We start from the raw sequence: 230,686 nt of genomic DNA, 5'->3' as shown, positions 1-230,686 counted from the left end.
AAAAAGATGCTATGCCTTTCCTGCACCGTTACCTCGGCAACCCGGTATTGACGGGCATCGGAAGGTTATTCTTCAAAGCAGGGATAGGAGATTTCCATTGCGGCCTGCGGGGAATTTCAAAATCGGCATATGAGGCGCTGGATCTGAAAATGCCCGGGATGGAATTTGCGTCGGAGATGATCGTTAAAGCATCACTTAAGGGATTGAAAATCGTGGAAGTGCCCACCCGCCTGTATCCTGATGCCCCGGGCCGCAAACCGCATCTCAATACCTGGCGCGATGGCTGGCGGCATTTACGCTTCCTGCTACTGTTCTGCCCGCGGTGGCTGTTCTTTTATCCCGGACTGCTCCTTGCAGCAGCAGGTGTTCTGGTGGCTTTACTGCTGACCGTGCGGGACCTGGCTTTTCCCGGATTTATGCTCGGCGTACACACGCAGTTCTATACGCTGATATTGGCCGGCATCGGGCTGCAGATGTGCTTCTTTTCATTACTGGGGAGGTACCTGGGGGAACTGCGGGGCATTTTCCGGGTGCATGGCCGGCATCAGCGGCTGATCCGTTATATCAGGTCTGCCAGTGGCTTCTGGAGCGGCATGGTATTGTTTGCAGGTGGATTGCTGCTGGGGGCACAGGCCTTGCAATTCTGGGCGGAACGCCATTATGGCTCGCTTGACCCCTCGGTAACGTTTAAGACAATTCTGCCCTCAGGCTTCCTGTTATTGTTTGGCTTTCAATTGATGGTAGCCTGTATGTTTCTGAACCTATGCCAGCTGTTCATGAATATCAGGCAGGAGGGCGCGTCTCAATAACGGCAATAAATTGCCATTCAGGGCGCAGGATCCGCCCGAGAACCGGCAGGTGCGCATACAGGTCTATACCCGTATGCTGGACCGCCACGCGATAACCAAGACGCTGGCATACAATCCGGAAGGTTTCCGGAGTGAAGTAACCTTCGGGCACCGGCACACCATTTGCCCAGTTCCCATAAAAATCCATCGCCTGTAATACAGCGCGGGAATATCTTCCGTATTCGAAATGATCCTTAACAACCAGCCGGTGCGCTACCCGCCCCGCTTCCCGCAATAAGCCGGGTATATCTTCCGCATGATGCAGCACATCGGCCAGCAGGGCCACATCAAATGCTCCGTTTGCAAATGGAATCGTTTGTCCGTTATATTGCTGGTATTGGGCATGCGCAGCAGTACCGCGGGGCGGGTGTAAATCAATACACTGCCAGGTAGTGTTACCCGCCATATTATGGATGCCGGCAGAAAGCTGCATGTCTCCACAACCTATATCGAGGCAATGCTGCGATGGTACGCCGGGTGGTGATGCGAACATGGGCGCCAAAAATTCCGTGAGTTGCTTTATCCGGCGCAGGTGAGATACCCGCTGATGAACATGGCGCATCTGCCGCTTTAGGGTAGTGGTAATAGTATCATACATCCAATAAATATTTAGATGCCAGGTGTTAGATAAACTTTCTGTTCTGCTGCCTGAATTCTTCCCAATGCCCTCTGTCAGGGAAACTGAAGTAAGACGGGGGATGAACATCAGGCAGGGGCTTTACGCCGTTCCGGATATTCTCCAGCGCCATAAAACAGGCTTCTGCGCTGTATTTAAAGCATTTGATATACAGGGAATCTACGGTATCATGCGGCTCCACCGGTATCTCCACCCGTCCGAGAATCCTCCCTTTGTCAATCCTTTCCGTCATTTCATGTACAGTGACCCCAACGCTGGCTTCCTTGTTACGCAGTGCCTGAAATACAGGCCACAACCCGCCGTAAGAGGGCAGCAGCGCACTATGCCGGTTGATGCAGCAGGGAGCCGATTCAAGCATTGCTTTTCGGAAGATCAGTGAGTTTGAACTCAGGATAACGTCTGGCCGCAGCTTCCTGATCCGATCGGTATGTTGAGGGAGATTAATGTTTTGACCGGGTTCGAAGTATTCAATACCAAAATGGCGGAGTACGGATTTGACGCTATAGAAAGGGCCGCCTTCAGATTTGCGGCCGAACCAATCTAGCCAACTGAAGCGGGCCTGTTTCCAGGCGAGCCGCGCCATTTCGGAAGGGAGGAGGAAGCGGTAATTCTTCTTCAGATAAGTATTGAGGCTGCTCTGGCGCGGAATGTCCGTCACCAATGCGGCCCCAACATATTCGTATTGCCTGTTGCGCAGCAAAGCCGCCACAAAATCAGGTTGATAGAAGTTGGTTTCGTCTATGACGAGGAAAATTCTCATAACGTTGCGGATAGGATTTTTTTCAACTGATCGCTTTTCGCCAGCGCCGCTTCCCGGGAACGCTGCGGTGCCGTATAGTAACGCGCGAATTCCGGCTGCGTTGGCCAGTTGATCCGCCCGGCATTCGCTACACCGCCAGGGTGCAGCAGGATCTCCACGGAAGAGCCCACTTTGCCACGGAGGGCTTTAATACCCGCCTCAATGCTATCTGCCGTCATACTCCCGGTACCCAGTACGCCGATGAAATACGTATTATGACCAATGTCAGCAGCCATTAGCGATGCCCTCGCACTCCTGCTAAGCCGGTTCAGCAGGAGGTGCTTCACGATATTGAGACTGCAGTAATGCTGCCAGCTGCGGAGCGAGAGATAAAACCGCTCCCTTGGCAACCGGATGAACGAGACGGGCCTCGTTTCCGTTAGGCGCAGCAGTTCACGGAATACAAACGGGATCATATGTACATGGGTATGACTGTCTACCGCCACTGCCGCATCCGGCGAGGCGGCCAGGTACTTGTCTATTTGAGCGGCCAATTCCACCGCTACCTGTTCCGCCAGTTGCTTCTTTCCTGTTCGCCCAGACCACGTGTACCGCCACCACAATCCGGCGAAGGAATGCCGGAACCGTCCGGAAGCATCCGTAAGTGCGGGAACATTATGGCTCACAGGTTCCCCTTCTACAAGGTTCAGGTGCAGGCGTGCAACGCAACGGCCCGGCTGCGCTTTCAACAACTGCATAGCTTCCCCGAAATAAGGTGTGTTGCAAATGACGCTGACGCTGCCAACGGAACCGCCGTCTACACACGCTAGGATCGCCTGTGTGATCTCCGGACAAAGGCCGAAATCGTCTGCATGTACAACGATATCAGTTTTCATACTATTGGTTTTGCGTTTATTCAAGTACTTCCTCAATATGGTAATGCGGCCTGCGTTTGGCTTCCGTGTAAGTGTTGGCTACATATTCCCCGATCACCCCGAGGCAAAGCAATTGCAGTCCTCCGAAGAAGTACATTGGCAGGGTAATAGATGCCCAGCCCGGCACCACTTCACCCCGCATATAAACGACCAATACATTGATGCTGAGCAGTATGGAAAACAGGAATACCGCTATCCCAAGGAAGGTGATCATCCGGATGGGCACGCTGCTGAACGCTGTTACGCCGCGTGCGGCGAGCGAAAGCATCTTGCCTAAGTGATATTTCGTTTTGCCCTGCCGCCGCGGGCCCTGCGTATATGAAATGGTACCAAGACGAAGGTTAATCACGGTAAAGATGCCACGGAGAAAAAGGTTGGATTCCTTGTACCGGGCGATTTCCTGCAGCGCCTTGGCCGACAGCAGCCGGAAGTCTGCATGGTTCTCTATCAGCGTCACCCCCATCTTGTCCATGATCTTATAAAACATCCAGGCAGTCATTCTTTTGAAAGGGCCATCGGTGGAGCGGTTACTGCGTACACCGCAAACAATATGGTAGCCTTCCCGATGGAGATCCAGCATTTTAGGGATCACATTCAGATCGTCCTGAAGGTCCGCATCAATGCTGATAGAGCAATCGACCTTGTCTGTCATATACTGCAGCCCCGCCAGCAATGCAAACTGATGACCGCGGTTGTTGGACAGTTTGAGTACCCGGTAACAATCCCGTTTATGTTGTTGCAGCAGGCGGAAAGTGCGGTCTTTACTGCCGTCGTCTACAAACAGGATAAAACTGTCTGAACTGATGCGTTGCTCATCCTGCAGCCGTTCAAGCAGGGTACATAATGTGTTGATGGTGTATGGGATGGCTTCTTCTTCATTGTAACAGGGCACTACGATGCCCAGCCTCGGCGCGGTATACTCCGTTTCATGCCTCAGGCCGGTTACATGGCCGATGGCAGCGTGGGATTCCGGGTTCGGTAACAGGGGATGCATTGGGGATAGATTGAAGGGTGTAGAATGTTAAGGCCGCTTGTGCGAGGCCAGTTGTTCAACATAGCTTTCGGTGACGCATTGCAATTCTGGCCGGGGAATAAAAACATGGCGCATGGCCAGATCTTTATCCAATGCGAAGAGATAGGGCAGCTCCGCGTCTTCCAGGGCATTCTGCAACGGTGTGCCGAGGCGGTATACCGGTATGGCAGATGCAGACTGTGCCACAAGTGCCTGATAAGCCGCCTGCCGCCGCTGTACCGTATCCGTCAGGAGTACGAGCCGCAATCCGGCGCGCCGGGCGGCAGCGCTCACTTCATCCATGATGTGATTTTCAGGCGTGGTGCACCGGAAGAAAAGCGTTGCCTCCTGCGAAGCGATCTTTGCCAGCAGGTGCTTCCGGCCGAGAGTATCCTGCAACAATGTGGAAGCTGCAACCGGCCGGCCGTTAACCAGGCCCGCAAGGAGGGGATAGTTATTCCAGGGATCCGTCTGCCGGACGGCTTTCTGGTTGAGCTTTACGATTTTCCCGGGCAGCACAACCAGTGCTACCGGTGGTGACGATTTTCCTTTTGCCAGTAACACGAAAATATTCGTGCATGCCATGATGACAACAAGGATGGAAAGTATCCATACGGACCGGTGGGTTTGTTTTATCATGATGCCAGGTTAAGTTTAGACCAGTTTTGAACGAGTTGATGGCTGTAAAGGCAGAGCAGCGTCAGGTAAGCAGACAATCCCACGGCCACTGCAAGCCGCCATATATTCCCCCTGCGTTCCAGCATTCTGACGCAAAAAGGAACGATAGCCAGCAGCATCGCCAGTAGCGGCAGGTACATGTAGCGGTCTGCTACAATAGACGATCGCATCATGGGAATGATATGTAGCACCAGCACAAGGTGCAGGAAAAAGTACCCTGCGCAGAACAGCATGTAATACCGCCAGTGCGATTTCCGCAGCAAAAAGATGCCCACGGCTGAAAGCATCGTCAATCCCACTGCATATAAATAGTAAGTGAACGGGAAAGCCGCGTGGGGGCTAACAGGGAAATGATAAAAATAATGCAGGTTGAGCGGAACGAATGCGTTGGTAAGATAAAAGCTGAGACAATAGAACGACAGCAGCACGCGCTGCAATGCATCATACTGGATGATGGGTACCAACTGCGTGTTCAATACTACGTTGGCTTTCCGGGCAATCAACCCGAATGTCACTGACACGATCAACTGAAGGGCCAGGCCATAAATGACGCCGTTCATCTTCCATAACGGAAGCCCCCGGTGCAGCCGCAGGCAGCCTGCGTACAACAATCCCGTTACAGGCACTATAATCGCCTGTTCCTTACAGCAGCATGCCATTACAAGGAATGCTAAGCTCCCCGCCAACCAACCGGCTTTCCCATCCATGCCCCGCATCAGGCAATAGGTGGATAACAGGGTGAACATCGTGAACAACACCACTTTAGATGCTGAGATCCAGGCAACCGATTCCACGTTCAACGGATGCACCGCCCAGATAAAAGTGATAATGGCAGCGGAAATACCGGCCTGCGCCAGTTCAAAATCTTCCATCACCCTTTTTACCACCAGGTGCACCAGCAGGATGTTGATCATATGAACGATCAGGGAGCCGAGGTGAAAGTAGTAAGGATCATACCCGTTGATACTGTAGAGGGCGTAGTAATACAGTGTGTTAAGAGGGGAATACTGAATATCGTTAAAGCTGGTGAATACTTCATACAGGTAAGCCATACTGAACTGCGCCGGATGCACGAGTTCATATTTGATCAGCATCCAGTCGTCGTCAGGGTTGGAGAAATCAAGCGTAGTGACGGGGGCATAAATGAATGCCACGATGGCCAACATCACCGCCGCCAGCGCCAGCTTAACGGGCAGTCGGAGGGCGGGGGTCTCATATAGGCGGAGCGATAGGGTTTCCATATCGAAAGGACTATTTGTGTTTGAATTGTCTCGGATAATAGGCTACCGACAGCATGAAATATTGCGTGAGCACGTTTTCCGTACCGGTCGTCAGCCTGTTGCCGAAACCGGTGTTTACAACGGCTGTGTTCTGCCGCAGGAGGTCCAGTGCATGGAGCCTGATCTCTGCATTGTTCCCCCGGAGGAACCTGCAGGTGGCTCCGGCATTCCATATCGTGTAACCGATGGCCTCGAAGGCGGAAGACGCATTCCGGTTGTACGTTACATTACTGTCGAATGAAAGGCGCTTTCCTGCATTCGCTTTTACACTAAGTTGGGTAGCGAAATTCCTGTTCCGCAATACCGTTTGCTCCAGCCCCGATTGTTTCGCACGGTAAAATGCGGCTGATTGGGAAATATGCACCGCCCACCGGTCTGTATGTGCATATTCCAGCAGGAAGGTATGCTGATGGCTGAGCGAAAGCGCGTTGCTGCGGATGCTATTAACGAAGTAAGGGATATGCGACAACTGCAATTGCGACTGGAGGCGGGAGTTCAGCAGGTTCCGGTTAAACTTTGTTGGTTTGATAACCTCCCCTGACAACCGGCCATACCGGTATCCGTTGGCATTCACGATGTAACGTGTCGTTCTGCCGGTATTGTCTGTCAGCGAACTGTCTGTCATATACCGGTCCCTCAGGCCGAGTGTAGCCGCCAGCTTGTACGTGAAATCATTAGGCCGGCGTTGCATGAATTTGTCCAGCGTGAAAGTTACCGCATGGTCTTCCGAATGACGCAGGAACGGATTGCCGGCATCGAAGTAATAAATTCGGATGCTGTCTGCCAGCGGAACCAGCTGCTCCGGCTCCGGGAACTGATTGGTTTTTTTATACGTTAGCCGGTACCAGTCGCTGTAGGAACCATATTCCGAACGCTGGTATTCAACCGTAGCCTCCGGCACCGGGCTGCTGTAAGATTTATCGTAATTCCGGAATGCAAGGTTGGATGACAGCTCCTGCCGGTAAAATTGCATCCTTGCACCTCCACGAAGCAGCCAGCGGTGTTCGTATCTGTTCGTCAGTTTCCGATAGAAAGACTTTTGCATATACAATCCCGGAATGATGTTCAGGGATGTGAATTCCGAACGGTGCGTTAATCCGTAGTTGATTACCGGGTGCCCGCCTGCGGATCGTACATCCGTCACTACCTGATCCTCATTCCTTGACTGTATGCCCAATTCGTTCTGCAGGCTGAGCTGGATGCCTCCCAACTGCTTTATTGTAAGGTTGCCGGATGCAGCCGTTAGTGTATGGTACATGTGCCGCACGGACCTGTTGTACTTGCGGTCGTAGTCGATACCGTTACCAGGCGTGGCAATGGGCCGGAAAATGGTAGCCTGATGGATATCTGATTGCTGATCTCCCGCCTGCAGGTCATACTGCAGCCTGAAGTTGCGGAAACGTTCGCCCGGTTCAGTATTTTGGTAATATGCCTGAAATCCGGCCCCTTTATAGGTTTGTTCCTGCCCGGAGCGGTTGGAGCCGGTGCTTTGTATTTCCCCGCGTATAGCGGCCGACTGCGTATTTTCCTGCCTGCTGCTCAGGCGGTTATATTCAAGGCTTGGTGTGAGGTAGAAGATACGGTGGGGGAGTACGTTTTCGTAGCGCGCGCCAAAGGTTGAGCGCGTCCTGTCCGTAAATGTGCGGGAAACGGAGCGCTGCACAAGCTGACTGTCTGCCGCCAGTTGTGTGGTGGATTCCAGATCGGATCGCCCATCCAGCGCATCGTTCCGTATGAATAAGTTGGAAGACAGGAGATTTTTTTCCTGCGCACCGGCGTTGGGGCGGAAGTCGTATTGCCACATAGCGCCGCCACCGTAAAAGTCGTTGCGCCCTTTCCGCCTGAAATCCGGCTGCATGTCCATGGTAACACCGGAGCTGCGGAAAGTCTGCTGGTTGAGTAGCGCCGTCATATCGTTAGCATCCCGGTTAGTGTTGTTGGCGGCCCCGGCGAGCGATAATTGCATTTTTGGATTAAAAAGGCTGATACTGCCCTCTGCATCAAAGCGGTCTCCGGTACCATATCCCGCACCCGTTTTACCGAACTTACCTGCAGTTCTGCCGGATTTAAGCCGGATGTTCATGACGGATGTGGAATCATAAGGATTACCATTGTTCGTTTGCTGCTTGTACACCTGTATTTTGTCTACCGAGTTTTTCGGCAGGTTTTGGGTGGCCAGCTTTGTGGCACCGCCGAAGAAAGGCTTTCCGTTTACGAGCACCTGGGATATTTCCCGGCCGTTGACAGTAATGGTTCCATCTCCCCAGATGGTGACGTTATTGATCTTTCGCAACAGATCTTCCACCACGGCAGAAGAATCGAGTCTGAAGGCATCAGCATTGAATTCCAGGGTATCACCGTTCATCCGTACGGGTGGAACGGATTGTACAACGAATTCCTTCAGCCGGGTGGCAGAAGATTCCAGGAGAAAATCCTTCAGGTCCAGCATACCGCCCTGCGCCGGCAAGGTAGCTGTTTTCACGGCGTCGGTGTATCCTACATAACTGGCAACGAACCGCAACGGTATACCGGAAGGCAACTGCCGGAAGGAAAATTCGCCGGAACTGTTGGACAGCTGGAAACCGAGCAGCAACGAATCCTGAACACGGTATACCGCCAATGTTGCGCCACGGAGCAGGAAATTGCGTGCCGGATCCCGGACCGTGCCTCGCACCTCACCGGCAGGCACTGGTTTTGCCTGCCAGGCGAATACCGGGGTGGCTGCAAATATCGCAAGGATGGTTAGTATCCATCTCATTCGCTACAGTTGTTGTTTGGGTTTAAGTTTAATGATAACCGGGTTGGCTTTCTTATTGCCCTTTTGGAACCAGGAGGCGAGCTTTGCAGGATATTCCGCTTGTTTGGAAGCGCTTTCCGCCTGATAACCGAATAGGGTGACAGCTGCATAATTCGTATAAAGATATCCCTCGCTGGCATCGAGAAAATTGCTGTTTACGAACTCTACGCCATTGGCGTCGTCCGTAACGGGCAGGAAGTGGGAAGCGGCATCCGGTATCAACTGGTTGACGGACACGAGCCGGCCACTGTTCAGTTCCATCACGAAAGAATCGTTATGTTTCAATCCCCCGTTAACGGTGGCCAGCTTGAAGAATAACAGGTTGCCGAATGTATAAACGTTCCCGATATGAAATACGAAATCAGGATGATTCATCAGATACTGAAAGCGCGTATTCTTCAGCGCCGGATCTTTTAAGAAACCGGGCGGCAGCGTATGCTGCAGCGGCAGTTTCACCCGGAAAGCGGTATCCATCCCTGTTGCTGAAATCCGGTATACATTGTAATCATACGGCCGGGTGAAAAAATATGCCCCATTCATCCCTGCCGGGTAAAATGAAGCATGTGAAATATGTATGTAATCGATGGGGTGTATTTCCGCCGATTGCCGTTGATACGGGAAATATCCGGCAATAACTGAATGGCCCCTTGTTACGAAAAGCTCATTGCATGTTGTATCGGGATACTGCGGGCCGGGATCGTACAGTACCCGCGCTACCGCATCCTGCCCCAGTGGTGCTTCTTCGCTGTTAATAAACCCGAGCGTGTCTTCCCGCAGGAATTTCCCGTCGGTGCCGTAATAAAACTGCCGGCTTCCTTCCTTCAGCAGAATAGTTGCGTTTTCCGGGTCGGCGCTGAAGCTGCTGATGGTACCGCGATGGGTGCCGCCCTTTCCGAGGCGGCTCCCGGCAATCTTATGCAGGAATTTGCCGTCGCTGCCAAAGATCAGCACAGCATTGGTTTCCCGATCGTGAATGATGAACCGGTCCTTAATGACGCGCATGGAATGTATCTGGCCGAAAAGGCTTTCACGGTTTGTTTCCAACGGGATGAACTCCACGGATTCGAATACGGAGGAAACGGGCGCACCCTGTGATTGTGCCGGATCGATCCGTAAAGTTACCGGTGTGGAGGTAACCTGAGCGGCTACGTCTGCCGTCAGTAAACCCGCCAGCAAAATAAGCGAGTATCGATGAGTGTTCATGATGAGTTGCATCAGTTGTGTAAATATTTGGAAAGGCTTTGGATAAAAGCAGCATTGTAGGTCGGTTCCGACTTTACAGGGAAGAAGAAATCCTGGATCTGCAGGTTCTCATTCAGTGTAAAGAAATACGGCTGAAGGGCGTTTTCTGCCGGCAAACTCAGGCCTCCTTCAGGAACAGTGAGTACCTGCGCCGATTCTCCGATCTTCTTTTGCGACAGGTAAAAGCGGAGGTTACGCTCATCCGGGAAAGACCCTATGATGTAGTACCGGAAAGCGTCTCCATATTGTTGCCGGATGCTCCGCAGTATTACAAGGCTGGTATCAATACAATCTACGCAATACCGGTTATCAATCCGGAGAAAAAGCGGAGGCTGCATGGTGGGCAGCACCAGGAAAGGCATATTTAGCTGCTGGCCCGTGGCAATGTCATATAGGGCAACGGAATCCGGCGCGGGGCGGTTATTATTAAATTGGGCGTTGAAATTGGCGCTCAGGATATCTTTTCGTGACTGCACCAGTTCATTCTTTTCCGTTGCCGTTTGTGCAAGGGCCGCACTTGCATTTTTGCGCAATGCGAGGTAGCCCCATACAGATAAGATGACAACGAGGCAAAGCAGTATTTGAAGGATGCCGGTGACTATCTTCATACTTTTTGTTTTTTCTTCAGGTGAAGGCGGGCAATAATGGTATGGAAAGGCGCAGCGTTACCGATTTTCGCTTTCCTGGCGGATTCGGGCAGCACTTCGTCTTTGAAAGCAATCATGTTATCGAGGGAGAGAAACAATTGTTGTCCATTGGTGCCATTGGCTGGTGAATTTTTCAGCGGGATGGAGTCAATATCGTTTTCAATGTCGTAGAACGAAGTGGAGACGCTGTCGCTAAACTGATAGCTGTAGCCGCATATAATGTTGTCTGCAGTAGTATACTGGCCGAAAAGGAAGCCGGGCAACATCAGCGGCACGCCTGACATGCGGGGAAGTTTCCGGGTGAGGGAAAGGTATTCATCATAAGATTTGGCGCCGTTGATCCGCTTTTCAACATCTGTCTTGCCAAGCTGTACATCTGCATATGTTTCCAATACCATGGTTTCAGGCCGGAAACGCAGAAGGGACCGGTAATCGGGCGATTCCAGCAGCACTTCCCTGCTGATGGGGTCTACACGCAGGTAAGGCCTTTCTGTGGGTACCTGTATGCTGGTGTTCCGGGCACCTTTGAACCAGCCTTTCAGGTATTTACCGTCGGTATTGAAAAAACAAAGTCGTTGCATATCATAGGGATCTTTGGGTACCGACTTCTGGATTTCGCGGTAAAAGAGCATACCCTTGCTGCCTGTAATTTCGAAGGTGGCGAAATAACCATGGATGGGCACTTCGCGCAGGAGATTGCCCTCATTACTGAAGAAGAATACTTTTTTATTGACCGCACTGTAAATACCGATCTGCTCCGTTTCCGGATCTACACTGATATCGGTTACGGCCCCTGACCCGCCGGGAATATCAGTTTCACTGATCTTTCCCTGAAGCGTTCCCTCGTAGTCGAACAGGAAAACTGCACGGGCAAGCTGGCGGTCGTGCAGCACGATGCGGTTACTGGTGTAATAGATCTTCGATATCTCCCCGAAATCGCCGGATGCTTCGGTAGGTTTGAGTACGATGTATGAAATGGTATCAATAAATCCGGATAATTTCCACCGGGGCATTTCCAGCATCATTTTTTGCAGGGGAACGTTATAGACGGGTTTGATCTGAATCGTGGCCGCTTCTTTGGTGCCGGAGGTCTGGCAGGAAAAAAAGGGGAGCGCCAACATAACGGGAATAGTGATTTTCAGGAATGGATGCATAAGATTGGCGTTGAGCGTTAAAATGCCGGGACTGCTCCTAGGCATCAGTCCCGGCAGGTGATTACATTTACCTCAATGCTGAGGTGGATCAGGAACCGGAACCAGAACCTGAACCGGAGCCGGTGCCTGTGCCGGTGCCGCTACCAGAGCCGCCGCCCGTCTGGGTGGAAGAGCAGGCAAATGCGTCGCAGGATTGGCTCTCCGATCCGGAATTGCATGAATTCTGAATGCCTTTAAATGTAAGCGTTTTAAGCTCAAATTTAGGCGGGTTCCAACCAACCTGTAAGTACACAGATACGGTACAATTGCAGGAAGTTACGTTGTTGGTCTGACCGGATACCGTTGTAATAGTAGCCTCAGGACATGCGGAAGGCACTGTACCGCCCGAACCTGAGCCCGTATCAGTTCCGGTATCGTCGAAGGTTGCTTCGTCAAATGACAGGAAAGAAGAGGAGGTAAAGGAAGACATCGAAATCGCAAGGCCGGTCAGAAAGACGCAAATGGCCAGGATCGCAGAATACTGCTGAATCTTTCTTAGCATAATTGGGTTTTAACTGGGTGATGAATTTGGGTTTATGGTGCTTATCGATAAGTAAGGTTTACAAAGCGCCTTCCAATCGGGGGATACTTCCGGCGATTTAGGAAAATGCCATGGGTTGTAGCGGGAAATACGCCGTTATATAATAGGTACAAGTCACGGTAGAAGTACATGATTGATTCCCCGGGATTGCCCGAAATAATTCAATGCTGGAAAATGATGAATGCAAGAAATGTCCGGCTGGCTAATAGATAACAGCAAATGGATCATCATAACGTCAAATTAACTTATCAATATACAAACAACATTCTCGTCACGGGATAACAATGCACAGTTCACAGGGTTTTCAATTTTCCGTTATCGCCTCAAGCATAATAATCCAAGATATATTTTTTTTTTGAATGAAGAATATTTTTTTTTACTTATCATGATTGCGGGAATGTTTATTGCAGCGCATGGTGGCGGGACAGTACAACTTCCCCTTTCATATCACCGCTATCCTTCACGCAACGGAACCCAATGTGTGAAACTCCTGAGTCGAAGGAAGGGCGCCTGCACGCACTGGGGCATTAGTCTTAAAAAGTAGCACCAAATAATAGATGGGCCTGTATTGGCCTCACCACGGCAGCAGCTTTATCAGCTTACCAACATCCCCATCAGCAGGGAGCTTACAGGGAAAGTCGGGCACCAGTTTATTAACGGCATCCCGACCGGCCGGGCGGATCCATTCCTTTACGCCAAAGCGCAGTTGCAGGCCGGTATTAGGCAGCACAACGGAATACATTTCTCCAAAATGGGTGGGGTGGCCGGTGGCCGGAGATTCTCCTGCGAGGCGGGCTATCTTGTTATCCTGCACCAGTGTGGCGAAGAGGATGGCGCTTGAAAATGTTTCGGGGCCGATAAGTACCATCACTTTTCCTTTAAAGCGGTTAGCCACTTCATCGGGGGTTATGCTGCGGGAGGATGCATGCAACACTTCGCCGGGTGCGGTTTTCTCATACACTTCATCTTTAATACCCCACGATTTTATGGTGGCAAGGTATTCATTACTCCGTTTCCAGTTCATGGAATAGGAGCGGTAAGGTTTACTGTGGATGCGGTTAATCAGCATACTGCCTACTGCAGAAGCTCCGCCATCGTTACTGCTTACATCTATCAGCAGGCGCTTTACACCATCCTGCCTTATCAGCACGAAAATACTGTCTATACAACGTTCGTATACAGGAAGGTCCTGATTACCTCTGGTGCCAAACGATCTTGCGAAGATATAACCCGTATTGCCATACCGGCGATACTGGATGTTTGTAGGCACACTGTCTGCGTAATTCAGGGTTTTGCGATCAGCTTTTGGCTTTATAACGGTAAGGGCGGCATGCTCGTCGCCCAGGGGCAGGAGGGCTGTGGCAGCCTTATCCCGGAATGCAGTGAGGCTTAATGGCGTGGTTAGTCCTGCTTCCAGCGAATCCAGATACTTACTGTACTGTTCTTTTGTAAGCTGGGAGAAGGGATTGGCGTGCGCATTAAACAATTGACTCCGGATGAACTGAAGATCTTTCCGGAGGGCCGGCGGGGCGTAAAGACTATCCTGCGCAAAAGAGGAAACCACCGGGAATAAAAACGGTACTAAAGTGGAGAGGACTTTATACATAAGAATGGCGTTTGCCGAAAGATAATTGCTTTCCTAGAAAAGTGCAAAGGGGCCGGTAAAAATTGAACGCTCACATCCATAATAATAGTTAAATAAAAAATATACATAGACAGACTTGTCTGTTTGTTTAGGATACGCTACTTTTGTATTCATAAAGCATAAGGATATGAACGCTCCCAGGGAAAGATTAATCCATACAGCTACTGCCCTGTTTCACCAGCAGGGGTACAACAGCACCGGGATTAACCAGATTATCAGCGAAGCCAATGTTGCCAAAGCCAGCTTCTACCAGCACTTTAAGTCGAAAGACGACCTGTGTGTGGCCTTTCTGAATACAAGACATGATTACTGGTTTGCAGAACTGATGGCTTTCGTCTCTAAGTCTAAAAGCACTAAAAAGCGCGTATTAAATGCCTTTGATTTCATCATTCACATGAATGAAAAGGAAGATTTCAGGGGGTGCAGCTTTCTGAACATCTTATCAGAAATATCCAAAGAGCAGGACGCCATACTCGCTGTTATCCAGGCACATAAAAGCGACCTCAGGCAGTTCTTCGATACGGAACTGGGGGATGAACTGCTGTCGGCACACATCTACATGTTATTTGAAAGTTCAATTATAGAAAGCCAGCTTTTCAAATCGAATGAGTTGGTCAACAAATCCAAAAGAATCGTGAACAGTTTAATCTAAGCTTTTTATTATGGAACAGAAACATCCTTTACCTCCATTTACATTGGAGTCAGCAAAACAAAAGATCCAAATGGCAGAAGATGCCTGGAATTCAAGAAATCCGGAGAAAGTGTCTTTGGCTTACACCATCGACAGCGAGTGGCGTAACCGGAATGTGTTCGTTAATGGCCGCGAGGAAATCGTGCAATTCCTGTCGAATAAATGGAATAACGAACTGGATTACAAATTGAAGAAAGAATACTGGGCACATACGGAAAACAGAATAGCAGTGCGGTTTGAATATGAGTATAGAAACAAAGAAGGAAAATGGTTCCGGGCCTATGGTAACGAGAACTGGGAGTTTGACGAGAACGGTTTAATGGAAAAAAGATACGCAAGTATCAATGATCTTGAAATAAACGAAGCTGACAGGCATTTGTAACAAAAGATTGCAGTTTTCATAGAAAGCCTCACAGCCATGTGTGGCTTTTTTTATGCTTAGCCTTAATCCGGCATGAGGGAGTGGAGCATAGAAGAAAATGTTTTAAATTTGAAGTACCCGCTGGCCGGGGAACCTATTCATCTATCAACAAATCATAAGATTGCCATGAAATTATCTTCAAGCGCAACCACCATTCTGGAACAAATTACCGCCAATACTAAACTCGGAGACATACGGAACATTGCCAAGCGCATTAAAACGGATCACGGGCTGGCGATGGAATTATGGTCTGCCGGCAAGTTCCTTCCCAGGATGCTGGCGATCTTAATCATGGATAATAAACTTGTTTCAAAAGAACTGATCAATGACCTTGACAAGGATATGTATACCCATCCGGTTGATGAGCGAAATCAGCTGATGGACTGGCTCATGGCCAATCAACTCACGAAAAACAAGAAAACCATTGCACTGATTGAATCGTGGGAGAATAGCAAGTCTGCCTTACAAAGACGGACATTCTGGTACTATCAGGGCCGTTTAAGATGGACAGGGCAAACACCGCCAGCCAATACACCGGCATTATTAACGCAAATAGAAGCCAACATTGCCAAAGAAGACCCTGCTGTGCAATGGGCTATGAATTTCACAGCGGGGTGGATTGGCATATATGATAAACAATACCGCGCCCGCTGCATTGCCATTGGAGAAACAACAAAACTTTACAAAGGGGATAAGGTTTCAAAAGGATGTACCCCCAATTATCTGCCGGAGTTCATTGCCATTGAAAGTGGTAAACGGGGGTTATAAAGCACAGGTATTAACCCCGTTTTTCCCAGGAACCTTTATCGTCGAGAATTTTCAGATAGCTGTTATAGGGTTCGTTAGGGTGATGAAGCTGATACAGCTGATCGGTTAACGCGGTGAGAAAGTTAAAGAAAACGGAAAAGTCTTCTTTTGAGTTGTAAAAACTACCCCATTCGCCTAATATCCAATGTAATGTTTTGCCGTTGCCCATTGTGATTGAAAATTCGAGATGCGGAAAATCGGCTTCGGTACGTTTATAATAGTCGTATTGTTGCCCCCCTAACAATGAGATCTGCCGGGCAGGAACCTGAATGGAGCGTATCTCTGCATACAATGCATCACCGAAACAGGCACTGGTAAAGCCTTCTTCACTAAATGTAACCGTATCTTCCGACTGCCTCTGGGAAGCCGCTACAACCAGCCTGTAAATAGCAATTATCATTAATGGTAAGGAGATCAGCAATAGCCAGCCGGGAAGATGCCGGTTCGACCGTACCACTAAAATACTCACGGTAAGTGTAACAGTCAGCAACGTGACGAAAAACCATAGCAGAATAGTTAAGGATTTCCTGCTGTTATTAAAACGGAAGTGGTAGGTGTTCATATATGGTCAAAAAGTAAGCTAATATAGTTTTAATATAGCAGGAACGGTGCGATCCTTTCCGGCCAGTCTCCCGGGGCCGTATACTTTGCGATATCTTCCCATCCGCCTTCAGCCTTCGCGGCCACCAGCGATTCCGCATCTTTTACCCCCAAAAGCAGATCCAGATGCCGGGTTCCGGCGCGGTTTACATAAGTAGGGTAGGGCGCCCATGAGAAATGACCGGGGTGGAGATCCCGGATTAGCCGTATCAACAACCAACCATTCCTGACAGGCCTGAAAACACCCGGATCCTGGACATGCAGCATGATACCACTGCATTTTTGCCCCTGATACTTACCTTCCGCAGGAGTAAAATTTACCGGCCTTGCATACACGCCTTCGGGATGATAAGCATTGAACAACTTCGCAATACGTGGGCCATCCATCCAGGGAGCGCCGGCAACCCGGAAAGGCGTAGCCGTACCACGGCCTTCGCTGACGTTGGTTGCCTCCAGCAGGCCCATACCCGGATACAGTAAAGCGGACTCAAAACAGGGAATAGCCGGAGAGGTTGGGATGAAAGATGAACTCCAGTCGGGGTAAAACATCGTCCGCTGCCAGTTCTGACAGGCGATTACCTCCAGCTGGAGGCTGTGCTCCATGCTCCTGATTTTTTTGAAATACAGCGCCAGTTCACCTACAGTGCAGCTGTGCCTCAGGGGGATGTTCCATCTCCCGATAAAGCTGCTGCAGTTGGCTTCGTCCAGCAACGGGCCTTCGGCGAGGTGCAGCCTGCCGGAGAGGGGATTGGGCCTGTCTGCAATCACGAGGTACTTTCTGTGGGCGGCGCAGGCTTCCATGACATGGGTCATCGTCCAGAGGTAGGTGTAGAAGCGGCAACCGATGTCAGGGATATCGAATAGAACGATGTCTATATCAGAAAGGTCGTTTTGATCAGGCGCCAGTTTGCCGCCGTAGAGGCTGATTACCGGAATCCCTGTGAGGCGGTCAATTCCGTCGGGCATTTCCCTGCCATCTTCCCCGGTGGTTTCTAGACCATGTTCCGGGGAGAATAGCCGGGTGATGTTGAAGCCTTGCGTCAGGAGTGCCTCCCGGGCAGGCCGGAAGTCTACCGTGGATGCGGCGTGATTGGTTACCAGGCCTATCCTGTGGTTCTTCCAGGCGGGTGGGTGAGATAATAAGGTGTTGATTCCCGTCATTTGTGGCGCTTATTGCTACAAATTAAGGAATATGGGTGGTAGATGTAGGTGGGAACTTTTGATAAGTACCATGGCAGTATAGGCTGTATAACCATAAAAAGCCCCGCCAGTCCTTTGACTGGCGGGGCTTTCGTACTTTATGTCAACTTAGGTGGTTGGATTGGATACTTCCATTACGATATAATATTTCTTGCTGTTCTTCTGTACTAGTTTCACTTCTTCTCCTTTTTGCAATCCCAGTATGGCCATTCCGATAGTTGAGGTTACGGAATGGTTGCTGCCGGGTAAAGACATGTTGTAAGTGAAGTTCATACGGGCCATTTTATCGCGGACGGTTACACGGGAATGCAGGCGCACCACGTCGCGAGGGAACTCGTCCTGCGGAACTACTTTAGCCTGCTTCAGTTTGTCTTCCAGTGGTGCTGTGGCATCGGTACCGAGGTAACCGAGAAGAATAGCATGATCGTCCTGATGTATGATGGGTTGTGTTTTATGAGTGATTTGCATGGGTGTATTATTTTACGTGAAGTCTGGAAAATAGTTTGCCTGTCGCGATGCGCGCTGTCATCGGCGGAAAAGGCAGGCATAAAGCACCGGATCAGCGGAAGCCGTGTAGCCACGCGATACGATTGCAATTGCTGGAATTTAAAATGTGAATCCCCCGTCCTTAGCGAGTATTAACAGGCGGGGGCTAAAGTATAGAAGTCTTTGAAGTTGGAATAGAAGTACGCTTTGCCAGGCAGTTGATGAACGCTGGCGTAAGCCCCCGGATAATTTGTAAACGAGGCTGCAGTTAATATGTAGTAGAGATCCTGCATTAACGCCAAATATAGGCATTTTACGTGGGATTACCTTATCAGATGCGGCTATTACGGGGCAATCAACTATTTCCGGGGATAAAACTATTCGTTTCGATAGCGGGCGGCTACAACAAAATGGACCAAAACCGATGATATACTTACGCTGATACCGGGAGGAATACATGGCTGTGGAAGCAGGGCAAAGCAGCAGCGGCGACAGTGGCTTTACCGAAAAATTCTCCGGTGGGGGAGAATTATATGGTTAATAGAAAAATTCTCTGGTAGTGGAGATGAAAAAAAATGATGCGACCAAACGATAGATAATATAATGTCCATTAATCCATAACACTTATACTATAATCAATATTTATCAGGTTATTATTTCACATCTGTGTGATTTAATATTTAATTTCTACCTTCGCATTCAGAAGAAGGTGATGTAACACCGTCCTCTGCCACTTGATAGATTTTGTTTGTCACTCATTACTTAAAACACAAAACATGAAACATCTACTTGGTGTATTAATTTGCACAACAATTTGGTTTAGCGGTTCAGCAAACCATTCAACTCCCAAACCGACCTCTCCTGTTGTAACCAAGAAGGCAGCATTAAAATCAAATTCAAAAGAGAACAAAAACGATTTCATCGTATCCACTACCAAAAGCAAAGCCAAAGAAGGTTTTCTCCGTATCCAGAGAAGGTTCCTCTTTGAAGACGTATGTGGTAACATGTGGATTATTTACGTATCAGGCCCCAGCACTGCAACATACTCTCAAATGTATGGTGTAGCTCAACATGATTTTGTTGCTGGTGCAGACAGCAATGGTTGCTTTCATGGTCTATAATCGCATACAGATCCAGAACAAAGATTAAAATTCAATCTTGATAGCGAGCAGCAGGAGGGGTTCCCTTCTTCAAAATACCCCGGGCGGGCCTGGGGTATTTTCTACACCCATAATTCAACACACGTGCGTTTTTGTTAAAAAAAACAAAAACGACCTGATTCATCCAGGGAGAATTTTGCCGGCAACTGAAGTTGATATTTACGTTGAGAAAGGCAATCCTGCGGTAGTAAAAAACTTTGTCCGATAAGACTGTCTGATGAAGAATGCCACAGAAATAATCAAATGGATAGCAGGAAAAGAAACTAAACAATTACCGGGTTACATGGCACAATTGGCTCCAGCGCCCTGGGCTTGGGAATATATAATTTCGCTGGCACCATTAAGAAAAAGCCCATTCAATAATCTGCTTTAGGGTCTTCTTTATTTTTTCCTCTCCTTCCGCTGTGTTGATATCTATCCCGCACATAGTCTGTCCACTCATTTTGGCCTGAAGCGTTAAATAGTAAACGCCCCCGATCAGCAGTCCTTGTACGGCCCTGATATCTACTTCTTTATCTTTGAAAAAATTATCACTGATACTGCTGAAAAGTGCTTCGCCCAGGCGTTCGCGTTCCATATTCAGATCCGTCAATGGTTTGAAATTCTCACACAAGCTCCAGGTGATTATCTTACGCATTTCTTTATCGGCCATTAAAGCATCAAACTGGCCCTCTAACGCAGAATAGGCGATCTGCTTGCCGAAATCCTCCCTGCTTCCTTCTATTATTTCATCGATATTCACCAGGTTAACTTTCCAGTAATCCTTATTATTCAAATACGCTTGTACAAGATTCTCTAAATCTCCATAGTATTCGTAAATAAGTTTTCTGTCCACATCTGCCTTCGAAGCTACCTTGCTGATATTTAATCCGGGAAAACCTTCTTTTTTCAAAATAGCGCCGACTGCCTTTAAAAGTTTATTCTTGGTTCTTTCTTTATCTCTGATAGGGCCGCTGGTAATTTTTCTTGCCATTTTTTCCAATGTTGGTACCTGGCAATTTCCGATTTTCCCATCGATTTTCAAGGGATATTTACAATTTCCCAAATTTCTGAATGCTGAATGGAGAGGTTGTGATCATTCGCATCCGGCCAAATCGCTGACTAAATTAAATATGAACAACTTCCCCCGTGGCTTTGCCGGGCATTGGCTGCAATGCTTTGCCCGTAAAGGAGGGGAGCCCGGTGCTAGCCGCCAGGTACCCATGGGCACAATTCGTTCAGTCATATTGCGAAGCATAAAATCGGCGGCAGCCGGGTTAACCGGGTCGGATTCCGTTATTATTAAATACCCGTCCGGTAAAGTTGCATTAACTTGGGAAAAAATCCGTATCGAATTCCCCGTAACCTTCAAAAAATAAAGTATGCAAGACGAGCATAGCCATCATGAGCATCATGGCAACCATGGTGCAGGTAATGAGTCTTCCCGCCAGAATACTGCGCATGCCGGGCACGACCATGCAGTTATGGGCTCAGACACACCAGCACATCATAAACAGCACGATAGTACTACCGGGCATGACGAACATGCGGGGCATCACACAGAAGGCTTCCTGATGCGATTCTGGATTTGCCTGGCAGTTACTGTGCCTGTACTGCTATTATCACATATGATCCAGCAGTGGCTTGGCTTTACAATTACCTTCAACGGTGATAAATATGTGCTACTCGTCTTGAGCAGCTTTATTTTCTTTTATGGAGGTTGGCCTTTCCTGGTGGGAATGATCAGGGAATTGAAATGGAAGAACCCGGGTATGATGACTCTGGTTGCCGTTGCCATTACCACTGCCTATCTGTATAGTGTTGCAGTGGTGTTCGGCCTGCGGGGTATGGATTTCTTCTGGGAACTGGCTACGCTGATCGATATTATGCTACTGGGCCACTGGCTGGAGATGAAATCTCAAATGGCCGCCTCCCGGGCGCTGGAGTCACTGGTGGCTCTGCTCCCTGCCGATGTGCATGTGGACCGTAACGGTCAGGTAACTGACATACCACTTCAGGATTTGCAGAATAAGGATGTGATTCTTATCAAACCTGGAGAAAAAGTACCTGCCGATGGTGTAATTCTGGAGGGGAGCTCTGATGTTAACGAAAGCATGCTAACCGGTGAAAGTCTTCCTGTTAAAAAGGGAAAAGACGCCAGGGTGATTGGTGGTGCAGTGAATGGGGACGGCGCTCTGAGAGTACAGGTTACAGGCACAGGAAAGGATAGCTATCTCAACAAAGTGATAAACATGGTGCAATCCGCGCAGGGCACCAAGTCCAACACGCAAAACCTTGCGAATAAGGTGGCGAAATGGCTCACTATCATTTCCATCAGCGTCGGTATTGTTACTTTCATAGTTTGGCTGACGGCCGGGCATGAGCTTTCCTTTGCATTGGAGAGAATGGTAACTGTGATGGTAACTTCCTGTCCACACGCGCTGGGCGTAGCTATTCCGTTGGTTGTGGCGATATCTACTACGATGTCTGCTGTGCATGGGCTTCTCATCCGTAATCGAACTGCATTCGAAAATGCCCGCAAGCTGACCACAATCATATTTGATAAAACCGGTACGTTGACCAAAGGATCTCATGAAGTACAACGGGTTATTTCTTTGAATCTACAATTCACGGAAGATGAATTACTACAGTATGCCGCGGCTATCCAACAGAATTCAGAGCATCATATCGCACACGGCGTGATAAAAAAGTTGAAAGATAAAAACCTCACATTATGGAGCTCGTCGGATTTCAGGTACATGCAGGGTATCGGAGTTACAGGAACTGTAAACGGTAAAACTGTAGTGGCGGCCGGCCCTAATTACTTCAGGCAGCATAACATGCCGCTACCGGCTATACCGGAAGATATAGATCAGTCTACCGATACGGTGAATTTCATTCTTATCGGGGATGCGCCGGCAGGTATCATCACCTTTGCCGACGCCATCCGGGAAACCGCGGCAGAAGCCATTGCCGATCTGAAGGCAATGGGAATTAAGTCATTTCTCTTAACGGGAGATAATGAGAAAGTAGCCGCAGCGGTTGCAAAAAAACTCAATATGGATGGTTATTTGGCGAACGTGCTGCCACATGAAAAGCAGCAAAAAGTGAAAGAATTCCAGGATAAGGGAGAAGTGGTAGCCATGACCGGTGATGGTGTTAACGATGCTCCGGCATTGGCGATGGCTGATGTAGGGATTGCTGTGGGCTCCGGAACAGACGTTGCCGCCGAAACTGCAGACATAATCCTGGTGAACAGCGATCCCAAAGATGTAGTTCAAATGATTTCTTTCGGGAAGGCGACTTACCGCAAAATGATTCAGAACCTTGCCTGGGCAGTAGGATATAACGTAATCGCAATTCCACTTGCAGCGGGAGTCCTCTACCCTAATTTCATGCTGAGCCCGGCTATGGGAGCCGTGCTGATGAGCTTAAGCACGATTATCGTAGCCATCAATGCAAAACTGTTGAAAGTAAAATAGTAAATACCAATCATTAAAACTGTTTCCTTAAACTTCAAAAGAACGGTAAGTAAGAACTGAAATCATGAATTTGAAAGTATTCAGTAAAATGGGATGACAGCGTAAATCAACAATAGTGACTTTGGCACTTTATGTAAAATTATTTTCTGTAAAACCGAGGAGTATTGGAGTATAGAAACAAAAAAGGCGCTATCTCTAGCGCCTTCCGTGATTCCGCTGGGACTCGAACCCAGGGCCCATACATTAAAAGTGTATTGCTCTACCAACTGAGCTACAGAATCATTCCCGTTTCGTTTTGGGATTGCAAAGATAGGAATAAATTAATCCGTTCCAAATTTTCACATGAAAATATTTTTCGCAACTCATTCATCCTCACTTACGGCGCACATTGAAATTCGTAATTTCCTCAATTAGCTGCGCACGCCCTTTCTCCGGCCTGTCCAGGAATACATGGTGCGTTCCTTCAGGTAAGGTTACGAACTGCTTACGCGGACTGTTCACTAACCGTAACTGCAAAGCCAGCAGGTCCTCCGGACGGCTCCAGTTGTCGTATTTACCGCGGATGAAGAGGAGGGGAACGAGAATGTCTTTTGCATGCCACTGGCCTTTGCCCTGTGCGGTGTAGAACGCTTCTGCGCGGTAACCACCGGGTACTGCCAGGATACTGTCTGTATAGAAGCCTACGGAGGTTTTACCATATAGTTCTGCCAGTACAGGATCGCGCCAGTTGGCTTTGTTGCTGTCGGGGATGCAGCGGTCCCAGTTGTCGAGCAGCTGGGATTTGGTGGCGCGGCGAAGCACGGGGGAGGAGGCGTAGTTGAATTGGGAGGTATCGAGCGGTGAGCGGAAGGGGATCGTGAAATCCCAGGGCGCTTTCTCGTTATACAAACTGTTCAGCATAATGAGAGCCGCTACACGGTTGGGGTAGATGCAGGAGTAGTAACCCATCCATTGGCCGCCGGTAGCCCAGCCGAAGAGTGTTACCTGCTTGGTTCCGGTGCGTTCGCGGATAAAGTCGATAACGGCATGGATGTCGTGCGATACTTCGGCGGATGATGCGGTGATGGTCCAGCGGCGGAGGGTGTCGTAATCCGGGCGGGTAGATGATTCCCAGCCGCGGGCATCCATGATGAACACATGTTGCCCTTCTTTAGCGAGATCTTCGGCGAGTGAGCCGCCTTCCACGGGAAGGTCGAACGAGGCTACCGCGCCGGAACCTCCGCCGTGAAGCAGCAGGATGGGCGGCTTACGGCTACGTTTCTTAACAGTGATCTCCCGGACGAATATCTTCACCCCGGGGTCGCTGTCGATCATAAAATCCTCGCGCTTCACCGTTTGGGCAGATGCCTGTACGGTTATTAACAAGGGTATGACTAGCAAGGTTTTCCACATAATGATTTCTGAGGTTCCGGTGCAAAAATAGCATAAATTGCGCGTATGACGGACACGTATATCCGCCGCGCCACAGAAACGGACCTCCCCGCACTGGCTGCGCTCGAACACCAAACCTTCTCTGATGCCTTCCGCAGCGCCTATCCGGCTGCAGATTTCGAGGCATTTATGGCAGCGCATAAAAGTCCTGCCGCTATCGAAAAAGCCTTCCGGCAGGAGGGGACCGAATACTACGTAACGGAAGAAGCCGGTACCCTCACCGGCCTCATGCAATTAAACTTCAACAAACAGCCAGATAACGGCACCATTTTACCCGAGCCGGCCCTTGAGCTGGAAAAGATCTATGTGCTCCAAACGGGGCAAAGCAAGGGCATTGGCAGGCAACTGCTCCGCTTCGCTACGGAACTGGCACAGGAACGCAACATGCGCACCATCTGGCTGGGGGTATGGGAACATAACCCGCGTGCCCGTGCCCTCTACGAACGGGAAGGCTTCTCCGCCTTCGGGGAGCACACATTTACCGTGGGCTCACAACACGACCGCGACATCCTCCTCGGCAAAGTGCTCACCACCTCCCGTTAAAAAAACATCACCATCCGGTAAAATTCCCCTAACGCAGCGTTTATATTTATCCGAACTTGCCATTGTGCAATCGTTTGCACTAAATACGAATTCCATGAAGAAAACTGCTCTCCTGATGGCTGCGCTCCTTGGCGCACAAAGCCTTTTCGCTCAACAATCCGATAAAGACGCCCGCATGCAATGGTGGCGCGAAGCCCGCTTCGGCATGTTCATCCACTGGGGGGTGTATGCCGTACCCGCAGGAACTTATAAAGGTTTCCCCATGAACCGCGGTGGCGGGGAGTGGATCATGAACCGCAGCAAGATACCCGTGGCCGAATACCAGGGGTATGCCAAACAGTTCAACCCCACGCAATACGATGCGGAGCAATGGGTAAAAATGGCGAAAGATGCAGGCATGAAATATATCGTGATCACCGCCAAGCACCACGACGGTTTCGCGCTGTTCGATTCCAAAGCCTCGGAATGGGATATTGCAGATGCTACCCCTTACAAGAAAGATCTCCTTAAACCCCTCGCAGAAGCCTGCCGCAAGCATGGTATTAAGCTGGGATTCTACTACAGCCAGGCGCAGGACTGGAATAACCCCGGTGGCTCCGCTGCCCGGAAGGAAATGCATGAAGGATGGCCGAACCCCGACAGCAACGCCGTGAACGCTTATTCCAAAGCGCACAACGGCCACTGGGACCCTGCACAGGAAACCAAAACCTTCCAGCAGTACATTGATGCGGTGGCAGTACCCCAGGTACGGGAACTGCTCAGCAATTACGGCGATGTAGCGGTTATCTGGTGGGATACCCCCACGAATATGACCGACGAAGCCGCGCAGAAGCTGGATGCCGTCCTGAAGCTGCAGCCCAATATCATTTCCAACGACCGCCTCAAACGCCCCAACTTCCAGGGCGATTATAAAACTCCGGAACAGAAGATCCCCAACCTCAGCGAGCTCGATGGCAGAGACTGGGAAACCTGTATGACGATGAACGGCACCTGGGGCTTCAAAAGCTACGACCACAAATGGAAATCCGTGGAAACCATGGTCCGCAACCTCATCGATATCGCCTCTAAAGGAGGCAACTACCTCCTTAATGTGGGCCCCACTGCAGAAGGTACTTTCCCGGAAGCCAGCATCCAAAGCCTGAAAGGAATAGGGGAGTGGATGAAAGTAAACGGCGAAGCGATCTATGGCACCAAGGCCAGTCCGCTGCCCGTACAGGCTTGGGGCCGTGTAACGAAGAAGCAAAACAAAAACTCCACCACGCTTTACCTCTCTGTATTCCAATGGCCAACAAACGGGAAACTGGAAGTGGAAGGCCTCTCCGGCAAAGTAATCAAAGCCGGCATAATAGGCGCCAATGGCAAGGTGACTGCGGTTAAGAACGGCACAGGCACCACGATCTCCGTTCCTGCAAAAGGCACCAACGATATCGCCTCCGTGATTAAAGTGGAAGTGGAAGGATTGCTGTAAGCGTGACCCAAACCGGTTACGGAAAATTTTATAACAGCTATTGTTTTATCCGGATAATTGAATTTACTTTGCATTACAAAGTAGAAAGTAAGGGAGGCAACTCCCTTCTTTTTCACCCTTACACTTTGAACTACAAAGTACTTTCAAACATGAAAACAGAACTATCCCTTAAACAACGACTCACAGATTACCGCTACCTCGGGTACTTCTCCGCGCTGATGTTCAGCCTCATATTATTTTTCATTGGCAGCACCATGCATGCACCCCGCGATGGCGTGATGTTCGCACTGTTTGTAGTGCATGCCGGTATCGCATTAGCCGGTTTATTTGGCTACTGGTTTACCGACAGGAATCATCCTTCCCGGAGAGATATGGGTACGGTAGTGCTGCTCTCGGCCCTTATCAGCTGCTACGCCCTCAACCGCGAAATCTCCGTGTTTGAAGAAACCACGCCCTGGATGACCGTTTTACTCTTAATTACCGGCGCTTCATTGCTCGCTTTCCGCTATGCTGATATGATGCCCGTTTGGGCCCGCACCGCTACAGGCATCGTTGCAGGAGTGGCCTGTTCTTTATTTGCATACCTCGCTTTATACCTCGTACCTATTTACCTTATTGGCCTGGCCGGTACATTAGCGCTGGGCCTCGGCTTTCACACTTTCATCCCTGCTTTGTTACTCTGGAGCACCATCGCCGCCATTCGACGCCTGAAAATGGGAAAGCCCGCCCTGATAGGGGTGGCGCTTTCCCTTATCATCATCACCGTTTTCTGTATAATGTACAGCAATAGGGTGCAGGAGATTAACCGGATTTACAATCGCTCCGCCATTGAAGGAGGGAACAACTTGCCCGCTTGGGTAGAAACCAGCCGCCGTGTACAGCCCGGCTTCATTACAGACCGCGTTCTCAAAACAGATCTGGTTTACAAGCAATCCAGGATAATGGGAGACTTCTTCGGAATCGACATGCCCGGCCGCAACTTCGGTGACCGGCAGTTTCATGACCCGCTTGTAACCATCGCCAGCAGCGTTGCCCCGCTTTTACGGCCTGAAAAAGACGACCGCATTAAAATACTCGAAGCCCTCTACGATGGCCGCCACGAAGCACAGGAACGCCTCTGGTCGGGCGATATGCTCTCTACCACTTACGTACATACCAAAATACGCTTCTGGCCCGCGCAGCATATCGCTTATACTGAAAAAACGCTGACAGTAAGCAACGCAGGCGAATGGCGGCAAGGGGAGGGCATCTACTCTTTCCAACTGCCCGAAGGCGGCGTGGTTACCTCGCTTTCCCTGTGGATCAACGGCAAAGAAGAAAAGGCCATCCTCACCACGAAAGAGAAAGCAGATACCGCCTACAAAACCATCGTAGGTGTGGAAATGCGCGACCCGTCTGTAGTACGCTGGCAGGAAGGCAACACGGTGTCCGTCCGCGTATTCCCGGTGTTGCCCAAAGAATCAAGGATATTCAAGATCGGCATCACCGCTCCGCTTAAATCGCATGATGGTAAGATGATCTACGAAAACATCGCCTTCCGCGGCCCCGTTTTCAAACGCGCTACCGAATACGTAGGCATAGAAACCGAAGGCACCGAACTTACAGACCGCAGGCCCAGCGGCTTCTCCCGCAAAGGCTCGCTGCTCGAAAGGGAAGGAGGGTACCAGCCCGACTGGCAGCTGGAACTGGCAGACATCCCCCTGCAGCCGCAAACCTTCGCTTTCAACGGCAATGCTTACACGATAGAACCGTATAAGATCAACCGCACCACCTTACCCACCACCGCCATCTACCTCGATGTCAACCATGCATGGTCTACATCAGACATTGCCCATATCCTCGACATGGCCGGCAACATTCCCGTTAAAGCATACGCAGGCGATAAGTTCGTGACCGTCACCAGCAACAACTTCCTCGAAATCCTCGACGAACAACTGAACGACCGCTTCAGCCTGTTCCCTTTCCATCAGATTGCCGACCCCGCAAGAGCCATCGTTGTCACGAAAAGTCTGGGTGCTTCTCCCATGCTAACCGACCTCGAAGGCAGCGGCTTCCGTGAGAAACTGGCAGCCAAACTTGCAGATCCTTCATTCCCTAAAATACGCCTGTTCAACCTCAGCAACGAACTCTCTCCCTACCTCACCAGCCTCAAAGCCTCCCGCGCTTTCCGGTATGAAAAAGGCACGGAAGATCACCTGAAAATGCTCCTCAACAAAGGCCTTTTTGCGGAAGACGCAGAAAACGCCGACAAAGTAGTGATCCATGAAGCCGGTGCAGCCATCACCCGCCGGGCCGACAGTTCTGCCACCGGCACCGCACCCGATCACCTCATGCGCCTCTTCGCCTACAACCACATCCTCCAGCAAACCGGCAAGGGCCTCATCACAGGCAGCACGGGGCAGGAGCACCTGGTGGCGGCGGCGAAGGAAGCTTATGTGGTTTCGCCGCTGAGCAGCCTCATCGTCCTCGAAACACAAAAAGATTATGACCGTTTCGGTATCGCAGATTCCGGCAACAGTCTGAAGAATGCTTCCATCAACGGTACCGGCGCTGTGCCCGAGCCGCATGAATGGGCGCTGATCATTATCGCAGTTTTATCCGTATCCATATACCTTAAACGCCGCAGATGGACCGTCTACAACGCTTAATACCAGCCTTGATATGGACGGCCCTGTACGCCGGCATCGCGCTGTATGCCCTGGATGATTATATGGAGTGGGGCTCCAACGGGTTTATCCTCGGCGCAGCGACGGTGCCGGTCGTGCTGCGGGCGGACGCAGGCCAGAAGCGTAGTCTTCGTTACTTCTACGCAGCCCTGGCCTGCTGCCTGCTCGCCTGGATCATACCGGCCAAAACAATGCTCTTTGCCACACTGGTGCTGGCGCTCTGCTTCCTGGCAGACAGCTTCTTCGGAAAGATTAACACCCTCCCCATGATGGCCATGATGCTCATGGCGCCGGTGTTCCAGTATGTGACTAACATTTTTACGTTCCCTATCCGATTACACCTCACCCGGCTCGCCGGCGGCATACTGCAGCTGGCGGGACGGGATGTTACCTCCGAAGGCAACATGCTCATGCTGAACGGCACGGAGTTCTCTGTAGACCCCGCCTGTATGGGCCTCAGCATGATGATTACCGCACTGCTCTGCGGCATCGCCGCCATCGGTATTGCCCAGCGTAAAACCGGTAAAAGCCTGCCTATCTATCTGCTGCTGGCATGGATGGCTTTCATCCTCCTCCTCAATACCGGCAGCAACCTCTTCCGCATCGTACTGCTGGTGCAGTTCCACATCCTGCCGGATAATATCATGCATGATGTGATGGGGATTTTCTGTCTGGGTTTGTATGTACTGGTACCCGTATTCTACCTCGCGCCACGCCTCGTGAACCGTTTCGGGAAAGTACCTGCCGAGCGACCGGTGCATCCACCGCATCCGCGATACATGGTATTACAGGCGCACTTGTCCCTCGCGGCCTGTATCTTCCTGCTGGCTTATAAAACCACACTGCCAAGGGAAATCATATTTGCCACAAAGGCACCAACTATAGAGGGCTATGCCGTCACCCCGTTGAAAGATGAAGTAACCAAGCTGGAGCACGAAGGTGCGCTGGTATATATCAAGAAGATTAAGGATTGCTATTATACCGATCATCACCCCACCATATGCTGGCAGGGGAGCGGGTTTGCATTCAAGAAAGTGAAGGAAGAAAAAATCGGTGGCATATCAATGTTCGCCAGCACCCTTGAAAAAGGAGCCGAGCGATTATATACCGCCTGGTGGTATGATAACGGTTCCCTGCAAACGGCGTCGCAGTTTGAATGGCGCTGGAACGCCCTTACCACCCGGAGCCGCTTTGCACTGGTGAACGTTACCGCCGCCAGCAAAGAAGCATTGATAGCAGAAATAGGCCGCATCAGCAAAGGCCGTGCGGTACAGCGTACGATGGGACTGGAATAAGAAGTTAAGACTCCCTGGCAGCAGGATCCTGCTTAAACATCTGGCTCAGCAACCGGTATAGTTCAGGATGATGCTCCTGCATGCTTTCCGGCTTCTCGAAGAAGTATTCTGCCGTTACCGCCAGGAACTCGCTCTGGTTCATGGCCGCATAGGGATTGATTTCGCTGTGGCCGGTTTCGATCTTCCGGATCTCTTCATGCATCACCTGCAGCCAGGGAAGACTGGCGCTGTTGTGCAACAGAGACTCTGGCAGCCCGTCCACATACCCGTCCGTTTTATCTACGAGGTGCACGAACTCATGAATGGCGGTGTTGGACTGCCCGCTGTGTTCTGAGAACCCTGTCCGCAGGGCGCTGCGGGATAGCAGCATTTGTCCGTTCATGTGCCCCGTGCCTACCATACCGAGGATATTGCGGCGGTCGCCCTCGAACTGGTAATGTTCATCGAAAGTATCGGGGTAGAGGATGATGTTGGTAAGATTTCGGTACTTCCAGCCGGGGAAGCTGAAGATGGGGATCACGGCACTTGATGCGATAAGCACCTTATCAAGATCATCTACCGGCGTACCTACGCCTTCGATATGCACATGGCCTAAGAACGATTCCACTTCATCCGCAAAGCGCTGCTGCTCCGGCTCAGTGAGCTGGCGGTAATAACGTACATGCTGATCAAGCAAACTTCGCGTATCGGCGGGAACTGCGCCGGGGGCCGGCTTCCTGCGGCGGTAAAACCACCAGAACAGAAACAGCACCAGGGCTACGGGAATGAATACGGCTAACATGTGCCCAAATTCGTAATTAAATGTCATTTGCAACAATTTACGAAGTAAAAATGTTTTATTAGTTGAACAATCGACTGCCCATACATGCCCCGTTGGTTAAGAATTACCCTGCTCTCCGCCGGTAGCCTCGTGTTACTGGTTATCGTTCTCTGGCTCGTTCTCGCGCTTGTTATCCGCAGCCGCAAGGCCGATATCCTTGCTGAGATCAACCGCCAGCTGAGCGACCGCCTCAATGGCGACCTCGTGATCCGCGATATGGAACCCTCGCTCATACGCAGCTTCCCGCAGATATCCGTAACCCTGAAGGATGTGACGCTGAAAGATAGTATGTACGACCGTCACCAACACGCGCTGCTCAAACTCAGTGAAGTATACGTGAAGGTGAACACCTTCGCCCTCATCCGCAAACAGGTGTCTATCCGCGAAATAAGCCTCGAAAACGGGGATATTTATCTCTATACCGATAGTCTTGGTTACTCCAACGGATATCTGCTACAGGGCAAACCAAAGAAAGACACCACTGCCAGCAAGCAATCGCCCGTAATAAGGGAATTTGCCCTGAAGGATATCCGCTTCACGCTGGAGAACAAGCAGAAAATGAAGTTCTTCCGCTTCGATGTAAAACAGCTCGATGGCCGCATGCATACCACAGATTCCGGATGGCAGGCCCGCATCGATCCCCGGATACATATCCAGGATATGCAGTTTAACACCACCAAAGGCAGCTATGCGAAGAACAAAACACTTTCAGGCCCTATGGACCTGCAATACCTCTCTTCCAGCAAGATCCTCCGCATTCCGCAGCAAACCATCCGCTTCGATGAACAGCCCGTGCTGCTGGAAGGTGCATTCGTGTTCTCTGAACAACCACCTGCCTTCCGCCTCAACATTCAGGCAAACGAGATCCCTTTCAGATTCGCCACTTCGCTCGTAACGCCGAACATCACGGCCAAGTTGTCGCCCATCGATATGGAAAAGCCCCTGAATGTGAACGCAGAGATCCGCGGGCATATGAAATACCGCGATACACCTTATGTACACGTTTCCTGGCAGGTGCGTGATAACACCCTTACCGGCGCCAACCTCGCACTGCATAAAGTCAATTTCGACGGTTCATTCCTGAATGAACTGGTATCCGGACAGGGGCATAACGATGCCAATTCCCGGCTGAGTGTATACCGCTTTTCCGCTGAATACGACAGCATACCCGTAACGGCAGATACCATCCGCGTAGTGAACCTGAAAACACCCGTACTTACCGGGCGCTTCAAATCCAGCTTCCCGCTGGTACGCCTCACCCACGCCCTCGACCCGCACCTGTTCTCCTTCACGGCAGGACAGGCAGCTGTAGACCTGCAATACGCCGGATCATGGGACGAGAAAGATACCATCGCCGGTTCGCTGGAAGGCTCCGTGAGCATCCGCAACGGTGCATTCACCTACGTTCCCCGCAACATGGGGGTATCCAATTGTAACGCCACGCTTGTATTTACACAAGGCAACCTCTACCTGCGTGACATACGCGCGCAGTCGGGCACCAGCACCGTGGAAATGGACGGTAGTATCCTCAACATACTGAACCTGTATTTTGCCGCACCGGAAAAGCTCGTGCTGAACTGGAACGTGCGCAGCCCCCTCATCAACCTCAACGAATTCCAGTCGCTTTTCGGGCGCAGGGTCAAACATAAAAGTCACGCCCAAACGAGGCATAACAAACACATGCGGGCCAGGTTCGTGCGCCAGCTGGACACCATGCTGGAAGCTTCCAGCGTACACATGCTGGTATCGCTGGATAAGGTCCGCTACCGCAAGTTCAACGCCAGCAACGTAAAGGCCGATGTGCAGATGGGGCAGGAGGGTGTAAGGTTTAATAAGATAGGGCTTTCTGCCGTTGGCGGAACCATGCTGCTCAGCGGCGCCATCCTCCAGCAGGCGAAAGGCGACCGGTTTAATGTGGATGCAGACATCCGGCAGGTGCAGGTAGACCAGCTGTTTCACGCTTTTGAGAACTTCGGGCAGGATGGTATTACTGCACAGAACCTGCGGGGTGTTTTTTCCGCAAAAGCGAAAATGACGGGAGGGATGAAGGAAGATATCAGCATCCAGCCCCATTCCATGAACGGATCGGTGACCTTTAACCTCAACCGTGGCGCCCTGCTCGATTTCAAACCGCTTATGAATGTTGGCAAATACATTTTCCGCAAGCGGGATATGAGCAATATTACGTTCGATAACATCAGCAATACCCTCGATATCAAAGGCAACAAAATCTATATACACCCCATGCTCATCGCCTCCAGCGTGCTGAACATTGAAATAGAAGGTACCTATGGCATGCCCAAAGGCACCGATATCAAGCTGAAAGTACCCCTCCGCAATCCTAAAAAGGATGAACTGGTAACAGATACCGAAGAACTGCGCAAAAGGCGCAATAAAGGCATAGTGGTGAACCTCCATGCAGTAGACGGGGAAGACGGGAAGGTGAAACTGAAACTTGGCAAAGGCGACTAATACCGGCTGGAACTGTTTTTGCAGTGTATTGTCTTTAACAACCTGCTAAAAACAAACGTCATGGAAAAACAAACGCTGCAGAACAAGAAAGTAGCCGTACTGGTGGCAAACGGATTTGAAGAATCCGAATTTACCGAACCGGTGAAAGCCCTGAAGAACGCGGGCGCGGAAGTGACCGTGGTATCGTTGAAATCCGGCAAGGTGAAAGCCTGGGCAGAGAAGAACTGGGGAGGAGAATATGATGTAGACGCCACGGTAGACAAAGTTTCCTCCGAATCCTTCGACGCTCTGGTACTCCCCGGCGGCGTTATGAACCCCGACCTGCTCCGTGCCAGTAAAGACGCCGTAGAATTCGTAAAAGGATTTTCGGAAGAAGCCAAACCCATCGCAGCCATCTGCCACGGCCCGTGGACGCTCATCGAAGCAGGCATAGCCCAGGGCAGGAAAATGACCTCTTATCATTCCATAAAAACGGATCTTATTAACGCCGGGGCCGACTGGACAGACCAGGAAGTAGTGACCGACAATGGACTGGTAACCAGCCGCAGTCCGGAAGACTTACCCGCTTTCTGCGCCAAAATGATCGAAGAAATCGCAGAAGGACAGCATTTAACGCGGAACAGGGGTGTACATCAGCTGGGATAAACCACCCAAATCACCAATATTTCCGAACACTGCTGTTATCCCCGTTGTTATAACTGCAGTATTTCTGTTTCAAATCAGCATATGAGTCAAAATAATAACCGTCCCCGTGCGGGCTCACTTTACGAAAAATCGACCGTCATCAACGTATCCAAAACCGGCAGGATCATATCCTCCGCAGCAGGTGCTTCCCTGCTGTATCTTGGTGTCGCCAACCTCAAACAATCGCCCCTCGGCAGCCTGGGCCGCATATTGGTAGGCGGGTATCTGTTATACAGGGGGCTTTCCGGCAACTGCCCCATTACCGCAGCCATCGAAGATGAGCAGCGCCCCAAACATGCCCGCGCGGTAAATATCCGCACGTCGCTGATAGTAGACAGGCCCAGAAGTGAGGTGTTTGCCTACTGGCGCCAGCTGGGTAACCTGCCCTTGTTTATGGCGCACCTGCACGATGTGGAGGTGCTCGATGCGAAGCATTCGCACTGGACCATCAAACTGGCCGGCAATATGACGCTGGAATGGGATGCAGAGATCACGGAAGACAAGCCCGGCGAAGAGCTCTCCTGGCGTTCCCTCGAAGGGGCGGAAATAGCCAATGCAGGCAAAGTACGCTTCCGGGATACGGAAAACGGCGGTACGGAATTACTCGTTACTTTCTCTTACCGGCCACCCGCAGGCTTTATGGGGGCCACGCTGGCAAGGCTGATGAACCCTGCTTTCGCGCAGCTGGTAAGGCACGATATCAAACGTTTCAAACAGCATCTGGAAGGTACTCCTGTGGCAGATAACACTGCACACGGTTAAGCCTTACGGAGCAAATCTCCGGATCACTAACCCATAGAAAAATGGCTGTCTCCTTTACGGAAACAGCCATTTTCGTGTAATCCCGAACATCCTGTATGCTATGGATTAAGTGTACGGAACGTGTCTGGTTTCGGATGATTAGTTGTATCGTGTTCTTTCTTGTCTTTCTTCTTCTTTTTCTTCGGAGTGGTATCGCCAGGTTGCTGGGGTACCGTGTCTGTCCAGCTAATTGTTGCATCCGTATTCACGGTGGCAGCGGTGCCGGCCGTGCTGCTCCAGGCTTGCGTCATCGAAAACACCACAAAGGCGAGGATGAGGCTCAGGGGAGTGATCGTCGATTTCATTGTGATAGATGTTTAATGGTTATTCAATAAGATATGTTCTCTAATAAATTTTGTAATCCATGACGATTGCTTCCCATTCGCTGTCGACATCCCCGATTTCTTCCTGATCGCTATAAGGATCTTCTTTCGGTGCATCGGGATCGTTCTCCGTTTCGAATGCTTCCGTCTGCGGATCTTCCGGCCACTTTTCATCTTCGCCACCGGGGCGAAAATCGGTGTTAAGGGGATTATTTCCTGCGGGTACCCGTTTGTCTTGCGGTTCTGGTGAATGTTGCATGGTAAAACGGTTTTGGTGATGATTTCCCATTTAAGCGGCAAATACCGGTCCACCTATCCACCCTGCAAACAGCAGGAAAGGGTAGGGCGCAGGTCCTACATAGTGGGTAATTGGTTCTACTGACGGGGAATCAGGGCAATAGTTGTTTCTGCCGAAGCACTTCCAGCAGCCGTAGAATCAGCTGGTGACGGGCTTTATTGAACGAAACATCCGTATTGTTGCTCACCCACAGCGCTACCATAAGTTTGATATTGGCGCCTTCAATATTCTCGAACCACACTTCCGGCGCTTTGCGCACACTGCCCTTCAGCTGGTTAACCACGCCCAATGCTGTTTTAACTATATCATCCAGTACAGGCGCCGGTTCCTTATTGAAGGGGATGAGCAGGTGCAGTTCTATTTTGCGCTCAGTAGTGAGGGAATGATTGATGATGGGTTTCTGGAAGATGTCCTTATTCGGGATGATGAGGTGCTGCCCGTCGGATGTGCGCATGGTGGTAGACCGGAACTGGATATCTTCCACCGTACCAATAAAACCGTTGGTTTCTATGACGTGCCCCGTATCGAAAGGCTTGCGGAAAGTGATATAAATACCGGAAATAAAGTTCGACGTAAGATCCTGGAAAGCGAAGCCCAGTGCCAGTCCTAATATACCCGCACCTGCCAGCAGGGAGGATACTGCCTTATCCAGCTTCAGTACTTCCAGTGCGGAAAACAGGCCGATGCTGAAGATGATGAAATAGGCAGTGCCGGCAAAGAGGTTGCTGATGGCTTTTTTATCCGAGATGCGGCAGGAGAGTTTGTATACGAAGCGCTTTACGAGCTTTGCCAAAAGATAGAAAGCCACGAAGATAACGATGGCCAGTGCCAGGTTGGGGAGCATTTTGATGGTTGCCTGTCCCCAGCGGTTCAGTTTTTCGAAGATAAGTTGTGTCCATTCCATGCCGGATGAGATGCAAATACTGCACCACCGCCCTGAAAAAAGGAAGCCCACCCCCTTGCCGGGAGCAGGCTGCCCTTAGTTCCCGGCGTCACCTGCCGGGAGAAATAGTTAGGAAACGATAAAAATATAGCGGTTGATATTAGAATCTTCCTACAACACCCAGTTTGATCCAGGCCAGATCGTACCCTACTTCAGAATACACGCCGAAGCCGGGTGTAAAGAAGTAACGCGCACCGGCGATGATGGCGAAATGTGCATTGGTATCGCTGGTTTTTGCAAACGGCGCATCCACGGGGTCCTTAGTGTACTTCGCTTTGTAAAGACGGGCACCAAGCTGTACGGCACCATACAGATCCAGGTTGTCCACTTTCAGGATTTCAGGATTCAGGTGGTATGCACCACGCAGGGCAATCACCATGTTGCTTTGCTTGTAGTCACCATAATCTTCAGTAGGGAAAGCATCTTTCCATTTAACACTACGGTAAGCAACGGTAATACCGGCACCAAACGTACCCGGGCCTACCTTGTAAGGCAGCATGCGCTCATAGGTAAAATTCAGGGTGGGCATACCTTTTACGCCATTACCATAATTGTAGGTGCTGCCGAAGCCAACACCTGCCTGAATGTAATTTTTCTGATCCTGTGCTTTGGTTGCACCAAAAGAGCCGCAGATCAATAGGACTGCTGTTACGATTTTCTTCATTTTACTTAGTCTTTAGGTTCCGTATTAAAAATTAGAATCTTCCTGCTATACCGATTTTGATCCAGGTTACATCATAACCCACTTCGGAATACACCCCGAAATTAGGCGTGAAGAAGTAGCGGGCACCGGCTACCAGGCCGAAATGCACATCGGTTTCTTTTGAATTTTTAAGCCCTTCACCATAATCACCGGAGGCGGTATATTTGGAGCTCCAGAAGCGTGCGCCCAGCTGAGCTGCGCCGTAGAGATCCAGGTTTTCGATTTTTATAACATCTGAATTGAGGTGGTAAGCACCGCGCAGTGCTACGATAGCATTGCTGTGTTTCCATTTTGCACGGGTTTCCACATCTTCATAATCGAGATAGGTGCTTTCCCAGGTTACTTTGCGGTAAGAAGCAGTAATACCTGCGCCGAAGGTACCGGGGCCCGCTTTGAAGGGCAACATGCGCTCGTAGGTGAAATTAAGGGTGGGCATCCCTTTTGCGCCGGAAGCATAATCCAGCGAGTTCCCAAATCCAATACCTGCCTGTACAACGTTTAACTTCATCTGGGCATAGGCTCCTGTGAGTGCACAGCAAAGCAGCAGGGTTGAAACAATTTTCTTCATGTTGGCGATTTTTTTAATGACGTTTGGGGATTTACGGCTGCAAAAATATCACGGCGATTTTTGAAACATATGCGTAGTGGTACCGGTTTTTGAAAATGAGTATTTCCCGCAGTACAGGTATGGGGTACGCAAATACACTGCGTATGATGCAGTATATTTGCCCTATGTATGCGATTGTTGACATCGAAACCACCGGCGGGCACGCCAGCGCGGGGAAGATTACGGAGGTAGCTATTTTCCTGCATGATGGGATGCAAATCACCGGAAAGTACGAAACACTGGTGAACCCCGGTATACCCATTCCCCGGTATATTCAGGCACTAACGGGTATTACCGACGAATCAGTAGCTGATGCCCCCTTTTTTGAGGATATCGCAGAACACGTCTTCAACCTCCTGCAGGGGCAGATCTTCATCGCCCATAACGTTAATTTCGACTATTCCTTCCTCCGCCATGAGCTGGACCATTGCGGCTATAAGCTGCAGGCCAAAAAACTCTGTACCGTACGCCTCAGCCGTAAAGTGTTCCCCGGCTTCCCCTCATACTCCCTCGGCAACCTCTGCCGCCAGCTGAATATAGAAATCCTGAACCGCCACCGTGCCTCCGGAGACGCCGGAGCCACCGTTCGCCTGTTTGAAATGATGCTGGCAGCCGATAAGCTGGGCCACATCGCCCAGGCGCTCGCCGCCCGGTCCAAAGACAAATGGCTTCCGCTGCACCTGTCTCAGGAGTATGTAGACGATCTGCCATCTACCCCCGGGGTATATTATTTCCATAATGAAAAAGGAAAAGTGGTGTACGTAGGCAAGGCGCGCAACATCCGCAAGCGGGTAACGAGTCATTTTACGGGCAACAGCGCCGGCCGCCAGCGGCAGGAGTTCCTCCGGAACATCCATTCCATTACATTCGAGAAAACCGGCACCGAGCTGATGGCATTCATCCTGGAATCCATAGAGATCAGGCGTCTGTGGCCACAATATAACAATGCGCAGAAGCGTGTGGAATCGAAATTCGGGTTCTATACGTTTGAAGACCAGCAGGGCTACCTTCGCCTGGCCATCGAGAAGCGCAGGAAGTACAGCAATCCCATTTTCGCCTTCAACCTGCTGGCCGAAGGCCATACCCGCCTCCGCCAGCTGATCCGCGATTTCAAGCTCTGTCCAAAGCTTTGCTTTCTGCAAACCAGTCCGGATCCCTGCACCGGTATAGCCGAAAAAACCTGTAAAGGCGCCTGTGAAAAGAAGGAAAAGCCGGAAAAGTACAATAAACGGGTGCTGGAAGCCATAGAAGCCCTGCAGTTGGAGCAACCCACGTTCCTCATCCTCGACGCCGGCCGCCAGGCCACCGAGCAAAGCTGCATCCTCATGGAAAAAGGAAAGTTCTACGGGATGGGGTACGTTCCGCGTGATGTGGCGGTATCGGATACGGTGATGCTCAAAGACTGGCTCACCCAATACCCTGAGAACGAATTCATCCTCAATCTTTTACGGACCTACGCAAACACGAATGCGGGCAGGTTGGTACAGGTGCCTGCATGATATTATCCAGATCCTGACCAGGAATATACAAGGCCTCCTTATATCTTCCCTGATTTTCTTTTAAGTCAGATTAAAAGCTACCCTGAATTGTAATAAAATCAGCCGTTACAGGGGGCACACGTTGCTACTACTAATTACGTAAATATGGTAAAAACGTTATCTTTGATGCATCTCTCAAACAGAATGAATATGTCTGAAAACAATAAATCCGATCAAAAAAAGACCAAGGAGGAAATTGACATTTCTGCAAATGAAATGGAACGTTTGCGGAGAAATATTTATCGTTCTGACAAAGAAAAGGTGCTTCTTTTTTCCCAAATGATCAGAACATACAATGTCCTGAAGAAAGCTAAAGTAACCCATAAAAAAGCATAAATGGACATACTAAATGAAGGGCTAATCTCGTATTTCAAATCTGTATACGTCCCAAAATGAATTTCCACAAGGCTGCCGCGCCGTTTGCCATGCCACTTTCTGAATCCGATATGGCCGGGTGATCAAAACACCTCCAGCACCTTTGCGCTCCCTGCGTATTTCACGTGTACTATCTCACCGTATTTATCCGGCATGCCCATTTCTATGCCTATTCCCACGATTAATGAAGCGCTATCAGGTATTACCTGGCCAGTCAGTTGTACGCTGAGCTGGGTTGGCCCGGCATCCGCCTCCTGGTGGCACCATTCAGTTTGGGCTAAGCGCCCGTATCCGGGACCTGAGTATGTGCTTTCAAACCCCCTTTCACCATAAATGATATCACCAGCAATCCCCAGCGAGAGGATTATCCTGTAGTACGGTGCCTCCCATGGTATGCGCAGGTTGATGCCGGGACTAAGTGCCGGCAGGGCTATGGTGACGGTCAGCTGCTCCCTGTTTACCTCAACAGGGATATAGTCGCGGAGAATACCCTCAAACGGACGGTCCCTGTTCAATGTAAACCCGCTTACCATACCCCGGTTCTGCGACAGGAGGATGCTTTTTACGCCCCGTAATGTGCCGGAAGGCCTCCGCTGTATCATCCTGAACAACTGGTTTAACGCCCCCGTAAAGTTCGGATCTCCCAATCGAAGCAATGGACTGATAGCATGCCGGAAGGCATTCGTCATTTTATTGCACCCGCCGAAGTCGGAGATATTATTCCGCGTAGCCTCAAGCCCAGAGTCATTCTGGAACTGCTTCTTCGAAAAGCCGCCGGGCCGCCGGAGGATCAGCTTGTCTGAGCCCCTTCTGCGGTAGGCGCTCAGGTTACCCAGTATAGCAGGTAAATCAAGGTTTGATTGCGCTTTAGACATAGTGTAGATTACTTCTTGCCATAAAGATGCGCTAAGTACGTATAGGGGTTAAATAGCTTATATTATAAGTATGTATAGCCTATACTTAGCCTCTTATAGGGCTATATATAGGCTAAACATACCCTAAGTATAGGCTATATATAGGCTAAGTATATAGGTGTTTTCACTGGGATTACCGGCAGGTAACATGGGGACTAAAGAGGGTTAAGCAAGGGTTGCAGGCTCCCCGGAAGTTGGTTCAATAGTAATTAGACGAGGCGAGGGAGCAACTGAAGAGGGCTGGTATTTGTAACCAAGTTCGACTCATTTCTATTTGAATTAAGGTGTTGTTATTTCAGGGTTAAAGTTTAAAGATGTAATGAAAAAGAAAGTTTTCTACTCATAGAAGTAGGTTTTTATTGGGGCCCGGTTTCTACAGGGTTCATTATTAGACTTTAAGAAGGGTATAATGAAGTTGAGTTAAAGGATTTTACAAGCTGGAAGTACCCTGTGCGTCAAGGAAAACAAGTTTTTCTACCATTCAATTTTTTTATTAAATTGAAATGTGTAAAAAAGAAACTTATGAAAGTACCCCTATTTTTATTTATTACTTTACTTGTGATTGCCTGCAATAGTTCAAAAAAATATTATTACGTACAAGATTCAAAAGAGGAGAAAGTTTTCAATGCTATTAGTGACTCTGCTGCATACTTAAAAGCATACGAGTACTTCCAGATTTCTGAAAAAGTGTATAAAGATATGAAATCGAAATACGGAAGTGCATATTTGGATCAACCCATTAGCTATAAATTACTTAACAGTAAAAGAGAAGATATCACTTACAGAGTACATTTTCTGAAAAAGGATAGCCTATTAGAAGATGTTTCGAATAACATAAAGGAATTACCAAATGCCATTAGTAATGCAAGGAATGAAAGCATAGAAGAAAGAAATGGAGTTGGATCAAAGTATGACACTCTTGGCCTCTATAAAGCACCAGTAAAAGTAATAAATGCAAAGTTTGTTACACAAGAGTATTCAAACTACAAAGATGTATCTCTCAAATACAAAAATGTAAGTCAAAAGAAAATTTCAGCAATCAGATTTAAATGGTATGGTGAAAACGCGTTTAATGAACCAGCTGATATGGGATCATTAGATAATGGATGGGGTAACGGTTTTACGGATGATTTATTAAGGCCAGGAGTAACCGAGTCCGGAGTTTGGAGTGTGCTCAGCAAAGACGGCAAAAAGATTCTGATTGCATATCCTTATGAAGTCGCTTTTGAAGATGGTAGCATCTGGAAATTGGCATACTAGTTTTTGCTTTTCTTATTTGTAGAAAATGCTTCAATCGATATTACATTAGATGTTCCAATAGCTAAGGGCCTCAATTATTGAGGCCCTTAGCTATTGGAATAGTTCCTGTATTTTTTGTTTTGCACTGAATGCTTCTATTACTGCGATGATGTGTTCCCGGTTTTCTGGTGATAGTTTTTCCAGCCGGCGGGCAATCTGCAGGTACGCGTCTTCGCCATAAGCAGGAGGGAGGGCATCTCCCAGGATTAAGTAGTCGAGCGAAACGTTGAGGGCTTTGGCGAATTTGGCGGCAGTCTCAATAGAAGGAACCATTTGATCCCGTTCGTATTTACTAACAACATCCTGTACGATTCCTAGAGTTGCTCCGAAGTCTTTTTGGGTTAAGTTTCGTTGCTTACGTACTGCAGCAACGCGATGTCCGAAAGTCATATAAACAATGGTTTAAAGTAAAGTACTTATCTAAGGCAAAACTGAGAGATCAGCTGTATTATAAGATATATTAATATTAAATAGGTGTGATTGTTAGTAATTATCAGTAGTTATACACACTAAATAATGACGAACGATAATAGCTGTTTCATTACATTATGTAATTTTAAGTCATAATAATTGTTAACCTCATGAAGCAGTCTTCTTCTAAACGCAGGCTTACCATAACCCGTAAGCCCTCAGAGAAAGTAGTTCCCTTTATTAATGTTTCAGGCCAGTGGCTTGAGAAAGCAGGCTTCAATATCGGAGATATTGTGGAGTTCGAAGTGAGTGAGGGGCGTATTATTATTAGGAAAACACTTTACAAGTGGAAGGAAGAGGTGGTGACCAAGCGGTACATAGTGGATTTTAATGGGGATAGGGTAGCCTAAGGAAAAATGAATCTGAAGCAAATGAATACAAAATAATCAATTCATTCTCACGCAAATTCACCTTCATAAATTCATTAGAATTTCATTAATTGCTTAATACATATTGAATACTCTATTCGAATTTATATTATTTTAATATTATGAGCATAAATAGCAATGTATATTCTCAAGGAGGTGGCGGAACAAATTTTGAAATAGCCATCCAGACTGCATATTACATTTCATTTATTTTAGGGTCCCATATCCCAGGACTTGAAGGTGGACGAATAACAAGCTTCAAACAGCAAAGTGGATCTTTAGGTTATGAAACAGATGATCTTTTATTGAGCTGTGAGAATAATGCATATAGTTATAAAATACTAGTACAGATAAAGCATTTAATTACAATATCATCAAAAAACCCACTCTTTAAGAAAGTTCTTATTTCGGCATGGAAAGACTTTAAAAATTCAGATCTTTTTAATCCAATAGTAGACAAAATATTTATAGTTAGCAGTGCTTGGTCAATTGAGACTAAAACTCATTTATCACAGATATTAGATTGGGCAAAAAACAAAGACAGTTATATTGATTTTGAAAATGAGGTATTCCGTATCAGTGCCAAAAAAAAATACTATGACAATTTTCTAAATACCATAAGAGAATATGATCCCACAGTAAGTTCAGAAACATTACATAATTTCTTTCGCTGTTTTGAAATACTAGAATACGACTTAGATAAACAAACTTCTGTAACCAAGTCCAATATTCTGACGCTATTAGATTATTCCAGGTATTATGAATCTGAAACAGCTGAATGCATATGGAATGAAGTTTATCAAGAGATGGCCAATAAAAACGCTTCAGGAGGAATAAGTAAGGAAAATAGTCTTAAGAAGTATACGAATAAGTTAAATCCAGCCTCAACTAATAAGTTGCAAAATGAACTTTTGCGAATTAGTAGAGAATCTATGTCTGTCTTAGAAGTTGTTAAAAATAATATTGGGGGAAAGCATTTACCCCGAACAAGTATAATTGAGAAAGCAATAGAAATGTTCTGCAACGAGCAAATTTTAATAATAACAGGTGATCCTGGAGTTGGAAAAAGTTCAGTGGCCAAAAGTTTAATAGAGATTACAAATCTTAACCAGAAAGTCTTTACAATTGCTTTGCAAGCACAGGAATTGGGGAGTGGTCAATTACGAGATTGGTTTAGAAGCGCTGGAATTCAAAATACTGTTGCAGAAATTTTCTCCTTCTTTCCCTTACAAAATTCCTTTATAGTATATATTGATGCATTTGAAAAATTACTGGAGGGAGAAGATTTGGCATTTAAGCAACTATTAAATGTACTTAGTAAAAGTAAAAATGTTAAGTTAATAATAAGTTGTAGGAAGAGCCTAGTTAGTATTCTTCATTTACGATTCTTTAGTAACATACAATATGGGGAGTTACTCATACAAAATTTAACTGATTTAGATCTAAGCTTAATTACTGAATCATTGCCTCGACTTAAAAGTGCAATTGACAACATACAAATCAGAGAATTAGTTAGAATACCTAAATATCTGGATTTCATTAACACAGCTATGCTTTCAGGTCAGTCAGACTATAGTATAATTAATACGACAGACCTTCAGTCTTTACTTTGGGATGCAATAGTTGAAAACAAGTTTGAAGAATTTAAGAATGGCCTACCACAAAAACGAAGAGAAGCTTTTATTGAAATAGCTGTTAATCGTTCTCGTAAAATGGTATCTTATATTGACTCAGGTAAATCTGACCCGGAGGCGCTGGAAAAACTAGTAAAGGAGAATGTAATTATTAAAGATAAAAATCATCCTAAATATAGCTTAGCTCACGATGTATTAGAGGATTGGGCCTTAATTAGACATGTTGATAGAATATTTGATAATAAAACTGGAGATTCCATTTTTTTTGATTCCCTAGGAAATTCTCCAGCAATGAGAAGAGCTTATAGGCTATGGGTAGCCGACGCAATTGCACAACAATCCCCGGAAAAAATCGCTTATTTTACCCGTAGTATTGAAAGTGATAACAACAATAAACATTGGAGACAAGCTTCCTTGATAGCTGTATTAAACTCTCCACATTGTGAGAAATACTTTCATGACAATATTTCCCATTTAGCAAATAACGACTATCGCCTTCTTTTTGAAATCACACACGTGATGAGAACAGCTTGTAAGCAAAGAATCGAAAATGAAGGTGAGTATATTTTAGTTCCAACTGGATATGGGTGGTATTCTGTAATTCAATTCATGCATAAATATCTGCACACTATTTGTTTATCACACTATGAAAAAATGCAAGATGTTATTTCTGAATGGAGTACATTAATTGATGAGTCGGATACACTCCCTGAAGGACATATTGAGGCTGGGGAGATAATACTTTTTATATTTGAAAACTATACAACTAAATTAAACAATGGCAACTTTGGAAATGAACGAAATGTTAAAAGATCTATCGAATTAATATTTAAGCTCACAGGCGGTATTAAGGAACAAGTTATAACATGGTTAGAAACATTAACGAAGAGCAGTGACGAGATTAAGAAAAAGCAAGAATACCTGCAAGAATATCGCCATGTTTTCATTTCAACAGCACTTTCTGCTTTGACGAGCAGACAATTAGCTCGATTCTTACCTAATCAATTAATCAACTTAACGCGTAGCCGTTGGTACCGCAAACCTCAACCAACTGAATCAATTAAAAATACAGGTATAACTGCGCAACTCGCAAGATATTCAGATGAAAATACTTTGGAAATAGAACGGCTATTTGGACTAAGAAAAGATTATCAAAATAGTTGCAATCCAGTAAGCGCTTTACAAACTCCAATATACTGGCTATTACAATATCACCCTAATATAACATTAGACTTTATCATTGAATTATTGAATTATAGTACAGAACATTACATAAATAGCAGGTTCAAAAATCGAGACGAAATTACCAGCGTAACATTTAATTTGCCAGATAAAACCACTGTTACTCACATTGGAAGTTACGAATTGTGGCAAATGTATCGAGGATCAGCAACAGTTATGCCTTATGTTTTACAGTCTGTAACAATGGCTTTAGAGAAATATCTGTATGAATTAGCTGCATCTGGAAAAGATCAAGAATTACTATTATCAAGTATGTGGAAAATGTATACAAAAAGCAAATGCATTTCTACTGTTGGAATCATTTCAAGCATTGTTCAAGCGTTTCCAGCCCAAACTGAAAATCTCCTGTTGCCATTAATTGATCAACCTATTATATACAAATGGGAAAACCAAAGATATATAGATGATTATAGAAATCCTATTTTGATTATGGCAGATCAAATATTTATAGATGAACGGATGAAATCAAAAGAGCTTCCTCACCGTTTGAAGTATAAAGCAGGTCTAAGATCATTTATTGTTGATTACTGTATTAATAATGGGGCTTACAAAGAGCAAATCTATAATATTATAGATACAATGCTTAAAAATTCGAACCAAAATGATCTAAACTGGATACAGTTATTGTATGATATTGATCTTCGTTCATGGGAAATAAAAGAGAAGGGAGAAATAAATGGGAATACTTATAATACTATTGGCCCCGCATATCGTAATGACGTAAATGAAATGGTGAAAAGTAATGAAGAATTTTTATTCACGAGAAATCAAAAAGCATCTTTTATTAATGACCTAAGGAAGGCACGCGAGAACAAAACTAATATTACTGTAGCACAATGGAGAGATATCTACATATACTATCAATCAATTATTGACCAAGCTGTATTTTATGCTCCAGGTCTATTAGCCTATCATGGCGTTTATCATTGGCAAGCGTTGTCACAAATTGAACAAAAGTGGATATTAGGAATTTTGATCGAAATATCAAACAATCTTTCTAATACTTCCAATAGTAGCTTATTAGGAATAACCCAATATCACATTTATGATATTGACGCAACATTGGCAATTCTTCCCAAACTGCTAGAATTAGAAGAAATTGAAAGTAAAGTAAAACAAAGTATCATAAGGATTATTGCCCGAATTGCCTATAATAAAAAAGGTAATAACGACGTAATGTTTGAACACTTCTTAGAAGGTTATCATAAATATTTCTGGAAGATTGATCCTGAGAATGCATTACTTATTTGGAAAGGCGCTATCAATTTGGCACAATATGTCAAAGACCAGCCTCGATCATTAGATGTCTATGATGACTCATTTAATGAAGAAGAGCTTCAAATTGTAAATACTTACATAGAAATGGTATTATCAAATAAAGTAAGTATTGAAATGAATAAAATACAATTTGAACGATATCATAATTGGAGTAAACTAACAGCAATTGATCTTATTCCAGACGATGAACCAAACGAGCTAACACAACAATACTTATTAAAACTGCATGATTTATATTTTCAATTTGATAAAGCAAAGGATAAAAGTGAAAGTAGAAAATATGGAAGTGATAACTCAATATCAGATCTGAATTATAAGCTAAAGGAAAAATTTGCGGGTATTTTTTTGTTCAGTGCAGAAAGCTCAGGAATTCCTTTACTATTAACATGCTGTAAGAAAATTGAGAATTATGGGGTTAATCTTATCATTACTGATACTATTCCTGAGTACTATCAATTTTGGATGGATACATTTAAGAAAATAATTTTCAAATTGGATCAACTCACGTATAAGGATAATGATAATTTACACATACATATAAAGCGTTTCCAATTGTTATGGCAAAGTTTAGCAACAAATAATAAATTGTTACCGCATAAAATATTTATCTATAGCCTTTTCTTAGATATTGAATGGAAATCTGATGCCAGAGATTGGCCACCATTAAAAGGGATGGGGTCCTTTTTTAAAAAGCAAATTGAATTTTATGGGAAACCTCCTTATGTCCAAGTAATAAATTTACTAGCAACAATTGGTGACAAAGAGCTTCTGCCCAGTTGCTTCATCGAATTAGTTACCCACCTAAAAAATTGTGACAGTGATAAATTCACACTTTATAAACATACCCTAGCCGAGCAATTAGCATTGAGATTATATAATTACCATTTAAACGAGTTAAAACTAAATAGTACTGACTTTGAATCTTATATATGGTTCTTAGAAAAGCTTATAGAAGAAGGATCATCTCATGGTTATTGGATAATGGAATTTGTTATTAAATTTAAGGGGCTGGCCAATACTAATACTAAGAATTAGTTTATTACTACACATCAATTAATTAAGCTTATTGTCTAATCAGACTTCACATTATTAGCAGATACGTGATCTGACTTTTCAGCAGGGCATCTGCTCTGGGGAAGTCGGAGGAATCAATCTTAACGAGGTGCCGTAGATCAAGGTTATGATCAGAAGCATCTTATCCATCCGGATGATTTCTTCTTCATACTCCGTGGGTATCCGATGCTTCTCCAGTAAAGCTATTGTTTCCGCGGACTCCTTTGATGTATTGTACCTTTTAAAGATGAGGAATTGTGACATAGGTATTGGGATCAGGGATAGTAATAGAATCTTTGTATAGAGTAGGAGCCGAGGCCACTGTATTCGAATGCGTCCCTACATATAAAACACATTAAACCTATGCCCATCAGGGTCCGCAAACACAAAGCCGTAATACCCCTTCCCAAACTCCACGGGCGGAGATACCACCGTTCCCCCGGCAGCACGGACCGCTTTCTCCCATTCGTCCACTTCCTGCTTAGTGTCGGCGGAAAGGGTGAAGATGATTTCATTGCCTGACTGGGAATCTATGATGGGGCCAAACATGGCGGGCTCCAGCACGCTTTTGAGGAAGAAGTGAATAACGAACTTATCATCCCCGAAGAAGAAGCTGGTCAGCTGGTCGTTGGAGCCGTTGGAGGTGAATCCCAGCTGCGTATAAAATGCTGTTGTGCGTGCTAAATCCTGCACCCCGAAATTGGCCCATATTTTCCTGGTTTTCATACACGAATGTTTTTGTGGTTATTATCCTCAAAAGTAGCCCTATTGTTTAGCACGCAGGGTAGCAGTTTGTGTGATGTTATGGGGGTGTTTCTGCCATCCTTAATGCTGCAGTACCTCCACAAACGGTGTTCCATATTCCTGTCCATAGCTCTCGCGGTATTCTTTGGCGAACTTCTCATAGGCATCGCGGGCAAGACTATGCCTGCCAAGGTGGTTAAGACTACGGCATTTGAAGGCCAGGGCTTCTTCATTCAGGTTATCGAACAGGAATATAGCATTGGCACAGCGGAGTATAAAATCGGCCTCGGTATGCTTATCGGCCTGGGTCATGTATTTCAGCAGTATGTCCGTAACCGTTCCCGCTATGCCGAACTTCACATCATCGAGCCATTCATAATGGGCTGTACGCAGGAAGGCACCGCGCTGAACAATTGCCAATAAGGAGGATACCGTTGCTTTAACCGGCGCATGCTTCAGCTTCATGTAGGCTTCATAATCGATGTATACCGATTCTTCCAGCACCTCCAGCTTCCAGCGGCCTGATTCTTTGCCGATGTGGAAGCCGCCTATCTTTTCCAGCACACCCTTTAGCTTCACGAGGTTCACAGAAAAGTTGTTCTTGGCATCTTTGGGCGATTTATCACTCCACAGTCCCTCGTAAAGCGATTCTGAAGCAATACCTTTCCCGTCTTTCAGGGAATACACCACCAGCAGGAGCAACAGTTCCTTCAGCAGTGGTGTAAACTGCTTGGTGATATCATTCCCTTCCCGGTCAAAAGCTTCGAATTGCCCGAACAGGAATATGGCAGAACGCTCCGGTAACCTGGGCGCACTTTCCATGGGGATGTCTGCAGGAACATCGCGGTGTACCTCCACTGCCGGGAGCTTCTTCCGCTTCTTCAGGAACAACCCCAGCGCAAGCCCTACAGGAATCAGCAACAGCCAGTATTTCCAGTTGTAAGGCGCCACCGGTACCCCGGGCACCAGGGCATTGGGCGGAAAGTCCAGCGACCAGGCACGTACATTGGCCACACTGTCTTTCCCGTTGAAGATGGTAATGGCTATCAATTGCCTGCTAAGCGGACTGTAATACAGATCCGCAAAAGATCCCACATCATAAAACTGGTAAGGCAAGGAATCTCCCATCAACTGATACTCCGGCTTCGACAAAGAGCCACGCACCAGCTGGAGACTCGACTGAAAACGATCCGTAGGGTAAATCAGTCCGTAATATTCATGACTCGAAGAATCAATGATAAGACTGTTTGCAAAACAGAAATGATGCTCCGGCTGCGGAAGGGTATACAGGTGTTTAAACTGCCCGGTCCGTACACTATACGCCAGCATATCATAAGTAAATCGCGGGTTCACGGCCTGATCGCCTGTATTACTGCCATAGCCGCCAATGATGAAAGCCGTATCGCCGGCAGCATTAAGCCCCAGTCCGGCAAGGTAGCGCGGCGTAAAGGGATCACCGGAAACAGGCACCGAATCCCACTGTTGTTCACGCAACCGGTAGCGCTGTACATTATTCTTGTAATGCAGCTGGCCATAACCACCTATGACGTACAGACTACTATCCATTGGAGAGTAGAACTTATTCGCCTGCCACCACTCGGTCAACAGCGTAGCATGAAAGGTATTGGACCACCTGTCTGCCCCGGGCGTTAGCTCCGCTACCTTCTTTTCATCTATATAAAAGTTAAGCAGCCGGTTACGGTGATAGTCGTATACCGACTGGTTACCCGCCGGAAGAATTGTATTCCCCCGCACCGCCTGCTTCGCCTGAAGGGCGCCGTTGCGGAATGAGTAAGTGAACAGGGAATCGTCGGTCACAATATACAGGAGATCGTCCCGGTCATTGAACGCTACGCTGGGTGTACCGGAGGTGGAAAGGGTAAGGCGGTTCTCCCACTGCTGGTGCCTTGGCTTGATCCATACCGGGTTGGCCGCACGGGCAGGCACACCATTTTCCATATCACGGGCATCCTGACCGGATGATTCGGAGAGGGGATAGAAGCGGGCTGTATTACCGTTTTCAAGCAGCTTCACATCACGGAGCCGCATTGGAGGCACGTCCAGCGTCTGGAAGCCTTCGTGTTTGATAGCCCCGAAGAAGATGCGGCAGCAGGAACCTTTTACAAACGGCATCTTACCACTGCCTGCGGGCTTGCCATTGAAGAAGAACGATGCCGTGCCGGAGGCTTCATCCAGCACCACCCTTAACTGCAGCCACTCACCCGCAAGGAGGGAGCTGTCCAGCGGGGCGCTGCCTGTAATCTTTTCTCCGATCACGAAGTGGATGGTCATAGTACGCTGGTTATACACCAGATCTATGTTCTGCCGGTCTTCCGTCAGCATCCTTAATATATACCCGAAATAAGTCTCTAAATGAGGGCGGAACGCCAACTGAAACGCGATCTCCGTTTTACCGCCTTTCAGGCAGTAAGGGGTACCGGGTGTGAGGTCGAGCGCCGTCCGGTGCTCAGGCACCACTTCGTGGCTGGAAAACTCCAGTCCGTGCGACTGGCTCATCGCTACATACCCCTGGCACAAACAGGCAATAATACAATATATATACTTCCTCATGGGAGGCGGCAAATCTTGGTTGAGTGATTACGTGGATGTCTGTTTTACACTTCTACATGTTCTGTATCCGATCCGTCTTAAAGGAACAAAAAAATGAGGAATAAACGCATGGAAGTAGCAGGTTATTCCAGCTGAAGAGGGTATTAATTTCATTTTACAGGAAGAAAAGGGGATGGATTGATGAAATTAATATAATCGTTAATGCTATAAAACCAACAAGTTGTAAAGTATTTCAAAATTAATTTCCCTGTTAGTGGAATCGTTAATGGGTTTGTTAGTGGGTGCCGGGTTACTTGCATCATCATCAAACCATTCCACGACGTTCATGAAAAAAATGATGCAAATTCTGCTGGCGGGTGCCTGGGCATTGGCGGCATGCCATGCAAGGGAAGGTTCCGAACCTGAACACCTGAATAGCATAGATCCCACCATCGGGTCAGTAGGCACCCTGCTGGAACCAACCCGGCCCACCGTGCAGCTGCCTAATCAGATGATCAGGTTTACGCCGCAGCGGAAAGACTGGCTCGACGATCAGATTTCCAGCTTCCCCCTCAACATCGTATCTCACCGCCTCGGCCAGGTGTTTTCTATTAAACCTTCCGTAAAGCCTCCGGCTCCGGAACGATGGAACGAACGGCTTACCTGGGACCATGATTTGGAAATCAACCGTCCTTGGTATTACTCCACCTACCTGATCGATGAGGAAATCACGGTCGAGTTTACTGCCGGGAAGAAAACAGGCATCTTCCGAATTAAGTACCCGCAGGCCGGCAGCAAAACGCTTTTACTGGGCGTGTATAATCCCGGCCCGTCGCGCTGGGAGCTGCTGCCCGATAACCGGGTGAGCGGTATGGAAACCTGGCAGGGCGATGTGAAGGTGTACATGTACGGTGCCTTCAATGAACCCGTAACCCCGGTATTGCAGGAAACCTCCCGCGCAGCGGTTACCTTTCCCGCCACCGCACGCACCGTTGAGCTGCGTTATGCCATCAGCTATGTAAGTCCTGAACAGGCTAAAAAGAACTTTGAGCAGGAAGTGGCGGGCGTGGCTTTCAGCAGGTTTGTTGACGAAGGCCGTGATGTATGGGACCGTACCATCGGACAAATATCCGTGGAAGGCGGTACCCCTGCACAGCGCCGTTCATTTTACACCGCCCTGTACCGCTGCTATGAAAGGATGACCGATGTAACGGAAGATGGACAATATTACTCCGGTTACAGCAAGCGCGTGGAAAAAGCAGACAGGCCTTTTTATGTAGACGACTGGTCGTGGGACAGCTACCTGGCACATCACCCCCTCCGTATTATTCTCGATCCGAAAGGGGAGGAAGACATGCTGCAGTCTTACGTAAAAATGTACCATCAAAGCGGCTGGATGCCCACCTTCCCGGTACTCTTTGGAGACCATGCCTGCATGAACGGCTTCCATTCTTCCGTTGTGATCCTCGACGCATGGCGGAAAGGACTGCGCAATTTCGATATAAAGGAAGCGTATGCCGGTATGCGGAAAAACGCCGTAAGAGCCACCATGCTGCCCTGGCGAAATGGTGATAAAACCCCACTCGACGATTTCTATCATCAGAAAGGATACTTCCCCGCACTGGCTCCCGGTGCAAAGGAAACGGAAGAGAAAGTGCACGGCTTCGAGAAGCGGCAGGCCGTGGCGGTTACATTGGGTAACGCCTATGATGATTGGGCTTTAGCCCAGCTGGCCGGAGACCTGGGTAAGCATGCCGACACGGCTCTTTTCGCACCAAGGGGCTTCAACTACCGTAACCTCTGGCACCCGGAAAAGAAGATGTTCCTGCCGAAAGATGATGCCGGTAAATGGATACCCATCGATGCCAAGTTCGACGGTGGTATGGGCGGCCGGGAGTATTATGATGAGAACAACGGGTGGACCTACATGTGGCAGGTACAGCAAAACATCCCCGACCTCATTCTGCTAAACGGTGGTAAAGCAGCCTTTGAAGCACGCCTCGACGGTTTATTCCGCGAAGGCCTCGACCGTTCCAAGTACGAATTCTGGAGCAGGTTTCCTGATGCCACGGGCCTTGTGGGGCAATACTCCATGGGCAACGAGCCGAGTTTTCATATTCCATTCCTCTACAATTTCACGTCGAGCCCATGGAAAACGCAGAAGCATACCCGCTTCCTGCTGGACACATGGTTTAAAGACAACATCTTCGGTATCCCCGGCGATGAAGACGGCGGCGGCATGTCGGCCTTCGTTGTATTCGCCAGTATGGGTTTCTACCCGGTAACGCCGGGGATTCCGGAGTACACTATTTCCAGCCCGGTGTTCCGGAAAGTATCCATCCGTTTGCAGAACGGTAAAACCTTCCGGATTTCCGCACCCAAAAGTTCCACCGTCAACAAGTACATCCAAAGCGCCCGGTTCAACGGAGCACCACTTTCAAGGCCCTGGTTCACCCATGCCGAGCTTACCGCAGGCGGGCACCTTGAGCTGGAAATGGGACCGCTGCCCAACAAACAATGGGGCGCAGAGTAAACTGAACAGCCATTTTTTCACCAAGATCAACGAACCCTTATGCACTATGCAAACAAGTTTCCGCCGTAGCCTCCCCACTGTAGCCTCTCCGGCTATTCCAGGAGTGAACATCATCCTTTCCAATATGAACAGCATGAAAACATTTACGTTATGAAGAAAATCCATGTACTACTGATGCTGCTTTTCCTGCTTCCCCTCCACCTGATCGCACAACAGAAAACGATCAGCGGTAAGGTGAAGGAAGGGAAAGACGGTACCCCGCTGCCCGGCGTGAGCGTCTATACCACCGACGCTGCCGGTAAAAGAAACGGCGTCACAACAGACGCAAGGGGGCAATACCTCATTCAGGCGCCTGCCAATGCCACCACGCTCACCTTCGCGTTCCTCGGCATGGTTACCCAGACAGAAACCATCGGCAACCGCACCGTCATCGATGTTACCCTTAACTCCACCGAAGAGCAGCTTGCCGGTGTGGTTGTGGTAGGGTATGGTGTAAAACGGAAAGAAGTGGTAACCGGCGCCGTGAGCAACATTACCGGCAAAGAAATCCAGACCACTACCAATATCAGTCTTGCCCAAAAACTGCAGGGTAAAGTGGCCGGACTCCAGATCCGCCAGCTGGGTGGTGAACCGGGTACCTTCAACAACATGATCAACATCCGCGGCTTTGGGACCCCGCTCTTCGTAATCGATGGTATCGCCCGCGATGGCGCCAATGAATTCCAGCGCCTCAACCCGGACGATATCGAAAGCGTGAGCTTCCTCAAAGATGCATCGGCCGCCATTTACGGTCTCCGTGCTGCCAACGGGGTTGTAATCGTTACCACCAAGAAAGGCGCCTCCGGCAAAGCAAACTTCAATTATGCAGGCGTGGTTGGTGTTATGAAACCTACCGACGTACCGCGTATGGCCAACGCAGGAGAATGGCTGCAGATGCGGAACGAGGCAGACATCTTCAGCTTAGGCACCCCTTACTTACCCAAAGATGAACTGCAGAAATGGATAGATGGCGCACCCGGTTATGAAAGCACCGACTGGTACGCCGCCGCCATGAAGAACACGGCCATGCAGCAACAGCATAACCTCTCTGCTTCCGGCGGGAATGATAAAACACAGTACTTCTTCAGCTTCGGATATGCAGACGAGAATTCCCTGCTGCGCAGCAACGATATGTGGTACAAGCGCTTCAACCTGCGCTCCAACATCACCACCATGCTGCACCCCAACCTGAAGGCAGAACTGCTTATCGCAGGGCGGTACGATAACCGTACCGTGCCGGGAGAAAACTTCTTCAACATCTTTAAAGGCACCCGCGTTTCCCTGCCTACAGACAGGGTGTATGCCAACAACAATCCCGAGTATCCCAGCGTGGTGGCGCCCAGCAACCAGAACCCGGTGATCCTCAGTCAGCGTAATATCACAGGCTATAACGAAAGCGTTACCCGCAACGTAATGGCCACCGGCTCCCTCACTTACACAGTGCCTTTCGTGGAAGGACTAAGCCTCCGCGGCGTGGCAGCATACGACCTTACCAGCTATTCCAACAAAGATCTCAGCAAATCGTACGACCTCTACAAATACGTAAACGGTCAGTACCTCCGCGAGCGGCAGCGCGATGCCAATGGCTCTATCTCCAATAACTACGGCAATGGCAACCGCGTTACCCTCCAGGGCCAGGCTAACTACAACCGCACCTTCTTCGCCGATCACAACGTGGCAGCCACGTTCGTAGTGGAACAGCAGCAATACTGGGGCAGAGATGCAGGGCTGCGCAGGTATTATGATTTCTATACCAATGATCAGATCGACCGCGCCAGCCGCGCCCGTATGGAGAACTCCGGTATGGAAAACGAATTCGCTAACCTCTCATACATCGGGCGCCTGTCATACGACTACAAGCGCAAATACATCGTGGAATTCGCATTCCGGGAAGATGGTTCATACCGTTATCATCCCGACCGGCGCTGGGGCTTCTTCCCCGTGGTTACGGGCGGATGGCGCCTGTCTGAAGAACCCTTCATTCAGAAAGCCCTCCCCGTGGTATCCAACCTGAAACTGGATGCATCTTATGGACTGGTAGGAGAGGATGCGGGCGCACCTTTCCAGTACATCGCCGGATTCTCCACGGAAGGCGGCGGATCGTATGAGTTCGGAAACGGAACGCTCACCAGCGGCGCTTCTTCTCCCGGTATCACCAACGAGAAACTGACCTGGTTCACTTCCCGCATCATCAACATCGGTATCGATCTCGGACTGTTCCGTAACAAGTTCACCTTAGAGTTTGATGTGTACCGCCGTAACCGTACCGGTCTGCTGGCACGTAGGAATGTAAGCTTACCCAATACTTTCGGCGGCTCTCTTCCTGATGAGAACCTCAACAGCGACCGTGTGCAGGGCTTCGATTTCACGGTGGGGCATAACAACCGCATCGGGGAATTCCAGTACAACATCTCCGCCAACTTCAACTATTCCCGCATCATGAACCTTTACCAGGAAGGCGACCTGCCGCGCAACAGTTACGAACGCTGGCGCAACGGGCGTACCGACCGGTACAACGATATCGTGTGGGGGCATACCTACCTCGGGCAGTTTGGCAGTCAGGCTGAAATAGATAAGTACCCCCTCCAGGGTGGCGACCTCGCCAACTCCCGCGAGTTGCCCGGCGATTTCAAATACAAAGACGTGAACAACGACGGGGTGATCAACGACGGTGATCTGCTGCCCCTCTGGCTGGGCCAGAACGGTACCAACGATAACCAGAACCCCAGCGGCAAGAATCCCAAGATCAACTACGGTTTCTCACTCGGGGCAAGCTACAAGGGCTTCGATATGAACCTCCTGTTCCAGGGCGCTGCCATGTACACCGTGCGCTTCAGTGAAGTGTATGCAGAAGTGCTGGCCTTCCGTGGCAATACACCGGCGTATTTCTTCGACCGCTGGCACAAGGCCGATCCATACGATCCCAACAGTCAGTGGATCGCCGGTAAATGGCCCGCTACGCGCTTCAACCACAACGTGGGTATGATGTATGCCGAAAGCTCCGTATGGCGCCGTAATGCATCGTATCTCAGGATGAAGAGCCTGGAACTGGGTTACACCGTGCCTGCACAGCTGTATCGCAAAGCAGGACTGGAACGCATCCGTGTATACGCCAGCGGCTTCAACCTGTTCACCTTCGCCGATTCGTTTGTGAAACCGTTTGATCCGGAAAGACTGGAAGGCCTCTTCAACGCCGGGTTCAACTATCCGCTGATGCGCACCTACAACTTCGGCCTTAACGCAAACTTTTAAAACAGGACTTTATGCAGACTTACCATAAAATATTGACATGCCTCATGGTGTTGCTGCTCTTCAGCTGCAAGTCCGTGCTGGATCTCAAGCCTACCGACAAGATCCTGGCCAAAGACCTCTTCGGCGACCCCGAAGGTGTGAAGCTGTACATGGCCAACTTATACTATCAGCTGCCCATGGAAGATTTCGCTTTCTTCCGTGCCGGCTTCAACCAGAACCATCAGGACCCTAATAACGGGGGCTTTGCACCAGCCATGGTTACCGACGAAGCCGTGCATTCCGAATTCGGCGACTTTGTGGGAGATGGTGATTTCCATTGGTGGGACCAGGGTTACAAGCTCATCCGCGATGTGAACCTGCTCATTGATGCCATTCCTACTTTGGATATCATAGAAACCGAGCGTAAGAAGCTGACAGGGGAGAGCGCATTCATTAAAGCCTTCGCTTATTTCGCACTGGCGAAGCGTTATGGCGGCGTTCCGCTCATTAAGGCTACCCAGCAATACACCGGCGATGTAGAGGCCCTTAAAGTGCCCCGCAGTACCGAAAAGGCAACCTGGGATTATGTGATGGAGCTCTGCGATCAGGCCATCGCTAACCTCGAACCGGGAGATGGGAAGAGCCGCAGGGCTACGAAGTACACCGCTGCCGCTTTAAAATCCCGCGCTGCCCTGCATGCCGCTTCAGTAGCCAAATTCTGGAACCGCGCACCCATGTCGGGGACTGCGGTAACCGATAAGCTGGTGGGTATGACGGCCGCCGATGCTGCCGGATATTACACCGCCTGCATCCAGGCCAGCGAGCTCATCATGCAATCAGGCGTATTTGCTTTGTACGGCGCTACACCGGCATCCCCGGAAGAAGCGGCGGAGAACTACCGCATGCTGTTTCAGAATCCAAACGGTGGTGATAAGGAAACCATTCTTATCAAAGGGTTCACATTGCCCGGTAACTTCACCGGCCATAACTACGACATCTGGTATCAGCCCGCACAGTCTGCCAACGGATGGCCGCACCCCGGCCGTATGAACCCCACGCTGGATCTGGTAGATACCTACGAGCGGTACGACAGGCCCGGCCTGGCATCGCCCGTGGTAACCACTACAGAAGGGGATGTGACGGATTATGGCGGCTACAATCCCAGCCTGCACTACCTCCAGTTCGATTCTCCGAACGATATTTTCAAAGGGAGAGACGCACGCCTCTGGGGCACAGCCATCCTCCCCGGTACAGGCTGGAAAGGCACGCCTATTATTATACAGGCTGGATATGTGCAGCCAAACGGACAGGCCGTGATCCGTACCAAAGCGGAAACTACGATTAACGGTACTACCTATTACACGTATGGTGCCGCTAATACCTCGCAGTACTCAGGGTTCGATTCTTATGGCGGGAACAACACACGCACAGGCTTTTCCTTCAAAAAGTTCATGAACCAGAACGCTCCTGTAATGGCGGGCTGGAACCAGAGTACTACCGATTTCATAGAGTTCCGGTATGCGGAAGTGCTGCTCAACTATGCCGAAGCCGTAGTGGAAAGCGGAACGGGTAATGCTGCAGAAGCTGCCAAGGCACTGAATGATATCCGCCGCCGTGCTGCACACACTACCGCAATCCCGCTTACTGCAGCAGCAGTGCAACGCGAAAGGAGGGTAGAGCTGGCTTTTGAGAACAAACGCTTCTGGGATCTCATCCGCCGCCGGGAGTTCCATACCGAATTCAACAACCGGCTGCTGCATTCCATCCTGCCCCTGCAGGACCTCCGCGCACTGCCCGCCGTCAAATACATCTTTGTGCGCGTGGTAGTACCCAACAGCAACCCGAAAACATTCGCAGAGCGCTCGTACTACCGTTACATCCCCGGTATCGCGGGGAATGGACTGGTACAAAACCCGCAGTATTGATCTGTAAAAACTAAGATTATGAAAAGAACCGCTTATATTTTAAGCATGCTGCTCATCGCATTTACAGCCTGCAAAAAAGATAACTACGACGGACCAACGGCCACGCTATACGGTAACATCTATGATGCCGGCACCAAAACACTGCTGGAGCAGGATATCATCCGCGGGTCGGTAGTAGAGATCAAAGAACATGGATGGGAAAACGTGCAGCCCCAGTGGCTCATTTTTAAAGTAGATGGTGCGTATGAAAATTCGCTGCTGTTCGAAAATAGTTACTCTGTAGCACCTGTTAGGGGCAACTTCATCCCTGTAGAACCGCAGGACGTTAGGATAGCAGGGCGCACCCAGCTGGATTTCAGCGTTACGCCATACATCCGCATCGTAAACCCTTCCATTACGAGGAACGGTAACATTGTAACTGCCACCTTCAGCCTGCAGCAGCAGGTAACGAACAACGTTCGTAAAATAGGACTGTATGCGCATAGTGATTTCAGGGTAGGGGAGCCCTTAAGGCTTACGGCGGCTGAGCAGGAAATCAATGCCGTTACCGATCCGGCGCATGTATATACACTCACCATCGATCTGCAGGCTCCTAACATCCGGGATATCCTGAAGCCGGGGAAAACGTATTACTTCCGCATCGGTGCGCTGATAGACGCTACTGAGTCCAAACCCAATTATGCGAAAGCCGTGGCTTTTGATCTGTAAACCTTTTGCCTGCGGAGGCGCTTGTCTCCGCAGGCATACTTCGCTCCAGCATCACATATGAAAACCATTCTTTTATCCGCGATTGTACTCATCGCCATGAGCTGCTCCAAGAACGGCGGCTCCCGTGGCCAGGAACCACCGCCGCCACCTCCTGTTAAGGAAATCGTGTACGACGAAACCGGGTGCCTCTACACGGCATACGATAACCTCGTGATGGCAGGTTACCAGGGCTGGTTTGCCGCAGAAGGTGATGGCTCCGAAAGAGGCTGGTACCACCTCGGCTTAGGCTCCTGCGGTGGTTTTAAACCCGGCTGCTCAGCGGTAGACTTCTACCCGGACATGACGGAATACACACAGAAGTACAAAACACCGTTTAAGTATGCCGACGGGTCGGATGCTTATATGTATAGTCCGTACGACGAATCCACGGTAGATCTCCACTTCAAATGGATGAAGGATTACGGGATAGACGGCGTGTTTATGCAACGCTTCGTGGGTGAGGTGAAAAACACCAATCCCAAAGGCAAAAGGCATTTCAATAAAGTACTGGAAAACGCACTGAAGGCGGCGAAGAAATACGGTCGTGCCATCTGCGTGATGTACGACCTCAGCGGATGTGCGCCCGAAGATGTAGCCTATCTGGAACAGGACTGGAAAGAACTGCAAACCATCTTCAACCTGTTCGACAATAAAGCCAACCCCACCTACCTGCGGCATAATAAAAAGCCACTGGTAGTGATCTGGGGCGTAGGCTTTAACGATAACCGCAGGTATACCACCGCTAATGTGGATGCGCTGGTAGACAAGCTGAAAGGCCCTGAGAAACGCGTATCCGTTATGCTGGGTGTGCCATACTACTGGCGCAGTATGCGGAACGATACGGAGAACAATCCCGGCCTGCATTCCCTCATCAGAAAGTGCGACATCGTTATGCCATGGGCCGTAGGCCGCTATAGCAGCGGTAACTATGCACAGGTGGCAGGCGTGGAGCTGGCGGCGGATATACAGTGGTGTAAAACCAACAATGTTACCTATGTGCCGCTGGCTTTCCCCGGCTTCAGCTGGGGTAACCTGAAAAATGATCCCGCGCAGTACAACAGCATCCCCCGCCTGAAAGGCGATTTCCTCTGGCAGCAGGTAGCCGGTGCTAAGATCTCCGGCGCACGCTCACTATACGTAGCCATGTTTGACGAAATAGACGAAGGCACGGCCATCTATAAATGCGCCAGGGAAGGGGAGCTGCCCCTGCATGGCGACCGGCGCTTCATTGGCCTCGATCCCGAACTGGCCAGCGATTATTACCTCTGGCTCACTGGCCAGGCGGGCCGCTGGTTCAAGGGAGAAGGGGGCTTTGGTACAACCAAACCGGTACGCCCTTAAAGGCACATCTCTTTCCTGGTGTTACACACGTATATATGCCCCCTCGGCCCGCTCCCGGGCTGGGGGGCTTTTTCGTTTCAAGGGGGCATTCCGCCACTTCGATCACCGGAATTCCCATTCTATCCGCATCTGTGCTGCGGGATACAGGCAGGTGGCTACTTTTGGGTATTGGTAACCCCTAACATATATCGCCATGCTGAAAAAAATTATCATCGCTTCATTAACTGTAGGCCTCGTAGCCTTCACCACCAATACCATCATTTCCCGGCTGGGCGTATCTGACGAAGATGCCCAAAAGGCCGTTTCCCGCGGTATGTACACCGGTAAGCTCGACCTCATTGCCATGTACAAAGCCAAACAGATCCCTGCAGGCGAACGTGCTGCCGCGGTGAAGGAAATGGGTGATTACATCAAGGCTTACGTCATGTCTCCCGAATACAAGGAAGCTTACGTGGAAGGCTGGGAGAAAGAAGCCCCGCAGGATGCGAACGGCAAACTGAGAGCCGCCATTAAAAAGAGTGAGAAGGATTACAAGGATATGGAAGAACTCCATAGAACCGCTGAGCCTGAAAACAAAGAAGGCTACGCTGCCGCACTTAAAGCCATGAAAGACATGATCGATATCCTGAAAGACCCGAAGCATAAAATGCATAAGGTCTATGTACAGGGTATCGCAGGTGGAGTGCCCGGCCCGCCTACAGCCGCATTCAAAGCCGAACTGGCTAAGTTCGAGCAAACCTATCCCGGAACGGTGGAAGGCATGCTGAAGCTGCGACTGAAATCTTTCCTGACACTTACCTCAGATATCGACTTCAACGCCCCGCTGGTGAAGAAGGGTAATAAAATGATTTTTGAAGATCCCTTACTGGAAAAAAGAAGCCGGGAATGGAAGATGTGCTTCCGTGCCGGACCAGAAACCATCAAGGCCGCCCGCGCTTATGCAGAGGCCTGGCTGAAAGAGCTTCCCTAGTTTTGTAGCAATCAAAACGGATGTGTACAAGGGGCGCCACTGTGAGGGGGGCGCCCTTTTTGTTTCATTTAACAGCGAAATAACGGTAAGAGGCATTAAGTTTGTCTTTATGGAAAGAGAATACAACCGTATGAAACCATTGATCGTAAGTCTGTTGGCCATCGGCCTGTTTATAGCACCATCCGCCCGTGCGCATGAGCCCATCATCACCGGGGCCGACCAGGTGAAGGCATACCTCCCCCTGCTGAAAGGTAAAAAGGTGGGGATGATGGTAAACCCTACTTCCATTATCGGCAACACCCCGATAGTAGATAGTCTGCTTTCGCTGGGCGTAAAGATCAAAACCATCTTCGGGCCTGAGCATGGCTTCCGCAACAACGCCAGCAATGGGGCAGAGGTGGCAGACGAGATCGATCCCCAAACCGGTATTCCCATTGTATCCCTCTACGGTAACCGCCGTAAGCCTACTCCCGCCCAGATGGCCGCTATCGATGTGATGGTGTTTGACCTGCAGGATGTAGGCTGCCGTTTCTATACCCTCATCAATACCCTCCGTGAGATTATGGAAGCCTGTGCAGACGCCAGCAAGCCGCTCATTATCCTCGACAGGCCTAATCCCAACGGGTATGTAGACGGGCCGGTACTGGATATGAAACATGAATCAGGCATCGGGCGGTATCCTGTTCCCATCACCCATGGCATGACCATCGGTGAATTTGCCCGTATGATCAACGGACAGGGATGGATGCGCAATAAGAAGAAGTGCAACATCAAAGTGATTACCGTAAAGAATTACCGGCACGATATGGATTATGTATTGCCCGTAGCACCATCGCCCAACCTCAATACCGCAGAATCGATCGTATTATACCCTTCCCTGTGCCTTTTTGAAGGAACCATCATCAGCCAGGGCCGCGGTACGATGATGCCTTTTACGATACTGGGAGCGCCTGCGCTGAAAGGGAAGTATGATTTCACTTTCACGCCTAAAAGCATCCCCGGTAAAAGCGAATCACCTTTGCATAAGGATCAGACCTGCTACGGCCTCGACCTCCGCACATTCGATATTACCCCCTGGCGCAAACGCGGGCAGATCAACATCAGCTGGATGATTGAGATGTACAAAGCCTATCCCAACAAAGCGCAGTTCTTCGACAGGAGTTACAGCCCGGCAATGGGCAGCATTGAATTCCTTGCGGGCACAAGCGCCTTCAGGCAACAGATAATAGCCGGTGTAAGTGAAGCAGAGATCAGGAAGAGCTGGGAGCCGGGCCTCAGTAAGTACAAGCAGATGCGGAAAAAATACCTCCTGTACCCTTGAACCATACATAACAGCCAACTTGCAGCAAAGGGCCCGGAAACGGGCCTTTTGCAATTATTTTATTGAAGTTAAAATAGTTGTTAAAAGAGATGTTAAAAAAAAGAAAAAAAAGAAAGTATATCTGATATATTTGTAAGGAACAGTAATTAAAACCAATTTCAAATCGGAACATCCGTATCATATTATTGAAAACACAGCAGTGAGAGGAAACCCGTGAAACCAGGAGCATTAAGCTGTAAACCGAACAGATAATTTCGGAAAGGCAATTATTCAATTAACAGGATCAAATCGAATCGAAGTATGAACATTTCACAGTATCACTACCTAATTAGCTAGTATTTACCGTTACATGCAGCAGTGAACCAGGCTTGAATTAAACCGTTATGCATTCGCCGCGGAAGCTGTATGCCCGGCAACCAGTAATCAACATCAGCTTATGTGCCATAGGACAATATGCGCAGGCCAATGATTATCACCGTTTTTAGAGGAACAAATCGAATCGAAAGTATGAGGCATATGTCTGACAGAGCGGCGTATCATTTCCATGAACGGAAGTAAGCGCCGCGTAAATAACCATTTACGGTAATCTACCCTTTAAAAAGAATGTAAAACGACGTGTATAACGCCGATCGCCACTGCTATGCCTGCAACCGATTGCGGTAACGTACCCGTGTATAAAAACGAACCGTTATGATATGCTACTCAAGGGGGCCCTGACATTAGGGAAATCATCACATGTCCATCTTTTTTGCTTATATACAAATCAAACCGATATGCTATTCCATCCATCGAAATCATTGCGGCCCCATGGCTGCAACCAGGCGGTACGGCGCATCACGGGGCTCGTCCCGGCCGCACTCTCTGCCTGCCTGCTGATGGGCTTTGCCACTTCCGGCATTGCCCGCGCGCCATATGAGGCCGCAGCATTTGACAGGAAAATCACCGGCCGTGTTACAGACGGCACAGGAGGCGGCCTCCCCGGCGTTACCATTGCCCTCAAAGGCGGCACCACCGGCACTGTAACCAATCCCAACGGAGAGTATTCCCTCAACGTTCCAGACACCGGCGCAATCCTCGTATTCCGCTTTGTAGGGTACGATACCAAAGAGATCGCAGTAGGCTCACAGTCGCGCATTGATGTGGTTATGACCACTGCTGCGAAAGGGTTGAATGAACTGGTAGTGGTAGGTTACGGTACCCAGAAGAAAGTAAACCTGACAGGTGCGGTTACCGCAGTGAGGGCAGAAGAGCTGGTAAACCTGGCGCCTTCCAATCTCTCCAACGCACTTGCCGGCCGTGCTCCTGGTGTAAACGTAACAAATACCTCCGGCCTCGCAGGCGCCTCTTCCAGCATCCGCATCCGCGGCAGCTTCGGAGACCCGTTATTCGTGATCGACGGTGTGGTACGCGACAAAGAAGCATTCGACGCTCTCGAAGCCGCAGAAGTAGATCAGATGAGCTTCCTGAAAGATGCGGCTACAGCATCCATTTACGGTTCCCGCGCAGGAAACGGGGTTGTACTCGTTACCACCAAGAAAGGTACCAGCTCCAAACCGATCTTCAACTTCCAGTCGAACTACACAACCAACCGCCCTACTATGACGCTCCACTCCGACAAGACCAATGCTACGGACGAGCTCGTTTACCAGAACAGGGTGGCTGAATTCCAGAAAACACCGCTGCCCAACAGCCAGCGTGAGTTCGACTATTTCAAGGATAAGGAATATAACGTTAACGACTTCATCTGGCAGAATCCCTGGAGCATGCGCCACTCACTCAGCGTATCGGGCGGCAGCGACCGTATCCAGTACTACTCCATGCTGAGCTATCGCAGCGAAGAAGGGTCTTACAAAAGCCTCGAACATAAAAAGGTAAACATGCGCTCGAATGTTACCGCTAAGATTTCGGACGCGATCAAGGTTAACCTCAACATCTCCGCATTCCAGGAAAACCAGGACCGCTTCTTCTGGCCTTTCGGCGGATCGGAGAACGATGATGAATACGATATCTCCGATATCTACCGTGTTACCTTCAACTGGCCTAAAACTTATCCGTTCTACCTCACGGCCAACGGCCAGCCGGCCGACCATATCACCCCGTATCCCGTGCAGCCTGTAATGGGCAGCTGGCAAATGTGGAATGTGATCGATCAGGTGGTGGGCGACCGCTATATCAATCTGCGCAAAAGGAACCTGAATACCATTCTCGGTATCGACATAAACCTCGATAAATACGTGAAAGGCCTGTCATCCAAAGTAGTGGGCAACTATGTAGCGGAAGATTATATGCGCAAACGCTACATGACCTATCAGAAAGCTTATTCCTTCATCCCTGCCGACCCTTCCGGCAACCGTTTCATCCCGGGCCCGCCCAGCGAGGATAAGACTGTTATCTTCAACTTCAGCCAGAACCAGCCTTTCCTGGATTACCGGCTTTCTACGCTGTGGAGCTACCAGTTCAACTGGTTCCTGAACTACAACCGCTCATTTGGCAAACATGCTATAGATGCATTGGCTGTATTTGAGCAGGCCGAGAATGGTGGGTATGGTGCAACCTCCCGCGCAGAGAATCCGGTTCCCATAGATAACCTGGATCAGTCTTTCGCTTATTCCTCTGACCGAATGTTCCGCGATGCCAGTGCATGGGAAGAAGTAGGCGCCCGCCAGTCGTGGATCGGCCGTGTGAACTATAATTACGCCAGTAAATACATTGCGGAATTCTCTTTCCGTTATGATGGCAATACCCTTTTCCCTTCTAACAGCCGCTGGGGCTTTTTCCCCTCGGTATCAGCCGCATGGCGCATTTCAGAAGAGGGCTTCTTTAAAAACGCCACCAGCTTCTTCGATGAGCTGAAACTGCGTGCCTCTTACGGTACAACGGGTAATGACCTGAATACTGTGGCTGAACGTATCGCACCTTTCAGGTTCAATGCTTTTTATCAGAACTCCGGAACGTATATGTATGGCGACCGGCTGTATACCACCATCCGTCCCGGCCCTACACCCAATCCGAATCTTACATGGGCCACCACATCGTCTTATAACGCCGGTCTTGATTTCGTGATCTTTAAAAACAGGCTGATCGGTACGGCAGACGTGTTCCTCCGTAAGGAAACCGACATCCTCGGCCAGCGCGATGTGAAGCTGCCGGATTCCTATGGCATGGACCTCGCACCTGAGAACTATGCCGCACGTTCCTGGAGAGGGGCCGATTTTACCCTCGAATGGCGTGATAAAGCTTTTGGCAACAAAATCAGCTATTCCGTTACAGGTAACGTAGGCTTCGCCAGAGACCGCTGGGATGTGTACGACGAATCTCCATTATTTGCACCAGGCGGTAACCGCAACTTCGAGTCGAGGGTAGGCCGTCCGGAGAACAGGATCATCGGATACAAATCTGCCGGCATCATACGCACACAGGAACAGCTGGATGCACTGATCGCAAAAGGATTCACACAGTTTAGCCGCCAGCCTTATCTCGGCGCCATCCTGTATGAAGATATCCGTGGCGCAGGCTTTTCGCCCGGTCCCGACGGAAAGGTGGATGCAAACGATGTGGATCTGCTCTCTACCAATAACACTCCCCGTGTAAACTTTGGTCTGGGCCTCAATGTATCGTGGAAGAACTGGGCATTACAAACCTTCTTCCAGGGCGTTACATCTTACGACCGCATCATCAGCAACCAGGAAGGTGGCGGTATGCGCCAGCATGGCGGTACTGTTCGCCCATATTATCCCATCTGGGCAGGTGATGTATACACACCGGAAACTCCCAATGGAAAATATCCCCGTCCTGTAGGTAACTCCGGCTGGCAGGAAGCAGGTGCAGCCGCATCTACCTTCTGGATCCGCAATGGCGCGTACTTCCGTATGAAGATGCTGAACCTCGGATACAACCTTCCGAAAAGCTGGCTTAACAAGGTTGGCCTGAGCAGTGCCCAGTTGTATTTCAACGGAACCAACCTGTTCGCATTATCCGCCATGAAAGAATTCCATGACCCGGAACAGAAGAACTACGATTCTTATCCTGTCATGAAAGCGTTCACCTTCGGCGCAGATATTAAGTTCTAAAAAAGCATGATCATGAAAAAGACAGTAATAGCTATAGTACTTGCCGCAGGAATGTTCGCATCCTGCAAAAAAGTGCTCGATATAGAAGACATCAATTCCTACAAACCGGAACAGGTGTGGAACGATGAAAACCTGGCCAATGCATACATCGCCAACATTTATACGGTGTTCGGCAACTGGAGCCCTTCGGAAGACCGCTTTTCCGAACAGGTGATAGGCATCGCCCTGCCCAAGGATCTTATACTTACCAACAACGGTAACTTTAAGCTGTGGGACTATGGACGCATCCGCCTCATCAACCAGGCTATCATTGATGTGCAGAAAGGTAACCTGCGGCAGGCTGCCAAGGAAAGCATCACCGCCCAGGCGCTTTTCCTCCGGGCTTATATCTACTTCAGAATGGTGATGTACCATGGCGGTGTGCCTTACCTGAAAGTACCGCAGGACCGTTTTACGGATGACCTCTACATTCCCCGTAACTCCACCGCCGAATGCTTTGATCTTATCATCAAAGATATTGACGATGCCATCGCACTGCTGCCGGAGTATAACACGCCAACGTCTGCCGATTATGGTAAAATCGATGATATGTTTGCACTGGCGTTTAAGGCGAAAGTTCTCCTCTACAAAGCCTCTCCCCAGTTCCATTCTTCCAATCCATGGAACAATACGGATTGGGCTGCTGCGTATACTGCCAATAAAAAGGCATATGACGATCTGAAGGCGAAAGGCTTTAAGCTGGTAGACGATTACGCCAATATCACCATCGTTGAAAGAGGCCCTGAAACCGTGTTCCCCGTTATCAACCAATACCCCAGCAAGGTTACGAACTGGGATAACGGTGTGCGCCCCGGTTCAGAAAGCCGCGGCCCTGCTTCGGCGGTACCCACCTGGGAATTCATCAAAGCTTTCCCCATGAAAGACGGAAAGCTGTATAATGATCCTACAAGTGCTTATCACAAAACCGAAGCAGTATTCCAGCAATCCTACTGGGAAAACCGCGACCCCCGATTCAACAAAGCCATTGTATGGAATGGTAAGAACTATCCGGTAAGCGGCAAAACCAATAAACGGTTGTATACCATGCTGGGTATTGCTGACCCGCTGGACGATTTCGGGACTAATCCTGCAGCTGCCGTTAACTCTTCCAACATGGACCGCTATTCGGGTTTCTTCATCCTGAAAAACAGCCTGCTGCGCCTCACAGGAGCACAGGTACTGCAATATGATGTGGATTTCGTGCTGATGCGGTTTGCGGAAGTGATGCTCAACTATGCAGAAACTGCCAATGAAACCGGCCGTATCAATGAAGCCATGGATATCCTGAAAGCTATCCGCCAGCGCGCAGGTATTGAACCCGGTGTTGATGGTAATTATGGAATTGTAGCCACTACCCGTGAACAGATGCGCGAGGCAATCCTCAATGAAAGGAACATCGAACTCTGCTTCGAAGGCCACCGCTTCTGGGACCTCCGCCGCCTGCGTATGCTCAGCAAGCTGAACAATACCACCAAATACGGTTTGGAAGCCATTACCATCGAAGCAAACGGTACAGACATGGATCTCAGGAAAGCCGCAGGCCTCGCTGCTGCCAATTCTCTCACGGAATCCAATTTCCGTTATGTATTGCAGCAGGTGCCACGCACCGGTGTGAAAGTAAATACAGTACCTGATACGTATTATTTCTTCCCGCTGCACCGCGACTGGATCGACCGTAACCCTAAACTTGTTCAGAACAAGGACTGGGGCGGAACATTTGTTCCTACACTTGATTAACAGTGTCTCATATTGATATTCCGAAAGGCCGCACTTATTGGTGCGGCCTTTTCTTTTGTAAAAGTTTTCTTAATTTCCGGGACTTAAACCATTGACTATGAAATTCGTAACCTTTTTTGCCGCAACTGCAATGATAGCCATGACGGCCTGCAACAGCGGTACGGCAGAACAATCTTCCAAAGATTCGGTACCGGCCACACCGGTTAAGCCGGTGGAAGAAATACCTGTGGAAGATGGCCCCCCGCCCGTTACCGGAGTAGTACAGGAAGTGATTGTAGGGAAAGACGGATATACCGCGAAGATCAAAACCGCGCAGGACTCTGTATTCTATGCCACCATTTCAATGTCTAACCTTAACGATCACATGCAATTCCGCACTGCCAAACCAGGTGATACCCTCCACATATCCGGCGAACGCTGGCAAATGGAAGACCAGATTCAGATAACGGTACGGGAATTGAAGTGATTTCCTCCAAACGGAGGAAACCATGCGGAAAGAACATATCATCATCAAAGGAGCGAGGGAACATAACCTGAAGAATATTTCCCTGCGCATCCCTAAGAACAGGATTACTGTTTTTACCGGTGTATCCGGCTCAGGGAAATCATCACTCGTATTCGATACCATTGCGGCAGAATCGCAACGGCAGCTGAACGAGACTTTCCCGGCCTTTATCCGCCACCGGCTACCGCATTACGGGCATCCCGATGCCACGGAGCTGTCTAATCTATCACCCGCCGTTATCATCGATCAGAAGCCCATTGGCGGCAATGCACGTTCCACCGCAGGAACTGCTACAGATATATACACCCTGCTGCGGTTGCTCTTCTCCCGGATAGGACAGCCGTTCATCGGTTACTCCGATATCTTTTCCTTTAACCACCCCAACGGCATGTGCCCGGAGTGTGAAGGGCTGGGCAAGGTTTCGGTACTGGATACCGATCAGTTTTTCGATACTTCAAAATCCCTCAACGAAGGCGCCATACTTTTCCCTACGTTCGCAAGGGGAAGCTGGCGGTTCAGCCGTTACGTCTGTTCCAACCTGTTCGACCCGGATAAGAAACTGGAAGATTATACGGAAGAAGAATGGCACAACCTGCTGTATGCCGATGAACTGAAACTGCCTGATCCATTGCCCTGCTGGCCACGCTCACAGAAGTTCTATGAAGGTATCGTGCCCCGGTTCAGAAGGAGCTACCTCGCCAAAGATTCAAAAGAACTGTCAGGCAAACATAAGACAGCATTTGAAAAGGTACTGACGCGGGGCGATTGCCCGGCCTGTAAAGGCACACGCCTCAACGATAAGGTGCTTTCCTGCCGCATCGGTAAATACAATATTGCGGATTGCGCTGCCATGGAAATTCCTGTGCTGGCGGAATTCATAGCTGCAATAACACATCCGCAGGCCGTCACAATGGTAAAGGCTGTCAACGAACGGCTGCAGCATATGATCGACATCGGGCTGCACTACCTCACACTCAACCGGGAAACCGGAACCCTTTCCGGCGGCGAGTCGCAACGTATCAAGATGGTGCGGCACCTGGGAAGTAGTTTGTCGGATATGACGTATATCCTCGATGAGCCCAGCATCGGCCTTCATCCCAGAGACGTACACCAGCTCAATCAACTGCTGTTTCAACTGCGCGATAAAGGCAACACCGTTCTCGTTGTGGAACACGACCCCGACGTGATTGCCGTAGCGGACCATATTGTGGACATGGGGCCCCATGCAGGAACGGAAGGAGGGAACATCGTGTTCGAAGGCCCCCTCGATGAACTGAGGGAATCCGATACCTTGACCGCACAATATTGGAACCGTAAACCCCGCATTAATTCCACACCGCGAATTCCTGATAACTGGATCAGCATCAGGAATGCCCGGCTGCACAACCTGAAGAACGTTAGCGTGAAAATTCCGAAAGGAGTACTGACGGTTGTTACCGGTGTGGCTGGTTCAGGTAAAAGCAGTCTGATTAACGGTGTTTTACCCAAACAGGTACCCAACGCCATCCGTATCAGCCAATCGCCTATAACTGGTACCCGGCGTTCCCATATGGCCTCGTACACGGAGATCTTTGATGAGATCAGGGGGATGTTTGCTAAAGAGAATAAAGTACGCATGTCGCTCTTCAGCAGCAACTCCGAAGGCGGTTGCCCTGTCTGCAAAGGACTGGGTGAAATCACGCTCGACCTCGCTTTTATGGACCCCGTCACCACCACGTGTGAAGAATGCGGCGGTAAGCGATACACGGAGGAAGCACTGCAATACCGCTTAAACGGTAAAAATATTTATGAAGCACTGCATCAGACTGTAGATGAAGCCATCGTATTTTTCTCAGCTGCTGATGCCATCCGCACCATGCTGGAAAAACTGCGGGATACAGGGCTTGGTTATCTTACCCTTTCCCAGCCACTGTCTACCTTATCCGGCGGGGAGCGCCAGCGTATTAAACTGGCCATGCGGTTAGAGGAAGCGGAGGATCAGCTGTTCATCATGGATGAACCTACTACGGGCCTGCATATGAGCGATGTGGCACGGCTGCTGCAGATCTTCAGCCGCATCGTGGATAAGGGGAATACGCTGATTGTAGTAGAGCATAACCTCGATGTGATCAGTCAGGCGGATCATATCATTGATCTGGGCCCCGGTGCGGGGCGCGAAGGAGGCACAGTGGTGTTTGAAGGAACACCTGCTGCGCTGGCCGCAGATCCACATTCCGTTACCGGGAAGTTCTTACAGAAATATCTCTCCGGTCATTTATCGCGGCGCAGATAATGCAGGGCGCGCAGGGCATTCACACAATGGTTGCCCCAATGCCCCTGGAAGCCGAGATGCAATGTCCGGCAGGCCATTTCCACTTCGGCGGAAGTGCGTGCCTGTTTGATCACATGCAGCTCCCGCTTCAGATCTTCATATATATCCTGCAGGTCGTCTGCCAGCCAGCCCAACCCCAGTTCAGGCTCTTCCATGGCCGTGATGAGTGGATTGTATGCCTCCCAGTAATAAGTGTTGATGCCCAGATCGCTGAGCAGGATGCCGATATTGTGAAAAGCCGGATCTTCAATATCATCGGCATCTTCCACATCGGTTTTGGGAATGGGTTGCAAGTGCAGTCCGGCTGCATACAATTGCGTCAGCAATGGGCGTACCTGCTGGCAATAAGCAAATGCATCCTTCCCGGGATGTTCTGTGAGGTCGATGAACCGTTTAGCGGCAAATAGAAAATCCTGTGTGCTGTCGAGCAACAGATAGGTTTCGGTTTCCGGCGTTACTACGCCGGAAGGATAAGGGAACAGGGTTGACATGGAATCGTTATTATACTTTTCGTAGGATCACATAGTAGTTGGGGTCTGCTTCAAAGGCCGATCCGTTTTTCAACGGCATCGTTTTCCATTCCGTACGTGGCTGCAGGGTAAGTGTTTTGCCACCTGCCTTCACTTTCAATGGCATATCGAAATCCTTTACATCCGTTACCCAGCGGTATTTTAATTGTCCGCCCCCGATGCTGTATTCCAGCACGGGAGGTTGGGTATAACGGAGGTATTGTGCGAATACTTTATCGAAGTTGATACCTGATTTCTTATTGATGAATTCCTCTACCTGCGCACCGGTAACTGTCTGGTGGCGGAAGGTTTTGTTCAGTCCGCGGAGTATCTGGCGGAAGCGCTCATCATTGCCGATAATCTGGCGGATGGTATGCAGCATATTGGCGCCTTTGTAATACATATCACCCGAACCCTCCGTGTTAACGCCATATGGTCCGGTAATGGGAATATCGTTGGCGATGTTTTTACGGATACCCTGCAGGTAAGCGTTACCCGCGGCTTTGCCATAGCGGCATTCGGTGAAAAGGGTTTCGGAATAGTTGGTGAACGATTCATGCACCCACATATCCGCAATGTCTTTGGTGGTGATGTTGTTGCCAAACCATTCGTGGCCGGTTTCGTGGATGATGATGAAATCCCATTTCAGTCCCCATCCGGAGCCGGAGAGATCTTTGCCACGGTAACCCATTTTATACTGGTTGCCATACGCTACCGCGCTCTGGTGTTCCATGCCGAGGTGAGGCGTTTCCACCAGCTTGTACGTGTCTTCATAAAAAGGGTAGGGGCCAAACCAGTGCTCGAAGCATTGCATCATGGGCTTCGTGACGCCGAAGTGTTGTTTGGCTACCGGCAGGTGGTAATCCAGTACCCAGAATTCGAGGGGGAGCGTGCCGGCTTCGCCTTTGAAAGTATCGGAGAAATGTGCGTAGTGGCCGATGTTGAGCGCTACGTCGTAGTTGTTGATGGGATTGGTAACGAACCAGGTGAAGGTGGTGGTGCCATCCGTTTCTGTCTTTTTGGAACGGAGGCGGCCGTTGGATACGTTGGTGAGACCGGCAGGTACGTTCACGGCTATCCGCATGGAATCCGGTTCTTCACTCTGATGGTCTTTATTGGGCCAGAACACGCTTGCGCCGAGGCCCTGGCAGGCACTGGCGATCCAGGGGCGGTTGAGGGAATCTTTTTTCCAGACGATACCGCCATCCCAGGGAGCGTTTTTGGCTTCGCGGGGCTTACCGCCGAAAGTGAGTGCAATCTGTTTGAGCTTTCCTTTGGGCTGGTCGGCCTGTATATCGATGAAGAAAACATTGCCTTCGCGGGTGAAGGTCAGTTCTTTCCCGTCCTGCACGGCTTTCTGCAGTTCCATAGGCTGCTGGAGGTCTATCTGCATCTGCTTTCCCTCACCGGTTACCCGGTAATGGATCACGTTGGTGCCTTCGATGGATTTGGTTTCAGGAAGCACACGGAGGGAAAGGTCGTAATAGGTTACATCCCACCAGGTGCGCCCGGCGCCGAGGGAACCGCGCAGGGTATCCTGCCGGGAGAAACGGTTTTGCTGGCTGAAAGCGTTGGTAACACAGAGCAAAGTCAGCAGGAAAGGCAGCAGCCTCGTCATAACAGGGTAAGTTTAAACGGCAATATATTTCAATTGGCGAAAATGCAACGCCCTTTTTTTGACGGACGGTTGCATAGCCTTGTCATTCCCCCGAATTCTCATTACCTTGATGCTTCCGTTTTATGAGATATTCCGTATTCTTCCTGCTTGTACTTCTCTACGCCTGCGGCGAGCGCCGCGGCAGCGGGAAAATGGTGTTCCGCTATAACCAGGAAGGCGGAATCCCCACCCTCGATCCCGCATTCGCTAAAAATCAGGCTATTGTGTGGGCGGTGCGCCAGGTGTTCAATACACTCGTGGAAACGGATAGCCTGCTCAATATCAGGCCCTCCCTCGCTAAAAGCTGGGAGGTATCGCCCGACCGGCGGGAGTATACATTCCAGCTCCGTACCGACGTGTTCTTTCATGATCATCCCATCTTCCCCGGCGGCAAAGGCAGGAGAATGACTGCGGATGATGTGGCGTATAGTTTTAAACGCCTCATGGACCCCGCCACTGCTTCTTCAGGCGCCTGGGTATTCAACGGGAAAGTAAACCCGGAAACGGGATTTACCGCAATAGACGACAGTACCTTCCGGCTTACGCTCTTACAACCTTTCCAGCCTGTTATGGGCATCCTCTGTATGCAATATTGCAGCGTGGTGCCGAAAGAAATAGTAGCACATTACGGAAAGGATTTCCGCAAGCATCCTGTGGGTACCGGACCGTTTCAGTTATATTTTTGGGACGAAGGGCAGGGGCTGGTACTGCATAAAAATCCCCGCTATCATGAAACCGATGCATCCGGGAAGCGGCTGCCGTATCTCGATGCCGTACAGATATCGTTTGTAGACAGTAAGGGTACGGAGTTCCTGCTGTTCAGGCAGGGCCAGCTCAGTTTTATCAATGAAATAGATGCCACGTTTAAAGACGAAGTGATTACGCGGCAGGGCACCTTGAAAAAGGAGTGGGAAGGGAAGATTGTGATGATGAAAACACCGTATCTGAATACGGAGTATTTCGGGATTGTGATGGATGAAAGCAAGCCCGGGGTGAAGAATAGTCCGCTGCATGATGTAAGGGTGCGCAAGGCGGTGAACTATGGGTTCGACCGCGTGAAGATGATCACCTATCTGCGAAACAATAAAGGCATCCCGGCCACCTCGGGTTTTGTACCGGCAGGACTGCCCTCATTCGATACGGCGGCAGTGCGGGGATATCACTACGATCCGGTGAAGGCGCGGAAGCTGCTGGCGGAAGCGGGGTATCCGAACGGGAAGGGGATGCCGGGAATGACGCTGGTGTCGATACCGCTGTATGCGGATCTGGCAGATTATGCGGCAAGGCAGTTGCAGGAGCTGGGTATTAAAGTGCAGGTGGAAGTGATGCAGCGCGGGCCGCTGATTGATATGGTGGCGAAATCAGCCGTACCGTTTTTCAGGGCCAGCTGGATAGCCGATTACCCGGATGCGGAAAGCTTTCTGGCGATGTTTTACAGTAAAAACCCTGCGCCGCCGAACTATACGCGGTACAATAATCCGGCATTCGATCAGCTGTATGAAAGGGCGCTGGGGGAAACGAATGATTCGTTGCGGTACAAGCTCTATCAGGAGATGGACAGGATGATTGTGGCAGATGCGCCGGTGATCCCTGTTTTTTACGATATGGTGATGCGATTCAGGCAGCCTAATGTGCTGGGGCTCAGCAGCGACGGGCTTAATACGCTCGAGCTTAGGCGGGTTAGGATAGAGGAGGTGGAATAGGGGCACGCATCAATATTTAAAATATTCATTAAGAAGGGGTTAATTTTCCGCGCGCCTGCGTATAATTAGGTAAGCCGGGATTAATGGTTTACCTTTGCGGTTCAATCTTTTCAACACTAAAATTGAGGTGTACATGACTGCGATACTGATCTTCTTTTTTTCACACTGGTTTCTCAGCTTATTCTTCCATACATTTTTCCTTCACCGTTATGCTTCCCATCAGATGTATGATGCGAGTAAAGGTTGGGAGCGCGTATTTTATTTCTGCACCTGGTTCTTCCAGGGTTCTTCTTACCTGATCCCCCGTGCTTACGGCGTGATGCACAGGATGCACCACGAGTTCAGCGATACCAAAGAAGATCCGCACAGCCCGCATTTCTTTAAGGACGTATGGCATATGATGATCCATACCCGCGAAATATATGCTGCTTTCTTAAGCGGTAAAAAACTGCCGGATGCACAGTTCACGAAAGATCCGCTGCCTGTTTGGGCTGCTATGGATAAATTCGGCGACCACCGTGCAACCCGTCTTACGTGGATTGCCCTGTACATTGCATTTTACGTGATCTTCGCCGGTACTACCTGGTGGCTGTACCTGCTGCTGCCGATCCACTTCCTGATGGGCCCTATCCAGGGTGCAATCGTGAACTGGTGCGGTCACAAATATGGTTACAGCAACTTCGATAACGGAGACCATTCCCGTAACTCAGAACCCTGGGGTATCTTCCTGCTGGGTGAGCTGTTCCAGAACAACCACCACAAGCATAAAGACAGTGCCAACTTCGCTAAGAAGTGGTTCGAATTCGATCCTACCTACCCGGTAATGCGTGCGATGCACTTTGTGGGCATTATTAAATTGCGTCAAACGGCTACTGCGAAAATCGCAGTGCCCAAGAAGAACCGCAAAGCTGCTTAAATTAGGCTGAGAGTGACAATTTTTATATTGGCGGTGGAGCAATCCATCGCCTTTTTTTATGTCCAGAAGTGCCGTCCAAAATTTATTTTCACTTCTTGTAAGTAATTTTCCATAATTACCGGTCCTTTCTCTGACAACGGTCTCCACGCCGTTCCATCAGCCAAAACAGTTATAGGGCATATGCCAGACAGCAACCAGCACATACGGGAGTTGCAAGCGGAAATTGCACGTTATGGCAGCGAACAGGCCTTTGCTTCGCTGTTCAGGCTGCTGTATGACCGTTTACTACGTTTTTGCATGCAATATGTGCACTCCCGCGAAGCCGCGGAAGAGGTGGTGTCTGACGTATTTGTGAAGGTATGGGAGAAGCGCGGGCAGCTCATGGAAGTGGTGAACCTGGAAGTGTACCTGTTCGTAGCGGTACGGAACCATGCTTATCATTACCTGGAGAAGTATTCCAATATGCGGGTGACTTCTTTGGAGAACGGGGAATGGGAGCTGGCTAACGGGAGTGATCCCGGCAGTGATATGGAATGGAAAGAGATGATGCTGCTGCTGGATGCCGAAGTGAACCGTTTACCGGACCAGTGCCGCAAAGTGTTCCGGCTGATCAAGGAAGAAGGGTTCCGGTACAAGGAAGTGGCGCAGATCCTGAACATTTCTCCACGGACGGTGGAAACGCAATTGTTCCGTGCCATTCGCCGGCTCCACGAAGCAGTAGGCTCCTGCCTTCCGGAAAAGCTCCGGCGCGGGGGGAAACTGCCCCCGGCCATTGGATTGCTCCTGTTGATAATGGAAGGCTGGTTGTAGGTAGTTGAATATATTCCATTACAGGATTGAAAATATTCACTGGTAAGTAAAGTAGGGAAGGAGTGGGGGAAGAGGAGGGGTACTGCAGGGATAAAGAAGGTATAAAGAAGGTATAAAGAAGGGTAAAGGCTGGTTTTATGTACTGAAACCCAATGTAGTAGCGGGCCTTATACACTAATGTATAGTAAAATATAAGGGTAGATATACTTTAAGTTGCCCTGCTGTAAATAAGAAGTAATACAGGCGTAAATATTAAATAAGGTATTTGTAAGGAGGAAGGAGGTAAAGTGCTGATGCGGGTTGAAATGTAGCCAAACCGGAGGCATGGGTAAATTGATGGAAAGGTCATGGGGAAAAACTGGGATAAAAAGGCATAAACCTTCAATCATCCTTCAGTGAACCTTCAGTGATCCTTCAGTCAAACACCCTCAAACCTATACCACCACTGAACACCACTGAAGGATCACTGAAGGATGGCAGTAGCATGTCAGTAGGTTTTGCAAAACGGCTTACATGGAAAGAGTGCCCTGGATGAATTGATAATAAAGTGTTTAGGATTAAAGATGCCCACGAAAGCACCAAAGTGAAGGTTGGAAGAAGAGCCAAACAGGGCGAAAACTATGATCAGTGAAATTGGAAGCCTAACCCATGAAGGGTGCATGCCTAAGTGAAGTTGAGCAGATAGTGGTCAATAGGTAGGATCAGGTATTGATGATCAATAAGATGTGTAGGTTATGTTAAGTGAGAACGAAGCAGGGAACATCCATTAATAGCGAAAATGTATTTGACTTTTAGATTAATGTTTTATTCCGGGGCTGAGGGGTATATCCTTCAGAGGTAACCGCCCCATGTATCCGGAAAAAGCAAACAGGTCCCATGTAGTATGATGACGAACGAAGAAAGAATCACCCGGCTGCTGGCTGCCCGGTTAGCTAACGAGGCTACCGAAGCGGAATTGCGCGAACTGGAATCCCTCCTCGCGGAAGACCCTGCATTACAAGCCCGTGCCCAGCTCCTGCAGCGCTACTGCAACAACGCCCCGCTCCATACCAGCGCAGGCACTGAGCAGGCACTGGAGCGCACCCTGGCACGGATTCGTGGAGGTGAACCCGTTGCATCATCCACTTCAGACAGGAGAGGGGCCCGCTACTGGTGGTACGCCGCCGCAGCAGCAGTACTCCTCCTCATCGGAAGCATCTGGGCTTTATGGGGGCCTTCGGCCGGCAGTAACAACATCACCGCCTTCCACCCGGAAACTGATACCGTTCGCTGGATGCACCGCCAGAACGCCAAAGCCATCCGCGCAGTACTCGAACTGGCCGACGGTTCCAAAATCTGGCTCAACGCAGATTCCAAAATCTCTTACCCCGAAAACTTCGGTCCAAACAGCCGTGAAGTATTCCTCACCGGCGAGGCATTCTTCCAGGTAACCAGCGATCCCGGTAAACCATTCACCGTACACCTGAACAAAGGCACCATCCGTGTGCTGGGAACTTCCTTCAACGTACGCGCCTACGATAACGAGCCTGTTAAAACTTCCGTTACCACCGGCAAAGTAGCCTTCATTCCAAAATATACCGATGCCGACCGTAAGCCAGACACCTTTTACATCACCCCCGATGAAAAAGTTACCTGGAACGATGAATACACCCGGCCGGAAAAAGCCATCACTTCCGGAGAAGAAGACCGTGCCTGGACAGACGGCGGGCTTGTTTTCCGCGATGCATCCCTCGAAGATATCTGCCGCGAACTGGAACGGACCTTCGGGAAGAAAGTACAATTCGATTCCGATGCGCCCCGACATTACCGGATGACCGGCGCATTCCGGAACAACAGTCTGCCCGAAATCCTTTTCTACCTCTCCAGATCTAAAAATTTCCGATATACGATCACCGACAGCACTTTGCTGATCAGTGAATAAGCACCGTTCCTTTTATCACCACATTTAAACGTTATGAAAGTAAGACCGCTATGCAAGCCGGGTCCTTTCCGTTCGTTGCTCCGCGCCGCCGCCTTCTGTGCTGCACTATTGTGTATGCTCGACCTCCGCGCGCAGGAAGCATGGGCAGCCAGCACCGTCCGCCAATCGATGGACCAGGCAAAGGACAATCCCCGGAAACAAACGGAAAACCGCCTCAGTTTACAGGTCCGCGACGAGAAACTCTCTTCCGTCCTCGACCGAATCGAACAGCAAACACCTTATGTGTTCGTGTATTCCAATGACGAGATCGCCATCACCCGGAAGATTACGCTGCATGTGAAAGACAGGCAGCTCAACGAGATCCTCGACATGCTCCTTTCACCGCTCAACATCCGGTATGAGCTTATCAGTAACAAAATCATCCTGAAACAGGGAAACGTAACAGCCGCCGTGTTCGGGCAGCAGGAAAACATCACCGTTAAAGGCCGGGTGGTGGGCGAAAACGGCGAAGGTCTCCCCGGAGTAAATATCCGCCTCAAAGGCAATCCTGCTATCGGCACCGTGACAAATGAAAATGGCGGCTTCTCCCTACAGATACCTGCTGGCGATGCAGACGGAACACTGGTTTGCACCTACGTGGGTTATCTCCCTTCCGAAGTTCCTATCGGCGGCCGTACAGACATTACCGTGCTGCTCCGTACCGATACCAAAGCGCTCAACGAAGTAGTGATCACGGCATACGGCTCCCAGAAAAAGGGACAGGTAACTGCCGCTATCAGTACCATTTCAACGAAGGATATTGAGAGCCGTCCGGTTACCAATATGTTCCAGGCCCTGCAGGGTACCGCGCCCAACCTCACCCTGCAACAGGGTACCGCTGAGCCGGGCGCTTCCCTTATCCTCAACATCCGCGGCGTAGGCTCCCTTACTGACAACGCTCCGCTCATCATCATCGATGGGGTTCAGACGAGTAAAGACGGATTGCAGAACCTCAATCCTTATGATGTGGAGAGCATTTCCGTGTTGAAAGATGCGGCCTCTTCCGCCATCTACGGATCGCAGGCGGCAAATGGTGTCATCTACATCACCACCAAACGCGGCACCAAAGATCAGCGGCCCTCCGTGCAATACAACGGGATGTACGGTGTGCAAACACCTACCGCATTACCCCGCCAGATGGAAGGTTGGGAATACATGACCCTCAAAAACGAGGCGCTTGTAAACTCAGGGAAAACACCCCAGTATTCACCGGAACAGATCAGTCACTGGAAAACAAGGGGTTCCGAACCGGCTTATCTGAAAGAAATGATCCGGGATAAAACGCCCCAGCAAAACCACAGCCTGAGTTTAACCGGCGGCGGCAAAAGCACCAGCTACCTTATCTCTCTGGGATATGTGAACCAGGGGAACATGCTGGCCAACAAATATGTGCCCGATGATCTTAACCTCGGATACCGCCGCTATAACGCCCGCGCCAATGTGAGCGTGGAAGTGAGCAAGTATGTGCAGGTGAATGTGAACATGGCCTACAGCAAATCCTGGTTCAACCGCCAGCAGGCCGATATCGGTATCCTTATGCGCGATGCCATGCGTACCCCGAGGATCTATGCCGTGAAGGATTCGCTGGGCAACTTCGTGGTACCGGCACTCAACAGTAACAACGTTATTGCACAACTGGTATATGGCGGGTACAACCGCACCGAGCGCGATAACCTGCTGGGCGGGGTAGATGTAACCATCACTCCCCTGAAGCATTTCAGGATTAACCTTAATGCGTCCGGGAACTATACCATCAACAGCCACAACTACCGCCAGAACAAATACAGCTACGCTCCTTACTATACCACGGCCAATCCGCCGATTTATAATCAGCAGTCGATGGCCCAGTATAAAGACCTCACCACCAACGTATACGCTACCGCGGAATATGAAAACACTTTCGCCAAAGACCATTACGTGAAACTACAGGTAGGCGGCAGAAGCGATGCGGTGAATGAATATTACGGCCTGCGCGCTACCCGCTACGGTACCACCAACCTGGACGACGACTGGAGCATCGGCGGCGGGTACATCCCCAAGCCCGATGGCACCCTCGACTATGCCACCATCGGTACATACAACGAACTGGTGAATCCCAATCTCTTTGCACTCAATTCCCTGTTCGGCCGGTTCAACTACGTGTTTAAAGACCGTTACCTCGCAGAGTTCACCTGGCGGTACGACGGGTCGTCTAAACTGGCGCCCGGCCACCGCTGGCAATTGTTCCCCGCATTCTCTCTGGGCTGGCGGGTTACCGACGAGCCTTTCCTGCAGGATGTAAGGGATAAGTTCGGCAACCTCAAACTCCGGTATTCATGGGGTAAGGTGGGTAACTCCAACATCGGCGGGTTCAACTATCTGGCCCGTGTGTCCATCAACCCGAACAAATATCCGTTTAACAATACCGCCAATCCCGGTGCCGACTTCTCACCCTATAACGAGCTGCTGGAATGGGAAACTTCCGCTATGGCTAACTACGGAGTAGATGCGGAGTTCCTGGATAACAAACTGTCTGTTTCCTTCGATTATTTCGATAAGCGTACCACCGGTATTTACCTCTTCCAGGAAGTGCCCGGTACAGCAGGGATCGGATCGAGCCTGCAGAACGCCGGAGAGGTGATGAACAAAGGATGGGAAGTAACCGTAACCTGGCGTGCCAAAACCGGGGCCTTCAACCATACCTTCAGCGGCAATGTGTCCGACAACCTGAACAAAGTACTCCGGTTCGGACAGGAATCCATCCGCGGGTCCGACTTCAGCTACATCATCCGCGAGGGTTTCCCCATCGCTTCGTACTTCGGGTATAAGTCCAACGGGCTGTACCAGAACCTCGACGATCTGAAGGGTGCGCCTAAAGTACCGTTTGCTTTCAACCAGCAGGTGATGCCTGGTGATATACGGTATGTAGACCGTAATAACGACGGGGTGATAGATGCCGACGACCGTTTCGTGTTCGGCAATCCTTTCCCCCGGTATACCTTCGGGCTCAACTACAACCTTACCTGGAAGCAGTTCGATTTCACCATGTTCTGGCAGGGAGTGGGTAAGCGCTCACAGTTCCTCCGCGGCGATATCGTGGAAGCCTTCCATAATAATGAAGACCATGCCATGGTGCAGCACCTCGACCGCTGGACGCCCAACAATCCCGGTGCATCCTATCCAAGGCTCACCATCGGTACTGCCAATGCCAACAACTTCGCTTATTCCGATTACTGGATGTTCGATACCAAATACATACGCCTGAAGAACCTGCAGCTGGGTTACTCGCTGCCCAAATCGGTTACGGACCGGCTGCGGATACAGGGAGTGCGTTTCTACCTCACGGGGCAGAACATGCTTACCCTTATGCCTAAACGCTTCCGGGAAATCGGGGTAGATCCTGAGTTTACCCAGTACGACGATAAGATGGGTTTCTCCAACTACAATGCCATTGCAGGGCGTAACTATCCCAACGCGGCCACCTACGCGTTTGGGCTCGACATCAAATTCTGATAAACACATCGTTATGAAACAATTGATCTTCACCATAGCCTGTATTGCCCTGTTTGCCAGCTGCCGCAAACTGGAGCAGCCCAACACAAGGGAGTTCACGGAAGAAGCTTACTGGCGCGATGCACAGGATGCACTGGATGCGCTCACCAGCTGCTATGAGAATATGTACGGCGACGGGTTCTATTTCGGGAACGAGGCGCTTAGCGATAATGCCTATGTAGCCGGAGGCGGTTTCAGCGGGGTATCGCTCATTGCCGGAGGCAGTTACGACCCCTCGCATGCAAGGGTCCGCGAAGAATGGGGATACCATTACCGGGCGATCCGCAAGTGTAATGTGGTAGTACTCAACATCACCAAAGTTCCCCAAATGGATGAAACCCTTCGCCGCCGGATAGTGGCCGAAGCCCGGTTCATCCGCGCATGGGCTTATTTCAATATGGCCGACTGGTACGGAAGCGTGCCTTTCTATATAGACCTCATTTCCGTAGATGCCTCCCGCACCATTGCCCGCACCAGCCGGGATGAAGTGATCCGGTTTGTGCTGGATGAGCTTTCTGCCATCAGGGCCGACCTTCCGGTGAACGTGGATTATGCGGAAAAAGACAGGGGCCGTATTACCCGTGGGGCTGCCATCGCCCTGGCCGCAAGGGTGCGCCTCTGGAAAGGGGAATGGGACCTGGCCGCACAGGAATATGCTTTGCTGATGAATGGCACGCAAAACGGAACGTACGGATTATTAGGCAATTACGCCAACCTGTTTAAACCAGCGAATGAATTCAATAATGAAGTGATCCTCGATCTGCAATACGGTGGCGGCCGCACTTACAGCACCCAGCGCAGCTTCCTGCCGCAAACGGTAGCCCTGTTAAGGAGTGTGCTCGTACCTACGCAGGACCTGGTAGACGATTACATCATGACCAACGGGAAAGGCATCCGCGAAGCAGGTTCCGGGTATAATGAAAACGATCCCTACACCAACCGCGACCCACGGTTCAATGCCACGATTATTCATCATGGTGCAACCATCGTGGATTTCGAAGGGCGTACCCAAACCATTCTCACACAGCCGGGTTCCAACCCCGCTACAAACAGCGTCGATGATCAGGGAGCTTCACCCACCGGTTACTACTTCCGGAAGCATTACGATCCCACGGCACCGAACTATAACTCCGGCCTCAATCTGCCTATGATCCGGTATGCCGAAGTATTGCTGGGCTTTGCGGAGGCTAAGAATGAAGCAGGCCAGCTGGATGCCGATACCTGGAACAAGACCATCCGCGCACTCCGTATCCGTGCCGGGTTTACCGATGCCGGGGCTACAGAATTCCCGGCCGGCGCTACAAAGGAAATCCTGCGGGAGATCGTAAGGAGAGAAAGAAGGGCGGAACTGGCTTTTGAAGGCATCCGCGCTTTCGACATCCGCCGCTGGAAAACTGCGCAAACCGTACTGGCCAAACCGGTACGCGGCATCAAAGTAAGTTCCGGGGCTTTCAACAGGGATCCTAACGGGTACATCATCGTGGAAAACCGCCGCTTCGAAAACCCGAAGCATTACCTCTGGCCGGTACCCACCGCCGAGCGCGACCAGAACAAGAACCTTGGCCAGAATCCCGAATGGTAAATCATTTCAAACTAACTCAATCGCACTGTCATGTATAAATACATTTCCATGGTTACAATGCTCGCTGCGCTGATGGCCGGCGGGTGCAAAAAGGACGAATATTCGCTCAACACCAATATCAAAACGGTGGAAAAGCTGACCGCCCCCGTTAATAACAAATTCACCAAGCTACAGCCTGCCACCAGTGCCACCGTACTCTTTGAATGGGATCAGGCCCGTGCGGAAGACGGCTCGCTGGTGCTCTATGAAGTGGCCATCGATAAGGAAAGCGGGGATTTCAGTAACCCCATTGCCCGGATACCTTCCGATGGCGGCGGGGTGCAGAATAAGCTGAACCTGTCACATAAAGACCTGAACAGTCTGGCCGGTAAGGCAGGCATCCCCGCACTTGGGACAGGTAAGCTGAAATGGACGGTCCTGGCTTCCAAGGGGTTCAACATTCAGCCGGCTAAAGAAACGAGGGTTATTGAAGTAGAGCGGCCGAACGGCTTCGCCGAGATTCCGGTGGATGTATTCCTGACCGGGGATGCTACCGAAACCGGGGCCGACCTCTCCAAAGCCCAGAAACTCAAATCCGTAACGGCCGGTGTTTTCGAGATCTATACTTCCCTGAAAGCCGGTAAGTACAAGTTTACCGACCGTAACAGCGGCACACCCAACGTGTTCTCCCTCGATAATGGCCTTATCCGTGAAGGGGGTGAATCCACGCAGGCCGGGGCTACAAAAGTATACCGCCTGCGGCTCGATTTCAACAACGCCGCCGTTACCGTAACGGAGATCACGGGCATCGGTTTATGGTTTGCGCCGGATGATAAGATCATGTATGAGCTTAATTACACCAGCAACGGTACCTGGACTTTCACCGATAAAGTCATCACTTTCAAACAGGAAGGCTGGGGCCGTGACGAGCGTTATAAGTTCCGCCTCAATGTGAAGAATGCCGCCGGAGCCGATGGACAGGAATGGTTCGGCAGCTCCAATGCCGACAATAACCGGCCTACTTCCACAACGCCCGCTGCCTTCTGGGAACTGAAGCCCATTACCAACAACGACCGCTGGAATTACTGCTACAAGTTCAAAACCGAGGTAGATACCAAAGCCTGTGACGTGCATGTGTACTTCCGGACGGATAAGGCGTATACTCATGAAGTGATTATTAAATAACAAACGCACAACATGCTGAAAATCATTAAATATAGTGCCTCGCTGGTTTTGCTGGCCGTATCGTTTTCCGGCTGTTTGAAAGAGCCGGTGGATGATGGTCCGGGCCCGGGTGCAGGTAAAAAGAACTACGTATACAACTGGCCGTCGATCGCAGATTCGTCTTACAATTCGCTGGTCGCCAATTTCTATAATGCCTCCGGTAAGTACTATAATGAGAACCACACCGGCGGGAATACTTTCCATTACTGGCGCAATGCCCATGCGCTCGACGTATTGCTGGATGCCTATATCCGTAAGAACGATCCGCAGGTGAAAGCACGGATGGACGAGCTGCTGGAAGGCATGAAAACCCGTAACGGCAACACCTATATCAATCATTTCTATGATGATATGGAATGGATGGCGCTGGCCTGTATCCGGGCCTTTGAAGTGACCAGCGATGCGAAATACAAAGCTGTGGCGGAGTTACTGTGGACCGATATCAAAGGCGGCTGGGACGATACCTGGGGCGGCGGCATTTACTGGAACAAAGAGCGGAAAAACAAAAATACCCCGGCCAATGCGCCCGCCGGTATCATTGCCGCCCGTTTGTATCAGCTGAACCGCAACCCGGAAGATCTGGACTGGGCTCGTAAGATCTACCAATGGCAGAAAAACAACCTGGTTGATCCGGTAACCGGGCTTGTCTGGGATGGCCTCGATGGTACGGGCACCAATAAGAACTGGAAATTCACGTATAACCAGGGCGTTTACATTGGGGCAGCCGTGGAGCTGTATAAGATCACCGGTGAGCAGGTGTACCTCAACGACGCGCTTAAAACCGCCAATAATTCCCTTACGGGCGACCTTACACAGGGTAACGTGATGAAAGACGAAGGCGGTGGTGATGGCGGGCTGTTTAAAGGCATCCTGGTGCGTTATATGCTGCTGCTCATTACCGACGGCAACCTCCCGGCTACTGACGCCGGCAAGTTCGTGAGCTTCCTGAAAGTGAATGCGGAAACGCTTTGGCTGCAGGCCACGGTAAGGCCCCAGGTGCTTTTCGGCAGCAAATGGAACGCTACGGGCTCCACGATCGACCTGAGTACCCAGTTATCCGGAGCCATGCTCATGGAAGCTGCGGCTCAGCTGAAGGCGAGGGGGCTCATCGAGTAAAATACCTGTACATCCAATTTTGTTACTTAAGGCGGGTGGATCGGAGACGATCTACCCGCTTTTTTTATGAAACCCCTTGCCTAAGGACCTGTAAATCAGCTGTCCCCAAAGCCTGACCGCTATACGTTCCCAATATGGTATGCTAACTAATTCAGCCTGTAATGACAATTGCCAATCCCTGCATGACAATTGCCTTAATCCTGCCGTAAGGCTACCCCGGCTATGGCTTAGCCAATGCATTTACTATTCGGTAGGAATACGGAACAGTACGGAGAGGCGGGGTTTTATGGTATTTTTTATGGGTGAGGGCCGATAGGGGGCTGAGATTGCGATATTTGGAGAAAATTGGATTTTTCCCGGATATATGACAATCTCAGGCAGGATTTTTGACGTTGGATCAGTATTAATATCTCCATTAAATAAATTGACTCGGCAGATTGATTACGAAACATTTAACCCCTGAAATTCTACTTGAATTATTCGCCGGTATTGTCATCAATTTCAGCGCAGAAACCCCGGATTTATCCTTAAGCCATTCAGTAAGGCGCTGAGAATCGCGTATACGGATCTGCTTCGGGATTCCGGCAAGATATGGCAAACTATAAGGCATTGATACTGATCTTTTACCCTTCTTTCACTTTACCAATTATATACTATAATTTATGTTATGTTAAATAGAATTACACCCAATTCCCGTCCTCTTACCTCTTACAATTCCTTTAGTTCAAAAGCCTCTTTAATGGTACTTTCTACAAACCGCATATTCATGTGGATGATCTAACATCCCTGAAAGCTATTCAGGAAAACGATCTATTTTTGCCTACCCCAATTATCTCCCCATGGCTTACAAGAACAAAACAATCAGGAATCCCCTCACCGGTCAGGAAATCCGTTTCCTGCAAACTGCTGCTGATACGGCCGGTAAACTGCTGGAAATGGAATCGACTTATGCACCCGGTTCTGTGGAGCCGCCCATGCATTACCATCCTGTACAAACCGAGCATTTTGAGATCTTAGCCGGTGAAATGACGGTCAAAATCAATGGTGCTGCCCGGGTGCTTAAACCCGGTGATAAGCTGGAAATTCCACCTAATACCCCGCATGCCATGTGGAACCATGGTTCCATACCGGCCACAATCAACTGGCAGGCCCGCCCCGCCCTGAACATGGAAGAATTCTTCGAAACCCTGATGGGCCTTGCGGCAGATGGGAAAACCAAGCCCAACGGCATGCCCGGTATCCTGCAGATATCCATGCTGATGAAGCGCTTCTCCGGGGTAATCCGCATGATTAAGCCCGCCTACCCGGTGCAACGGGTGGTTTTTGGGGTACTTTCTCCCATAGCCCGGTTGCTGGGCCACAGGCCTGCTTATCCCAAGTACCTGGATTAAATGATTGATTTTCAGATATTGTAATCGTAATCCGCCGGTATAACTACCGGCGGATTACATACTTCATATTCTCAGGCTGGCGCCTTGAAAGTCGATAGCCCCCAGCATAGCAATGCTGAATGGAATAGTCGTGAACAGCGATGAATCTGAACGGAATAGTCAATAAAGGATAAGTGGGTCTTTATTCCCGGATGGTAACGGGTACGATGGTACGCCTGCCGCACGTCTACATTCAGTATTTGCTGAATACTATCAGGCCCGGTGAAATCTGTATGCAGTCAACCAGCCGACACGATCAGGCCAATGGTTATCAATACCGATACGTCCTCCCCCCGTCGGCGTTCATGTAAGAACGCGTTCGGGAGTTTAGTATTCCGCCTTCCGGCACCAATATCCGGTAAAGGATTAGCGGTTGCAGACATACATTTCAACCATCTTATCCGGCATTTGATAAGGGAAAAGCTGAAATTCCCCCTTTCTCAGGGGGAAAACAGCCTTTTACAGCCTTCGGTCTTTTTAGATATTTGAATGTTCGTTTTTCTCTTATGCTAAAGACCGTTCACATTGAAGCTCCAGCCCATAACGGGTTGTTCGCCGTCCAGATGGATATTGGCGTGAATCAGCCCGGTGCCCCGGTGCTGCATATCTCACTGAGCGTTTGTCCTGATACCCGGCAGCTTACCGGTACCGGCCAGTTACTGGCGAATACGCGCTCCCATTCCTTTGGGATCACGTATCTCAAAGGGTACTGCTTCTCCATGCCTGTAACTGCTGCCGTGGAGTTCCCTAATGTGCTGATCATTATGGGGGTGCCATATCTGGCGCCCCGTTTCAGCAATGCTGTGCCCCAGCCCAACATGGAAATCTTTCTCGAACTGGATAATGCCTGGAAATCAGGCTTCTGTACGTACAAATACGAATCCGACTGCGCCTGGTATACTGTAGCCAGGGTGCCGGCCGGATTTATGGAGCCCAGGATGCTGGCATCTGTCGTCTGATTGCATTCTTACGTCCTCTGATCCCTATTTAATTACTTCAGTTTTCACTTAGTAACACATGAAACGAGCACCGGCGCAGGTTCTCCTGCGCCGGTTTACAAACTCCATGCAAACAAATATATCCCCGGGCCCTATACCAGGACCGGGGATTTTTAGTTGTAACCTTTCACGGCTGCTTTATATGCAGCGGTGTGTATTCATGGAGCGTAGAGTTCGTTTTTAATGGCGAAGAGTACCAGGCCCGTTCTGGATTTGATGGCCAGCCGGTCAAAGAGTTCCTGACGGTAGTTGTCTATCGTATGCGGACTAAGTTTCATTTCGGCGGCTATCTCCTTGTAGGTCAATTCGGAGCAGCATAGCCTGAGGAAAGTGATCTCATTATCACTCAGCTGCACTTGCAGGGCGCCGGGTGTAGGGTTATCCTGGATGCTGCGGAGCATCTTGGCAGAAATGAGCTCGTTGAGGAAATACCCCTGTTCGTGAATGGTGCGGATAGCGGTAACCACATCGGCAATGCGGGATTCTTTTACGAGGTAGCCCCCTGCCCCGTTCTTGAGCATTTTGATAATGGGCTTATCGTCTTCAAACGTACTAAGGGCCAGTATTTTAACATCCGGATAGTGCTGTTTCATCCATTGGGTGGTTTCGTATCCGTCCATCACCGGCATGTTGATATCCATCAGCACTACGTCGGGCGCGGTGGTGGTGGCGAGGCGTTCTTTAAGGTCGGCCCCGTTGGCAGCTTCGAATGCGACCTTAATTTCCGGGTATTCTGACAACAGGCTGGTGAGGCCCTGGCGGAAAAGCGTGTGGTCGTCTACGATAGCGATGTGTATGGTGTTATGTTGCATGGTTCGGATTTAATCTGGGAACGGTGATGGTGACGGAAGATCCTTTACCGGGAACGGACCGTATAACGGCCGAGCCCCCTATCATAGCGGCTCTTTTGCGGATATTCTGAAGTCCCATGCCCGATGGCTGGGCGAGTGCGGTTTCCACATCGAAGCCGGCGCCGTCATCGATGAGCCTGAGAGTCAGCGTCTGATCCTGCCAGCTTTGCTCTACGGTAACCGTAGTTGCGTTAGCATGACGGATAATGTTGTGGAGGGTTTCCTGGAAGATGCGGAATACGAAAAGCTCCGTTTCCGGATGTTTGGGCATACCGGTGAGGCAGCCGGTGCGGTGGATCTGGTACCTGCCGGATTTCTCCAGCCAGTCGAGCTCGAAGGCGATGGCATGGGGTAACCCCTTGCCTACCAGCTCCTCCCCGTGCATGAGGCGCGACAGGGCACGGATCTCGCGGATAGACCTCCTGGCGAGTGCTTCTGCCGCCGCGATCTTCTCTGCAGCTTTGTCTTTATCAGACAAGTCAACGGCGCTGAGTGTGATGGTCATCAGGCCCAGCAGCTGGTTGATGTTATCGTGAAGATCGTTCCCGATGGTTTTGAGGGTTTGTTCCTGCACCTCCATCTGCGTCTGCATCAGTTCGGTACGGAACGCATGGCGCATACGCTCTGTTTCTTCCTGGTGCTTCTTTTTCCGGGAGTTGTATACGCTGACGTACACGATGAGAAACAGCGGGGCAATGAGGAAGATGGCACTCACCCACCCGATCAGGGGTATTATTTCGTTTGACGGTACCTGCATATAAAAGCGTAAGTCCAGCTGCCGTACAGCAGCACGTTCAGCACTTTAAAAATAACATAACGGAGTGAAAAGCGGATGCCCTCAACAGAAGAAGCTTCCATCAGATACTGGAAGAAGATGTAGGTGGCAATACCACCGAAGTAGAACATGAGCGTTCCGCTGGCCCACCAGAAAGGCGGATGGGCAGAAAGACGGACGTATTCGTCGCTGCGGAGCACCAGGTAAAAGTAGTACAAACAGCCTACTACCATTACGATGGAAAGCAGGATGGCCGTTTGGGGGGAATACGATTCAAAGCCGCCGTTGAAGGATTCCGTGAGCCATGCGGCCAGGAATATTACTCCCCAGGCAATGGGCGCCCATAGCCGGACGCCGTAAGGCTTCATCATATGGTACAGGAAGGTAGTGATGGCGAAGCATTCCGCCAGCATATAGATGTTGTATAGGGGTGCATTCGGCTTTTGGAGCACGGTTCTCAGGTAAATACCGCCGGTTTCCACGAGGCACACAATCAGGAGGTAGAACGGAAACCGCCTCCACACCGGGTCCTTGTCGCCACGGAGGCAGACAAGGGCGGTGAGGAAGCAGATCCATTCGGCTACCGTATTGACGGTCAGATATTGCATTATTTGTAGATGTATTTTTTAGTGCTGTCGACATTGGGAGCCAGCATCAGTGCGCCGCGGTTGAAGCAGTTTTTAGGCGGCGGGCACATTTCACCATTGTTTTCCGGATCGTCTTCATCGGGGAATCCGGTGAGGATCATGCCTTTGGTAGGCCGGTTGTCCGGGGTTACCTGGATGTGGTCTATGTGTTTGTCCTTTTCCTCGCGGGTGGTTACCATTACAAAGGTGGTATGCCCCCAGTAGGGTTTAATGGGAATGTGGCCGATGGTGCCTGCCTCTTTCGGGAGAAGGTATTCATCTGCATAGTTGGCCAGGTAGAACCGTACACCGCTCATTTTATCGCGCTGCATCACGCAGAGCAATGCATGGATGCGCTCGGTAGAGAACCAGACGCTCCGGGTGTGCGCGGAATCCGGCGGCAGGTTGGCTCCATAACGGGCGATCATGTTAAAGGCAGTGTCTACCGTCATCAGTGCATCTTCCGGCACGATGGTTTGGGAATTGCAGACATACTCCGAAGAGTCTGTAGGGTGCGGTTTACCGCCACCACCACATTTGGAATCGGCCCACCAATAGCCTCCGGCAAGTCCTGCGGCGAGGGTAATGGCTGGGATCAAAATGGATTTTAATGTACTCATATAGGTAAAAATTGCATGCAGGTGGGAACGCCGGGATTCACATTTTCGGTTTTCATGGCGAACTAAAATAGCGCTTTTCACCACAATAATCCGAAAATCCACCGCTGTAAATTTCGGTACTGCGGCGCTCAGCAGGTAGGCCATTTTCGGCCCCTAGGGAGGCTGTTTTCGGGGTGGATACAGGGATTATCAGGTAAAACTAAGATTTAGTGCTGTAAGGTAATAAACTGGTCCTTAATTTTTTGCATCCAGATACTTCAAGTTACTTACTAAATAAAAGATTGATAATCAGGACTTACTTCACATTTAATTGTAAGCAAGAGTTGATTTACAGCATCTTAGCTTCCTGTAAAATATAAGGTTCGCCGGGTTATTTGTTTAATAATCAGTATGCAGAGGTGCTTTTAAAAGTGAGGATTCCTATCTATAAAAAGCACTTTTCGACCAGCCGGGAGTTTTCGTACATTGCGGGTATGAATCTGGAGAAACTGCAAACCTACTGCCTTTCCCTGCCCGGCACCGCTGAAGCATTTCCGTTCGGGGAAACCACACTCGTCTTTACCGTAATGGGTAAATTGTTCGCCCTTGTGGATGTCAACTCTTTTGAAAGCATCAACCTCAAATGTGATCCTGAAGAAGTAGAGGAGCTGAGGGAGCGATATGAAGCGGTATTGCCGGGGTATCATATGAACAAGAAGCATTGGAACACCATCCTGTTCGATGGCTCCATTCCTGACAGCCTGCTGCTCGAATGGGTAAAGAACAGCTACGACCTGGTAGTGGCCAAGTTGCCTAAGAAGTCCCGCGAAGAACTGGGTAAATAACAACACCGCCGCAACCCGGGATTGCTCCCGTGCCGCGGCGGCGTTTATAAATATGAGTTTTAACCCAACGATTCGTTAATGAGGAGGATCGTTTTGCCTTTGCTTTTGCCGGTGCGGCTGTCTGCAATGGCTACAGGCGCCTGGTCGAGGGGAATGCGGCGGTCTACCGGTACGGTGAGCTTCCCATTGTCTGCCAGATCGCGGAGGGCATCCAGGGAGGCGGGTGAGCCTTTGGTTTCGAAGTTGCCGCCTTTCAGGCCCAGTTCGTGGAGGTGATCTTTATCGGCTACGAACTGAGTGGTATATGCCTTACCGCCTTTCTTAACGAGTGACAGCATTTTCTCAAAGCCGGATTTATTACCTACGAGGTCGAACAGGGCGTCGGCCCCGCCGGCAAATTGCTCTTCTACCGGGGCAGTCTTATAATTGATGGTTTCTGCTGCACCCAGTTGCCTTATCCTGGCAGCGGCTTCATCGTCCGATACGGTGGCAATGACATGGATGCCTCTTTCCTTAGCGATCTGTGTTATAAAAGACCCTACGCCACCCGTGGCTCCGATCACCAATACTTTCTGACCAGCTGTGAGGCCCGACCGTTCGATCAGTTGCATGGCCGTCATGCCTGAGGTGGGCAGTGCTGCAGCATCAGCCAGTGATATGGAATGCGGGGCTATGGCGATGGCAGCTGATTCCGGAACGGTCACGAATTCTGCGTATGAGCCTTCGCCTACCGGGTTGTGCAGCATCTGGCCGTATACCTGGTCGCCCGCTTTGAAGCGCGTTACGCCTGCACCAACGGCTTCCACTACGCCTGCGCCGTCTACCCCGAGGATCAGGGGAAAAACGTGGGGCATTTGTTCTTCAAGGATACCGTCTACCAGCTTCCAGTCGAAGGGGTTGAGCCCTGCCGCGGCGAGCCTGATGCGGATGGTACCATCTTTCAGGGCGGGTTCCGGAAGGTCCATCACCTGGGGTATGCTTTTGAATTGATTGACTGCTACTGCTTTCATAAGAGGTTGGATTGGATGACAAAGTAGGTAAATTACTGCTGCGCACAAAAAAAGCGTGTACCGTTTCTGATACACGCTTTTCCAGTTCAGTTATGTGCCTCAGCGCGGTTTGCTGGGTTTGCGGCCACCACCATGAGAGGCTTTGCCTCCCTTACTGGCTATCTGGCGTTGTTTTTCTTTGTCCATGGCAGCAAAGCCCCTTCTGCTGGGAGTTCTTTTAGGAGTTTCACCATGAGCGGCGGCGTCGCCATCTGCTAATTCCGCTTCACGCTGATTGCGCCGGTCTCTTACGTCCTGTTCATTTTCATCGTATCCTTCCAACTTGTAGTTGGCATCGTCGTTAAATTCCTGTTCTCCGTAACGCTCCTGCCGGTTGGCATCTTTCATCAGCATGTTTTCGTGATGTTTCTCCTGCATGTCAGTAGGTTTTGTTCGTGTGACCATAATTTAAGGATTTGATATGGTTATGTGAATCAAATGCGTGTATTTCAACTACATAGGATAATTACCATGCCAACGGCTATTCGGGCTATATATATTATTACCGGTAATAAAAGAACCGTTGATTCACAGCGTAATGCATTGAATTCCATTATAATTACCTACTTGTTTGCGTAATAACAGTACTGTGGAAATATTGCGGCAGTTTGGGTGGCGGGGGAAAGTTTGGGGCAACAAAAAAGGCAAGGGTTGCCCCTTGCCTTTTTCTGATTGGGAGAAACCTGCTTACAGGCTTTCCAATTTCTTTTTCACTACTTCTACTTTATCGCTCATGTTCTTGATAGCGTAAATTTTCTGAAGGGCGTACAGTGCGCTTTCGAAAGTGCGTTTGTCGCTTGCTTCGAGGTTGCTGCCCATGGCGGTGAAGCCTGCGTCAGCTTTTTCGAAGAAAGGCAGTGCCTGGTCCATAAGACCCTGTACTTTGGTTTGCAGTTCTTTCGCTTTAGGGCCTGTTTGTTCCTTGCTGGTGAGAGCGTTCAGCTCTTTATTGCTGGCAACGGCGCGGTTGAAGTAAAGGGCACCGAGCTGGAAGTTAGCGGTAGCATCATCGGCTTTGAGGGCCAGAGCTTTTTTGTACGCTTCTTCTGCTTTGTTCATCAGCGCGTCGTAGTTGGCGGGCTTAGCAACATCGTTACCTTTCTCGTCGCGGGGATTGGCTACGTTATCGAGACGGATGGCGTAGTCGAGCACGAGGTTGAAATCGCTGGGGTTTTCTCCCACTTTCTTCTCGAGCATGCTCAGCAGATCGTCGGTTTTGCCGGTTTTGGAATAATAAAGCATTTCCATGTCGTTAAAGCGCTTGTCGGCCGGGAAGAGGCCTTTGGCTTTTTCGATGGTACCGAGCCAGTTAGCGTTATCGCCACGCTCTTCGTACTGTTGTGCGAGCACAACGTAGAGGGCCGGTTCAGTTTTGAACTGGAGGTCGGCAGCTTTCTTCAGCAGATCGAACGCATCGTCTTTTTTACCAGCCTGCTGTGCAGCGTAACCGGCGTAGAATACCATGGCAGTATCGGTGGGGATGGTACCGCCGAGGTTCTTACCATTATAATAGTCGCGCACTTCCACTGCTTTTTTGAAGTAAGTGAAAGAGGAATCCCACTTCTGGTCGTTCAGGTTACCATAACCGGCGTTGCCGATGGTGGCGTACACGTTGAACATGCGGTTATTCATTTCCAGGAGTGCTTCCGGCAGTTTGGGGTTGAGTTCGAGTGCTTTTTTGAAGGACTCGAAAGCAACTTCCGCATCGGCTGCGCTTTTGTTTTTGGTAGCGAGGGCTTCATAAATTTTGCCTTTCACATACCAGGTACGTGCGTCATCTTTCGTTTTTTCGTGAGCAAGGGCCGCTTCGATATCCGTTTTCGCCTGGTCGATTTTATCGTTCTTCAGGAATTCATCTGCACTATTCACTTTTGCTTTCTGCGCCATGCCTGCAAATCCGGCGCCGCAAAAGAGAAGCGTTACAAATAGTTTTTTCATGTGGCTCAGGTTTTTAAATAATTATCGTTAATTGTTAGAGGTTTATTCTTCTGTAGGTGCTTCTTCCGCATCGCCTCCGGCAGCTTCGGTGTTTTCACCGGCATCTTCATTTTCTGCGCCTTCCGCTAATACGGTACCTTCTGCTCCTTCAATTCCTTCTTCACCTTCTGCTACAATGGCCTCTAATTCTTCCTGCTCATCGAGGCGGGCTACTGCGGCGATCTCGTCGGACTCATCCATGCGGATCAGTCTTACGCCCTGTGTGGCACGGCCTGCTTCACGAACATCACCCACCGCCATGCGGATGGTGATACCGGATTTACAGGTGATCATGAGGTCATTGGTTTCGGTAACATCGAGGATGGCGATCAACGGACCGGTTTTTTCGGTTACGCTGATAGTTTTCACCCCTTTACCCCCACGGTTGGTGATACGGTACTCTTCGATATCGGTCCGTTTTCCGAATCCTTTTTCGGAAACTACGAGCACGGTTTTCGTCTTATCTTCCTTATCAACACAAATCATACCAACCACTTCATCTTTCTCATTATCAACTTCAATACCACGTACCCCGATGGCGCCGCGGCCTGTGTCGCGCACTGTATTTTCAGGGAAGCGGATAGCGCGGCCGCTCTTCACAGCCATCATGATTTCGCTGTTACCGTTGGTCAGTTTAGCTTCCAGTAGCTGGTCGCCATCGTTTACGGTGATTGCGTTCACACCGTTTGTACGCGGACGGCTGAATTCTTCCAGCAGTGTTTTCTTAATGATACCATTACGGGTGCAGAGCACGATGTAATGGTTATTGATGAAGTCTTTATCATTCAGGTCTTTGATATCGATGATCGCGCGGATCTTATCGTCAGACGGGATGGTGATAAGGTTCTGGATTGCACGGCCTTTGCTGGCTTTTTCTCCTTCAGGGATTTCGTAGACCTTCAGCCAGTAGCAGCGGCCTTTCTCTGTGAAGAACAGCATGGTATGGTGGGTGGAGGCAACGAACAGGTGCTCGATGTAATCCTCATCCCTCGTTTTACCGCCGATGGCGCCACGGCCGCCGCGTTTCTGCTGGCGGTAGTCGTATGCGGAGGTGCGTTTGATATATCCGAGGTGAGAAATGGTGATTACCACATCTTCCTCAGCGATGATATCTTCGATGCGCATTTCCGCTGCCAGGTACTGGATCTCGGTTTTACGCTCGTCGCCGAATTTCTTCTTTACTTCTTCCAGTTCGGTTTTGATGATTTCCATACGGAGACCTTCATCACCCAGAATTTCTTTCAGGCGGTCGATGAGTTTCATGATTTCATCGTGTTCTTCGCGGATCTTATCGCGTTCCATGCCTGTTAAGCGCTGGAGGCGCAGTTCGAGGATGGCTTTGGCCTGGATCTCGCTCAGCCCGAAATTGCTCATGAGGCCTTCGCGTGCTACATCGGGCGTGGCGGAGTTACGGATGAGGGAGATAACGGCATCGAGGTGATCGAGTGCGATGAGATAGCCTGCGAGGATGTGGGCTTTCTTTTCTGCTTCGCGGAGTTCGAACTGGGTACGGCGGGTCACTACTTCGTGGCGGAACTCGATGAATTCTTCGAGCAGTTCCTTGAGGTTCATGATCCGGGGACGGCCTTTTACGAGTACCACGTTGTTGATACCGTAAGAGGTTTGCAGTTCGGAGTATTTGTAAAGCTGGTTGATGATAACGTTAGGGATCGCTTCGCGTTTGAGATCGATCACGAGGCGCATGCCTTCGCGGTCGCTTTCATCACGTACATCGGAGATGCCTTCGATCACTTTATCATTTACGAGCTGTGCAATTTTCTGGTGCAGAACGGCCTTGTTCACCTGGTAGGGCAGTTCGTAGATAACGAGCTTTTCCTTACCTGTTTTAGAGGTTTCTGAATTGATCTTACCGCGAACTACTACCCTGCCGCGGCCGGTTTCGAAGCCTTGTTTAACGCCTTCAAAACCGTATATGATACCACCGGTCGGGAAGTCGGGGGCTTTGATGTGCTTAATGAGTTCTTCAACGGTAATGTTCCGGTCAGCGATCATGGCGGTAAGACCGTCGATCAGTTCGCTGAGGTTGTGGGGCATGATGTTGGTGGCCATCCCTACCGCGATACCTGAAGCGCCGTTGGCGAGCAGGTTGGGAATACGGGTGGGCAACACCAGGGGCTCCTGGAGGGTATCGTCAAAGTTGAGTGTGAAATCTACCGTATCCTTTTCAAGATCGTCGAGCATGGCTTCGGCAAACTTCTGCAGGCGCACCTCCGTATAACGCATGGCCGCAGGCATGTCACCGTCGATGGATCCGAAGTTACCCTGCCCGTCGATCAGCATGTACCTGAGCGACCATGGCTGGGCCATACGTACCATCGTATCGTACACGGAAGAGTCACCATGCGGGTGATACTTACCCATTACGTCCCCAACAACACGGGCAGATTTCTTGTAAGGTTTGTTGTGTGTATTTCCCAATTCATGCATGCCAAAGAGCACGCGGCGGTGAACCGGTTTAAAACCATCCCTTACATCCGGCAGCGCGCGGCCCACGATCACCGACATGGAATAGTCGATGTACGCAGTCTTCATTTGCTCCTCAATGTTGATCTGAACAATTCTACCGTCCTTTTGATTGCCTTGATTGTCCGTGTTCTCTATCATTATGTTATTGGTTTACAGGTTTTTCTGTCTCCTTAAATAAAGAGCAAATATAACGAATTTGAGCCGTATTAAGGCCGTTTGGGGGCGGAATGTGAATAAAAATGGCCGAATTATCCTACTTTCGCGTCATCTCCGGTAAATGTTCTATATATCTTAAAATAGATATATACCAGCCGATTTCAAATTGGCAAGCTATTTGTTTATAACCCTATGAAAATCAACCCTTATAATCGAATGCAAGCAATTCGGGGAGTTTCGGGAAAACCATACTTATCTGAACATTCGCCGGAATTTATTGTTTTCGTTTGGTAGTTTTTAACCATAGAGTCTCATATGAAGCATGTTCTATTGTTTGGCGCCGGCAAGTCAGCGACTGTTCTGATCGATTACCTGCTGGCCAATGCGCCCCGGCAGAAATGGCACATAACGGTAGTAGACAGCGACCTGATGCTGATCAAATCCAAGATAGGCAAGTCGTATTACGCCACTGCGGCGGCTATTGACGTGAAAGACGCATCCGTGCGCCAGCCACTCATCCGGGAAACCGATCTCGTGATTTCTCTCCTGCCCCCCGCCCTCCACATCGTGGTTGCGCGCGACTGTCTCGAAGCAGGAAAGAACCTCCTGACTGCTTCCTACATCGATCCTGAAATCCGTAAACTGGAAAAGGAAATTGAAGCGGCAGGCCTCCTCTTCATGTACGAAATGGGCCTCGACCCCGGCATCGATCACATGTCGGCCATGAAACTCATCCACTCCATCGAAAAGAAAGGCGGGCAGATATCCTGCTTCCGCTCCTATTGCGGCGGCCTCATCTCCCCCGAAAGCAACGATAACCCCTGGCAGTATAAAATCTCCTGGAACGCCCGCAACATTGTGCTGGCAGGCTCCTCAGGCGCCATATACCGCGAAAAGGGCAAGGTGAAGGAAGTGGAATACGAACAACTGTTCGACCAGTCTAAAACCATCCAGGTACCCGGCCTCGGCAAGCTCGCCTGGTACCCCAACCGCGATTCCCTCAACTATACGGATATTTACAACCTGTCTAACGTGCCTACCTTCATGCGCGCCACCCTCCGCTACCCCGATTTCTGCGAAGGATGGAACGCCCTCGTACGCCTCGGGCTTACGGACGATAAGAAAAAGCACCCCACCGACAAGGTCCCCTACTTCGCCTGGGCATCTCAGAACATTAAGGTCGATGACTCCCTCAGCCACGAAGAAAACATCGCCCAGTTCCTCGGCGTCAGCAGCAAGAGCAAACTGATCCGCCAACTGAAATATTTGGGCATTTTGAACGGGGATTTGATTAACTTAGGGGAACAAACCAATGCGGGTGTTCTGCAGCATGTTCTCGAAGCCCGCCTGAGAATGGAGCCAACAGATAAAGACATGATCGTAATGCTGCACGAAATCGAGTTCGAGCGCAGGAACATGACCACTAAATTATCCAGTTATATGATTGTGCAGGGTGAAGATAACCTGCGCACCGCTATGGCAAAAACAGTTGGACTGCCCCTGGGTATTATGGCCAAACTGGTCCTTTCCGGACAGGTTAGCCTCACAGGACTACAGATCCCCGTTATGCCAGACATCTATAACCCCGTCCTCCGTGAACTGGAGGAATTCGATATCAGGTTCGAGGAAACTTTCGATTGAGCACACAAATCATTACACTTCGGCCAAAGATTCAACCAGCCCCATACCTGGATCAAGTCATTTTCCTATGACTACTCCTTATCGAGGAGGTTGAACATGTGAAAGAACGCGCCGTCCCGGCTTAATCGGGACGGCTTTTTTTATTAGTTAACGTGATATTGCTGGCCGGAAAAGACCGGATATTGTTACAGGCCAATTACTGTACTGTAACAGGCCGGTTAGCGTATGGATAGCGTATGATTACAGTATGACTACAGCGCTATTAGCGTATGATTACAGTACGATTACAACGCTATTGCAGCGCTATTACAGTACGATTGCAGCGCTATTACAGCGCGATTAGAGCGCGATTGCAGTACGATTACAGCGCTATTAGCGTACGATTAGCGGCCGGTTAGCGAACGAAATATGTTCACGCAAGAGATTTTTAATTTCCGTGAAGTTGCTTAGCACACGGTAACTCATTCAAAATAAGAAAGGCAGCACATCATGTGCTGCCTTTCCTGTTTTATACAAATACTGTATTACAACTTCAATAATTCCTTCAGCTCCGCGATCCCTTCCGTGGCCGCTTTTTCGATCAGCGTCCAGTTCGCGGAATCACTTACGGGGGGAATCTTTTTGTCGATGATAAACCTCGGTACATCGGCCCGCAGGTAATTCACGAGGCCGGCTGCGGGATACACATTCAGTGAGGTACCGATCAGTACAAACGCATCGGCCTGAACGATCTCCAGCACAGCGGGCTGTATCATACTCACATCTTCCCCGAACCATACCACATGCGGGCGGAACTGTCCGCCATCCGGGGCCAGCTGCCCCATTTGGATATCCTCTGCGATATCGAACAACAGCGTTTCATCATACTCGCTGCGCATCTTCAGTATCTCGCCATGCAGGTGCAGCACGCGGGAGGAGCCGCCGCGCTCATGCAGGTCATCGATGTTCTGGGTAATGATGCGCACATCGTACCATTCTTCCAGTTCGGCCAGGCCTATATGTGCTGCGTTGGGCTTGGCGGCCAGTACATCTTTGCGGCGGAGGTTATAGAATTCCTGCACGAGGGAGGGATTTTTAGCCCAGCCGTTGGGAGAAGCTACTTCGTAAACGTCGTGGCCTTCCCAGAGACCGTCGGAGTCCCTGAAAGTGCGGAGCCCGCTTTCTGCGCTGATGCCTGCGCCCGTGAGCACGACCAGTTTGGGTTTCATGTTGCGTCGGGTTTAAGAAAGATATAAAAAGAAATGGCAGGCTTACATGCCCGCCATTTCCATGATTTTCTCAAATTCTTCGGGCTTCACCGTGCCTACCGATAAGCGGCCGAGGCGGATGAGGTCCATCGTGGCAAGACTTTTCTCCGCTTTGATCTGCGCGAGGGAAACAGGCTTTTTAAGCTTCTTTACCGGTGCGAGATCTACCGCCAGCCAGGCGGGGTCGGGTGTGGTGGGGTCCTGATAGGATTCCTTTACCACTTTAGCGATGCCGACGATTTCCAGTCCTTCGTTGCTATGGTACCACAACACCTGGTCGCCTTTTTTCATGCTGCGCAGGTTATTGCGGGCGGCGTAGTTGCGGACTCCATCCCAGAACGTCACTTTATCTTTCACGAATTGGTCCCACGAATATTTGAAGGGCTCCGATTTCACTAACCAATATTGCATTCAGAATCTTTTATTGTGGCGGGTTACCAGCCGCTGGCCAGTACGTCCGCGATGTGCATGATTTTAATGTTTTGTCCGTGTTTACGGATGTAGCCGTCGAGGTGCATGAGGCAGCTGAGATCGGTGGAGATGAGGTAATCGGCTCCGGAGTCAGTTGCGTTATTAACTTTCTGTTCGCCCATTCCGAGGGAGATGGGTTTGAACTTCACGGCGAAGGTGCCGCCGAATCCGCAGCAGGTTTCCGGCTCCACCATTTCACGCATCTCAAGTCCTTTCACGTTGGCCAGCAGTTTACGCGGACCTTCCTTGATACCGCATTCGCGCAGGGCGCCGCAGGCATCGTGGTAGGTGCCTACGCCTTCGAGGGTGGCGCCGAGGTCGGTAACCTTGAGAACGTCTGTGAGGAATTCGGTGAATTCGTAGAGGTTCTTACGGAGGAGTTTTACATCGTTATGAGCGGCGGAATTATCGAAAAGCTTTCCGTAGTAGTTGCGTACAAATCCTGTGCAGGAGCCGCTGGGGGCTACAATGTAATCATACACGTGAAAATCCTTCAGGAACTTGGTGGCTACAGAGCGGCATTCGTCCTGGTAGCCTGCGTTGAAAGCCGGTTGTCCGCAGCAGGTTTGTTCCGTATTGTAATGCACAGTGCATCCCAGTTTCTCCAGTACTTTCACCATGTTGAAAGCGGTTTCCGGGAATAGCTGGTCTACGAAGCACGGTATGAAAAGATGTACGTTCATGCTAATGGGTATCTGTTTGGGTAATGAGCAGACGAAGTTACGGGGTTCAGTTAAAGTATGCTGCCTTTAACTTCGTCATTATAAGGCACTTTTGGCCAACTGCCGTTGAAATCCGATCATTTTCATGGCGGTGAGTGCTGCTTCTTCACCTTTGTGGCCATGTGCGCCACCAAGGCGTTCTGTAGCCTGTTCTACCGTGTTTACGGTGAGGATGCCGAAGATGACGGGTACCGGAAGTTCGAGATTAAGCTGCAGGATGCCGTCGGTAACGCCTTTGCATACGTAATCGAAGTGAGGGGTTTCTCCGCGGATGACGCAGCCGAAAGCGATGATGGCAGAGGGCTGTGCGCCGGTGGCGCGGGTATTTTCCCAGATTTGTTTGCAGGCGAAAGGCAGTTCGAAAGCGCCGGGCACGGTGAGGGTGCGGAAGGCGATCTTATTTGATTCGAGGGTGCGTTCGCAGCCGGCAACGAGTTCATTGGTGATGAAATCGTTCCATTCTGTTGATACTATAACAACACTGGCATTCTCCAGTGGAAGAATGCCAGTGTTGCTGAGTAAAGTCTGATTGTATACGGACATTTCCCGGGTTATTTCACCTCGCCCAATCTCGCCAGGTATTTCTCCATTTCGCGGCCTTCGTTGGAGCGGGGGTATTTTTGTTTGATTTGTTGATACACAGTTTTCGCTTCGTCGGGTTTGTTGGCTTTTTCCAGTGCCAGGCCTGCGCGGAGCAGGTACATGGGGGAAGTAACCTCATTGTCGGAAGCGCCTGCTTTTTTGTAGTAGCTAACGGCGTCAGCTGCGTTGTTGAGTTCCATGTAAGCGTCTCCGATGAGGCCGTTTGCGATGGAAGATACAACGATATCTTTGCTGCTGAATTCTTTCAGCTGGTCGATACCTTTCTGGAATTCACCGAGGCGAACATGGCAAACGCCTGCGTAGTAATGAGCGAGGTTGCCGGCTTTAGTGCTGCCGTATTTATCGATCACCTGAAGGAAACCGTAGTTGTTACCATCACCGTTGAGCGCTTTGCTCAGACTGTCGGCCGCAAAGAAATTCTGCGCCTGGAAGATGGCTACCTGCGCTTTTTCTTCTGCAGGCTGGCTTACGAAACGTTTGTAACCGAAGTATGCGGCTACGCCGATTGCAAAGCCTATTACAACAGCGTTGATAACATTCTTGTTCTTGCCGTAGAAGTCAGTAGCCCTGTCTGCAGTAGCCTGCAGGTCAAAGTCCTGGTTTTTCACTGCCGTTGCGGGCTGTTTGGTGTTTGCTTTATTTTCTGCCATGGTTGTTTGCATAAATAATATAAGTAGGTAGACAGGGATCTGATTAATCTACGATGAAGGGATAATCTTCCTGAATGTATACGTCTTTAAGCAGCTCGTTATCATCCGGCCAGGGGCTTTCTTCCGCGAATTTCACGGATTCTTCCACTTCTGCTTTCACTCTTTCGGTGATAGCTTCGATGTCAGCAGCGGTAGCCCATTTATTGTCGAGCAGTGTTTTTTCTACGATAGTCAGGGGATCTCTTTCTTTGTATTCTTCCACTTCTTCCTTGGTACGGTATTTAGCCGGGTCGGACATGGAGTGGCCGCGGTAGCGGTATGTTTTGATTTCCAGCAGGGTGGGTCCGCCGCCTTCACGGGCGCGGGTCACAGCGCGGGAGATGCCTTCGTGTACAGCTTCGCAGCTCATACCGTCGATAGAATCGGCGGGCATTTCATACGCATCTGCCAGTTTGTAGATGTCGAGTACGTTAGAGGTACGTTCAACAGAGGTGCCCATTGCATAGTGGTTGTTCTCGCAGATGAATACTACGGGAAGTTTCCACAGCATAGCCATGTTGAAAGTTTCGTGCAGCATACCCTGGCGGGCAGCGCCGTCGCCGAAGAATGCCAGAACAGCATTATCGGTACCCAGATATTGTTCAGCGAAAGCCAGACCAGCGCCGGTGCCGATTTGAGCACCTACGATACCGTGGCCGCCGAAAAAGCCGTGTTCTTTAGAGAAGAAGTGCATGGAACCGCCTTTACCTTTAGAGCAGCCGGTAGCTTTACCGTACAGCTCGGCCATGCAGGCCTTGGCGGAAATCCCTTTCGCGATCGCCAGTGCGTGATCACGATATGCGGTGATAAACTTATCGCCGGGTTTAGTGGCAGTCATCGCCCCTGCTGCAATTGCCTCCTGGCCGATGTACAGGTGACAAAAACCGCGTATCTTCTGCATTCCGTATAATTGCCCTGCTTTCTCCTCGAAGCGACGCAGTAACAGCATCAATTCGTACCAGTACAGATATGTCTCTTTGGTGAATTTCGTTTTCACGTCTGTTAAAGTTTGCACTATTTCTAAATTTGTTCGCAAATATAACAGGAAAATCTGCAAATTCAAGCAATTTTGCAGAAGGATGTCCGAACTGCTTATGGCATACGGGCTTCCGGGGAATCAAACAGATCAGACAGCTTGTTGACAATATCCACTATAGCACTCACACAGTTCAAGAATTATTCGTACCGCAGCTTCCGGTTCAGCTCCCGTATTGTTGGCATCACCGGCCGCAACGGTTCAGGCAAAACAAACCTGCTCGACGCCATATATTATCTCTGCTTCACCAAAAGCTATTTCAGCACCGCCGAAAGCCAGAACATTCAGTATACCATGAACGGCTTCCGGCTCGAAGCATCCCTGCTGCGCCATCAGCAGGAAGAAAAAATTGTGTGTACGGTGAAAGACGGAAAAAAGGACATTGCCCTGAACGATGAGCCTTACGAACGCTTTTCCCGCCATATCGGGCACTTTCCCGCGGTAATGATTGCGCCCGACGATGCGGAGATCATCCTCGGCGGCAGTGAAGACCGCCGCAAGTGGCTGGACGGCCTCCTGTCGCAGCTCGTACCCGGTTACCTCGATCATCTCCTCGCCTACCATAAAATACTTCAGCAGCGTAATTCCCTGCTGAAAACCATGGCCTCCATGGTTCACTCGCCCGATCCCCTCCTCGATATCTTCGATGAACAGCTGGTACAGCACGGCACGCCGGTGTATGAGGCCCGCAAGGCTTTCCTCCCCGCATTCATCGACCAGGTGCAGGACCGCTACGATTACCTCGCCGGCAGTCATGAAACGGTGGCTTTCCGCTACCACAGCCAGCTGCACGAGCAGCCTTTCGCTACTTTACTGGCCCAGTCGCGCCTCCGGGATAAACAGGTGCAGCGTACCACGCAGGGAATCCACCGGGATGATCTGTTGTTCCTGCTGGACGAGCATCCCATGAAAACGAGCGCCTCGCAGGGCCAGCGCAAGAGCTTTTTGTTTGCTCTTAAACTGGCACAATACGAGGCGATCCGTGCGCACAAGTGCTTCCCTCCCATCCTGCTGCTCGATGATGTTTTCGAAAAGCTGGACCAGGAAAGGGTTTCCCGGTTAATTCAACTGGTGCTGCAGCCCGATTACGGGCAGGTGTTTATCACCGATACGCATGGCGACCGCCTGCGCGAAGCATTTGCGGCCTGTCCGGATGCAATACAGCTCATTTCCATGCAGGAAACGCTCCCTTAGCGCCGCATAAGGCCGCCGATCAGGGAAACCAGGAACAACACGAGGAAAATAAAGAAAAGGATCTTAGCGATGCCCACAGCACCTGCTGCGATACCGCCGAATCCAAATATAGCCGCCACTAAGGCGATGATGAAGAAAACAATTGCCCAACGTAACATAATAAAGGGTTTTAAAGTGAAACAATGCTGGTATACAGAATGTTTTGCAAACATCATTCCACGAATGACGTATGTCATTTAAGGGTACATTCCCGGCCCTATTCCTGTAGATTTGCGCAAATTTCACCACAATATGCGGCGTTTCTCGGGCCCTTTGGCCTTCATTTTCATTACTTTATTAATCGACTTCATTGGTTTCGGGATCATCATGCCCGTGGTGCCGAAGCTGATCGAACAACTGATCGGCGGCAATGAAAGCGACGCATCGTGGTACGGTGGCTGGCTTACCTTCGCCTACGCCTTCATGCAATTCTTCTTTGCCCCCATCCTTGGGGGCCTCAGCGATAAGTACGGCCGGCGGCCCGTATTACTCCTTTCCATGGCCGGTATGGGGATCGATTACCTCTTCCTGGCATATGCGCCCAACATCTTCTGGCTGTTCGTAGGCAGGATATTCATCGGGATTACTGGCGCCAGTATGACTGCCGCCTCCGCTTACATCGCCGATGTAAGTACCCCTGAAAAGCGCGCCCAGAACTTCGGACTGCTGGGCATGGCTGTAGGTATCGGTTTTATGCTGGGACCGGTTATCGGTGGACTGATCAGCCATACCTGGGGCTTGCGGGCGCCGTTCTTCCTTACGGCAGGACTTTCCCTCCTGAATGCGATATATGGCTATTTCATCCTACCCGAGTCGCTGAAACCCGAGAACCGCCGGCCATTTGAATGGACGCGTGCCAACCCCTGGGGCGGGCTGCAGCAAATGAAGAAATACCGGTACATCTACCCGCTGCTGGGCTCCGTAGCCCTTATCTATACGGCTATTCACGCCATTCAGAGTAACTGGACGTACTATACCATGTTTGTATTCAATTGGTCTGAGTCGATGGTGGGATATTCTCTTTCCTTCGCGGGGCTGATGCTTATTATCGTACAGGGCGGGCTGATCCGTATCGTGTTGCCGAAGCTCGGGTATCACCGCGCGGTATATATCGGGCTGCTTATATACGGTACCTCTTTCCTGCTCTTTGCCCTGGCTAAGGAAGGATGGATGATGTTCCCGATCCTGGGGCTATACGGCCTTGGAGGGATATTCGGGCCAAGCCTGCAGGGCGTGATCTCCAACCAGGTACCGCCCAATGAACAGGGGGAGCTGCAGGGTACATTTACCAGCCTTATCAGTTTAACGAACATCATAGGGCCGTTACTGATGACGGGCCTTTTCCACTTCAGCACGCAGGAAGGGGCACCGGTCTACTTTCCGGCGGCGCCTTTCGTGATGGCTTCGATTCTTACCCTTCTGGGCGCAGTTTTGGCCATCAGGGCGTTCCGTAAGCATAAAAGTGCGGCCGCAGCGGCCTGATCTATTTGCGGAGAAGGGCGAAGGCGTGGCTCCAGATGCCTTTCCGGAAGCCGATGGCGCACCATACAACGGCCATGGATTCCAGGTGGCGGCTCATGGCAATATCTCCCGTATCGATCACATCTTTCCAGCCCAGTTGCCCCAGGATGTCTGTTACGGCCAGTTTGGCGAGGTCGTCGTTGCCGGCGATGAACATGGCGGGTGTGCCTTCTGTAAAAGAGGGTTCCACCATGCTTTGATTACCGATGGTATTGAGGGCTTTAACAACGTGCGAATCCTGCAGCCAGCGCTGCACCTGCTCCCCGCCCGATTTGGCATGGCCGGTAGACAAATGCAGACGCCCCTCCGTGTCGGGCCCCTGGCCGTCGAGCGGATTGGTCACGTCTATCACAATCTTTTTCTTGAAATTCCAGATCCCGGCCAGCTCTATGGCGGATTTGGTGCCGGTCCACCCGGTGCATAGCACCACGATGTCCCCGAAAGCGGCGGTTTCCGAGTAGGTGCCCGCTAAGATGGCGGAGTTTTCCGCCAGCCATTGCTGCAAGCCTTCCTTTTGGGTGTGCCGGGTCCCGATCATCACGTGATGGCCGCGCTGCTGAAAGCCTGCGGCCAAAGTCAACCCAACGTCGCCCGACCCGAGGATGGCGATCTTCATACTGACAGATTTGCTTCTATCCTAATTTAAGCAAATCCAGCGGTATTATTGCAGGTAACTCAAAAAACGCTGCAGTCCCTGCCGCTTCGAAGGCGTAAGGCGGTAGCTGATGTTCTGGGTGTAATACACCGTGAGGTCATAAGCTGGATAAGCGTTTTCCGCTACTATGGCGGGGATATTGTTCATACCGATGGCATTGGCATCGTTGAACTGCTGGATAAACTCAACAGGCAGCGGCTTGTTGCTCACCCAGGCTGCAAATACAAAAGGCAGGCTGGTAAAGCGGATCCAATGTTCTGCCAGGTCGTAGATGAAGGGGGAAATAAGGCGCTGGCGAAGGGCACGGTCGCCGATAACCAGCCCGGCATCGGATCCTTTGATCAGACCTTCATATTCACCGGCGGTTTCCACCAGTTCCACATCCAGTTTCCAGTATTCGCGAACCAGCACTTTGAGCAGGGCTACAGAGGTGCGGGATTGATAATCGAGGTAAATACGTTTTATTTCCTGCAGGGGCACCTCGCTGAAGAGGCATACGGACGCAACCGGACTTTCAGCACCGATGCAGAAATCAGAAATTATATGAGATTCCTTCAGTTTCGGGATAATTGCCACCGGAACCAGCCCCACATCTACCGTTCCATCTATCAGCTGACCGGCTATTTTAGCCGGGTAATCCACCGTCAGTTCCATGTTCCGCAGTATCGGGTGTTCCCTGAATCCGTACAACAAAGGCTTCGTATTCAGATAACTTACTGCTGCTACTTTTACTTTCCGTTCCAATTTCTGTAATTTTGAGCCTGCTAAATTAAAGTAATTCCCGTAATTACCTGCTTTGGGATAAACCGGGGGCTTTACTGACAGGATAATAATAACATGATGCAATTACAAGCTTTAACTGCTATTTCCCCGGTAGACGGGCGTTACAGAGGCCAGCTCGAAGAACTGGCCCCTTATTTTTCCGAATATGCGTTGATTCGTTACCGTGTACAGGTGGAGGTGGAATACTTCATCGCCCTGTCCGAACAGAAGCTGTTCACCCTCCCCAAAGCCAAGCTGCCCGCCCTGCGCGCTATTTACCGCGACTTTACCGTGGAGCAGGCCCAGCTGGTGAAAGACACGGAGAAAGTAACCAACCACGACGTGAAAGCCGTGGAATACTTCCTGAAGAATGAACTGAAAGCGCTCGGACTGGAAGACAAGCTGGAATGGGTTCACTTCGGCCTCACTTCCCAGGATGTGAACAACACCGCCACCCCCCTGCTCTGGAAAGATGCGATTGAGCATGTATACCTCCCTGCCATCTCCAACCTCATCATTCACCTGAAGAAGCTGGCGAAAGACTGGAAAGCCATCCCCATGCTGGCCCGCACACACGGTCAGCCCGCTTCCCCCACCATTCTCGGCAAAGAGATCCAGGTGTTCGTGGAGCGCCTCGAAGGCCAGATCAAGCTGCTGGGCGAAATCCCCTTCGCAGCCAAGTTCGGCGGTGCTACCGGTAACTTCAACGCCCACCACGTGGCATTCCCTGCTATTAACTGGGAGAAGTTCGGTAACAAGTTCGTGAATAACAACCTCGGCCTGCAGCGTATGCAGTATACCACCCAGATCGAGCATTATGATAACATTGCAGCCCAGTTCGATACGCTGAAGCGTGTGAACAATGTGCTGGTAGATTTTGCGCGCGACGTGTGGACTTACATCTCCATGGACTACTTCAAGCAAAAGATCAAGAAGAACGAAGTAGGTTCCTCCGCCATGCCGCACAAGGTGAACCCCATCGATTTCGAGAATGCCGAAGGTAACCTCGGTATCGCCAATGCTCTGTTCGAGCACCTGGCCGCTAAACTGCCTATCTCCCGCCTGCAGCGCGACCTTACGGATTCTACCGTACTCCGCAACATCGGTGTACCTTTCGCGCATAGCCTGCTGGCGCTGAAGAGCCTCGATAAAGGCCTGAACAAGCTCATCCTCAATACTGCCAAACTGCATGAAGACCTGGAGAGCAACTGGGCTGTGGTAGCGGAAGCTATCCAGACGGTGCTGCGCCGGGAGAACTTCCCGCAGCCTTATGAGGCGCTGAAAGAGCTGACCCGTGGCGGAGAGGCGATCACGCAGAAAACGATGCATAAATTCATCGACGGACTGAAGATCACCGCTGCGCTGAAGAAAGAGCTGAAAGCCATTACGCCGCATAACTATACCGGTATCCACTAATGGATGAAAAGGCCATTATCCTGTTCGATGGCGTTTGCCGTTTCTGCAATGGCAGCGTCAACTTCGTACTGCGGCACGACCGGAAAGATCATTTCCGTTTTGCGCCCCTGCAATCCGAAGCCGGACAGGCCTTACTGGCCCAACATGGTATAGACCCTTCCAAGACCGACTCTTTCGTGCTAATAGAAGGCAACAGAGCCAGTTTAAAGAGCACAGCAGCCCTGCATACCGCCAGGCACCTCGGCTTCCCTGTGAGCCTCTTATGGGCGTTTATCATAGTTCCGGCATTTATCCGGAATGCGGTGTACGACTGGATAGCCCGTAACCGCTACCGCTGGTTCGGGAAGATGGATGCCTGTATGGTGCCTGATGAACGGGTCAGGCGTAAATTCCTCTGAATTTGGACTTACCAACATAGAAAAAGCCGCTTCACTACCGTGGAGCGGCTTTTTTAGTGCCATATCCTATTGCTTCAGGCAGTAAAAAAGCCATTAAAACCTGTTTTCATGATAACTAGAGCATGGTTTAAAGGGTACTTAAAGTCTGAAAAAGGCAAGTTTATTTAGGGTTGCTAAACAAAATAGCTAATAATGATATTTAATTAACGATATTCTGATACTATACTCTCATTTCTGAGTTGGCAGTGCGTCAAACTGTACTAAACAGTGGGTACCCTTTTTCTGAAACCCAATACAGCAAAGGGTTAGAGGCACTTTTGAAAACCTTATACCTACATTACCCCTACATTATACCTGAAGTAACCCTGAAGTATATGTGAAGTAACAACGGAGTAACTGTGCTTCTGACGTGAAGGTACGGTGAAGGAAACTTGGGGTAAGCTGGCATAAATGCCCCTGTTGGGAGGGTTTTGGTGTTGGGGTAAGAAGAAAGCCCGTCCTGGTGGGGCGGGCTTTTTGTATAGGCATCTAATGCTTATTTGGAAGGTGCCGGAGGAGGAAAAAGTGATGTTCCCCGGTATGCTTTTACATCGAATGTTTCATCGGACAAGTCCTTCACAAGCCCTTTCAAAAAGGATAAATCCGTACTCAGAAAGTCAATATTAAAATGACCTGATATCTTAATCACTAACGGTAGTGTATTGTGTGTAATATCCAAATCTTTATACAGACGTCCATCAACTTGCGCAGCAACACGCGGATATGCAATTAACTCCGGAAAGATTGCCAGCAATTCGTCTTGTGTAAATATCAATGCACCGCTAAATTCATAACGAACTCCATATTGATCGAATAGTGCTCTCAAGGAACTTAAATTGGCCCCTTTTTTCGGCAGCCATTTCAAGTCTTTATCATCATGATTAACCATCCAAATTGACTTTGGGTCAAATTTCAAAATAGCGGTCTTAAGCAAACTTTCATAAGCCTCAGTTTTTCTAACATTTGTCTGCGCTTCGCTATTAGCTGATATTTGAAACGAAGCACCATACCACACTACAGGTGACTGAGTTTCACCGAGTAAGTAATCAATATAAAGTTCCCTGTCGAAGGGAAGAATCTCATTTACTTCTTTTATAAATTTCATCTTATTTTTTATTGGAATTAATTTACTTCCATTCCCCATTTGGGAAACTGCTTTGCAAAATATTGGTTTACAGGTTAAAAAGAAAGCCCGTCCTGGTGTGGACGGGCTTTGCATATAGGCAATCTATTGCTTATTTGGAAGGTGCCGGGGGCGGCGGGGGAACTGCGCCAGGTGCGGGCTGAGCAGCAGCGGGTTTCACGTCCAGGAGTTCCACGTCGAAAACGAGGATGCTGTTCGGTTTGATGAAGGGACCAGAGCCGTTCAGACCGTAAGCGAGGGAAGACGGGATCACGATAGTGGCTTTAGAGCCAACTTTCAGCTGAGCCAGTGCATCATCCCAACCTGCAATCACGCGGCCTTCGCCTACGTTGAATTTCAGGGGCTCCAGCGGCATGCCGGGGCGCAGGGTGCTGTCGGTGTTGGAATCGAACTTGGTGCCATCCAGCAGTTTACCGGTGTAGTTCACGGAAACTTCGTCGCCGGCTTTAGCCTGAGCGCCTGTACCTGCAACAGTCTCAGCGATGTAAACGCCTTTGGGAGATTTGCGGGTGTTCAGGTTGTTTTTCTTGATGTATTCAGCGATTTCCTTTTCGTCTTTCTCGTTTTGTTTCGCGGAAGAGTACTTGCTGTCTACTACGAAAGCAACTTTCATAATGTCGCCTTTCTTAGCCATGGGAGGCATTTGCGGCATGGAGTCTACAGGCAGCATGAACACGGCGGAGTCGCCTTCAGTCAGCATGGCGAAACCGTCCATGAGATCGTACTTGTTCATTGATTTCTGCAGAACGAGGGGCATACCGGTAGGTGCCTGCTCGCGGGAAGACATCAGGAGAGAGTCGTTCAGGTAAGAAGAGAAGTGAACCACGATGGTATCGCCTTCTTTCAGCTTATCGCCTTTACCTTCTTTAGGAACGGTGAAGTCAATGCCACCCGGGGTCTTTCTCGGGCCGCTTTTACCGCAGCTGGCCAAAGCGAGGCCTCCCAGCGCAACAAGTAACAGATTGTTTGTTTTCATCTTAACGATTGAGTTTATGAACGTGTGTGGGACAAGCCTTTGTTAATTGGCCCGTCCAGGTTATTGCAAAATGTCTTCGTTTTCGTGCATGGCTTTGATAAAGCGTTGCACGGTGCGGTCGAGCGGATCGGAGCTGCGGCCTCCGGAGGCGTTGAAGTGCCCGCCTCCTTCGAAGTATTTCCGCGCAAAGGTATTTACGTCGAAATTGCCTTTGGAGCGGAAAGACAGCTTTACTTCCGAGTTCCGGTCGATGATCAGCGCTGCTAATTTAATGCCTTGGATGGATAAAAGGAAATTTACCAGTCCTTCTGTATCCCCTGTTTGTAGATCGAACCTTTTCAGGTCGCTGTAAGGGATGGCCATCATGGCGGTATTGGCTTCATAAAACACTTCCATCCGGTTCAGGAGGCTGTGGCCGATGAAGCGGAGGCGGTTTTCGAGGAAGTTATCGTAAATGGCCTGGTGGATGTATTCGTGCTCCAGCCCTCTTTCCAGCAGATCGGCAACCATACGGTGAACGCGGGCGCTGGTGGAAGCGAAGCGGAACGATCCGGTATCGGTCATGGTACCGGCATAGATACACTGGGCAATGTCGTTATCAATATAATGTTCATCACCGAGGCGGTAGATGATTTCGTAAACGAGCTGGGCGGTGGAGGCGGCGGTAGTGTCGCTCACGCCGAAGTCGAAAACGGGCTGGGGTTCCAGGTGGTGATCGATGAGGACTTTCACGCACTGGAGCTTTTCCAGGTGGGATTCCATGTTTTTGGTGCGGCTCATGGCGTTGAAATCGAGGCAGAAAAGGATCTCAGTGCCTGTGAGGGCTTTGAGGGCTTTCTCGTTCTGCGATTCAAAATCGAGGACCGTTTCACAACCCGGCATCCATTTAAGGAAGTCGGGGTAATTGGTGGGAGAAATTACGGTAACATCGTGCCCTTTGCGCCGCAGGTAGTGGTACATGGCCAGCGAAGAGCCCATGGCGTCGGCATCAGGTTTCTGATGCATGGTGATGATTACCTTTTTGGGGCTTTCGAGCAGCGGCTTAATGTCCTCTATCGGCTTCATTCCAAAAACTATGTTTTTTTAAGGTGCTTCCGCCTTGCGGGCGGCTCATTTTCGTTTAGGCAAATGAAGTGCGAAGTTCACCATTTGAGCCAGAATTTCAAAATTTTTTACGGGTAATCAAAATGTGATTACTTTTGCGGCGCAAAAAGGCAATAACTCACGTATAACGACTAATTACCAATATGAGCAACAAAACTTTCACCATGATCAAGCCCGACGCTGTGTCTAACGGTCACATCGGCGGCATTCTGGACAAGATCTGCGCAGCAGGCTTCCGCATTGTAGCGATGAAACAACTCCGTCTTTCCGCTGAGAAAGCAGGCGAATTCTACGCTGTACACAAAGAGCGCCCTTTCTACGGTGAGCTGGTTGAATTCATGAGCAGCGGTCACATTGTAGCAGCTATCCTGGAAAAAGACAACGCAGTGGAAGATTTCCGCAAACTGATCGGTGCTACCAACCCTGCTCAGGCTGAGGAAGGTACTATCCGTAAGATCTACGCTGAGTCTATCGGCCGTAACGCAGTTCACGGTTCTGACTCCGACGAAAACGCGGCTATCGAAGGCAATTTCTTCTTCTCCGGCCTGGAGAAGTTCTGATATTGAACGCATTCAGTGAAAAACGCTCCCGGTTCCCGGGGGCGTTTTTTTTACGCCCTTCCCTTATTTCAGGTATTTATACGATACCCAGGCAGTAGCCCCTGCCCTATTTTTGCATCATCATCCCGCATCTGAGCGGAGCAAAGCTGTCAATTTCCCTATTAACGGATACCCCCTGTTAACTGCGAAGGCCCCTGTAAAAAGGGGCCTTTCTGCATAAAGAATGGCTGTTAGGTATTTCACGTATTAATACGATTGCAGGAGAATTGTAGCCGGCGTACTTTCATGAAACCCCTTATCCAACGATTTTAAAACCATTTGTATGAAACCTCTTATCTCAGGACTCCTGTCCCTTTTCCTCATTACCGTTTTTTCCTGCAAGAAAGGCGACCCCGGTCCTCCCGGAACCGCGAACGTGATGTATTCGCCCTGGGTGGCCACCAGCCCCTGGGTTGCATCCACCACATCAGCAGGCTCCGGTAAAAAGACATATTACTTTGACATGGCTGCTGCCGGCGTAACCCAGCAGGTGCTCGATCAGGGCACGGTGATCGTGTTCGCCAAATTTGTTGCTGACCCGGATGGACCGGGCTCCATCAAACAATTGCCGAGCATTTACTATAACATTGGCGCTGCCGATGTGCAATACCGTTTTCAGTCGGCCCTTACGTTGGGAAAAGTTCGTGTTATCTGCGACATTATTCCTAACGGTATTCCTGCCACTACCAATTCCGTCCGCTATGTCATCATCCCCGGCGGTGTGAGCAGCGGCCGGCAGATGAACCCGCGCAGCCTCAGTTATGAAGAGCTTTGTAAAGCTTATAAAATACCCCTGTAAGCAGTTCCGGAATGCAGAAGGCTCCCAGTGAGGGAGCCTTCTTTCACCTTCTGATCTATAAATCCTAAACCGGAACGCCGGTAATTAAGGCTGTTTCAACATGGCAAACTTCCCTTCCATCTTCGTATGCACTTTCAGATTGGAAGTGGAGATGCCCGCTTTATTGGTGCTGAACGTTCCACGGATATAAACATACGTTTCACCCATGCCCGTAAGGGTAATATTACCCGGACTGGGGGCTTATGAAAAAGCTTATTGTTCTTCTGTCCTAATTCTGGGTACGGCAAAAGAGCCTGTGATCTTTACAGTGCGCTTCGGGTCGCGTACATTACCGGCTTTACTTACGGTAAAATCTCCCCTTACATAACCGTCCCCGGTACCTGTGTTCTTGCAGAATACTCCGCCAGGGCTCGGAAGTACCTCCTTTTCCGTTTCATAAGTATACCCATACGAATTTCCATTATAAGTAACGGTTACACCGGGGTTCTTAGTCAGCGGGTTAATCGAAAATGGAAAATCGCCGACTCCGACCGGCCAATGTATCACTAATGCATTACCCCAGCTTTCGGTACGGGCATTGATCCTCCAGTAACCAGTGTTATCATACACAGCGTAATCTGCGATAAACTCAATATCGTTACCATCATTGATTTTAAGCAATAGCATTCCTAAAGTGGTCCGGATATTTCCCTGAAGCTTAACGGTTTTAGGGTCCTTCGGATCAGGCTGTACCTCCACGGATATAGTGGTCAAATCATTGGGAGGCTTGGGTACAGGGCGGTCTGCCCTAAAACTAATAGGATTTTCTTTGAAAGTTCTGCTTACCAGCTTTCCTCCTCCTTTTTCTATTTTCCATCGTCTTACATATGTTTCAGGTAACAACTTCGGCAGGTATATCGCTAACTCCTGGCCTGGTTGCGGTGCTGGATTTCCATCATAATAAACGGTCAGGCCGCTTCGGCCCTCCGCGGGAAGTACCGGCTGCTCTATCACCAGCTTCAGGTCGCTCACGGCGCTCCAGTCGCTGAAGTGGGTTGTCTGCACGGTAACGGTTCGAGCCGTTGTATTTATAGTGCCCGGTAACTTCCACCAGCCGCCATTGGCTTTCTGATAGGAGCCCCGAAGGTATTCCGGGGCGAAGATGGTGGAGTCAGTATCCGGGCATTTGAAGGTGATGGAAACCGGTTTGGCGAATGTGACGCCTTCCGGCAGTAACCTGAATGCCGGGCCGGCCGCTGAGGGGTTTAGGTTACTGATCCGCTGGATGCTGACGTTCTGATTGCTCGTGAATGCTCCGGCAGGAACCGTAAGCGTAAGCAGCCCGTCTACCGAAGTAAGCGTACCTCCGGCAGCACCTATGCTTTTTTGTGTTGCAGCTGATCCGTCAGGGACTCCTTTACCGGTCATAACCGGAGGGTTATCTTCACCCGGTGGATTTGGATTGGGGTCGTCTCCGCCGCCGGGGCCGTTACTTTTGCTACATCCTGCAAAGATGGTGGCACAGCACATAATGAGGGATATGTAAGCAATGCGCATAGCTTCTTTTTTTGATTGATTGGGTTATTAATGGTATTAAATCGGAGCGAAAATATATTGTGCAGCACCCATGCGGCAGCCTTTGCCGGCAGGATGCGACATAAATTGCCCGGTATGCCAGCCCGGAAGTTTGAAATGGAAGGTATAATGCTGAAATGACGGGAAACGGGTTGCATTAAATTAAAAAGCGCCCCCTGTTACGGGAGCGCTGTTGTTTAGCAATTATCACTATCACTATATAGATATCGGGATAGTTTTAAAATGGAACAGGAGAAATGATATCCACTTTCGTAGGCACACGGAATTTCCCTTTAATATGAATGGTTCTCCATTTCTCGGAAATTGTGGCCGTAGGACTGGCCTTTTCCACTTCGAATTCGCCCGTGTAATACCCGTCATGCGTATGGTCGGTATAAACCTTCAGGTAACCCGGACTTATTACAAGATCTCTGTCGCCCTGATTCGGGAGATAAGAACAATCATAATATACCCCATTGTATTTGAAGTGAATTCTTACCAGATCAGGGTTAAATGTTTTCCAGAGCCAGGCTCCTGTTGTTCCCAGAGAGAGCGGCCATTCGATCCAGATAGGGGCGCTGGCCGTGCTGGGTGTAGCGTTGCCATAAATGGCTGTATAGACAGGGCCTGCCTGCCCGCCGCCCAGGTTGTACCTGAACCTTTGCGCCACGCCCCTGTGTACTATCTGGGTTTTTCCACCGTTCACACTGAAGGAGATGTAACCATGGGTGGTGGTCACTTTGGTATTGAGCGTTACAGTATTACTTCCGCTTTTTACATCACAGGATATAGTGGCAGTTTCCTGGGCTGCATCTGGTTTAAATTCCGGAGCGGTATAGGTTGCTTTCCCTCCTTCCGGTTGAACAGTACCCAGTCCGTTCGATACCCTCCAGTTGCTTACAAGTGAGCCGGGCATTTCGATAAAACCGGGTACCGGTATTTCTTCTTTTACCAGAGGTGCCAGCAGGTCTTCCGCATAGTAAACGATCAGCCTCGATTTGCCTCCCGGTATTACCAGTCCGGGGTTAGCGGAAACCATTACGCCGGATATTACGGTCCAGTCGCTGAAGTGTGTGGTTTCAATTGAAACGGTACGGGCTTCGGCATTTACTACTGCTTTGGGCATAGCCATCCAGACGCCTTTCTTGTTTTGATAAGCCGCGGTTGCAGTTTCCACGGCAAGGTGGGTACTATCGGTCATATTAATCCTGAACTGGAGTGTTACCGGCTTGGCGAAGGTGACGCCTTCAGGAAGTACACGGTAAGCCGTGCCGTGGGTACCCGGACAGTTATTACTGATGTGCTGGACGCTCACCTGCTGGTCGGAAGTGAATGCCCCGGCCGGGATGATCACTTTCAGATAACCGTCCCGGGAAGATACTTGTCCACCCGTTGCGCCGATAGTTTCGGTTTCAGCTGGTGAATTATCCGGTGTACCAACCGGTGTTACCACATCTGGTTTGGGGGGCTTGGGGCCGGGCGTTTCTGTGCCGGGAGTATCGGATTTTTTGCATGCTGCCAGAAAGGCGATGGCCATGCAGATAATCCCTATTCTTTTTAATAGCATGAGCTTTGTGATTTTGCAATTACAAAAGTACATGCGGGTGGTCGGGAAGATAGAGCGGATGTCTTCAGCTGCGTTTCCAAACTTATGAAATGTATTTTCTCAGCAGTGAAATAAAGTGGCTTAATGGTGGATGGTGTTCTACGGGAGCCGAATGAATAAAAAAGGCCTCCCGTTTCCGGAAGGCTTTTCGCCCATATTAAAAATACAACATTATGGCGCCTTCATCACGTGGAAGAAGCCTTCCAATTTATGCGTAACGGTTGGGTTATAGGTCTCTCCGGCTTTCTCCACTTCGAACCTGCCGAAGATATACTGATCTTCATCTTCGTTTGCCGACACTTCAATAAAACCCGGACTGATCAGTGTAGGCCCCAGTTCTGTTTCTTTGTAATAGATGCCCAGCTTCATGGGAGAATTATCCCATAGTACAAAGTTGAAGTCAGAGAGTGGCGCTCTGCCACCACTTTTGGGTACTTTGGCCGTGATGTACAGCAAATCCCAGGCACCGGGTCTTGACACGTTTTGCATATACCAGGAATCATCAATGTATGAGGCGGGTTTTGTTGCCGGATAACTTTTCCAGGCGCCCCCGTCTACTCTGACCTGCATTTGAAGCTTCACGATTTCGATTTTGGCCTTTAGTATATACTGTTTCCCATCCTTCGGACTGAGTTCTACAGATACGGTGACCGGAGGTGTTACATAATCGGCCGCCGTATATATTGCTTCGGCTCCGTAAGGTGTAAGAAGGCCATTACCCAGTAATAACCATTCTACGATATAAGGCTCTGCGGCCAGTTGCCTTTCCCGTATGGCTTTCCCGGCTATTGGTAAGGGCGCAAGTAAATCGTCATCACAAAATACATACATGGGGGTACTACCCGATGTCGGTATTTTGGGCAGAAAAACCAGCAACTCCATGGATTTAAAGAGGCTCCAGTCAGAGAAATGGGTGGTGTTTACAGTAACTTTTTTCGCGGCGGTGTCTGTCACCACAGGCAATGCCCACCAAACACCTTCATCGTTCTGGAAAGCGATCCCCAGTGCTTCGGGGAGGGTGCCGTTCATGGTTTTCTCATCGTAACTGAAGGTAATAGTCACCGGTTGTGCGAACTGGAGGCCATGTGGTAACAGGCGGTAACCTTTGTTGGCTCCCATGGGATTGGTGTTGCTAATCCGCTGGATGCTGATGTTCTGACTGGTGGCCAACGCACCGGCGGGAATGGTCACTTTTATTTTACCGTCAGTACTGGTAAGTTCTCCTCCTGCAGAACCGATAGACGTTTCGGCTATTGGTGTGTCATCGGGTGTGCCTTCGGGCATGGGATCTCCTTCTTCCGAAAGGGCCGACATTTTCTGGTCTTTAAGTAGTTGAGATTTTTCAGGTTTCAGGCTGGCAGGTTTGTGGCAGGCTGAAAAGAGCATTGCCATGCAGCATAGGGTCAATAATTGTTTGTGCATTACGGTTTTTTAAAGGGTTAAGGAATCGTATGAAGGGATGGGCTCGGGGTTGTAGTGTAATAAATATACCGGACTGACCTAAAGTGGTGAAGCACCCTGCTGCGGGATGTCGGATAAGAATGGCAGGCGGTTGGGTGATATGCGTGAAGTGATCGGGGATGGTTTCCGGGCATAAAAAAAAGGCCTCCCGTTTCCGGAAGGCCTTAAACCAATCTTAAAAATAAAAACTATTCGAGCTCCACCACCAGATCGTCCTGCTGCACCATGGTGCCTTCGCGCAGGTGGATGGATTTTACTTTCGAGTCGCGTGTTGCCGTTACCGTGGTTTCCATTTTCATGGCTTCGATGATAAACAGCGGGGTGTTGGCACCTATGCTGTCTCCGGCTTTCACCAGTATCTTCGACAGTTTGCCCTGTAGCGGGGCTCCTACTTCGCTGGCAGTGTTGCTCACCTTTTTATTGGTGGGTACTTCGCTTTTCACGGAGCGATCGCGCACCTGCACGCGGCGGGTATAACCGTTCAGCTCAAACACTACGGTGCGCATGCCGCTTTCATCGGCAGGGAGCACATAGAGGAGCTTTACGATAATGGTTTTACCCTGGCCCAGTGTGATGAGGATTTCCTCACCCAGCTTCAGTCCGTAGAAGAATGCCGGTGTAGGGATGGCCTCCACGTTGCCGTATACCTGTGCATGCTGATAATATTCTTCGAATACTTTCGGGAACATGTGGTAGCTGAGGTAATCGAGGAATTCAGCGTAAGGGTATTTAAGCTGGAAGGCGGCAAAGTCGCTGTCGAAATCAACCGGAGCGAGGTGTGCGTTAGGTTTGCCGTTGAGCGGCTCCTGTCCTTTCAGTACGATCTTCTGCAGTTCCTTGGGGAATCCGCCATAAGGCTGGCCTATCTCTCCTTTGAAGAAGCCCTGAACGCTGGCGGGGAACGCCAGGTTACGGGTGGGGTCCATCACATCGGCAGCGGTAAGACTGTTCGCTGTCATAAACAGCGCCATATCCCCTACTACTTTGGAGCTGGGCGTTACTTTCACGATATCGCCGAAGAGATCGTTCACTACTGCGTAGTTGTGCTTGATGGTCTCCAGCTTTTCTCCGAGGCCGAGCGATTCCGCCTGCTGGCGCAGGTTGGAGTACTGGCCGCCGGGGATTTCGTTTTCGTAAACCTGTGCGGTACCAGCCTTCATGTCTGACTCGAAGGGGTAATAGTATTCGCGCACATCTTCCCAGTAGTTGCTGTATTCGTTGAGGGAAGCGAAGTTCATGGGCTGGCTGCGTTCGTGGCCTTCGAGGATGGCGGCCATGGCATTGAGATTAGGCTGTGAGGTAAGCCCGCTCAGGGATGCGATGGCGCAATCCACTGCATTCACGCCGGCTTCGATGGCTTTCAGGTAAGTGGCGGCCTGAACGGAAGCGGTATCGTGGGTATGCAGTACGATGGGGAGTTTCACCGCGTCTTTCAGGGCGCCTACCAGTACGGTGGCGGCCTGTGGCTTGAGAAGACCGGCCATGTCCTTGATGCAGAGCATGTGTGCGCCGGCGTCTTCCAGGCGTTTGGCGAGGGAAACGTAGTAATCGAGGGTGTATTTCTTATTGTCCTTGTGCAGGATATCGCCGGTGTAGCTGATAGCGGCCTGCGCGAGGGAGGTGGTATTGTTGCGCACGAAGCCGATGGAAGGCGTCATGGCATCGATATCGTTGAGGGAATCGAAGATGCGGAAGATGTCGATACCGTTCTCCGCCGCTTTCTCGATGAATTTGGCGATGAGGTTTTCCGGGTAAGCGGAATAGCCTACGGCGTTGGAGCCTCTGAACAGCATCTGCAGCAGCACGTTGGGCATAGCTTCGCGCATGAGCTGGAGCCTTCTCCAGGGGCATTCGTGCAGGAAGCGCATGGCTACGTCGAAGGTGGCGCCGCCCCATACTTCCATGGAGAAGAGTTGCGGGTTGTTGCGGGCGTAGCCTTCTGCAACGGCGAGGATATCTTTGGTACGCACACGGGTGGCGAGGAGGCTCTGGTGAGCATCGCGGTAGGTGGTGTCGGTAAAGTATACCGGCTTTTCGTTGCGGAGCCATTGGGTGAAGTTCTCGCGGCCCATGGTGATGAGCTTGTTGCGGGTGCCTTCGGGAACGGGTGCCAGCGGGTCGAAGGAAGGCACGTGAGGTACCCGGAACTTGCGGCCGTCATGCTTGCCTTTAACGTCTACATGCCCGTTTACCGTCACGTCTGCCAGGTACATGAGGGTTTTCGTGGCGCGGTCGCGGATGGGCGACAGCTTGAAAAGCTCGGGATGCTGGTCAATAAAGCCTACCGTACAGTTTCCTTTACGGAAAGTATCGTGGGTAATTACGTTTTCTAAGAAGCGGATGTTGGTTTTCACCCCGCGGATGCGGAACTCCTTCAGCGTGCGGTGCAGCCTTCCTGCCGCGCCTGAAAGCGTACGGCCTGAAGCGGTTACCTTCACGAGCATGGAGTCGAAGAAGGGGGAGATTTTTACGCCGGAATAGGCGCTGCCTTCGTCAAGACGGATACCGAAGCCTCCCGCGTTGCGGTAAGCGATCACGGTACCGTAATCAGGGGTGAAGTTGTTCTCCGGATCTTCGGTGGTAACGCGGCACTGGATGGCGAAGCCATTGAGGCGCACATCGTCCTGGTTCTTGAGGAAGATCTCGGGGTCTGATAAATGGTGGCCTTTGGCGATGAGGATCTGCGACCGTACGATGTCGATACCGGTTACCTCTTCGGTAACGGTATGTTCCACCTGGATGCGGGGATTCACTTCGATGAAGTACACTTTGTTCTGCCGGTCTACCAGGAACTCCACGGTTCCGACGTTATTATATTTTACTTCGCGGGCGAGGGCCAGCGCGTATTTATATATTTCTTCGCGGGTTTCCTGCGGGAGGTTGGGCGAAGGCGCGATCTCCACAACTTTCTGGAAACGGCGCTGAACGGAACAGTCGCGCTCGTAGAGGTGCACGATATTGCCGTAGTTGTCGCCCATGAGCTGCACTTCGATGTGCTTGGGTTCTTCGATGAACTTTTCGATGAAGATGGTGTCGTCGCCGAAAGCTTTTCCGGCTTCGCCCCTTGCTTCGAGGAAAGAGCGTTCCAGCTGGCTTTCTTCACGGACAACCCGCATACCGCGCCCGCCGCCGCCGGAGGCAGCTTTGAGGATGATGGGGAGGCCGATGCGGAGGGCTTCCTTTTTCACGGTTTCGACATCTTCCAGCTTCACCTGGGAATCTTCGATGAGGGGAACGTTTACACGGCGCGCCAGTGTTTTGGCGGCTACCTTGTCTCCCAGCTGGGCCATTACTTCAGGATCGGGACCTACGAAAATGATACCCTCTTCGCGGCAACGGCGTGCGAAAGTAACGTTCTCGCTCAGGAAACCATAACCGGGATGGATGGCATCTACCCCCTGCGCTTTCGCGAGGTGGATAATACCCTCGATATCGAGGTAAGGTTTCAGCGGGTCATCGTCTTTCCCGATCTGGTAGGCTTCGTCTGCCTTGTAACGGTGAAGGGAGTAACGGTCTTCATAAGTAAAGATCGCTACGGTTCTGATCCGTAATTCCGATGCTGCTCTTAAAATCCGGACGGCGATCTCGCCGCGGTTGGCCACTAACAGCTTGTGTATCCTTTTGAGCGATGAATCAGACATAACTGTGGTAAGTTCAGACAATCAATTTAACATTTATGCTAAAAATCAGCGGGTATAAAAGTAGTAAAAGAATGCAGTTTTTCCTTCGTTTATTTCTAATTATTCAAACTGATTTGTGAATTATATTCAAGAAGCCGCGTTTTTATGGGTGTTTTATCCAATTTAGGAGGGTTAAATAGCACAATTGTTTAATACAAAGACATATGTGAAATCATTCCGCTATTTTTACGGATATGTGGGATGCATCGATAAACGGGTTCAGGGCGCACTTGCGGGTAGAGCGGTCGCTGTCGCAAAATACCATTGAAGCATATGAGCGGGATGTGCGGATATTGACCCGTTACCTCGTGCAGGCGCAGAAGCCTGTATCGCCGGATGCCATTACACTGACGGAGCTGGAGGGATGCGTACGCTGGGCGGCGGAGCTGGGTATGACGGCCAGCAGCCAGGCAAGGATGATTTCCGGTATCCGTACCTTTTTCCGGTACCTCCAGCTGGAAGACCTTATCCCTCACGACCCTTCCCAGTTGCTGGAGGCACCTAAAACGGCGCGTAAGCTGCCCGACTTCCTCAGCGTGGAAGAAATCGATCTCATCATCTCCCTGGTGCCTTCCCTCGATCCCAAAAACAAGAACCCTGATATTGTGCAGCGCAACGTGGCCATACTGGAAACGATGTATTGCTGCGGGTTAAGGGTGAGTGAGGCGGTGGGACTGCGGCTGAGTCAGCTGCATTTTACGGAAGGGTATATAAAGGTGTTGGGGAAGGGAGATAAAGAAAGACTGGTTCCTATCGGCGGAACGGCCATGGAGCATATTAATATATATATACAGCAGTACCGGCAGTTTTATAAGATAAAGAAGGGGCATGAGGATATCCTGTTCCTGAACCGGAGGGGCCAGGGATTAACGCGGGTAATGATCTTTCTCATTATCAAGCAGCTGGCCATGATGGCGAATATTAAAAAGAACATTTCTCCCCATACCTTCCGGCATTCCTTTGCCACGCATCTGGTGGAAGGCGGGGCAGACCTGGTGGCGGTGCAGGAGATGCTGGGGCACGAGAGTATTACCACCACGGAGATCTATACGCATCTGAACCGGGAGTACCTCCGGGATATGCTGGTGCAGTTCCATCCGGGATTTCACCGGTAAACAATCATGGTTATTTACTGAAGGATGAGGGCTTGTATAACGCCCGGCGGTCTCGTGACCTTGCCGGGTTGGGGATGTATAGGGATCTGTCTGTACGTTGGGAAAGAAAAAACAGCCACCCTTTGAGACTTGGGGGGCGGGCAGCTGTTTGTTGATATTTGGGGCTTTCCAACATTGGCGGTACTAATACGAAACATACCGGCCCTTATGCTGGGGTCTAACCTTTCCGGAGATGAATCCGTTGATCCATCCGGTGAAGGTGCCGGGTTTTCGGGGCTGGGTTGCAGGCCTGGCTTGCAGGTTCTGCCGTGAGCAGTGGGCGATCCGCAGTCTTTCCGGGCGCTGTGCTTTTGAACTGTCTTCTTCGAGTACGGGAATACCGCGGTCGAAGATCCTGAAGTAGACGTCCGGTGAGTCGGAGATACCGTAGCGTCCATCGCGGATAATCTGCATCATGCGGCTGCCGGTGAGCTTATCGCGGGAGAAGTACAGTTTGTACTTACCCAGCTCATTGGTGTAACCGCGGCCCAGCAGTTGATCGTTGAGGGCGTTGTAGGCTTCGACTCTGACAGTTCTCAGGGCTTCGCCGGTGTCTGCATGGCGGACGGTTCCGGCAACGGCCCAGGCGCCAAAATCACGGCGGATGGCAGACCATTTTTCGGCAGGTACCACGTACGCAAAAGCGGCGAGGTACTTGTCGCGGTCTCTTTTCCAATGTGGCACGAAGGTGCTCAGATGATACTGTGCCCTTCCATCTCTGGTGTTGCGTGCTCCGGGCACACTGTTGAGGCAGATGTCGAGTTCCAGCGGTTCGGTGAACAGGTGGAGCTCGTCCCAGGACAGAGAGAAATTTCCGTCACTGTCCAGTCCGGCTTCAGCGAGGAGGCGGTCCGATTTGGCCCTTACCTCGGTGCCGGGGATCTGGTGCAGATCTTTGAAGATACCGCGGGCCAGAACATCGGGGTCGTGTGGGCCTTCGGGCAGGTAAATCCTGATGCGCGCGTCGGCCAGGGGTTCCATACACTCCTCACAGATCAACGCAGAGATGTTGCCAATTAAAAGGTAACTCATAGCGATTTCACTTTTGGTTCTTTACATTTTGGGGGTTACGCTGTGTTACTACCGGTTTGGGGGCACCGGCTGCCCTCTGCATACTAACGAAACAAACTATGGTAGAAAGGCCTTCTGTTGCACTGTCTACATGGTCAATAGTCCACATCGCAAAGGTTGAGAGAATTCACTCCTTAATCAAGCGTTCAACCCCGCGAAATACCGAATGCGTACTTCTACGCATTTTGGGAGTGGTATTACGGATAATCCCCCTCTCCCCGCTCCGCCACTATTGCCCCAAATCCGCAATGGCAGTAATTTCTCCTGATATTCAATGCCCAACAGCCTTAAAAAGGATTTATACCCGGTGAGTAGGAGAACTGCATTTTTATGATAATTTTACCCGCGATATTTTCAGTTTCATTATTACTAACGCAAAAAATTTACAATGGCTAAATTCACTAAAGAGAGCGGAAAGTTCATTTCCCTCACAAAGGGCGCAAAGCTCACGAAGGAGTACCGGGTAGACCAGGTGGAACGAAAGAAACACAAGGATCCCGTTATGTCTCAGTTCTTTGGTGCTGAAAAGCTGCAGCAGCTGCTGTCTAAAGAAGGTGCTGTAGGTATCCGGGTGTATTATGGTCTTGACATGGATGGCGATGGCAAACGCGATAAGAAGTTTATTGTGGTTGCTACCGATGCAAATGGCGATGATATGCTTACCCCTGCTACCCGCACACTGGATAAAGATACCGGTCCCCGCGACAGCGACATTCTCACCAGCGAAGTGCTGTGCCCCTTCGATTGCGCCACAGCAAACCCCCTGAACTCTGACACCGACGAATCCAACGGATAAAGCCAATTAAGTGCCGCTGCATCATTATATTTTTTACTTTATGATGGGGATCGAAGTCCTGCTTTTGATCCCCTTCACTTTAAACTACCGGCTGTTCGATAAAGAACAACGTCTCATTTACGTGTATCTCATCTATATCGTGATACTGAACGTTGGAGCCGATCTTCTTTCCCGCATTTTTAAACACAACCTCGCCTGGCATTCCATCATGTCCCTGGTCGGTTTCTACATTTTATCTTTCTATTATAGAAAAGTCCTCAAAAAGCCCTTTACCAAAAAGTTTATCGGATGGCTGATCCCCGTCACCACCCTTGTATTTGCCCTTGACTTTTTCTGGATCGGAGGCCCTCACGGCTTCAGTTCCATCTTCGTTGCCTTCAGAACCTTCTGGCTTATCGTATACGGTATCCTGTTCTTTATGCAGCTCGTGCGCGACGAATCGCTTATTGAACGCTCCATACTTATCACATCCATCCCGGCATTCTGGTTTAACTCAGGCCTGTTTGTGTATCATTGCTGCAGCTTCCTCCTTTATCTTTCTTTCAACATCCTTTTAAACGACAAGCCCGGCCCTGAAATCATCAATATTTTCCGGATAATACAGGGCCTCGTTTGGGTTTCGGGCATTATTCAGGTGATTGTTTTTTATATTGGGCTGCAAAAACTCAAAAGAGCGAGATCATGAACACGCTGCACTTAATTCTGGCGGGTACGATCGTTATGATGAGCCTCGGTATTTTCGTGGTCATCATGGTGGTTTTACAACAAAAGCAGGTGATACAGTATAAGCTGATTCTGAAGGATAAAGACCTTCAACTGCAGAAAGAACGCCTCGTGGCCGTGCTCAAAGGGCAGGAAATTGAACGGAAAAGGATTGCGGAAGACCTCCACGACGAAGTGGGCGCCCAGCTGTCTGTCCTCAAACTCAGCCTCAACCACCTCCAGCAACTTGCCGGCAACGGGGAAAAAGAGAAGATCAAGGAAACCAAGGAGTTCGCAGATACCATCATCCAGCAGCTCCGGTTCATCTCCCAGAGCCTCCACCCTACTACCCTCGAAAACCTCGGTCTCAGCCATGCGTTAGACTCCTTCGCCAGCATCATGAACAAGAACCGGCAGATCGCCATCCAGTTCCGGACAGATGGCAGTGTTTACCCGGTAGACCGGGAAAAGGCCCTGAACGTGTACCGCGTGGTGCAGGAACTGATGAACAATATCCTCAAACATGCCGAAGCCGATAAAGTACTGATAACCTATCAAAGCACCCCCCAGCTCCTTACCATACGTGTTGAAGACGACGGAAACGGCCAGCTGATCGAAAATTTTGAGAGCTCCCGGCATAAGACGGGCCACCTGGGTTTAAAAAATATTGAAAGCCGTTTGAATATTATCGGGGGAAACATCACCTTTGTACAAAATCCACCTAAAGGCACAGTTGCCGAAATCAAGGTGGAGAACTATCAGCCTGTTGCTTAGCCATCAATAAAAAATAAGTATGCTGCTGCCGATAAAGGTCGCAATCGCAGACGACCACAAGATTTTCAGGAGCGGGGTCATCAATACCCTCACCCCTTACGAAAACATCAACGTCGTATTCGAAGCGGAAGACGGTGAACATTTATTGCAAATCATGCAGGATCAGCAGCCTGACGTGATTCTTATGGACCTGAAGATGCCCAAAATGGACGGTATTCAGGCCACCATCAAAGTCAGGGAAAAATACCCGCACGTAAAAATCATTATCCTGACGATGTATGAAGACGATAACTTCATCGTCCACCTCGTAGAAAACGGCGCCAACGCCTATCTGCTCAAAAACAGTGAACCTGAAGAAATCTACGAAGCCATCTGTACCACTTACGAAAAAGGGTTCTATTTCAACGAAAACGTGAACCTGGCCCTCCTCAAAAAAGTACTGCATAAAAACAAGCAGCAGTTTAAGCCTACTTTCAAGAATGAAGTGCAGCTGACAGACCGTGAGCTGGAAGTGCTGAAGCTGATTTGCGGTGAACAGACCACGCAGGAGATCTCCGAGCAGATTTATCTCAGTCCCCGTACGGTGGAAGGCCTCCGGCAGAAGCTGCTGGAAAAACTGGGTGTTAAGAACACCGTGGGCCTGGTACTATATGCTTTCCGGAACGGGCTTATCGAATAAGGAATACGCAATTATTCATACAAAACAACAAAATCAATATGAAACAACTATCCGCGTTCCTCACTGCCGCGGCTTTCGGCGTGATGTCCGTTACAGCCCAGGCACAGGTAAAAATGCCTGCGCCCAGCCCTGGCCAGACTATCAAGCAGGACTTTGCCCTGTCTGCTGTTGAAGTAACCTACTCCCGCCCTGCGGTGAAAGGCCGTACCATTATGGGCGACCTGGTGCCTTACAACAAGATCTGGCGCATGGGAGCCAATGCCGCTACCCGTATTAAATTTGGTGAAGACGTAAAGCTGAACGGCAAACCCGTGCCCGCCGGCGAATACGTGATCTACGCCATCCCCGGTCATACCAGCTGGGAAATCATCATCAACAAAGGCCTGAAAAACTGGGGTGTTGATGGTTACAAACAGGAAGAAGATGTGGCCCGCTTTACAGCAGAGCCGCAGGAACTGCCCTTCCCTATCGAATCATTCATGATCACCTTCGGCGACGTTCGCCCCAGTGCCATGACCATGATGTTCCTGTGGGACCGTATCATGATCCCTGTTGAAATCACCGCTGATATCGACGGTAAGATCATGGCCTCTATCGAAGAAGGCATGAAAACCGACAAGAAGCCCTACTTCCAGGCTGCCATGTACTACTTTGAGTCTGGCCGCGATGTGAACCAGGCTATCAAGTGGATGGATGCCGCCCTGGCTGAGCCTAACAATGCCAAAGCCTTCTGGATGTACTACCAGAAAGCCCGCATGCAGGCGAAAGCAGGTGATAAAGCCGGTGCCAAAGCCACTTCCGCCAAATCCACCGAGCTGGCGAAAGCTGCTAAGAACGACGATTACGTAGCCCTCAACGAAAAACTGATGGCCACCCTGTAATCTGCAATCACTGCATAAAAAAAGAGGATGCCTCACCTGGGGCATCCTCTTTTTTTATAGCTTATCCGCCAATCAGGCAGGTGTATTGTTTGCCGGTTTACTCATAAAAGGCTGCAGGATGGCAGCAAAAGCCATGACCAGTACGCAGCCTATGAGGTTGAGCCAGAGGAAGGAAACCACGTCGAGCTTATAAACCACGATCACTGCGAGCTCTGCCAGCAGTGCTCCCCAGAACACCGCATGCCCCCTTACCCACTTCATGCCAAACGCCACCACAAAGATCCCGAGGATGGTACCGTAAAACAGCGAGCCCAGGATGTTTACGGCTTCGATAAGACTGCCCAGGTTGGTAGCAAACAAGGCCACGGCAATAGAAAACACTCCCCATACCAGCGTCCAGAATTTGGAAGCGCGGAGGTATTGCTCATCCGTAGCATTGGGCTTGTACATACGCTTGTACACATCCACCATGGTAGTGGATGCCAGCGAGTTGAGCGCTGCCGCGATGCTGCCCCAGGATGCGAGGAAGATAATGGCGATCAGCAGGCCTACCAGCCCCTTGGGTAAACTGTTCACCACAAAGTGCAGGAAGATGTAGTTGGTATCGTTGGTATCCGCAGCGGGATTGGCTTTTTTGATGAGGTCTTTGGCTTCGCCCCGGATCTTGTCGGACACGGCTTCTGAAGCTTTCAGGCTGGCCTGTGCATCGCGGATAACGGGTTCGTTTTCTGTATTAAGCGCGGCTGCCAGGGCTTTTACCTGTACCTGCTTCACACCGTCCAGCGAATCGTAGCGTTGCTCGAGTACCTGCATCTGCGGGGAATATTCCGACTGATGCACCTGGCGGATGAGGCCTTCGTTGAAGTTGATGGGGGCTTTGAAATACAGGTAAAACACGAATACCAGCGCGCCTATCAGCATAATGAGAAATTGCATGGGCACCTTTACCAGTCCGTTCATGAGCAGGCTCATACGGCTCTCGGTAAGGTCGCGGGCGGTGAGGTAACGCCCTACCTGGCTTTGGTCGGTCCCGAAGTACGATAAGGCAAGGAAGAACCCGCCTATGACCCCGCTCCAGATGTTGTAGCGGTCTTTCAGGTCAAAGTCCGTCACAATCACATTCAGCTTTCCCATTTTCCCGGAAACGTGCAATGCTTCAGAGAAACCTATCTCCGGCGGCAGCAGTTTCACCACCATATACCCCGCCAGGAACATCCCCGCGAAGATGATACCCAGCTGTAGCGACTGCGTATACGATACCGCTTTGGTACCGCCGTACATGGTATAAATGATGAGCAGCCCGCCCATGAAAATATTGGTGTAGTAGATATTCCATCCTAACAGCGACGAGAGGATGATAGACGGTGCATAGATACTGATCCCCGTGGAAAGGGCGCGTTGCAGCAGGAAGAGGAACGACGTGAGGGTGCGGGTTTTCAGGTCGAACCGGTTCTCGAGGTATTCATACGCCGTATAGACTTTCAGCCGGTGGTAGATGGGTACAAACACAGCAGAGATAACCACCATGGCGATGGGCAGCCCGAAGTAGTATTGCACGAACCGCATACCGTCGGCATATGCCTGTCCGGGTGCGCTGATGAACGTAATAGCGCTGGCCTGTGTGCCCATAATGGAGAGCAGCACGATGTACCAGGGAACGGAACGGTTTCCGAGGAAGTAACTGTCGAGGTTTTGCTGGCCGCGGCTTTTCCAGACACCATACATGATAATGATGGTGAGGGTTAGCCCCAGCACAGCCCAGTCGGCATAACTCATGAAAAGTGTTTGGTAAAGAAGTAAAAGAAAACAACCAGTGCCACGAGCCATCCTAATACAAGGATGTACCAGGAGCGCCAGCGGCTGAACAAGGGTGGTTTATTTGTTTGTTTATCTTCCATCATTATTGCGTTTGGACAACAATCCGCCTCCCAGCAGTCCTAATGCAAGGCCTATCAGCAGCCCGATATGGACGCGTTTGATAAGAAACCCGATGGCCAGCCCGATAGCGATGCACAGCCCTGCTGAAATCGTAACTCTGTCTTTTCTCATGCTCATAATCAGTCCTGTTTAGCGATCAGGTTCACAAATAAACGGTATGCGCCCGGCACGCCCGCAGGCAGCTGGCGGAAGAACGAAAGTCCGGTATATACGTATTTCCCTTTGCCGTAACGGGCCACGATGGTGGAGCCGGTCATATCTTTCTCACCGGGATCTTTCATGGAAAAAGGTTGTGCGTATTGTCCATCGGCATTAGCCGGGAAATACAATCCACGCTCCTGTACCCATCCGTTGAAATCTGCGGTGGTCAGGGCGTTGGGATATTTCATCAGTTTGTCCTGCGGTGTAAGGAAGGATACGGCAGCGGTTTCATCCGTCACCCTGTCGCGCGACAGCGTGAAAGGGAATGGCCCCATCTGGTTGGAAACCAGTCCACCGTTGGTGTTGTACTGGATCAGCAGCGTACCGCCGTTTTTCACGTATTCCAGTAAGCGCGGCTGCCAGTAGCGGAGGCGCTCCTGGGTGTTGTAAGCACGCACGCCGGTGATGATGGCATCGTATCCGGAAAGGTTACCCTGCATGATCTCTTTCTCACCAAGGAGGGTTACGGTATAACCGATCTGGCGGAGGCTTTCCGCTACTTTATCACCCGCACCGGGGATGTACCCGATGTTCCTGCCGTTGTATTGGAGGTTCAGGGTAACGAGCCTTGCTTCCGCTGGCGGGAACAAGGTAATGGCAGGGATGTGATCATAAGCGATCACCGTCATGCTGTTCGTGTACTCCTTTCCGTTAAACTCTACGGCAACGCTCATGGTATCGGTCAGTTGCTGGCCGTTTACCTTCAGCGGTTTTACCTGGAATACCACTTCCACTTCGTCCCCTTTCTCTTTCAGGGTGAAGGGGATAGCGGGCTGGTCGGCCGTGAAACCCTGCGGCAGGCGGAGCTTTACTGTACCGCTAACGCCCGGCTGAATAGCACGGATCTTAACGGGAACTGCCTGCGGGGCAGCCTGTGTGTAAATGTATACCTGGTTCTGGAGGTAAGCCACTACGGGCGGCGCCATAACCAGCGGACTGTACACCTCCCCTTTCACAGGATCGGTGAATTTGTAAATGAAGGGCCTTTGCACTGTGATGGTCTGGTCTCCGAAGCGGAGGTAGAAGGTGGCGGTGAGCGAAGGTTTGTTTTCGGGGTAGCCAACCATACCGTTATCACGGATGATGTAGGTGCCCAGCGGATGAGCGTCTTGCAGCCAGTAGGGTTGCGAAACGGGTGTTTCCGCAGGGATGGGGAAATCGGCGGGGATGGTATTGAACTCATTGAACGCGAGATCCCTTGCCAGTGCGGTATTCTCGGTACCGTTGTACGTCACTTTTTCGAGGCGTACGGGGACGGTGCTGCGGTTGATGATCTGGAGCTGGCTTTTCATGGGGCCGCCGGGAATTACTTCGCCGGTGGAAGAGAAAGCTTCGGCCCAGAGACCGGAGCAGCCGATGATGAGTTGCTCCAGTTCCTTCAGCTTCTGGGTTTTCCAGTAGCTGTCGGGCAGTGCCAGCAGGCTTTTACGCATAGCTAACAAAGCGGGTACGCTGGCGGAAGGTGCTTCTGCGCGGTAGTCTTTGATGATAGCCTGAATCTGGCGGGCGATGGCATCGGTGCCGGGCACGCGGTTCCAGGTGGTATTAATACCATCCATGAGATCTTTGGAAGGAGCATCACCGAGGATGGTCTGGAAGTACTCGGTGGCGTTACCATGGCCGGATGGTACCCCAAAGCCCTGGCTCTTGTGCTGGCTGCGGCTTTCGGCGGCAATTTCGCCGTAGCCCTTACCGAGGAGCGCGTTGTAGGCGCCTACCTGCATCTTGAACTGATCTTCGGAGATGGTATTGTTGCTGCCGAAGTTGAAGGTATTCCACAGCAGGCGTTTGGCCTGCCATACCTGTACATCCTTCAGCTGCTCGGGATATTGATTGGGATCTGCAGCGGCTTTATAAGCTTCTGCAGCCAGCATGGCCGATGCGGTGTGGTGACCATGGCCGGCGCGGCTGTCGGCCGGGAAGCGGCAGATGATCACATCCGGACGGAACTTGCGGATTACCCACACTACGTCTCCCAGCACCTTTTTACGGTCCCAGATGGTGAAGGTTTCTTCGGGGTTCTTGGAGAAGCCGAAATCGTTGGCGCGGGTAAAGAACTGTTCGGCCCCGTCTATCCGGCGGGCGGCCAGCAGTTCCTGTGTGCGGATGAGGCCCAGCAGCTCTGCCTGCTCGTTGCCGATGAGGTTCTGTCCCCCATCACCACGGGTGAGGGAAAGGTATCCGGTGCGGTATTTCCCTTCTCGTGCCAGGAAGCCCAGCAGGCGGGTATTCTCATCATCGGGATGGGCGGCTACGTACAGTACGCTGCCGAGGGTGTTCAGTTTCTGGAGCTGCAGCTGGATATCGGCTGCGTGCATCACCGGGGCAGTTTGCGCCTTAGCGCCGGAAACAGCCAGCAGTAAGGCGGTAGCCAACCCTGCGAGGGTTCTAAAGTTCAACATGAAGTAGTTACCGGTTTTGTCAGTCGTCAAAAATAGGGATTATATAAGCATTTGGGTTGCCGCTGGTGGATTAAATCCTGCTTCCCGTAATGGTCTATTTATCAGTCTTTTGTTTCATCAGGTACGCCTGCAGTGGCCAGCCTATCCCGTTATCTGCAGCCAGATTGGATAATATGACCACGGCTTTTTGTCCTGCGCGTTCGATGGTGATATGGGAATTGAATCCGCCGGTCTGGCCGCCATGGTTCACCACGGTATGCCCATTGCCGGTAATGATATGCCAGCCCATGCCCATCCTGGCGGATTTGTCCTTAAAGGTTTCCTCATGGCTCAGCAATATGGCATCACCCAGTTTGCCCTTGCCGGGGTTGATATTGGCGCTGGCATACCGCAGCATGTCCGTCAGGTTGGAGGTGATCCCTCCGGCCGGCGTTAATGCGCTCAGTACCCAGGGCTGTTCCGTTTTGCGGCCCATGTTATACCCCTGCGCCATTCCATCTTTCTGATTGCCATCCAGCGTGATACCGGTATGTTTCATCTTAAGCGGCCGGAGGATGGTTTTATTCAGCAACTCCCAGTACGAAATACCTTCATTACGCGCCAGCAGCTGCCCTAAAAGGCCTGCGGCGATGTTGGAATAAGCATACTTCACGCCGGGGGCTTCTGTGGGCTTGTATTGGTTCAGGAAATCATATAGCTGGGGCAGTCCGAAGTGGCCATATGGCTGTTGGGCCGAAAAGCCGGGATATTTCATGACCGGCTCCCAGCGCGGAATAGCAGAAGTGTGGTTAGACAGCATGAGCAGGGTAACCGGCTTGCCTTCGAACCAGTTCAGTTTAACCGTGTCCGGTACATATTTCGAGATGAGATCCTCCCCTTTCACCTTACCGCGCACGATCTGATCCGCCAGCAGGATGCCGGTGAATGTTTTGGTGAGGGAGCCTATCTGGAAGATGGTATTGTTATTGGGCAGCTGACCGTTGCCTATAGCGGTTTCCCCATAGGCATAGGTGTAGGTTTTATTGCCGTCGATCACCCCTATCATGAGCCCCACGCATTTCTTCTGCGTAAAAGCGGCACGCACAAGCGAATCCACTTTACGGTCGAGCGGGGTTTTCATGGGGTTGTTGGATTGCTGGCAAAGGGCACCCAGTGCCGGAAGGGCGAGAAAAGCGGTGAATAACACGCGAAGCATGGGACGGGATTTATTATTTCTTGAACATGAAGTACACGGCTCCGAGAAGCAGTGAAAAAGAGATGAGATAATTCCAGCGTAAGGGCTCTTTCAGCCAGATCACCGCAAATACGCAGAACACGGTGAGGGTGATCACTTCCTGCACCATTTTCAGCTGAAAACCATTGAACCCGTCCAGGTACCCCATCCGGTTGGCGGGCACCATGAAACAGTATTCGAAAAAGGCGATGCCCCAGCTCACGAGAATTACCTTCCAGAGCGGTACGCTCGTGTCTTTCAGATGGCCATACCAGGCAAACGTCATGAATACGTTGGAAACAAGCAGGAGTAAAATGGTACGCATGCCCTAATTTACTGTTTTAGGAATAAAAAAACTCCCGGCGGAGCCGGGAGCGTGTAAGAATATTTTGAACGGTATTAATTCTCTTTTTTAGCCAGCAGGTAGAGGACGGCCATGCGGGTAGCTACCCCGTTTTCTACCTGGTCGAGGATGATGCTCTGGCCGGAATCTGCCACGTCGGAGCTAAGCTCCACGCCGCGGTTGATGGGTCCGGGGTGCATGATCACGATGTCTTTACCAAGACTGTCCAGCAGCTTGCGGTTCACCCCGTAAGCGAGGGAGTATTCGCGCAGGGTGGAGAACAGGGGCATGTTCTGGCGTTCCAGCTGGATGCGGAGCACGTTGGCCACATCTGCCCATTTCAGCGTTTCTTTGATATCGTAAGATACGTTTACGCCGAGGGCGTTGCCGATGTGTTTGGGGATCAGCGTAGGCGGACCAACCACGGTTACCTCAGCGCCCAGTTTCTTCAGGCAGTAGATGTTGGAGAGTGCTACGCGGGAGTGCATGATATCGCCACAGATAGCGATCTTTTTGCCTTCCACGCTGCCCAGCCGTTCGCGGATGGAGAAGGCATCGAGCAGGGCCTGTGTGGGATGCTCATTGATACCGTCGCCGGCGTTTACGATTGGAACGTTAATGTGTTTTGCGAGGAAGTGAGGCGCTCCTGTAGCCGAGTGCCGCATCACCACCATATCCACTTTCATGGACAGGATGTTGTTAACGGTATCGATGAGGGTTTCTCCTTTGGAAACGGAAGATCCCGAAGCGGAGAAGTTCATGACATCGGCACCCAGGCGCTTTTCCGCCAGCTCAAAAGAGAGCCGCGTTCGCGTTGAGTTTTCGAAAAATACATTAACGATGGTGGTATCCCGCAAGGTAGGTACTTTCTTGATCGGGCGCTGCAATACTTCCTTGAATTGATCAGCAGTTTGAAATACGAGCTCTATATCCTGACGTGTCAGTTCACGTATACCCAGCAGATGTTTAACAGACAGTGACATTCTAAGGTGCAAATATATGGGTTTTATGCTATCAGCACAACTTCGTCTTTACCATCGCGTTCATTCCAGAGCACTTTTACGCGCTCGGTAATAATCGCGTCGATCGTACGGCCGGTATAATCGGGCTGTATGGGCAGTTCACGGCTGAATCTGCGGTCGATCAGCACGCAAAGCTCCACTTTGGCGGGCCTTCCGAAATCCAGCATGGCATCCATGGCGGAACGGATGGTACGGCCGGTGTACAGCACGTCATCGATCAGGATCACCCGTTTATTGTCGATGGAAAAATCCATGTCGGTTTCATTGGGGAGATGCAGGGTTTTACCGCTGTTGTAGTCGTCGCGGTAAAAAGTGATGTCCAGTTTGCCATAGGGAATATTGGCGGAGGGCACCAGCGCCTGGAGGTGGCGGTAGATGCGGTCCGACAAAAAGATGCCCCTCGGCTGAAGCCCGATCACCACCGTGTCCCGGAAGTCCAGGTGGTTCTCCACCAGCTGGTGGCTCAGCCTTTCGATCGTAATCGCCAGTTGCCGGTCTGTCAGTATTGATTTCAAATGAAATGAAATTTAAAAGTCAAAAGTAAGGATGAAGGACCGGAATAAAAAATGATTGCCGAAGCGGGTGGTTAACGTACATTTGACGGGTAAATCGTTTCGGCCATGAAAATCATTAAAACCATGCTCCTTACTTTCGCGCTGTTCGGCCTTTTTTCCGATTCCCAGGGCCAGATCAAAAACGGTGAAACCGTACCCGACTTCTCTCTCCAGGATCAGGATAACCATACCTTCCGCCTGGCGGATGCTCTGGCCAAAGGGCCTGTGGTGGTATATTTCTATCCGAAAGATGATACGCCGGGCTGTACCAAAGAGGCCTGTACTTTCCGCGACAGCTTCTCCGCATTTACCGATGCGGGCGCAACCGTGGTAGGCATCAGTTCAGACGATGTAAAATCGCACAAGAAATTCGCTTTGAAGCATAACCTCCCCTTCACCCTGCTGGCAGATGAGAAAAACGAAGTGCGCAAGCTATTCGGTGTTCCCAAAACCATGATGCTTCCCGGCCGTGTCACTTACGTGCTCGACCGTAAAGGCACCGTAGTTCACCAGTTCAATTCCATGAGCCAGGCAACGCAGCACGTGGAGGAATCGCTCGCAGCGATAAAGAAGCTGTAAATCTTACAGTACGAAATTTGGAAGAAGCGCTCCGCATGGGGCGCTTTTTTTATACCCCGTATGTAATTCAGGGATTTACGGTTAAACCGGCAGGAATGAAAGTGCTTTTGCAGGAGCCTTTTCAGGGGTAACAGGCAGTATTAAGAGAGACGAAAGAGGAGTTATAAGCTTATTACAAGTAGTTATCCTGTTAATATCTATGTAGTATCTACGGGGCATGTACGAGGAAACTACAAGGGAACCAGCCATTAACCCCGGACAAAAGATGGACTTGATGTGGACTTGATGCGCACTTGAGGTGGAGATTTTCAGGAGTATATAACTAACCTGCAGCCCATGGTCATTGCTGGCGGAGGGATAACAGACCGGGTTATCCCGTAGTTATTATGGTTTGATAATGAATTTGTTATAATAATTCTCACCCTGTATGACAAAGCAACGGTTGTCTTCTATTGCTGAATAATTTATGCCAGCGCCATAAAAAAAGCCGCCCTTTTGGGGCGGCTTTCGTGTAAGATGTATGCCATACTACGCTTCCTTCAGGAAGGGGTAGCGGTAATCTGTGGGAGAAACGAGTGTTTCCTTCACGGTACGAGCGCTGAGCCAGCGGTACAGGTTCAGCTGAGAGCCGGCCTTATCGTTGGTTCCGGAAGCACGGGCACCACCGAATGGCTGCTGCCCTACTACCGCACCGGTAGGTTTATCGTTCAGGTAGAAGTTGCCTGCGGCGTTCACCAGTTTCTTGGTAGCCAGCTCAAGCGCGTAGCGGTCTTGCGAGAAGATGGCGCCGGTAAGGGCGTATTCGCTCGTACCATCTACCAGTTCAATGGCTTCTTCGAACTTGTCCGCATCATACGTGTAAATAGTGAGCACAGGGCCGAAGATCTCTTCGCACATGGTCACATATTTAGGATCGAGTGCCTCGATAACAGTAGGCTCAATAAAGTAGCCTTCTGCTTTGGAATAGTTACCACCCGCAACGATTTTCGCTTTGGGGTCTTTCTTCGCATTATCGATATAGGTAGCGATCTTGTCGAAAGAACGCTCGTCGATCACGGCATTGATGAAGTTGGTAAAGTCTTCCGTAGTACCCATTTTCATGGTCTTCAGCTCTGCTGCCAGCTTCGTCTTGATCTCTTCAGCAATATTGCTGGGGAGGTAAGCGCGGGAAGCAGCGGAACATTTCTGACCCTGGAACTCGAAAGCACCGCGGGCAAGACCGGTAACCACAGCGTCAACATCCGCAGATTTGTGTACGAGTACAAAATCTTTACCGCCTGTTTCACCAACAATGCGGGGATAGGTCTTGTATTTGGAAATGTTGTTGCCGATAGTCTTCCACATGGTCTGGAACACGCCGGTAGAACCGGTGAAGTGAATGCCTGCAAAGTCGGGATGTGCAAAGCAGATGTCGCCGATGGTAGGCCCGTCTGCATACACGAGGTTGATAACACCGTCTGGCAGACCTGCTTCGATGAGTACTTTCATGAAGAAGCTGGCGTGGTAAACGGCTGTATTAGCGGGTTTCCAAACCACTACGTTACCGCACATGGCGGCGGAAGTGGGCAGGTTACCGCCGATGGCGGAGAAGTTAAAGGGAGTAACCGCGAGTACGAATCCTTCGAGGGGACGGTATTCCATACGGTTGTGCACGCCGGGAGAGCTAACGGGTTGCTGGCGGTAGATCTCGGTGAGGTAGTGCACGTTAAAGCGGAGGAAGTCGATCAGTTCGCAGGCGGAGTCGATCTCTGCCTGGTAGGCGTTCTTGCTCTGGCCCAGCATGGTAACGGCATTGGTATGTGCGCGGTACCTGGTGGCGAGGAGCTCGGCAGCTTTCAGGAAGATGGCGGCGCGCTGTTCCCAGGGAGTATCGGCCCATTGCTGGCGTGCTGCCAGTGCGGATGCGATCGCTTCTTTAACATGGCTGGCATCTCCTGCGTGGAAATGACCCAGTTTATGTTTGATCTCGTGCGGGGGACGGATATCCACCGTTTTGCCGCTGCGCACTTCCTTACCGCCGATGTACATGGGAATATCCATTTCCACGGCTTTGAATGCGGCGAGCTGTTTTTTCAGTGCTGCTTTCTCGGGGGTGCCGGGACCGTAAGTAAGAACCGGCTCGTTGGTTGGTGCTGCAAAGTCAAAATAAGCGTTATGCATGGCTTAGATTGTTGTTTCGGTTATCAATATTGTTCACGAAGGCCTGGTGTCAGCCTTTTTCGTCTTCTTTCTGCATCATGAGGTAAGCCTTGATGAACCCGCCGAGGTCGCCGTCCATTACTGGTCCAACGTTGCCGACTTCGAAATCTGTACGGTGATCTTTGATCATTTTGTAAGGATGGAACACGTAGGAACGGATCTGGGAACCCCACTCGATTTTGCGCTTGTTGGCGTTGGTAGCGTTCTTCAGTTCTTCACGGCGCCGGATCTCTTCTTCATACAGCCTGGATTTCAGCATGGTGAGCGCCTTTTCACGGTTCTCCCCCTGCGTACGTGCCTGCTGACATTCGATAATGATACCGGAAGGGATGTGCTTCAAACGTACCGCGGTTTCCACCTTATTCACGTTCTGACCGCCTTTACCACCGGAGCGGTAAAACTCCCATTCCAGGTCTGCAGGGTTCACCGTTACTTCAATCGTATCATCTACCAGCGGGTAAACGAAAACGGATGCGAAGGAGGTATGCCTGCGGGCATTGGAATCGAAGGGTGAGATACGAACGAGCCGGTGAACACCACTTTCCGCTTTGAGCAGTCCGTATGCGAAATCCCCGTCGAATTCGAGGGTGGCAGATTTGATACCTGCACCGTCGCCATACTGCACGTCGATTTCACTGACTTTCCAGCCCTGCTTTTCTCCGTACATGCGATACATCCTCAAAAGCATCTCAGCCCAGTCCTGGCTTTCTGTACCGCCTGCTCCCGAGTTAATGGTGAGCACGGCCGGCATCTCGTCTTCCGGCTGGTTGAGGGTAGATTTAAACTCCAGCTCGTCCAAAGCCGTAAGGGCATTGGCATAAGCCTGGTTTACTTCTTCCTCGGTAGCCTCGCCTTCTTTCTGGAAGTCCAGCAATACGGCGCTGTCCTCGATGGCATTTTTAACTGCATCGTGGAGGTCTACCCAAAATTTGTTAACCTTGATTTCTTTGAGGATGGCGGTCGCCCTTTCGTTGTCGTCCCAGAAGCCGGGAGACAGGGTCATTTGCTTATCATTTTCTATTTTGTCAATACGGTCCTGGACGTTAAAGAAAACCTCCCAGGACGTAGAGACGGTCCCTCATATGCTTAACTTGTTCTGTTGTCATAAGTCCGCAAAGATAAATTATTATTAACGAAATACGAAAATGGAAATCGTTGGCTAATCAATTCATTTTTAATGCGTAAATTAAGTTTGGAAAGATTTTTGCGCGAGATTGTCATTCTAAACCCTACCGCATGGAAACCCGCACGAGCATACTTCACTACCGGCAGCAGGCCTTCTTCAATCTGATAGCCCTTTTGGTGGTTATCGGTGTAAATGTAATGGCTAACACTGCAACGCTGAATGGCCGCACTACCGGTGAAGTGTCTGACAGTTACCCGAATCTTTTTACCCCTGCGGGTATTACATTCAGTATATGGAGTATTATTTACCTCGGTTTACTCGCCTTTGCAGGCTACCAGCTCTGGCTTGCCTTTGCTCCTAATCATGATGCGGAACTGTCCCGTGTAATGACGTGTATGGGCCGGTGGTTCCTGCTGAACTGTCTTGGTAATGCCTGCTGGCTCTTCGCATGGCATTACGACCTGATTTGGCTGTCTGTCCTCATCATGGCATTCATCCTCTTCACCCTTGCCCGCATCCATGCCCGCTTCAGGATCGCAGATCCCGATGCGTCCCTGGCAGAGAAAGCTTTTATCTTCTTCCCTTTCGGCATTTATTTCGGATGGATCACTATTGCCCTGCTGGCCAATATCACCGCCCTTGGCGTGGCTATGGGGTGGACGGGCTACGGCGTTGGCGGAGTGTACTGGACCATCATCTGCATGATGCTTGGCACATTGGCCGGCCTCTTCATGATCTTCCGTTTCAATAACATCTGGTACGGAATTGCCGGTATATGGGCATTCTACGGTATTATCCTCAAGCGGGATGCCGTTGCCAGTTCAGACTCCCCTCCCATCGTGGCTGCGGGCACCATAATTATGGCGGTGCTGGCCCTGTCTGTTATCATGCAGCTGCTGAGAAAGCGCAGTCTTGTTTGATAAAACCTCCCCAACTATCGATCCCGCGCCGTACTTTTGAGCGCATCAAATTAAAAGCCCGTATCATGTTCCCAAACGTACAGCCCGACGCCACACATGCCTGGCAGGAATTAGAAGCCCACGCCGTATTAATGCGTGAAACGCCCATGCGCGACCTCTTCGCCGGAAACCCCGACCGTTTTAAGGAGTTTTCGCTGCGGCTGGAAGACATTCTGTTCGATTTCTCTAAAAACATCATAACAGGCCTCACCCTCCACCACCTCGTAGAGCTGGCAAAGGAATGCGGACTGGAAGAAGCGCGCACTGCAATGTTCGCCGCTGAAAAAATCAACGTCACCGAAAACCGCGCGGTGCTCCACACTGCGCTCCGTAACCTTTCCGGTACACCCGTTATGCTCGACGGGAAAGACGTTATGCCCGAAGTAAATGCCGTGCTGGCGCAGATGGAAGACTGCTGCCGCCGCATCCACTCCGGTGAGTGGAAAGGCTATTCCGGCAAAAAGATCCGTTATATCGTAAACATCGGTATCGGCGGTTCAGACCTCGGACCCGTAATGGTGACCGAAGCCCTGAAGCCCTACTGGGTAGAAGGCATCCAGCCTTACTTCGTATCCAATGTAGACGGTACCCATATCGTGGAAACACTGAAGAAAGTGAAGGCCGACGAAACGCTGTTCCTCATCGCCTCCAAAACCTTCACCACACAGGAAACCATGACCAACGCACATACCGCGCGCGAGTGGTTCCTGGCCAATGGCGGCAGTGAAAAAGACATCGCCCTCCACTTCGCTGCCCTCTCTACCAACGAGAAAGCAGTCACCGCATTCGGTATCGATCCTAAGAATATGTTCGCTTTCTGGGACTGGGTAGGCGGCCGTTACTCGCTGTGGTCCGCTATCGGACTGTCGATCGCATTAACCGTGGGGTATAATAACTTCCGCGACCTTCTCGGTGGCGCCCATGCGGCCGACCAGCATTTCAAAGACACGCCGCTGGAAGATAACATCCCCGTACTCATGGCGCTTATTGGCCTGTGGTATGGTAACTTCTTCGATTCCGCTTCCGAAGCCATCCTTCCCTACGACCAATACATGCACCGCTTTGCGGCTTATTTCCAGCAGGGGAATATGGAAAGTAACGGTAAGTCTGTAGCCCGCAACGGCAAGTCGGTAGAATGGCAGACGGGCCCTATTGTATGGGGCGAGCCCGGTACAAACGGCCAGCACGCTTTCTACCAACTCATTCACCAGGGTACCAAGATGATCCCCTGCGATTTCATTGCACCGGCCATCAGCCACAATCCTGTTGGCGATCATCATCCCAAGCTGCTGTCTAACTTCTTTGCACAAACGGAGGCGCTGATGAACGGGAAAACGGAGGAAGAAGTGGTAGCCGAAGGTACTGCGAAAGAGCTGGTGCCTTTCAAGGTGTTTAGTGGTAACCGTCCTACCAACTCGTTCCTTATCAAACAGATCACGCCGCGCACGCTGGGTATGCTCACGGCTTTGTACGAGCATAAGATCTTTGTGCAGGGTGTTATCTGGAACATTTACAGCTTCGATCAATGGGGTGTTGAGCTGGGTAAGCAGCTGGCTAACCGCATTCTGCCCGAGCTGCTGGAGAATGAAGAAGTGACTTCGCACGATTCATCTACCAATGGTTTGATAAACGAATACAAGCAAATGCGTCAATAACGGCGTTTTTAATATTTATAACGGCGGCCGGGGATCCCCGGCCGCCGTTTTGTTTTGAGCCGGGTGAGCAATGGGTTAACCGTCTTTCCCACGTGCTACCGGAAATTGATCAAGTACTCCCCTGCCGGCAGGTTCATCAATAGATACAAAAAAACGCGTCAGAAACGGCGTTTTTTATTGAAGTAACGGCCTCGGGGGCACCACGTTAACCGCTAAGCTTTGTATCGGAAATGTATCCGGTTTACCGTATTCTTTCCGGGCTGCCGGAGAATGAAGGAGAGGATGTTTGCCAGCCAACTCATTCCAGTATGCAAACAAATGTGTCAGGAACGGCATTTGGGATTCGAATAACGGCCTCGGAGAATCCCAGGGGGTATTTGTGTTAATAGGTAGTAAAAGGAGCTTAAAAGAGGTGTAAAGGAATAGTAGGTGTAATGGTACTTAATGTATATAAAAGGGGTGCTTTTCCATCACTGTATTGGGTTTGAGTACGTTTTATATACATTAACCCTTCTTTTACCCTTCTTTAACCCTTCAGTAACCCTGCTTTAAGGCATAAAAAAACCTCCGCGAATTGCGGAGGTGAAATTTCTTTATCGTTGACAGGGAGAGAAGAAAAAGAAACTACCATTTGTCCACGTCTTCAGAAGAAGGAGCTGGTGCTTCTGCTTCTGCGGTAGCTGCAGCGGCGGCTACTTCGGAACGAACAGCGGCAACGGCTTCCTGGGCATCGGTGTCCTGCTCGTCTTCACGGGAGTCGGAATAGTCGTGATTGTAAGCATCAAAGTCAAAATCGGGCATCAACTCGGTTTTTACGTAGTTGATAGTTTCAGTAAGGGCATTGAGGAACTTATTGAAGTCTTCTTTGTACAGGAATACTTTATGCCTGTCGTAGCCATTATCGTTGAAACGTTTCTTGCTTTCTGTGATAGTGAGAAAGTAGTCGTTTCCGCGCGTGGTTTTTACATCAAAGAAATAAGTTCTCCTTTTGCCCGCTTTCAATCTCTTGGAAAAGATGCTGTCATTGTTTCTTTCCTGTTGATTGTTGTTTTCGTACGCCACAGTTGATAGATTTAAGTGTTAACGAATCAAATCCTGTTTGAGTGATCAATAATCAACAAATATACTATTGTTTTACAAATATCAAAATATTTTTAAATGATTTTCAAAATTCATCTTATATTCCGCGCAGGAGGGCATTACAGCAGTTTACAACCCTGTGAAAATTACTCACTTACACGTTCTTCTTCACCTGTTTGCTGACGCGCATACAGCTCTGCGTAATAGCCGTTTTTTGCCATTAATTCTTCATGCGTACCCATTTCTGCAATCCGCCCTTCGTCCAGCACAATGATCTTGTCGAACGTAAAGAGTGAAAAGATGCGGTGGGTAATGATAATGGCAGTTTTATCCTTCAGGTAGGCATACAGGTTACCGATAATCTCCTTTTCCGTACGGGCGTCTACCGCAGAAAGACAATCATCAAACAGCAGGATATTGGGCTTACGGATAAGCGCCCTGGCAATGGATACGCGTTGTTTCTGCCCTCCGCTCAGCGTTACCCCTCTCTCTCCCACTACCGTCTGGAAACCTTCCGGAAAGCCCAGGATATCCTTTTCTACGGATGCCTGCCGCGCTGCCTGTTGCACCGCTTCGTCATTAGCGGTCGGCTCCCCGAATCGGATGTTGTTGGCGATAGTATCGGAAAACAGGAACACATCCTGCGGTACGTAAGAGATCTGTTCACGTAAGCTGTTCAGCTTCAGCTCGCGGATGTTATTTCCGTCTATCTGGATAGCGCCTTCCTGCGGGTCGTACATCCGGAGCAGTAACTGCGCCAGCGTGGTTTTACCCGAACCGGTACGGCCTATCACGGCTATCTTCTGGCCGGGTTTAATATGCAGGGTGAAATTCTTCAATGCCTGTATACCGGTATGCGGATACGTAAAGCTCACATTGTTCAGGCGTATATCCCCGCCCAGCTTCACTTCCCTGGCATCGGGCGCATTCCGGATCTGAGGTTCCAGTAACAGGAACTCGTTGATACGCTGCTGCGAAGCGGCCGCCCGTTGTATCATGGAAGCTACCCAGCCGATACTGAAGAACGGGAAAGTCAGCATGTTCACATACAGTACAAACTCCGCCAGGTTCCCCACCGTGATGTTCCCCCTGATTACCTGCATACCGCCGATAAAGATGGTAAGGATCACGCTGAGTCCGATCATGAGGGCCATGGCGGGCTGGTATAGTGCATCGGTTTTAGCAAGACTGATACTGCTCTGTTTATACGCTTCACTCGCTTCTTCAAAATGCCCGGCAGAGGCTTCTTCCTGCACGTACGATTTGATCACGCGGATGCCGGAATAGTTTTCCTGCGCTACCGATGTGATGTTCGATAACTGCGACTGAATGCGTTCGCTTTTCTTATGTATGATGCGGTTTACGGAATAAATGGTGAGCGCCAGCAGGGGCAGCGGACTGAGGGTATACAGCGTGAGCATGGGGTTTACGGCCCACATGAGCCAGATGATCATCACCATCATGATGATGGTGCGGGTGGCATACATCAGCGCAGGACCAACATACATCCGTACGCGGCTCACATCTTCCGTGATACGGCTCATAAGGTCGCCCGTACGGTTCAGCTTAAAGAAGTGCAGATCCATCCGCTGGTATTGCTGGTAGATGGCGTTCTTCAGATCGTATTCGATGTAGCGGCTCATGACGATGAGCGTCTGGCGCTGGAGGTACATGAAGAAGCCGCTGAGGAGTGCCAGGCCGAGAATGGAGAGGCCGTAGAATGCCAGGGTCTGGCTGAACACGGCGCGGAAGGCGCCTTTCAGGCTGGTATCGCTCAGCATGCGGTAACTTTTCAGGTTCTGCTCCAGCAGGTCGAAGATCTGGCGGACCAGGATGGGCTGGAAAACGCTGAATACGATGGAGACCGAGGTGAACAGCATCCCCAACAGGAAGCGCCACTTGTATTGAACGAAGTATTTGTTTAAAGCTGCAAGGTGTTTCATAAAAGCTATACAAATGTAGGGAATGACCAGTAACACTCATCATTTTCATTTTTCCGGAACGGCAGGGCGGCTTACTTTTATTCAAACCTTGCTATATGCCAACTATACCCGGCGCCTCACCCCTGCGCGCCTCCGACCGTTTGCAGATCATCGACAGTCTGCGCGGTATTGCCCTTTTGGGCATCCTGCTCATGAACATCCTCATGTTCGGGTTCCCCGATAACCGTGGCGAAAACCTGCTGCTCCATAACGAGCTTTCAGGCCCTAATTACTACACCTGGTGGGTAACGGGCTTCTTTTTTGAAGGCACTATGCGGGGTATTTTCTCCCTGCTTTTCGGGGCAGGCTGCGTGCTGCTGCTGGACCGCCTGGAGAAAAGGACCGATCCCCTTACACCGCCGGCAGACATCTATTACCGCCGCCTCCTCTGGCTCCTTGCATTTGGTATCATTGATGCCAACCTGCTGCTATGGTCGGGCGATGTGCTGTACGTGTATGCCCTTGGCGGTATGCTCCTCTACCCTTTTCGCCGCCTGAAATCCCGTACCCTGCTCATCATTGCCGCAGTGGCTTTGCTGATAGGCACCTTCATGGCTACGGCCGATTTGTATGAGAAAAAGGAGCTCCGTGCCAAAGGGGAACAGGCTCTCGTGCTGGAAAAACAAAAGGTAAAACTGACCCCCAAGCAGGAGAAACAGAAGGAAGCATGGGAAGAGCATCAAAAGAAGCATACCCCCGAAGCCCAGCGCAAAGAAGATGCGGAACAGGTGGCGGAAATGCGTGGTAACTACTTCCGGGTAATGGCCTGGTCGGTTCCCCGAAACGCCCATTTCCAGAACTTCTCGCCGTACGATCTATTTTACTGGGACCTCATCATCTGCTTCTTCCTCGGTATGGCGCTCTTCAAAGCGGGGGTACTCACCGGTGCCAGGTCTCGGCAGTTTTATACCGTGCTGATGTTAACCGGTTATGCCCTGGGGCTTTCCATTCAATACTGGGAAATGCGGGAAGTGCTCAATATCCGTTTTGATGTGACGCGCCTGGCAGACAGGGTGTTCCTCTCCTGGTACGAGATACGCCGGGTGCTGGTATTGCTCGGGCATATCGGGCTTATCATGCTGATATTTAAAGCCGGAATCGCGAAGGGATTCTTCAGGGGAATGGCCGCCGTCGGACAAATGGCGTTCACCAATTACCTCATGCAAAGCTTATTATGCGGATTGTTCTTCTACGGGTACGGACTGGGATGGTATGGTGCGCTGGAAAGATACCAGCTGTATTACGTGGTAGGCGGCGTGTGGATGCTTCAGGTTATTTACAGCAACATCTGGCTGCGGTATTTCCTGTTCGGGCCTTTGGAATGGGTATGGCGCTCGCTGACGTACTGGAAGCGCCAGCCTTTCCGGCGGGGCGTGCCCATGATGCAGATGGCATAAAAATGAAAAGGGAGCAGTGTTCAGCTGCTCCCTTTTTTATTAACCCAGTTTCTGGAGGGTTTCGAGGATGATCTTTTCCTGATCGTCCTTGCTTACGTCTTCTTTTTTGAACTGCTGGCCGGTGATGTTCTCGAACAACTCGATGTAGCGTTCTGTTACGCTGGCAACGAATGCGTCGGTCATTTCCGGAACCTGCTGGCCTTCTTTACCCTGGAAACCGTTTTCCATGAGCCACTCGCGCACGAATTCTTTGGAAAGCTGCTTCTGCTGCTCGCCTTTGGCCTGCTTTTCTTCATAGCCTTCGGCATAGAAGAAGCGGGAAGAATCGGGGGTGTGGATTTCGTCGATCAGGTAAATGGTATCACCGATCTTACCGAATTCATACTTGGTATCTACCAGGATGAGGCCACGCTTAGCTGCCAGCTCACGCCCGCGTTGGAACAGGGCGAGGGTGTATTGCTCCAGCTTCTCGTAGTCTTCCCTGCTCACCAGGCCGGAAGAAATGATTTCCTCGCGGGAAATATCTTCGTCATGGCCTTCATGGGCTTTGGTGGTGGGGGTAATGATGGGAGAAGCGAAGTAGTCGTTCTCCTTCAGTCCTTCCGGAAGGGTAACACCGCACAGTTCGCGTTTGCCGCTTTTGTAGGTGCGCCAGGCATGGCCGGTGAGGTTACCGCGAACTACCATTTCCACGGGGAAGGTTTCGCATTTCAGGCCCACAGTAGCGCTGGGCAGGGGTACGGATTTAACCCAGTTGGGCACGATGTCTTTGGTGGCATCCAGCATAATAGCCGCAATCTGGTTCAGTACCTGACCTTTGTAGGGGATCGGGCGGGGAAGTACCACATCGAACGCCGAGATACGGTCGCTCACAAACATTACCATCCATTTATCAGCGATGGTATACACGTCCCGTACCTTACCTTTGTAAAAGGCCGTCTGGTTCGGAAATTTAAATGCAGATTCTAACATTCCGGTTTATTTTAATAGATTACCTGTTTTCTGAGCTGCAAAAATAGGCCAGCCGGGATTAAAAAATCAAAGCTTTTTTATGGATGCCCAAAATCCTTCGTATCAGCCCATAGATTGCAACTATTACGACCGCCTGGAAGCCTGGGCCACCCTCCGGGAGCCCGTTACCCTCGAATACCTGGATGAGGCGGGGCAGCCTCATTTAGAAACTGCCGTCATCCGCGACCTCTATGTCCGTAACAAGGCAGAGTTTTTGCTTACCGAGGCCGGTAGGGAGCTGCGGCTCGACCGCCTCATAGCGGTGAACCACCTCCCCGTACCTAAAACCTGTTAAAAGCGTATGAGCGAATTCCATATCGAATACCCGATGATCATTAAACTGGCCGTTGCCATGCTGGCAGGGTTCCTGCTGGGGCTGGAAAGGGAAGTACAGCGCAAGGCGGCCGGGGTGCGTACCATCACCCTTATCTGTATGAGCTCCGCCCTGTTCAGTATCCTGAGCATACATTTCGGGGGCCTGCAGTCGGGCGACCGTATCGCCTCCAACATCCTCACCGGCGTAGGCTTCATCGGTGCCGGGGTTATTTTCCGGGGAGGTTTTACCATAGACGGGATCACGACAGCCGCGGTTATCTGGATCTCCTCCGCCATAGGTATGGCCATTGGAGTGGGCAAATACGACCTCGCGGCCTTTGCCGTATTCTTCACCTTATTTACACTATGGGGATTTTCTTACGCGGAACGGATCATCAGCCGTCAGCGCGAACGGCGGTACTACGCCATCCAGTATGCGGAAAACACCCTTTCGCCGGAGGCTATGATTGAATTGTTCGGGTCTTACCGGCTGCGGACACTGGCAATTTCCACCACCAAATCCACTGAAAAGGAAACGGGACTGATCGTGTACGAAGGGAAATACGAGCTTACCGGCTCCATTGCCCACCTCACCGCCATGAACGATGCCCTCCTCGCCCACCGGGATGTAATTAAGTTTGAGGTGGAGCTGGCGAAATAATTACTTCTTCCGGGTGGTCATCAGCACCACCCCTGCAATTACAACAGCGGATCCTGCCATAGCGTGCGGGGCCAGTGTTTCATCGAGGAACACCCAGCCCAGGAACACCGCCACTACGGGGTTTACATATGCATAGGTAGCGGAAACCTGCGGCGGCGCGTTATTCACCAGCCAGCTGAAGGCCGTATACCCCACCAGTGAGCCGAATACCACGAGGTATCCTATCGCCAGCCAGGTACGGCTGGTCATCTCTCCCACCGTTTGCCAGTCTTTTTGTTCCAGTATTACACTCAATAGCGCGGTCACCACCACGCCGGAAAGCATCTGTATGCCCGACGACGTTAGCTGCGGAGGTGTATCCAGCCGTGGGCTAAGCAGGGAGCCGTAAGCCCAGGCAATGGAACCTGCCGTTAGTACGGCAACAGGCCATAGCGGGTAATTACGGACCACATTATCGGGGTGCAGGAGGTAAAAAGGGTCGAAGATGCAGAAGAGGCCGGCAAATCCAAGGGCAAGTCCGCAGAATGTAAGCGCCGAGGGCTTCTTCTTACTGAAGAACAGCCAGTCTAATCCGATGAACCATGCCGGTAAGGCAGCAATAAACAAAGCAACAAGACTGGAAGGCATATAAGCCAGGGCAAAAGCCACTGAGCTGTTACCGATCCCTATCAGCAGTACGCCAATGATGGCGGCATTACGCCATTGTAATTTGGTAGGCCGCGTCTTTTCCACTGCGAACCCAATGCCCAGCATGAGGCTCCCGGCGAGTATGAAGCGGAGAACAGACAGCAGGAAAGGCGGCAGCACTTCCGTAGCGATCTTTACGCCCAGGTAAGTGGAACCCCACAGTACGTAAACGAGACTGAGTGCCAGTATTAGTTTGGCTTTATTGGAACGTTGTTGCATGGTTTAAGGCCGGGCATACCCGGCACGCAAAGCTACGCTTCTGCCCTTACCTGACAAATACTTCGATCATGGCATTGGTAGGTCTCCGTGGCGCATGGAACGAATCTATCTGTCGGTAATTCTGCTGCAGCTCAGTGCGCAGCGCCCATGGGAAGAAGTTGTTCAGCGTAGGCGCATATTCATAAATAACGAGATCATAATGTTTGCTGCGCACCTTCTGTACGTATTCCTCCAGCTGTGCATTGAACATGCCTACGCCGAGGTGATGCCATAACGGGATGTTATGACCGGTTTCCTGCGTGTAGCCTATGGCGTGGTCGAGCGGGGTGAGCTCCGTGAGGTTCAGTACTTTAGCATCCTTTCCTTTCTTTACTTCAGGGAGCGCCATGATACGGTCGATGCCCGCAACGGTGGAAGGCGGCATATAGATTTTGCGGAATTCCGGGAGGGAGGAGAAGGTCCATTCGCTGGTGGGCACATCCGTTGTATCCAGGTTCACCATGTAATTATGCCTGTTCACCACGTTCTCTCCGCCGGGTACGGGAGCCGTGGCCACTGGCGGATTCAGCTGGTACAGAATGCGGGAGATGTATTTGAAATAGCTGGCAGACCACCACAGTAATACCACTGCGGCTGCGGCGAAGAAGGGCTTCCATTCATCGAACCTTACGGTTGTAAGATCATACAGCCGGGTAAGGATGAACGCGATGGCGAAGCCATGGAAGAAGATATTATTATCGGGAGGCGTATAACTTGTTACCTGGAACAGCGCTGCTTCCACGAGGATGCCGATGGTAAGTAGGAAGAAAAGCATCAGTCCACGGTTCTGCCACAGCGCACGCGGCGCTTTCAGTGCCGGGATCATCAGTATTACCGACAGAGCGAAGTAGAACTTGATCCATTGCGTTTCAATGAGGAGTACTTCGATGATATCCATGAACGACAGGCGCGAGGAATGCGGAGGCTGCCCGTGGTTGAACCAGTATCCGAATCCATGGCTGAGGAAGGGAACGATGAAGATGCAGGCTACCAGCACATAGCTGCCGAGGAAGCCGGCCAGCTCCTGCCAGCGGCGGGTATTGAGGGTATGGTATCCCAGCAGGGCAAGGGCCAGCAGCATGGCAAGGCCTCCCCCGTCCTGCTTCGTGAAGAAGCTGAGGAAGGTAAAGGCGCCTGCGAGGAAAAGGGCCGGCCACTTCCAGCGGCCGCTTTCGAGACCGCGTAACAGGAACGCGAGTCCTGCAAGCTGGTAAATGATTACGGTATTATTATACCAGGGCCAGAAGTTGACGAAGGAATAAGACAGGATGAAAACCAGCACGGCCAGTACCCTGACGGCAGTGGGCACACGCATTTGCTTCATTATGTACCTGAAACTGAGGCCTCCCACGATATTGAGGAATACCTGCGCTTTCACGAGGGATATGAGGGCGGGGCCGAACAGCTTAAAGAATAGAGCGGGAACCAGCCAGTAACCGAAGCCCAGCGGCAATCCGAAATCACGGTAAGGCACCTGGCCTTCTGATAGACGGTAAGCGCCTTCCCACGACAGGAAGATGTTTACCCGGTAAGGGAATGTGGCAAACAGTGGCACGCAGGCCAGTACTACGATCATGAGACATTCTAATACCATTGCCCGGCGTGGGGTCAGGAAGGGATTGGCCATGTTTGGGATTGTTTCTGGGTAAAGGTAATAACCGTAACTTTAATTTAAACCATCAAAACTAGCGACATTTCCTGATAAACATTGTATTTTACGCCCTGTTAATTGTCAATCCCCGTGCAATACTTGAAACTACTACGGCCAAAACACTGGGCCAAAAATCTTTTCCTTTTTATTCCTCTCTTCTTTGCTGGCGAGATTTTCGACGTGGAAAAACTTCAGGTGCTGGCATTGGCATTCTGCTGTTTCTCTCTGGTTGCCAGCAGTATCTATGTCATCAATGATTATAAGGATATTGAGGCAGACAGGGCGCATCCCGAGAAAAAGAACAGGCCTTTAGCTTCCGGAGCAGTGTCTCCTGCAGCCGGACTGGCAGTTTTCGTACTGGCGATGGCGCTGGGCTTCGTGGGGGCATATTTCATCAGCTTCAAGTTCATGTTTGTACTGGGGATCTACTTCCTCCTGAACCTTGGTTACTCCTTCGGGCTTAAAAATGTATCCATTCTCGATATCCTCATTCTGGCAGCGGGGTTTGTACTGCGTGTGAAAGCCGGAGGTGTTGCGGGAGAAGTGGCTACATCCGAATGGCTGAACATCATGGTGTTCCTGCTGGCTGTATTTATGGCCATCGCTAAACGGCGGGATGATGTGCTGCTGAAAATCCAGTCGGGGAAAGATATGCGCAAAGCTTCGAAAGGCTACAATCTCGACTTCCTGAACGCTTCGCTGGCACTGGTTTCTGCGGTTATCATCGTGTCGTATCTCATGTACACCATGAGCCCGGTAACGATGGAACACTTCAAAACCTACCGTCTTTACTATACCAGCATTTTTGTTATTGCCGGATTATTACGATATTTGCAAATAACTTATGTCGATAACGACACAGGTTCTCCCACCAAAATCCTATACAAAGACCGCTTTATTCAACTGACCATTCTCCTGTGGATCCTTAGCTTTTATGTGATCATTTATTTACCGACGAATAAAAGTTTTTTTGAATAATGCGAAAAAGCATAGCAAACTGGGGCAATTATCCCGCTTTAGACTGTGATGAAGTATCCTTCGCTTCGGAGGATCAACTGTTGCAGTACGTTAACTCACACGATCATATTATTGCGCGTGGGAATGGCCGTTGTTACGGCGATGCTTCGCTCGGAGAGCACAGCATATCCACCCTGCGTTTCGATAAAGCCATACTGTTCGATGAAGAGAACGGCATATTCGAATGCCAGTCGGGCCTCACGCTCGACCAGATCCTCGACATCATCGTTCCCCGCGGCTGGTTCCTGCCCGTAACACCGGGCACCAAGTTCATCACCATCGGCGGCGCCGTGGCTTCTGATGTACATGGCAAGAACCACCACTCCGAAGGCAGCTTCAGCAATCACATTATTTGCATGAACGTGCTCACCGGCAAGGGAATGGTTACCTGCTCTCCCGAAACGGAAACCGATCTCTTCTGGGCTACCTGCGGCGGTATGGGCCTCACCGGTGTTATCACCACCGTAAAGTTCAGGCTGAAGAAGATTGAAACGGCCTATATAGCACAGAAGCAGATCAAAGCAAAGAACCTCGACGAAGTAATTCAGCTGTTCGAAGAACACAAACATTATACGTACTCCATGGCCTGGATAGATTGCCTGCAGAAAGGCGATTCCTTTGGCCGGAGCATCCTCATCGTTGGCGAACACGCTACAAAGCAGCAGCTGAATGCCAAAGCCGCACAGGCACCCCTTACGTTACCCAATAAAATGAAGCTCACGCTTCCCTTCAACCTGCCCGGCTTCGTACTTAATAACTTCACCGTTAAACTGTTTAACGCCCTCTACTACGGCAAGAATACCAGGCGCGTGATCGAGAACGTAGTGCCGTATGAGCCATTCTTTTATCCGCTGGATGCCATCCTTCACTGGAACCGCGGTTATGGGAAAGATGGCTTCGTGCAGTACCAGTTTGTATTGCCGATGGATAAGAAAGACGGACTGGTGGCTATCCTGAAAAAGATCAGTGATAAAGGATGGGGATCTTTCCTTGCTGTGCTGAAGACGTTCGGGCCGCAGGATGATCTCATATCTTTCCCCATGGAAGGTTATACCCTGGCGCTCGACTTCCCGGTGCGTAAAGGGCTGTTCCCTTTCTTAGATGAACTGGACGCACTGGTGCTCGAATACGGCGGCCGCCTTTACCTTACTAAGGATGCGCGGATGCAGGAACGGGTATTCTGGGACAGTTACCCCAATGCACAGCGCTTTAAAGAGATCGTAAAGGAATGGAACCCCGATGGTAAATTCCGTTCCGCACAGTCAGACAGGCTCAATTTTCAATTCGCATCAAACAACGCCGGGTAATAGCAGACCCGATACGAACGATATGCCTACCGTACTCATTCTCGGCGCCGGTTCCGATATGGCCGTAGCCCTTGCCCGCCGCTATGCAGCCGCCGGCCATACCCTTCAGTTAGCAGCCCGGAACCCCGACCAGCTGCGCCCCCTTGAACAGGACCTGCGTATCCGCCACAGGATCGCAGCTACCGTACACGCTTTCGATGCTCTTAACTTCGAATCCCACGGCGCTTTTTACCAGTCGCTCCCCACCCCGCCCGATATTGTTATCTGCGTGTTCGGTTACCTGGGCGATCAGGAGAAAGGGCAGCAGGACTGGAACGAGGCTTCCCGCATTATCAATACCAATTACACAGGCGCCGTGTCTGTCCTCAATATTGCTGCAGAAAGCATGGCAGCCCGTGGTACGGGTACCATCATCGGCATCAGCTCCGTAGCGGGAGACAGGGGCCGGATGAGCAATTATCTCTACGGCAGTGCCAAAGCAGGCTTTACAGCGTACCTTTCCGGTTTGCGTAACCGCCTCTGGCATGCCGGCGTGCATGTGATGACCGTAGAGCCGGGATTCGTGGCTACGCAGATGACGGAGCACCTTACCCTCCCTCCACTGCTCACGGCCCAGCCGGCAGAGGTGGCGGAAGATATTTACAAGGCAGCGGAGAATAAGAAGAACGTATTGTATACCAAGTGGTTCTGGCGATATATCATGACGATTATCCGTAATATCCCGGAACCCATATTCAAAAAGAAGAAACTGTGAAGCAGGCGATCGCTTTTTTCGATTTTGACGGCACAATTACCCGGAAAGACACCCTTTTCGAGATCATCCGGTTCCATAAGGGCAAGGCGGCATTATATGCCGGCATGGCCCTGCTATCGCCCCTGCTGGTGCTGTTCAAAATGAAGGTGATCAGCAACCAGCGGATGAAAGAGATCGTGCTGCGTTTTTACTTCAACGGCACCCCCGTAGCGGCATTCCAGGAGCAATGCGACGCCTTTTGCCGGGAGCGCCTGCCGGAGCTGCTGCGCCCCAAAGCAGTGAACGCCATAGCCTGGCACCAGTCGGAAGGGCATGCCGTATATATCGTTACCGCCTCCGCCGAAAACTGGGTACGCCCATGGGCCGAAAAACTGGGAGTGCCCGTTCTGGGCTCCCGCCTTGCCATTGAGGATGGCCGTATTACCGGGCTGCTGCAGGGTAAAAACTGCAATGGCGATGAAAAGGTATGCCGCATCCGCGAATCGGTAAAACTGACCCCTTACCAGACGATCTACGCCTATGGCGACTCCTCCGGAGATAAAGAAATGCTGGAGCTGGCACAGCACAAAGGCTTCCGGGAGTTCGAATAACCCGGGGCTTAATTTCCCCCCTGATACAATATTTCCCGCGCTCGTCCGTCTACTCCGGCAGGAATCGTTAATTTCATTGTATGGAGCAACAGCAAAAGCGCGCAAAGATCTCGTTCGAAGGCATCCGGAAAGTATCCCGATTATACCAATACGCCAAACCCTACCGCTGGCAGTTTGCCCTTGGGCTAATCATGCTGATGCTTTCCAGCGCTACCAGTCTTGCTTTCCCTAAACTGCTGGGCGATCTTATCAACGTTGGCCAGGCCGGGGAGCTTCATCTGCACATCAACCGCATCGGGATGATGCTGGTGGCCGTACTGGCATTGCAATCCATCTTCTCCTTTTTCCGCATCCGCATTTTTGTGTCTGTTACCGAGAAAACCGTGGCAGCCCTCCGCCAGGCTACCTACGGGCACCTCATCCGCCTGCCCATGAAGTTCTTTTCTGAAAGGCGCGTGGGAGAACTGAACAGCCGCATCTCCTCCGATATTTCCCAGCTGCAGGACCTCTTTACCACTACACTCGCGGAATTCCTCCGGCAGGTGATCGTGATTGTAGGCGGTATTGCCCTGCTGGCATACACCTCCTGGAAGCTAACCCTCTTTATGCTGGCCATTGTACCCGCCATTTGCATCCTGGCAGTTGTTTTTGGGAAATTCATCCGCCGGTTCAGTAAACAGGTGCAGGGCCAGATCGCGGATTCCAATACCATCGTGGAAGAAACCCTGCAAGGCATCTTCAACGTAAAAGCATTTGCCAATGAGTTTTTTGAAATAGGCCGCTACAGTGCCAAAACGGATGAGGTAGCTAAAACAGGCATGAAGGCCGGAGTATACCAGGGCTTATTCGTTTCCTTCCTCATCTTCGGTCTTTTCGGTGCCATGGTAGCCGTTATCTGGAAAGGGGTGCTCATGATCGGAGACGGTTTCGCCGTGGGCGACCTCTTCTCCTTTGTGCTGTATTCCGGGTTCATTGGTGGCTCCATTAGCGGACTGGCAGAAATCTTCACCCGCATCCAGCGTGCTTTGGGTGCTTCCGAGCACCTGCTGGAAATTCTGGATGAGCCGGAAGAAGATATTCATTTGCTGCCTCCCGCCGATCGCCGCCCGCAGTTCCGCGGGGAAATCCGCTTCCAGCACGTTGGGTTTCAGTATCCTTCCCGGAAAGACCTTCCCGTACTGCGCGATGTCAGCTTCCATGCCGAACCCGGCTGGCAGGTGGCTGTAGTAGGGCCCAGCGGGGCGGGTAAATCCACTATCGTAAACCTCTTATTACGCTTCTACGACCCGGTAAGCGGGCATATCTATATCGACGGACAGGACACCCGGGAGTACGACCTCTCCCTCCTGCGTTCCCAGATGGCCGTTGTGCCCCAGGATGTGTTCCTCTTCGGAGGCACTATCCGGGAGAACATCGCCTATGGCGACCCCTCTGCCAATGAGGAAGCCATCATGGATGCCGCCCGGCAGGCCAATGCCTGGGAGTTCATCCGCCAGTTCCCCGAAGGCCTCGATACCATTGTGGGTGAAAGAGGTGTTCAGTTATCGGGCGGGCAGCGGCAGCGTATCGCTATTGCAAGGGCGGTGCTGAAGAACCCGCGCATCCTCATCCTCGACGAGGCTACTTCTGCCTTAGACTCCGAATCAGAAAAGCTGGTGCAGGAAGCGCTGGAGAAACTGATGGAAGGCCGCACCTCAATAGTGATCGCTCACCGCCTTAGCACCGTTCGCCGGGCAGATATGATCGTGGTGATCGATAAGGGGCAGGTAGCGGAAACGGGTACGCATGAAGAGCTCATGCGCCGGTCTGAAGGCCTGTACCGCGGCCTCAGCGAACTCCAATTCACCAATTAGATCAGCTAAGCCATGCGCGGAACGCTGCGGCTTTATCCTTGCTAACCATCACGGCTGGCAGGTTCACTGCTTTGAAATGTAAGGTAAGGCGGCTGGTATCGTCTGTTTTGAAACCAGCGAGATATGCGCGGTTCACGATAAACTGCCGGTTGGCACGAAAGCATTGCACGGGGTCCAGCAGCTCCTCGATCTCGTCGAGGGAACGGAAGTCGGTAATCCACTGGCGGCCATCGGCATGATGGAGATATATTACTTCACTTTTAGAAAAGCCCGCTATCTCGGATAACGGGAACATGTATACGTTTTTACCGGAATGCACGGTAAACGTTTCCTTGAAAAGCTGCTTCTGCTGCTGGTTCTGTACAAACTGCATGATCTCCCCCATAAATTGCGGACTGGCATATTTATCCCGCAGTAAAGCGTATTTACGGAAGGCAGCGGCAAGCTCTTCGGGATCAACGGGTTTTAGCAGATAATCGATGCTGTTTATTTTAAACGCGCGGATGGCGTACTGATCGTAAGCAGTGGTGAAGATGACGGGTATGGCGGGCTGGAGGTGATGGAAGAGGTCGAGGCTGATGCCGTCAGACAACTGGATGTCTGCCAGAATCAGATCAGGCCCTGCCTGCATGAGTAACGTGGCTTCCCGCAAACTGGCTGCCGGGCCCAGTATCTGCCATGCCGGTTCCAGCTCCTTTACCAGTTTTATCAGGTGCGTGGCTACAAGCGGTTCATCTTCCAGAATCAGTATTCTCATGGGTTCGTTTTTATAACAGCGGCAGTGCCACGGTAAACCGGTTTTCGTCTTCTTCCACCTTCACTTCCCGCTCAGAAAGATAAGTATACAATTGCTTCAGCTGCTGAAGACCTTGTTTATCAGAAGCCGCCAACTGCCTGCGGATCTGCTTGTTGTTCGATATAACGAGGTAATCGTCTTTAACGTATATGCTGATCCGTAAGGGATGATCCGCATGTACTTCGTTGTGTTTGATGGCATTGTCTATCAGCATTTGAAGTGTGACAGCCGCAATGCCCTTCTCCACCGGCATTTCATTCATCTCAATATCAATCTCCAGCGAGGTGCCAAATCGTATTTTCTGTAAAGCAATATAATGCTGCAGCATCTCCAGTTCTGCTTCCAGCATCACCACATCCTTGTCCCGGTTCTGCAATGCATAGCGGTATACTTTGGAAAGATGGCGGATGAATTGGGACGCCAGTGGCGGGTTAGACTGTACGAGACTGTCCAGCGAGGTAAATGCATTGAACAGGAAATGCGGGTCTACCTGATTTTTAAGGTGTAGGAACTGCAGCTGGGTTTTCTCCCGCTCCAGCCTTTCTTCCTTGACCACCCCCTCTTTCCAGCGGCGTGCGTAATACTGGCCGATGAGGGCGATGTTGATGGTGATAGACACGAAGTTATTGATGGTGGCTACCATGGCGGAGGTGAGCGGGTCGATATTGATCCGGAAGGAGTTTTGGATTACATAGAACACTGCGCTGCGGATGCCCCAGATAAGCAGGGTGCCGATGGCGATCTGCAGGAACACACGGCCTACATCGCTTTTGGTGAAAGGGAATACCTTATCGAGCAGGCGGTGGATGAGGGTGAGCACCGTCCAGATGACTGAGTGATGATAATGACAGGAATGCTTCCCAGCAGATGCTGTGAGAGGGGCATGGGGCGCAGGCCTTCGCGGATCGTCCAGGCAATGACCACGAACATGGCGGTGATGGCGATGCGGAGGGCGTATTTTCTGAGAAAGGCTTCCATGGCTGCTAATTTAACAAGTGTTTTTTAATCCATGCGCCTTTCCACAGCCATAAGCCGGAAAGTACAATGGCCGGGAAGAACAGGAAGCGCACTGCATTGGCAGCTTCGGGCAGCTCAGCTACAGGACCGTAAATGAATCCTACGATGGGAATGCTGAAGAGGATATGAATCCAGCGGATGATTTTGCGTTCGGTAGATGCTTTCATGATAAGGCGTATTACGGGAGGAAGGCGTGCCTCCCTCCCGGTGAATGGTTACAACATTTTCTGACAGTCGGCTTTGCCCCATTGTGGCGCCACAGTGGATGCGGGTGGCTGGTTGAAATGCTGCATGGCTTCGGAGAACAGTGCTTTGGCTTTGTCTTTATCACCGCCCCACAGCGCTGGTGTGTGGTACTTGATGTGACCGTCGAGGTACAGGGCGCGCGGGTTCTGAGGGTCCAGCTGCCGGGCTTTGGCGAGGTACTTACCCGCTATGGGCCCGTACTTGCGCCCGTTGCTCATAGGGTCGGCCTCTACCCTGCTGCGTTCTATGAAGCTCTTCACAGTGTAGATCTCGGCCAGGTCTTTGGTGTTACCTGCAGGCACGAGGGCTTCTGCTTTAACGATCTGCTCTTCGGCTATGGCGCTCAATGCCATGGCCTTTTCTTTTTGCAGGAAGGCGAGCTTCATGTTGCAGACGGCGGCGTAGTACAGGGGCAGCCAAGATTTAGCGTCTGTCGAAGCCTGCCGCTGGAAAGTGTTCGCCAGTTCCTGGTAAGCTGCCAGTGTTTGTGCGGCATTCAGTTGGGATACGGCCCCTTCGAGCGGGGAGCTTTGTGCGTGCGCTGTAATCAGTACAAAGAGCGCAGCAGCCAGTGTGATGATCTTTTTCATGTTATGGGTTTTGTTACAAATTATCGTTGAGGTAATCTTCCGTCCGGTCGATGCCCAGACTCATAAATATGCCGATGAAGTAATTACGTGTAGCCGGTAGTGTGATGGGTGATTTCGTTTGTCCGTTGTAGCTGAAATCATAACCAAACACCTGCCTGGTTCCCAGCACATTGTTGATGCCAGATGCAATTACGGTGAAGTCTTTTTGCTTCCATTTCGGGAAGAGCGACAGCATATGTGCAAAGCCGAGGTTCACTACGTTATACGCCCGTGTGGTGCCCTGCTGGCGGATCTGATGGTCAGGAGTAAAATCGTAGTAGGGCCTCCCTGCCGCCAGGGACCACGACACGTTTACATTGGTACTTATCTTTTCGAAGAACCGTTTGGCTACTACCGACAGTGTGTGCGGTGCTGCGAAATCAGGTTGAAGCGGAAGCGGGTAGTCGAGATGATCGCGCCGGGTATGGAGGTAGCTGTAGCTGATCCAGTAATCGAAGTTGGGAACCGACTTCTTATCCCGCCAGAACATTTCCAGTCCGTTGGCATATCCGCTGCCGCTCATATTGGTGGAAGGATATGTTTTCAGGAGACGGTCGTATTGTTTGTAGAACCCTTCCGCCCTGAAGATCCTTCCGTTTTCCTTCCTTGTGTAATTGAGGATGTAATGCGATGCTTTGGCTTGCGGAAGTGAGGGTTCCTCCATCCGCCAGCGCCTTTCTGCCTGCTGGTAGTAAATACCGTAAGCGGCATTGATCTGGGAATAAGTACCGGTTCTTACGGCCAGGCTCACACGCGGTGCTATGTTCCCTTTACCGGAAAGCCTGCTATACTCCCAACGTGCCCCTGTACGGAGTGCCACTGCATGATGCAGGCGCCATTCACCTTCCGCGAATCCTGCATACAGTTCATCCATCTCCCCGATCTGCGCTTCCGCACCTGCCAGAACCAGGTGCCCGCCTTCGAAGTAACGGGTGAGTACGGCTTTCCCCTGTAAAGAGCGTTCACGGCTGCGGTACTCGCTGAACTTACCGGCGAAGACGGGGCCTTCCGGATGGGTGGTGGTTTTATCACGGTTTACCATGCCGCGGCTGATATCGGCGCTGTTGTAGTTGAGTGCAGCTCCCAGATCGAGGCGGTAGTTTTTACCGGGGCGGCTCCTGTGGCTGATATTGAGGTAGAGGTTCCTGTCTGTAGAAGCAAAGCGGTTGAGCAGTGCCGCACTGTCAATGTCTTCGCGGTACAGTTCAGCCTGATGGTATCCGAAGTTGGCGTAAACCTTCAACATGCCGGTTTTACCTGTTCTCTGCCTGTAATTGGCTTCGGTGATGGAATAGGCCGGGCCGGTGGCATATTCGGGATTTTGCGGTACTGCTTTGGCGTAGTAGTGCCAGGTCATGTAGCGGGTGCTGAGGCCCAGACTGCTCCTCCCGTTCTTAGCCAGCTTCTGCACGCCTGCTACCGCCACCATGGGCGAAATACCGATTACGGCGGATGATTTCTCGGGGAGGTCCTGCGTTTCGAGGATGAGTGCGCCGCTGAGGCCTTGTCCGTATGCGGCGGAGTATCCTCCCGTGCTGAAAACGATCCCATCGAACAGGAAAGGTGAGGATATCCGGTTAAACTGCGGCAGGCCGGGCATGGAGGCGAAGTAAGGAGAAGGAACGAGGGTTCCGTCTACAAACTGGCGCGTTTCTGAACCGGCGCCTCCCCGTACAAAGAGGCCTTCGCGCTCACCTATCTGCTGTGCCCCGGGAAGCGTGCGGGCCGCATTGGCCACATCGCCCCCGTTTCCGGCTACGGATACCACATCCATGGCGGTCATGACTGCACCTTTGTTTTTATCCCCGGCGGAAAAGGCCCCTGCGGAGATGACCACCGGCTGTAAAGTAGATGGGTCTTTACCCATCACGATTTTGATTTCCGAACCGGCGCTGGCATCGGCTGTGGTGGTTTTGTAGCCGATGTAGCTGACGGTCAGCCGGTAAGGGGGATGTGAAGCAGTGCCGAAGCGGAAACGGCCGGTACTGTCTGCCGTTGCGCCGTCGGCCGTACCTATGAGGGATATGCTGGCCCCTTCGAGGCCACGGCCGCTTTTGTCTGTCACGCGGCCAATAATCTGCTGCGCGTTGGCGTTATAGGTGGCTAACAGCCCTGTCAGGCATAAAAGGCAAAACGTTTTCATATCCGTTTCTTTTTCATGCAAATTAGCCGGACGGCCCACCGTGGCCCAACGCGATGCAACGAAGCCGAAAGAATTTACATGGAGGCGGAAAATGCAGGCGTTTTAGGTTTTCTGACACGGGGGAAATGGGTATTTTTGAGCGGCCGGAAACTGAATCCCCCGGCCATAGGCGCTAAATTTTTACTTTGACGACGATCTCTTTCCGGCAGTTCCTGCAAACTGCTTTTCAGCACGGGCCATACACCACCGACGATGTTATTGCGGCAGTATTGCCGCTATTCCGCGATGTGCAGGCCCTGCATAACGAAGGCATGGTGGCCCCTTTCGGCAACGATACCACCATCCTCGCCACCGCCCGGACCCTCCTGCTCGATGCTTCCGCGGCACATCCGCCACTGGATGCCTCCGGGAAAGTGCAGGCGCTGTTCGACGGGCACAATCCTAATTTTGAGGTGATCGATAAAGTGAGGCTCCCGGAAGGACAGGCCGCTGAATCCCTCCGGGTTCATACCGATACGGATAAACCCCTGCGCCACGCCGCCTACATCCCCGGATACCGCAGTTACGAAATGCTGCTGGGGCATCATGATGAGCAGACTGACATCTTCTGCCTGGGACTTGTGCTGGCAAGCCTTGCCCTCGGACTCGACCTTTACGACCCGCTCAACCTGCCCGTGCTGGTAGCCCAGCGGGAGCGTCCTCTTCTCCATAAAGCCCTGCACCCTGCCCTGGGTACCCTCATCACGGAAATGACGGAGCTGGAACGCAGCCAGCGCACCCGCGATCTGCAGGAAGCCATCCACCGCCTCGAAAACTACCGCGACTTTGATCCCGAAAAGCAAACCGATCTGGCACAGGTGGCAGGATGGGTTACGCACGACCGGAGTGAGAAGCAGCAGTTCATCCTCCATAAACTCCGTAACCGTTTATTCGATATCAGCCGCCGTAACAGGCTGCTGTTCTATAAAGCCAATTCCCGCTTCGCCAACCTTACCTTCGGCAGCGTGCCCATGGTACTGCATCACCAGAGCATCCGGTCTGAACTGCTTTTTACCTGGAACAGTGATATCGAAGCCAAAGTAATTGCCATGGGCGATCTGCCCCTGAATAAATATCTCCGCTTCGAAGATCATCCCTACCTCCCGCCCGTTCTCAACAAGATCAGGCTGGAAGCGCAGCGTGATGTGCAGGAATTTGGTTTCTCACAACTGAAGCTGGTAGTGGCATTCCTGAAATGGCATAACCTCACGGAAGATCCGCAGGAAACCATTCACAGTCCGCTTTTACTGCTGCCAGTTGAATTGAAGAAGAAGAAACAAACCGGTGGCGATCAATACGTACTCACCGTTACCGATAATAATGCAGAAGTAAACCCTGTGCTGGCGAACCGTTTGCGTGAACTCTTCGGCATAGAGCTGCCCGACAGCGTGGACCTCGAAGAGATGACGCCGGAAACCTTCTGCGAACACATCCGCCGCCAGGTGGAAGGTGCCAACAGGGGAATTGTGCTGCAATACCTCCGCAAGCCACGCATCCGCCTCATTTACAAAGAAGCAAGGGAAACTGCGGAACAATACCGGAAGAAGACGGCTGGTGCCGAAGTGCCAAAGCCACAGGAGCCTGCCCCTGAGAAAGATGAAGTAACGGAAAAGGAATTGTTTGAGTGGGCCGAAGCGGAAGCCAACCCTTACCGCTGGGAGTTTGATACCTGCCAGATGGTGCTGGGGAATTTCAATTACAAGAAGATGAGCCTCGTGCGCGACTATAACGCCGCCATTGAGCAGCACCACCGCCACGGCGTGTTCGATCATCTCTTCAGTGACCAACCCCGGCCATTGCAGGAAGAAACGGAACTGCCCGCGCTTCCTGAAGAATGGTTCCATGTGATACAGGCCGATCCTACCCAGACGCGTGCCATCCTGCAGGCCCGCGAAGGAGAAAGCTATATCATCCAGGGCCCTCCGGGCACCGGTAAAAGCCAGACCATCACCAACCTCATCGCAGATTTTGTAGCGCGGGGTAAAAAGGTGCTGTTTGTATGCGAGAAGCGCGCTGCGCTCGATGTGGTGTTTCACCGCCTGCAGCAGCAGGGGCTTTCTGAGCTTTGTTCGTATATACATGACAGTCAGGGTGATAAACGGGCTTTTATAAAAGACCTGAAAGGCTGTTACGAAGCGGCCCTGAAGCCGGATACCGATCTTCATTCCATCACTGTTAAGCGGGATGCATTATTACATAACCTGCGCCGTCAGTTGCAGCTGCTGCAGGAATTCCATGACACCCATGCCGGGGAAACCGATTCTGCCGGTGTGCCGGTGCGTACCCTCATAGAGCGGCTGCTTTCCCTGAAACCGTTGATCCCCGCTACGGATGCGGAAACGGAGGAAGTAGTGCCGGGTTACCTGCAATGGCTGCAGTATGGGAATGTGGTGGAGCAACTGGGACAGGCGCTGGAGGAAACCGGTGCAGAACCCGTGTTTGCCAGTCACCCTTTGAGCCGGGTGCATGAAAGTATCTTCTCTTCCCCCCAGCCAATCGCTACGCTGAAACAACTCACCGGTAACAGCATTGCCCTGCTGGAAACGCTGGAATCTGCACGGGAACATGCCGGTAAGCTGAATGAACTGAAGGCATTGGTGCTGCAGGCAACATTATTATTGCCTTTAGCCAATGCAGGGCTCCTGCGGCTGGTAGACCCGCAGCATCCGGATGCCATTACGTTTGAAAGACGGCTGGCGGAAGTGAAGGCTCTGCAGAAAGTGGCCGAACAAGCCACCGCGCAGAATACCGGCTGGCATCAGAAGTTTTCTGTGGAAGATACCCTTGCGGGGATAGAGATAGCGCGCAGGTACGAAGATTCGTTCTGGCGTTTCCTTTCCGGCCAATGGCGCAGACTGAAGAAAGCGCTTAATACACAATACGACTTCTCCGCCCGCACGGTTCCCCCGTCCGCAGTAACCGTTTTAGAACAGCTGCGCGCGGAGTATGAGGCTGTCCATAATGCCACACAGGCGCGGAAAGCCCTTGAAACGGATTACCAGATATCACAGATAGAAATGACCTGGCTCGCGGTGGAGCGCCTCCGCAGTAAACTGAACGAGCCATCACTGCAATACCTCCTGCATCATCCGCAGGCTTCAGATACAGTGCGTACCCTTGCTGCTTTGCAGGAACCCCTGCTAAAGCTGGAAACGCTGCTGTCTCAAACCCTTGCCGACCCGGCCCCTCAGCCTTTCGGTGAGCTGGCCGACCTGCTGGAAAGCATCCGCCTCAACGCTCCTGCGCTGGAAGAACTGCTGCCGGTGATGGGTAATTACACAGCACTGCCGGCCGACTTCAAATCCGCCCTCCGCCGCCTGCCCTGGACGCCGGGAGAGCTGGAAGCCGGTATGGCAGGTAAATCGCTCCGCCAGTTGTACCGCTCTAATAAGGCCTTTGCACAGGCAGGCGCTTCTGCAGTGGAGCAGGCCGTGGCCACAGTGAAGCATTGTTACAGCGAACTGCTGCAGCTCAATGCGGCTTACATCCGTGCCAACATCCGCCGCCAGTTTCTCGATAATGTGCAGCGCAGCCAGAAAACGGATGAAACCTATATGGAAGGCCGCCGCATCCTCGAAAATGAGTTCTCTAAATCCATGCGTTATAAAAGCATCCGCGAACTCTGTTCCCGCCCCAGTGGTAAGGTGCTGCTGGATCTGAAGCCTGTTTGGCTCATGAGCCCGCTGAGCGTGAGCGATGCCTTCCCGCTGGATCAGCCTTTCTTTGACGCCGTTATATTTGACGAAGCTTCGCAGATCACGCTGGAAGAAGGTGTGCCTGCTTTGTACCGCGCTCCGCAAACTATTATTGTGGGCGACGAAAAGCAGATGCCTCCTACTGATTTCTTCTCCGCCCGCACCGGCGACCCAGATGATCTGGGAGCGGATTTGGTGGAAGATGAATTGCTCAGCGCGGATGCCGACAGTCTCCTTACACAGGGTGCCCGTAAAATGAACAGTTACCTGTTAGGATGGCACTACCGCAGTCATTTCGAAACTCTTATTAGCTACAGCAACCACGCCTTCTACGATGCGGCATTGCTGACGATCCCCGACCGCAGCGAGCATGCCGTGCAGCGCCAGCCCATTAGTGTGGCGGCACCGTCTGACGCCATGTTCAATATCAAAGCGCTGTTCGACCGGAGTATCAGTTTCCACCATATTGCACAGGGTGTTTACGCCAAACGCGGCAACATCGCTGAAGCTACCTATATCGCCCACCTTGTGCGGGAATTGTTATCTAAAAAGACGAAAGACAGCATCGGCATCGTTGCCTTCTCGCAGGAGCAGCAGGGTGCTATAAACGCCGCACTGGAAAAGCTGGCCGAGCAGGACCCTGCGTTCGACGATCTCCTGGATGAAGCCGTGGCCCGTACGGAAAACGGTCAGTTTACGGGACTGTTCGTGAAGAACCTCGAGAACGTGCAGGGCGATGAGCGCGATATCATCATCCTCAGCGTATGCTATGCGCCGGATGCCAGGGGCAAAATGTCCATGCACTTCGGGCCTATCAATAAAAAAGGGGGTGAGAAACGGTTGAACGTGATCTTCAGCCGGGCGCGGAGGCATATGGCTATCGTGAGTACCATCCGTCATTCGCAGATCACCAATCTCTATAATCCCGGTGCCAATTTCCTGTCGAGGTTCCTGCAATATGCCGAGCAGGTGAGCACGGGCAATATGAAACAGGCGCGTACTGTCCTTGATGGCTTAACCACCGCCCGCCCCGAAGGCCGCTTCCGGAGTGGGGATACCGTGGTGCTGCAGGAGATCCGGGAGGCCTTGGAGAAGGAAGGGCTCACCGTTACCGAACAGGTAGGCCAGAGCGGCTTCCGTTGCTCGCTGGCAGTGAAGGCGCGACCGGATGATGTGCAGTATGCCCTGGGTATTCAGGTGGATGATGAAGCCTGGTACCAGCACGATAATGTGCTCGAACAATACTACCAGCGCCCCGCGGTGATGGAAACCTTCGGCTGGCGTACTATGACCGTTTACGCGAAAGACTGGCTCTCCGAACCGGAAAAAGTAACGGAAGACATCCTGAAACGCCTTGGTAAACAAGCCACCGTTAACGGCAATTCCCCCTTAAAAGAAGACGCATTACCCGAAGGCACCGTTCGCCTGCTGAGTGGCGAAGGCAAACAGGAGAAGTTCTGGGAGATCAATGCCTCGGGTGCTAAAATCTTCATCCGGCATGGTAAATCGGGCACAAAAGGCCAGATTGAGGTGAAGACCTGCATCAACGAACCGGATGCGGAAAAAGAGAAGGAAAAGGCCATTGCTGAGAAAAAAGCAGCTGGCTGGAGGGATATGTCTGCCAATTAATACAGTTCATTTCATACATCGCCGGCCGGGATAAGGAGCATAACGTACCTTTCCCGGCCGGTTTTTCTTTACTTCACCCCGGTTTCATGATAAGTTCAGTATAGATTGGTGGAATGTTGAATCCGGGAAATGGCTACTTTATTTAGACAGGCTAAACCAACTCATCGGAGTGCGTACAGCGATAAACGGTGTATTTATCTCCTTGCCGGTAAGCAAATAACAGGTAGGATTTACCTGCCTCAAAAAGGAAGGTACAATTAGATAAATCTTTGTCTTTAAAAGCCAGCACCTCCCCTTTCTTTACATCTCCTTTCAAAACTTCACTTACGGACACAGTGGCTTTGCTACCTTTGTAATATCCTTCTGCTTCATCTTCCGTTTTCGTAACATGGACTATCAGCACATACTTACTTTCATCCGCATTCACGGTTACGGGTTTCATGAGGCAATCGCAGGCACTTGAGCGGGGACTGATACAAAGTAATAACAAGATGAGGGTAAAGAAAGACAGGTAAGTTTTCATAGGTGTTAATATGTAATGGAATTATAAAACTATCCAGGCAATTAGGGATGCAATCACAACTAATCCAATCGTCCCATTAATGTAGCTATCATCGGCCAGCACTTCTTTGAACGGTCGCCTGCAACCTGTCACCACCCAACGGATAAATGCGCCGGGACATTGAAAGATCGTGAGGATCAATACTTCTGCCAGTATTTCGAGGATTATATCCATAGGTAATGCTATTAAAGATACGCTATTGCTACAACTCCTTCACCAGATGCGTAAAGTTCTTCCAATACAGGAATTGTTTAACGGATTTCAGGATAAATTGCTATTGTAACAACTCCTTCACCACATGCTTATAATTCTTACCAAGGGGTAATTGCTTTCCGGATTTCAGGTGAATGATGTTGCCTTCGATGGCGCGAACATAGCGGCGGTTGAGAATGAAAGATTTATGGATACGGACGAAGTTTTCCTGCGGCAATTGCTCTTCGAAGCTCTGCAGTGTGCGCGGGGTGAGCAGGAAACGCTCCGCTTCCCAGACTTTCACGTAGTTGCCGAGGCTTTCCAGGTACTGCACCTGCTCCAGCTCCACCTGCACCCATTTGCGGTCGCTTTTAATGAAAAGATGCCCCGGCGCTTCCGTAACTACAACACCCTGCGGTTCTGTAATCGTTACATGATGCACACCCGGCTGCCGCATATTGTACATAGACTGTGCGCGGTTCACTGCTTTCAGGAACCGGTCAAAGCGGAAGGGTTTTAATAAGTAATCGCACACTTCCAGCTCGAAGCTCTCCAGCGCATGCTCTTCATATGCCGATGTGATGATCACAAGGGGGCGGTGCTGCAGCGTGCGCAGGAAATCCAGTCCGTTCAGCCGCGGCATACGGATATCGAGGAAAATAAGGTCTACCGGACGCTGGTTCAAGAAAGCCAGCGCCTCCGTAGCCAGATGGCACTGCCCAACGATCTCCACGAAAGGAACATCGCGGGCGTATTGCAGGATAACGTCGTGCGCAAGGGGCTCGTCGTCTACTATGAGGCATTGCAAACTCATGGAAAATCAATGATAAGTTCCGCGATAAATGTATGATTTTTTGCGCCGGTTTGGAGTGAATGCCGTCCGGGGTATAACAAACCCAGTCGCCGCCGCAGGTTACCCAGGCCTATGCCGGGCACTTTTTCCACTCCCTGTTCAAAGGAATTCTCACAGCGGAAACGGAGCTGCCGGTCGTCTATATACAGCTGTATATGCAACATGGCCCCTTCAGCAGAAGGCTCCACCCCGTGTTTGAAGGCATTCTCTACCAGCACTGCCAGCAACAGCGGGGCAATGGTACGTGCAGGAAACCGGATATTCTGCTCAAACCGGATATCGGCCAGCCGCTTCAGGCGGATCTCTTCCAGGGCGATGTAGTTTTCGAGGTATTGCGCTTCTTCCACCACTTTCACTTCTGCTTCTTTCCCTTTATAAATCACATACCGCATCAGCTCCGACAGACGCAGGATACTATCCGGTGTTTTCCCGGATTGGGTAAGGCTCAGGGCATACAGGTTATTCAGCGTATTAAAGAAAAAGTGGGGGTTCAGCTGTTGCTTCAGCAGATCCAGCTCTGCCTGCGCTTTCTCTTTTTCCAACGCTGCAATTTTACTGTTCTGCCTTCCCCATTGGAGGGCCACTACCAACGGTAAACTGATCAGCATAATCATGATGGCTGCGAATGCGTTTTCCATCACAAAGGGATTGGAATGGAAGATACCTCCCAGCGTTTGATTTATTGGCAGCCACAGCAGCAGTTGCGCTACTATGGGGTAGCAAAGTCCCGCCACTGCCAGGAGCCCTCCGGCATAAAACACGATACCATATCTGCGTAACACCTGCGCCACCAGTATGCGGCTGTTGATTAAGAAGAAGAGGTACCCGCAGGCGTACATGAAAGTGAACTGCAGGGCGAAGGAAATGAAGGTCCACCAATGGCGGATGATCGCCGGAAGACTGAACTCGAACCCTATCAGCAGAAAGCCCGTTTCGTGGTACTTCGGATTATCCATGCTGGACACGGCCATTGCCGCCAGCGTTACCGCAATCAGGGCAATGGTAAACATCAGGGCCTTTTCGAGACTGATGCGCCTGAACCAGCGGGTATGCCCCGCCTTTCGTCGTGCGAGGGTATGAAGTAATACGACCACTTCCAGCACCATGGTTCCAATAGCCGCGATAACGAAACACCCGTTCAGAACCCCGGGGATGTGGAGGCTTTCCATGCCCAAAGCCAGACTGAACAGTGCCGCAGGCAGCAAAAGTAACCATATCAATACCTGTTGCCACGGGCTGCGTGATGCGAAGATGCTCCGCAGCTGAATATATATGATGACAGGTAACTGGCTCAGAGCCACCAGTGCGATTAGCAGGAAATACATTCCCCAACGGCCGCCGGGTGCTTCCAGTGTATAAATGGCTGCCACCCAGGCAACCCACCCGGCCAGCAGGCAGTACTCCAGCCGCCGCATATTTATCAGTCCGTTTTCCGGTTGTGCTGTTTCTATCATGCCTGTTAAAAGAAATCAATCTCAGGATGTTGGGCAAAAGATAATGACGAACGCACTGGTTTTGATGACGAAAGAAAGGCTTCCATAAAATCCCGGAATATATACCCTTCGTCATGTGCGCTGATGTGTTCGGCATATTCAATTTTCTGCCGGAAAGGAAGCGGATAATTTACTGGTACATTAAAAACGACTGATATGTCCCGCCTCCAGATTCACCAGCTTACCAAACGATATGGCACGGTTACCGCGCTGAACGGAATATCGCTTTCCATTTCCAACGGCATGTTCGGCCTGCTTGGTCCGAATGGTGCCGGTAAATCCACCTTAATGCGCACCATCGCCACACTGCAACCGCCAGATGCAGGACAGATACTGCTCGATGGTACCGATATCCTCCGCCAGCCGGCATTCCTCCGCAGCCGCCTCGGCTACCTCCCGCAGGATTTTGGCGTATATCCCCGCACCTCCGCCCTCTCCCTCCTCCATCACCTCGCCGTGCTGAAAGGCATTACCCATGCCGGAGAACGCCGCGAACAGGTGGATTCCCTGCTGCAGCAAACGCACCTCTACCACGTCCGCAAGCAATCTGTAAGCACCTTTTCCGGTGGTATGCGGCAGCGCTTCGGAATTGCGCAGGCATTACTGGGTAATCCCCAGCTTGTGATTGCTGATGAGCCTACCGCAGGCCTCGATCCGCTGGAACGTAACCGCTTTCACGACCTGCTCTGCGAAGTGGGGGAAAACATTGTAGTGATACTGAGCACCCACATCGTGGAAGATGTGCATGACCTTTGTCCGGATATGGCGATCCTCTCCGGAGGCAGTATCATCCTCCGCGGCAAACCCGCTGAGCTGACGGATTCCCTCCGTGGAAGGCTCTGGCGCAAAACGGTAGAAAACAACGCCGTAGCGGCGCACCAGCAGGCATGGAACGTAATATCCGTAAGGCTTTCCGCAGGCCGGAAACAGGTATTCGTATTATCTGATACGGAACCCGGACAAGGTTTTGAACCGATTGCACCCGGACTGGAGATGGTCTATTTCGCAGCACTGGACGGAGCCATGCGCCCGGAAAAGGAGGCGGTGGTATGCTAACTAAACTACTCACTTTCGAAACCGGATATCACTTCCGGCAAATTGCCTGGTGGCTGGCAGCGGCAGCTTTCTTTGGGCTGGGGCTTGTTACGGTACGCGGTAATTTCGGGGGCGACGGGGTACTACGCAATTCACCGTATGCTATTACTGTAGTGGTAAGCCTGTTATCGCTCTGCAGCATCTTCGCCGCCACTGTTTTCAGTGCCGGTCCGCTCCTGCGGGATAAAGCTTACCGGATGGATGCGCTCATCTTTGCAACGCCTGTCCGCAAAGCGCAGTATTTCGGGATTAAATTCGCGGGACTTTTTGTGGCAGTGTTTAGCCTGTTATGCCTCGCCACAATTGGTATATGGGCTGGCAGTATGACACTGGGCAATGCTTACCGCGGGGCTTTCCAATTGCAAAATTACCTGCACCCTTTGCTGGTGTTCGGTTTGCCCAACGTGCTGTTTACCTGTGTAATCCTTTTCAGTATTGCCATGCGCAGCTGGAATGCGAAGGCGGTATATGCAGGGGGCGTACTCTTGTACATCCTCTACCTTGCGGCTTCCATTATGGGCGGATCGCCCCTGCTGGCCAGCTCCACCGGCGATGGACAGGGAATCCTCCCCGCACTCACAGACCCTTACGGGCTTGCCCCCTTCTTTGGCGGCACCCGTAACTGGACCGACGCGCAGCGGAATACGCAGCTCTTCCCCCTCACCGGCACGCTGCTCCTTAACCGCTCTGTCTGGGCATTGCTGGCCACAGGGATACTGCTGCTATGCTACCGCGCCTTCCGGCTTAATACGGCTCCTGCAGCTACTAAAGAAAAGGTAGTAAAAGAAAAGGATGTGATCCCCGTTCATTACGCTACCGTATATACGCAAACATCCGGTTTACCGTACCTCCTTTCAGCATTCGGCGCCCGGTTAAAGCTGGAAGTAAAAGCTGTGTGTTTGCATGTACCTTTTCTCCTGTTACTCGCATTATGGACTTTCCTCATGACCGTGGAACTGCAGGGCTCCCTGTTTTCAGGCATGTACGGTATCCGGTCTCTCGCCGGAACCGGGCAAATCGTGCAGGACCTGATGGCCGTACGCCCCGCCATATTGCTCATTATTTTCTACGCCGCCGAGCTGGTATTCAGTGAACGCAGTTACCGGATAGATGGTATCATTCAAAGCACCCCCTTACCACCCGCATTACTTTGGGCGGGTAAATGTGGCGCCCTGGCCGTGATGGCTGTGGTGCTGGTGACCGTAAATATCTTCATCGGCATAGTGATTCAATCAGTTTATAGTGACTTACCGCTGCAATGGGGTGTTTTTGCCTCATTATACTGGTACACGGCATTTCCCCTTGCCCTGCATGGCGTACTGGCCGTATTTATCCTCACCATTGTAAGACACAAATTCGCCGGTATGCTGGTGTGTTTTGCCGTGATATTGCCCGTATTATTCGGATCACGCTTCGGTACGGAGCATCCGATGTTACGCTATGCCCTGCCACCTGATTTCAAATGGTCGGACATGGATGGGTTTGGGCGTATAGCGCTGGTATTTGGATGGAAGATGTTGTATTGGGGATCACTGGCTGCCGTAATGGCAATACTGACCATAAAGGCCTGGCAGCAGGGCCTGAAAGGATTGTTATCGGGATGGAAACCCGCTGCATTAATTGCCTTACCGGCATGTGTACTGGTTTTCCTATCCACCGGTGGCTACATATACAAGCGGATGCATACAGACGGGCACTATACCAGTAATGATGCCTCCGACAAATGGAGTATCGGCTATGAGAAAACCTTCCTTCCCCTCGCACCGGAACATACACCTGATATCACCGCCGTCACTACCCACATCCACCTGTTTCCGAATTCCGGGAAATATTCGGTAGATGGGGAATACATCATCCGCAACAATTCCACAGCGGTTATTGATACCCTGCTAACCGGGGTGAGTCCGGAAGTACAGCAATGGGATCTTATTATTTCAAATGCAAAGGTGATTGAAGATAACGCCCGCTTCCAGGTAATACGGCACCTGCTGGCAAAGCCCCTTCAGCCGGGAGATTCCATGCGTGTGGCATTCCATCTGGAGGCAGACCGTTCTGGGTTTGTTAAGTTTAACAGTGAGCATGCTGTGGCGCGGAATGGCAGTTACATTGAGTTCGGTAAGTACCTTCCCTATTTTGGTTACAATGCAGGTTATGCACTGGAAGGGGGCAATGCAAGGGCTGAGGCACAGCTGCCGGAAGTAACTGTTTTTTCCATGCCCGACAGTCAATACCATCTCATTCATTACCGCACAACCATTACTACGGCTGAAGACCAGACAGCCCTGGCTCCCGGGGAGCTCATCCGCAGCTGGAAGGCGGATGGAGAGGCGCATTTCCGGTATGAAACGGAAGGTCTGGCTACGGAAGGGCTCGCCATCAGCTCGGCCCGATATGCAGTGAAAACGCTGCAGCATAAAGGTCGTGATCTGAAAGTGTATTATCATCCTGCCCATACCGCCAACCTGTCTGCCATTCTGGAAGGCATGCGTGCGTCAATGGATTATTGCGAAACCAATTACGCGCCGTATCCCAATGCTACACTGGTGATGGCTGAAATCCCCCACTACCCCGGCGCCGCTACAGCCTATCCGGGATTAATGTTTGCCAAAGAGCAGGTCCTGTTCACGGCCGATTACCGTGATACGGCGAAAGTGAACTTCGCCTTCACCACTGCCGCCCACGAAACCGCACACCAATGGTGGGCTGATCTCCTGACGCCGCGTAGTGATTCCTCCTATAAATTCCTCACGGAAACAATGGCCAAACATATTGAAGGGCGTGTACTGGAACAGGGCTACGGCCGCGCAAAACACCTCCAGTACCTTGCGGCAGACAGGAAGCTCTATCTCGGTATGCGCAGCGGGAACGACCTCCCCCTTATTAAACCAGCAGACCAGTTCTGGGTATCGTATCAGAAAGGCGCCCTCGCCATGGATTCGCTGACACTGGTAATGGGAGAAGCCCGGGTGAATGCAGGTATGCGGGAGCTGATGCGGTTGCACACGCCGCCCTATTCCAAACCCAATGCCGGTATGCTGATGGAGATCTGGGAAAAGGATGCATCCATAAAAGAAAAAGACTTGCTCGACCGCTGGTTCCGGAAGTACGACTCTCAGTAACATCACCTGTCATAATCCGGACAACTACCTGTACAATACCGGACACATAACTTAAATGATTATACGTATATATTTTGGAAGCAATGCATGATATTGTGGCATCCCTTTCGCGGGATGCCATTTGCTTAATACTTCCTTTATGCTGCGGAACTACCTAAAAATTGCCTGGCGCAACCTCCTGAAGCACCGCCTGTTTACCTGGCTCAACCTTACCGGGCTTTCGGCAGGACTGGCAGGAACTATCCTGATCTTCCTCTGGGTATCCGGTGAATGGGCTACCGACCGCTTCCACGACCAGCAAAGCCAGCTGTTCCAGGTAATGGAGCACCGGCAGCATAGTGAAGGCATTCGAACAACCCCGGAAACCGCTGCCCTGCTGGCCGAGGCATTGAAAGCGAATGTTCCCGGCATTAGTCTGGCTGCGGTTAGTACACCACCGTCGTGGTTCTCAAAAGTGCTGGTGTCTTCAGGTGATAAAGTGCTTAAAACTCCGGGCATCTTTGCCAGCGGCGATTACTTCCGGCTCTTCTCCTACCCTTTCCTTGCAGGTTCCGCCGCTTCTGCGCTCAATGGAGCCAATGGTGTGGTTATTTCCCGGGAACTGGCAGTGAGCTTGTATCAGTCGCCCGAAGGGGCTATGGGTAAAACACTGGAATGGCAGATCGATGATACAAAAAGGAAAAGCGTGATCTCAGGGGTGTTCGGTCAGCCTGCAGCACCGGCCTCCAGTCATTTCGATGTGGTGTTTGCTTTTGATGCTTTTAAAACCATCATGCAGATCACCGGCACGCTGAACAGCAGCAACAGTAATGGTCCGTTCCTTACATATGTACGCACAGCTCCCGGAGTATCCATCCCTGCGCTGAATAAGGATATCAGCAGGATGCTTCAGGGGAACAGTCAGGGTACGGCGCGGAACATGTTCCTCCGTCCGTTTGCGGATGGTTATCTTTTTGATCAATACGAAAACGGGATACAATCCGGTGGCCGCATCACTTACCTGCGGCTTTTTACCGGCATTGCCATCTTCATCCTCCTCATTGCCTGTATCAACTTCATGAACCTTTCCACGGCGCGTTCTGCTACGCGTATGAAGGAAATGGGAATCCGCAAATCGATGGGTGCAGGCAGGCACACGCTGGCATTTCAGTTTCTGGGGGAATCGGTGATGATGAGCTTCCTCGCACTGTGTATTGCCTTGTTAATCGTATTCCTGTTACTTCCATCATTCAATACCCTCACGGGAAAACAACTCTCCTTCCCTGCTGATACCAGGGTGCTGCTTATGCTGCCGGCAATCGCTCTCGTAACGGGATTGCTGGCCGGAAGTTACCCGGCGCTGTATATGTCGGGCTTCGATCCGGTGGCAGTGCTGAAAGGTAAGCTGCCCGGAATGGCAGGCGGACAATGGGCACGCCGGGCACTGGTGGTATTCCAGTTTTCGTTGTCTGTTTTATTTATAGTGGGCGTGCTGGTGATGCACCGGCAGTTATCGTACGTACAACACCGTTACCCCGGCTTCAACCGGGAACAGGTGATACATTTTGAAGCTGAAGGAGGTATTGCCGCACATAAAGAGGCTTTCCTTGCCGAACTGCGGCGCACGCCTGGTGTGGTGAATGCAGGCGGGGTTGTAGGGCACGTGCTGGGAGGAGCAGCCTCTATCGGTGTAACGGATGCGCAGAAGAATACGGTAATGTTCCGCTCTATGCAGGTTTCAAACGGACTACTCGAAACATTGGGCATGCAAATGAAGGAAGGACGTAGTTTTTCCGCCGCTTTCCCGACAGATACCGGCCGCATTATCCTGAACGAAGCTGCCGTGAAAGCCCTGGGCCTGAGTGCACCTTCAGGTACCAAAATTATTTTTGGCGCCAGGACTGTAGAAGTGGCCGGTGTAGTGAAGGATTTTCATTTCCAGTCGTTGCATGAAACCATACAACCTGTAGTGATCCGCCTGGAACCGCTGTATAATACTATTATGGTTCGGCTGGCGCCGGGGAATAACAAAGCCACGCTTTCTCACATAACTACACTATTCAGGCGCTGGAATCCCCAGCTGCCTTTCGAATACAGCTTCCTGGATGCAGATTATGAAGCGCAATACCTGGCTGAGAACAGGGCAGCGCGGCTGTCGGAGTACTTTACCATGCTGGCGGTTTTAATATCCTGTCTTGGTTTATTTGGTTTGACCGCCTTTACGGCTGAGCGCCGTGGCAAAGAAATGGGGATCCGCAAAGTGCTGGGTGCGAAAGCCTGGCAGCTGATGCTCCTGCTGGTGCGGGATGCCCTGAGGCCTGTGGGCGTAGCTGTTCTGCTGGCACTGCCCATCGCATGGATACTGATGGAACGCTGGCTGGAAGGCTTCGCTTACCGGATCGATATGCAGCCCGGCTTATTGTTACTGGCAGGCGCCTGTATGCTTGGGGTAACCCTGGTCACTATTGCATGGCAAACTATTTCCGCGGCCCTTGCGAATCCGGTTCGGCAGTTGAAAGAGTAAGAAGAATGTAAATCAGCGTGGCATTTCAATTCCTGCGACCGGGGCTTCATAACGAAACCTGCGAAGAACGCAGGTCTCGTGTAGTTCAAGGGGGGTTTTGGAGTCAACAAAGATATATTCATGTGAGATACTGCAACGCTGAATCATGGCGCGCAGAGTCTGTCCTCCCCTATATGATTATTGAAGACACAGAAAAAATTAAGTGCGGTAAATTGGATAAAATATTTACTTGTCAGTACGCTGGCAGATAGCGCCAGGTTTGCATTAAAAAGCTGCTAATTCAGAAGATGGGCACGGGTAAACAGAAACCGGATTCGGTATTTAACCTCTTCCGTTCATTCTTTTCATATCTTTTACGATACCTTTTCGTTTGTCCTGATTTTCGGAAATACTCTGAACGATTACAGGGATGATGTCAGGCACTTCAATTTCAAATGCCCGGGCAAGACTTAAAACTTCATCCATGGTCAGGAGATTTGGTAGTTTCACTTTACGGTAAAGCGTGTTCTTATGTATCCCTGCATCCTGGCTAACAATCGTAACGGGGATGATCTCGAAGATATCTGTGAATTTTTTTATCTCCCTGGCTTTGATTAATGTCCTGACTGCATTATATCGGTTGTCTTTCACAAATTTTCTACTTTACATAGGAAATTAAATAGATTTAATCGGATTCGAGAAAGTAACACCATATATCATAATCAGTTCACAATATGTAGAACAGATGATACCATATATGGGAATATGTACCCATTATATATGACACCCTTACTCTATTCATTTCCCCCACAAAGAATATACCCCGGTCTTAGTTCACGACTTAATTAACAATAACCAGCCCCTCGATTTACAGTTTCATGACACCCATGAACTGACAGTTTCTTCATTATTTTGTCAAATCGCCCTGATTCTTAGATTACTCGCAGAAATAATCGAGAAAATGTAAATATTTTTTAACAATTTTACAGTTACATTACATAAATCGTAAAAAATGAGCCAACAACCCGCTACATTATTTGACAAAGTATGGGATGCGCATGTAGTCCGGAAAATTGAAGACGGGCCTGATGTGTTTTTCATTGACAGGCATTTTATCCACGAAGTAACCAGCCCCGTGGCTTTTCTTGGGCTCGAAAACCGTAAGCTCCAGGTAATGTTCCCGAACAAGACCTTCGCCACTGCGGATCACAATACTCCAACCATTAACCAGCACCTTCCGGTTCAGGACCCTTTGTCTGCCAACCAGCTGAAAGCGCTTGAAACCAATTCTGCCAAATACGGCATCTCCCACTGGGGCCTCGGCAATCCTAAAAACGGGATCGTTCACGTGGTAGGGCCCGAAAACGGTATCACCCTCCCGGGCATGACCATCGTATGCGGCGACTCCCACACATCCACCCATGGAGCCTTCGGCGCCATCGCCTTCGGCATCGGTACCTCAGAAGTGGAAATGGTACTCTCCTCCCAGTGCATCATGCAGCCCAAACCGAAGAAAATGCTCATCAATGTAGATGGCAAGATCGGTAAAGGTGTAACGCCTAAAGACGTTGTACTCTATATCATCGCCCAGCTCACAGCTGCAGGCGCCACCGGATACTTCATTGAATACGCCGGACAGGTATTCCGCGAAATGAGCATGGAAGGCCGTATGACGGTTTGTAACATGTCTATCGAAATGGGCGCACGCGGCGGCATGATCGCACCCGACGAAACTACCTTCGCCTACATTAAAGGCCGTGAAAAAGCTCCCCAGGGCGAAGCCTGGGATACTGCCCTCGCTTACTGGAAAACACTCAAAACCGACGAAGGCGCTGCTTTCGATGTGGTATATAACTACGATGCTGCCGACATTGAGCCGCAGATCACCTATGGCACCAATCCGGGCATGGGCATCGGTATTTCCCAGCGCATCCCCACCGCGGAAGTTGTGGGCGGCAGCAAAGCCAGCTACGAGAAATCCCTCGAATACATGGGCTTCCATGAAAATGATGCCATGATCGGGAAGAAAATTGATTATGTATTCATAGGCTCCTGCACCAACGGGCGTATTGAAGACTTCCGCGCTTTTGCATCCATCGTGAAAGGCCGTAAGAAAGCTGATAACGTTACCGCCTGGATCGTTCCCGGCTCACACATCGTGGAAGCACAGATCCGTGAAGAAGGCATCTACGACATCCTTACCGAAGCCGGCTTCCAGCTGCGCCAGCCCGGATGCTCTGCATGCCTCGCCATGAACGACGATAAGATCCCCGCCGGTAAGTACGCCGTTAGCACCAGCAACCGCAACTTCGAAGGCCGTCAGGGCCCCGGAGCAAGAACATTGCTGGCGAGCCCGCTCGTTGCAGCAGCCGCAGCGGTAACCGGTGTAGTCACCGACCCGAGAGACCTGATCGCATAATCATTCTTCTATTCACAACAGACACAAAAAAATGGCTTACGATAAATTCACCGTTCTCACCAGCACCGCAGTGCCCCTGCCCATCGAGAACGTAGATACAGACCAGATCATCCCTGCGCGCTTTCTGAAAGCTACAGAGCGCAAAGGTTTCGGCGATAACCTGTTCCGCGACTGGCGCTATAATAACGACAACACTCCCAAGCAGGACTTCGTACTCAACAACCCAATCTATTCCGGCAAAATCCTCGTAGCCGGCAAGAACTTCGGAAGCGGCAGTTCCCGTGAGCACGCGGCCTGGGCAGTATATGATTACGGTTTCCGTTGCGTAGTATCCAGCTTCTTTGCGGATATTTTCAAAAACAACTCCCTCAACATCGGTATCCTGCCCGTACAGGTAAGCCCGGCGTTCCTCGATAAGATCTTCCGCGCTGTGGAAGCTGACCCTAAAGCGGAAATCACCGTGAACCTGGAGCAGCAGTCCATCACCATCGCCGCCACCGGCGAAAGCGAATCTTTCGACATCAACAGCTATAAGAAGCATAACCTGATGAACGGGTACGATGATATCGATTACTTACAGGCGATGAAGGATGAGATCCGCGTATTCGCCGACAAAAGCAAATACTAAATGTCTGCCCAGCGCTATCTTGAGATCATGGACACCACGCTTCGCGACGGTGAGCAAACGAGCGGCGTTTCTTTCTCCCCTTCGGAGAAATTAACCATTGCTCAATTGCTCCTGACGGAAGTGAAGGCAGACCGCATAGAAGTGGCTTCGGCCCGCGTATCTGACGGGGAAATGGCAGCCGTTAAGGCCATCACCAAATGGGCGAAGGCCAACGATCTCCTTCACCGTGTGGAAGTGCTCACCTTCGTGGATGGCGACGTATCCATTCAATGGATGCAGCAAACCGGTGCCAAAGTGATGAACCTGCTTACCAAAGGATCACTCAACCACCTCACCCACCAGCTCAGGAAAAAGCCGGAACAGCACTTTGCCGATATCGCGGAAGTCATTAAGAAAGCCCGTAAGAAAGGGCTTGATGTGAATGTGTATCTCGAAGACTGGAGCAACGGTATGCGGCATTCCCGCGAATACGTGTTCCAGTACCTCGACTTCATCTCCACCCAGCCTGTGAAGCGCGTGATGCTCCCCGATACCCTCGGTGTGCTGACGCCCGCAGAATCTTACGACTACCTCGTGGAGATCGTGCAGCGTTATCCAAAGCTCCACTTCGATTTCCACGCGCATAACGATTACGACCTCGGCACCGCAAACGTGCTGGAAGGCGTGCGTGCAGGCGTACACGGTATACACCTCACCATCAACGGTATGGGTGAAAGAGCGGGAAATGCTCCACTCGCCAGCGCCATCGCCGTGCTGAACGATTTTATGCCCGGGGTGAAAACCGCCGTGGCCGAGAAATCCCTCTACAGCGTAAGCAAGCTCGTGGAAACGTTCTCTGGCATCCGTGTACCGGCCAATAAACCGGTGGTGGGAGAAAACGTGTTTACACAAACCGCCGGCATCCATGCCGATGGCGATAAGAAAAACAAACTCTACTTCAGCGACCTCATGCCCGAACGCTTCGGCCGCCAGCGCAAATATGCACTGGGCAAAACAAGCGGGAAAGCCAATATAGAAAACAACCTTCAGCAACTGGGCATCCAGCTGTCGGAAGCAGATCTTCGCAGGGTAACGCAGAAGATCATAGAGCTGGGCGACAAAAAAGAAGTGGTTACACAGGCCGACCTTCCTTATATCATCTCCGATATCCTCGACAGTAACACCATCGAGCAAAAGGTGCAGATAGAAGATTACGTACTCACCCACGCCAAGCACCTTAAACCCTCTGCCACCATACGAATCAGCGTGGAAGGCGAGCAATACGAGGAACATGCACAGGGCGATGGCCAGTACGATGCCTTCATGAACGCACTGAAAAAGGTGTATAAGAAAAGGAAAGAAGACCTGCCGCAACTCACGGATTACACCGTGCGCATCCCTCCCGGCGGTAAAACCGATGCACTCTGCGAAACGGTGATCACCTGGCGGCTGGCCAGTCAGCGTGAGTTTAAAACCCGCGGGCTCGACAGTGACCAGACGGTTTCCGCCATCAAGGCCACGCAAAAAATGCTGAACTTACTGTAAAAGAACAATACCTACCGAATGGCAACAAAGCATATATTAATCGTTCCCGGCGACGGGATCGGGCAGGAAGTAACTGCCGAAGGCAAGAAAGTACTGGACAGGATCGCCGCTAAGTTCGGCCATACCTTCACTTACGACCACGCGCTCGTGGGCCATGCGGCTATCGAAGCCACCGGCGATCCCCTGCCGGCAGAAACGCTCGAGAAGATGCACAAAGCCGACGCCGTGCTTTTCGGTGCGGTAGGGCATCCCAAGTACGACAACGATCCTAAGGCAAAGGTGCGCCCTGAGCAGGGATTGCTGAAAATGCGCAAAGAGCTGGGCCTCTACGCCAACCTGCGCCCCATCAAATTATTCGACGAGCTGCTGGAAGCTTCCAGCATTAAACCGGAAATCCTCCGTGGAGCAGACATCCTGTTTTTCCGTGAGCTGACCGGCGATATCTATTTCGGTGAGAAAGGCCGTAAAAACAATGGCGACACCGCCTACGACATTGCGGAATACAGCCGCTTCGAAGTAGAGCGCATTGCCCGTAAAGCATTTGAAGCCGCACGCACCCGCCGTAAAAAGCTGTGCTCTGTAGATAAAGCCAATGTGATCGAAACCTCCCGCCTCTGGCGCGAAGTAATCCAGCAGATTGCCCCCGAGTATCCTGACGTGGAAGTAGAACACCAGTTCGTGGATGCAACGGCTATGCTGCTCATCAAAGATCCCAAGCGCTTCGATGTGGTGGTTACTGCAAACCTCTTCGGTGACATCCTCACAGATGAAGCCTCCCAGATCGCCGGCTCCATGGGTATGCTGGCCTCCGCTTCCATTGGTGATGGTACAGGTGTATACGAACCTATCCACGGTTCCGCGCACGACATCACCGGTAAAGGCGTTGCCAACCCGCTGGCATCTATCCTTTCCGCCGCCCTCCTGCTGGATATCTCTTTCGGTATGAAAGAAGAATCCGAAGCCGTGATCGCCGCAGTGGATAAAGTACTGAAAGCAGGTTACCGCACCGGTGATATTGCCGACAGTAAAACCGCGAAAGACAAGATCCTCGGCACCACCGCCATGGGCGACCAGGTACTGGCGCAACTCTGATCTGTCAGAAAAAGCATATATTCATCCCGCCTGTAAGCTGCTGCTTTACGGCGGGATGTTTTCATTTTAAACCCATGTTATGGCCAAGACTTCCAAAACCCTCACTGTTCCCGAACTGATTGATGCTGTGAACCATCCCCTCAAACCGGTCATTCTTGCCCTGCGCGAGGCTATTCTGGGTGCGCACGAGGCCGTAGGCGAAGAAGTGAAATGGAACTCCCCCTGTTTCATTTACTCCGGCGATATGGCCCCCTTTGACCCTAAAACCTACGCCCGCGACATTGTGGTGCTGCATCTACGTAAACCTGATCAGATATTGCTTGTATTCCCTACCGGTGCACGTATACAGGATGCTCACGGCGTGCTGGAAGGTAGTTATGCAGATGGGAGGAGGATGATCACCATTACCAGTCTGGATGATGTGGCAACAAAAAAAAGCGGCCTGGAAGCCGCTATACTTGATTGGATCAAAGGAGTGAAATAAGTTTATACCGCCACTGTTTTTTCCGCAGATACTGCCTTGGGCAGTGAGAAATAGAAGGTAGTACCCACGCCCGGTTCACTTTCCGCCCAGATACGGCCCTGCATACGCTGCACCATATCCTGACTGATGATCATGGCAATGCCCGCTCCCTTCAGCCCCTCTTTCTTCGCCATTACCGCCTGCTCGGGCTGGAATATCTTCCTGATCTCCGCTTCGGTCATTTCCTTACCGTGATTGGTAACGGCTGTGATTACACTATTCCCTTCCGAAAAGGCCCGCACCGTAATGGGCTTGCCAGCCGCTGCATATTTGGTTGCATTGTGAAGGATATTCCGGCAGATGAAACCCAGCATATTCTTTTCTGCAAATACTGCTTCTTTCTCCAGGCTCTCGTCCAGCTCCAGCCAAACATTCTTATCCTCCTGCGCCTGCGTGAAGAAGAGGTTGGATTCCCGCACCACATCTGCCATCATGAATACTTCCGCCTGATATTTCCCCGCCTTACACTTGGATGCGATCCAGGAAAGGAGGCCTTCCATGAACCGGATACTGTCTTCCGAAGTCTTTTGCAGGCTGCCCATCATGGTTTTAATCACTTCCGGTGAGAGCAGGTCTATCACTTTGAAAGCTTCCGTAATACTGAGTATGCTGGCGAAGGGCGCGCGGAGGTCGTGCGCCATCACGGATATGAGCATATTATGGAACTGATCCCAGTCTTCCAGCTCCCGGTTGCGCGCTTCCGTTTCTCTCCGCAGCTGCTGCTGTGCACGCGCCATATTCCGGCTGGCGATTTCAGAACGGTAGAGGAAGAAGAGTAGTCCTGCAGTTACGATGGTTAACAGGATGAGCAGATATATCGTACGCTTCTGGGCCGACTGGCGGGCCTGCGCTTCCCGGAGGTTGCGCTCATTATTAAGATAATCCAGATAGGTGAACCCGGAAGCCTGCAGCTCGGCAGCCTGAGTAGCCGCCTGATCCAACTGAAGCTGGGCATAATAATAAGCCTTTGCCGGATTGCCGGTTTTTTCATAAAGGGAGGCCAGCTGGGGCATCAGCAAACTGGCGATGTAAAAGAAATGCTGCCGCTGGGCAATTGCCAGGCCTTCCGTAAAATATTCTATGGCATGTGTGGTATCGCCTCCCATCTGCAGGATCATCTGGCCGATATCGTTGTAGATGTAGGCCATGTTACTGTAATTGCCTTCGGCCTCCGCTTCTTTCAGTATCTCATGCATACGGGCAAGCCCTTCTTCTTTACTACCGGCATCGTATAAACGCATGGCTTCCAGCTGGTGGCAAACGCTGAGCATTACTTCATCCTTCAGGCGCTCAGCGATGCTCCGGGCGGTAATGAGCATGGAATCGCGCTGGCGTTTGGAAAGCGTGGTATCTATATCGATGAGGTTCAGGAGGGCGATGGTACGCACGGTATCCTGTTTAGCCAGACGGCTTACGCGGTCGGCTTCATATAAATGCGTTACGCATTTGGTGTAGTTGCCGTCGAATATAAAGTTGATGGCGATGTTATTGAGGAGGAGCGCCACGCGCATACTGTCGCCCAGCTTACGGTACATGCGCAGTGCGTCATTATTAAATCGGGAAGAGAGGTAGTTATTACGGGTCATGTAATACACGCCCTTCCCTGTGAGTGCCCCTGCAATGCCGCGCTGGTATTCGTGGCGTTCGGCAATGCCCTGGGCTAACTCTGCGTAGTGGAGAACGCTGTCCCAATGACGGTAATGGTTATAATCCGCCAGTTCGTTCAGTACATCGGTATAAGCGAGACTATCTTTGATGGTTGTAAGGGAATGCTGCAATTCCCTGATATGTTTCAACTGACCGAAGCTCCCTGCGGAGCACATCAACATCAAAACACTGCATAATAGAAAGGCCCTGAAGCGTCGGTAATGCATATGAGTTTATTTCCATCGGTGAAGGGGCCGTCATTCCTTCGGTTGATCTGTTCATCTTTCAGTAGGCTTACTCGTCTGTCGGGGGGGGATGATCCGGGGGCCCTGTGTTTGGTTACTGTTCCACCGTGTAAACAAATCGGATGCCAGTTTTACAATACCTGCGCTGGAAGGGACTATCCGGCTCATACCCATGCTGCACACCGCAAATGTAAAGCTTTCTGATGATGCATTTGAAAAAGTACAGTCTCCCGTCAGCCATTCTGATAGAAGCCTAATTATTGATATTTTTTCATATATTACTTCCAAATTATCATAGCAATCATGATACTGGAAGTTGCCATCCTCGACGTAATTCCCGGAAAAGTGGAAGCGTTTGAGCATAATTTCGAGATAGCCCAGCGTATCATCAGCCGTATGGACGGATATGCGGGCCACCAGCTGCGCCGCTGTCTGGAAAAACCTAACCGTTACATTTTGCTGGTAAACTGGGAATCGGTGGAGCATCATACCGTAGGCTTCCGGGAACACCCCCTGTACCAGGAATGGAAAGCCCTCCTCCACGAGTTTTACGACCCCTTCCCTGTTGTGGAACACTATCAGCCGCTATTTGCCTTCTCGGCACCTGCTTTTCAGCCTTAGGGGTTCAGTCAGCCTCATATATCCTTCCGGCCCCGGCAGTTACCAGCTGGTCGGGAATCGCCTTGGTTAGCATAATACTGTCAACAACGAGGCGGGTCTCATCCCTGTATTTCTGGTGCAGGGTGTTGCTGCGTAATGCAAAAGGTAATTCTTCCGGCATTCCAAAATCATAGGAACGGATCGCGCTGCCATCAGCAGTACAGTAAATCACATGGCTATAGCCCCGCAAGGTGATGGCCATTTTCAGTTGGCGGAATTCAGATACCACGTGGTAAGCCACTTTTCCATTCACTTTAACCGAACCGAGGTAAGTAAGCTCACGCCGGGTTGTTTTAGTAGCATAGTGCTTCACAATTCCTGCTTTCCCTGCAGTTACAATTGATTTCAGCGCCACATCCTCCTGCTGGGGGAAGATGGTAATGGTGAGAATGGCGCTTATAAGCCAATGGATCATATTTTACAGATTAGGGATTGTGTTAATTTACTACCATTTTGGCCAATTTTGCCATTTTTATAACTGATTCACCCTCAATTAACTGTTCGACCATCCTTCAGTCATCCTTCAGTCGTCCCTTAGGGAAGGGATATGTTTCACTGAAGGATGACTGAAGGATCACTGAAGGATCGTTGAAGGCTGAAATACCCTGTTTTGATATGATTTTACCCTCCTGCTCTCAGCGGCACCGCATTACCGGCAGAGTCATAGGTATTGAATATTACATTATTCAGGGAGTCTAACCCGATAGTGAGGCGCGGCCGGCCGCGGTCGTCGCGAAGGAATAGTCCTACGGAGCGGTTATCGGTTTTACCGACAAAGAGGCGCTCCGGACCAATGAGCCCTTCCGCACGCATACGGGCAATGGTGGTGTTGATCAATGCCGTGTCGTTTAAGGCTTTTAAAGAGTCGATTATCTTCATGAGCCTCCCGGTAGTCATCTCATCATTACGATCCCACATTTTGAGCCCGTAATGCCTTTTATGGGCGCCATCGCGTACCTCATCGCCATACTGCAGCTGGAGGATCTGGTCATTGGCGTACTGGTCCAGCGAAAAGCCCATATCACTGGCGCCTTTTTCTCCTGAGTACACAAAACCGCCGCATTCATCCCCCTCATCATTGAAGAACATAAAACCGGCTCCCCTGTCGCGCGGGGGCAATGTTTTTCCATCCACGATACCGGGATGCTGGCGTTCGCGGTTGGAGATCACAAGGCGGAGAGTACCATCTTTTTCGAGGATATTGATCCGTTCGGCATTCAGCTCCCTCACATGCGTTACCGGGCGGAAAAAGACATGCCAGGCCATCAGGGCCACAATGAGGGTGAGGGCAAGACTGTATACCTGCAGGAATCGTACCTGCCGGGTAATATTGGGTTGTGATGCGTGCATATAGCTTAGGTTTATGGCTTCCGTGTGCCGGATGAAAATGTCAGGGGGCTGTGAAATCGGGTATGAAAATAATGATAGTTAGTGGGATTTACATCAAAAAACCGGAATAGCAACTTGTCGTATTTCCCCTTTAAATTGGCGCGTTTACACTGGGTTCAATAACCGGAATCTGCCTAGGTTTGCATAGTTACATTCCTCACTAATAAAACCGCATGTTATGCAAAAGATCACCCCCTGCCTCTGGTTTAACTACAACGCCGATGAGGCACTGGAATTATACAAATCCGTTTTCCCTGATTTTAAATTGATAAGTGCGAATCATTACGATGCCTCGGCAGGTGAAAATGCCGGAAAGATCTTCGTGGCGGAAATTGAGTTAATGGGTTCCCGCTTCCAGATACTGAACGCAGGGCCTATGTTTAAGTTTACAGAAGCCATTTCCCTTTCCATCAGCTGTAAAGGACAGGAAGAAGTAGATTATTACTGGGATAAGCTGACTGCCGATGGCGGAGAGGAAAGCCACTGCGGCTGGCTGAAAGATAAGTTCGGGCTTTCGTGGCAGGTGGTACCGGTTGAACTGATTGAGTTATTCAACCACAAAGACAAAGAAAAAGCCGGACGTGCCATGCAGGCTATGATGAAACAGATGAAGATCATTATTCAGGAACTGGAAGATGCTGCAGCAGGCGCTCCTGCCTGAAATACCATTTAACTTTCATTGGCAAGTCCGTCGCGGATACGCTGATACATACTTTTACTATCGAGCGACTGCTCCAGTTCTCCCAGAATGCGGAGCAGATCGCCACCGGATTGCTGCAGCCATTTGCGGTTCTCTTCCCTGATTACTTTCAGCATAGGTCCAATACGTTTATACATATGCTTACCGCTGGCGCTGAGGGAAAGCATTCTCCTGCGGGCATCGCGCGGATCGGGTGCGGCTTTCATCAATCCGTTGCCCAGCATCTGATCTGCGAGTTGCACTACTGCGGGGTGACTGATCTGTAAAGCTTCGGATATTTCTGTGATGCCCATTGCCTTCCTGCGGCTCAGCAACTCGAGGATAAGGAACCACCTGGCTTCGAAATCGAGGGAGGATTCTTTGTAAATCCGGCTAACATCCTGGGACAGGCGTTCACCCAATCTTTTCAGTCGGGTAGCGAGCGCCAGTTCTTCCAGTTCATGGACGATATTCATGCCTTAAAAATATCCTTTTTTATGAGTTGCGGTACATTTTACCTAAAAAACTGCGCATCCACCCATGTGAGATGAGGGTTCCGGCCAACGGAATGAAATCGTACTGTTCTGAAATGCCCCGACTTGATAACTTGCCGTGCAATTCACGGTTACGCGGACTGCAGTAGAGCCATAAAAAAGGACCCCTGCGGCGGGAGAATGATCTCCCGTGCAAGGGCCCATAGCAGGTATTGGGGAAATTATTTATCCGGCTCTGCGCTTCTCTTCTTCCGCACCTCCGGTTCTGCGACGCGGGCCGCCCTGTGCCTGTCCGCCGAAGCGATAGGTAAACGTGGCAGTCAGCACCCTGCTGTCCCTGAACTGCCGGAAGGCTTCGGAATAACCCGTGAGCTTAGTGAATGCCTTGGTGCGGCTTGTAAAGAACACATCACTCACATTCAGTTTCAGCGATCCTTTCTTATTCCAGATCTGCCGCTGCGCTCCCAGGCCCAGCTGGAAAGAGCTGGCTACATCCAGGAAGCCGTACCAGCTGCTGCTTTGGTAATTACCATTTACTTCGAGCGTAGTTTTGGGATTCAGGGTAATGGTATTGCTGGAGTTGGCGGTGAAAGTTACGCGCCCTTCATTGAGATCCGTTTCCACCACATAACCGCGGTACTTACCGTAATACGCAACAAAGGTATTGCTACTGTTCAGCCATTTGATGGCAGTAACCGGTATGCCGAGGGTAATATGATAATAGTCGTAGATAGCGAGGTTGCGGTTGGTTTGCAGGATGGCATTCGGTTCTTTATCCGGCGCCAGGATCATAAGGATATTATCCTTTGTTCTGCTATACCCTGCCTTTGCCGTATATGCTTCATGGAATGTATACACCAGTTCGTATGACGAGGTGATTTCCGGGTTCAGCTCGGGGTTGCCGCCTGAAGAAGTAAGCGGGTCGAGGAACACGCGGAAAGGGTTCAGCTGCCGGTACGACGGGCGGTTGATACGCCTGCTCATCGTTACCCCCAGATCGTGATGCTTACTGAACTGGTAGCCCACAAAGCCGCTGGGGAACAATTGCACGTAACTCCGTTTGAAAGTTTGCTCACCGATTACCTGCCGGCCTTTAGACTCGGTGTGCTCCATGCGGAGGCCAAACTGGTAGCTCAGCTTACCCTGTTTGCCGGAACCGTTGAGGTACGCAGCGTTGATATTCTCTTTATAAATAAACCGGTTGCTCTTATCGGCAGCCAGCACATCGGTACCGTTACTGCGGTCGTAAAAACGGACGTCATTATCCGTAGTTACCCAGCTGCTTTTGATACCGCCTTCCAGTTTGAGGCCCCACTTCGCAACGGGGTGGATGTAATCCATTTTTACGGAATAGATATCGAGATCGCCGCTGAGGTCGCCAAACAGGAGGAAGTCTGAGCGAACGGGAACGCTGTTGTTATCCATATAAGATGTGCGGTAGTTCTGGTATTCCCAGCTGCCATAGCGGGCATAGTCCAGATCGGCGGTAAGCTCGCGGCCGGCGGTATCCAGCAGGCGACGGGCGTTGATGTTTACGCTGTAGTTGCGGCGGTGAAGATCGTTATTACCGAGTGTATTGAACTTCCCCGTTGGCATCTGTACCCCGTCGAAGGATTGGGCGCGGCTGTCTGACGTTACTTTGCCGTCATTCACAATAGCATTCGCAGCAATGCCTATGGTAGTACGCCCGTCAGGCTGATAATCCATGCCCGCACGGGCGTTATGGGAATTAAATCGGTGCTTGAAGAGGTTATCATAATCGTTACCACCGGTTTCCACGCCATCGCGGGTAAAGAATTTACGGTGGATGTTGAGGTCATTATAATCCTTGCGGTGGTTGAAATTGTAGGAAGCGAAGTAATTGAAGGCTCCTTTCTTATGGTTGATGTTGAAACTGGGATTGATCTTGGGATAGGCGCCATAACCTAAACTGAGGCCTACGGTGCCATTGGTACCGTTACTCCTCCCCTTTTTCAGCCGGATGTCGATGATACCTGCGTTTCCGGCGGCATCATAGCGGGCGGATGGATTGGTGATGAGATCGATACGGTCTACCTGCGCGGCATTAAGACTGCGGAGGTAATTGGCGAGGTCCTGGCCAGACATGGGCACCTGTTTACCATCGATCATCACCAGCACACCCTGCCTGCCTCTCATGGCGATGTTATCGTTCTGGTCTACTGAAATACCGGGGGCTTTCTCCAGCACTTCCAGCGCATTGCTGCCTGCAGCGCTGATGGAGCTGGAAACATTGATGACTGTTTTATCATACTGTTGCTGGATGAAAGGCTTCTGTGCCACCACATTAGTTTCCTTTAGCTGGCGGGTGGCGGATTCCAGGCGGATGCCGCCGAGGTCTGTAGCAGTGCTGTGGGTGAATTCCGGGGAGAGGTACCTGTTATAGGAAAGGTGCTGAATGGCCACTACATAACGGCCGGCACGCACTTTCCCGAAGCTGAAAGCTCCTTCCTTATTCACATACTCCATCTTCACCAGCTTTTTATCGGCTGCATGCAGGAGCTGCACCACTACTTCTTCCGGCCGGAAGCCTTCGCCACCGGATACCTTTCCGTGGATATCGCCACTTTCCTGGGCCAGCAGGGCAGCCGGACAGGCGATGAGTAAAATCAGGAGCATCCTGCTGCAAACAACATGTAGAAATCGACGCTTCATTGGGGGTAGTAATTATTGGATAATGATGTTCCGCGAAAATCAACCAAATTCACTTTCCCGCAAACGTATTTTACGTAAGCGCTTACCATTTATTTCAAAACGTCCATTTTCGGACATCCGATCCTCCCTTTTCTAATACCCGCTTCATTATCAGGGATTACCGGCCCGGAATCGGATATTATCATTTCAGCGGCATTTTCTTCCATTTCAGTGTTAAAAATCAACATATTAAATGACTGATATCCCGGTTGGCACATACCGTTCAAAGAAGTAAAACCAGGTAAACCGACCGGAAGGAATCTAATTGTGCCTGCCGGGGAATTTATAGATGAGCGGTATTTGAGGTTTCCTATAAATAAGCGGAACACCCTGCTTCAAGATAAATTGAGATAGCCGGACAGTAAATTCATGACAGAAAAAAGCCCGTGCATGGCACAGGCTTCAATCTTGTTTTAACAAACTGCTTATCCACGCAGCACTTTGATCATGGCAGACAGTTCTTCGTTAGCCAGTCCTTTATCGGCAGCCTGCCTGAACATGCCAGCCAGGTATTCGGGGAACGAACGGTTGATGCCTGCATCTTTTGCCTGCTGCAATATCCTCGCAGACGCGTCTACCGAAATGCTCATGGGGCTTTCACTTTTGGTGAAGCGGTTTTCGTGAACGAGCTGTCCTTCATAATTGATAAAGTCTCCGAAGGTGCTGAGGATGCCCGTAAGCAGCGTGGCATATTTATCTACCGGGTAACCGGCATTTTCCATGATTCGTGCCCCGTGGAAGAAGCCCATCAGCGTGCCGTAGATGCCCGACAGGGTGGCAAGGTCTACAGAAGATGCGAGTCCGGCGGAGATACCCAGCCATTCCGGTGCGCCGGCGAATACTTTGAGAACGGGCAGCGCCTGCTCCCATGCTGCGGCTTTACCGGATATGAAGATAGGGGTATCCGGACGGCCCATCTGCTGGGGAGCGGCCTGAATGGCACCATCGAGGTATCCGGCGCCAAGGGCTTCCGTCCATTGTTCGGCCAGGTCTGCTTCGGCAGGGCTGCCACTGGTGAGCTGAACGAATACTTTGCCTTTCCAGTAGGCTTTTTCCGTTTGCGAAAGGATGGCGTTAGCGGCGGCATAATCATGCACACACATTACGATCACACTTGCGGCGTTTACGGCATCTGCCGGAGAAGGCGCCACCTTTGCACCGAGTGCAGCCAGCGGAGCAGATTTATCCGCGCTGCGGTTCCAAACCGTTACATCATATCCGCTTTCAAGGAGCAATTTTGCCAGTGTGGCGCCCATCATACCGAGACCCAGCACTGCTGCGGCCTTATTTGCATTCTGTTTCATTTTTCGTTGTTTTTGATGGAACAAAGGTGCTGTGAAACTGAAGCCTGAACAATAAGGGAGAAAAGATTCGGTAGGGAGAAAAAGTTCCCTATACGCCCGGGGCAAACCCTGTTCAGCAGGAAAATTCTTACCTTTCAGGAAAGCAGCGTATATGTACGAAAAGAAGATTTCCGAGAACCTGGATTGCGGTATTAATGTGGCGAATAAAATACTGGGCGGTAAATGGCGTGCCTGCATAATAGACAGTATTGCCCGAGGCATCCGCCGGCCCAGCGGACTGCAGCGCGAAATCCCCGAAGCTCCTTCCCGCGTAATACAAATGCACCTGCGCGAGCTGGAAGCCCTGCAGGTGATCCGCAAAGAAACCACCGGCAGCTTCCCCCTGAAAGCGGAATACTTCCTGACGCCTTTAGGCGAATCTGCCCTTCCGCTGATTGCGGCTATGGATCAGTGGGGTAATGCCAACAAGGAATATGTGCAGGAAGTGTATGCTGCCATGATCGCCGAAGATGCTGAAAACAGCTGATACATGAAGGTCCTTATCGTTCCATACGATCCCCTTTGGCCGGATAGCTTTGCGGAGCACCAGCGCGTGCTGTCGGAAGCGATCGGGCATTTGTTTCCCGTAATAGACCACATCGGCAGCACCTCTGTACCCGGGCTTGCCGCCAAACCGGTGATCGATATACTGGTAGGCGTTGCATCCGACGAGCTGCTGGATAAAACCATTGAGCCGATAACGAACCGCGGTTACACTTACTTCCGCAAATACGAACCATCCATGCCCTACCGACGCTTCTTTGCGCAGCTGGGCATGCCTCCGGGCGAAACACCGCCTTCCCTTATTGACATCGGCGACCCTTTTGTTACCGGCGGGCCGATACCTTCACTCGTTAATATCCATGTGATGGTGCGGCATACCTATCACTGGAAAAGGCACGTGGCGCTGAGGGATTATCTCCGTTCGCATGCTGCCATGGCAGAGGCATATGCCGCATTAAAGATCGAATTAGCTACCCGGGAATACGGGGATACCAATGAATACAATGCCGCCAAAGATGATTTCGTGAAAGCGGCCGAACAGCATGCGCTCGCATGGTGGAAAGGCTGAAAACCCACGCTATAGTTGTTCCCTTAGCAGCAAATGCGTAAATTAGAATATAAACCATGCCATATGCAGCAACCCAATCTTCCCTTATCGGACGCCGATATCCGGCAATTCATTACGGAAGGCTACGTTCGCCTCAGTAACGCATTCCCCCGCGAGCTGGCGCTGGAAGCGCAGGATATTCTGTGGAAGGAGATGAACCTCCGGCCCGATGCTCCTTCCGACTGGAAGGCCCCTGTTGTATGGCTGGGAGAACATACGCAGGAACCATTCGTGAAAGCCGCCAATACACCTGTACTTCATGCCGCATTCGACCAGCTGGTAGGGCCCGAACGCTGGGCGCCGCGCCAGAGTGTGGGCACCTTCCCTATCCGGTTTCCCGGTAATGAAGATACGGGGGACGACGGATGGCATGTGGATGTGAGCTTTCCCGGATATGAAGCCGCCAAAGACCCGGGGAATTACTTCAAATGGCGTTCTAACCTCCATTCCAAAGGCCGTGCGCTGCTGATGCTTTTCCTTTTTTCCGATATAGGAGAAAACGATGCGCCTACCCGCCTCCGTGCAGGATCGCACCTGGATGTGGCTAAGATGCTGCGGCCGCATGGAGACAAGGGGCTTACCGCGCTGCAGATCGCAGAGAAAGTGAGTCATACCGCCCACCGGCCGCAGGCATTGGCTACCGGGGAAGCAGGTACGGTGTATCTCTGCCATCCCTTCCTTGTGCATGCCGCGCAGAAACACCGGGGTACGCAGCCAAGGTTCCTCGCGCAGCCGGGCCTCTTTCCGAAGAAACCTTTCTCACTTTTCAATAAAGAGAATCATTACAATGCGGTGGAAAGTGCGATCCGTTTAGGCATTGGGCTGGATAAAGAAGTGAGGGCTGTTCAGGCCTGAAATTAACCGCGGCCCGAAAATGAGCCAGGTAAATTTCGAGCCCCCTGTAAAAATGCAAAATGCCTAAAAAGTACATACCTGGTACATCATCCCTGAAGTATACCTGAAGTAAACGTGAAGTAACTGTACCGGAGCCCTGCCTTAGTGCTGAAGGAGACGCGGAATAACTGCGTGGCAACTCTGGCGTTATAGCCCTTACTGAATGGGGAGAAAACCAGCGTATATGCTTATCCCGTTTCCGTCTCCCATCCGCCATATCCCTCCCGGCCTCACTGCACCTTATGGCCAATATGCCTCAATAGCACTTAAGCGCTCTTTTTCCGGTCTCTTTATCATCTTTCAGGCCAGATTAACATCCACCCCATTTAAGCGGCTTTATGGCCCTTAATTGAAGGATTTTGTATTGTGGGGATAGTAAACGGATACAGAAAGTGGGGTTTTAGGATGAATAATGCGTTTTTACGGGGCCATTTCCGGGACTGGTTTACGTTGAGAGTGTACCATTTTCCCTGCACGATTTTACAGCCTGCAACTTCACAGGCCCATTTCCGGGACTGTACCGGGGTCGAAAATGGGCCACGATGCCAACATATTGCCAGCGAGGATTTATGGAAGTGAGGCACGTTTGCATCATCAGGAAAATCCAGCCATGCAACGTGCCCTTCTATTCCTGAGCTTCATTTATTTTATTTCCTGCCAGCCTTCCTTTCAGATAAAAGTCAAAAACGGCCATGGATATACGGTAACAGATACGATGCTGACGCGGCCGGAGCGATACATGCCATTTGATGCAGAAGCAGGTTACTATATCTGTTACATCGGTCCGGATACAGGGCGTATTGCCATTGGCAAGCCACTCCGCAGGTACAATATCCGTGACACACATTCCTGTTGCGTTGCCCGTACCTTCGGAGGAAATGAAATGACCATCCGGGTAGATACCGCCGCTACACAAATTCAAATAGAACATTTTAGTTTGAATCATGACACTGCAGGACCATACCGCATCACAGATTCTATAGTGCCGTACCGTGCCATGATGGTTACATTGCAAAATATTTCTGATTCTGCCATTTACCTCGGCAGTCATAATTTCCTGAAATACATGTGGCTGGAAATACGGAATGGAAAGAATGAATGGATACAGCTGGAAAAGCCCTCCGGCTGGAATTCGTATTGCGGCACCGGAGCTCCCCATAATTATCTTCACCCCCGTGATATCCTTATCGCTAAATTCCCGCAATATGAAGGGGAATACACGGCAGAATACCGGCTAGTCTGGCAGAAACCCCACCAGCCCAAAATCATCTCCAACGAATTTGTTGCCCCTGTAAATTCCTTTATGCTGAATGTGGTGGAGTTACAAATAGGCGGGCCGCGTTACTGAATCCCGGCCACATTGCCTATCTTGGGCTTTCACACAAATGCTGCCTATCCATGAAGATGTACCAGGAAATGCTGCGGTTGCCGGGTAAACGCAGGGGATTTCATCTCATCACAGAAGAAGTATTGCGGGCAATCCCCGCTATCCGTCAGATCAAAACCGGTATGCTGCAGGTATTTATCCAGCATACTTCCGCCTCATTGACCGTCAATGAAAACGCTGACCCTACGGTGCGCCGCGATTTTGAGATGTTTTTCAACAAAGCCGTTCCCGAAAACGATCCGGATTACGAGCACGACTACGAAGGCTCCGACGATATGCCCGCCCATCTGAAAGCGGCGCTGCTGGGCAGTTCCGTGATGCTCCCCGTACGTAACGGACAGCCCGCCCTTGGCACCTGGCAGGGCATATATCTTTGTGAACACCGGGATAGTGGCGGTCCGCGCAGCTTAGTCATCACCCTCTGGGGTGAATAATGTATATTTACAGATATGCTAATCCAGCCCGCAATATCCCTTCTCCGCGAACTGCAGTTGACGGATTTCCCATCCGGCTCAGCGCTTGCCTTTACCGACGGGCGCCTGTATGTAGTGGGCGACGATGCCCGCGAAATGCGTATCCTCGATGCGCAGTACCGTGCAGCCGGATCCGTTACCCTGTTCAAACATCCCCAGTACCGCATTCCCAAACCTGAAAAGGCCGACCTGGAATCGGCTGTGGTGATGAAGCACAAACAGGCCCTGTACCTGGCTGCCTTCGGCTCCGCCAGCCTGCCCACCCGGAAGCAGATCATACTCGTGCCACTGCCCTTCCGGAACAGCGACACTTCTATCGTATATACCCGCTATGCCGATGATTTCCTGGACCTGCTTTCCCAGAAGCTTCCCGAGATCAATATCGAAGGGGCTGCCATGGCAGGTAACCGCCTCATCCTGGCAAACCGCGGGCATCATGGTATGCCCCACAACACTTTAGTGATAGCCAGGGCCGATTGCTGGAACCCTGCAGGTGCGGATCTCCCCCATTTCCAACAGGTTACCCTCCCTGAAAACAGCCGGGGCTTCTGCGGCGTGTCTGACCTCTGCTATATCCCCAGCCGCGACCTCCTGCTCATGACGTTCACCACCGAAGCCACTGCCAGTACTTACGACGACGGTATCATCGGCGACAGCTACCTGGCCTGCATCCGCGATTACAGTAAAAAGCTCCGGGAAGAAACGGTAACACCCGATGAAATGATCAACCTGCCATCCGTATCCCCCGTATTCGCCGGGCAGAAGATAGAAGGGATCTGCCTCGAGAAAGTGCGGCCGGAAGGACTGCTCCTGCACCTGGTGGCAGACAATGATGCGGGCGACAGCCGCCTGTTTGCCATAAACGCCGTGCTGTAAAAAAGCCGCTTTGGCCATTATCCCCGCTCATCTTACCTTTACCATCTCACTAAACCGGTTTTATGCGGGAAATCAATCTGTCGAACCTGCCCATCGCCGCCGCACCCTGGAAGGAAAACGCGTCGGAAGTACTCTACCGCCTCCAACAGGTATACCCCGATATGGATATACTCGCTTCCGCCGAAATGGAACAACTCGCAGAAATGCGGGATGGCGATGACCAGGAAGATGCCATGGATTACATTGGCCAGGCCCTCAGCGTGTACGGTTATGCGTTATACAAGATAGAATCGCTGCAGGAAGAGTTCTGGTATTCCCTCATTGCCACGGATAATGAACCACCGGAAGAAGCCGTGTATTTTGTGAGTGAAGAAGAAATGGAAGAAGAAAATATAGCAGAAGAAATACGTAAATCTTACCGCCGCCGCGAAGCCATCCTTTGCAAGCTCTTTGATCACGAGTGGGGCGAACAGTTTTAACCTTCAACCTGATATCATGAACATCCTCCGCCTCGACCACCTGGTGCTTACCGTTGCAGATATTGACGCTACCTGCGCTTTCTACACCGTAGTGCTGGACATGGAAACCACAACGTTCGGCGAGGGCCGCAAAGCGCTGCGTTTCGGTAATCAGAAAATCAATCTCCACCAGCATGGTGCTGAACCAGAACCCAAAGCCACCTTCCCCCTGCCCGGCTCGGCCGACCTCTGCTTCATTACCGACACACCCCTTGAAACCGTTAAAAAAACGCTGGAGCATCACAACGTTCACATCCTCTCCTATGGCCTGATCCGCACCGGCGCCACCGGCCCCATCCGCTCCGTATACTTCCGTGATCCTGATGGCAACCTCCTTGAAGTCAGCAACTACCTTTAGGGTTTAAAACTTAAATATTCCATTAGTCTACTGAAATAGTAGGTTATTTGAAATTATGTATTATCTTTGATCCATACTTCCGGTGAAACCGTATCAGGAACAGAAGATAGCAAAATCAGAAATCGACCAACCAGGCTATCCGTGGGCAATCTGCAATCACCGGACCGGACCATCAAAAAAACCAACACATGTCAGCTTTCCTTTTCACTTCCCCCCGATGTAGGGTCATGCGTCCCTGAATGCATCAACGGTGATATTTTACCGTTCCGATGAATGCATACATAGCTGAGTTACCATAGCCATCAGGCTTTGGCAGCCTTCGTATGCCCTGAACTGCCGCGTTCCCGCGATGGCGGGCCGGCTCTTTATTGTCGTATCACTAATCAACCATAGCATGTTCAAAAGTTTACCGACCATGCCGCGGCACCGGCATGCCTGGCCGGTCCTGTTTACCGCGGTCTTTTCCCTGCTGCTGCTGGCAGCAATATCCGGCAATGCGCAAACGCAGCCTCTTATTAATTCACGGCTCACAGGCCGTATCGTAGATGCCAAAACACGGGAGCCCTTACCCGGCGCCACCGTGCAGATCAAAGGCACTACGCACGGTGTGCTCACGGATGGCGAAGGCAGGTTCGCATTCGTAACGGGGCAGCCATTCCCTTATACATTAATTATTACTTCCCTCGGGTATAGAAAAGCGGAAGTGATCGTCGAGAACGGGCAGATCGAGATTCCGCTGGAGCCCGCGCAAAGCCAGCTGAATGATGTGGTGGTGATCGGATACGGAACGCAGAAGAAAAGCGATCTGACAGGCGCTATCGCTTCCGTATCCGGCCCGCTGCTGAAACAACCCGTCAGCTCTTTCGATCAGGCCCTGAAAGGCGCCGCTCCCGGTGTACAGGTCACCCAAACATCCGGACAGCCCGGCGGCGGCGTGAGCATCCGCATCCGCGGCGGGGCCTCCATACAGGGCGGTAACGAACCGCTGTATGTGATAGATGGATTTCCCGTGTACAACAACGCAGTTACGGCGGGCACCATCACCGGCACCCCTGTCAATCCGCTTTCCGGCATCAACCCTTCCGACATTGAATCCATCGACATCCTCAAAGATGCTTCCGCCACGGCCATCTATGGCTCACGCGGCGCCAACGGCGTGGTGATCATCACCACCAAAAAAGGGCGGGCAGACAGAAGTACGCTTTCCTATGAAGGAACATATGGTGTACAGTCGCTCCGTAAAAAAGTAGATGTGCTCAATGGCAGAGACTTTGCAAAGCTGCGCAACGATGTGCTGTATGATGTAACACCCGCCAAAGGGAAGTTTCAGTACCTCACACAACAGCAGATAGACAGTGTGGGAAATGGTACCGACTGGCAGGATGCTGCCTTCCGCAGTGCGCCGCAGCAAAACCACCAGCTCACGCTTAGCGGCGGTACTGCCAAAACACGCTATTACCTATCAGGCAACTACTTCAGGCAGGATGGCATCATCCGCAACACCGACTTCAACCGCCTCGGCATCCGCGCCAATATTGATGCACAGCCCTTCGACCGGTTGAAGACGGGTGTTAATATCACCGCTTCCCGGTCCGACGCTAATGTAGCACCCTCCGGCATTGTAAGCTCCCTGCTTTTTATGCCGCCTACCGCCACTATTTATGAAGCCGACGGCAGCTACACCCTGCGCAATCCTTTCGAGAACATCTTCGCCAACCCCATCGCCAGTATCAACGAAACAAAGAACAAAGCCACTACCAACCGTTTCTTTGGAACTGCCTTCGCAGATTTTAAAGTACTGGAAGGGCTACAGGTGAAAGTCCTTTTCGGTACCGATGTGAACAACACACAGGAGAAATACTACATCCCCGCTACCATTTACGAAGGGCTGCCAACCAAGGGCAACGCAGGCCGGGGGGAATACACCAGTTACTCCTGGCTGAATGAAAACACCGTAAGCTACTCCCGCCGTTCCGGGCAACACAGCTTCGATGTATTGGGAGGCTTTACCCAGCAGGAGTTCAGCAGTGATGTGGTACGTACCGGCGCACAGCAATTTGTGTCAGACGCTCTGTCTTATAACAGCCTGCAGAGCGGTGCCACTTTGCTACGCCCATGGTCTGAAGCCAGTAAGTGGGTATTGCATTCCTGGCTGGGCCGTGTCAATTACAACTTCGACAGCCGTTACTACTTCACCGCAAGCATCCGTGCCGATGGTTCTTCCCGCTTCGGGAAAGGCAACAAATGGGGCTACTTCCCTTCTGCCGCAGCCTCCTGGCGCGTGAGCAACGAGCCCTTCTTCAAGAACCTCTCCCGCAACATCAGTGATCTTAAAGTGCGTGCCAGTTTTGGGACAACAGGTAACCTGGAGATCGGGGAATACCAGTCGCTCGCTACATTATACAGCCTCACTTATCTTTTCGGCGGTACTACTGCCACAGGCTTTGCGCCCTCAAGGTTGCCCAACGATAAACTGGGATGGGAAACCACCGTGCAATACAATGCCGGTATCGATATCGGGTTCTTTGACAACCGCCTCAGTGTTTCACTGGATGCTTATCAGAAAAAGACGCGTGATCTTTTGCTGAGTGTGGAGATCCCCTGGACCAGCGGACAAACCAGTTCCCTCCAGAACTTCGGCTCCGTATCCAACAAAGGGCTGGAACTGGCTGTGAGCAGCAAGAACTTCCTTGGAGAATTTACCTGGACCACTGATGCCAACGCCTCCATTAACCGGAACGAAGTGCTTTCTCTGGGCAATGGCGCACGGTCTTACATCAGCGGCAGCTACATCATACAGGTAGGCAAGCCATTAGGCAGCTTCTACGGCACTGTAACAGATGGTATTCTGCAAACCGGTGAAGAGCATACCAAAGGGAAGTTCACCGGCAGTGCAGCGCCCAAGCCCGGCGACAGGCTCTATAAAGACATCAATGGTGATGGTACTTTCACCACTGCGGCAGACCGAACTATTATAGGGGATGCGCAGCCGGATGTGATTCTTGGCCTGAGCAATAATTTCAGCTGGAAAGGATTCGCACTATCCGTATTCTTCCAGGGTTCATTAGGCAACCAGATCCTTAACGGCAACTTACAATCACTGGAACTGTTTACAGGCCAGCAGAATGCAGCAGGTTCCGCCCGCGACCGCTGGACGCCGGAGAACCCCAGCCAAACCATCCCCCGTGCCAAGCTGGACCCCGCACCGGTTTTCAGTGACCGTTTCATTGAAGACGGTTCCTTTATCCGCCTGAAAAACGTATCACTGTCTTATACATTGCCGAAGCATATCACCGGTAAGATTTCATCCATTCAATTATACGTGTCTGCCCAGAACCTTGCTACCTGGACCAACTACACGGGCTTTGACCCGGAAGTGACTTCCGGCAGCAATGTTTCTCCAGGCACCGATCAGGGCATTTACCCGGTATCCAGAACATTCACCGGCGGACTGAAAATTTCTCTCTAATCCATTCAACGCAACCATATGCACATCACGAAACGATATATCCTTCCCGTATTGCTGCTGGGGCTTTCGGCCTGCAGCAGTCTCGACGAGCAGCCCGTTTCCCAGCTCGTTACGCAGGAATTCTATAAAGACGGCGCACAGGCCGATGCCGCTGTTGTGGCCACTTACCGTAAACTCTATGAAACAGGTCAATCGCTGTATAACAGTCTTTTCCAGATAGGTGTGGAAATGGCGACGGATGATTATGAAGCTGGCCCGCGTGCCCGTAATGCGCATGTACGCGCCATATCCGGCCTAACGCACGATGCTTCCAACGACCGTATGGAGCAGCTCTGGCGGCAGAGTTACGACGCCATCAACGCTGCCAACATTGCCATAGACCGTATTGCCGTAATTCCTGACGGGAAGATAACCGCAGTACTGCAGGCCAGGCTCACCAACGAAGCAAAGTTTCTCCGCGCACTGCACTACTTCAACCTGGTACGCTGGTTTGGAGATGTCCCCATCGTACTGCATGAACCGAAGGACCTGTCGCCCGAAGCGCTGTATGTGACGAAAAGTCCGGCTGCAGCGGTGTATCAGCAGATCATTACCGACCTGCAGGCAGCAGAAAACCTCCCCGCACCCGGCGTGTATGGGAAGAACGATATAGGGCGGGCCACCTCAGGCGCTGCAAAGTCGCTGCTGGCTAAGGTATACCTCACCAAAGAAGACTGGGCCAATGCAGCCGCCAAAAGTAAAGAGGTGATTGATGCGAAGTGGTACGCACTATTTGATGACTATGCGGATGTTTTCAATACTGCTACCAAAAACGGGAAGGAGCATATCTTCTCCGCACAGTTCCTCGGCAATGCAGGGTATCAGGGCAACAGTCTGGGCAGCCGCTCCGCCCCTAACGAAGTACCCGGTATCAATGGCGATTATGCCGATGCGCTCCACAAGCAGGGAAAGCTGTATGAAAGCTTCAGCAGCACCGATACCCGTAAGGCAGTTACGTTTATTACGGAAATGGTGAGCCCGGTAGACGGAAAAACATATACCTTCGAACCACACCTCCACAAATATTATGACCCCGCCGCTACAGGCAACCAGGGGCAATCGTCTAAAAACCTGCCTATAATCCGCTATGCAGAAGTATTACTGATCTATGCTGAAGCTGTCAACGAATTGCAGGGCCCCACAGCAGCAGCATATGAAGCTATCGACGAAGTGCGGGAACGCGCACATATTACTAAACTGAAAGATGTAGCTCCTGCACTGAGTGCCGCTAATTTCCGCGACAGCGTGTTCCAGGAAAGGCGGAAGGAGCTGGTGTATGAATACCAGCGCTGGTTCGACCTCGTGCGCAGGGGACCGGATTACTACGTGCGCACATTACATGCCGCAGGTAAAACGCTCGCCGCGCCGAAGCACATCCGCTTCCCCACACCGCAGCGCGAGCTGAACCTCAACCCCAATCTGAAACAGGACCCTTTATGGATTAATAACTGACGAAACATGAAAATCGTTCTCTTCACCGCGCTGGCATTACTGGCGCTGTTACCTCCGGCCCAATCGCAAAATACCCGCAGACCCAACATCATCCTCATTATGGTGGACGACATGGGGTATTCCGACATCGGGCCTTATGGTTCCGAGATCCAAACGCCTAACCTCGACCGGCTGGCCCGCGAAGGCCTTAAGCTGCGGGAGTTCTACAACAACTCCATCTGCGCCCCTACCCGTGCCTCACTAATGACCGGGCAGTTCAACCACCGCGCCGGTATCGGTTACTTCGATGTAAACCTCGGTCTGCCTGCTTACCAGGGCTATCTGAACCGCTCATCGCTCACATTGGGTGAGGTACTGCAGCAGGCGGGGTACACCACCCTCATGTCGGGCAAGTGGCATGTAGGGAACGATTCCCTCAGCTGGCCCAACCAGCGTGGCTTCGACCGCTTCTATGGATTCATAGGCGGAGCCAGCAACTTCTTCGACATAGGATCGTATGCCGATAAAGCGCCGCCGGTAATGCTCGTAGAAAATAATAAACCCGTACGCCTGAAACCGGGGCAATATCTTACCGACGAAATTGCAGGGCATGCCGTGCAATACCTCGATGAGCAGAAGGATTCCAGGAAACCCTTTTTCCTCTACGTGGCTTACAACGCCCCGCACTGGCCACTGCAGGCGCAGCCGGAAGACATTGAAAAGTATAAAGGCAGGTACAGCATCGGCTGGGACTCCCTCCGCGCGCAGCGCATCGCACGCATGAAACAGATTGGTATCATAGCACCCAATGCAACGATAGCTGCAGACCCTGAAGTACCGCGCTGGGAAAGCCTGACGTACGACGAAAAGAAACTATGGGAAAAGAAGATGGAAGTTTATGCTGCTATGATCGACCGGCTGGATCAGGGCATCGGAAAGATCCTCGACAAAGTGAAAGCCCTCAAGCAGGACGACAATACACTCGTTGTATTCATCTCCGACAACGGCGCACAGGGCGGCTTCATCCCCTTCGGAAGGAAGCGCCAGCGAAACAGCGGTCCCATCGGTACTGCAGGCTCCTACGACTACCAGGAGCAAAGCTGGGCGCATGTATCCAACACACCCTTCAGGGCATATAAGGCTACGGCGTATGAGGGCGGAATCAGTTCCCCGCTCATAGCATGGTTCCCGGGTAAGATTGCAGCGGGCACCACTGCACGTGGTACTGCACACCTGATTGATCTGGCGCCTACCTTCTATGAAATTGCCGGGGCGAAATACCCCACCGTTTATAAGCAGGTAACATCGCATCCGCTGGCAGGTACCAGTCTTGCAGGCCTCTTCTTCAACCAAAAGGAAATCGAGCGTAAAACACCCCTCTTCTGGGAGCGTGCCGGCAACCGTGCGGTACGCAGCGGTAAATGGAAACTGGTATCATCCTACCCTGCCAATAAATGGGAATTGTATGATATAGAAACCGACCGTGCGGAAACCAATAACCTCGCTGTGCAAAACCCCGGTATCGTGAACGAGCTGTCTGCCGCATACGATAACTGGGCGAAGAATAACGACGTGGTGGAGTATGAAAAGATCAAGCCTTCAGGCCCTTCCGGTTTCGCAGGCCCATTCCAGAACCAGCCCGCTGCCGGCAGCAGGCGCTAAAACAATGCAACATCCAGATGAAAAAAACATGGCTATCATTGGCGGTGCTGCTGTATGCCGCGCCGCTCTTCTCCCAGCAACAACCTAAAAAGCCCAATATCATCCTCATTATGGTGGACGACATGGGCTATTCCGACCTCGGCAGCTACGGCTCCGAGATACGCACCCCTAACCTCGACCGGCTGGCAAATGAAGGATTACGGTTACGGGAGTTCTACAACAATTCCATCTGCGCTCCCACCCGGGCATCCCTGCTTACGGGGCAATACCAGCATAAGGCAGGTGTAGGGTATTTTGATGTAAACCTCGGCCTCCCTGCTTACCAGGGTTACCTCAACCGCCAGAGCCTCACTATCGGTGAAGTGCTCCGGCAGAATGGTTACAGCACATTGCTGTCTGGCAAATGGCATGTGGGGAACGATAGTACCTCCTGGCCGGTACAACGCGGCTTCGACCGCTTCTATGGTGTGATCGGCGGTGGAGCTAATTACTTTGACCCGGAACCCATGCCGCTGGGTGGCCGTGAATATCCGGTAGTATTGCTTGAAAACAATAAACGTGTGAAGCCTAAAGCAGGCAGCTATTACTTCACGGACGAGATTACCAGTCATGCCGTGCAGTTCCTCGATGAGCAGCACAAGTCCGGCAAACCCTTCTTCCTCTACCTGGCTTATACCGCGCCTCACTGGCCGCTGCAGGCTTTACCGGAAGATATTGCCAAATACAAAGGCCGGTACAACATCGGATGGGACTCCCTCCGTACAGAGCGCCTCGCCCGCCAGCGCCAGCTGGGGCTGCTGGCTCCCAACCAAACCATTGCCGCCAGAGATTCCAGCGTACCGGATTGGGATAACCTCACCTATGACCAGCAGCAGCTATGGACCGCCAAAATGGAAGTGTTCGCTGCTATGGTAGACCGGATGGACCAGGGCGTAGGGCAATTGCTCGCCAAACTGAAAGCTCTTGGAGAAGATGACAATACACTCATCGTGTTCATCTCCGACAACGGCGCTCCGGCAGAAGATGTGGCCCATTGGGGTCCTAAAGCGGGGCGGAATACCGGTCCGGTAGGTACTGCAGGCTCTTTCGAGTCGCAGGGCAAAAACTGGTCGTATGTGTCCAATTCCCCTTTCAGGGCTTTTAAGAACAATATGTATGAGGGTGGCATCAGCAGTCCGTTTATTGCCTGGTTCCCTGGCAAAGTGCCGCAGGGCACCATTGCAAAGGGAACGGCGCACCTTATCGACCTGGCCCCTACCTTCTACGACGTAGCAGGAGCGAAATACCCTGCCAGCTATCAGGGCGTTTCGCCTAATCCCCTGCCGGGTGTGAGCCTATCCAAACTGCTGTTCAGCCAGCAGGAAATCAGCCGGGAGCAACCCATCTTCTGGGAACGTGCCGGTAACCGTGCCGTGCGTAAGGGTAAATGGAAACTGGTTTCCGGCTACCCGCAATACCGCTGGGAGCTGTATGATCTTGAAAACGACCGTGGCGAAACCATTGATGTGGCACAGCAAAACCGCCAGGTGGTAAATGAATTGTCGTCCGCCTATTTCCAGTGGGCGGAAAAAACGGGCGTAGTACCCTACGACCAGATAAAGCCGGCATCCGTATTAGGAACCCCTTCTGCCCGGCAAAGCAGGTAACGATTGCATCCGGGCTTTTCATCTGCGGCCTGTCTTCCCCTTCACCGGGCGGAGGCGGGCCTTCTTCATTAGTGGCTATGGAAAGAATTGACTAATTTCACTTCAGATTGAATAGAAGTATTTAAGCCCTTTACCATGTCCTGCATCCCTACACCCGGCAGCCCGATAAGCTGCGCGTACCATGAAATAACGTATGAATCGAAACAGCACAATATAACCCCACGGCCGTGCGCCTTGCATGGCCGGACCATAGGAAACGATAACGAACAATAAGGACCCCAAAAAAAGTATCCCGTTTACCGGAAACGAACGAACATGTCTATTAACGAATTGCATCTCCATGGCACGCGCAGCCAGTCAGTCAACAGCGTGCCCGGCCTCGACCATCAGGCTACCTATCTGCTAACCGGTGCAGCACGCGGCACGCAGGAAGAGCATATCATCCCCGTTACGGATGAGCACATCCTTTCCATTACGCTGGACGATGATACCGTATGGTTCTGCGACCCTCCTTCGCTGGAAGCTCTCTTCCCCGGAACGGCCGTACAGCAGCGCGACGGCAACACCTTTTACCGCCTGCCCGCCACCTTATCATCCGACCTCCCGGAGCGGGGCGTAATGCCCATGCTGGCCGTTAAACTGCTGGAGGTGTTCGTGAAGAAAGCGGCCGCTCCCGCCATCCGCGATCTGGCAACAGAACTGGAGAACCGGCAAACAGATGAGCAGTTAGGGTTATTCATCGTTGCAGATGATTTCACATTACACGAATGCACCCTGATCGCAGGAGAAAGCGCACCTTACCTGCTATTCCTCCATGGCACAGCCTCCAGCTTTGCAGGGGCTTTCGGGGACCTGCGTAACACCGATATCTGGCAAAGCATGCGCAGGATGTATGGGCCGAGGATACTGGCCTTCCAGCACCGTACGCTTACCCGGTCGCCTTTGGAGAACGTGGCAGAGCTGGCGGCATTACTGCCGGAAGGCGCTGAGCTGCATGTAGTCACCCACTCCCGCGGCGGATTGCTGGGAGATATCCTTGCCCGTTATTCCGGAAGTAAATCCCCCGGCTTTCATTCCCTGGAAAAAGAATACCTCGCCAAACATAAGCGCGTGGCTGACATGGCCGCCATTCAATTACTGGATCATACCCTTACCGCCAAAAGCATCCGGGTCGCTAAAACCGTAAGGGTGGCATGCCCTGCCAGCGGTACCTTACTGGCTTCGAAGCGGCTGGATCATTACTGCAACGTGATCATGAACCTGCTGGGTATGGCTACTGGTTTCCATCCGGTGTACCAGGCGTTTAAGGCATTACTGGGCGCACTGGTGGCTGCCAAGGGAGATCCGGAGGCCTTACCCGGACTGGAAGCCCAGCAGCCCGCTTCCCCCTTCATCCGTGCGCTGAACAACCCCGAACCTGCCACGCTCATCGATTCCCCCTTATACATCATTTCAGGCCAGAGCCGTATTGGCGCCAGCTGGCGCGGATTAACCGCCATCCTCGGCAAACTGTATTTCCGCACCGGCAACGATCTGGTGGTGGATACCGCATCCATGTACAACGGCGCAAGGCGGATGCCGCATCATGTGCAATACTTCCTCGATCAGAGCGGAAACGCCAGTCATTTCAATTACTTCTCCAACAACGGTACCGCCTCCGCACTTTTACTGGCGCTGCAGTACAATGGCAATGCCACTGTAGCCGGATTCAGTACCGGCGCACAGATGGAAGGCGATGCACTGCGCACAGGTATTGCCGCAGGCGGTAAGCTGATCAGGAATAAGCTAACCGGGCAAAAACCTGTTGCCATCCTTTTACCGGGCCTGTTAGGCAGCTGGCTTACCGATGGCAGGCAAACCCTTTGGCCAGATTATCAGGCTTTGCTGAAAGGAGGACTTACGGAACTCTCCATGCAAAACGAAGGCATTGTTGCCGACGCTATTCCGGCATCTGCATACAGTCAGCTGGCAGATGCACTGTCAGATACACACGACGTACTCACCTTCCCCTACGATTGGCGCCGCTCACCCGTAGAAACGGGAACTCTGCTGGCGGAAAAGGTGCAATCCCTAATTCAGGAAGGCCACCAGGTTCAACTGGTAGCCCATGGCACTGGCGGCCTCCTCGTGCGGGAGCTGGTATACCGCCATCGGGAAAAATGGAAAGCATTACGCGCGCAGTTCCCCTGCAGCGCACTGCTGCTGGGCAGTCCACTGGGAGGCAGTTACAGAATCCCTCAATTACTGTTTGGAGAAGATGCAGTGATCCGCCAGCTGGCAGGGCTCGATCTCCATCACTCCACCGCGGAATTAACAGCAGTATTTGCCGGGCTGCCCGGCCTGCTTTGCCTGTTGCCTTTTTCAACACAACAAACTGATTATGCCCTCCCAGCCACCTGGGATAAACTCCGCACTGCCCTGCACAGGCCCGGATGGCCCCTGCCTTCTGAAGAACACCTTGCCCTGTTCCGGCAATACCGGGATGATGTGATGCAGGGCATGCAAAACTGCAGGACGGATGGTATCGCCTATATAGCCGGCCAATCACCCGCAGGCCACCTCACACCCGACGGGTACCGCATGGAAGCAGACGGGCGCCTCACCTTCACCGGTACAGCTGCCGGAGACGGCAGTGCTCCCTGGGCCGACAGTTTACCCGGTTCCTTCACTGCTTCCCGGGATGTATATTTCACCGATGTGCCTTACGGCGCGCTCCCCTGCGATAAGCGCCTCTTTACCGCCATCAAGGAAATATTACGTGCAGGCGCTACTACCCTGCTCCGTAACGATCCGCCGGTGGTAAGAGGTATAGGAAGCAGCCAGCCCCAGAAAGCCGCCGTATCGTTCGGTCTCTCTCCCGAAAACCTGGAGCGTTCCATGCTGGGCCTCCCGCAAGACACCGTATACCGCGAAGGTGCGGTGCCTGTTACCGTTTCTCTCAGCAACGGTGATCTGAAATTTGCAGCGCACCCGGTACTGGTAGGGCACTTCCTGAACGACGGACTTTTCTCCGCTGAAAAATCTATAAACAGATATCTGCAGGGAGAACTGGCCAGGCGCCATGGCCTGGGTTTATATCCCGGAGAAAACGGCAGCAGCGAAACCTTTATCGTGGAAAAGCCCGCTCCTTTCAAAGGAGCCATCGTAGCCGGACTGGGAAGGCAGGGAGAACTAACGCCCTGGCTGCTGGCGCAAACCGTGGAGAAAGCTGTACTCAAATATCTTTCGATATTTAACAGTCCGATTGCGGTGCCGGAATCCGTGGCAACCAATAAACGTACAGTAGGCCTCAGCACACTTGCCATAGGTTGCGGTTACGGCGGACTAAGCGTGGAAAGCGCCGTACGCGCCGTGATCACCGGGGTGCAGGAAGCCAATGATAAGATCCGCGATAACTACGACAATGCCGTCACCATTGGCGAAATAGAATTTATAGAACTCTTCCGCGACCGTGCCATGAGCTGCTTTATGGCTATTAACCATATTGCGGAAGAAGAGAAGCAACAGCTGCATGTGCTCTGGAAAAACCGCGCCATCGTGAAGCGCCCCGGCAGCAGGGAGCGTATGCTGATCGATAATACCAGCGACTGGTGGACGCGCATACAGGTGCGGCAGTTGAACGACGGAGAGAATGCAGACGGCAATGGAGGGCTACGCTTCACCATGTCTACCGACGCAGCGCGGGAAGAAGAGCGCATCCTGCACATTTCCCGAAGCAGTATACTTTCCCTGCTGAATACCATGAGCGGACAAAACCGCTGGAATCCCCAGCTGGCAAAGTCGATCTTTGAAATGCTCATCCCCAACGATTTTAAAGAGCAGGTAAAACGACAAAGCAACATCAACTGGATCGTGGACACGGAAACTGCAGCATACCCATGGGAACTGCTGCAGGATGCATTGACGGACACACTCCCCCTCAGTGTAAGCGCAGGCATGGTGCGGCAGCTGGCCACCCGCGACTACCGCATCCGCATTAATCCCGTAGTATCGCGCACCGCATTAATCGTAGCAGACCCCGACCTGAAAGGCACCTGCAGCCAGCTCCCCGGCGCCCGGCACGAAGGGGCCAAAGTACAGCAGCTGCTGGAAGCACAGGCTTACAATACCTGGCCATTGCTCAATGCATCAGACGCTGATATCCTCTCTACCCTCTTCGCACGCGATTACAAGATTATTCACCTCGCAGGGCATGGCGTGTTCGATACAGAAAATATCCTCAAAAGCGGGATGCTCATTGGGGCAGATACCTGCCTGAACACTTCCCATCTCCACCAGATACCAACCGTTCCGGAATTCGTATTCGTGAACTGCTGCTTCCTCGGGGCAATGGATAGCGGCGCGGAAAGCCTGCACCAGCAAAGGTATCAGCTGGCCGCTAACTTCGGTACACAGCTCATCAACAATGGTGTACGCGCAGTAATCGTGGCCGGATGGGCGGTAGATGATGCAGCCGCACTGGATTTTACAGAGAAGTTTTATGAAGGGATGTTTGAAGGGAAAGCATTCGGCGATGCCGTGAAAGCAGCCCGCAGGCATATCTTTGACCTGCATGGCCACCGCACTAATACCTGGGGCGCTTACCAGTGTTATGGCGATCCGTTTTATGTGATGGAACCGCGCGGCCACGCCGCACAATCGTATGGACCGCTGCTACTGGCGGATGATGCAGAAATACTGTTATCCAACATCCTCTCCACCCTCGACCTCGGTGATGGTGATCCGCAATATACTTTAAGACAGGTGGAAGATATCTGCCGACGGGTAGATGAGAATAAGATCCGCACCCCTGCCATTACTGAGCTGGAGGCATTGCTGTATGCCAGTCTAAAGGAATACGCACCTGCCATAGGTCTGTTTACGCAGTTACTACAGGCAGAGCCGGCCAGTTTTTCAGGGGCTACGGTGGAAAGATATTGCGCCGTGCGGCTCGCACACCTTATGCAGCAATACCAGGCAAACGAAGCCTTCCATACCGATCCCCTGCAAAGAGAAGTCTTCCGGCAACAAACGGATCACATCATCAGCGATATCAGCTTCCTGCGCAATATGGGTGCTACGGCGGAAAGGCTGCACCTGCTGGGAAGCGCTTATAAACGCAAGGCATTCCTCAGCGAAGGCAAGGCTAAGAAAGCGGCATACAGGGCATCGGCAGATTGCTACCGCGAAGCGGCGGAGGTTAACGCCAACAGTACCAAAGCGTATAGCCTGGGCTATTACTACCTCGTGCAAAATGCCTTAACGCTCACCGGTGCAAAAGGTCCTTCTAAATCCATAACGGAAGGTGCCCTCCGCGATATACTGCAAGCACACCGTCAACATACCACAGACCCGCTCGACGGGCAGGCGTACCGCAAATACATGACAGAAGCGCATCTGCTGCTGGGGCTGCATTTATTACACCCCACAGCCACCGGGTTCACTGAAGTGGAAACCGCATACCGGAACGCATCGCAGCAGCCATCACACCCTGCTATAAAGCAGGCCGATGCAGGACTGTTCGACTTCCTCTGCGATGTGCTTTCTCTTGCAGGTAAAAGCAGGCAGGCCCGCGTGGCGCAGGCGAGGGAGCAATTAGATCAGTTGCGGAAATGGATACCCTGAGTCAGGCTTTTTTAGAACGCATGGCTTTGGTGTGTTGCAGCTTCGCATCTTTACTGAAGCGCTCGTATTCCGGCGTGCCTTTGGCATAGATGGCAATGCGGCCCTCTTCATCGTAATGAATGCCCCAGCCATAGCGTTTGCCCAAGGGTGATGCGCGCAGGCAGGCACGGCCAATCTGGAAATATTCGGAACGGCCGTCTTTACGGGCCTGGCCTTTGAGGCCTTCCTTATCGGCGTACTGGTTGTAAAGGATATCGTCGGAAGTGTATTGATAGGGATGCGCCATGATCATATCGAACTGATAAGATGCGATCGTTACTTTATCACCTTTGGCGGTGGGTACTTCGCCTTCTGCAGCCGGACAATCATCCGCCACTTCGATGAAAGTATTAAAGTAATTGGTAGTTTTCATGGTGGTAATAGTGCAGTGTTTACTTTTTATTGCTTTTTATGCTGTGCCCAAATTTAGGAATATTGATCCTTTGTGCGCTGTAAATACCGGAATGCCCGCTAAAGAAATATGCCATGAGGCAGGCCGCACCAAAATACACGACATGCTCCGCGCCAAACAGCTCCACGCCCATGAGTGTACAGGCAATAGGCGTATTAGTGGCCCCGGCAAATACAGCGATGAAACCGATGCCCGCCATAAGATCGATGGGGGCGCCGGAATAAACTGCTATAGTATGGCCCAGTGTAGCGCCGATAAAGAACAGCGGCGTCACCTCTCCCCCTTTAAAGCCCATACCAAGCGTTACCGCAGTAAAAACGATCTTCCACAGCCAGCTGAAATCATCCGCTCCGCCTGCTGTAAATGCATTCACGATGGAAACACCTTCCGGAGCAGCAGCATATACGCCAAGGCCGAGATAGTCGCGCGTACCAGCCAGATAAGTTAATGCGATCACGATGCAACCACCGGCAAAGGGAACCAGCCAGGGTGCACCGGAAAAGAGCTTTCCCGAGGTATCCTTAATCTGGTGAATAAGGAACGAAAAGAAACGGCTGGCAAGACCAAATGCGGCCCCTGCTGCGAGTACCTGTGCCAGCAGCAGCCAGCTGAAAGTAAAGGGAAAGGAGATGCTGTAATGTGTATGCCCGATTCCTAAGAATAGACAAACCTGGTCGGAAAGGAATGCGGCGAAGGCACAGGGTATCAACGCCTTAAAATCTTTCATACTCCCGATGGCCAGTACTTCCAGCGCGAATACTGTTCCGGCTATGGGTGTTCCGAATACAGCCCCGAAACCACCGGCAATACCCATCATGAGAATAATACGCGTATCTTCCTCATCCATCCCCATCCATTTTCCAATACGCTGGGAAAGGCTCCCGCCCATTTGAACTGCAGTACCTTCCCGGCCGGCAGAGCCGCCGAAGAGATGGGTAATAAGGGTGGTGATAAGCACCAGCGGCGTCATCCGCAAGGGTACTCCCCCACCCGGCTCATGGATCTCATCAATAATGAGGTTGTTTCCCGCGCCGGCATTTTTGCCGTATCTGCTATACATCCACCAGATGAAAATCCCGGCGAAAGGGAGGCAATAGAGCAGCCAGGGATTGTCGATACGGGTGCTGGTAACCAAATCTAATAAAGCAAGGAATAAGGCTACTGCCAAACCGGTTGCCAGTGAAACAGGGATGGCTATCAGCAGCCAGTATGCGGGGAAAAATCCGGATTTTAAATTAGCGGGGAAATTTTTAATACTCATACCTACAAATAGTTGATGCCTCCGGCCATAGCCGGTTAATATTTGCAGGCGCCATCAGCTGTTGTGCAGCGGTTTGGTTCAGGAAGACACCATTTCCTGTTTTGATCTCATGCAAGGTATGGAATTATCCCCGGCCAGTCAAGTCCCTACACACGGTTAGGCACACCCAGCGCTTCCCGCACTGCAGGCGCCACCCGTGTACCGAACAATTCAATACAACGCAGCACTTTCTCGGAAGCAATGTATCCTTTCACCAGCTGGCCAAGGAAACGGGTATGCCCGAATAGCTTATGCTGGTAGAGTATCTTATCCGTCACTTCCTGTACGCTGCCTACAAACAGCGGGCCATCGGGCAGGCGGAGGTATTCGAACTGCTCACGGGTAATGGGCTGCCAGCCACGGTCGAGCCCCACACGGTTCATGAGTGCTTCATAAGAAGGCCAGAATTCATCGGCCGCCTGTTCGGAATTTTCCGCGATATACATCTGGCTGTTGATTCCGAACTGCAGTTTAGACAAATCATGCCCCGCTTCCTGTGCCGCTCGCTTATACAGCTCCATAAAAGGTACAAACTGTGCGGGCCGCCCGCCAAGGATAGCCACGATCAACGGCAGTCCCAGCTTACCTGCCCGCACTGCGGAAGCAGGCGTACCACCCGCCGCAACCCATACCGGTAAAGACGCCTGGTATGGACGGGGATATACGCCACGGTTGGTTACCGGGGCGCGGAATTTACCTTTCCAGGTAATGATTTCGTTTTCATTGATCTCCAGCAGCATCTGCAGCTTCTCGATATACAGCTGGTCATAATCGCTGAGGTTATAGCCAAACAGTGGGAACGATTCGGTGAAGGAACCCCTTCCAGCCATGATCTCCGCACGGCCGCCGGATACAAGATCCAGTGTGGCGAAGTTCTGGAAGGTACGCACGGGATCTGCAGAACTCAGCACCGTAACGGAGCTGGACAGCCGGATGTGTTCCGTTACAGACGCAATACCTGCAAGGGCTACTTCAGGGGCGGAAATGATAAAATCGGGCCGGTGATGCTCCCCGAGGGCAAACACATCCAGCCCCGTTTGGTCGGCCATACGGGCTTCCGCAATAAGTTCCTGCATAGCGAGGAAAGACGCGCGGGCTCCGCCTGCCACACCTTCCGGCCTGATTTCTCCGAATGAGCTGATTCCTAATTCCATTGTTCCGGTTTGAACTGCAAAAATACGGCAATGTCTCCAGCAATCCCCTGCCGGTGACCTGAAGGTAAGTGGTACAACATCTAATCGCGCGCCACACCCTGTTTAAAGAAAACGACATCCGGCCATGGGATACCATTACATGCTAAACAACTAAAAAGCCTCCCGCATACCGGGAGGCTTTTTAAATAGCTTGTTGCGATTCAGTAACGGAATTATTGCTTGTGTTCCATCCCTACCATCCACTGGATGCCGAACTTATCGGTAAACATCCCAAAGGAAGGGCTCCAGAATGTAGGTGCGAGCGGCATGGTTACTTTACCTCCGGCGGAAAGGCCATCGAAAACACGTTTGGTTTCCGCATCATCGGCTGTAGTCAGGGAAATAGCGCTGGCGTTGCCCTGGTTCACCGGGCCCCAGGCCGGCGGACAGTCGCTGCCCATCAAAATGTTGCTGCCTACGGGTAAAGCCACATGCATTACCAGCTCAGCGTCTTTAGGGTCTACCTTGTGCTCTTCGGACGGCGGCTGATCTTTCATACGCATAATACCCGGAGGAGCGAATTCGCCGCCCAATACGGATTTGTAGAACTCGAATGCATCCGCGCAGGTGCCGTTGAAATTGAGATAAGGATTCATTTGTGCCATGATAGCAGGTTTTATGGTGTAAAAGTAGGAATAACCGTATCCTCCAGCACCTGTGCCGTATATCCATACCGGCGCATCAGGGCTATCACCGCTTCCGCATCCACCGGGCCAGTCTCCCGGCATACGCGTAGGATGCGGTCACAGTCTTCCAGGTCGAAGTTGGCCCGGCAGCCGTTTAGCTCCTGCACAATAGCAGTAATAAGCTGCCGGGCGGTTGCTGACGAAGCTACGTCGGTTTTAAAGACTTCTACCATGTGGAGGATTTGATAACGCAAAAATAGTCTTCCGGGTTCATAAGTACGGGGTGCAAAAAAGGCAAAATACGGGGTGTATTGCGCCAATTATTTCACTTATTTTTGAATTATGAAGCACATCTCCATCCTCGTTCCCCAGGGCGCAGTAGCACTGGGTTGTATAGACGGCTCCAACCGCGTATTCTCGCAGGTCAACGACGTTCTCCTACAGTCAGGGGAAGATCCGCTGTTTACCGTACAAATGGTAGGCATGAACAGCGAAGCACAGGTGTACGACAAGTTCTTCACCGTTAAGCCGGACGCTACCATCTCCGATATCCGCAAAACGGACCTCATCATCATCCCCGCCGTTAACGGCGATATGGATGAAGTAATTCACACCAACAGCGCATTCCTGCCCTGGATCAGGGAGCAGCATGCAAACGGTGCGGAAGTGGCCAGTCTTTGCGTAGGCGCATTTATTCTGGCAGCAACCGGACTGGTAGATGGCAAGAAATGCTCCACCCACTGGCTGTCTGAACCCATTTTCCGGGATATGTTCCCCAATGTGGAACTGGTACCCGACCGTATCATCACCGATGAGCAGGGCACGTATTCCAGCGGAGGCGCCAATTCCTTTTTCAACCTCCTGCTTCATCTTGTTGAAAAATATACCAACCGTGATATGGCCATCCTGCTGTCGAAATATTTCGCCATTGAAATAGACCGCAGCAGCCAGAGCGCTTTCATTATGTTCACCGGACAGAAAGACCATCCGGATGATTCCGTACGCGATATTCAATCCTATATTGAAGAGAATTTCGCGGAGCGCATAACGGTAGACCAGCTGACATCGCATTTCGCCATCAGCCGCCGCAGCCTTGAAAGGCGCTTCAAGAAAGCCACGCGCAATACGGTTACCGAATACATTCAAAGGGTGAAGATAGAAGCGGCAAAGAAAGGCTTCGAGACCAGCCGTAAGAATATCACTGAAGTGATGTTTGAAGTAGGCTATTCCGACAACAAGGCCTTCCGTACCCTCTTCAAAAGAACCACCGGCCTCTCCCCGGTTGAATACCGCAAAAAGTACAACCGCAACGTTCCCATGCCGGCGCGTTACTGATGCATTTGCCATTTTTAAGTATCTTGTAACCCGAAACCATTCACACAACATGCAATTTCATTATCCCAGCACACCTCCTCCCGCCCATCTGCTGTAACTGCAGATGATCATCCGGCGATTATTATGAATGGCTGCCCATCCGGTGCAGCATGATCCCGCTATTCCCGCAAGGGTTGTCTGATACAGCATTTCCCGCTCATTAACAGGCGCGGCTTTACCATGCCCGTCTATTCCTCATTTCCGGCTTTTGAGCCGGAGCATCACCTGTATCCGGGATGTACCGCATCCCCCAACCCGAAAACAATGACCAGATATATGCTCATGGTATTTGCCGGCGCGTGCAGCTACGGCATGCTCTCCACATTCGTTAAACTCGCCTACCGCGAAGGTTATGGCCCTGCACACATTGCCTTCCTGCAGGCTTTGGCGGGCATGTGCGTGCTGTGGATCATCTCCCTGCTGTACGAAAAGGTGCGCTTACGGCTCAGCTGGCAACTCCTGGCCACCGGCGCATCCATCGGCCTTACTTCTTTTGTTTATTACGCCTCCGTTCAATACATCCCCGCTTCGCTGGCGATTATTTTACTGATGCAGTTCGTATGGATGGGTATACTGCTCGACTGGCTCCTTTTCAGCCAAACGCCCACCCGGCGTCAACTCCAATGCATTGCCCTCATTCTCACCGGCACACTCCTATCCTCCGGCATACTTTCCACCCTGCAGCCCGGCAATGCAATACAGATACAGCCCGGCTTCCGCACGGGTGTAGTGCTGGGATTGCTTTCCGCCCTGCTGTATGCAGTGTTCATCGTGGCCAACAGCCGCACGGCAAAGGATGTACCGCCGGTACGGAAAAGTGCTGTGATGATGACGGGGGCCGCTATCGCCATTGCCATTGTAAATGCGAAAACGCTGGCCTTTAACCCATCACCTGGTAACAGTATCCTGAAATGGACGGCCTTCCTGTCTCTATTCGGCACCATTATACCGCCATTGCTTTTTGCGAAAGGCATCCCGAAGATCGGGGCAACAATGAGTGCGCTGGTAATGTCTGCCGAACTGCCCGTTGCAATCCTGTGCTCCAGTATATTGTTGCAGGAAGAAGTGACGCTCCTGCAATGGTGCGGCGTGGCACTGATGCTGCTGGCCATGGCGCTGCTGAAAAAGAAGGAATAACTGAAATGCGGAACGGCCACCAGGAGGTGGCCGTTCCTATTATAGAAAACAGTTACAGGTACGTTATTGCGCGTTGCGGATAGAATCTTTCCGTTGCTTTTCTGCTTCTTTCTCCAGACGTTCCTGCTCTTTCCGCTCTGCTTTATCACGGCGGCGGAAGAAGCCACGCAGCAGGAAGTTGTGCTGCAGTGCTTCCATATTCTCATCCAGCTTGTAAGTACTTGATTGCAGGTTTTGAATAGTGGTTTTGAGCGACTGTGCTGTTTTCTCATCGTTCAGCAACAGGCCTGCCGGCGTTTTAGTGCTTTGCAGGTTATTGTTCACACTGGCACTGGCAGATTGCAGGTTATTCATCACACTATCCATGCGGTTGGCGGCGGAAGCGATTTGTCCGCTCGAGGCACGCAGTTTTGAAAACACTACCGTATCAGAGATCAGGTCGTTACTCAGCGAGCCTTTGCGTTGCAGCTTGGAGGTGTAATCCGTAAGGTTCTCGGTGATGCGGCTGGTGTTCTGCGTAGTGCGCTGCAGGCTGGCGATGGCGCCTTTCAGATCGTTGTACACCGTATCGCTGGAGATCAGTTTGCCAAGGGAACCTTCTCCTTCAGCGATCTTCTTCGTAATGGTTTTCAGATTACCGGTGATCTCTACAAGGCTCTTATTGTTTACCTGCAGGGTTTCCATGATCTCATCGCTGCTGATGGAGGTGGCCACGGCAATGGTATCGCCGTCTTCCACAGGAGGCACGCCGGCAGTACCGCCGGTGAGGGCAATGATCTTGTTACCTACCAGCCCGTCGGAGCTTACCTTAGCGGTCACATCCTTATGAATGAAATCGCGGGAGCGTTTCTCAATTTCCATGCGCACCTGTATACGGTCGTGCCCCAGGAAGCTGATGGATTTGATGGTGCCCACCTTTACGCCGGAATACCATACGTTGTCTCCTTTGGCGAGGCCGCCGATATCGTGGAACACGGCAATGACGCCGAGGCTGGACATGAAGGATTTCTTTTGTCCGCCGAGGATGAGGATCCCCGATAAGAAAATGAGCATACCGACAAATACAAATATGCCTACAATGACCCCTCTTTTTGTGCTTTTATCGTTCATGGCTTACTGAATGAAATTGTAATCGTAAAATTCCCGGATCAGCTCGTCGTCGTTCTCGGAGAACACTGCGTCGAAATCCCCTTTCCGGATGAATGCACCTTCTTTCATTACCGCGATCTTATCACCTGTGGCGCGTGCGCAGGTAAGGTCGTGCGTGATGATGATGGAACTGGTTTTAAATCTTTTCTGTACTTCGTTGATAAGTGAATTGATTTCTGTGCAGGTTATAGGATCGAGGCCGGCAGTGGGCTCGTCATACAACATGATCTCGGGCCGCAGGATAAGGGTACGGGCAATGCCAATACGCTTACGCTGGCCGCCGGAGAGCTCTGCAGGCATCTGGTTGATTGTTTGCGACAGGCCTACCGCATCCAGCACGATATCAATGAGCCGGCGGCGCTGGTCGGCCGACATTTTAGGATTGTTCCGCTTAAGCGGGAAGGCCAGATTTTCACTGACGGTCATACTATCGTACAGGGCGCCGTTCTGAAAGCAGAAGCCTATTTTAAGCCGCAGTTCGCGCAGCTCGGCTGATCCCAGTTCGGGAACTTCCTGCCCCAAAACGTTGACGGTTCCGGCATCGGGCTTCAGCAGGCCTGCAATGATCTTAATGAGTACCGATTTCCCCGTTCCCGAACGCCCCAGTACCACGATGTTTTCGCCCTTATACAGGTCGAGATCCACGCCGCGCAGCACATGGTTGCTTCCGAAGGATTTGTATAGCCCCTGGACGCTGATGACTTTATCGTTCCAATCTATTTCTGGCGTAAATGGTTTCATACGTTGTTTTTACCGGATAGAGTTCACGATCTGTACGATCAATACCTCTTCGATGAATATAAGGAACATGGATATTACTACGGATACGTTGGCCGCCTTTCCCACACCCGTGGTGCCCTGCGAGGCATTAAAGCCCTGGTAGCAGCTCACCACCCCTATCGTAAATCCGAAACAGACGGATTTGATGAAGGACGAGGCCAGGTCGAGAAAGGATATATTGGCGAAGGCCTTGTTCAGGAAGGCGATGAAACTGGTTTGTTCGTTCAGGTGAATATCGAGATACGAACCCATCATACCCACCACGGCAGTGTAAGACATCAGCAGCGGGAGGCACACGGTACAGGCGAGGATGCGGGTTACCACGAGGTATTTGAACGGGTTGATGGCCGATACCTCCATGGCATCGATCTGTTCCGTCACTTTCATGGATGCCAGCTCGGCCCCGATACTGGAACCTACCTTTCCCGCACAGATGAGCGCAGTAACGAGGGGTGCTAGGGCACGTATTACGGCGATGCTGATAAGGGAAGGCAGCCATGAGGTGGCACCGAACTCCGCAAGGGAGGGGCGGCTTTGCTTGGTAAATACGAGACCGGTGATGAACCCGGTAAGACTGATCAGTGCGAGCGATTTATACCCAACCATGAAACACTGGCGGATAAACTCCTGTACTTCCAGCGGGGGCCGCAGCACTTCCCGGAAAAAGCGGATGATAAATCGGAAAACATCGTAAATGCTCAGAAAGAAAGCATCTACCTTACTGGAAATGAGTGGCTTTTCCGGTTGATCGTTCGGTTCCATGTGCTGCATTTTATCCAATACTATTACAAATTCAGGTGTCGATTTGTTAACATCCGTTTTCAATCGCAGGCAAATGTCATGCCTGTTGTCAGGGTTTTACTGATTTACCGCTTTTTGCGGACAATTTAGCCGCTTCGAGAATGCGGACCACCATCACGTTGTTTTCGAGGGAATAGAGGCTCCAGGGAGCTACCTTTTCCCTGCCGCGCACTACCGCGGCCAGGTACACGAAGGGGTCGGTAATCACCTTCGCTTCCTGCGGGCTGATGGTACGCTGCTCCTGCCTGCCGTTGGTATTACGGAGCACCAGCGTGGCAGCCTCCGGTGCTGAAATAGCGCCCTTGTCTCCATACAGTTCCATATCCTTCCGGTTGAAGGTCCAGTTCCAGGAAGCCTGGATAACGGCCTGTGCATTGCCATAATCTACGATAATGGTAGCATCATCATCTACTTTAGGGTAAACTTTGGGTTTAAACTGCCGGGTTACCGCGGTAACAGACACCGGCGCTTTATCTTTCATCAGTGCCGTCATGATATTGGCACCGTAGCATCCGAAATCTACCAGGGCGCCGCCTCCGTTCAGCACGGGGTCAGTGAGCCAGGCCAGGAACTCCTTACTGCATCCGATCTCTTTAGGCCCCTGGTGGCCGTGGTTGAAACGCGCCATGCGGAGGGTACCGGTTTGGTTACTATCCAAAGAAAGCTGAAGGGATTTATGGACCGATGGGTACCAGCTCGTTTCGTAATTCGTGAGCAGGAGGATGCCGTGCTTCCGGGCCAGCGTTTCCATTTTTCGGGCATGGGTAAGACTGGCAGCCAAAGGCTTCTCCACCATCACATGCACCCCCCTTGGTGCCGCCACTTCCGTAACTTCCAGATGGCTGAATACCGATCCGAAAGCCAGTACTGCTTCGGGCTTTACTTCATCCAGCAGGGCCGGGAGATTGCGGTGGAACATGGAGGCGGGGATCTTATACTGCCGGGCTGCGCTGGCGGCAAGGGCCGTATCCGGCTCCCAGATACCGGTGATGATAACGTCTTTCTTTTCCATCCGCCCTAATATCCACCCGGCATGGCCGTGGGATATGCCTGCTACCACAACTCTTAAAGGAGCATCCTGCACGCTGATGGGAGCCTGCTGGGCATGAACGGCAGGTTTCAGGAAAGAAACACTCAGGATCAGGAAGAATATAGGCCGTAGCTGCATGGCATGGTGGGTTTGTGAGGACAATATCTGTAAAAAATGTAACATTCTTCTCTCCTGCCCCGTTTCAGTTACAATTCCTTAACCTGTTACCACCGCTTATGAAAGTATTTTACTCCCTTTCTTTCCTTACGTTCTTAGTGCTGACGGCATTCACATCGTGCCGGAAATCCAATCCCATATTGTCTGCAACGGTAGAGGGGATACTGCGGGAAGCAGAAACAAAAGAGCCCTTGGGCAATGTTAAAATCCGGCTTCAGCAATGCCCCCGCAAAGGAGCGCAGGACTGTAAAGTAATACAGGAAACCCTCACCAGGCCCGATGGCACTTTCAGCTTCACTTACAAAGGCCGTAAAAAAACTGATTATTATCTCACCATAGCACAAAGCGACTCTCTTAAATCAGACACCTACAAAGCAGCAACGCACCCCGACTGGGAGAAGTACCAGGTTCAGATGACAGCATTCAAACTGGCCAAAACCAACTTGCATCTCATAATCAGGAAGAATGCATTTAAAGGTCCTGTTTGGGTAAGTCCTTATCAGTTGCGTGCCGGAATACATGATACGACATTCACTTTCTTCGGCCATCCGGATTATTCAAGGGTTATCACAGTAGCAGTAATGGATTCGGTGGCAGGTTATGTTCGCGGACAAAAAGTGACGCTGACCTTCTCCCGCGATCAGACCAATTCCGTTACGCACGAAATCGCTGACATGCTGTTATTACCCAAACTGTAATCAACCAAAAACATGCACACCCATTCCTTTATCAAAGCGACCTTTCTAACAGCGGCTATTCCGGCTCTGCTTACCATTGGTGCCTGCCGCAAGGAGACCAATCGCACGCTGATTAATGGCTCCGCGGTTGAATCCTTGACCGGTAAGCCTATCCCCTACGCCACCATTATACTCCTGCATGCACGGGATGCGAACGACCCTAAGTTTCTGGTCTGGAAAACAACCAAAGCCAATGCAGAAGGAAAATTTGAGTTATCCTATTTCAATCAATATAACCGTCCGCTCAGGTTACAGCTTCAATCGAATGACAGTGTAGTTCACCACCCGCCGGTTACACTTCATAGATCTTCGGTTGATAGTATAAATTTGTATGCATCGCGCCGATACCCTTCCCGGCTTCACGTGATAGTCAGGAAAAACAACCTCGGACCTCTTCATGTTTTCAATAAAAATTTCCCGAAAGGCCCTGCTGATACCATCTTAACATTTTGGGGCGCTATGCATCAGACATATAAGGTGCAGATTTCAGCATACGATAATATTCTAAAGAAATTCCGTGGACAAAGAGTACCGATCGCTTTCGATTCCGTTTACCGCGAACCGGTTAAAGTTGATATCCCGGACATGGAACTGCAGCCAGTTTTGAATTGACGCATAACCCTGTCCCGAAACAAACCATGGCAAATTTTTAAACCGTGAAGTGGAAGATATGATGTTGTTGCCGGTAACTAGATGACGTAATATTATTAGCAGACCATCTTTCCAAATCATACACATGAAAAAGTATGTAACCTTCCTCCTGTTATCTGGCCTTTCCATCATCATCCTTTCATCCTGCCGGAAGAAAGATCCCAAGGTGGAAATGGCAGTATCCGGAACGCTCATGAATTTTGAGGACGATTCCGTAATCCCGCATGCCACTGTGATACTCAGGCAATGTAAAGATGCCTACGGAGGCTGGCCCATTTGCCATACCAGCATGCAGACTACAACAGATGCAGAAGGCAGGTTTAGTTTCCGGTACAGGGCCAATATGAAATACACTTATATGGTTCAGGCCCCACTCAACGATAGTATCATTACCAGTCCGGCAGAATACATACAGTTAAGCCATCAGAATAACTTAAAAGTATACGCCACCCGGTACTATCCTTTTAAACTGCGCCTTATTATCCGCAAAAACGATGTGCAGCCACTTTTCTTCGACAACGTCATTAAAATAAATAAGGGCCCGCTGGATACCGTAATGACCATGTGGGGGAAACCTGGCATTACCTATTCCAGGCGCGTAACCATCTACGACAATACCGCCAAAATGTGGCGCGGCCGCTCAATACCCATGAAGATTGTAACCGGTAATTATGGAACAACAACCGTGGAGATACCCGATATGATGCTGGAACCGGAAATACGCTGATCCATTGACCATTTAACTTTCAGATATAAAAAAAGGAGCCTCCACATGGAGGCTCCTGCTGTTATTGCATAGTTCGTCAGGTTCAATATCTGTCCCAGAACGGGGGCGGTTCAATGCCGAGGGAACGGAGGTACACATACCCCTGCCCACGGTGATGGTTCTCATTATCGAGGAAATAGAACCAGGAGCCGTACATAGGCTGTTCCCCATAGCCGAAGGCGTTTACTACCTCATTCCAGCGCTCAACGGGGATCTGGGGCATAATACGGTCAATTTCTACCGTAACATCATCCCACAGTTGCAACAGCTCCGCTTTAGTAGCCGGAGGAGTATAATCTTTCACGCGGGAGGAAATCGATTCGGTGGTAGCCTCGTCCCAGTTATTGGTGAGGAAGCCGTTAATACCTTTTGCTGCAATCAGCGTCAATTCCATGGCCATAGTGGCAAAGGGGCGCATGCCGCCGATGCTGTATTCATATAACTCCTTTTCAGGAAAAGCATCGATCACACGGCGGGTAAGACCACGGTGGCCCTGCCAGTGGGCACGGATCTGTTCGGGTGTTAATACGGAGGCCGCAGCCTGGATAGTAGTGTTCATATAGTGATGGTGTTTTGTTTGTTGATGCAAAGCAACACCGGGGTTGTGACAACCTTATGTCAGCAGAAAAATATCTTTTTTTTCTTTTTTCCTGCTGACACACTGTTGTCATTTCGGGGTAGGACCTTTGACTTAACAAACAAAAAAACCAAGATTATGCAAACCGCTTTCGCTACCGCACCCGCCACCATGACTGTATCCACCCTGCTGCAGGACTTCGCCAATTATAACCTCTGGGCCAATACCACGCTCACCAACTGGCTGCGTACCAAGCCCGATGAGAATATGACCATTACCATCCCCTCCAGCTTCAGCAGCATACGCGCCACCCTGCTGCACATCTGGGCCACGGAACATTACTGGCTGTCTATGATCTGCCAGAAAGAATATAACCCGATCGATACCGATCATTATGAAGGAGATTTCGAATCTATCCTCGACGGACTGCTGGAAACCTCCGAACGCCTCGTTGCCTTTACCGATACGCTGGAAGATGATGCCGCCACCGGCGAACTGTTCTACGACTCCCCCTGGGTAAAAGGCTTCCGGCCGCTGGTGCAGTACGGGCTCCACGTTTTCAACCACAGTACCTACCACCGCGGGCAGATCGTGACAATCGGGCGCGGACTGGGATATAAAGATGCACCAATGACCGATTTCAACTTCTATAATTTCTTTGCGAGATAAGGCGCTTTCACGCCAAAGGCCGGGGCGCTCCTGCGAAAGGGGCGCCCCGGCGCGTTATACCCCTGTGCCCGCAAACAAGACAGTAATTACATTAACAGGGGCATTTGCGACAGGCGGGTTTCATGCCATCATTCCGTACCATTACATATCAATGCGTTAGCTAATTAACACCCTCATAATCATACAAATATGTTGGTGTGGCAGGTCGGATCTGCGCCAAAAAGAGGGGTGTTTTGTGACAGGGTAATCCATTAACTTTACCAGCGTTAATGCACAAAACACCATGAAAACTGTTTCCCTCGTCATTTATGAAGAAGCCATCCTCTCGGCCATTGCCGGCGTGCTGGATGTGTTTGAAGGCGCAAATGCGCTATCGGTTCAGGCGGGCAAAGAGCCTCCCTTCAAAGTGGAATTGGTGAGTGAGAAAGTGAAACACATACAGCTGAATGTACCCGCCCTGTTTTTCTGCTATAAATCCATGGCAGATGTAAAAGACACCGACCTTGTGATTGTACCCGCCTTTCACGGCCGGCCCGACCAGGTACTGGCCAAAAACGCAGGCATCGCCCCCTGGCTGTCGGACATGCGGAATATGGGCGCCGAAGTAGCCAGCCTTTGTTTAGGCAGTTACTTCCTTGCCGAAGCCGGCCTGCTGAACGGTAAAACCTGCACCAGCCACTGGCAGGCCATCCCCGACATGCAAACCCGCTACCCCGATGCCAAAGTACTGTCAGACAAAGTGATTACCGACGAAGACGGTATTTACACGAGCGGAGGCGCATTTTCCAGCCTCAACCTCGTGTTGTACATGGTGGAGAAATTCTGTCATAAAGAAATGGGCGTGGCACTCAGCAAGATCTTCTCCATCGACATCGACCGCGTGAACCAGGCGCACTTCATGGTGTTCCAGGGGCAGCGGCGGCATGAAGACGATCAGATCCTCCGTGCACAGATGTACATCGAAGAAAACTATCACCTGCCCATATCGGTGGAGCAGATTGCGGAGAAGTCGAGCATGAGCAAACGCAATTTCATCCGCCGGTTTAAAAGTGCTACCAACAATACCCCCTTAGAATATCTGCAGCGTGTTAAAATAGAATCGGCCAAGAAGGCCCTCGAAAGCAATGCCCAGAACATCAGCAGCCTTATGTACGACGTAGGCTACAACGATCTCAAAACCTTCCGCAGCGTATTCAAAAAAGTAACGGGCCTCACTCCCCAGGAATACCGGAGGAAATATTGCCGTACCGTAGTGTAGGTTATTTCACCTGTCCGTTCCACTCCCGGTAAAACTGTGCGAGGTACAGTTCCATAAAGGCATGGCGCTCTTCGGCGAGGGCTTTGCCGGTGGGGGTATTCATCCTGTCTTTCAGCAGGAGTAATTTTTCATAGAAATGATTGATGGTGGGGGAAGCCGAAGTTTTATAGGCTTCTTTCGACATGTGCATGTCCGGCGCAATTTCCGGATCGTACAGCGCACGGTTACGGAACCCTCCGTAATTGAATGCCCTTGCGATGCCTACCGCCCCCAAAGCATCGAGCCGGTCGGCATCCTGTACCACAGCCAGCTCGGCCGACCAGTACGTACGTGCCTCATTACCGCCTTTAAACGATATATGCCGGATGATCTGGGTTACGGGTTCAATTACTGATTCATTGACGCCCAATCCGCGCAGGAAGGCCTCAGCTTTAGCCGGCCCTATCTCCTCATCCCCGCCATGAAACTTTGAATCTGCGATATCGTGGAGCAGCGCCCCCAGCTCTACCACCAGTGTGTCCACTTCTTCATGCAGCGCAATCTGCCGGGCCTGTTGCCATACCCGGTAAATATGCCACCAGTCGTGCCCCCCTTCGGCGCCGGCCAGTTCCTGTTTCACATATGCCACCGTGGCGTTGATCACGGTCTGGTTCGTTGATTCCTGCGTTGTCGTCATCCGGATAAAAAATTAGTGCTGCAATATAACGAAGATCCTTTTCCCGGATATACGCATCCTTCTTCCCTGTATACTGAATGTCAACGCTATCCTTATTGTATACATAAGCTGTCAATAAAACGTATATATCCCGGGGTTAAGCCGCAGATAAGCCGCCCTTATATAGGGGCGGCTTATGGGCGGGATATGGGCGGCTTATAGGCGGCTTAAGGGCGGCTTATCTATTCCGGAAATATGCCTTATTTACGGAATAAGCTGCCCTGAACCATGCCGGAAGGATGCCGGTGAACCAGCCTGAGCCTGCACAATTATGCACATAAATAATTTTATTAGTTGACAGTATTTTACAGTATGTTTTCAGGGTTTCTGCCGGAGGCTGTTCCGCTTTCCGGAGATTCGTATCTTTAAGAAATATCATCTTATCCCCCTCAACCCTGCTTATATGCGCTTATGCCTTGCCCTGTTCCTGCTTCCGGCAGTTGCTGCTGCCCAATCTCCCGTAAAACGCACTTACCGGACCGGCGAACGGTATAAATACCAGCTGGAAACTACCGCTTACCGTAATGGCACTTTAAACGCCGTAACCGTTGCCGTTTGTGAGATCACCGTTGTGGACAGTGCCGGGGTGCCCTGGGAAGAAGTGCGCTGGCTGTCTAACCGCAGCATTGCAAAAGGAGATACAACAGATCATACGGCCGATGCACTGGCTACACCGGCTTACCGCATATCGCTGCACGACAGCGGGGCCTTACCCATGCCTCCCCTGCGCAATGCCGCAATGACCGGGGCAATTACGGATTTCAACACTTTCTATGTAGCCGTGGGTAAACAATCCCGCGCTACCGAACTCGTGCGCCCTGGTATGCGGCTGGCCAAACATTACCCGGTTAAAGGAGATTTTGCCAATGGCACTACCATTCTCAAAGGAGAAGACTGCCTCCAAATTTCCGTGGCAATGACGGGGCTCGGCAAATCCACGATACGGCTTCAAACTGATTTTATGCCGCCGGCGGTTCCCTGCCTGCAGTTCCTGTTGCCGGGCATGGAAAAGCCCGTTGCCGGAGATACGCTCAACAACTTCCAGATGCAATTCCCCGCCGGGCAGGGCCTGATGAATTTCCAGTATGGCAGGGAGTATTTTATCATCCGCAGTACACTGCAGCGTAAAGGCGGGTATATCCGCGAAGCTGTGATGGAAAACGGATTAAAGCTGCAGCTTAAACTGAACTGTAAGGAAGATGGTACCGCCTGCGCGCGGGAAGTGC

General features: G+C 51.0%; 193 protein-coding genes, 1 tRNA gene and 1 riboswitch (2 of these 195 only partly in view). Of the genes, 96 read left to right on the top strand and 98 right to left on the bottom strand.

Annotation, left to right across the window (positions count from 1 at the left end):
• Positions 1-809 carry the 3' portion of a glycosyltransferase family 2 protein gene (locus DEV76_RS11920; RefSeq protein ID WP_198652039.1) on the top strand. Its footprint begins 358 nt before the window's first position, so the window shows 809 of its 1,167 coding nt (coding positions 359-1,167); the start codon falls outside the window, past its left edge; it ends in the stop codon at positions 807-809.
• On the opposite strand, the gene DEV76_RS11915 is transcribed toward DEV76_RS11920, so the two are convergent.
• The 12 genes from DEV76_RS11915 to DEV76_RS11860 all read right to left on the bottom strand — a co-directional run bounded on the left by DEV76_RS11915 (position 784) and on the right by DEV76_RS11860 (position 14,155).
• A complete protein-coding gene (locus DEV76_RS11915; RefSeq protein ID WP_157962849.1) occupies positions 784-1,446 on the bottom strand; it encodes a class I SAM-dependent methyltransferase in 663 nt (220 codons plus the stop codon). The genes DEV76_RS11920 and DEV76_RS11915 overlap by 26 nt on opposite strands.
• Positions 1,447-1,471: 25 nt before the next feature.
• On the bottom strand, positions 1,472-2,245 hold the full coding sequence (locus DEV76_RS11910) for a formyltransferase family protein (protein WP_109698121.1): 774 nt from the start codon (positions 2,243-2,245) through the stop codon (positions 1,472-1,474).
• The gene (locus DEV76_RS11905) at positions 2,242-3,120 is read right to left on the bottom strand and encodes a carbohydrate deacetylase (protein ID WP_157962848.1); all 879 of its coding nucleotides are present in this window, start codon (positions 3,118-3,120) and stop codon (positions 2,242-2,244) included. Before DEV76_RS11905 ends, DEV76_RS11910 begins: the two co-directional genes overlap by 4 nt.
• Before the next feature lie 16 nt (positions 3,121-3,136).
• Positions 3,137-4,153 (bottom strand): glycosyltransferase family 2 protein, encoded by a 1,017-nt coding sequence (locus tag DEV76_RS11900; RefSeq protein WP_109698119.1) that lies wholly within the window; start codon positions 4,151-4,153, stop codon positions 3,137-3,139.
• Positions 4,154-4,180: 27 nt separating this feature from the next.
• Positions 4,181-4,810 (bottom strand): hypothetical protein, encoded by a 630-nt coding sequence (locus DEV76_RS11895; protein ID WP_109698118.1) that lies wholly within the window; start codon positions 4,808-4,810, stop codon positions 4,181-4,183.
• Positions 4,807-6,090, bottom strand: coding sequence for a hypothetical protein (locus DEV76_RS11890; protein ID WP_109698117.1), 1,284 nt, complete (start codon positions 6,088-6,090; stop codon positions 4,807-4,809). Before DEV76_RS11890 ends, DEV76_RS11895 begins: the two co-directional genes overlap by 4 nt.
• 10 nt (positions 6,091-6,100) lie before the next feature.
• A complete protein-coding gene (locus tag DEV76_RS11885; protein ID WP_109698116.1) occupies positions 6,101-8,887 on the bottom strand; it encodes a peptidase associated domain and porin domain-containing protein in 2,787 nt (928 codons plus the stop codon).
• Positions 8,888-8,890: 3 nt separating this feature from the next.
• Positions 8,891-10,129 (bottom strand): 6-bladed beta-propeller, encoded by a 1,239-nt coding sequence (locus DEV76_RS11880; RefSeq protein ID WP_157962847.1) that lies wholly within the window; start codon positions 10,127-10,129, stop codon positions 8,891-8,893.
• A gap of 11 nt (positions 10,130-10,140) precedes the next feature.
• On the bottom strand, positions 10,141-10,776 hold the full coding sequence (locus DEV76_RS11875; protein ID WP_109698114.1) for a hypothetical protein: 636 nt from the start codon (positions 10,774-10,776) through the stop codon (positions 10,141-10,143).
• A complete protein-coding gene (locus DEV76_RS11870; RefSeq protein ID WP_157962846.1) occupies positions 10,773-11,969 on the bottom strand; it encodes a 6-bladed beta-propeller in 1,197 nt (398 codons plus the stop codon). Before DEV76_RS11870 ends, DEV76_RS11875 begins: the two co-directional genes overlap by 4 nt.
• Before the next feature lie 88 nt (positions 11,970-12,057).
• Entirely contained in the window at positions 12,058-12,510 is a 453-nt protein-coding gene (locus DEV76_RS11865) for a hypothetical protein (protein WP_157962845.1), read from the bottom strand.
• A gap of 613 nt (positions 12,511-13,123) precedes the next feature.
• Positions 13,124-14,155 (bottom strand): S41 family peptidase, encoded by a 1,032-nt coding sequence (locus DEV76_RS11860; RefSeq protein WP_109698111.1) that lies wholly within the window; start codon positions 14,153-14,155, stop codon positions 13,124-13,126.
• 166 nt (positions 14,156-14,321) lie between these two features.
• On the opposite strand from DEV76_RS11860, the gene DEV76_RS11855 reads away from it, so the two are divergent.
• The 3 genes from DEV76_RS11855 (at position 14,322) to DEV76_RS11845 (ending at position 16,074) form a co-directional block, all read left to right on the top strand.
• Positions 14,322-14,846, top strand: coding sequence for a TetR/AcrR family transcriptional regulator (locus tag DEV76_RS11855; RefSeq protein WP_109698110.1), 525 nt, complete (start codon positions 14,322-14,324; stop codon positions 14,844-14,846).
• A gap of 10 nt (positions 14,847-14,856) precedes the next feature.
• Positions 14,857-15,267 carry a nuclear transport factor 2 family protein gene (locus DEV76_RS11850; protein WP_198652038.1) on the top strand — a complete coding sequence of 137 codons (411 nt, stop codon included), beginning with the start codon at positions 14,857-14,859 and terminating at the stop codon, positions 15,265-15,267.
• 72 nt (positions 15,268-15,339) lie between these two features.
• Positions 15,340-16,074, top strand: a complete 735-nt coding sequence (locus DEV76_RS11845) for a DNA alkylation repair protein (protein WP_198652037.1) — start codon at positions 15,340-15,342, stop codon at positions 16,072-16,074.
• 10 nt (positions 16,075-16,084) lie between these two features.
• On the opposite strand, the gene DEV76_RS11840 is transcribed toward DEV76_RS11845, so the two are convergent.
• The 3 genes from DEV76_RS11840 to DEV76_RS11830 all read right to left on the bottom strand — a co-directional run bounded on the left by DEV76_RS11840 (position 16,085) and on the right by DEV76_RS11830 (position 18,381).
• The gene (locus DEV76_RS11840) at positions 16,085-16,513 is read right to left on the bottom strand and encodes a hypothetical protein (protein ID WP_109698108.1); all 429 of its coding nucleotides are present in this window, start codon (positions 16,511-16,513) and stop codon (positions 16,085-16,087) included.
• 191 nt (positions 16,514-16,704) lie between these two features.
• Positions 16,705-17,874, bottom strand: coding sequence for an exo-beta-N-acetylmuramidase NamZ family protein (locus DEV76_RS11835; protein WP_109698107.1), 1,170 nt, complete (start codon positions 17,872-17,874; stop codon positions 16,705-16,707).
• 147 nt (positions 17,875-18,021) lie between these two features.
• Positions 18,022-18,381 (bottom strand): GreA/GreB family elongation factor, encoded by a 360-nt coding sequence (locus tag DEV76_RS11830; RefSeq protein WP_109698106.1) that lies wholly within the window; start codon positions 18,379-18,381, stop codon positions 18,022-18,024.
• Positions 18,382-19,175: 794 nt separating this feature from the next.
• On the opposite strand from DEV76_RS11830, the gene DEV76_RS11825 reads away from it, so the two are divergent.
• A complete protein-coding gene (locus tag DEV76_RS11825) occupies positions 19,176-19,520 on the top strand; it encodes a hypothetical protein (RefSeq protein WP_109698105.1) in 345 nt (114 codons plus the stop codon).
• 379 nt (positions 19,521-19,899) lie between these two features.
• Here the strand turns inward: DEV76_RS11825 and DEV76_RS11820 are convergent, their stop codons facing one another.
• Entirely contained in the window at positions 19,900-20,532 is a 633-nt protein-coding gene (locus DEV76_RS11820; protein WP_109698104.1) for a TetR/AcrR family transcriptional regulator, read from the bottom strand.
• Positions 20,533-20,920: 388 nt separating this feature from the next.
• Between DEV76_RS11820 and DEV76_RS11810 the strand changes: the two genes are divergently transcribed.
• The gene (locus DEV76_RS11810; protein ID WP_109698102.1) at positions 20,921-23,020 is read left to right on the top strand and encodes a copper-translocating P-type ATPase; all 2,100 of its coding nucleotides are present in this window, start codon (positions 20,921-20,923) and stop codon (positions 23,018-23,020) included.
• A gap of 208 nt (positions 23,021-23,228) precedes the next feature.
• Here DEV76_RS11810 and DEV76_RS11805 read toward each other — a convergent pair.
• Together DEV76_RS11805 and DEV76_RS11800 are read right to left on the bottom strand one after the other, a co-directional pair.
• Positions 23,229-23,301: transfer RNA gene (locus DEV76_RS11805), tRNA-Lys, on the bottom strand.
• A gap of 91 nt (positions 23,302-23,392) precedes the next feature.
• Complete coding sequence (locus DEV76_RS11800; RefSeq protein ID WP_157962843.1) at positions 23,393-24,400, bottom strand: alpha/beta fold hydrolase; 1,008 nt, start codon at positions 24,398-24,400, stop codon at positions 23,393-23,395.
• 57 nt (positions 24,401-24,457) lie between these two features.
• Between DEV76_RS11800 and DEV76_RS11795 the strand changes: the two genes are divergently transcribed.
• From DEV76_RS11795 to xrtN, 4 genes are all read left to right on the top strand, one after another.
• Positions 24,458-24,994 carry a GNAT family N-acetyltransferase gene (locus DEV76_RS11795; protein ID WP_109698100.1) on the top strand — a complete coding sequence of 179 codons (537 nt, stop codon included), beginning with the start codon at positions 24,458-24,460 and terminating at the stop codon, positions 24,992-24,994.
• A 94-nt stretch (positions 24,995-25,088) separates the two neighbouring features.
• Complete coding sequence (locus tag DEV76_RS11790) at positions 25,089-26,462, top strand: alpha-L-fucosidase (protein ID WP_109698099.1); 1,374 nt, start codon at positions 25,089-25,091, stop codon at positions 26,460-26,462.
• A gap of 149 nt (positions 26,463-26,611) precedes the next feature.
• The gene (locus DEV76_RS11785; protein ID WP_157962842.1) at positions 26,612-29,110 is read left to right on the top strand and encodes an XrtN system VIT domain-containing protein; all 2,499 of its coding nucleotides are present in this window, start codon (positions 26,612-26,614) and stop codon (positions 29,108-29,110) included.
• Positions 29,089-30,423, top strand: a complete 1,335-nt coding sequence (gene xrtN, locus DEV76_RS11780) for an exosortase N (RefSeq protein ID WP_109698097.1) — start codon at positions 29,089-29,091, stop codon at positions 30,421-30,423. Before DEV76_RS11785 ends, xrtN begins: the two co-directional genes overlap by 22 nt.
• Before the next feature lie 4 nt (positions 30,424-30,427).
• Here the strand turns inward: xrtN and DEV76_RS11775 are convergent, their stop codons facing one another.
• Positions 30,428-31,204, bottom strand: a complete 777-nt coding sequence (locus tag DEV76_RS11775) for a M90 family metallopeptidase (RefSeq protein ID WP_109698193.1) — start codon at positions 31,202-31,204, stop codon at positions 30,428-30,430.
• Positions 31,205-31,288: 84 nt separating this feature from the next.
• On the opposite strand from DEV76_RS11775, the gene DEV76_RS11770 reads away from it, so the two are divergent.
• From DEV76_RS11770 to DEV76_RS11760, 3 genes are all read left to right on the top strand, one after another.
• Positions 31,289-33,715, top strand: a complete 2,427-nt coding sequence (locus DEV76_RS11770; RefSeq protein ID WP_109698096.1) for an AsmA family protein — start codon at positions 31,289-31,291, stop codon at positions 33,713-33,715.
• 60 nt (positions 33,716-33,775) lie between these two features.
• Positions 33,776-34,360 (top strand): type 1 glutamine amidotransferase domain-containing protein, encoded by a 585-nt coding sequence (locus DEV76_RS11765; protein ID WP_109698095.1) that lies wholly within the window; start codon positions 33,776-33,778, stop codon positions 34,358-34,360.
• An 81-nt stretch (positions 34,361-34,441) separates the two neighbouring features.
• Positions 34,442-35,161 (top strand): SRPBCC family protein, encoded by a 720-nt coding sequence (locus DEV76_RS11760; protein WP_109698094.1) that lies wholly within the window; start codon positions 34,442-34,444, stop codon positions 35,159-35,161.
• A gap of 98 nt (positions 35,162-35,259) precedes the next feature.
• Here the strand turns inward: DEV76_RS11760 and DEV76_RS11755 are convergent, their stop codons facing one another.
• From DEV76_RS11755 to DEV76_RS11735, 5 genes are all read right to left on the bottom strand, one after another.
• A complete protein-coding gene (locus DEV76_RS11755) occupies positions 35,260-35,505 on the bottom strand; it encodes a hypothetical protein (protein WP_109698093.1) in 246 nt (81 codons plus the stop codon).
• Between the two features lie 40 nt (positions 35,506-35,545).
• Entirely contained in the window at positions 35,546-35,782 is a 237-nt protein-coding gene (locus tag DEV76_RS11750) for a hypothetical protein (RefSeq protein WP_157962841.1), read from the bottom strand.
• Positions 35,783-35,912: 130 nt separating this feature from the next.
• Positions 35,913-36,725, bottom strand: a complete 813-nt coding sequence (locus DEV76_RS11745; RefSeq protein WP_109698091.1) for a mechanosensitive ion channel family protein — start codon at positions 36,723-36,725, stop codon at positions 35,913-35,915.
• 139 nt (positions 36,726-36,864) lie between these two features.
• Complete coding sequence (locus DEV76_RS11740; protein ID WP_109698090.1) at positions 36,865-37,428, bottom strand: outer membrane beta-barrel protein; 564 nt, start codon at positions 37,426-37,428, stop codon at positions 36,865-36,867.
• Between the two features lie 31 nt (positions 37,429-37,459).
• Complete coding sequence (locus tag DEV76_RS11735; RefSeq protein ID WP_109698089.1) at positions 37,460-38,035, bottom strand: outer membrane beta-barrel protein; 576 nt, start codon at positions 38,033-38,035, stop codon at positions 37,460-37,462.
• A gap of 164 nt (positions 38,036-38,199) precedes the next feature.
• Here DEV76_RS11735 and DEV76_RS11730 point away from each other — a divergent pair, with 164 nt between their 5' ends.
• The gene (locus tag DEV76_RS11730; RefSeq protein ID WP_109698192.1) at positions 38,200-39,573 is read left to right on the top strand and encodes an exonuclease domain-containing protein; all 1,374 of its coding nucleotides are present in this window, start codon (positions 38,200-38,202) and stop codon (positions 39,571-39,573) included.
• Positions 39,574-39,762: 189 nt separating this feature from the next.
• Positions 39,763-39,948, top strand: coding sequence for a P-loop NTPase family protein (locus DEV76_RS11725; RefSeq protein WP_157962840.1), 186 nt, complete (start codon positions 39,763-39,765; stop codon positions 39,946-39,948).
• A gap of 122 nt (positions 39,949-40,070) precedes the next feature.
• Here DEV76_RS11725 and DEV76_RS11720 read toward each other — a convergent pair whose 3' ends face one another.
• A complete protein-coding gene (locus DEV76_RS11720) occupies positions 40,071-40,862 on the bottom strand; it encodes a hypothetical protein (RefSeq protein WP_109698087.1) in 792 nt (263 codons plus the stop codon).
• A gap of 561 nt (positions 40,863-41,423) precedes the next feature.
• On the opposite strand from DEV76_RS11720, the gene DEV76_RS11715 reads away from it, so the two are divergent.
• Positions 41,424-42,161 (top strand): hypothetical protein, encoded by a 738-nt coding sequence (locus DEV76_RS11715; RefSeq protein WP_109698086.1) that lies wholly within the window; start codon positions 41,424-41,426, stop codon positions 42,159-42,161.
• A 90-nt stretch (positions 42,162-42,251) separates the two neighbouring features.
• Here DEV76_RS11715 and DEV76_RS11710 read toward each other — a convergent pair whose 3' ends face one another.
• Positions 42,252-42,590, bottom strand: coding sequence for a helix-turn-helix domain-containing protein (locus tag DEV76_RS11710; protein ID WP_109698085.1), 339 nt, complete (start codon positions 42,588-42,590; stop codon positions 42,252-42,254).
• 191 nt (positions 42,591-42,781) lie between these two features.
• On the opposite strand from DEV76_RS11710, the gene DEV76_RS11705 reads away from it, so the two are divergent.
• Positions 42,782-43,021, top strand: a complete 240-nt coding sequence (locus DEV76_RS11705; RefSeq protein ID WP_109698084.1) for a SymE family type I addiction module toxin — start codon at positions 42,782-42,784, stop codon at positions 43,019-43,021.
• A 140-nt stretch (positions 43,022-43,161) separates the two neighbouring features.
• Positions 43,162-48,228 carry an nSTAND3 domain-containing NTPase gene (locus DEV76_RS11700; protein WP_109698083.1) on the top strand — a complete coding sequence of 1,689 codons (5,067 nt, stop codon included), beginning with the start codon at positions 43,162-43,164 and terminating at the stop codon, positions 48,226-48,228.
• A gap of 357 nt (positions 48,229-48,585) precedes the next feature.
• Here DEV76_RS11700 and DEV76_RS11690 read toward each other — a convergent pair whose 3' ends face one another.
• Positions 48,586-48,972 (bottom strand): VOC family protein, encoded by a 387-nt coding sequence (locus tag DEV76_RS11690; RefSeq protein WP_109698081.1) that lies wholly within the window; start codon positions 48,970-48,972, stop codon positions 48,586-48,588.
• Between the two features lie 99 nt (positions 48,973-49,071).
• On the bottom strand, positions 49,072-51,561 hold the full coding sequence (locus DEV76_RS11685; protein ID WP_157962839.1) for a hypothetical protein: 2,490 nt from the start codon (positions 51,559-51,561) through the stop codon (positions 49,072-49,074).
• A 325-nt stretch (positions 51,562-51,886) separates the two neighbouring features.
• On the opposite strand from DEV76_RS11685, the gene DEV76_RS11680 reads away from it, so the two are divergent.
• The 11 genes from DEV76_RS11680 to DEV76_RS11630 all read left to right on the top strand — a co-directional run bounded on the left by DEV76_RS11680 (position 51,887) and on the right by DEV76_RS11630 (position 72,270).
• The gene (locus DEV76_RS11680) at positions 51,887-54,073 is read left to right on the top strand and encodes a GH92 family glycosyl hydrolase (RefSeq protein WP_109698079.1); all 2,187 of its coding nucleotides are present in this window, start codon (positions 51,887-51,889) and stop codon (positions 54,071-54,073) included.
• Positions 54,074-54,223: 150 nt separating this feature from the next.
• Entirely contained in the window at positions 54,224-57,364 is a 3,141-nt protein-coding gene (locus tag DEV76_RS11675; protein ID WP_109698078.1) for a SusC/RagA family TonB-linked outer membrane protein, read from the top strand.
• Between the two features lie 11 nt (positions 57,365-57,375).
• Complete coding sequence (locus DEV76_RS11670; protein WP_109698077.1) at positions 57,376-59,268, top strand: RagB/SusD family nutrient uptake outer membrane protein; 1,893 nt, start codon at positions 57,376-57,378, stop codon at positions 59,266-59,268.
• A gap of 18 nt (positions 59,269-59,286) precedes the next feature.
• On the top strand, positions 59,287-59,976 hold the full coding sequence (locus DEV76_RS11665) for a DUF3823 domain-containing protein (RefSeq protein ID WP_109698076.1): 690 nt from the start codon (positions 59,287-59,289) through the stop codon (positions 59,974-59,976).
• 57 nt (positions 59,977-60,033) lie between these two features.
• The gene (locus DEV76_RS11660) at positions 60,034-61,356 is read left to right on the top strand and encodes a glycoside hydrolase family 71/99-like protein (protein ID WP_109698191.1); all 1,323 of its coding nucleotides are present in this window, start codon (positions 60,034-60,036) and stop codon (positions 61,354-61,356) included.
• A 193-nt stretch (positions 61,357-61,549) separates the two neighbouring features.
• The gene (locus DEV76_RS11655; RefSeq protein ID WP_109698075.1) at positions 61,550-62,326 is read left to right on the top strand and encodes a hypothetical protein; all 777 of its coding nucleotides are present in this window, start codon (positions 61,550-61,552) and stop codon (positions 62,324-62,326) included.
• Between the two features lie 130 nt (positions 62,327-62,456).
• The gene (locus DEV76_RS11650) at positions 62,457-63,647 is read left to right on the top strand and encodes an exo-beta-N-acetylmuramidase NamZ family protein (protein WP_109698190.1); all 1,191 of its coding nucleotides are present in this window, start codon (positions 62,457-62,459) and stop codon (positions 63,645-63,647) included.
• 773 nt (positions 63,648-64,420) lie between these two features.
• Positions 64,421-67,717, top strand: a complete 3,297-nt coding sequence (locus DEV76_RS11645; protein WP_109698074.1) for a SusC/RagA family TonB-linked outer membrane protein — start codon at positions 64,421-64,423, stop codon at positions 67,715-67,717.
• 12 nt (positions 67,718-67,729) lie between these two features.
• A complete protein-coding gene (locus DEV76_RS11640; protein WP_198652035.1) occupies positions 67,730-69,493 on the top strand; it encodes a RagB/SusD family nutrient uptake outer membrane protein in 1,764 nt (587 codons plus the stop codon).
• A 97-nt stretch (positions 69,494-69,590) separates the two neighbouring features.
• Positions 69,591-69,959, top strand: a complete 369-nt coding sequence (locus DEV76_RS11635; protein WP_109698072.1) for a hypothetical protein — start codon at positions 69,591-69,593, stop codon at positions 69,957-69,959.
• 22 nt (positions 69,960-69,981) lie between these two features.
• Positions 69,982-72,270 carry an ATP-binding cassette domain-containing protein gene (locus tag DEV76_RS11630; protein WP_109698071.1) on the top strand — a complete coding sequence of 763 codons (2,289 nt, stop codon included), beginning with the start codon at positions 69,982-69,984 and terminating at the stop codon, positions 72,268-72,270.
• Here DEV76_RS11630 and DEV76_RS11625 read toward each other — a convergent pair.
• Positions 72,249-72,800: a DUF5063 domain-containing protein gene (locus DEV76_RS11625; RefSeq protein ID WP_109698070.1), complete on the bottom strand. Its 552-nt coding sequence runs from the start codon at positions 72,798-72,800 to the stop codon at positions 72,249-72,251. The two genes, DEV76_RS11630 and DEV76_RS11625, sit on opposite strands and share 22 nt — an antisense overlap.
• A 10-nt stretch (positions 72,801-72,810) precedes the next feature.
• Positions 72,811-74,436, bottom strand: coding sequence for a M1 family metallopeptidase (locus DEV76_RS11620; RefSeq protein ID WP_109698069.1), 1,626 nt, complete (start codon positions 74,434-74,436; stop codon positions 72,811-72,813).
• 122 nt (positions 74,437-74,558) lie between these two features.
• On the opposite strand from DEV76_RS11620, the gene DEV76_RS11615 reads away from it, so the two are divergent.
• From DEV76_RS11615 to DEV76_RS11570, 10 genes are all read left to right on the top strand, one after another.
• Entirely contained in the window at positions 74,559-76,178 is a 1,620-nt protein-coding gene (locus DEV76_RS11615) for an ABC transporter substrate-binding protein (protein ID WP_109698068.1), read from the top strand.
• Positions 76,179-76,311: 133 nt separating this feature from the next.
• A complete protein-coding gene (locus DEV76_RS11610) occupies positions 76,312-77,094 on the top strand; it encodes an acyl-CoA desaturase (RefSeq protein WP_109698067.1) in 783 nt (260 codons plus the stop codon).
• 180 nt (positions 77,095-77,274) lie between these two features.
• The gene (locus tag DEV76_RS11605; RefSeq protein ID WP_109698066.1) at positions 77,275-77,904 is read left to right on the top strand and encodes an RNA polymerase sigma-70 factor; all 630 of its coding nucleotides are present in this window, start codon (positions 77,275-77,277) and stop codon (positions 77,902-77,904) included.
• A gap of 883 nt (positions 77,905-78,787) precedes the next feature.
• Positions 78,788-79,825, top strand: coding sequence for a FecR domain-containing protein (locus DEV76_RS11600; protein WP_109698065.1), 1,038 nt, complete (start codon positions 78,788-78,790; stop codon positions 79,823-79,825).
• A gap of 33 nt (positions 79,826-79,858) precedes the next feature.
• Entirely contained in the window at positions 79,859-83,356 is a 3,498-nt protein-coding gene (locus DEV76_RS11595) for a TonB-dependent receptor (RefSeq protein ID WP_109698064.1), read from the top strand.
• A gap of 13 nt (positions 83,357-83,369) precedes the next feature.
• Positions 83,370-84,977 carry a RagB/SusD family nutrient uptake outer membrane protein gene (locus DEV76_RS11590; RefSeq protein ID WP_198652034.1) on the top strand — a complete coding sequence of 536 codons (1,608 nt, stop codon included), beginning with the start codon at positions 83,370-83,372 and terminating at the stop codon, positions 84,975-84,977.
• 48 nt (positions 84,978-85,025) lie between these two features.
• Complete coding sequence (locus DEV76_RS11585) at positions 85,026-86,141, top strand: SusE domain-containing protein (RefSeq protein ID WP_232826935.1); 1,116 nt, start codon at positions 85,026-85,028, stop codon at positions 86,139-86,141.
• 12 nt (positions 86,142-86,153) lie between these two features.
• The gene (locus DEV76_RS11580) at positions 86,154-87,296 is read left to right on the top strand and encodes a glycoside hydrolase family 76 protein (protein ID WP_109698061.1); all 1,143 of its coding nucleotides are present in this window, start codon (positions 86,154-86,156) and stop codon (positions 87,294-87,296) included.
• Positions 87,297-88,135: 839 nt separating this feature from the next.
• Positions 88,136-88,687 carry a cupin domain-containing protein gene (locus DEV76_RS11575; RefSeq protein ID WP_109698060.1) on the top strand — a complete coding sequence of 184 codons (552 nt, stop codon included), beginning with the start codon at positions 88,136-88,138 and terminating at the stop codon, positions 88,685-88,687.
• A gap of 545 nt (positions 88,688-89,232) precedes the next feature.
• The gene (locus DEV76_RS11570; protein WP_109698059.1) at positions 89,233-89,685 is read left to right on the top strand and encodes a DUF1842 domain-containing protein; all 453 of its coding nucleotides are present in this window, start codon (positions 89,233-89,235) and stop codon (positions 89,683-89,685) included.
• Positions 89,686-89,882: 197 nt separating this feature from the next.
• Here DEV76_RS11570 and DEV76_RS11565 read toward each other — a convergent pair whose 3' ends face one another.
• Genes DEV76_RS11565 through DEV76_RS11550 form a run of 4 tightly spaced genes read right to left on the bottom strand, consistent with a single transcriptional unit; the run spans position 89,883 to position 92,596 of the window.
• Positions 89,883-90,536 (bottom strand): response regulator transcription factor, encoded by a 654-nt coding sequence (locus DEV76_RS11565; RefSeq protein ID WP_109698058.1) that lies wholly within the window; start codon positions 90,534-90,536, stop codon positions 89,883-89,885.
• Complete coding sequence (locus DEV76_RS11560; protein ID WP_109698057.1) at positions 90,526-91,332, bottom strand: sensor histidine kinase; 807 nt, start codon at positions 91,330-91,332, stop codon at positions 90,526-90,528. The genes DEV76_RS11565 and DEV76_RS11560 overlap by 11 nt, the downstream gene beginning before the upstream one ends.
• Positions 91,308-91,958 carry a hypothetical protein gene (locus DEV76_RS11555; protein ID WP_109698056.1) on the bottom strand — a complete coding sequence of 217 codons (651 nt, stop codon included), beginning with the start codon at positions 91,956-91,958 and terminating at the stop codon, positions 91,308-91,310. Before DEV76_RS11555 ends, DEV76_RS11560 begins: the two co-directional genes overlap by 25 nt.
• Entirely contained in the window at positions 91,958-92,596 is a 639-nt protein-coding gene (locus DEV76_RS11550; RefSeq protein WP_109698055.1) for a hypothetical protein, read from the bottom strand. Before DEV76_RS11550 ends, DEV76_RS11555 begins: the two co-directional genes overlap by 1 nt.
• A gap of 473 nt (positions 92,597-93,069) precedes the next feature.
• On the opposite strand from DEV76_RS11550, the gene DEV76_RS11545 reads away from it, so the two are divergent.
• Positions 93,070-93,420 (top strand): MmcQ/YjbR family DNA-binding protein, encoded by a 351-nt coding sequence (locus DEV76_RS11545; RefSeq protein ID WP_109698054.1) that lies wholly within the window; start codon positions 93,070-93,072, stop codon positions 93,418-93,420.
• A gap of 59 nt (positions 93,421-93,479) precedes the next feature.
• On the opposite strand, the gene DEV76_RS11540 is transcribed toward DEV76_RS11545, so the two are convergent.
• The 4 genes from DEV76_RS11540 to gyrA form a co-directional block, all read right to left on the bottom strand.
• Positions 93,480-94,430 (bottom strand): NADP-dependent oxidoreductase, encoded by a 951-nt coding sequence (locus tag DEV76_RS11540; protein WP_109698053.1) that lies wholly within the window; start codon positions 94,428-94,430, stop codon positions 93,480-93,482.
• Positions 94,431-94,529: 99 nt separating this feature from the next.
• On the bottom strand, positions 94,530-94,874 hold the full coding sequence (locus DEV76_RS11535; RefSeq protein WP_109698052.1) for a KGG domain-containing protein: 345 nt from the start codon (positions 94,872-94,874) through the stop codon (positions 94,530-94,532).
• Between the two features lie 282 nt (positions 94,875-95,156).
• On the bottom strand, positions 95,157-96,407 hold the full coding sequence (locus DEV76_RS11530; RefSeq protein ID WP_109698051.1) for a tetratricopeptide repeat protein: 1,251 nt from the start codon (positions 96,405-96,407) through the stop codon (positions 95,157-95,159).
• Between the two features lie 42 nt (positions 96,408-96,449).
• Positions 96,450-99,071, bottom strand: coding sequence for a DNA gyrase subunit A (gene gyrA / locus DEV76_RS11525; protein ID WP_109698050.1), 2,622 nt, complete (start codon positions 99,069-99,071; stop codon positions 96,450-96,452).
• Between the two features lie 333 nt (positions 99,072-99,404).
• Here gyrA and DEV76_RS11520 point away from each other — a divergent pair, with 333 nt between their 5' ends.
• On the top strand, positions 99,405-100,730 hold the full coding sequence (locus DEV76_RS11520) for a saccharopine dehydrogenase C-terminal domain-containing protein (RefSeq protein WP_109698049.1): 1,326 nt from the start codon (positions 99,405-99,407) through the stop codon (positions 100,728-100,730).
• A gap of 524 nt (positions 100,731-101,254) precedes the next feature.
• Here DEV76_RS11520 and DEV76_RS11515 read toward each other — a convergent pair.
• From DEV76_RS11515 to pdhA, 6 genes are all read right to left on the bottom strand, one after another.
• Positions 101,255-101,938: a Sir2 family NAD-dependent protein deacetylase gene (locus tag DEV76_RS11515; RefSeq protein WP_109698048.1), complete on the bottom strand. Its 684-nt coding sequence runs from the start codon at positions 101,936-101,938 to the stop codon at positions 101,255-101,257.
• Between the two features lie 42 nt (positions 101,939-101,980).
• Positions 101,981-102,388, bottom strand: a complete 408-nt coding sequence (locus DEV76_RS11510) for an EVE domain-containing protein (RefSeq protein ID WP_109698047.1) — start codon at positions 102,386-102,388, stop codon at positions 101,981-101,983.
• A 23-nt stretch (positions 102,389-102,411) separates the two neighbouring features.
• Positions 102,412-103,131 (bottom strand): (Fe-S)-binding protein, encoded by a 720-nt coding sequence (locus DEV76_RS11505; protein WP_109698046.1) that lies wholly within the window; start codon positions 103,129-103,131, stop codon positions 102,412-102,414.
• A gap of 78 nt (positions 103,132-103,209) precedes the next feature.
• Entirely contained in the window at positions 103,210-103,713 is a 504-nt protein-coding gene (gene ribH, locus DEV76_RS11500; RefSeq protein WP_109698045.1) for a 6,7-dimethyl-8-ribityllumazine synthase, read from the bottom strand.
• 8 nt (positions 103,714-103,721) lie between these two features.
• Complete coding sequence (locus DEV76_RS11495; RefSeq protein ID WP_109698044.1) at positions 103,722-104,435, bottom strand: tetratricopeptide repeat protein; 714 nt, start codon at positions 104,433-104,435, stop codon at positions 103,722-103,724.
• A 31-nt stretch (positions 104,436-104,466) separates the two neighbouring features.
• Positions 104,467-105,459: a pyruvate dehydrogenase (acetyl-transferring) E1 component subunit alpha gene (pdhA, locus tag DEV76_RS11490; RefSeq protein ID WP_109698189.1), complete on the bottom strand. Its 993-nt coding sequence runs from the start codon at positions 105,457-105,459 to the stop codon at positions 104,467-104,469.
• 138 nt (positions 105,460-105,597) lie between these two features.
• Here pdhA and recF point away from each other — a divergent pair, with 138 nt between their 5' ends.
• Positions 105,598-106,692, top strand: coding sequence for a DNA replication/repair protein RecF (gene recF, locus DEV76_RS11485; protein WP_109698188.1), 1,095 nt, complete (start codon positions 105,598-105,600; stop codon positions 106,690-106,692).
• On the opposite strand, the gene DEV76_RS11480 is transcribed toward recF, so the two are convergent.
• Complete coding sequence (locus DEV76_RS11480; RefSeq protein WP_109698043.1) at positions 106,689-106,850, bottom strand: DUF1328 domain-containing protein; 162 nt, start codon at positions 106,848-106,850, stop codon at positions 106,689-106,691. The genes recF and DEV76_RS11480 overlap by 4 nt on opposite strands.
• Before the next feature lie 133 nt (positions 106,851-106,983).
• Here DEV76_RS11480 and DEV76_RS11475 point away from each other — a divergent pair, with 133 nt between their 5' ends.
• The gene (locus DEV76_RS11475) at positions 106,984-108,213 is read left to right on the top strand and encodes a TCR/Tet family MFS transporter (RefSeq protein WP_109698042.1); all 1,230 of its coding nucleotides are present in this window, start codon (positions 106,984-106,986) and stop codon (positions 108,211-108,213) included.
• Position 108,214: 1 nt separating this feature from the next.
• Here the strand turns inward: DEV76_RS11475 and DEV76_RS11470 are convergent, their stop codons facing one another.
• Together DEV76_RS11470 and DEV76_RS11465 are read right to left on the bottom strand one after the other, a co-directional pair.
• Positions 108,215-108,868 (bottom strand): NADPH-dependent F420 reductase, encoded by a 654-nt coding sequence (locus DEV76_RS11470; protein WP_109698041.1) that lies wholly within the window; start codon positions 108,866-108,868, stop codon positions 108,215-108,217.
• A gap of 45 nt (positions 108,869-108,913) precedes the next feature.
• Positions 108,914-109,651: a menaquinone biosynthetic enzyme MqnA/MqnD family protein gene (locus DEV76_RS11465; protein WP_109698187.1), complete on the bottom strand. Its 738-nt coding sequence runs from the start codon at positions 109,649-109,651 to the stop codon at positions 108,914-108,916.
• Between the two features lie 93 nt (positions 109,652-109,744).
• Here DEV76_RS11465 and purB point away from each other — a divergent pair, with 93 nt between their 5' ends.
• Together purB and DEV76_RS11455 are read left to right on the top strand one after the other, a co-directional pair.
• A complete protein-coding gene (purB, locus tag DEV76_RS11460) occupies positions 109,745-111,085 on the top strand; it encodes an adenylosuccinate lyase (RefSeq protein ID WP_232826934.1) in 1,341 nt (446 codons plus the stop codon).
• Positions 111,085-111,483, top strand: a complete 399-nt coding sequence (locus tag DEV76_RS11455) for a thiol-disulfide oxidoreductase DCC family protein (protein ID WP_109698040.1) — start codon at positions 111,085-111,087, stop codon at positions 111,481-111,483. Before purB ends, DEV76_RS11455 begins: the two co-directional genes overlap by 1 nt.
• A gap of 535 nt (positions 111,484-112,018) precedes the next feature.
• Here DEV76_RS11455 and DEV76_RS11450 read toward each other — a convergent pair.
• The 3 genes from DEV76_RS11450 to DEV76_RS11440 are packed head-to-tail and all read right to left on the bottom strand — an operon-like array spanning position 112,019 to position 114,707.
• On the bottom strand, positions 112,019-112,741 hold the full coding sequence (locus DEV76_RS11450; RefSeq protein WP_157962838.1) for a hypothetical protein: 723 nt from the start codon (positions 112,739-112,741) through the stop codon (positions 112,019-112,021).
• 16 nt (positions 112,742-112,757) lie between these two features.
• Positions 112,758-113,642 (bottom strand): FKBP-type peptidyl-prolyl cis-trans isomerase, encoded by an 885-nt coding sequence (locus tag DEV76_RS11445; protein WP_109698038.1) that lies wholly within the window; start codon positions 113,640-113,642, stop codon positions 112,758-112,760.
• Positions 113,643-113,702: 60 nt separating this feature from the next.
• Positions 113,703-114,707 (bottom strand): DHH family phosphoesterase, encoded by a 1,005-nt coding sequence (locus DEV76_RS11440; protein WP_109698037.1) that lies wholly within the window; start codon positions 114,705-114,707, stop codon positions 113,703-113,705.
• A 182-nt stretch (positions 114,708-114,889) separates the two neighbouring features.
• On the opposite strand from DEV76_RS11440, the gene DEV76_RS11435 reads away from it, so the two are divergent.
• Positions 114,890-115,306 (top strand): nucleoside-diphosphate kinase, encoded by a 417-nt coding sequence (locus DEV76_RS11435; protein ID WP_109698036.1) that lies wholly within the window; start codon positions 114,890-114,892, stop codon positions 115,304-115,306.
• Positions 115,307-115,628: 322 nt separating this feature from the next.
• The gene (locus tag DEV76_RS11430) at positions 115,629-116,144 is read left to right on the top strand and encodes a hypothetical protein (protein ID WP_109698035.1); all 516 of its coding nucleotides are present in this window, start codon (positions 115,629-115,631) and stop codon (positions 116,142-116,144) included.
• Positions 116,145-116,228: 84 nt separating this feature from the next.
• Here DEV76_RS11430 and DEV76_RS26280 read toward each other — a convergent pair whose 3' ends face one another.
• The 5 genes from DEV76_RS26280 to DEV76_RS11410 form a co-directional block, all read right to left on the bottom strand.
• Entirely contained in the window at positions 116,229-116,351 is a 123-nt protein-coding gene (locus tag DEV76_RS26280; RefSeq protein ID WP_262509829.1) for a hypothetical protein, read from the bottom strand.
• A gap of 45 nt (positions 116,352-116,396) precedes the next feature.
• Positions 116,397-117,680 carry a hypothetical protein gene (locus tag DEV76_RS11425; protein WP_109698034.1) on the bottom strand — a complete coding sequence of 428 codons (1,284 nt, stop codon included), beginning with the start codon at positions 117,678-117,680 and terminating at the stop codon, positions 116,397-116,399.
• A 256-nt stretch (positions 117,681-117,936) separates the two neighbouring features.
• On the bottom strand, positions 117,937-119,265 hold the full coding sequence (locus DEV76_RS11420) for a hypothetical protein (protein ID WP_157962837.1): 1,329 nt from the start codon (positions 119,263-119,265) through the stop codon (positions 117,937-117,939).
• Positions 119,266-119,475: 210 nt separating this feature from the next.
• Positions 119,476-120,696, bottom strand: coding sequence for a hypothetical protein (locus DEV76_RS11415; protein ID WP_157962836.1), 1,221 nt, complete (start codon positions 120,694-120,696; stop codon positions 119,476-119,478).
• 257 nt (positions 120,697-120,953) lie between these two features.
• A complete protein-coding gene (locus tag DEV76_RS11410) occupies positions 120,954-124,406 on the bottom strand; it encodes a pyruvate carboxylase (protein WP_109698031.1) in 3,453 nt (1,150 codons plus the stop codon).
• A 233-nt stretch (positions 124,407-124,639) separates the two neighbouring features.
• On the opposite strand from DEV76_RS11410, the gene xerD reads away from it, so the two are divergent.
• Positions 124,640-125,560: a site-specific tyrosine recombinase XerD gene (gene xerD, locus DEV76_RS11405; protein WP_198652032.1), complete on the top strand. Its 921-nt coding sequence runs from the start codon at positions 124,640-124,642 to the stop codon at positions 125,558-125,560.
• A 183-nt stretch (positions 125,561-125,743) separates the two neighbouring features.
• Here the strand turns inward: xerD and DEV76_RS11400 are convergent, their stop codons facing one another.
• A complete protein-coding gene (locus DEV76_RS11400) occupies positions 125,744-126,631 on the bottom strand; it encodes a hypothetical protein (protein ID WP_157962835.1) in 888 nt (295 codons plus the stop codon).
• A 427-nt stretch (positions 126,632-127,058) separates the two neighbouring features.
• Here DEV76_RS11400 and DEV76_RS11395 point away from each other — a divergent pair, with 427 nt between their 5' ends.
• From DEV76_RS11395 to DEV76_RS11375, 5 genes are read left to right on the top strand one after another with little or no spacing between them, the layout of a single operon-like run.
• Entirely contained in the window at positions 127,059-127,466 is a 408-nt protein-coding gene (locus tag DEV76_RS11395) for a hypothetical protein (RefSeq protein ID WP_109698028.1), read from the top strand.
• Positions 127,467-127,506: 40 nt separating this feature from the next.
• The gene (locus DEV76_RS11390) at positions 127,507-128,151 is read left to right on the top strand and encodes a hypothetical protein (protein WP_109698027.1); all 645 of its coding nucleotides are present in this window, start codon (positions 127,507-127,509) and stop codon (positions 128,149-128,151) included.
• Positions 128,148-128,942 carry a sensor histidine kinase gene (locus DEV76_RS11385; protein WP_109698026.1) on the top strand — a complete coding sequence of 265 codons (795 nt, stop codon included), beginning with the start codon at positions 128,148-128,150 and terminating at the stop codon, positions 128,940-128,942. The genes DEV76_RS11390 and DEV76_RS11385 overlap by 4 nt, the downstream gene beginning before the upstream one ends.
• A gap of 19 nt (positions 128,943-128,961) precedes the next feature.
• Positions 128,962-129,621: a response regulator transcription factor gene (locus DEV76_RS11380; RefSeq protein ID WP_109698025.1), complete on the top strand. Its 660-nt coding sequence runs from the start codon at positions 128,962-128,964 to the stop codon at positions 129,619-129,621.
• 38 nt (positions 129,622-129,659) lie between these two features.
• Positions 129,660-130,502, top strand: a complete 843-nt coding sequence (locus DEV76_RS11375) for a DUF2911 domain-containing protein (RefSeq protein WP_109698024.1) — start codon at positions 129,660-129,662, stop codon at positions 130,500-130,502.
• A 72-nt stretch (positions 130,503-130,574) separates the two neighbouring features.
• Here DEV76_RS11375 and DEV76_RS11370 read toward each other — a convergent pair whose 3' ends face one another.
• From DEV76_RS11370 to pyrR, 7 genes are all read right to left on the bottom strand, one after another.
• Positions 130,575-132,278: a sodium:solute symporter gene (locus DEV76_RS11370; protein WP_109698023.1), complete on the bottom strand. Its 1,704-nt coding sequence runs from the start codon at positions 132,276-132,278 to the stop codon at positions 130,575-130,577.
• Positions 132,279-132,389: 111 nt separating this feature from the next.
• Positions 132,390-132,557, bottom strand: a complete 168-nt coding sequence (locus DEV76_RS25920; protein WP_157962834.1) for a hypothetical protein — start codon at positions 132,555-132,557, stop codon at positions 132,390-132,392.
• Between the two features lie 2 nt (positions 132,558-132,559).
• Positions 132,560-135,043 (bottom strand): PIG-L family deacetylase, encoded by a 2,484-nt coding sequence (locus tag DEV76_RS11365; protein ID WP_109698022.1) that lies wholly within the window; start codon positions 135,041-135,043, stop codon positions 132,560-132,562.
• Between the two features lie 94 nt (positions 135,044-135,137).
• The gene (locus DEV76_RS11360) at positions 135,138-136,238 is read right to left on the bottom strand and encodes a serine hydrolase domain-containing protein (RefSeq protein WP_109698021.1); all 1,101 of its coding nucleotides are present in this window, start codon (positions 136,236-136,238) and stop codon (positions 135,138-135,140) included.
• 13 nt (positions 136,239-136,251) lie between these two features.
• Positions 136,252-136,581: a DMT family protein gene (locus tag DEV76_RS11355; protein ID WP_109698020.1), complete on the bottom strand. Its 330-nt coding sequence runs from the start codon at positions 136,579-136,581 to the stop codon at positions 136,252-136,254.
• A gap of 74 nt (positions 136,582-136,655) precedes the next feature.
• Positions 136,656-137,594 carry an aspartate carbamoyltransferase catalytic subunit gene (locus DEV76_RS11350; RefSeq protein WP_317048085.1) on the bottom strand — a complete coding sequence of 313 codons (939 nt, stop codon included), beginning with the start codon at positions 137,592-137,594 and terminating at the stop codon, positions 136,656-136,658.
• Positions 137,595-137,605: 11 nt separating this feature from the next.
• Entirely contained in the window at positions 137,606-138,136 is a 531-nt protein-coding gene (gene pyrR / locus DEV76_RS11345; RefSeq protein ID WP_109698018.1) for a bifunctional pyr operon transcriptional regulator/uracil phosphoribosyltransferase PyrR, read from the bottom strand.
• A gap of 105 nt (positions 138,137-138,241) precedes the next feature.
• Here pyrR and DEV76_RS11340 point away from each other — a divergent pair, with 105 nt between their 5' ends.
• Entirely contained in the window at positions 138,242-138,754 is a 513-nt protein-coding gene (locus tag DEV76_RS11340; protein WP_232826933.1) for a peroxiredoxin, read from the top strand.
• A gap of 528 nt (positions 138,755-139,282) precedes the next feature.
• On the opposite strand, the gene pruA is transcribed toward DEV76_RS11340, so the two are convergent.
• Positions 139,283-140,914 carry an L-glutamate gamma-semialdehyde dehydrogenase gene (gene pruA, locus DEV76_RS11335; protein WP_109698017.1) on the bottom strand — a complete coding sequence of 544 codons (1,632 nt, stop codon included), beginning with the start codon at positions 140,912-140,914 and terminating at the stop codon, positions 139,283-139,285.
• Between the two features lie 49 nt (positions 140,915-140,963).
• Positions 140,964-142,059, bottom strand: a protein-coding gene (gene prfB / locus DEV76_RS11330) for a peptide chain release factor 2 (RefSeq protein ID WP_109698016.1) whose coding sequence is annotated in 2 segments (ribosomal slippage) — positions 140,964-141,998 and positions 142,000-142,059 — 1,095 coding nt in all. Because the reading frame shifts where the segments join, the coding sequence is not laid out codon by codon here.
• A 130-nt stretch (positions 142,060-142,189) separates the two neighbouring features.
• On the opposite strand from prfB, the gene DEV76_RS11325 reads away from it, so the two are divergent.
• Both DEV76_RS11325 and pgi read left to right on the top strand, forming a co-directional pair.
• Positions 142,190-142,999, top strand: a complete 810-nt coding sequence (locus tag DEV76_RS11325; RefSeq protein ID WP_109698015.1) for a tryptophan-rich sensory protein — start codon at positions 142,190-142,192, stop codon at positions 142,997-142,999.
• 65 nt (positions 143,000-143,064) lie between these two features.
• A complete protein-coding gene (gene pgi, locus DEV76_RS11320; protein ID WP_109698014.1) occupies positions 143,065-144,693 on the top strand; it encodes a glucose-6-phosphate isomerase in 1,629 nt (542 codons plus the stop codon).
• A 624-nt stretch (positions 144,694-145,317) separates the two neighbouring features.
• Here pgi and DEV76_RS11315 read toward each other — a convergent pair.
• Together DEV76_RS11315 and DEV76_RS11310 are read right to left on the bottom strand one after the other, a co-directional pair.
• Positions 145,318-145,755, bottom strand: a complete 438-nt coding sequence (locus DEV76_RS11315) for a DUF3276 family protein (protein ID WP_109698013.1) — start codon at positions 145,753-145,755, stop codon at positions 145,318-145,320.
• 164 nt (positions 145,756-145,919) lie between these two features.
• On the bottom strand, positions 145,920-147,716 hold the full coding sequence (locus DEV76_RS11310) for an ABC transporter ATP-binding protein (protein ID WP_109698012.1): 1,797 nt from the start codon (positions 147,714-147,716) through the stop codon (positions 145,920-145,922).
• 95 nt (positions 147,717-147,811) lie between these two features.
• On the opposite strand from DEV76_RS11310, the gene DEV76_RS11305 reads away from it, so the two are divergent.
• Positions 147,812-149,152 carry a DUF418 domain-containing protein gene (locus tag DEV76_RS11305; protein ID WP_109698011.1) on the top strand — a complete coding sequence of 447 codons (1,341 nt, stop codon included), beginning with the start codon at positions 147,812-147,814 and terminating at the stop codon, positions 149,150-149,152.
• Between the two features lie 39 nt (positions 149,153-149,191).
• On the opposite strand, the gene DEV76_RS11300 is transcribed toward DEV76_RS11305, so the two are convergent.
• Positions 149,192-150,124: a phosphoribosylaminoimidazolesuccinocarboxamide synthase gene (locus DEV76_RS11300; RefSeq protein ID WP_109698010.1), complete on the bottom strand. Its 933-nt coding sequence runs from the start codon at positions 150,122-150,124 to the stop codon at positions 149,192-149,194.
• 79 nt (positions 150,125-150,203) lie between these two features.
• Between DEV76_RS11300 and DEV76_RS11295 the strand changes: the two genes are divergently transcribed.
• Positions 150,204-150,458 carry a hypothetical protein gene (locus DEV76_RS11295; RefSeq protein ID WP_109698009.1) on the top strand — a complete coding sequence of 85 codons (255 nt, stop codon included), beginning with the start codon at positions 150,204-150,206 and terminating at the stop codon, positions 150,456-150,458.
• A gap of 6 nt (positions 150,459-150,464) precedes the next feature.
• Positions 150,465-151,139 carry an MgtC/SapB family protein gene (locus DEV76_RS11290; RefSeq protein WP_109698008.1) on the top strand — a complete coding sequence of 225 codons (675 nt, stop codon included), beginning with the start codon at positions 150,465-150,467 and terminating at the stop codon, positions 151,137-151,139.
• Here DEV76_RS11290 and DEV76_RS11285 read toward each other — a convergent pair whose 3' ends face one another.
• Together DEV76_RS11285 and DEV76_RS11280 are read right to left on the bottom strand one after the other, a co-directional pair.
• On the bottom strand, positions 151,140-152,045 hold the full coding sequence (locus DEV76_RS11285; RefSeq protein WP_109698007.1) for an EamA family transporter: 906 nt from the start codon (positions 152,043-152,045) through the stop codon (positions 151,140-151,142). It lies immediately after the preceding gene.
• A 46-nt stretch (positions 152,046-152,091) separates the two neighbouring features.
• Positions 152,092-153,711, bottom strand: a complete 1,620-nt coding sequence (locus tag DEV76_RS11280; RefSeq protein WP_109698006.1) for a hypothetical protein — start codon at positions 153,709-153,711, stop codon at positions 152,092-152,094.
• Positions 153,712-153,825: 114 nt separating this feature from the next.
• Between DEV76_RS11280 and DEV76_RS11275 the strand changes: the two genes are divergently transcribed.
• The 5 genes from DEV76_RS11275 to DEV76_RS11255 all read left to right on the top strand — a co-directional run bounded on the left by DEV76_RS11275 (position 153,826) and on the right by DEV76_RS11255 (position 159,256).
• The gene (locus DEV76_RS11275; RefSeq protein ID WP_109698184.1) at positions 153,826-154,713 is read left to right on the top strand and encodes a decaprenyl-phosphate phosphoribosyltransferase; all 888 of its coding nucleotides are present in this window, start codon (positions 153,826-153,828) and stop codon (positions 154,711-154,713) included.
• Positions 154,713-156,059: an FAD-binding oxidoreductase gene (locus DEV76_RS11270; RefSeq protein ID WP_109698005.1), complete on the top strand. Its 1,347-nt coding sequence runs from the start codon at positions 154,713-154,715 to the stop codon at positions 156,057-156,059. The genes DEV76_RS11275 and DEV76_RS11270 overlap by 1 nt, the downstream gene beginning before the upstream one ends.
• A gap of 22 nt (positions 156,060-156,081) precedes the next feature.
• A complete protein-coding gene (locus tag DEV76_RS11265; RefSeq protein WP_109698004.1) occupies positions 156,082-156,813 on the top strand; it encodes an SDR family oxidoreductase in 732 nt (243 codons plus the stop codon).
• Positions 156,810-157,403: an HAD family hydrolase gene (locus tag DEV76_RS11260; RefSeq protein ID WP_109698003.1), complete on the top strand. Its 594-nt coding sequence runs from the start codon at positions 156,810-156,812 to the stop codon at positions 157,401-157,403. Before DEV76_RS11265 ends, DEV76_RS11260 begins: the two co-directional genes overlap by 4 nt.
• A gap of 80 nt (positions 157,404-157,483) precedes the next feature.
• The gene (locus tag DEV76_RS11255; protein ID WP_109698002.1) at positions 157,484-159,256 is read left to right on the top strand and encodes an ABC transporter ATP-binding protein; all 1,773 of its coding nucleotides are present in this window, start codon (positions 157,484-157,486) and stop codon (positions 159,254-159,256) included.
• Position 159,257: 1 nt separating this feature from the next.
• On the opposite strand, the gene DEV76_RS11250 is transcribed toward DEV76_RS11255, so the two are convergent.
• From DEV76_RS11250 to DEV76_RS11230, 6 genes are read right to left on the bottom strand one after another with little or no spacing between them, the layout of a single operon-like run.
• A complete protein-coding gene (locus tag DEV76_RS11250) occupies positions 159,258-160,013 on the bottom strand; it encodes a LytR/AlgR family response regulator transcription factor (protein ID WP_109698001.1) in 756 nt (251 codons plus the stop codon).
• A gap of 10 nt (positions 160,014-160,023) precedes the next feature.
• On the bottom strand, positions 160,024-160,872 hold the full coding sequence (locus DEV76_RS11245; RefSeq protein WP_109698000.1) for a sensor histidine kinase: 849 nt from the start codon (positions 160,870-160,872) through the stop codon (positions 160,024-160,026).
• Positions 160,812-161,030, bottom strand: coding sequence for a hypothetical protein (locus DEV76_RS25915; RefSeq protein WP_157962833.1), 219 nt, complete (start codon positions 161,028-161,030; stop codon positions 160,812-160,814). Before DEV76_RS25915 ends, DEV76_RS11245 begins: the two co-directional genes overlap by 61 nt.
• 5 nt (positions 161,031-161,035) lie before the next feature.
• Entirely contained in the window at positions 161,036-161,236 is a 201-nt protein-coding gene (locus tag DEV76_RS11240) for a hypothetical protein (RefSeq protein ID WP_109697999.1), read from the bottom strand.
• Positions 161,237-161,284: 48 nt separating this feature from the next.
• Positions 161,285-161,905: a hypothetical protein gene (locus tag DEV76_RS11235; RefSeq protein WP_109697998.1), complete on the bottom strand. Its 621-nt coding sequence runs from the start codon at positions 161,903-161,905 to the stop codon at positions 161,285-161,287.
• 13 nt (positions 161,906-161,918) lie between these two features.
• A complete protein-coding gene (locus DEV76_RS11230) occupies positions 161,919-164,087 on the bottom strand; it encodes a TonB-dependent receptor (RefSeq protein WP_109697997.1) in 2,169 nt (722 codons plus the stop codon).
• Between the two features lie 185 nt (positions 164,088-164,272).
• Here DEV76_RS11230 and DEV76_RS11225 point away from each other — a divergent pair, with 185 nt between their 5' ends.
• On the top strand, positions 164,273-169,450 hold the full coding sequence (locus tag DEV76_RS11225; RefSeq protein WP_109697996.1) for an AAA domain-containing protein: 5,178 nt from the start codon (positions 164,273-164,275) through the stop codon (positions 169,448-169,450).
• Positions 169,451-169,601: 151 nt separating this feature from the next.
• Here DEV76_RS11225 and DEV76_RS11220 read toward each other — a convergent pair whose 3' ends face one another.
• The 4 genes from DEV76_RS11220 to DEV76_RS11205 form a co-directional block, all read right to left on the bottom strand.
• Entirely contained in the window at positions 169,602-169,973 is a 372-nt protein-coding gene (locus tag DEV76_RS11220; protein WP_157962832.1) for a hypothetical protein, read from the bottom strand.
• A gap of 21 nt (positions 169,974-169,994) precedes the next feature.
• On the bottom strand, positions 169,995-170,186 hold the full coding sequence (locus DEV76_RS11215; RefSeq protein ID WP_109697994.1) for a hypothetical protein: 192 nt from the start codon (positions 170,184-170,186) through the stop codon (positions 169,995-169,997).
• Between the two features lie 100 nt (positions 170,187-170,286).
• Complete coding sequence (locus DEV76_RS11210; protein WP_109697993.1) at positions 170,287-171,018, bottom strand: LytR/AlgR family response regulator transcription factor; 732 nt, start codon at positions 171,016-171,018, stop codon at positions 170,287-170,289.
• Positions 171,015-172,511, bottom strand: coding sequence for a sensor histidine kinase (locus DEV76_RS11205; RefSeq protein ID WP_109697992.1), 1,497 nt, complete (start codon positions 172,509-172,511; stop codon positions 171,015-171,017). Before DEV76_RS11205 ends, DEV76_RS11210 begins: the two co-directional genes overlap by 4 nt.
• A gap of 195 nt (positions 172,512-172,706) precedes the next feature.
• Here DEV76_RS11205 and DEV76_RS11200 point away from each other — a divergent pair, with 195 nt between their 5' ends.
• The 3 genes from DEV76_RS11200 to DEV76_RS11190 all read left to right on the top strand — a co-directional run bounded on the left by DEV76_RS11200 (position 172,707) and on the right by DEV76_RS11190 (position 179,267).
• Positions 172,707-173,606, top strand: coding sequence for an ABC transporter ATP-binding protein (locus tag DEV76_RS11200; RefSeq protein ID WP_109697991.1), 900 nt, complete (start codon positions 172,707-172,709; stop codon positions 173,604-173,606).
• Positions 173,600-176,764 (top strand): ABC transporter permease/M1 family aminopeptidase, encoded by a 3,165-nt coding sequence (locus tag DEV76_RS11195; RefSeq protein WP_109697990.1) that lies wholly within the window; start codon positions 173,600-173,602, stop codon positions 176,762-176,764. Before DEV76_RS11200 ends, DEV76_RS11195 begins: the two co-directional genes overlap by 7 nt.
• A gap of 139 nt (positions 176,765-176,903) precedes the next feature.
• On the top strand, positions 176,904-179,267 hold the full coding sequence (locus DEV76_RS11190) for an ABC transporter permease (RefSeq protein WP_109697989.1): 2,364 nt from the start codon (positions 176,904-176,906) through the stop codon (positions 179,265-179,267).
• 321 nt (positions 179,268-179,588) lie between these two features.
• Here the strand turns inward: DEV76_RS11190 and DEV76_RS11185 are convergent, their stop codons facing one another.
• Positions 179,589-179,897, bottom strand: coding sequence for a hypothetical protein (locus DEV76_RS11185; protein WP_109697988.1), 309 nt, complete (start codon positions 179,895-179,897; stop codon positions 179,589-179,591).
• 361 nt (positions 179,898-180,258) lie between these two features.
• On the opposite strand from DEV76_RS11185, the gene leuC reads away from it, so the two are divergent.
• From leuC to DEV76_RS11160, 5 genes are all read left to right on the top strand, one after another.
• Entirely contained in the window at positions 180,259-181,665 is a 1,407-nt protein-coding gene (gene leuC, locus DEV76_RS11180) for a 3-isopropylmalate dehydratase large subunit (RefSeq protein ID WP_109697987.1), read from the top strand.
• 31 nt (positions 181,666-181,696) lie between these two features.
• Complete coding sequence (gene leuD, locus DEV76_RS11175) at positions 181,697-182,293, top strand: 3-isopropylmalate dehydratase small subunit (protein ID WP_109697986.1); 597 nt, start codon at positions 181,697-181,699, stop codon at positions 182,291-182,293.
• On the top strand, positions 182,294-183,817 hold the full coding sequence (locus DEV76_RS11170) for an alpha-isopropylmalate synthase regulatory domain-containing protein (protein ID WP_232826932.1): 1,524 nt from the start codon (positions 182,294-182,296) through the stop codon (positions 183,815-183,817). It abuts the gene before it with no gap.
• Positions 183,818-183,835: 18 nt separating this feature from the next.
• The gene (gene leuB, locus DEV76_RS11165) at positions 183,836-184,909 is read left to right on the top strand and encodes a 3-isopropylmalate dehydrogenase (protein WP_109697985.1); all 1,074 of its coding nucleotides are present in this window, start codon (positions 183,836-183,838) and stop codon (positions 184,907-184,909) included.
• A gap of 79 nt (positions 184,910-184,988) precedes the next feature.
• Complete coding sequence (locus DEV76_RS11160) at positions 184,989-185,393, top strand: DUF1801 domain-containing protein (protein WP_109697984.1); 405 nt, start codon at positions 184,989-184,991, stop codon at positions 185,391-185,393.
• A 2-nt stretch (positions 185,394-185,395) separates the two neighbouring features.
• Here DEV76_RS11160 and DEV76_RS11155 read toward each other — a convergent pair whose 3' ends face one another.
• Positions 185,396-187,261 carry a sensor histidine kinase gene (locus DEV76_RS11155; protein WP_157962831.1) on the bottom strand — a complete coding sequence of 622 codons (1,866 nt, stop codon included), beginning with the start codon at positions 187,259-187,261 and terminating at the stop codon, positions 185,396-185,398.
• Positions 187,262-187,627: 366 nt separating this feature from the next.
• Here DEV76_RS11155 and DEV76_RS11150 point away from each other — a divergent pair, with 366 nt between their 5' ends.
• Positions 187,628-187,945: an antibiotic biosynthesis monooxygenase family protein gene (locus DEV76_RS11150; RefSeq protein WP_109697982.1), complete on the top strand. Its 318-nt coding sequence runs from the start codon at positions 187,628-187,630 to the stop codon at positions 187,943-187,945.
• Positions 187,946-187,949: 4 nt separating this feature from the next.
• On the opposite strand, the gene DEV76_RS11145 is transcribed toward DEV76_RS11150, so the two are convergent.
• Together DEV76_RS11145 and DEV76_RS11140 are read right to left on the bottom strand one after the other, a co-directional pair.
• Positions 187,950-188,399: a hypothetical protein gene (locus tag DEV76_RS11145; protein ID WP_109697981.1), complete on the bottom strand. Its 450-nt coding sequence runs from the start codon at positions 188,397-188,399 to the stop codon at positions 187,950-187,952.
• A gap of 206 nt (positions 188,400-188,605) precedes the next feature.
• Positions 188,606-189,334, bottom strand: a complete 729-nt coding sequence (locus tag DEV76_RS11140) for a hypothetical protein (protein WP_109697980.1) — start codon at positions 189,332-189,334, stop codon at positions 188,606-188,608.
• A 217-nt stretch (positions 189,335-189,551) separates the two neighbouring features.
• Between DEV76_RS11140 and DEV76_RS11135 the strand changes: the two genes are divergently transcribed.
• Positions 189,552-190,034: a VOC family protein gene (locus tag DEV76_RS11135; RefSeq protein WP_109697979.1), complete on the top strand. Its 483-nt coding sequence runs from the start codon at positions 189,552-189,554 to the stop codon at positions 190,032-190,034.
• 8 nt (positions 190,035-190,042) lie between these two features.
• Here the strand turns inward: DEV76_RS11135 and DEV76_RS11130 are convergent, their stop codons facing one another.
• The 3 genes from DEV76_RS11130 to DEV76_RS11120 form a co-directional block, all read right to left on the bottom strand.
• Positions 190,043-190,528: a MarR family winged helix-turn-helix transcriptional regulator gene (locus tag DEV76_RS11130; protein ID WP_109697978.1), complete on the bottom strand. Its 486-nt coding sequence runs from the start codon at positions 190,526-190,528 to the stop codon at positions 190,043-190,045.
• Between the two features lie 243 nt (positions 190,529-190,771).
• Positions 190,772-193,219, bottom strand: coding sequence for an outer membrane beta-barrel family protein (locus tag DEV76_RS11125; RefSeq protein ID WP_109697977.1), 2,448 nt, complete (start codon positions 193,217-193,219; stop codon positions 190,772-190,774).
• Positions 193,220-193,683: 464 nt separating this feature from the next.
• The gene (locus tag DEV76_RS11120; RefSeq protein WP_262509828.1) at positions 193,684-194,799 is read right to left on the bottom strand and encodes an NAD(P)-dependent oxidoreductase; all 1,116 of its coding nucleotides are present in this window, start codon (positions 194,797-194,799) and stop codon (positions 193,684-193,686) included.
• On the opposite strand from DEV76_RS11120, the gene DEV76_RS11115 reads away from it, so the two are divergent.
• The 13 genes from DEV76_RS11115 to DEV76_RS11055 all read left to right on the top strand — a co-directional run bounded on the left by DEV76_RS11115 (position 194,714) and on the right by DEV76_RS11055 (position 214,069).
• Positions 194,714-195,088, top strand: coding sequence for a winged helix-turn-helix transcriptional regulator (locus tag DEV76_RS11115; RefSeq protein WP_109697975.1), 375 nt, complete (start codon positions 194,714-194,716; stop codon positions 195,086-195,088). The genes DEV76_RS11120 and DEV76_RS11115 overlap by 86 nt on opposite strands.
• Positions 195,089-195,091: 3 nt before the next feature.
• Positions 195,092-195,673, top strand: coding sequence for a GrpB family protein (locus DEV76_RS11110; RefSeq protein WP_109697974.1), 582 nt, complete (start codon positions 195,092-195,094; stop codon positions 195,671-195,673).
• Between the two features lie 63 nt (positions 195,674-195,736).
• A complete protein-coding gene (locus DEV76_RS11105) occupies positions 195,737-196,567 on the top strand; it encodes a phytanoyl-CoA dioxygenase family protein (RefSeq protein ID WP_109697973.1) in 831 nt (276 codons plus the stop codon).
• Between the two features lie 649 nt (positions 196,568-197,216).
• The gene (locus DEV76_RS11100; protein WP_109697972.1) at positions 197,217-197,954 is read left to right on the top strand and encodes a hypothetical protein; all 738 of its coding nucleotides are present in this window, start codon (positions 197,217-197,219) and stop codon (positions 197,952-197,954) included.
• 50 nt (positions 197,955-198,004) lie between these two features.
• Entirely contained in the window at positions 198,005-198,427 is a 423-nt protein-coding gene (locus tag DEV76_RS11095) for a secondary thiamine-phosphate synthase enzyme YjbQ (protein ID WP_109697971.1), read from the top strand.
• Positions 198,428-198,442: 15 nt separating this feature from the next.
• Entirely contained in the window at positions 198,443-199,342 is a 900-nt protein-coding gene (locus DEV76_RS11090; protein WP_109697970.1) for a DUF6929 family protein, read from the top strand.
• Positions 199,343-199,404: 62 nt separating this feature from the next.
• Positions 199,405-199,821, top strand: a complete 417-nt coding sequence (locus tag DEV76_RS11085; protein ID WP_109697969.1) for a hypothetical protein — start codon at positions 199,405-199,407, stop codon at positions 199,819-199,821.
• A 16-nt stretch (positions 199,822-199,837) separates the two neighbouring features.
• Positions 199,838-200,218 (top strand): VOC family protein, encoded by a 381-nt coding sequence (locus tag DEV76_RS11080; RefSeq protein ID WP_109697968.1) that lies wholly within the window; start codon positions 199,838-199,840, stop codon positions 200,216-200,218.
• Between the two features lie 394 nt (positions 200,219-200,612).
• Positions 200,613-203,687 carry a SusC/RagA family TonB-linked outer membrane protein gene (locus DEV76_RS11075; RefSeq protein ID WP_198652031.1) on the top strand — a complete coding sequence of 1,025 codons (3,075 nt, stop codon included), beginning with the start codon at positions 200,613-200,615 and terminating at the stop codon, positions 203,685-203,687.
• An 18-nt stretch (positions 203,688-203,705) separates the two neighbouring features.
• Positions 203,706-205,178, top strand: coding sequence for a RagB/SusD family nutrient uptake outer membrane protein (locus DEV76_RS11070; protein WP_109697967.1), 1,473 nt, complete (start codon positions 203,706-203,708; stop codon positions 205,176-205,178).
• Positions 205,179-205,184: 6 nt separating this feature from the next.
• Entirely contained in the window at positions 205,185-206,819 is a 1,635-nt protein-coding gene (locus tag DEV76_RS11065) for an arylsulfatase (RefSeq protein ID WP_109697966.1), read from the top strand.
• Between the two features lie 17 nt (positions 206,820-206,836).
• The gene (locus DEV76_RS11060; RefSeq protein ID WP_109697965.1) at positions 206,837-208,465 is read left to right on the top strand and encodes an arylsulfatase; all 1,629 of its coding nucleotides are present in this window, start codon (positions 206,837-206,839) and stop codon (positions 208,463-208,465) included.
• Between the two features lie 315 nt (positions 208,466-208,780).
• Complete coding sequence (locus DEV76_RS11055; RefSeq protein ID WP_109697964.1) at positions 208,781-214,069, top strand: CHAT domain-containing protein; 5,289 nt, start codon at positions 208,781-208,783, stop codon at positions 214,067-214,069.
• 1 nt (position 214,070) lies between these two features.
• On the opposite strand, the gene DEV76_RS11050 is transcribed toward DEV76_RS11055, so the two are convergent.
• The 5 genes from DEV76_RS11050 to DEV76_RS11030 all read right to left on the bottom strand — a co-directional run bounded on the left by DEV76_RS11050 (position 214,071) and on the right by DEV76_RS11030 (position 217,872).
• Positions 214,071-214,481 carry a DUF6157 family protein gene (locus DEV76_RS11050; protein ID WP_109697963.1) on the bottom strand — a complete coding sequence of 137 codons (411 nt, stop codon included), beginning with the start codon at positions 214,479-214,481 and terminating at the stop codon, positions 214,071-214,073.
• Positions 214,482-214,500: 19 nt separating this feature from the next.
• The gene (locus DEV76_RS11045; protein WP_109697962.1) at positions 214,501-215,781 is read right to left on the bottom strand and encodes a voltage-gated chloride channel family protein; all 1,281 of its coding nucleotides are present in this window, start codon (positions 215,779-215,781) and stop codon (positions 214,501-214,503) included.
• Between the two features lie 38 nt (positions 215,782-215,819).
• Positions 215,820-215,887: riboswitch (Fluoride riboswitch) on the bottom strand.
• A 40-nt stretch (positions 215,888-215,927) separates the two neighbouring features.
• Positions 215,928-216,974, bottom strand: a complete 1,047-nt coding sequence (locus tag DEV76_RS11040; RefSeq protein WP_109697961.1) for an LLM class flavin-dependent oxidoreductase — start codon at positions 216,972-216,974, stop codon at positions 215,928-215,930.
• 212 nt (positions 216,975-217,186) lie between these two features.
• Complete coding sequence (locus DEV76_RS11035) at positions 217,187-217,618, bottom strand: VOC family protein (protein ID WP_109697960.1); 432 nt, start codon at positions 217,616-217,618, stop codon at positions 217,187-217,189.
• An 11-nt stretch (positions 217,619-217,629) separates the two neighbouring features.
• A complete protein-coding gene (locus tag DEV76_RS11030) occupies positions 217,630-217,872 on the bottom strand; it encodes a hypothetical protein (protein WP_109697959.1) in 243 nt (80 codons plus the stop codon).
• Between the two features lie 109 nt (positions 217,873-217,981).
• Between DEV76_RS11030 and DEV76_RS11025 the strand changes: the two genes are divergently transcribed.
• Complete coding sequence (locus tag DEV76_RS11025; RefSeq protein WP_109697958.1) at positions 217,982-218,974, top strand: GlxA family transcriptional regulator; 993 nt, start codon at positions 217,982-217,984, stop codon at positions 218,972-218,974.
• A 303-nt stretch (positions 218,975-219,277) separates the two neighbouring features.
• The gene (locus DEV76_RS11020; RefSeq protein ID WP_198652030.1) at positions 219,278-220,150 is read left to right on the top strand and encodes an EamA family transporter; all 873 of its coding nucleotides are present in this window, start codon (positions 219,278-219,280) and stop codon (positions 220,148-220,150) included.
• Between the two features lie 63 nt (positions 220,151-220,213).
• On the opposite strand, the gene DEV76_RS11015 is transcribed toward DEV76_RS11020, so the two are convergent.
• The 4 genes from DEV76_RS11015 to DEV76_RS11000 form a co-directional block, all read right to left on the bottom strand.
• Positions 220,214-221,203 (bottom strand): MlaD family protein, encoded by a 990-nt coding sequence (locus tag DEV76_RS11015; RefSeq protein ID WP_232826931.1) that lies wholly within the window; start codon positions 221,201-221,203, stop codon positions 220,214-220,216.
• Positions 221,204-221,263: 60 nt separating this feature from the next.
• Positions 221,264-222,040 (bottom strand): ABC transporter ATP-binding protein, encoded by a 777-nt coding sequence (locus DEV76_RS11010; RefSeq protein ID WP_109697955.1) that lies wholly within the window; start codon positions 222,038-222,040, stop codon positions 221,264-221,266.
• Positions 222,041-222,049: 9 nt separating this feature from the next.
• Complete coding sequence (locus DEV76_RS11005) at positions 222,050-222,841, bottom strand: MlaE family ABC transporter permease (RefSeq protein WP_109698181.1); 792 nt, start codon at positions 222,839-222,841, stop codon at positions 222,050-222,052.
• Positions 222,842-222,929: 88 nt separating this feature from the next.
• Positions 222,930-224,048: a Gfo/Idh/MocA family protein gene (locus tag DEV76_RS11000; protein ID WP_109697954.1), complete on the bottom strand. Its 1,119-nt coding sequence runs from the start codon at positions 224,046-224,048 to the stop codon at positions 222,930-222,932.
• A 98-nt stretch (positions 224,049-224,146) separates the two neighbouring features.
• Here DEV76_RS11000 and DEV76_RS10995 point away from each other — a divergent pair, with 98 nt between their 5' ends.
• From DEV76_RS10995 to DEV76_RS10985, 3 genes are all read left to right on the top strand, one after another.
• Positions 224,147-224,785, top strand: coding sequence for a hypothetical protein (locus DEV76_RS10995; RefSeq protein WP_109697953.1), 639 nt, complete (start codon positions 224,147-224,149; stop codon positions 224,783-224,785).
• 12 nt (positions 224,786-224,797) lie between these two features.
• A complete protein-coding gene (locus DEV76_RS10990) occupies positions 224,798-225,436 on the top strand; it encodes a hypothetical protein (protein WP_109697952.1) in 639 nt (212 codons plus the stop codon).
• Between the two features lie 124 nt (positions 225,437-225,560).
• Positions 225,561-226,202: a carboxypeptidase-like regulatory domain-containing protein gene (locus DEV76_RS10985; protein WP_109697951.1), complete on the top strand. Its 642-nt coding sequence runs from the start codon at positions 225,561-225,563 to the stop codon at positions 226,200-226,202.
• A gap of 82 nt (positions 226,203-226,284) precedes the next feature.
• On the opposite strand, the gene DEV76_RS10980 is transcribed toward DEV76_RS10985, so the two are convergent.
• Complete coding sequence (locus DEV76_RS10980) at positions 226,285-226,800, bottom strand: DinB family protein (protein WP_109697950.1); 516 nt, start codon at positions 226,798-226,800, stop codon at positions 226,285-226,287.
• A 156-nt stretch (positions 226,801-226,956) separates the two neighbouring features.
• On the opposite strand from DEV76_RS10980, the gene DEV76_RS10975 reads away from it, so the two are divergent.
• Positions 226,957-227,487: a DinB family protein gene (locus DEV76_RS10975; protein ID WP_109697949.1), complete on the top strand. Its 531-nt coding sequence runs from the start codon at positions 226,957-226,959 to the stop codon at positions 227,485-227,487.
• A 283-nt stretch (positions 227,488-227,770) separates the two neighbouring features.
• Positions 227,771-228,745 carry a GlxA family transcriptional regulator gene (locus DEV76_RS10970; protein WP_109697948.1) on the top strand — a complete coding sequence of 325 codons (975 nt, stop codon included), beginning with the start codon at positions 227,771-227,773 and terminating at the stop codon, positions 228,743-228,745.
• Position 228,746: 1 nt separating this feature from the next.
• Here the strand turns inward: DEV76_RS10970 and DEV76_RS10965 are convergent, their stop codons facing one another.
• Positions 228,747-229,421: an HD domain-containing protein gene (locus tag DEV76_RS10965; RefSeq protein ID WP_109697947.1), complete on the bottom strand. Its 675-nt coding sequence runs from the start codon at positions 229,419-229,421 to the stop codon at positions 228,747-228,749.
• A 442-nt stretch (positions 229,422-229,863) separates the two neighbouring features.
• On the opposite strand from DEV76_RS10965, the gene DEV76_RS10955 reads away from it, so the two are divergent.
• Positions 229,864-230,686, top strand: the 5' portion of a protein-coding gene (locus tag DEV76_RS10955; protein ID WP_109697945.1) for a hypothetical protein. 44 nt of this gene lie beyond the right edge of the window; 823 of the gene's 867 nt are visible here — the first part of the coding sequence; the start codon lies at positions 229,864-229,866; its stop codon lies beyond the right edge, outside the window.

Source organism: Chitinophaga deserti (assembly GCF_003149455.1).
Taxonomy (GTDB): domain Bacteria; phylum Bacteroidota; class Bacteroidia; order Chitinophagales; family Chitinophagaceae; genus Chitinophaga; species Chitinophaga deserti.
This window is presented reverse-complemented; position numbering and strand designations above follow the sequence as displayed.

Excerpts from the sequence above, each read along its gene's own strand:
- DEV76_RS11915 (WP_157962849.1), bottom strand. The coding sequence starts at position 1,446 with ATGTATGATACTATTACCACTACCCTAAAGCGGCAGATGCGCCATGTT.
- DEV76_RS11910 (WP_109698121.1), bottom strand. The coding sequence starts at position 2,245 with ATGAGAATTTTCCTCGTCATAGACGAAACCAACTTCTATCAACCTGAT.
- DEV76_RS11905 (WP_157962848.1), bottom strand. The coding sequence starts at position 3,120 with ATGAAAACTGATATCGTTGTACATGCAGACGATTTCGGCCTTTGTCCG.
- DEV76_RS11900 (WP_109698119.1), bottom strand. The coding sequence starts at position 4,153 with ATGCATCCCCTGTTACCGAACCCGGAATCCCACGCTGCCATCGGCCAT.
- DEV76_RS11895 (WP_109698118.1), bottom strand. The coding sequence starts at position 4,810 with ATGATAAAACAAACCCACCGGTCCGTATGGATACTTTCCATCCTTGTT.
- DEV76_RS11890 (WP_109698117.1), bottom strand. The coding sequence starts at position 6,090 with ATGGAAACCCTATCGCTCCGCCTATATGAGACCCCCGCCCTCCGACTG.
- DEV76_RS11885 (WP_109698116.1), bottom strand. The coding sequence starts at position 8,887 with ATGAGATGGATACTAACCATCCTTGCGATATTTGCAGCCACCCCGGTA.
- DEV76_RS11880 (WP_157962847.1), bottom strand. The coding sequence starts at position 10,129 with ATGAACACTCATCGATACTCGCTTATTTTGCTGGCGGGTTTACTGACG.
- DEV76_RS11875 (WP_109698114.1), bottom strand. The coding sequence starts at position 10,776 with ATGAAGATAGTCACCGGCATCCTTCAAATACTGCTTTGCCTCGTTGTC.
- DEV76_RS11870 (WP_157962846.1), bottom strand. The coding sequence starts at position 11,969 with ATGCATCCATTCCTGAAAATCACTATTCCCGTTATGTTGGCGCTCCCC.
- DEV76_RS11865 (WP_157962845.1), bottom strand. The coding sequence starts at position 12,510 with ATGCTAAGAAAGATTCAGCAGTATTCTGCGATCCTGGCCATTTGCGTC.
- DEV76_RS11860 (WP_109698111.1), bottom strand. The coding sequence starts at position 14,155 with ATGTATAAAGTCCTCTCCACTTTAGTACCGTTTTTATTCCCGGTGGTT.
- DEV76_RS11855 (WP_109698110.1), top strand. The coding sequence starts at position 14,322 with ATGAACGCTCCCAGGGAAAGATTAATCCATACAGCTACTGCCCTGTTT.
- DEV76_RS11850 (WP_198652038.1), top strand. The coding sequence starts at position 14,857 with ATGGAACAGAAACATCCTTTACCTCCATTTACATTGGAGTCAGCAAAA.
- DEV76_RS11845 (WP_198652037.1), top strand. The coding sequence starts at position 15,340 with ATGAGGGAGTGGAGCATAGAAGAAAATGTTTTAAATTTGAAGTACCCG.
- DEV76_RS11840 (WP_109698108.1), bottom strand. The coding sequence starts at position 16,513 with ATGATAATTGCTATTTACAGGCTGGTTGTAGCGGCTTCCCAGAGGCAG.
- DEV76_RS11835 (WP_109698107.1), bottom strand. The coding sequence starts at position 17,874 with ATGACGGGAATCAACACCTTATTATCTCACCCACCCGCCTGGAAGAAC.
- DEV76_RS11830 (WP_109698106.1), bottom strand. The coding sequence starts at position 18,381 with ATGCAAATCACTCATAAAACACAACCCATCATACATCAGGACGATCAT.
- DEV76_RS11825 (WP_109698105.1), top strand. The coding sequence starts at position 19,176 with ATGAAACATCTACTTGGTGTATTAATTTGCACAACAATTTGGTTTAGC.
- DEV76_RS11820 (WP_109698104.1), bottom strand. The coding sequence starts at position 20,532 with ATGGCAAGAAAAATTACCAGCGGCCCTATCAGAGATAAAGAAAGAACC.
- DEV76_RS11810 (WP_109698102.1), top strand. The coding sequence starts at position 20,921 with ATGCAAGACGAGCATAGCCATCATGAGCATCATGGCAACCATGGTGCA.
- DEV76_RS11795 (WP_109698100.1), top strand. The coding sequence starts at position 24,458 with ATGACGGACACGTATATCCGCCGCGCCACAGAAACGGACCTCCCCGCA.
- DEV76_RS11790 (WP_109698099.1), top strand. The coding sequence starts at position 25,089 with ATGAAGAAAACTGCTCTCCTGATGGCTGCGCTCCTTGGCGCACAAAGC.
- DEV76_RS11785 (WP_157962842.1), top strand. The coding sequence starts at position 26,612 with ATGAAAACAGAACTATCCCTTAAACAACGACTCACAGATTACCGCTAC.
- xrtN (WP_109698097.1), top strand. The coding sequence starts at position 29,089 with ATGGACCGTCTACAACGCTTAATACCAGCCTTGATATGGACGGCCCTG.
- DEV76_RS11775 (WP_109698193.1), bottom strand. The coding sequence starts at position 31,204 with ATGTTAGCCGTATTCATTCCCGTAGCCCTGGTGCTGTTTCTGTTCTGG.
- DEV76_RS11770 (WP_109698096.1), top strand. The coding sequence starts at position 31,289 with ATGCCCCGTTGGTTAAGAATTACCCTGCTCTCCGCCGGTAGCCTCGTG.
- DEV76_RS11765 (WP_109698095.1), top strand. The coding sequence starts at position 33,776 with ATGGAAAAACAAACGCTGCAGAACAAGAAAGTAGCCGTACTGGTGGCA.
- DEV76_RS11760 (WP_109698094.1), top strand. The coding sequence starts at position 34,442 with ATGAGTCAAAATAATAACCGTCCCCGTGCGGGCTCACTTTACGAAAAA.
- DEV76_RS11755 (WP_109698093.1), bottom strand. The coding sequence starts at position 35,505 with ATGAAATCGACGATCACTCCCCTGAGCCTCATCCTCGCCTTTGTGGTG.
- DEV76_RS11750 (WP_157962841.1), bottom strand. The coding sequence starts at position 35,782 with ATGCAACATTCACCAGAACCGCAAGACAAACGGGTACCCGCAGGAAAT.
- DEV76_RS11745 (WP_109698091.1), bottom strand. The coding sequence starts at position 36,725 with ATGGAATGGACACAACTTATCTTCGAAAAACTGAACCGCTGGGGACAG.
- DEV76_RS11740 (WP_109698090.1), bottom strand. The coding sequence starts at position 37,428 with ATGAAGAAAATCGTAACAGCAGTCCTATTGATCTGCGGCTCTTTTGGT.
- DEV76_RS11735 (WP_109698089.1), bottom strand. The coding sequence starts at position 38,035 with ATGAAGAAAATTGTTTCAACCCTGCTGCTTTGCTGTGCACTCACAGGA.
- DEV76_RS11730 (WP_109698192.1), top strand. The coding sequence starts at position 38,200 with ATGTATGCGATTGTTGACATCGAAACCACCGGCGGGCACGCCAGCGCG.
- DEV76_RS11725 (WP_157962840.1), top strand. The coding sequence starts at position 39,763 with ATGTCTGAAAACAATAAATCCGATCAAAAAAAGACCAAGGAGGAAATT.
- DEV76_RS11720 (WP_109698087.1), bottom strand. The coding sequence starts at position 40,862 with ATGTCTAAAGCGCAATCAAACCTTGATTTACCTGCTATACTGGGTAAC.
- DEV76_RS11715 (WP_109698086.1), top strand. The coding sequence starts at position 41,424 with ATGAAAGTACCCCTATTTTTATTTATTACTTTACTTGTGATTGCCTGC.
- DEV76_RS11710 (WP_109698085.1), bottom strand. The coding sequence starts at position 42,590 with ATGACTTTCGGACATCGCGTTGCTGCAGTACGTAAGCAACGAAACTTA.
- DEV76_RS11705 (WP_109698084.1), top strand. The coding sequence starts at position 42,782 with ATGAAGCAGTCTTCTTCTAAACGCAGGCTTACCATAACCCGTAAGCCC.
- DEV76_RS11700 (WP_109698083.1), top strand. The coding sequence starts at position 43,162 with ATGAGCATAAATAGCAATGTATATTCTCAAGGAGGTGGCGGAACAAAT.
- DEV76_RS11690 (WP_109698081.1), bottom strand. The coding sequence starts at position 48,972 with ATGAAAACCAGGAAAATATGGGCCAATTTCGGGGTGCAGGATTTAGCA.
- DEV76_RS11685 (WP_157962839.1), bottom strand. The coding sequence starts at position 51,561 with ATGAGGAAGTATATATATTGTATTATTGCCTGTTTGTGCCAGGGGTAT.
- DEV76_RS11680 (WP_109698079.1), top strand. The coding sequence starts at position 51,887 with ATGAAAAAAATGATGCAAATTCTGCTGGCGGGTGCCTGGGCATTGGCG.
- DEV76_RS11675 (WP_109698078.1), top strand. The coding sequence starts at position 54,224 with ATGAAGAAAATCCATGTACTACTGATGCTGCTTTTCCTGCTTCCCCTC.
- DEV76_RS11670 (WP_109698077.1), top strand. The coding sequence starts at position 57,376 with ATGCAGACTTACCATAAAATATTGACATGCCTCATGGTGTTGCTGCTC.
- DEV76_RS11665 (WP_109698076.1), top strand. The coding sequence starts at position 59,287 with ATGAAAAGAACCGCTTATATTTTAAGCATGCTGCTCATCGCATTTACA.
- DEV76_RS11660 (WP_109698191.1), top strand. The coding sequence starts at position 60,034 with ATGAAAACCATTCTTTTATCCGCGATTGTACTCATCGCCATGAGCTGC.
- DEV76_RS11655 (WP_109698075.1), top strand. The coding sequence starts at position 61,550 with ATGCTGAAAAAAATTATCATCGCTTCATTAACTGTAGGCCTCGTAGCC.
- DEV76_RS11650 (WP_109698190.1), top strand. The coding sequence starts at position 62,457 with ATGAAACCATTGATCGTAAGTCTGTTGGCCATCGGCCTGTTTATAGCA.
- DEV76_RS11645 (WP_109698074.1), top strand. The coding sequence starts at position 64,421 with ATGCTATTCCATCCATCGAAATCATTGCGGCCCCATGGCTGCAACCAG.
- DEV76_RS11640 (WP_198652035.1), top strand. The coding sequence starts at position 67,730 with ATGAAAAAGACAGTAATAGCTATAGTACTTGCCGCAGGAATGTTCGCA.
- DEV76_RS11635 (WP_109698072.1), top strand. The coding sequence starts at position 69,591 with ATGAAATTCGTAACCTTTTTTGCCGCAACTGCAATGATAGCCATGACG.
- DEV76_RS11630 (WP_109698071.1), top strand. The coding sequence starts at position 69,982 with ATGCGGAAAGAACATATCATCATCAAAGGAGCGAGGGAACATAACCTG.
- DEV76_RS11625 (WP_109698070.1), bottom strand. The coding sequence starts at position 72,800 with ATGTCAACCCTGTTCCCTTATCCTTCCGGCGTAGTAACGCCGGAAACC.
- DEV76_RS11620 (WP_109698069.1), bottom strand. The coding sequence starts at position 74,436 with ATGACGAGGCTGCTGCCTTTCCTGCTGACTTTGCTCTGTGTTACCAAC.
- DEV76_RS11615 (WP_109698068.1), top strand. The coding sequence starts at position 74,559 with ATGAGATATTCCGTATTCTTCCTGCTTGTACTTCTCTACGCCTGCGGC.
- DEV76_RS11610 (WP_109698067.1), top strand. The coding sequence starts at position 76,312 with ATGACTGCGATACTGATCTTCTTTTTTTCACACTGGTTTCTCAGCTTA.
- DEV76_RS11605 (WP_109698066.1), top strand. The coding sequence starts at position 77,275 with ATGCCAGACAGCAACCAGCACATACGGGAGTTGCAAGCGGAAATTGCA.
- DEV76_RS11600 (WP_109698065.1), top strand. The coding sequence starts at position 78,788 with ATGATGACGAACGAAGAAAGAATCACCCGGCTGCTGGCTGCCCGGTTA.
- DEV76_RS11595 (WP_109698064.1), top strand. The coding sequence starts at position 79,859 with ATGAAAGTAAGACCGCTATGCAAGCCGGGTCCTTTCCGTTCGTTGCTC.
- DEV76_RS11590 (WP_198652034.1), top strand. The coding sequence starts at position 83,370 with ATGAAACAATTGATCTTCACCATAGCCTGTATTGCCCTGTTTGCCAGC.
- DEV76_RS11585 (WP_232826935.1), top strand. The coding sequence starts at position 85,026 with ATGGTTACAATGCTCGCTGCGCTGATGGCCGGCGGGTGCAAAAAGGAC.
- DEV76_RS11580 (WP_109698061.1), top strand. The coding sequence starts at position 86,154 with ATGCTGAAAATCATTAAATATAGTGCCTCGCTGGTTTTGCTGGCCGTA.
- DEV76_RS11575 (WP_109698060.1), top strand. The coding sequence starts at position 88,136 with ATGGCTTACAAGAACAAAACAATCAGGAATCCCCTCACCGGTCAGGAA.
- DEV76_RS11570 (WP_109698059.1), top strand. The coding sequence starts at position 89,233 with ATGCTAAAGACCGTTCACATTGAAGCTCCAGCCCATAACGGGTTGTTC.
- DEV76_RS11565 (WP_109698058.1), bottom strand. The coding sequence starts at position 90,536 with ATGCAACATAACACCATACACATCGCTATCGTAGACGACCACACGCTT.
- DEV76_RS11560 (WP_109698057.1), bottom strand. The coding sequence starts at position 91,332 with ATGCAGGTACCGTCAAACGAAATAATACCCCTGATCGGGTGGGTGAGT.
- DEV76_RS11555 (WP_109698056.1), bottom strand. The coding sequence starts at position 91,958 with ATGCAATATCTGACCGTCAATACGGTAGCCGAATGGATCTGCTTCCTC.
- DEV76_RS11550 (WP_109698055.1), bottom strand. The coding sequence starts at position 92,596 with ATGAGTACATTAAAATCCATTTTGATCCCAGCCATTACCCTCGCCGCA.
- DEV76_RS11545 (WP_109698054.1), top strand. The coding sequence starts at position 93,070 with ATGAATCTGGAGAAACTGCAAACCTACTGCCTTTCCCTGCCCGGCACC.
- DEV76_RS11540 (WP_109698053.1), bottom strand. The coding sequence starts at position 94,430 with ATGAAAGCAGTAGCAGTCAATCAATTCAAAAGCATACCCCAGGTGATG.
- DEV76_RS11535 (WP_109698052.1), bottom strand. The coding sequence starts at position 94,874 with ATGGTCACACGAACAAAACCTACTGACATGCAGGAGAAACATCACGAA.
- DEV76_RS11530 (WP_109698051.1), bottom strand. The coding sequence starts at position 96,407 with ATGAAAAAACTATTTGTAACGCTTCTCTTTTGCGGCGCCGGATTTGCA.
- gyrA (WP_109698050.1), bottom strand. The coding sequence starts at position 99,071 with ATGATAGAGAACACGGACAATCAAGGCAATCAAAAGGACGGTAGAATT.
- DEV76_RS11520 (WP_109698049.1), top strand. The coding sequence starts at position 99,405 with ATGAAGCATGTTCTATTGTTTGGCGCCGGCAAGTCAGCGACTGTTCTG.
- DEV76_RS11515 (WP_109698048.1), bottom strand. The coding sequence starts at position 101,938 with ATGAAACCCAAACTGGTCGTGCTCACGGGCGCAGGCATCAGCGCAGAA.
- DEV76_RS11510 (WP_109698047.1), bottom strand. The coding sequence starts at position 102,388 with ATGCAATATTGGTTAGTGAAATCGGAGCCCTTCAAATATTCGTGGGAC.
- DEV76_RS11505 (WP_109698046.1), bottom strand. The coding sequence starts at position 103,131 with ATGAACGTACATCTTTTCATACCGTGCTTCGTAGACCAGCTATTCCCG.
- ribH (WP_109698045.1), bottom strand. The coding sequence starts at position 103,713 with ATGTCCGTATACAATCAGACTTTACTCAGCAACACTGGCATTCTTCCA.
- DEV76_RS11495 (WP_109698044.1), bottom strand. The coding sequence starts at position 104,435 with ATGCAAACAACCATGGCAGAAAATAAAGCAAACACCAAACAGCCCGCA.
- DEV76_RS11480 (WP_109698043.1), bottom strand. The coding sequence starts at position 106,850 with ATGTTACGTTGGGCAATTGTTTTCTTCATCATCGCCTTAGTGGCGGCT.
- DEV76_RS11475 (WP_109698042.1), top strand. The coding sequence starts at position 106,984 with ATGCGGCGTTTCTCGGGCCCTTTGGCCTTCATTTTCATTACTTTATTA.
- DEV76_RS11470 (WP_109698041.1), bottom strand. The coding sequence starts at position 108,868 with ATGAAGATCGCCATCCTCGGGTCGGGCGACGTTGGGTTGACTTTGGCC.
- purB (WP_232826934.1), top strand. The coding sequence starts at position 109,745 with ATGATGCAATTACAAGCTTTAACTGCTATTTCCCCGGTAGACGGGCGT.
- DEV76_RS11455 (WP_109698040.1), top strand. The coding sequence starts at position 111,085 with ATGGATGAAAAGGCCATTATCCTGTTCGATGGCGTTTGCCGTTTCTGC.
- DEV76_RS11450 (WP_157962838.1), bottom strand. The coding sequence starts at position 112,741 with ATGCAAAGCCCGTCCACACCAGGACGGGCTTTCTTTTTAACCTGTAAA.
- DEV76_RS11445 (WP_109698038.1), bottom strand. The coding sequence starts at position 113,642 with ATGAAAACAAACAATCTGTTACTTGTTGCGCTGGGAGGCCTCGCTTTG.
- DEV76_RS11440 (WP_109698037.1), bottom strand. The coding sequence starts at position 114,707 with ATGAAGCCGATAGAGGACATTAAGCCGCTGCTCGAAAGCCCCAAAAAG.
- DEV76_RS11435 (WP_109698036.1), top strand. The coding sequence starts at position 114,890 with ATGAGCAACAAAACTTTCACCATGATCAAGCCCGACGCTGTGTCTAAC.
- DEV76_RS11430 (WP_109698035.1), top strand. The coding sequence starts at position 115,629 with ATGAAACCTCTTATCTCAGGACTCCTGTCCCTTTTCCTCATTACCGTT.
- DEV76_RS26280 (WP_262509829.1), bottom strand. The coding sequence starts at position 116,351 with ATGGGTGAAACGTATGTTTATATCCGTGGAACGTTCAGCACCAATAAA.
- DEV76_RS11425 (WP_109698034.1), bottom strand. The coding sequence starts at position 117,680 with ATGCGCATTGCTTACATATCCCTCATTATGTGCTGTGCCACCATCTTT.
- DEV76_RS11420 (WP_157962837.1), bottom strand. The coding sequence starts at position 119,265 with ATGCTATTAAAAAGAATAGGGATTATCTGCATGGCCATCGCCTTTCTG.
- DEV76_RS11415 (WP_157962836.1), bottom strand. The coding sequence starts at position 120,696 with ATGGCAATGCTCTTTTCAGCCTGCCACAAACCTGCCAGCCTGAAACCT.
- DEV76_RS11410 (WP_109698031.1), bottom strand. The coding sequence starts at position 124,406 with ATGTCTGATTCATCGCTCAAAAGGATACACAAGCTGTTAGTGGCCAAC.
- xerD (WP_198652032.1), top strand. The coding sequence starts at position 124,640 with ATGTGGGATGCATCGATAAACGGGTTCAGGGCGCACTTGCGGGTAGAG.
- DEV76_RS11400 (WP_157962835.1), bottom strand. The coding sequence starts at position 126,631 with ATGAGTTACCTTTTAATTGGCAACATCTCTGCGTTGATCTGTGAGGAG.
- DEV76_RS11395 (WP_109698028.1), top strand. The coding sequence starts at position 127,059 with ATGGCTAAATTCACTAAAGAGAGCGGAAAGTTCATTTCCCTCACAAAG.
- DEV76_RS11390 (WP_109698027.1), top strand. The coding sequence starts at position 127,507 with ATGATGGGGATCGAAGTCCTGCTTTTGATCCCCTTCACTTTAAACTAC.
- DEV76_RS11385 (WP_109698026.1), top strand. The coding sequence starts at position 128,148 with ATGAACACGCTGCACTTAATTCTGGCGGGTACGATCGTTATGATGAGC.
- DEV76_RS11380 (WP_109698025.1), top strand. The coding sequence starts at position 128,962 with ATGCTGCTGCCGATAAAGGTCGCAATCGCAGACGACCACAAGATTTTC.
- DEV76_RS11375 (WP_109698024.1), top strand. The coding sequence starts at position 129,660 with ATGAAACAACTATCCGCGTTCCTCACTGCCGCGGCTTTCGGCGTGATG.
- DEV76_RS11370 (WP_109698023.1), bottom strand. The coding sequence starts at position 132,278 with ATGAGTTATGCCGACTGGGCTGTGCTGGGGCTAACCCTCACCATCATT.
- DEV76_RS25920 (WP_157962834.1), bottom strand. The coding sequence starts at position 132,557 with ATGAGCATGAGAAAAGACAGAGTTACGATTTCAGCAGGGCTGTGCATC.
- DEV76_RS11365 (WP_109698022.1), bottom strand. The coding sequence starts at position 135,043 with ATGTTGAACTTTAGAACCCTCGCAGGGTTGGCTACCGCCTTACTGCTG.
- DEV76_RS11360 (WP_109698021.1), bottom strand. The coding sequence starts at position 136,238 with ATGCTTCGCGTGTTATTCACCGCTTTTCTCGCCCTTCCGGCACTGGGT.
- DEV76_RS11355 (WP_109698020.1), bottom strand. The coding sequence starts at position 136,581 with ATGCGTACCATTTTACTCCTGCTTGTTTCCAACGTATTCATGACGTTT.
- DEV76_RS11340 (WP_232826933.1), top strand. The coding sequence starts at position 138,242 with ATGAAAATCATTAAAACCATGCTCCTTACTTTCGCGCTGTTCGGCCTT.
- pruA (WP_109698017.1), bottom strand. The coding sequence starts at position 140,914 with ATGCATAACGCTTATTTTGACTTTGCAGCACCAACCAACGAGCCGGTT.
- DEV76_RS11325 (WP_109698015.1), top strand. The coding sequence starts at position 142,190 with ATGGAAACCCGCACGAGCATACTTCACTACCGGCAGCAGGCCTTCTTC.
- pgi (WP_109698014.1), top strand. The coding sequence starts at position 143,065 with ATGTTCCCAAACGTACAGCCCGACGCCACACATGCCTGGCAGGAATTA.
- DEV76_RS11310 (WP_109698012.1), bottom strand. The coding sequence starts at position 147,716 with ATGAAACACCTTGCAGCTTTAAACAAATACTTCGTTCAATACAAGTGG.
- DEV76_RS11305 (WP_109698011.1), top strand. The coding sequence starts at position 147,812 with ATGCCAACTATACCCGGCGCCTCACCCCTGCGCGCCTCCGACCGTTTG.
- DEV76_RS11300 (WP_109698010.1), bottom strand. The coding sequence starts at position 150,124 with ATGTTAGAATCTGCATTTAAATTTCCGAACCAGACGGCCTTTTACAAA.
- DEV76_RS11295 (WP_109698009.1), top strand. The coding sequence starts at position 150,204 with ATGGATGCCCAAAATCCTTCGTATCAGCCCATAGATTGCAACTATTAC.
- DEV76_RS11290 (WP_109698008.1), top strand. The coding sequence starts at position 150,465 with ATGAGCGAATTCCATATCGAATACCCGATGATCATTAAACTGGCCGTT.
- DEV76_RS11285 (WP_109698007.1), bottom strand. The coding sequence starts at position 152,045 with ATGCAACAACGTTCCAATAAAGCCAAACTAATACTGGCACTCAGTCTC.
- DEV76_RS11280 (WP_109698006.1), bottom strand. The coding sequence starts at position 153,711 with ATGGCCAATCCCTTCCTGACCCCACGCCGGGCAATGGTATTAGAATGT.
- DEV76_RS11270 (WP_109698005.1), top strand. The coding sequence starts at position 154,713 with ATGCGAAAAAGCATAGCAAACTGGGGCAATTATCCCGCTTTAGACTGT.
- DEV76_RS11265 (WP_109698004.1), top strand. The coding sequence starts at position 156,082 with ATGCCTACCGTACTCATTCTCGGCGCCGGTTCCGATATGGCCGTAGCC.
- DEV76_RS11255 (WP_109698002.1), top strand. The coding sequence starts at position 157,484 with ATGGAGCAACAGCAAAAGCGCGCAAAGATCTCGTTCGAAGGCATCCGG.
- DEV76_RS11250 (WP_109698001.1), bottom strand. The coding sequence starts at position 160,013 with ATGAGAATACTGATTCTGGAAGATGAACCGCTTGTAGCCACGCACCTG.
- DEV76_RS25915 (WP_157962833.1), bottom strand. The coding sequence starts at position 161,030 with ATGGAAGCCTTTCTCAGAAAATACGCCCTCCGCATCGCCATCACCGCC.
- DEV76_RS11240 (WP_109697999.1), bottom strand. The coding sequence starts at position 161,236 with ATGAAAGCATCTACCGAACGCAAAATCATCCGCTGGATTCATATCCTC.
- DEV76_RS11235 (WP_109697998.1), bottom strand. The coding sequence starts at position 161,905 with ATGAAAAAGATCATCACACTGGCTGCTGCGCTCTTTGTACTGATTACA.
- DEV76_RS11230 (WP_109697997.1), bottom strand. The coding sequence starts at position 164,087 with ATGAAAACGTTTTGCCTTTTATGCCTGACAGGGCTGTTAGCCACCTAT.
- DEV76_RS11220 (WP_157962832.1), bottom strand. The coding sequence starts at position 169,973 with ATGAAAACTTACCTGTCTTTCTTTACCCTCATCTTGTTATTACTTTGT.
- DEV76_RS11215 (WP_109697994.1), bottom strand. The coding sequence starts at position 170,186 with ATGGATATAATCCTCGAAATACTGGCAGAAGTATTGATCCTCACGATC.
- DEV76_RS11210 (WP_109697993.1), bottom strand. The coding sequence starts at position 171,018 with ATGAGTTTGCAATGCCTCATAGTAGACGACGAGCCCCTTGCGCACGAC.
- DEV76_RS11205 (WP_109697992.1), bottom strand. The coding sequence starts at position 172,511 with ATGATAGAAACAGCACAACCGGAAAACGGACTGATAAATATGCGGCGG.
- DEV76_RS11200 (WP_109697991.1), top strand. The coding sequence starts at position 172,707 with ATGTCCCGCCTCCAGATTCACCAGCTTACCAAACGATATGGCACGGTT.
- DEV76_RS11195 (WP_109697990.1), top strand. The coding sequence starts at position 173,600 with ATGCTAACTAAACTACTCACTTTCGAAACCGGATATCACTTCCGGCAA.
- DEV76_RS11190 (WP_109697989.1), top strand. The coding sequence starts at position 176,904 with ATGCTGCGGAACTACCTAAAAATTGCCTGGCGCAACCTCCTGAAGCAC.
- leuC (WP_109697987.1), top strand. The coding sequence starts at position 180,259 with ATGAGCCAACAACCCGCTACATTATTTGACAAAGTATGGGATGCGCAT.
- leuD (WP_109697986.1), top strand. The coding sequence starts at position 181,697 with ATGGCTTACGATAAATTCACCGTTCTCACCAGCACCGCAGTGCCCCTG.
- DEV76_RS11170 (WP_232826932.1), top strand. The coding sequence starts at position 182,294 with ATGTCTGCCCAGCGCTATCTTGAGATCATGGACACCACGCTTCGCGAC.
- leuB (WP_109697985.1), top strand. The coding sequence starts at position 183,836 with ATGGCAACAAAGCATATATTAATCGTTCCCGGCGACGGGATCGGGCAG.
- DEV76_RS11160 (WP_109697984.1), top strand. The coding sequence starts at position 184,989 with ATGGCCAAGACTTCCAAAACCCTCACTGTTCCCGAACTGATTGATGCT.
- DEV76_RS11155 (WP_157962831.1), bottom strand. The coding sequence starts at position 187,261 with ATGTTGATGTGCTCCGCAGGGAGCTTCGGTCAGTTGAAACATATCAGG.
- DEV76_RS11150 (WP_109697982.1), top strand. The coding sequence starts at position 187,628 with ATGATACTGGAAGTTGCCATCCTCGACGTAATTCCCGGAAAAGTGGAA.
- DEV76_RS11145 (WP_109697981.1), bottom strand. The coding sequence starts at position 188,399 with ATGATCCATTGGCTTATAAGCGCCATTCTCACCATTACCATCTTCCCC.
- DEV76_RS11140 (WP_109697980.1), bottom strand. The coding sequence starts at position 189,334 with ATGCACGCATCACAACCCAATATTACCCGGCAGGTACGATTCCTGCAG.
- DEV76_RS11135 (WP_109697979.1), top strand. The coding sequence starts at position 189,552 with ATGCAAAAGATCACCCCCTGCCTCTGGTTTAACTACAACGCCGATGAG.
- DEV76_RS11130 (WP_109697978.1), bottom strand. The coding sequence starts at position 190,528 with ATGAATATCGTCCATGAACTGGAAGAACTGGCGCTCGCTACCCGACTG.
- DEV76_RS11125 (WP_109697977.1), bottom strand. The coding sequence starts at position 193,219 with ATGAAGCGTCGATTTCTACATGTTGTTTGCAGCAGGATGCTCCTGATT.
- DEV76_RS11115 (WP_109697975.1), top strand. The coding sequence starts at position 194,714 with ATGTACGAAAAGAAGATTTCCGAGAACCTGGATTGCGGTATTAATGTG.
- DEV76_RS11120 (WP_262509828.1), bottom strand. The coding sequence starts at position 194,799 with ATGCAGGCACGCCATTTACCGCCCAGTATTTTATTCGCCACATTAATA.
- DEV76_RS11110 (WP_109697974.1), top strand. The coding sequence starts at position 195,092 with ATGAAGGTCCTTATCGTTCCATACGATCCCCTTTGGCCGGATAGCTTT.
- DEV76_RS11105 (WP_109697973.1), top strand. The coding sequence starts at position 195,737 with ATGCAGCAACCCAATCTTCCCTTATCGGACGCCGATATCCGGCAATTC.
- DEV76_RS11100 (WP_109697972.1), top strand. The coding sequence starts at position 197,217 with ATGCAACGTGCCCTTCTATTCCTGAGCTTCATTTATTTTATTTCCTGC.
- DEV76_RS11095 (WP_109697971.1), top strand. The coding sequence starts at position 198,005 with ATGAAGATGTACCAGGAAATGCTGCGGTTGCCGGGTAAACGCAGGGGA.
- DEV76_RS11090 (WP_109697970.1), top strand. The coding sequence starts at position 198,443 with ATGCTAATCCAGCCCGCAATATCCCTTCTCCGCGAACTGCAGTTGACG.
- DEV76_RS11085 (WP_109697969.1), top strand. The coding sequence starts at position 199,405 with ATGCGGGAAATCAATCTGTCGAACCTGCCCATCGCCGCCGCACCCTGG.
- DEV76_RS11080 (WP_109697968.1), top strand. The coding sequence starts at position 199,838 with ATGAACATCCTCCGCCTCGACCACCTGGTGCTTACCGTTGCAGATATT.
- DEV76_RS11075 (WP_198652031.1), top strand. The coding sequence starts at position 200,613 with ATGTTCAAAAGTTTACCGACCATGCCGCGGCACCGGCATGCCTGGCCG.
- DEV76_RS11070 (WP_109697967.1), top strand. The coding sequence starts at position 203,706 with ATGCACATCACGAAACGATATATCCTTCCCGTATTGCTGCTGGGGCTT.
- DEV76_RS11065 (WP_109697966.1), top strand. The coding sequence starts at position 205,185 with ATGAAAATCGTTCTCTTCACCGCGCTGGCATTACTGGCGCTGTTACCT.
- DEV76_RS11060 (WP_109697965.1), top strand. The coding sequence starts at position 206,837 with ATGAAAAAAACATGGCTATCATTGGCGGTGCTGCTGTATGCCGCGCCG.
- DEV76_RS11055 (WP_109697964.1), top strand. The coding sequence starts at position 208,781 with ATGTCTATTAACGAATTGCATCTCCATGGCACGCGCAGCCAGTCAGTC.
- DEV76_RS11050 (WP_109697963.1), bottom strand. The coding sequence starts at position 214,481 with ATGAAAACTACCAATTACTTTAATACTTTCATCGAAGTGGCGGATGAT.
- DEV76_RS11045 (WP_109697962.1), bottom strand. The coding sequence starts at position 215,781 with ATGAGTATTAAAAATTTCCCCGCTAATTTAAAATCCGGATTTTTCCCC.
- DEV76_RS11040 (WP_109697961.1), bottom strand. The coding sequence starts at position 216,974 with ATGGAATTAGGAATCAGCTCATTCGGAGAAATCAGGCCGGAAGGTGTG.
- DEV76_RS11035 (WP_109697960.1), bottom strand. The coding sequence starts at position 217,618 with ATGGCACAAATGAATCCTTATCTCAATTTCAACGGCACCTGCGCGGAT.
- DEV76_RS11030 (WP_109697959.1), bottom strand. The coding sequence starts at position 217,872 with ATGGTAGAAGTCTTTAAAACCGACGTAGCTTCGTCAGCAACCGCCCGG.
- DEV76_RS11025 (WP_109697958.1), top strand. The coding sequence starts at position 217,982 with ATGAAGCACATCTCCATCCTCGTTCCCCAGGGCGCAGTAGCACTGGGT.
- DEV76_RS11020 (WP_198652030.1), top strand. The coding sequence starts at position 219,278 with ATGACCAGATATATGCTCATGGTATTTGCCGGCGCGTGCAGCTACGGC.
- DEV76_RS11015 (WP_232826931.1), bottom strand. The coding sequence starts at position 221,203 with ATGCTCATTTTCTTATCGGGGATCCTCATCCTCGGCGGACAAAAGAAA.
- DEV76_RS11010 (WP_109697955.1), bottom strand. The coding sequence starts at position 222,040 with ATGAAACCATTTACGCCAGAAATAGATTGGAACGATAAAGTCATCAGC.
- DEV76_RS11005 (WP_109698181.1), bottom strand. The coding sequence starts at position 222,841 with ATGGAACCGAACGATCAACCGGAAAAGCCACTCATTTCCAGTAAGGTA.
- DEV76_RS11000 (WP_109697954.1), bottom strand. The coding sequence starts at position 224,048 with ATGCAGCTACGGCCTATATTCTTCCTGATCCTGAGTGTTTCTTTCCTG.
- DEV76_RS10995 (WP_109697953.1), top strand. The coding sequence starts at position 224,147 with ATGAAAGTATTTTACTCCCTTTCTTTCCTTACGTTCTTAGTGCTGACG.
- DEV76_RS10990 (WP_109697952.1), top strand. The coding sequence starts at position 224,798 with ATGCACACCCATTCCTTTATCAAAGCGACCTTTCTAACAGCGGCTATT.
- DEV76_RS10985 (WP_109697951.1), top strand. The coding sequence starts at position 225,561 with ATGAAAAAGTATGTAACCTTCCTCCTGTTATCTGGCCTTTCCATCATC.
- DEV76_RS10980 (WP_109697950.1), bottom strand. The coding sequence starts at position 226,800 with ATGAACACTACTATCCAGGCTGCGGCCTCCGTATTAACACCCGAACAG.
- DEV76_RS10975 (WP_109697949.1), top strand. The coding sequence starts at position 226,957 with ATGCAAACCGCTTTCGCTACCGCACCCGCCACCATGACTGTATCCACC.
- DEV76_RS10970 (WP_109697948.1), top strand. The coding sequence starts at position 227,771 with ATGAAAACTGTTTCCCTCGTCATTTATGAAGAAGCCATCCTCTCGGCC.
- DEV76_RS10965 (WP_109697947.1), bottom strand. The coding sequence starts at position 229,421 with ATGACGACAACGCAGGAATCAACGAACCAGACCGTGATCAACGCCACG.